Genomic DNA, 230686 nt, shown 5'->3' with positions numbered 1-230686 from the left:
TGGTATTGATTTGATACCTATTGAAGATATCAAAGATATGGATGCGGTAGTATTAGCCGTTAGCCATAATTCCTTTTTAAAGCTGTCTAAAGCAGACTTTGATAAGATGTTTAAAACTGATAGAAAGGAAAACAAAGTTATCATTGATGTAAAAAGTGTTTTAAACAAAGATGAATTTGCTAAACCTGAGTACATTTATTGGAGTCTGTAAATGTATTACTGCCAATGCAAAAGAGTAAATTCTAAAAAAAAACGGAATTTACTCTTTTATTTTACTTCTTGTATATAAAAATTGCGTGCATTTTATGTCACATCATAAACATTTTATACTATATTGGTATATTTATGTAATATATGTTTGAAAGTGGATGTAATGTGGAGTATAATTGTTATAGTAATAAAGTATTTTTTTAAAAGTATTTTTATAAGCTGTACTGAACCTTGAAAAATCAATAATGTAATACATATATACTGTTACGCAGCCTGGGTTGACGTTTAAAGATTGTGTTTTCAGCAAATTTCATAAATATATTCACAAATACCTTCATAAGCTATTCATCAAAAATCTAATCATTCTGTTTATACCTCCATTAATACTTCTGTAATTTAATCCTTTTGGTAAAAAGTTAAATAATCCTGCTGAAAAAAATTTTTTAGACTTACCCAAGGCTTTTATTGTTCCACCTACTTACGTTATATGCACCTACTTAAAGTGGACACTACAGAGTATTTTAGCGGTTCTTTAAAAACCGTTAATTTCACTGTTTAGCGAAATTATTTATAGGAGGTATTTTATATGAAAAAAAGTCGTTTGCTAATCTTGTCATCATTATTAGTACTCTTCACTGTATTAATACCTATGACAAATGTTAGCGCAGCTACAGTGTATGGGGACCTAAATTCAGATGGTTCAGTAGATTCTATCGACTATTCCATTCTGAAGGGTTATCTTTTCGGCAGTATAACAATAAGTGATCCTAAAGTAGCCGATGTAAATGGAGATGGCAATATAGATGCTATTGATTTATCATTAATGAAACAATATATTCTGCACATTATTACTAAGTTTCCGGCAGATAATGGGACAACTCCCGAAGATGACTCACCTGCAGCCAAATTAACTGGAGACATCGTTTTCTCTGTACCAAGCTGTACCTTCAGCAACCAGATTTCAGTATCATTGAGTTCAAAAGTTGCTAACGCTCAAATCCGTTATACTACTGACGGAAGTGTTCCTACTGCAAATTCTCCGTTGTATAGCTCTCCTTTGTCTTTTACCAAGACAACTCAATTGAGAGCTCAATCCTTTGTAAACGGAGCTGCAAGCGGTAAAATGGGTACTGCAATCTATGTAGCAAGTGCTATAAATCCTAAGCATGACCTGCCTGTATTGATTCTGGACGCCTATGGTGGTGGAAAACCAGATCGTGAATACAAAGACGTTGCTTTTATGCTTATGGAGCCCCAGAACAATGAAGCTTCATTATTACAAACTCCTACAGTTGCCACTCGTGCAGGATTCCACGTACGTGGTCAGTCTTCAGCTAATTACGAAAAGACTCCTTATCGTCTTGAATTGTGGGATAACAAAAATGATGATGCTAAGTATTCCCTTCTAGGTATGCCGGGAGACGGCGACTGGGCCTTACTTTCACCTTTCCCAGATAAATCCCTTATAAGGAATGCTCTTGCATATGAAATAGGAGCCATTCTGGGATTAAAAGCACCAAGGTACAGATTTGTAGAGGTATACCTGAATCTTGATAATCAACCAGTAACCTCCGCAGATTACCAGGGTGTATATCTGTTAACAGAAACACTGGAAATAGATAAGGATCGTGTTAATATCAAAAAACTCAAGGACGATGACCTATCAGAGCCAAATATTACCGGAGGTTACCTAATGCAGTTCAACATGATGGCAACTAACGGCCCATTGGTAAAAGGCTCCGGTTGGAATGATCTTGAGGTAAAAGATCCAGACGATTTGTTGCCTGAACAACTGACATGGATAAGCAATTATATACAAAAGGTACATAATGCTATACACAGCTCTAATCCTTCTGATCCAAACACTGGATACCCTGCTTATATCGACGTTGATTCCTTCGTAAATTACATTATTGGAAATGAGATTGCCCGTGAAGGCGACTCATATATGCGTAGTACTTACATATATAAGGATCGTGGTGCCAAACTGACAGCAGGCCCACTTTGGGATTATGATTTGGCCTACAATTGCGTTACCGGTATGATGGGTATGGGGACAAACTATGTAGAAGGCTGGCAGTTCCAACCAATGTTTGGTATGAGTTCCACATGTGATTGGTATTATACACTTATGAAAGATCCTGCTTTCCAAAGCAAAATCAGTGCACGCTGGCAGGAATTGCGTAAAGGACCTCTTTCTGATACACAGATAAAAGCACTGGTTCAAAAACTGACAGCACCATTAACAAACGGCGCTAAACGTAATTTCCAGAAATGGAATAACCTAGGAACTTCCTATGTAGGCGGTTTCAGTACACAAACAACACAAACCTGGGAAGAGCAAATAACAATTTTACAAAACTTCTTGCTCCAAAGGTCTGCCTGGTTGGATAAATCCGGATGGAAACCAACTACAAACACTAATCCTGGATGGCCATGGTAACAGAGACCCTTGAGCAATTTAATATCCTCCACTACATGATAATTCATGCAATCTAAATCGAAGGAGGATACTACCAAAGAAAACTGTAGTACTGCTTTGAGTAGCAATTTGGCATATAAAAAAGGCATCAATCAGCATTATTTCTGATTGATGCCTTTTTTATCCTCGTAATTTTCTCTGAATTACCTGCAATTAACAATTTCAAATATTACACATATATATATTAAAGAATATTTGGATTTATTCCTATGTATACGTCGATAATCATATCATCGAGAGTCAGTCCGGGCATAGGCTCATTGATAAGAACGTTATACCCAACTGTTATCTGCTGCAAATTATTTTCCTGAATGAATGAAAGCATTTCATTATATGTGTTCTGTAACTTTGCCGGATTGCCTTTGTGCCTTGCATAAACTGCATTTGTTACCTTAAACAAAGGCTTAAATACATAGTCACCCGACAATTCTAACTCCTTATCCATAGGTACAAGTATCTCCATGTCCAATAAAGGTTCTTCATTTTTTGTTTCAATTGAAAAAGTTACCGTAACTATGGGTCCGGCTTGAGTTGCACCATTACTTTGAAGAAATTCTCCTATTTTCTCCATTTCCTGGTCTAATTGTCTCTGAGTCATCTTTTTTCTAAGAGACAACACATTTTCCATTATAAATTCTTTACCTGATTCCACCATGTGTTTACATATTCCCCTATCTATGTATAATATTTGCAAGTATCTGCAATCTATATTATATATCATTATCAGATAGGTTACTATAGCTTTTTTAGTAGAGCATATTTACATATCCATCAAGCCAATCCACCAAAGTCTGAGTGAACGGTGATAGATTTTCCTGTTCAATGTCGCCGTGCTGCATCAAAAATACATTTTGAATATTCCCATTCTTTATGATATTTCCGCTATAAGTACTTAACCCCATATCACAACCGCCAGGCATAGGTTTTGTTATTACGCCTTCTGACGCTAGGTATAAGTCCATATACATTGCCTCAAGTTCAATTTTGGGTACTTTTATGGTGGAAGGATTTACCTTTGGTGCTATTGTTCCATTAGCGTAAACATTTCCTTGTTTATCTATAGTTACTTTTAAATTTGTATAAATCCATGCACCATTTACATATCCCCATTGAAATACTGTTTGGGGCATATTTTTTATTATATCTGCTGCAGGTAGTGATGCAAGTGAGCCTGATAAAAAACTATACAGCAGGTCAGCATCTTGTTTGTTAATATATCCGTCATTATTAACATCCATAGTATAGTCGGCCATATAATATGGAAACGTATTTATGGTACCTGATATGTATCGATTCAGCAAAGTCAAGTCAACCAAATTGACTTTTCCATCTCCATTTGCGTCACCAATAACCAAACCATCTTCCTGAGCTGCTGCAGGAAATGTACAGCAGGCAATCAACAAAGTAAGTACCAGAATCATAGAAAAAAACACTTTAGTTTTTCTTAAACAATACATTTCTTTGTCCTCCTTTAAATCATTATACATTATATACCAATAATACCATTTTAAAGGTACCGAGTAAATATAACTCGTACCTTAATTAGTTATTTCCGGCAAAGCTTTTACATAAAAAAGTACCATTTAGAGGGTTATAATCTCCTCCTGAATGGTACCTTTTTAAACAATAATTTAGTTGCTTGGAAGCTTATTTATCATACCAAGTAGAAACTTCTTCAAAATTGCAAGGTCAAAAGCATTTACTTCATTATCGAGATTAACATCCAAATTTTTAACATAGGCATGGTCAGCAGTCATAATATATTTTTTCAAACCTGCAAAATCAAGTGCATCAACGTTTCCATCGTTATTGTAATCTCCATATACAATTACTGGATCTGGATCAGGCTCATATTGTGGTTCGAAAGCATATTTTAACATTCCATCTATAATTTCAGGGAATCTAAACTGGCAGTTTCTTCTATCAAAGTAACCAAATAGTTCACCAGTACCAGAGAAATTATTGTTATCCCACAATACGCATAATATACCGCGTGATTTAGCTTGTGCAACATAGTAAGACATATATTCTACTCTTGTCTTCAGATTATTCTTATCTACTGCTCCGCATTCACCGATTATTACAGGAATACCTCTGCTTGTATACTTATTATAAATATTATCCATAAACCAAGTAACTTCGCTTTGATCTTTTGAATCATTTATATTCCAAGCATTTGTACCTCCCTCAGCCATTGCCAATCCTGCAAAATTCCATGGGCAATATGCATGTACGGATATGATTATTTTATTATTAACTGAATCATTTGGTATTCTGAAGTAATCGTTTGTTGCTCCGTCAGGAGATGCAACATATCCAGGGCACATAAGATATCTGCTTGTATTTTTGCCACCTGCTGCACGTACTGTATTAACAAAATCCTGATTGAGTTGATTTATGCAATTAATAGAATCAATTACGTCTGAACTTGATAGCTCAGGCCACCATTCATTAGCATGTCCTACAAGACGAGGCTCGTTCATTCCTTCAAAAATAAGGTGCTCATCATAGTTTGCAAACCTAGCAGCAATCTGCGCCCAGACACTAGTTATATATTTCCTTGAGCTTGTCAAATATTGACTGCTTGGGAAATAGCCTTTTGTTTTGTCAACATCATGATGTGTGTTTAAAATAACATACATTTTATTGTCTATACAGTAATTTACTACTTCTTGAACACGATTCATCCACACATCACTTATTTTGTAATCTGAACCACTTACATGTGGATGCCAGGATACAGGAATACGAATAGTATTAAATCCTTTTTGCTTTAACGTATCAATCATCTGCTTAGTTGTTCTAATTCCACTCCATGATATTTCATAATCCAATTCATTAGTAATATTTGTGCCGTTAAAAGCATCAAATGTATTACCCAAATTCCATCCAAGTCTTAATTTCTTTATAAAATTCATAGCATCATTATTGGGAATGTTCTTTTGTGGAATCTGAAGATTCGGAATAAGTGAAGCATCATACGCATTAGCATTTTGCATTGGCAATAATGCTGTAAAAATCATTAGAAAACACAATAAAAAAGCTGTTTTTTTCATTAAATTTGACCTCCTTGATAAATTAATAGTAGTAGTTAATGCGTACACATTGGTATAACAATGTGCTTTTAAAACTTGAGTTAAGAGGTATTTTTTTAGAAGCTGTATTTGAATAATGTATATTTAGCAGACAATTGACGTTAAGAGCAAAATTACGTAAATTATGATTTAAAACTAAAGACAGGAAGTGTGAAAGTGTATGTATAAATTTCGTTAGATGCTGTATTTTATTTTCTTACCTCATATAAAATACTTTTCTTCCCTCCTTTCAAAATGCTCATATTCCAAAGATTACTTCATAAATTACTTTAATGGTTGAAGTAAAGAATTAAAATTTTTTACAGTAAATTACTGTTCATATTATACTTTAATATTATCTACTATTCAATTAGATTTTATTTTAGAAAAGTGGGAAAATTAGACTTTTCCCACTTTCATCTGAATCAATCTATTATCTTATTTCCGCACCTGACGGCATTGGCTTTTCAGGTACCATAAGTGCAAGTTCTCCATTTTCGTCCTCGGCACATAGTAACATACCCTCCGACAGAACTCCCGCCAGTTTAACAGGCTTGAGATTTACTAGTACCATTACCTTTTTACCAACCATCTGTTCCGGCGTATAATGTTTCTTTATACCCGAAACTATCTGCCTTATCTGTCCACCTATTTTTACTTGTGAGCACAATAATTTTTTTGATTTTGGAACTTCTGCACATTCCACTATTTCTCCTATCTGGAATTGCATTTTTGTAAAATCATCATATGTGATTTCTTCTTTGGGCTCAATTTCTATGATATTTTCATTTTTATCATCTGCAACAGGTGCAGGAGTAGTTTCAGGTTCTTCCTTCTGTCCTACTTTTTCCAGTATATCTTTTATATCCAATCTTAAAAATAGGATTTCGGGGTTTTCAGTAACCTTTGTTCCTGATTTATATTGTCCGAAAACCTTCATATCCTCTAAAGGCCTGATACTTGTATTTAATTGGGCAACTATTTTTTGTGCGGTCTCAGGCATAAATGCTTCCAATAAGCTTGCTCCAGTTGCAATGCTTTCTACCAGATTATACAAAACTGTTTCCAGCCTTGGCTTTTTGTCCTCATCCTTTGCAAGTATCCAAGGCATTGTTTCATCAATGTATTTATTACAGCGTTTAAATAATGAAAATATCTCTGAAAGGGCATCTGCCACTCTCAGCTTGTCCATTTTTTCAACTACTATTTCAGGTGTTTTCAGGGTTAATTCAATAAGTTCATTGTCTATTTCTTCCCTCACATTTGAGTTATTTACAACACCTGAAAAATACTTGTTACTCATAGCGATTACGCGGTTTACAAGATTTCCCAGCACATTGGCCAAGTCTGAATTTATACGTTCAGTAACCAAATCCCAAGAAATTATGCCATCATTATCAAAGGGCATTTCATGGAGAACATAGTATCTGACTGCATCTACTCCGAAAATGTCAACAAGCTCATCGGCGTAAATTACATTTCCCTTTGACTTACTCATCTTGCCACTACCCATGAGCAACCATGGATGACCAAACACCTGCTTTGGAAGGGGAATATCCATAGCCATAAGCATAATAGGCCAATAGATTGTATGGAATCTTAGAATATCCTTACCTATCAGGTGCAAATCAGCAGGCCAGTATTTATTAAATAATTCATCATTATTTCCGTCAACGTCAAAGCCCAAGCCTGTAATATAGTTGCTCAGTGCATCAAGCCACACATATACAACATGCTTGTCATCAAAGTCCACAGGAATTCCCCATTTGAATGAGGTTCTTGAAACACATAAGTCCTGAAGTCCCGGCAGTAAAAAGTTGTTCATCATTTCATTTTTTCTGGACTCAGGCTGAATAAATTCAGGATGCTCATTTATATGCTGAATTAAACGATCCGCATATTTACTTAGTTTTAGGAAGTATGCCTCTTCTTTTGCAGGATGACATTCCCTTCCACAGTCAGGACACTTGCCATCAACTAACTGTGAAGGTGTAAAAAATGCTTCACAGGGAGTACAATACATTCCTTCATAGTGTCCTTTATATATATCTCCTTGCTCATATAGCTTCTTGAAAATTTTCTGAACCTGCTTTTCGTGATATTCATCGGTGGTACGTATAAATTTATCATATGTTGTATTCATTAAATCACAGATACGCTTTATTTCTTCAGCAAAGTTATCAACGTACTCCTTAGGGCTGATACCTGCTTCTTTTGCTTTTAGCTCAATTTTTTGACCATGCTCATCAGTTCCTGTCTGAAAACGTACATCGTACCCCTGCATTCTTTTAAATCTTGCGAAGCTATCAGCTAATACTATTTCAAAAGTATTACCTATGTGAGGTTTACTGGATGTGTACGCAATAGCCGTAGTCAAATAATAAGGTTTTTTTGACATTTCTACTCCTCCTGATTACTTTTCTTAAAAAATAAAAAACGCCTTTAAATAATATATTATTTAAAGACGAGAAAACTCGTGTTACCACTTTAATTTACTTTTTGCCTCACGACAAAAAGCCTTAACAACTGCAATAATACAGTATGCACTATAACGGGTGTTCCCGTCCATACCTAAAACTGAAAATGTCAGTCCTCAGCATAGAAGCTCCAAGTCCATCTTCAACAATTTCACGACTCCCCTGTTCTCAGCACTCCCAAGGTTCTCTGTAGTCGTTACGTTGCCTACTCTTCTTTTCATAGCCTGTAAACAATATCAATATTAGTCTAAAGCTAACACGAAGAGTTGTCAAGGGATTAGGAATCTGTTGCACATATTTTAATCCTTTCTCTTTAATTTAATATAAAAGTAAGCAAATGTAAAAATTTTGATTACTTTCACTTATTTCCACACCGTTTCCGGCACCCACATCAATGGTAATAGTATTTAGTGCGCCTCCTCCAACAAGACCTTTTCCTGCCTCGACTGTCTGATTTGCACCTCCGGTTACAACCCATTGGTTTGACAAATTATATGTATAATTCTTGTTCTGATCTTCTACATATACAGCCCAACCTGTTGAAGGTACATAAAAATCCCAAGAAAAGCCGTTCCAATCAGCAATCTGTCCTTCTTTTCCGCTAAATACCCCTTCTGCTTCAGCAGAAATAATATATCTGTCATTGATTTGTGGATTGACAGGTACTGTCTTTACATTTAATGATTTGACACTATCCTGCCAGTCTAGACCCTTTATTGCATTAAATATTTCAGTTTTTATTTTTTGAGCAGACCAAAGATCTGTAGCAGCAACCCCTGAATCGTTTATTTTTCTGTGTATTTCTGGATTGTCTATACCATACTCTTATTGGTTATACCTCAGTCTAAATGACATATTTTATCGGTTTATTGTATGATACGGACATGATCTTATATGGTCGTCTACCATGCCGATTGCCTGCATGAATGAATAAATTATAATAGGCCCAACAAATTTGAAATTTCTCTTTTTCAAATCCTTGCTAATTTTCTCTGAAAGGAGATTTTTTGCAGGAATTTGTTCTTCAGAATTCCAAATATTTATTTGAGGGCGATAATCAGCGTAACGCCATAAGAAATCTGAAAAGCTTCCGAATTCTGTTTGTATTTTTAGAACTGCCAAGGCATTGCTTCTGACAGACTTTAATTTCAAAGGATTTTTAATAACGTTATATTCATTTTTGATATTTTCCAGTTCTTCATCGCTTAGAGTTGAACAATACCTAATATCAAAATTCCTAAAAGCCTTTCTATATTCTTCTCTTTTCGATAGTATAATACTCCAGGATAATCCGCTTTGAGCCCCTTCTAAAGTAAGCATTTCAAATATATATGAATCGTCATAACTAGGTCTGCACCATTCGTTATCGTGATATTGCTGCATAATAGGATTATTGCCGGGCCATAAACAAGCACTCATAGAAAAATCCTTTCTGTTAAAAAGTTCAATTTTTATCTATATATAATCCAGTGCCACAACCTTCGGATATTCTGATAGATTATCTTCATTTATTGTAATCTCGTTACTAGGGTACTTTTTACCATCCATTTTTTCCATAAAACTTTGCAATTCTGCCAATTCAAAGGACAGATGTTTTGTCTTATAGTGCATAGGAATTGAAATTCTAGGATTAATTGATTTAATAACCTCTATTGCCGTATCTCCATCGATTGTGTATACACCGCCTATGGGAATGAGAAGCACATCTACCTTTCCGATTTCCTTAAGCTGCTCTTGAGATAAAGCATGTCCCAAATCCCCTAAATGACAAATACTCATGCCATCAATGGAATAAACGAATACTATATTTGTCCCCCTTTTTGTACCACTCAATTCATCATGAAAAGTTGATATTCCTTTTATACCTATATCTCCGTGGGTAAAATTGCCTGCATCCTTTATATGCTTAAAATCACCCTTCACAACCCCAACATTAGCATGGTCAAAATGATTATGGCTTACTGTCACAATCTCTGCCTCTGTATGTGGAAGAGAATAACCCACCGTTTCATCAAAAGGGTCTGTCAGTATCCTTGTTCCATTATCCGAAGTTATAAGAAAACACGAATGTCCAAACCATTTAATCTTCATATTTACCCTCCTATTTAAAGCTAAGTATTATACATATTTTACTATAAATTCTCCAGAGTTTAAATAAAACTGGGAAAGTAATCCTTAATACTTTTGGAAAAGTAATAGATTATTCTTTCCCCAAACTTCTACTTTTAAGGACTTTATGCAACCATTCTCTATTATCCAGATACCACTGTACGGTTTTATAAAGTCCTTTATCAAAATCAACTGATGGATTCCACCCCAATTTCTCCCGGATTTTTTTAGTACTGATGCTGTAATACAGGTCTGATGCCTTCCTGTCCTGTACGTGTTGAATCATATCTTCTCGAACTTCGCCTTTTATATAAGATATAATCTTATCTACTACAAAACGGTTATGATATCTTTTCTCTGTAGCTATATTGTAAACTTCGCCGGGTTCACCCTTATGCAAAACCAAGTCTATTGCCCTGCAATTGTCCTCAACGTATATCCAGTCCCTCAACTGCATTCCATCACCATACACTGGAAGTTTAAGGTTCTCCATGGTTTTATGTATTATCACCGGAATCAGCTTCTCCGGGTATTGATACGGACCGTAATTATTTGAGCTTCGAGTAATATTTACAGGAAGCCTGTATGCGTCCCAATAGCATTTTACATAAAATTCAGCAGCAGCCTTGCTGCAAGAATATGGATTATGTGGGTTCAAAGGAGATTCTTCAGAACAACTTTCAGTACAGGGGCCATACACTTCATCTGTGGATATTTGCAGGAACTTTACACCCGTAATGTATTCGTTATCTCCGATTGCCCATGCCTTCTTGGCAATATCCATCAAGTTAACAGTTCCCGTTATATTAGTTTCAATAAATTCCTTTGTATTGGTCATTGAGCGGTCCACATGACTCTCCGCAGCAAAATTGATTACATAGTCAATTTTATGTTTACTAAATATCCTTTCTATCTTCTCTTTATCGCAAATATCACAGCAATAAAACTTATAGTTTGTGTCGTTAATTAAGGCTCCCGTTAAATTGTCCAGGTTTCCTGCATAAGTGAGCTTGTCAACATTGATTATATAAATGTCTTTATGACTTTTTAACATATATCTTATATAATTAGAACCTATGAATCCCGCCCCGCCGGTTATTAAATAAGTTTTCATGCTAAATTCTCCTTTTACAATTATAATTTAGCATAAAGTTCTTTATATAGAAAGAAGATTTAATTATTCCTACAAATGGCCTTTTATTAATAACTAATAACATTAAATATCTCGCTACATTAATCTATAGCAATTAAAATTAATAGTTGAATTACGATTTATAAACGTTACCCAAAACGAAGTTAACAGGCTTCAATATAGACAGAATGTTAGCCTCATCTCAATTAATTAAGTAGTTCTCACTTACTTAATTAGTAAATATGCACATGAAACACAATTGTCATAACTAACTAATTAGAATTACCCCTTTCCCAAAACAGATGTATGTTCTCGGATACTATTTTATATGTACAGTACTACCAAGGAATACTCCCTTCTCTTGTCCTCAAAACAATCCAACTTATTTTTGTAAGTCAATTAATAATTATGCAGTAAATTTCCTGTTGTAAAGTTTATAATAGACATTCTTTAAATCTAAAAGTGTCTCATGTGAGCCTAGTTCCACTACTTCTCCATTTTCAATGACATAAATAATATCTGCTTCCTTCACGGTTGATAATCTATGTGCAATAAAAATAACTGTTTTGCCTTCAAAAAAGTCTTTTAAATTATTCAGAATATTTCTCTCGGAGATATTATCCAAAGCTGCTGTTGCTTCGTCAAAAATGATAATCGGAGAATTTTTTATAATAGCCCTTGCGATAGATATTCTCTGTTTCTGTCCTCCAGATAGTTTTACACCACGCTCACCTACAATTGTTTTTAGCTGGTCAGGAAGTGACATAATAAAATCGTAAATCTCAGCCTTTTTTACAGCTTCAGTTATTGTTTGTGTAGAAATATTTTTATTCCCAAGTATAAGGTTATTCAATATCGTATCATCAAATAAAAATGTATCCTGTGTAATTACGCATATATTCTTTCTCAAGAATTTAAGATTATAATCCTTTATATCCCGATCATCCAATAATATCTGCCCACTATCAGTATCCCAGAGCCTAAGAAGTAATTTGGACACAGTGGACTTTCCCGAACCGCTAGTACCTACAATAGCAGTAACTTTTTGTGGCTCAAAAGTCAAATTGATATCATGGAGTACTTCCTTTCCTCTTTCATATGAAAAACATACTTTTTGAAAATCAATTTTCCCAATTATGCTTTCTGTAGGCCTAACTGAATTTTTTTTATGCTTTATATCCAAAGGTTCATCCAATACGTCAAATATTCTGTCAATTGACACCAGAGCCTTCTGTAGTCTGGTATTTGACTGGGCAATCCGCATAACCGGAACCAACAATCTTTGAGAATACATGTTAAATGCCATTAGTCCTCCTATAGTCATGCTTCCGATAATTACCTTATACCCCCCATAGCCCAATATACCTACCGTTACAATGGTACTGATCAGGTTTGCACATACCATACTTACTGACATAGTAGTTTCCAGATTTATCCCCTGCTTGACATAGGTTTTTCCTATAGAAAAGAACTGAGTAAAAAACTTTTTTTTAGCATCTAATGTTACAATATGCATAATACCTGCAATAAACTCCTGTACAACATTTGATAGATTCCCCATCGTTTTTCTTATACTTTGAGTTTTGTACGATATCATTTTTGTGAACTTAAGCTGAGTAATCAGCATTAACACCTGCAATACTACTGTTATAGCAAGCAAATCAAATTGCAGCCTTATAAGAAATACAAACATTACAATCGATGTAAGAATATCAGAAAGAATTGAGAAAAACATCTTCGTAGCTACATCTTCAATAATGAAAACATCCCCGTCCAAAATTGTTAACAGTTCCCCTGTCTTCATATTTGTAAAATATTTTCCTGAAAGCTTGCTTATATGGTCTAAAATCTTCAACTTTAAATCAAATATGATTTTTTTTCCTATACGAGAATATATGTAATCAGAAAATACTTGACAAATATTCTGGATGACAAATACTGCAAGATAAAGCAGAATTATTTTTATAAGGTAGATTATGTCCTTGCTGCTAATAGCCTCATCAATTATTTTCATCATCAAAAACGGCAGTGCAAGTGAAAGAAGTGCATTAAGTATCATAAAAAGCATCGCAATAAACTGATCTTTTTTATATTTAAAAACCATTTTGCCAAACCTTTTTAGATTATTCACGTTTAATTGTTTAAACAATACTTTTAGCCTCCAGTACAAAATCAAGTAATGTGTATAACGTACGGAATGTGTTAAGATTAATTTGGTTATAGTTTAATTTTATATTAAGCCCCTTTTCTATATTTTTTATCAGGTCAAAGCAATCGGAAAGTTTCAACCCTATTTCCCGATGCCTTAAATTTATATTTTGATAGAGCAATGGCATATTAGCACTCGTTAAGTTTAATGTCTCGGCAATAATATCTGCAAGCTCTTTAATCTCTTCTTTAAAACAGTAGTACTTATCCTGTTGCATTTCATCAGGTTCAATACAATATTTATAGATATCTTCTTCAGTCCAGAAGTTTTTTACCGCGGTTTGCTCCAAGAGCAATTGAAGTTCTTTAAAATCGATATTTGGTTTATCAAATAGAATTCTTGCAATCTTCCCTGTCATTAAAGGCGTTGCCTTACTGTTTTTTCCGAATAAACCAAATAAATTGTTTATTTTAGGCACTAAAACAGGTATACTATCTGCAACACACTGTATTCTATAGTTTCTGTTATACCAGTAATCTCCATTTCCATTAAAGTCACGTCCCCTTACACCTATAACATGATCAAACACTGCAGGATAACTACTGTCGCTTTTGTTTTCCAAAGAACAAACCAGAATTTTTCCCTGCCCATATAATTCATCACATACTTTTTTGAGTTCTTCCTGATATAATTCCCTAGTAGTAGCTACACTCAGATTAATAAGACGGATATCCATTTCAAGAAGGTATTTTAACGCTGCTATCAACGCTTTTGAATTAGTCATATTGTTTTTATCCAGTATTTTTATAATAAACATGCCTACATCTGGTACTTCCCTTTTAATAATTGAAGCACAGGATGTTCCATGACCATTTTCGTCCTGATAATTGTCAGATTTATTTACTTTGCCTTTTTGAGTATCGTACTCAAAAGCAATACCGTCAATTATATTTTCTTCTAAATTGATATTATTAATGTCAATTCCGCTGTCTATTACGGCAACCTTTAACTGCCTTTTTATTAAGCTATCTTCCATTGTAGACCTCTTTGAAATAATTAGTCTGTATTCATTTTTTTGACTTTTATCATACGTTAATCTCTCTCAAGTGATAATTATAGAGAATTGGTTTTATTTACTAATTTGATAATATACTAGCTGCAGGTATTTAGTACCTACAGCTAGTATATGTGATACTACTTAATGGTTTGTTGATACGTATGCATTATGGCCTTGAGACGCACAATCATGCAGACAGTCATAATTTGAAAGTGGTAAACCTACTATATCACAAGCCTGTCCTTTTACATCTAACTGTTCTTCAGTCTTATCAGTTATCTTTTCGATTTTTAACATACTTTCACCTCCTCTTATGTAAGAAATATCAATCTATAAAATTAGCCTGTTACTTATTTTATGGCGCCAGTAAAGACTAAAAGATTGCTTAATTAGAACTAACACTTACTGTTAAAGAACCTGTGATAAGTATTCTCCACAGCGCATAAAACTGCAGAAGGCGTATGATAATCACCTGTCATTATTTTATTTATGATTTTGCATCTTGTACCATCACAACATTTGTAACGGCTGCAGCCGGAACACTGAGTATTCTCAATCTTTGAAAGTGCATGTATTTCTTCAAGCTTTTTTTTGATTACGCCTGTATTTACATGTCCCACAATAAACTCATCGTGCCCTATGGTGTGAATACATGGGTACATATTGCCTTCAGGGTCAATATGTATTCCGTTAATTCCGCCTAAACATATTCCTTTAGACCTACCTTCAAAAGTGGGATCAACAATTCCCACCTTAACGTTCGTAATTTTATCATTTTTATCAAGCAGAGCTTTTATTTTATTCATTTCAGAATACAATATTTCCATATGCTCAGTATCCCAATCATTGCTGAATAAATCTGGGGCCGGAACAATTGTCGTGAATCCCATATCAATCAGATGCTTGACGTCCTCAAAAAGACTTGCAACTGTTTTTATATTAAATGTCGTACGGACACGGATATCCGGTCTTCTTTTCAGTAAATCAATAAATTTTCCGGCTACTATTTCATAAGTACCATCCCCGTTTGGAAATACCCTGTTGGTATCATGTGTTTTTTTTGTACCATCCAAGCTTATTGATAAATAAAGTATATTGTCACATATATACTTTGATATTTCTTCAGTTAAGAGGGTTCCATTAGTTGTCATGCTGAATTTAAGCATTTCATCATCATTTTTAAAGTAATCCCTGAATTTATTTATTATATATTTTATTAATTCAAACTGTAGCAATGGCTCCCCTCCATGAAATCCTACAGTTAGCGGTTCCTTTGTATGTAAGTCTCTATAGTGCCTCATAGTATAATCAATTGCTTTATCGGCAATATCAACGGTCATTGCTTTCTCCGGCTTCTTTTCACCCTCATAGCAGTATTTGCAGCTCATATTACATTTTGTTGTTACCCAGAACATCGAATTCATAAAATCACCTGCCCATTGCCTTTCCCCATACTAACTCGTTTAGAACAGGCTTTATAACAGAGCATCTCTCTTCAAAATCGTCTTCACAGTTTTTTAATCTTTTTAACTCATTCAGGCAAGTCCAGCAAAACACATTAACTTTGCATTCCTTACACTTGTAAAAACTATCAGGTTCTATATCGGATAAGTTATTAAATGCCGGGAATTTGCCGTTCTCAATATTTTTCAGGCAGGTCAGGTCACTGATTTCACTAATATTACATATTTTGTAATCGATATCAGTCAGATTTGGGCAAGGGTATATGCCCCCGTCGGAATTTATATATAATTCGTGACAGCCAGCACCGCAAGAGCAGCCCCTAATCGGCTTTTCACATAACTTCTGCTTGAAATTCTTCGGGATAAATGTCGTTTTACTCTTTTTATCCATTATTGCTAAATCATTTATTTCACCACGCCCAATAGGAGAAAATACTCTCACCATAGGTATAGTTCCTAAAGAAGCATTGAGTGAATTAAACTGTTCTTCCAAATGCTGCGTCTTTTCTCCTATTACCATAGAAAGGCTGATATTCTTAAATTCATTATTCTGAAGAAGCCTTACACTTTTCATTACTTTATCAAATACACCTGAGCCTCTAATTATTGAACAGGACTCTTCATCTACGCCATCCAGGCTTATATCTATCTGATAACATAATTCGGTTAATTTATGTACATTTTCTTCATTAATAAGAGTTCCATTAGTTGCAAGTGTTATTTTCCCATTATATCTTTGAGCAGTATACTCAAGTATCTCAAAAAGGTCTTCTCTTAACATCGGCTCTCCGCCGCTAAAAACTATATTTGCAGGATTCACAGTTAAAATTTTGTCAATTGCGGATAACACCTGTCCAGTTGATAAGGTTTCACTATCAGCTTCCTGTCCGGCATTGATGCAGCAGTGAATACATCGGAGGTTACATCGGTTGGTTAATGCGAAATATATCTGGTCAATTTTTTTTATGCCATGAACTTTACCTTCTTCAATACTGATTTCATCAGTCATCAGTTCCATATTTATCAGTTTTTCAAACAATTTATTAAAGTAGTCCCTATCCTCATCATCTGCAAGACTTTCTAATAACTCATTTATTGTAAGGTTGTGTTGAATTCCAAGAGTCAGAACATCATAACATTGCTTCGATATTTTTAGCCAGGACCCGTTGTCTCTGTTTACAATAAGTACTCTATCATTATTAGTGATAATCCTTGAATCTTCCGTAAATCTATACCTTTTATCCATTGGATTTCTCCTTTTCTCTATACTTTGCATAAGTTCTCAACACAAAATTAAAAATGCAAAACCATCCTAGGTAAAAACACAATTGTAGTTTAATACACTAATTAGCACTAGTCGAGGAATTAAACTTGAATTAAATGTGAAATTTATTTGTAGAAATTTGATTTATTTACAAATTTTGTATATAATTAATTATTATAGTACGTGACGCTGTAATATATAAAAAACAGGAGAGGTGCCGCTATGAACAGAGAGAATTTTTGCTTTAATGAATTATTACGAATAACTCTTAAATCACTAAACCTCCGTTACAAGGATCTACTGGATTCAATGAATGTGCAGTATTATTTGGATCAATCAATCGTAAGTAAATGGGTAAGAGGTGTGTCTAAACCTACTCAAAAACATTACAACGATATTGTCAATGTTTTGTATACCAAAATACAGGAAACTAGCAGTAAAGGATATAAAATACTTCTGGATAAATTTATGTATGAAATTAAGGAATATATCAAAGGATCATACTTAACAGATGAAACAAAACAACACTTACTTAAAATTGATGAAGTAGAAAATATTTTAAAAGATAGTCTTGAATTATCATACCATTTGGAAAATTGTTCTGATTCTAATTATGATAGCCTTAAAGAATTGCATACAAGTAGCAATAACAAGATAGTTGAAGATACTACAAAATCAGTTTTATTAAACAAGATTGAGCCCATAGGATTAGTTTGTCTAGAACAGAAAATTTCACCTCAAAATTCCCATAACATCATTATAAAGATTCCCAACGTTATCTATATCCAAAAAAAGACTTTGATAAGTATATCAAGCTTAGGATTATTTCGTAGATGCAGAGCCGGTACTTACTTTCAAAGGCTTACCTCGCGGACTGGCGGGAGAAGAAAACTTCTAAACAGTACAAAATTTTCATATGACAGAAAATGATATTTATCTGACTTAATATGCTTGGATAATGACACTAATTTGTATATATTACACATAAAGACTGCTGGAGGTTAATGCTATTTCACAATTAACTTCCAGCAGTCTTTTATGTGTAATTCTTTTATTCGTTGCAGGTCTTTTTAAACAAAGCAATTGTTTCTTTCATTTTTGGTATATCTGTGTGAAGCTTCAGTACAGTACTTCCTACAAAAACACCGTCAGCTCCGGCTTCTTTAGCCATTTTTATGTCTTCGGGTGCGTATATACCTACACCGCAGTATATCTCCCTTTTTATTCCCAGACTCTTCAAATGACCTATACAATCCTTGAGGGTTGGGAATTTTGGATTAACGTTGTTGGTAGTCGGCTTTGCCTGCATGTAAACAAATCCGTTGGACTCAACTGCCGCCTTAATTTCATTTTCGTCCATGTGGAATTGAACATAGCAGGAAATTTTTATTCCGTTGGCAATAAGCTTGCTCTTAACTTCTTGATTGTCTCTTCCCACATAGATAAGGTCCATCATATTGTTATCAACACAGAATTTTATAAAACGGTCAACACCAATCTCAAGAATTGTATTTTCGTATGACAATAAAATGAATTTTGTATTGGGATGACTGTTTTTTATCTCTACAATTCCATCCATGTACTTTTCGTAGTCATTGCAGGCAGTAAGAGCTTCTTTCATTCTATTTGCGATATATTCACCTTCAAGGTAGGGATCAGAGGAAGGAAAATCTACCTCGATTATATCACAGCCTGCATCAATATAGTCCTTAGCCATTGTTATACTGGACTCTATTGTTGGGTATCCGTTGGATAAATAACATATTAGTTTCACATTAAGCCTCCATAAGCCTTTCGGCATAATCATTTTTACTCTTCTTTCCCGGCAGTACTTACTTATTCAAGTTTAAGGTACGATAATTAGTTTACATAATATACTCTGATATGCTACAAATTCACCTGAATAACTTCATACCAACCGGGAAATTCGAGTTATTTTTTTAAGCTCTATATACTTTAATAAATAATTCCTTAAGTTGTTCTATTGAAGGAATAACGGGATTTGTTTTAGTACATCCGTCCTTTAGGGCCATATCAGCCATTGCGTCCAACTCATCCATGTATCTCTTTTCGTCAGGTATTAGTTCTGCAAAATGACTTGGAATTCCTATAGATTTATTCAGCTTCCGTACAACATTTACTAAATCTTCTGCCCCCAGTTCTTTTGCCAATTCACCATAGGAATTCTTTGCATCAGCATTATGTGAATTAAATTCCATTACATAAGGCAGTATCACAGCATCAGCAAGTCCGTGTGAAATTCCGAAAAAGCTTCCCAACGTATGTGCCATAGAATGAACTATTCCCAATGAAACATTGGTAAATGCCATTCCCGCAGCCATGGAGGCATTAATCATAATTTCTCTGCATCCGATATCATTTCCTTGACTGCAAGCCTTTGGGAGATTTAATATGATATCCTTAGCTGCATTTTTTGCAAATATATTGCTAATATAATTTGCTCTGTTTGACACAAGTGCTTCCAGTGCATGAGTCAATGCATCCATACCTGTTTCAGCCGTAATTTTTGCAGGCATTGTTACAGTAACCTCAGGGTCGCATATTGCAATATCAGGCATCATTTCCATATTTCCTACTCCATATTTTATATGGGTTTCATCATCTGTAATTACCACAGAACGGCTGACTTCGCTGGCTGTCCCGCTGGTTGAAGGGATGCATACCAGAATAGCCTTGTTCCTTAGCTTAGGTACTGTGTTTGGGGGTACAATGTCGTTTAGGGTTGTCAACTCCGGGTGTTCATAATATACCCACATGGCTTTTGCCGCATCCATTGCAGAACCGCCGCCCAGTCCTACAACTATATCAGGCTGGTACTGTTTCATCACTTCTGCACCTTTGTAAACCGTACTAAATAGTGGGTCAGGCTCAACACCTTCAAATATCTGACTTTCTATTCCGGCTTCTTTTAAGTAATCTATTGTTTTTTGCAGAATTCCGCTTTTTTTCATGCTTGAGCCACCGGTTACAATTACTGCTCTCTTACCCGTCAGGGTCTTGAGGTGTGCAAGTGAGCCTGCACCAAACATCAATTGGCTTCCGGCAAGTTTCATTGGTCTCATCATATACATTCAGTCCTTTATTTTTAATTTACACTATACATTCAATGCATTAATTAACTCTGTGCAAAGTTCCAGAGACACAGGGTTTTTTATATTTCCGCCCTCTTTAAGGCTGGAACCGACTATTGCACCGTCTGCAATGCCAAGTTGCTCTTTTATATTGCCGGTTTTAACGCCGCTTCCCGCAATTACAGGAATATTGGTTACTTTCTTGACTCTCTTAATGATATCAATTGGAGTCTCAACCCCTATGTGAGTACCTGTTACGATAATTGCATCCGCTCCACACGCTTCCGCAGCCCTTGCAGAATCCTCAATACTTACATGTGTAAGTACCATATGTGTATGCTTTACCTGAATATCTGCAAGAATTTTTACATTTTCTGCACTGAGATTCTTTCTGAATATCACGGCTTCTCTGGCACATGGCTGTATAATTCCTCCGAAAAATTCTACTGTATCTACAAACACAGGGATTCTGACGAAATCAGCTCCTATTGCCTTTGCTATAGATAATGCAGTTTTGTAATCATTCATTGCTGCATCAATACCAATTGGAATATTGACATTTTGAGCAACGACAGCGCTTATAGCCGCAAGAGCACATGACTGTTCAATGTCAAGATTTACTCCAAACACATTGTCACCCATATTCTCAATGATAATGGCATCCATTCCCGCCTTTTCAAGTGTTATTGCATCCTTTACAGCCTGTTCGGTAACTTTTTTCATATCCCCGCAAAAGTCAGGTGTTCCGGGCAGTGCAAGACAATGTACCATTCCTATTACAAGAGCTTTTTCTTTAAATTCTAATCCCTTCATTTAGAAGCCACCTCCTTATCATATATAACAAGTCCATCCATTGCGATTTTACACAAATCAATTTCTGATTGTTTTCTTGCGTCTCCTTTTAAGAAATCCTTCAGGTTTTCAAGAACAGTTGTCATTGTAACAATACATGCCTTTATTCCCATTAGATTTGCCAGAACAAGCATACAACTTGATTCCATATCTACAGCAGATATATTGTATTTTTTAAGAGCAGTGAATGTTTCGCTCATATCCCTCTGCATTTTTTCTGAAAGACGTGAATCTCTCATCTGACTGTAGAAACCGTCCATTGTACAGGATAATCCGTTTACATATTGCCTGTTATTTTGCAAAGTACTTTTATTCATACAATTAATTAAATCAATATCTGCTACCGCAGGATAAGATACCGGTACATAAGTTTTGCTGGTAGCTTCCTCTCTCATTGAACCTGTAGGTATAATCATCTTGCCCAGCAAATCATCCTTTAAGCCCATTGTAGTTCCCATACGTACTGCTACTTCCATACCGCACTGATACATTTCCTCCATAGCAATTGCAGCTGATGGTGCACCTATTCCCGTTGATGTTACTGTAATACGCACGCCTTTGTAATAGCCTGTATAGGTGTTAAATTCTCTTGCAAATGCGATATGCTGCACATTTTCCAACTGGCTTGCAACTGTCTCAACTCTCCATGGGTCTCCTGAAAAAAGAACGTATTTTGCTATATCTTTTTCCTGAGTTTTTGAGTATAAAGTCTCCATCGTATATATCACACTTCCTCTTTTATAAATTTGTCGAAACGCTCAAGAAATTTCTGTTCAGTAGGAGCATTAGTGGTACAGCCAACCTTTTCAATGATAAAGGATGAAAGTACACTTCCAAGGCTGCAACAATCCTTTATATTTCTACCTTTCAGATATCCGTACAAGAAGCCCGCCATAAATGCATCTCCTGAACCAGTGGTATCCACTACCCTTCCAAACTCTGCTGCTGTTATCCTATGGGATAAGATACCATTTTCTGTCTTCTGGTAATAAACGCTTCCCTTCTTACCCAGTGTTGTTACTATAATTTGTGCTGCTGTCTTATTAAACAACTCTCTGATATCATTAAGTCCGAAGACCCTCTGTATCTCTCCCTGTTCACCTTCATTGCAGAATATAATACTGCTGGAGGAGAGAACCTCTTTGAAGAATTTTTCAGGGAAAGCGTCAAAATCACATTTCATTCCAAAAACCAGAGGAACTTTTTCAGCCATACACTGTTTATAAAATTCAAGATTATCCTCATATGATCCAACAGTCATAACACCAATCTGTGACTGTTTGAAAAACTCCGGATTCATTCCTTTTGCATACTTTTTATCCATCGCTCCGGGATAGAAAATAGTAACATGGTTATTTTCCGAATCCGCTATAAGGTAACAATTTGAAGTAGTTTCATTAGGAACTATCTCAACCGCATCCATGCATACGCCTGCGTTTTGGAGATAATCATAGAATCCCGTTTCCCTGTAGTCATCTTCTCCTACTCTTATAACAGGAAGCGACTTCATATTAAGCTTTGCCATAAGATAGGCAATATTTGTGGAACACCCTCCGTACTGAATCCTTGCATTATCACTGTTTTCTACCAGTGAAGTATATCCGTATCTTAAAGGAGTTGTTGTTTTTATAATTCTGTCCAAACTGACATATCCGTTTATTACAACATCATATTTCATCAGACCATCTCCCCTTTGTCCAGGAGATCGAAAAGCTCCTGTGAAGTCACTACTTTGCCTAAATATTTCTTTATATCTGTCAAATGAACCTGATTAACCGTCTCATCATTGGTTGCCACACAATCTGATACCACTATAGGAGTATAATCCAGATAATATGCATCTGTGACTGTGGCCCGGATACAACAGTTCGTTTTTGTACCAACTATTATGACATTTTGTATTTTATTTTCTCTTAGTACCATGTCAAGGTCAGTACCAAAAAAACCACTGTAGCGTCTTTTTTTAATAACATAATCCTTCACCGGGTCAACCGTAAGCATTGGGTCAATTTCATCTCCCCCGGTGCCTTCGATACAGTTTGGACGCATGTTAATCAGATTTTTATCAAATTTATCCTTTCTGTTGCTGTGTCTCAAAAAGATAACAAGCATATTATGTTTTCTGCATTCATCAAGAACCTTTTTTATTCTTGGTAATATTTCAAGGTTTTGAGGGTAGAACACCAGCCCTTCGGGGTCAGTGAAATCCTTTACCATGTCTACAATAATGAGTGCTGTATTATTCAAGCTTAAACCCCCTTATATTAGTACGTCGCTTCTCAATAGCCGAAACCGCAAACAATACTATAACAATCATCAGGTATGGTACTATTTCAAACAGGCCTGATACCGGACCTGCAAACAAAGCAAGGTTTATGGCCAATGACTTTGCAAGTCCGAAGAGAATTGCGTACATGGCCGACTTAATTGGCTTGGCTTGTCCGCAATATATTGCAGCTATTGCGATAAAACCTCTTCCCGCTGTCATATTGTTGGTAAACAGGGCCATTCTTTCAACTGCCAGATTGGCACCTGCCAAACCGCAGAGGGCAGCTCCTATAAGTACGGCAATATACTTTATTGCCGCACTGTTGATACCAACAGATTTGGCAGCTTCTTCATTCTCACCTACAACCCTTACGTAAACCCCGAATTTTGTGTTATACATAATTACGGTGACAACAGCAATAAGTATAATACTTAAATAGGTAATCGCTGTGTGTCCGCTTAAAAGTGAATTTAGTATGGGTATATCCTTTATAATAGGTATATTTATTTTTAAGCCTGCCGTGTTAACAATAGAGCTGACATTGATATTAGCCATTGCCATGTATTTAAGAACAAATGAACTCAAGGCTGCAACAAAAATATTTATACCGAAACCTGTAATGATAAAGTTACTTTTCATTGTGATTCCGAAGAACGAAAAGATTAGTCCCAAAATAAGTGTACATAAAACACTTATTAAAATTCCTAACCACAAGTTCCCCGTAATCAGAACAAATAGTGTACTGCTGAAAGCACCCATAAGCATCATACCTTCAAGTCCGATGTTAAGCACGTTTGCCTTGTGTGCAAATAATCCACCCAGCACAGCAAGAATTAACGGAGCACTATGATAGACCATGTCATACAAAATGTTATTCAATAAGCTCATAATCATCTACCTCTATTTATTAAAGTCTGTACTTGAAGACTTCTTCCATAATAATTTAACTTTCTCAAACAAATGAAACTGTTCATTAAAGAACTTTACAGATAGTAGCAGTATCAAAATACCCTGAATAACACCTACAATATCCTTTGGAACATTGGTAAATACGCCGATATAGTCACTTCCGGTTTTCAGAGCTGCATAGAATACAGCTGCCACCAGAATTCCTACAGGATTATGGCTGCCAAGGAGTGCAATCAGCATACCGTCCCAACCCAATCCCGGACTTCCGGAAAAATCAAGAGTAAATCGATATTTCTCGCTCATGAGGAATCCGGCACCTGCCAATCCGCTAATGGCACCACTTATAAGCATAATGATAATAATTTTCTTGCTTACATTCATACCCGTAGCTTCTGAAAACTCAGGGTTTTTTCCAATGGCTTTTACTTCATATCCAAGCTTTGATTTATTGAAAACTATATACATGATTCCAAAAACTATAAGTGCTATAAAGAAGAATACCGTAAGATTTGAGCCGAATATTTTTTTAAACATTGCACTTTCCGCTATTGGATAGGTTGAAACATATCCGGATGCCGGGTCTTTGAAAACTCCCTGAGAAAGAAACTTTACTATTTCAACAACCACGTAGTTGAGCATAAGTGTTACAACCATCTCATTTACATTAAAGTACGCCTTAAGCAGTGCTGGGATAAGTGCAAAAAGCATTCCCACAACAATACCTGTTAGTACACATAATGTAATATGGAGTACCGGAGGTAATCCCTTTACGGTAAAGCCTACAACCCCTGCAAAAAAAGCACCCAACACAGCTTGACCTTCAACACCCATATTAAAGATATTCGCCTTGAAGGTTATTGCAATTGCAAGCCCGGTTAATATTAAAGGGGCTGCGAAGTGCAAGGTTTTTAAAAGTCCGTCCAGGCTAAAGAGAGATTTTTTAATCATTACGGAATAGGTCAAAAAAGGATTTTCGCCTATTGTAGCAATTATAATCCCCCCTAATATAAGGGCACTGATTACCGGAAATAAAACATTAAATATATTTTTTAAAAGTGTATTATTTTTCTTCATAATTTCCCTCTTATTCTAAGGATAGTCCCGCCATTAGCAATCCAATTTCAGTGCTGTCGGCCTTTTTACCTTCAACTTCCCCTACAATACGCCCTTTGTACATAACTATTATCCTGTCGCTCAGGTTCATTATCTCGCTGAGTTCGCTGGAGACAAGCAAAATGGCCTTGTTTTCACTTCTCAAATCAAGAATCTTATTATGGATAAATTCTATTGAGCCTATATCAACACCTCGGGTAGGCTGGCTTACTATGAGTACCTTTGGGTCCGAGTCGAACTCTCTTCCCACAATTATCTTCTGGGCATTTCCCCCGGACAACTGTGATACATTTCCGTTCTTTTCAGCTACTCTGATATCATATTTTTCTATAAGCTTGTTGCTGGTATTTTCAATTTCGTTTTTAAGCAGGATTCCATTTCTGCATACCTTCTTATTACCGTGATATCCGGCTATAATATTCTCAAAGATTGTCATATCCTTGCACAGTCCTTGGGCATATCTGTCTTCTGGAACTATTCCGATACCCTCTGAACGCAGGCTACTTGGCCATTTATTTGTAATATCCTTATCATATAAGCGAACCGAACCTTCCGTTGATTCCATCAATCCCGATAGAACTCGCACCAGCTCGCTCTGTCCGTTTCCTTCTACCCCTGCAACTCCTAAGATTTCACCTTCTTTTATTTCAAAACTTATATCCTCAATAACTTTCTTTCCGAAGTTATCTCTGGTGGATAAATTGCTTACAGAGTAGGCAACCTTATTTCCGCTTATATCCTTATCTTCCTTACTTACATTCAGTATTACTTCACGTCCAACCATCATTTTGGCTATTTCAGCCGAGCTTGTATCTTTTGTTGCTTTACTTCCCACAACCTTGCCTCGTTTTATAACTATAACCTTGTCGCTGACTTCCATTACTTCACGGAGCTTATGGGTAATGAGTATGATTGTCTTTCCCTGCTTTTTAAGTTCTTTGAAGCTCAATAAAAGCTCGTCCACTTCCTGAGGAGTCAAAACCGCAGTAGGCTCATCAAATATAAGGATATCCACATTACGGTAAAGCATTTTTAAAATCTCAACACGCTGTTTTGCTCCTATGGAAATGTTCTCAACAATATCGTCCGCTTTAAGCTCAAACTTGTAATCCTCAATTATCTTCTGAACTTCTTTTTTCTCAAAGTTTTTGTTTATAATCGGAATCTTTAACTTAATTTTTTGAGATAAGTTTATCGTTTTGTTTTTTTCCACTCCAAGTAATATGTTTTCAAAAACAGTCAGGCTGGGCACCAGCTTAAAATGCTGATGCACCATACCCAGGCCACAATTAATGGCATCTAATGAAGAACCGAATGAAACCTTTTTTTCATTAACTAAAAGTTCCCCGCTTGTAGGACGCTGAAGTCCGAAAAACATATTCATGAGAGTTGTTTTTCCAGCCCCGTTTTCTCCAACTATTGCGGTTATTTCGCCTTTACCGATGGAAAGGTTTATATTATCGTTAGCAACAAAATCGCCATATTTTTTGGTTAAATTAACAGCTTCTATTGCATACATATTGCCGCCCTCATTCTGGTTTATTTTTATTTTTAGTCGTTAGGCATTTTTAGATTTGCGAGCTTAGCTTTATCAAATTTCTCTCCTGCCTGAGCATTTGTAACCTTGATTTCACCGCTTGCTATCTTATCAGAGATAGTCTTGAGCTGACCCTTTATTTCATCCCATTTAGCTTTTCCGTCAGCTGTAACCTTTGACTCGATAACACTTAAATCAGTGATTCCTGTCGCACCTGAAGATAGATTGTAGCTCAATACTTTTCCATTAACCTTATCCATAGCATTATCCTTAAAGTTCTTTGCTATTTCATATACAGGTACTTCTGTGTTCTTTAAAACACTTGTCAGTATGTTTCCTGGTTGGTTTGCGTCCTTGTTTGCGTCAACTTCTATTGAAAGCTTTTTAACTTCTTTAGCTTTTGCGTCTACTCCATCACCTACAGCTCCTGCAACTGCATATACTATGTTTGCACCATCAGAATAGTATGTGTTAGCTTTTGTTGCACCGGCAGCTGAATCACTGAAGCCTGCATTATAATCACTGTAGAAAGTGTAATTTACGTTAAGTTCTTTAGCTACATAGTTAATACCTTCAGCAAAACCGTATCCAAATACTGTGATACCATTTGATTTTGATCCTCCAAGGAAGCCTACTTTTCTTCCTGCATCACCTGAAGTAAATGAATAATCTCCACTATTGAACAGCTTTGCAGCATTTTCGTTTACTAATGTAGCTAATGCACCTGCCATAAAGGAAGCTTCGTGAACATCAAAGAGAACTGAAACAACGTTTTTATGTTTTACGCTTCCGTCATCATTTACATTTGGATTATCATTGAATATTACAAAAGTAGTGTCCGGATATTGTTCGGCAATTGGTTTGCTTCCTCCAACTCCCTTAATTAAAGCGTCAAAATTGTATTCAAGGCTGAAAATAAGCTTGTAGCCTGCACCTGCCAATTGTGTCAAGCTGCCTGGTATATCAGTAGTTTCAACAACCTTATAATTTATTCCTAAATCACTTTTTGCTTTTTCAAGACCTGCAATTGCCGACTGGTTATATCCCTTGTCGTTAGGTCCTGCAGCAGATGTAATAAGCGCTATTCCAGGGCCTAAATCTGCAGTACCGGAACTTGAATTTGAAGCATTAGTACTACTGGCAGAGGAATCACCAGCTTTGGAATCAGAACAGCCTGTAAAAACCATTGATACCAGCATAATCAGTGCGAGCAGAAAAGACAGTTTCTTTGTAATTTTATTCATGTTGACCTCTCCTCCGAAAATATTGTGTAATAGATTTGATATATTAGATTTTCAGAAGCCTAAGTCGCGATCTTAGGTCCTCTTTTTATAAAAGCCATGGCGTAATTGATTTTTGAGTGCAGAAAACTAAGCCACAGCATATTATCTCACTTGGCATTTTTACTTCTTTTTTTCAATTAATTCTCAATTTAGGAATTATTCGTGTATCTGGTTAATGTAAAATTTAAACTTGTCTGACCTGTAGAAGCTTTTAAAAGATTCAATAGGTATCTCTCTTCCATTTACCATTCCATATGTTATAGCCTTAAATAAAAGTATAGGCTCTCCCTCTTTTATTTGAAGCTCTCTGGCAACCTCGTCAATCGCCAGTACTGCCTCAATGGTTCTAGTTGCTTTAGTAATTTTTGTACCGTATTTAGTTTCAAGTACTTTGTAAATGGAATCAACTCCGAAATCATAGGTGTCTATTAAGGGAAATAACTTGCATGGTAAATACGCAGTTGTCAGGTTAACAGGTTCGTTGTTTGCATAATATACACGCTTAATTTTATATACCTTGTCCCCCTGACTCAGCTGCAATTTCTTGAGCATAACTTTGTCAGCCTCAATAACCTCCGACTTGAGAAGTCTCTTAGAAGGGGTCATTCCCAATTTTAATATATCTTGAGTACAACTGGTTATCGAAATTAAATCCTGATCCAGAGTATCTTTTTTAACAAAAGTTCCCTTACCCTGAATACGATACAGATATCCTTCATTAACAAGATCATCTATAGCCTTTTTAACAGTTATCCTACTTAATCCAAAGATACCCATTAGTTCTCTTTCACTTGGAATAAGGCCATCGGGGCCGATTTCCTCATTATTAATCATTTCTACTATTTTTTGTTTTACCAAATAGTATTTAGGTACCATTCCGCTCACGATTATCCCCCTTGAATGTCCTTGTTATTATAATAATATATTGTTATGTTGATATGTCCACTTACATAATATATTATATATAGCCAAAAGTCAACACGATTTGACATTAAAATTGTACACTTTTTTCTAATTCCAATTAAATATAGTATAAGTATTTGTATATTTAATAATTAATATAAATACTTATATAGTTCTCACGTAAAGTTCAATAAACACAGGCTAAAAGGACTTAAGTAAGGATGTTTCAGTCGAACAACGCTTAATTAAGTCCCTTTTCAAACTATTTCATAATTTATCATCTGGTGCCTTTTTCATAAGGTATTCCGTCCGCTTTAGGCATTACTGAACGCCCTACAAACAGAACAAGTACAACAATGGTTGTAATATAGGGCAGCATGGATAATATCTGAGACGGTATCTGGACCTTGCCTCCACCCATTAGGACCACCAGCGCCTGGGAAAGTCCAAAGACCAGACATGCCCCGTACGCTCCTTGGGGCGTCCATTTTCCAAATATTACTGCTGCAAGTGCAATAAATCCCTGACCGGATATGGCTGTAGCGGAGTAAAGGGACACTACGGCAAGTGTCATAGCCGCACCTCCGAATCCGGAAAACACACCTGAAAGGATAACGCATGAATACCTTATAGTTGAAACACTTATGCCCAGGGAATCAGCAGCTGCCGGATGCTCACCTACAGACCGGATTCTGAGTCCCCACTTTGTTCTGTACAATACAAACCACATCGTCAGCATTAGTATAAATGCTATTATTACAGTGATATCCATGTTGAGCAACGAAAGTATCGGATGTTCCTTTGAATTTATTTTACCAAATATTTTGGGTATCTTTTCAGTTACGGGCTTAGTCATAGTTGCTCCTTGAAAGAAAAGCCTTGAAAGAAATAAGGAAAGACCCAGTCCCAGAAAATTCATAGCAATACCAGATACCGTCTGATTTGCTTTAAAGGACACCGCCGCAATAGCATGCAGAAGAGCAAGCAGGCCTCCCGCCAAACCGGCTGTTATAAATCCTAGCCAAGGATTAGATGTATAATAACCCACAGTAGCACCTGTAAATGCACCTATGGTCATCATTCCCTCGATGCCAAGATTAATAACACCTGCACGTTCTGAGATAACTCCGCCCATAGCCCCAAAGACCAGCGGTGTTGAATACATCAAAGTTATACTCAATGCCAGTAATATACTATTCAACATTATCAACACCTCTCTTCCTGAGCCTGTCCGCTATCAGCGGGAATATTGTAGCCAATGCTACAAAGAATACAATCGTGCCTATCATTATATTGATTATTTCTGACGGAGCTCCAATATCCGATTGTATTGAGCCGCCTCCATAAAGTAAACCGCTGAAAAACAATCCGGCAAAAATACATCCCACAGGCGAACTTCCTGCAATGAGTGCTACAGAGAGACCATTCATACCATTTCCTTCAAATGCTGAAAGTGTAGAAATTCTGTGAGGGTCGCAGCCTGTAATCTGCATGGCACCTGCAAGACCGGATATTGCTCCTGCAATCACCATGGACAGGATTATTTTTGAAGTCACATTCATTCCAGAGAATTCTGCAGCATCTTTATTGAAACCTACTGCACGGAGTTCAAAGCCTTTTGTGGTTTTGTATAGAAAAAATGTAACTAATATTACGACTATTATGGCTACCAAGATACCGTAATTTAGGTTGGTCCTAAGTAATATCTCCTGTAGAATTGGGTGTTCCTTTAACCATTTAATTCCCTGTTTGGAGGTTTTCCAATTCTGCAGCACTGTTGTATACGTCTGACTCTGTATTTCATATGTGGCTTCAGCATTTGGCTTTTTTAGCCCTGGTAGGGTAATTATGAAATTATTCATGTAGAGTGCAATCCAGTTAAGCATAATGCCTGTTATTACCTCGTGAATACCGAAACACCCCTTAAGAAATCCAACCAGTCCACCATAGATAGCTCCTATCATAATGGCTGCTATAATAACGACTAAGATTTGGAGAGGGCCTGGAAGATTCAGCTTATACCCCAGTACTGCCGCAGTTATAGCACCCATAATGTACTGTCCTTCAGTTCCAATGTTGAACAAACCTGTTTTGAATGCAAAAGAAACACTTACTGCAGTGAGGATTATAGGTGTAGCTTTAATTATGGTATTTGAAATATATTTGGGTTTTGAAAAAATGCCTTTGAATAGGGAGGCAAATGCATCTATCGGATTGTATCCTGCAATTGCAAGAACTATAGCCCCCACAACGAATCCCAATATAATAGAAAGAAAAATTCCAGTCAAGGGCTTTTTAATAATCCTACTTATATACTTCATTTTTTTTACCCCCTCCTGCCATAATCATTCCGATGGTATTCTCGTCGGCCTCTCCCTGACTAAAAGTAGCTACGATTCTACCATCGTAAAGGACAGCGATTGTATCCGCAACATCCATAATTTCATCAAGCTCAAAAGATATCAACAAAACAGCTTTTCCCTCATCCCGCTGATTTACCAGCAATTTATGCACATACTCGATTGCTCCTACGTCCAGACCTCTGGTAGGCTGTACTGCAACAAGGAGTTCAGGATCATTGGTTACTTCTCTGGCAATAATGACCTTTTGCTGATTTCCTCCTGAGAGAGCTCTCGCTTTTGTGTATTCACAGTTGGAAGGTCGTACATCGAAACGTTCTATACAACCTTTTGCAAATGAATATATAGATTTGTAATCCAGTATTCCAGAACGGGAAAAAGGTTTTTTACCATAGTTTTCTAGAACAAGGTTCTCTGCTACTGAAAAATCCAACACTAAACCTCTTTTATGACGGTCTTCATGAATTGTGCAAAGCTTGTTATTCAATACATTCCTTGGAGTTGTGTTTTGAATTTCTTTACCGTGTATCTTTATCTTTCCACTTTTAACTTTTGACAAACATGTGATAGCTTCCACCAATTCTTTCTGTCCATTGCCGTCAATACCTGCAATTCCCACAATTTCGCCCTTTCTTACTGAAAGTGAAAGGTTTTTCACCCTGTCGATACCTCTATTGTCAGCAACCGTAATATTATCAATTTCAAATATGACTTCTTCCGGTTTTGCAGGTTTCTTCTTTATATGAAGTTCCACATCGTGTCCCACCATCATGGATGCAAGCTGCATTTCATCAACGTCGCATACATTAACTGTGTCTATGTACACTCCTCGTCTGATTATGGTGCATACTTCCGAGGATTCCTTTATCTCCTTCAGTTTATGTGTAATAATTATTATTGTTTTTCCATCTGCTATAAGGTTATTCATGATGGCAATTAAATCTTGAATTTCTTGAGGAGTTAATACAGCAGTTGGTTCATCAAGTATCAGTATTTCGGCTCCTCTGTATAGTGCTTTGAGAATCTCAACTCTTTGCTGCATTCCCACTGTAATATCCTCAATTTTTGAGTCCGGGTCCACATACAACCCGTATTTTTTGCTAAGTGCAAGAATCTCCTGCCGTACTTTTTTGTTGTCAATGACTCCGGCTTTGTTTGTGACTTCCTTGCCAAGAATTATATTCTGTGACACAGTAAAGTTCTCAACAAGCATGAAGTGCTGGTGTACCATTCCTATTCCGTTTGCAATAGCCATATTTGGATTTTTTATGTTAACCTTATTGCCATTAAGGTAAATCTCTCCACTACTGGCTTGGTATAATCCATAAAGAATGTTCATCAGGGTTGATTTACCTGCACCGTTTTCCCCCAGAATTGCGTGAATAGTGCCTTTTTTAATGTCAAGATTAACCTTATCCAGAGCACAAAAATTACCAAAGTATTTTGTGATGTTACGCATTTGAACTGCAAACTGTCCACTAATATTCATAATTACCCCCATGCTTTTAGTTGGTAAATACAAAGGTAGGGGGAAATATCCCCCTGATTTAAGTTTATTTGAGTGTTTTTATGTAGTCATCGAATGTTGCCTGATTGTATGGAACGTTGATTGATTCATCTATTATTTTTGCTTCAACTGCCTTGGCTTCTGACAAAACTTTCTGATCAACATTAGGATTATTTTCTGGAATGCCAACACAGCCTTCCTTCATACCAAACACCTGTGTGGTTCCGCCAAGTTCCTTTCCATCCTTTACCTGTGTTGATACAAGATTCATTGCCTTACCCACAAGCTTCATAGCTGATATAAGAATATTATTCGGCGCCAGGTGACTCTGATCCCTATCGACACCTATAGCAAATTTGTTGGCTTCCTTGGCTGCTTCAATAACTCCAATGCCTGCGCCACCAGCTGCATGAAACACAATGTCGCAGCCCTTGGTATACATAGAAGAAGCTATAGCCTTACCAGCTGCTTGATCTGAGAAGCTGTTTGCATACTGGACATTAACTGTAATCTCTTTGCCGAGTTCTTTGGAAGCGTATGCAACACCGGCTCTGTAACCAAATTCGAACTGGTCGATTACATCACCCTTGATACCTCCTACAAAGCCAACCTTGTTTGTTTTTGTGGTTTTAGCAGCAACATATCCTACTAGAAAGGATGGCTCCTGTGCCTTGAACACAACACCTATAACATTGGAAGGCGTCTCATCCCCATAAGAGTTGTCAACAATTGCATAGGTCTTGTCAGGGTATTGTGCCGCTGCGGTCTTTATTGCATCCGCCATAGCATAGCCTATACCCCAGATTAGACTGTTATTTTGGTCAGCCATCTTGTCCAGGTTTGTGCCGTAATCGCTTTCCTGCTTTGATTCCAAGTAGGAAATAGTTGCATTTGTTTCTTTACTGAACTGCTGAAGACCTTCCCATGCAGACTGGTTAAAGGACTGGTCGTTAATCCCGCCAACATCAGTTACCATACCTACTCCAAAGGATGAAGCAGCCGCACTGCTTTCAGTGGTTGAATCACCTGTAGAAGTGCTGGAAGTCGAATTACTTTTGTCTTCTGTACTGCTTCCACAAGCAACAAGTGATACCATCAATGCCAAGGTTAAGATGATTGATAATACTTTCTTCATTTTTTCCTCCTAAAAGAAATGTTGTATTTATATACAGCGAAAGTAACCTTCATAAGCTCATTTTCGCTACATACCAAGATAAGAGTTTTATAAAAAAATGGAGCGCAGATGTTTGTCCTAACACTTTTATACCATATATTACTTTGCATGTAAACCTATGTTATATTTAGCTTTATGTGTAATAAAATATCTCAAATATTTCTAATACACTACCATGATTTATTAGCTCACATACTGTTTACATAAGGCATAAGATAGTAATATAAATACTATGAAAGGAATGATATCAAGTGCGTAATACATCTAAACCATATCCAGAGCCATATAATTATAATAATCAAATGAATAATCCTGGTAACATGAACCCAATTCCCTACTTTGAAAATGTACCGGACTTTTTGAATCAGTCTCCAAATCAATATTTTCCTTATATGGAGCAAACAAAAAGCAGTAACCCTTTAATATTAAAAGATTATGGTCCTGAACCCTTTACTATTGATATTGAGAAGGCTGCTAAAGAAAATGATAACTTTCGATTGGCTTTATGGACAGGAGAGCATTTACAGGTTACTCTTATGTGTATTAATGTAGGAGAAGATATAGGTTTGGAAATACACCCTGACCTTGATCAATTTATTAGGATTGAAGAAGGTAAAGGCATTGTAAAAATGGGAAGAAGCAAAACCAATCCTGATTTTGAGGCTAATGTACAGGATGGCTATGCTTTCATTATTCCTGCCGGAAAATGGCACAACCTGATTAACACTGGGAACAAGCCTCTTAAATTATATTCAATTTATGCACCGCCACAGCATCCTTTTGGTACTGTTCAAAAGACTAAAGCAGATGCAGAGGCTGCTGAAGAAATGCATAATCGTTTCTTCTATTAAGAACATAATAAAAAGGCTTCCTATTAGTCACAATTCAAGGGAAGTCTTTTTGCTTTAGTCATTTGTGAAATCAGATATTTAAAGTCAGGGTTTGAACCGTCCAACAGAGATATAATATTCCCTGAACAGCCGACGCTGTAAATAATTTTGTGTATGAAACATAGGAAATACTCTTTTCTGGTTAAGAATTTAAGTATTAACCAGAAAGGAGTATTTTTTATGAGCGTATTATCAAAAGAGTTAGTACAGGAAATAATTGCGGAGAATGATTTTAAAAATCCCGGAGAAATAATCTCCTTTTTAAAGGAGGCATTTAAAGATGTTCTTCAGGAAATGCTTGAAGCCGAAATGGATGTTTCTCTTGGGTATTCCCGAGATGAGTCAAGACATAAAATTACCGACAACAGTAGAAACGGTTACTCAACAAAAAAACTAAAGAGTGAATTCGGCCCTGTACAGATTGATATTCCAAGGGACAGAAAAGGTGAGTTTGAGCCTAAAATAGTTCCCAAGTACAAAAGGGATGTATCAGGAATTGAGGATAAGGTGATTTCTCTTTATGCCCGAGGCATGTCTACCAGAGATATTCACGATCAGGTTAAAGAGCTTTATGGAATAGATATTTCTGCTGAAATGGTTAGTAAAATAACTGAAAGAATCCTTCCTGAAATAAAAGAATGGCAAGGTAGGCCCCTTGAGGCTATCTATCCTTTTGTATTTATGGATGCTATCCATTACAAGGTAAGAACTGATGGACAAATAGTAAATAGAGCTGCTTATGTTGTTATGGGTGTAGATATTTCAGGTAAGAAAGATATCCTTGGAATATGGATTGGAGAGAACGAATCCTCCAAGTTCTGGTTAGGTGTGTTAAATGACCTTAAAAACAGAGGTATAGAAGATGTACTCATATTCTGTGTGGACGGACTTACAGGGCTCAAAGAAGCTATTGCAGCTGCTTTTCCAAAGTCAGAAATTCAAAGGTGTATAATTCATCAACTAAGAAACTCATTTAAATATGTTTCATATAAGGATTTGAAGGCTTTTTCAAAGGATTTTAAAACTGTCTACACAAGCCCCAGTGAAGAAATAGCATTAAACCGGTTTGAAGACCTGAAAAACAAATGGGGCAAGGATTATCCATATGCATTTAAAAGTTGGGAAAACAATTGGGAAGTTTTATCACCATATTACAAGTTCCCAGAGCAGATAAGAAAAATAATATATACAACCAATATAATTGAAGGATTGCATCGGCAGTTCAGAAAAGTTACTAAGACAAAATCCGTTTTTCCTTCTGATACTTCTCTTGAAAAGATGCTTTATTTGGCATCAATGAATGTAATAAAAAAATGGACTCAACGATACCGGAATTGGGATCAGGTCATGAGTCAATTAATGATTATGTACGATGGGAGACTGGATAACTATATTTAAAACATAGAGCAAAGCCCCCACCGCCCTGAAGGGCTCGTCCTCATTGCCGGACGGGCTAGACCTTCAAAATACAGGTATAAGCATAGAAATACCATTATTAAATAATTATTGCCAGATTTAATCTAAATAATGCATAAAAATAGAATAATCTGGCAATAATTTGAAATATAGTATTAAATTTTTGAGAGTTAATACTTTGGAAATACTTAGCCATCATTGAGTTTGAAAGGCTTCATACACAAAATTATTTACAGTCCCGAACAGCCTGTCAGTTCCAGCCAAACCAGATTCTTTTTAATTAGTTTGCCTTTACTGATTTCTTCCCTGACTTTATTAAATAATTCATACGCCGTCTCAAGACGTGCAGCATAACTAGGACACGATTTTGTTTTATTCATTTTAATTTCCTTACAACCCTATGTCAGATATTATTCTTACAATTCATATAATCCTCTCATTATAAAATATATTTTTCAAATACTATGATTATTCATTTATGGACTAGTAACTACTTTTCCCTTCATGTATTTCCTCGTTATCACTATATATTATTATTTCTGGTGGAATTAAGCTTGCACTTTGCCACTCTGGCTTTTGATCCTGCATGGAGAAATTAATGTCCAAATCAACTTGCTCTTTGGGCAATATAATGAATTTGGTAAGTTCATTCATTGTATTACCGACGGGAATAATTTGAGCTTTTTTTGAGAGAAAATCTTCCCTAACAGGTATTTTAATATAGAATTCTTTCTTATCATTGCTGTAATTTTTTAATGTGATTTTTCCTTTAACTGAAATACTTCCGCTGTTATTTGTAAAATTAATCTTACTTCCATCTCTTATATATTCAATAGACTGTAAACCATTCAAATTGGAGCGAACAAATCCATATACGAAATCATATGCTGGTTGGTATATAATAGCCCCTACTATAAAAAACATCACAACAATTTTCCCGAAGTTTTTGTGAACATCTCCTTTAAAACGGATTATCCCCACAATCGCTAGTAATATTAGTATTGTGGTTACAACACCTGTATAATGCAAACCTGAGTTTCCATTGGACCACACACTTATACCCATCTTTGTCAAAATAAAATCACCTAGTATAAAATTATGTTTATTTTCACCAAACAGTACTGACAACAATATAATAATTAAAAAAGATATGATACCCAGCATTTTTCTTCTATTCATCTCGCTTCTACCTTTTTAATAATTTGTATTAAATTCAATAATATGTTAGCTTTATATATGAAAATTCCTTACCTCTATTTGGGTGTACATATAACTATTATTTATTTTGCATTTATCTCCTTGATTCGGTCATAAAGCTCCTTCGTTTTTTCTGCATCAGACTGATTAAATACAAGTGTTTTATCATCGTAATGTATTATTACAAAAGCATTTACTTTAGCATATGAATATAGCTTGTAACTGCCAAACCTTTCATTCCGGTATGTACCACAAGCCATTTTAAAAGTTCCCATTCCAAATTTCCTTATTCCAATATCTAAACTATCAACATACTCAATAGATGTAATTTCATTTAAGGGAATAGTAGTTCCGCCAACAAAAGTACCTTTTACACTAACAGAATTATTTGAAATTGAAACATTTACACTTCCGAAAAATAATATAAATAAACCTACAAGTATTAATGTTACGAATGTAATAAAAACTTTCTTTTGTCCTGTCTTCATAAAACACCTCCGACACACTATAAACTATATTGCTTATTAGTATATAATATCAATATTTACAATACTAGTAAACTTCCGAATGTATATAGCTAATCTCGGTGAGTTCACTTGATAAAAAAAAGACACCCATTAGTCGAGTGTCAAAAAGCAGGAGGTTTGTTAAAATGGAAAAGTATAGAGTTGCCACCTACTTAAACAAAACCTCTCTTCTTACAATAACATGTGTTACCATATATGTATTCTTGCGGGTTTTTATCTCAGGGGCGGCATTTTTTTAATTATTCTTATTAGCATTAAAATCCTTATTTAAGGGGCATGTTGTTCTATATCTAAATTTTTCCCTCCTGTTTTCATTTTTGCTGTTCCTCCAATAAAAATACCTTTTCTCTCTATTAATAGTATTTTTTTGGTACATTTAGTACCAATCAAATTATATAGAAATAAAATTGGATAGTCAATATTTTTTTCCAATATTTTGTAATTAAATAGAGCTATTTTGTTCTGCATGTATTATTCTATATCCTTTCAATTTGAATTGATTAATGAAAATACTCCTGACTACATTTTACTTCAATAATTAATATTGCACTTATCAACTACAATATCATATAATTATTCATTGAGGTGATTAGGATGTCCGTTCTTTCAGAAAGAGTTAAAAAATTACGCAATGCTAAACGACAATCCCAAAACGAAGTAGGTAAAGCTTTAGGTAAAAGTAGAGAAACTGTTTCAAAATATGAGCTGGGAGAGAGAGAACCTGATCCTGAAGCTATTATACTATTTGCAAAACACTTTAATGTTTCTACAGACTATTTATTGGGAATTAGTGAGCAAGCAGAAACTACAACAATAAACGAAAGAAAACCGTACAGTCCTGAATTATACGCCTTTGAAAAATATCTTCATAATGAGTCTTTCATACCATATTTAGAACTTGCAGTAAGGATGAAGGATTCTAATATTGACATAAATCAATTCGAAAAGCTAATAAATAAAATAATTAAAAATAAACCTCTAAAATGATATACCTGCTTCCTGTATTGCTGATTAAACTTATCTAGTCTTCAGGTAATGTATACAATAGTTTTCCATATATTAATAAAGAAGTGTACCAGCCTTAATTTAAAATCCAGTGCTTTATTATGATAGTTTGTCGTTTATATTATTTAAAGTTGGTACACTTCGTACCATTTAATTATATTACCGAGTTCCCTATAAGTCAACCTTATTTTGTAAATACTTCAATTATATTACATTCATTTAAGAATATTTGTCGATAAAACAAAAACATCTTAAATTACTTTAAGATGTTTTTGTTTTACTAAATGCATGATTCTAGTAAATCATTAATGACTTTTGCGTGTAGTCAAATGCTTTGGTGCTTTTGGCTGATAATAACTCGAGCAACACGCAGTGCTGACACCTGATAACGCAAGAAATGTTATTAATAGTGACAAAGGTGCAAGCAGTAATTTGATTTTAGATTTCATAATCTTCTCCTCCCGTCTGCTGTAATACTTATTCGTTAATGTATTCTATGAGTTTAACTGCCTCATCCACTTTATTATTTGCAAGCAATGAACGTATTTCATCCAATGCAAATTTCACATCATTCTCAAATTCACAATATTTATTATACGATTTAACTACTAATCCAGTTATCACAGTATAAACTAATTTAAATATCAAAATATTAAGTATCAGTACTATTACCAACAGGGATACAGAGAATGTTATTTGATAAACTAGCTGCATCCTATCAAAAATGGTGACATATACAAAGTACAACAATTGTTCTCCAAACAGTAACGTCAAAATTGATGTCAAAAACAATCTATGAAATCGACGGTTAATCTGTGTGGCTAACAAAATTTCATGCTTCCATAAAAAATTTGCAACTATAATCTGAAAAATTCGCTGTGGAATCACAAGTAGTACATACCAATGATATGCATTCTGAAAATTCACCATTCCTTTAAATACATATGTAATTAAATAAGGTGTATATAAAATTTCTGTAGTAGTCATTATCAATAAAAAAAATGATGTTCCCAATAAAGCATATATAAGCTTCATCCTATACATCAGCATTACTATTAGTACGTATGCAATGATATGTAATGTAATACTTGTTACAATATTAGGGGATATAGGCCGTATAAGCCAGGATGATGTTAGCATTAGTATTATAGCCGTAGCAAATTTTAATACATTTTGAGTATTTATTTTTAAGTTTTCCTTTTTTCCAGTAATAAGTAAGCCTATTATTAAATTTAGAAATGCTTCGGGCAATGATACTAAAAGTAAAATGTACAAATTCATTACCATCCAAGATACACCCCCTACAAATTTATTCAATATTGTTATTTTATTACATGTTATTTGTGAAGTAAATAGACTCAGAAAAATACCGAACAAGCCTATAAAAGTTATATATTTCGACACCGGTATTAGTTCAAAAGTAACAAAAAACACACTTACCAGTATATTATTAAAATCTATCACATTTTACTTTATCCTGATATTAATCCAGTTTATACTATAATATAAACCTTGGGGGTATTCTATTAATATGGATAAAAAAATTAAGAAGTTTATATTTGTATTTGCAATTTTATTGGTACTTACATTTATTGCTGGAATAATATATTTTAATCATTTAGATAAAAACAAAAGTATTAACTGCGATATATTTTCAAAAGAATACATTTCTCAATTAGAAGGCTCAAATGTAAGTTCTGTCAACTACTTGCTTTATAATAAAGATGTTGGAAATTTACCTATAACCTTTATTTTTGAAAAGAATATAAAGAATTATAATATTGATAAGGTTGAGCTTTTTCAAAACAGCTCAATAGTTACAAAAAACGTCACAACAGATGATGAGAAAATTGACAGCAATAAAATGACTATCATATTATCAGAATATATAAAAGAATTTAATAAAATACGTATCTATACAAAATCAGCTAAAGTGGTCGATATCAATGTAGGACAGTACTACTTTGATTTAATTAGTATCCCACAAAATCCAAACAACGAGTTGGCACTCGATAAATATCATACCTTTGACTTAGAAAATTCATATGAAGGCAATTTTGAATTTGTAGGGAAAAAACTACCTAAAATTGAATTACATATACCGGAAAGACTTAAAGGTCTAAATATTTTGCAACAGAAGTTGCAATTAACCGATTCTGATAACTTAAATAGCTATAAATACAAATACACTTGCACAATTTCAAAAGAATATTTCAAAAAAAATAACCTTTCTACTATATGCTTCGACTTAGTTTTTGTTGATGCTACAGACATAAATAAAAAGTCAACGCTGAACACTTGCAATGTAGTTCTAGCTTCAGAGGGAGGCAAAGAATAATGTTACCTCCCTTTAGCCTCCAGCCCATACTTTATTTTGTCAAAAAACTTATGTCCTGTGGGCGTAATTGCAAATATTTCCTGTATAACACTAAAGCATAATAATAGAGTATACATTTTCAATCCGAATACGGTTAATACTGTAACTACCAATAACCATATGCAAATATATACAAAGGATAAGGTTTTGAATTTTCTTATTTCCTTAGGATCTGTGATTAATCTATTTGGAGTGTCCTTTGGTGCATATTTTTTTAAGATATAAAGCCCTATGGTAAATGTTAAGGTAATTAGGATTACCAACCAAGTGGTGCTCCAATAGGGATATGTATGTTTTGCAATCAGTGCTGCTGCAACAAAAAATCCTATTGACACTAATAAGCATTTACCATATGTATCCATATGATAGCCTCCCGCTACCTTTCGCAGTAATGCAAATGATATGGATATTATCAAGGTAGGAATCAGCACCCCTAAAACCGCTGAAACAGCTACCAATAAAGCAGTTTTTACAACACTTCCGATAGCTACTTGAAAGCCGAAATAATATTCTGCCTTTTTCTGGTGATTCTCTTCTAGAACATTTGCCAAACCCTTTGCACAAGAATATGACCATTTATCTATAAATCTCAATAAATTCGCCCCCCTGTTAAAGGATTATATACCAAATATTGTATTATTTCTACCTTTTCAAGCAAAGTTCCTTCCACTGCACTTTTGTAATGCTTTTAACATATATGTCATTACTTCATTATCTTTTAGTACAACCTCATAGGTTTTGGCCCTACTCTTTGGCCTTTTGCAAATTTGTATAATTCTTCAGCATCCTCTTCTTCCCATGGACGTAAAATTAATCTATTAGTTTCCAAATTAATTTTCTATACCTCATTTTAGTCCACTCCGATGATATATTAAAAATTGCATTTATAAGGACTACCTTAATATACTAGAAATTAGCAGTCACAACCAAAACCGCTTCCTGGTGTTACTACATCCTCCAGGTCTTCAACATTGAAATTGAATTCAACTTCATTTAAATCCATTTCGAGTTTTTTGATGTCCTTCATATTCTTATCCCCCTTTCGTTTATAATAATCCTGTTTTCTTAAATATGTATTAATTACAATTACAACCAAATCCACTACCTGGTGTTACAATGTCCTCTAGATCTTCTACGTCGAAATTGAACTCAACTTCATTTAAGTCCATTTCCAGTTTTCTCATGTTTTCCATAATCTTATCCCCCTTTCGTTTATTAATAATTTGATTTTCTTAAAGCCGTACAATTTGGATTAGCTGCACGCACAACCAAATCCGCTACCTGGAGTTACTACATCCTCAAGGTCCTCTACATTGAAGTTGAATTCAACTTCATTTAAATCCATTTCGAGTTTTTTGATGTCCATATTTTATATCCTCCTTTCGCAAAAGAATATATTTTAAACCTAAAAATTAAGGTAGTCCTTCCTGATTAACCACTTGTTGTTTCTTTTAGACTCTTCATAATATAATTCTTCTATTAAAAATTGTTGAGACAATCTGTCATTGTCCTTTTTTGTTATCCCGTCTTTAAGAGAGTAGTTTTTACCCGCATTTTTGGCTGCTTCTAAGTATCGCTTAACTATTTTTTCAAATCTTTCTTCATCAAAAAGAGTTCCTTGTGTACAAAAAATTCTATCGGCCTTATCTCCAAAAAGTATTCTTAATGTTTCATCCACCGGTTCATAGTTGTTTGTGCGATGAGGGTAACCGCAAGTTGATATAAATACCTCTCTGCGATTTAATAACTTTGGATATCGACTAGACTGAATGTAGTAATCACCTTCCCTATGTTTTTGCCATGTGTACAAGGGAAAGGTTCTCTCAATAAATTTTTTCATAGCAGCAGGAAAACTAAAGAAAAGCAGTGGAAAACTCCAAATTACTAAATCACTGTCTATATACTCTTTAAGTAAATCCCGCATATCATCTTTTTGTATACATTTGCCTGATGCTTCTTCGCACCAGCAGTAGTAACAGCACCTACAATCATTTATGTTCTTATCATAAAGTGTTATTTCATTTACTTGTATTTCTTCTCTTATATTTATATTTTGGTTTAACCCCTCAATAAATGAATTTGCAATCTTTAAACTTCTACTGGCTTTCTTTTTTATACTGCAGTTGAATAATAATATTTTCATAGTTGCACTTCTTTCCTGCAATTTATGCAAACAATCCCCTGACTGATACTAACAGTCTGTAAGGTTATTAATTTAACTATTTTTTGTTTAAAATGGTACTTATTGTCATCAGTTTTATCGCTTGATAGAGTTGTTATGATTTTAAATTCATCATTGAATTTTAAAGCACTAATATATCTGCATCGTATTTTCTTAATTTTTAACCTTGTATTTTCCCAGCAGTCAGCACCTAGTTTTTCCGTCCAGTACATATAAAGCGCCTGTTCATACCATTCAATATATCTGGCATTGTGCACTATTTTATAGGCATCACAATCAAATATCCCGGTAGTCATTTCGACTTCAAAATCCTTCATTTTCATCTATCTCCAGATTGTATTTTGAAAATTCGTTTTGAATATCTTTTATAAAATAAATTATTCTATTGTACATATCATTTGGCATATCTTTAATTAAGCCCGATTTTTGTCCTACAAGACCAATTGTGGTATCACACTTGTAAAAAACAGTCTTACAATCCTTTGAGGTTATATAATGATGAAACACACAATACGCAGCTATCGGCATTTCTAACCATGTATGAACCAGAATCTCTGTTCCGAACCGTATCTCTTTATATGACTCCAAGCTATTTTGAAGAACAGGCATAGTATAGTATTCTTCAGTGTCATTTGGTTGTTTATCGAGTGTTGTCTGACTCCTATGCTCCGGTAAAAAATATCCCTGTATTCCGGCTATCAGGCTAATCTGAAAACGGGCATCCTCAAACCAGCACAAACAGCTAGAGTTCTTGACCGTTCCAAAATAATCACATTCCGAAAAAGTTACTGTATGTTCAATACAATGTGTAGATATCAGCATCATATATCACTCCCAATTCATAAAGAACTTCTTTATTTCCACAGCAGTTATATTCTTTAACTCACAGGCCTCCGATTCGCAACATATACTTAATACCTCTTTATCAGACAATAAATTCTGATTAAGATAAAGCTTTTTTCCATCCTGGTCAACACTATTATATAAACCGCCGGAAGCAGTAAGTGCGAACGGTAATTCCATACCTATACCTTTCAGACCACAGCCCAGATATTTCAGCCAAGCCTCCTTTGCACTCCACAGCATCCTAAATCGACCTTTCATTACCTCCGGATTATCTGCACTCTCCCCTACAAGCCACGCCTTCTCCTTGTCCGAGAATTTATCAAGTACCTGGCATGGGTCTGAAACAGATTTACATTCAATATCAACCCCAACACTCGTGTAAGAAGTTGCTAAACAAACCCAAGGGTAACTATGGCTTATGTTAAAATGAATATTACTGTTTAATATATAGGGCTTGCCATATTTTCCAAATTGTATTTTTTTATCCTCCTTTATACCTAATGGGTACCCAACAAACATAAGGAAAAGAATCCATCCCATTAAGCTAAGGTTCCTATTAGTTTTGTGCAGGTTTTTTTCTATCTTTTGCCGGCAAGAGCCCGGTAGCCACGTGCTTTTTGATTTATAAAAATGCCACTCTTTATCATTAAACTCTCTGACATCCAATAAATACACTACAACCTTATCCCCTAGTGAGGTTTCCATTGTTACTCCTATCCCACCGCTCGTTTGTCAAACACTTTAGCCATTTTTCTAAGCATGATAAATACTCTTCCGAAATTCTCTTTTTATCACTATCCAAATATATAGAGTCGGCAAATAGGAAGTAAAGTGTCATACTGTCTTTATGTTCAGTAATCTGAATGTACAAAGGGATTGACTCGGCATATTGGCCGATTTCCACTGCACACAAATCACCTTTTCCTTGTGGCAATACACTCCTATAGTCTGTATGGTAATTTATTACAACTTTGAAGTAGTCTCCTTTAAGCCTCTCCTCAAAATCTTGCATTAAATAAAAATCATGCATCCCTAAACCTTGATTTTTCAATGTCTGGTCCAGTAGTTTTTGTTGAATTAGTAACTTGTCTTGTACAGATTGATTACTGTGGAACATAAAACGAAGAGGTATTAATTCTGCAAATAAACCAATACTGTTACTAACTCCTGACAACTGCTGCATTCGCCCGTGTTGAATTGTTCCAATACAAATATCCGACTGCCCCGTACTTTCATAAAGAATCTGTGCTAATACTGTAGATGTAAGATTAAATAAGCTTATTTTCATTTCCTTGCATATTTTTCTCAAAACTATAATTTCATCATTGTTTAGTTCATGCTTTATACCTGAAAATGTTTCATCCTTTTTAATTTTCATCCTCTTATTTTCCCCATCTCCGGGGAATCCAACGGATTTTGGGCGATTTTGCAGGTACTTATTCCAAAACTCTTGCAATAATGCATTATCAGACTTAACTAACTCTTTTCTATATTCATAAAAATCATAATTGTACGGTGGTAGTTGCATATTGTAATACAGCATAAATATTTCATTTAAAAATATAGATAATGACAAGTAATCAAATATCCCATGATGAAAATTTAATAAAATCTCCTGATTTTTATTTCTGTCCTCAAAGAGCAAGACCTGGAATAATGGCAACTCTGTACAAATAAATCTTCTTATATAGTCATAAAAGTCTACTTTCTCTATATCATCTACTACAAGATAGGAATAGTCAGTTACTGCCTTATTTTCACTTTTTATCCATACATTGCCATTATTTGAATAAAACCTGCTGCGTAAAATACGATGTCTCTCACTCATACTCTCTATAGCTGATTTAAATTGTTCATTTTCTAGGTAATTGGAATGTGAGACACGGTACACTACATTAAATGGTGGAAACTTTTTAGAAAATTTATCAAAACTTTTATTCTTGTATAGCTGATTTTCGCTTCGTAATATTTTACATTGAAATTCTGTAGCTTTAACCGCTTCTTCTTTATTTATTATATTACTCGTATCAGAATGTGATTTGTTTAACTCACTTTGAATTAAATTTCCTATTTGCTCAATTGTTTCACATTCGTAAAGCAGGCTATTATTCAGTACCACACCCCACTCTTGATAAATCCTGGTATTTAAAACGAATACCTCCAAAGAGGTCGCTCCTTGTTCAAAAAAATTATCCTGTATAGAAACAGCCTCGTTATTCAAAACGTTTCTGCAAAGTTCAAGAATATTTCTCTCATCCTTACTGTTTGAAACACTTTTTTTAAATTCTATTCTGCTCAGTAAATCTGCTTTATCAAGTTTACCGTTAGTATTGGTAATAAATCTTTCAACCTGTACAAAAAGTTTAGGTAACATATATTCAGGAAGGTACTCGCCAAGCTTTTTGTTTATAGTTTCTTCATCTACTCTCTGACCCCTGTAAAATGCTATAATCTGCTTCTGACTGTCTTCATCCTCTTTGGCCAAAACATGTACTTCTTCAAATAGTCCGCAGTTTACTAAAACATTTTCTATTTCACTCAGCTCTATTCTATGACCTCTTATCTTAATCTGGTCGTCATTTCTGCCAAGACATATAAGCTCCCCGGTGTCATCAAATTTACCACAATCATTTGTTTTATACATCATATGCCCGGACTCAAGAGTATCCTTAAAAAAGGATTTTTGGGTTAAGTCCTCTCTGCCTATATACCCCAGAGATAAGAAACGGCTAGCTGTGTAAATCTCCCCAATCTCACCTTGGTCAAGGGGTTTTCCATATTGGTCCAATATGTAAATTCTATATTCATCAAGAGGCTTACCTACACTTACATGCTTTATTCCGGAAATATCCTTACTGTTATATACCTTTGCATTGCAATACACACACACCTCTGTGGGGCCATATGCATTAATTACATTATCCACCTGTCCACTGGATAACAACTTTTTTAGTAAAGCTAGTGAGAGCGGTTCTCCCACAGATACAATATTTCCGGGTAAGAATAGTTTTTCTCTGTCATTTTCAAAGTACAACAATATATGTTTTAGGTGAGTAGGCGTTATGTCGCACATATCCACCTTCTGATTTTTCCAATACTCTATGAGTTGCCATTGGGATCTCTTTACTTCATCAGGAACTAATACAACACAATGACCAAAAAACAGCGCCATATACATCTGTACCACACTTGGGTCAAAACTAAATTCACAGAGAATACCTATTTTTATATATTCTTTAGTAATTGTTTGGAGCTTCTCAATACTTGCATCTTCCGGCAGTCCAAAAAATCTGCTGTAGCAAGCGCGGGCAATATGCACCACACTTGATTGTAAAACCATAATTCCCTTTGGTTTACCCGTTGATCCGGAAGTAAACATAACGTAAGCCAACTTATTTCCTCTTTGTTCAGAAATATTTTCCGAAACAGGGGTTTCCTCCATAAGATTACTTATCAAATTACATAAAGGAACTTTTTTAATATTAAAATCTAACGTGTCCATTCTGTCATTTGAATCAGATATAAATATTTCTGCCCTTCCATCTTGAAGCATACTTATCATACGCATTTTTGGAGAAGTTCTGGCAATAGGTAAAAATGCGCCTCCTGCTTGATATATAGCCATCATTAATAATATTAATTCTCTACTTTTAGGAAGGTCTACAGCAACTATTACCTCCCTATTCCACCCCTCAAGTTTAGATAAACGTGAAGCTATTCTCAAAGACATTTCATACATCTCTTGATAAGTTAAAGTTCCGTCAGCGTCTGATATAGCAATATTATTCTTGTACTTATCAACAGCTGTTCTGAATGTACCTGATATTCCAAGATCATAATATTCCTCGTCCTGCATTTTCTTCCCCCCACTTTTGGTTATTAAGCAGTTAGACCGCCATCTACAACAATAGTTGCTCCATTAATATAACTGGCAGCATCAGAAGAAAGGAATACTGCTGTTTTGGCAACTTCATGCGGAAGTCCTAATCTTCTTAGTGGAATGTTTGTACTTATATCTTTTAAATTCTTGATATTACTTGTCATATCAGTTTCTATATATCCAGGAGCAATTGCGTTTACTCTGATATTTTTCATTCCTAATTCTTTTGATAGAGCTTTAGTAAAGCCTATTATTCCAGCCTTTGCAGCGCAATAGTTCGTTTGCCCTTTAACTCCTATAATTCCGGCTGTAGATGATATATTAATAATGTTACCCTTTCGGTTTGAAAACATTGACAGTGCTACTGCTGAGGTTAAAGCTGCATTCCCAAATAGGTTTGTCTTTATCACTGACTCCCACTTTTCTGCGCTTTGCATTAAAAATAATCCATCCTGTATAATTCCTGCATTATTTATTAAAATATCAATTGAGCCTTCTTTATCAACTATTGTCTGTGTTACAGACTCACACTCCAAGGAATTCGTAATATCTGCTTTAATGCCCTGAATAAATACTCCGTCATATGTCTCTTTAATCCTTTTTTCAACCTGTTTTGCTAAATCAGAATTGCTTTTGTAGAGAAAATATATTCTGCAATTTTCACCTGCAAAGGCTTCACACAGTGCTTCGCCTATTCCTCTGCTACCTCCGCTTATTAAAACGACTTTTCCCTTTAATCCTAGTTCCATTTTATTACCCCTGTTATCATATTCCCCAAATCGTTATACCCATTTACAAGAACTGTTTTGAGGTTTAGTGACTCTGTTTTAGTTGTAAATCTGCCCTTACTGTCTATAACTCCCTCAGACGGAGGTAGCATCTGTTTTTGGAGGCTGGCTACAGCAACAGCACAATTTAACATAAAACTACTTCCAAAGTTACTTCCAAAGATACCATGTACAGAAACCATTTTGGCATCAGGAATTAATGAAGATACCGCTTTATATTCTGCATTATCCAGACCGGGATTCCCGCAAGAACACATAATTACTGCATCTACTTGACTCGCTGCTACTCCTGCTTCAGATAAAGCAAGTTTTATTGTTTCTTCAAAATCCTCAGGTGAGAAGTGAGATAGTTCAACAAAACTATTTACATCATATGCGGAAGTCATATTCTTCATTTGACCTTGGGCAAGTGTACTATTTATTTTCTTTTTTCGTTTTATTGACAAACCGGCTAAAACACAGCCTTCCTTTCCGGTATGTACAGCATCACTCTCTAAAACCAAGCTTACTGCCTGTTCACGAATTACCATTCCCTTTGCAGCCTCTAATATACCGGTGAAATGCTGATCATCACCCTGTAGGTAGTCAAACTGTCTATAGAAATTCAGGTTATCGTCTAAACAAATATTGTAATTACCAACAAGAATCCTTTCTGCATCCTCTTGCTCCAAAATCATTGATGCAACCAATAATGGCTCAGTAGAGGGCAGCATTGTACTTGGTCCTTTTAGACCATACTTCATAGTAATTCCTGAAATCAGCGAATTCCCAACAGAATATGTAAAATTTATCGGGCTAACATCTTCTATACTCTTTTGATATAGGCTGTTTAAAACAGCCAGAACACTCTCATAGCTTGCATTGGTTGTAGAAAAAACTGTGCCAAATCCGTATGGGTCAAAGGATTCTTTTGCAAGCCCGCTTTTTTCCATAATCGAAGTAGCAGAAAGATATCCTAAGGTAGAGGTTCTATTCATTCTACGAACATCTTTTCTGTAGGGGCCTATTAATGCTGCAAAATCAAATTGCCTCTTTGAAACCCAATTCTCTTTTGGATTGAATAATGTATCTGTTATATCACGGCCTATTGGTATAACGGGACTTTGTATGTCAAAATCATTTATCCAGATTTTATTACAACTCATCATTCTCCTCCTTTAAAATATAGGTAAGTTTACATTTTGCAACAACCTTATCGTCCACCCTACAAACTGACTGAATACAAATGTAATTATCAACCATTTCTATCAGTTTTGAAGAAATCACTATTTGGTCTCCCGGATAAACAGGCCTGACAAATTTAACATTATCTACTTTTATAAGGTATCCATATTTAGGTTTAGTTTCTTCTTTACTAAAATCTATAGTTATAAAAGCACTAGCCTGCCCCATAGCCTCTATCAGCAGTACACCGGGCATTATTGGGTGGTTTGGATAATGGCCTTGAACCCAGGGTTCATTATAACTTACATTTTTAATAACCTTAGCTGATTTAAGGTATTCAAAGTCTATTACCTTGTCTATTAAAAGAAACGGATATCTGTGTTTCATAATTTCGAGAATGTTAATCTTCATATTCCTATCTTTCTCCTTCTGATACGCCTAAAGTTGTTCAACTCCGATACATGCCATATTCCCGGCAAAAGCAAATGAATTAGATAAAAACAGGTCGTATTGCCTTGATTTCGATTTATCTGTTACAAGAGTCATAATTTTATTATCATATTCCATAGGGTTTTCCACCGAAATAGAGACCGGCATAGTACCCTCTTTAAGTCCTATGACAGAGCACACAAACTCTAAACTTCCTGCTGCACCCAGACAATGTCCAATCATTGACTTTGTTGATGAAAACCAAAGATGATCTATTTTATGAGTTTGGCTGAGTAATTCCATTGCTTTGATTTCCATGGCATCATTGACAGAAGTAGAGGTACCGTGAGCATTGATATATAAAGATTTTCCCTGTAAGCCTTTTATTTTTTCCAAAACTTTATTCATACAGAAAAATGCACCTTTACCACTGGGATCAGGGGCAGTTACATGGTAAGCCTCATTCATCGAAGCAAAACCAAATATTCTTCCGTAAATCTTTGCACCCCTTTGTAGGGCTAAGTCTTCACGTTCAAGCATTATAAAAGCAGCGCCCTCGCCAATTGTTATGCCCTCACGGTTTATATCAAAAGGTTTACATGGTGTTGTACTTAAATTTTCCAAGGAATTAAATCCTGCCAAGCTTAAATCACTGAGTACATCTATACCTGCTGTAACTGCCATATCTGCACGACCGGTCTCAATCATTCTTACTGCCTCTCCAATAGCAAGGGTTCCTGAGGCACATGCCGCATTTACACCCATTACGTTGCCACTTATTCCGAGGATATTACTAAAATGATAAAAGCAATCAGCAGAATTAAAATCCAGCATGCTACAGTTACTTTTTATGTACTCACCGGGATCGTATGTAATTCCTGTATAATCGAACCCATACTTAATTCGCAATAGTGGCTCTAACCGCAGACTTCCAAGATTAGCTGAAGCCAAGCTGAAAACTGCCCGTTCCTTGAGTTTTTCAATATACTCTTTACTTATTTGAGCATCCTCAAGCATATCCGCACAAGCCCGTTCCCCGATTTCCCTGAACTTTGATTCCCATCTCAAAGGCTTATCCGTTACTATTTCACCCGCATACTTTGTCATGTAATTAAAATCTTTCATTACTGAGCTTTCACGAATGCCGGTTACTCCCGAAATACAGTTTTGATAAAAATCTCTGGCATTTTTACCATTTGGAGCGACGGCACCCACTCCAGTAACCACAACAGATACCTTTTTGTTTGACATACTAACCCTCACATTCTTTTTCATGTAAATGATTATAAACTGCCTCTGCCAATGTCCTTACCGACTTATACGCTTGCGGTTCTTTCTCTGCATCAAGTTTTACATTATATAAGTTTTTGATTCCAACCATAATTTCTAATCCGTCAACAGAGTCCAGCCCCAGGTTAGGTAGGTTTTTATGTTCTTCATCTATTCCTTCAACCTCGAAAATAAGGGCATCTACATCAATATCCTCCGGCTCACAGGATAACATTAATCTATCCTGTATCATCTCCCTGATTTCTTTCATCATCTTTTCTAATTCTTCTTGCATCTTAAATACCCCCTAAATATTCATCAGTTCCATTGTCAATATTTTTTCCAGACTATAAATTTGCTCTAAAGCACTAAGAAAAATATCACTTTTTTCTATAACAGAGCCTTTAAAATATCTGATTTTAAAGGTTATTATTTTCCATTTGTCTTCCAAATCATTCAGAATTCTGACCAGACTTGTCCACTTTTCCCGTTCAATTATTTTCTGTTCAAACATGTCTTTCAAAAATTTTATGTAAAGACTTCTAAAGCATGTCCCATTGAGCTCATCCTGTCGTCGTAGCATTATGCTATTCATTTCAATTGTAAATGCAAGGTACTTTTCATGGCTTAGAGAACCCATTTCTGCTCTTTTGCGGATGGACATTAAGAATTCATGTATTGTCTTCATGCTTTCCAAAGGCCCATCCTTTTCATTCATATATTTACCTTGTTCTGATAGTGATTTTATATATATGTCAGAGCTAATTCTTACTAGTTGTTCTTTTTTTGTGAGTTTTTCAAAAACATACCATCTGGGCTTCTTTTCTTCATCATACTGCTTTTCAAACATGGCCTTATACATCTGATGCATATCAATCTTATGTATGTCATTTGAAACACTATCTAAAACAGTCAGTTCTTTTTTATCTAAATCATAACCTAAAACGATGACCATATGATATTCATTATGATTTCTCTTAATATTGGTGAGATAAGTCATATAGTATACATCGCATTGTAGTAAAACTGGATGACCCTCTGCCACTTTTTCAATTATCTCCATATGAAATGGAATCTGTTCCATTTCAATATTAGGGTTATATTCAAAGGTTTTTTCTTCACACAAAGCCCCTATAGTGCTACAACATTTCATCTCAGCTTCAAAATTCCTGCCTGAGAGGGCCATTAAATCAAAGCCGTTGTAATTTACCTTCTGAATCAAGAAACTTAACCCGTTACCTATACCAAATATATCCTGTGTGGTAATTTTGTAGCCATAGTGGTTAAGCATGAGACAGAATGCTTGTGTTCTGCAATCTCCCAGTTCTCGGGGTGTTACAATCTTGCTAAACTCTAAATCTATCCTTGTAGGAATATTATGCGTCAGCATATTCTTCCATCCTCCAGATATATTTTTTGTGTACCATAATCTGCATACTTCGGGGAATGTGTAACCATTACAATGGTTATTCCCGTCTGTTCGTTTATTTGCTTAAAAATATCCATAACTTTTTTACTGTTGACGGAATCCAAATTACCTGTAGGTTCATCTGCAAATATTACCTTTGGATTAGTATAAAGTGCCCTGGCAATTGCAACACGTTGTTGCTGACCACCGGAAAGCTCATATGGATACTTGCTTCCATACTGTTCCAAACCTACTAATTGCAGCATCTTTTGCAAACGGGAATCATCCAAGGGGTTTGTCATAATCAATGAAGGCAGTAATACATTATCTGTTACGCTCATCTCTGTCAGAAGATTATAAAACTGAAAAACAAACGCCATATCTTTCCTTCTGATTAATGATAGTTTTGCATCATCCATTTCAGATATATCCTCATTATTAAACAGTACTTTTCCCTCTGTTAATGGTTCCATACCACTAAGTAAATACAATAGTGTACTTTTCCCTGAACCTGAAGGTCCGGTAATAGTTACAAATTCACCTGATTGGATAGATAAGTCAATTCCTTTTATTATCTCTGTTTCAACAACCCCTGCTTTATATATCTTCTTTAAACCTTCTGCTCTAATTATCTCCATTTTACTCTTCCTTTCTTCCTACTTCTTTAATTCCTCAATAATTTTGTCTCTTGATATCCGACTTGTTTTGCATGCTAATACTATATTAATTAACATCATAGCTATAACAACAAGGAGCATTGCTAAAAATACCTCTGCTTTCATACTTAGCTTAATTGGCAGCTCCACTAACTCCATAAGGTTTTCCAATGGTTTTTTGACTATCCAGAGAATCAGTATTCCCGCTAAATATCCAAGTGTGCTTATGATAGCTATCTCAGAAATAAGCATTCTTAATATATGCTGTCTGCTATACCCATTTGAGTAAAAAATAGCAAATTCTTTTTTTCTCATTATATAACTTAATTTATAATTGCTATATATTCCGGTTATACTAGCCATTCCAACCAATGCTGCAAAAGATAAAAAGAAGATAATAATCTGCATACCATTGGTTATGTCATTTTCTTTCATTTGTGAAACATCTTTATATCTGTAGTTTCTATTATAAAAAATATCTTCGACGGATTTTTCCAGGGATTCTGTATCTTTGCATTTTATGTAAACCCCATTCAGTATACTACCTTCACAAAAATCGCTGTCATGTCTTGAAATGTACACCATGTCCCCCAGTTCCTGTAAACTTGGGGTCATAGCAACAATAGTAAAGTTTTTATCTATTTTACCGTCGTTCAGTTTAACTTTGTCACCAAGTTTAAATCCAAATCGATTACAAATAATTTTACTCATAATCACATTTTCACTCTTATTAAACATAGCAGGCTCAAAGCCATCTAACCATGTTAGCTTCAAGTTGAAAAAGTTTTTATCATAAGTCTCAGGATCATCTATACCTATTACACTTACCTGGCGTTTTTCGTCTGAATTAATAATGGTTACTTTCCCGCTGTAGTATGTAAATGTGTCTGTAACACCAGGTGCCGAGCTAATTGCGGCCAGCTCTTCCTTTTTGAAGGTTCCATCATCTAACCTGACAAAGGCATCAGATCTATAGTCTTTATAAAAACTTGTCATAGCCGAAAGTACTGAAAATATTAATACGCCAACTATAGTTATAAATAAAGAAATAGTTGCAGTAAGTTTAAGGGTTTTTCTCAAATAAATATTAGTTCCCACATTTTTCGAAGAAATACGCAATAACCCTTTACCTGTTTTTTCCTTTATTCTGTTCTTAAAAGCTGTAAAAATAACCTTTACACTTTTAAGCAACACAAAGACTAAAGCTACAGAATAGAGTAAAACCACTGCCACTCCCCAATTTGAAATCCAAAATCCCAAAATAAACAATAATACAAGAAGAGTAGGATATATTAAAGCATATTTGCTATTACTTTCTTGCTGCATACTTTTTGATACATCTTCAAGAATTAAGCTTCTATCAGATTTTTTCAACAATTGTTTAACCGGTTTGACAAAACTTATTCTTGAAATAAGTACAGTTACACCTAAAGTTATTATTATAGAAACTATCAAAAAGACTATATCAATTACTACAAATGGATTTGGTATTCCTATGCCAAACTTAGCAAATAAGATTACCAATGCCAATCCGATACACATACCTAAAATGCAACCTGTCAGAGAAATGTTTAACCCAATCCTTGAAAAAAGACTCACTATATTCTTTTTCTCTGCACCATTGCTACGGAGGGTTCCTATAAATTTAGAACGTTCCGTAACATATATCAGCCCGGTTGATTTAAGGATATCAATTGCTATCAATAGGATAAATATGAAAATCATAAAATCTATGCCATAATAAGTTGCCATATTAGAAGAAATATACTCAGGGTCAATCGCATCTTTTATGTAAAAGGTATCTTTATTCTCTTCTAATTTCTTTATTGTATTGCTATCCTTTTGAATATCATATAAAAAACAGAGGGTAATTGATTCAGGGCTTATTTTAAGAGTGTCGTATAAAATACCGGGATTACAAACAACTAAATTCTCATTGGCCTTAACAAAGTAATTGTCTTTTGGGGCGATTACAGCAGTAGCTGACAACTTTTGGCCAAATAATTCAATGTCGATTTTACTACCGTCAGATATATTGAGTCTTTCACCAATTTTAGGAGATACTAACACTTCATTATCTTTTAATGCAGTTGGGAAAGAAACCTCTCCTCGTTCAGTGTATGTATTACCAAACACCTCAAGGAAAGTACTGTATTCAGTTCCCCATACATTAATCTTTGTATTTTTTTGTCCCGCTATACTTGCATTAAGCGACAAGACATCGAGCTTTTTACCTTTGTCTACTGCAAATTTATTAAACAATTCATTAGCTGAATGTGTAACAATATAATTTGCTTCCCCAACTGTTGTTTGTCTCAAGTCCTGTTTTATTGATTCTTCTAATAAGGGAAGGGCATTTAATGCTGTAAACAAAGTCAAGCTTGTAACAACTACCGTTATCCTGCATAATAAAAGCTTATAATCTTTTGCTCTCTTGTTCTTTAATAATACTTGTAATATTTTTTTCAATTTTAAATTTTCCTTTCCTCAATACTTATTCATACTTTAAGATGTTTAAACTTTCTTTTTTCTAAGAGGTGCAACCCTACATAATATAAAAATAATACTAATATCACTAAAACATTCCTTAAACCTGATGAAATCGGGAACAAACTTAATAGCCATATTATTTCGATACCCATAGTTCCCATCATAATCAACGTGGATAACAGTGAATACACCACTTCTATAAGGTTATATTTAAATATGCTTGATGGTTTTGACCAAAACTGATGCAGCTTATATCTTAAATTAGGGTGACGAAGTATTACCGTAAAAATAAAATAACCATCACTCAATGATAAAGGACTAAGATTAATTAAAAATATTCTTAAATTTGATAAAGCTAAAATTTTATATAATTCATATTCCGTTACCAAAAACAAATTAAGGAATACAAAGCAAAGTAACAAATTTAAAAATACTCCTGCAAACAAAACCCTAAGAATATCCCTCTTTTTTAAAGAGTATATATTTTTATTTTTAACATAGAACATAGGAATGATTCCGAAGTAAAGTACTAAGGAAAAATTCTGTGGTTGTACGCCACATCGTATTCCTGCTACTACATGCCCTATTTCATGAAATACAAACATTAATATCATGCCACCGTTAATTAAAAGGTAGCCCAACCAACTGTTTGATGAACCATTTCCATAGTTCAGCCAATGATTAATGCTTGTTTTTCGAAATATTGAAAATCCATTGTTAACATTCAGTATAAAAAATAAAACAAAAGCCAAAGCAAATGCGATAACCAATATGTTTGACAGTATTTTGGCAGTTCTCTGCGATTTTTTTCTGTCTTTAATATCCCTAAAGTTATAATTAATTAATTTTATTGAAAAATTGTCCACCTCGTTAAATCGAACCGGTGCAGAATCATCCTCTTCGATGAGTCCCTTTCCTCTTAAAATTCGGACAATATTTTCAATCTCACTTTCCCGAATACCTGCCTTCCTGGATATATCGGCTATCGTATGATTACCATCCAACAAGGCACTAACCCGCTCAAAACTGCCCTTTTGATGAGCAGGTAACATAAACTGTGTATCTTGCTCAAGGTTTCCGATTACCCAATATCCCTCTCCCTTTTTATTGATAAAGATATCATTAGTGTATACAGAACCCTTTAGTTTGGGCTTGATTCGATTTTTATCAGTTATTGGTAGATCAGTTATATTTTCCATATTTATCTCTTAATTCCATACATATTGTAGGATTCAACAAAAATATTCTCAATTACGCATTTACTAATATCACAAACCTCTTTAATAGGTCTGGATATATCTCCATTTGTTAGATAACGGGCTCCTATACAGTGTCCATAGGTTTTAGAACATATGGGTTTCACCCAACAATTATTACACTCCGTATTATCATTGGCCTGACGCAACAATTCTCTTATACTTAGAAGCTTCTCCTGTTGTAATGCCAAGTCATCAAAAGCATAGCCAAGTGAAAATTTCTGCTCACCAATAAACATAAAGCAAGGATACATTTTTCCATCCACATCAGTGGCAAGATCAGTTTCTGTAGCACCACAGCCATTTCCATAAGCTTTTCTCTGCTTTGCTGCATATAAAAGACTGGCTACTGTCCTGGTTTTTGTATTTTCTATTCCACTCTTAAATTCTTCCTTCACCCATGCTTCAAAAAAATCGCAATATGCTTTACCGCAATCACAGCTAATACCCGTGTCTCCTATTAGAGGACTAATATGTATAATATCTGCCCCGAGGTTTTTTAGTGCTATAAATGATTCCATGCTCTTCTTCTCTTCAAATTCCCGGATATGCCCCTCGTGAATAGTACCTTCTATACAGATATAGAACTCTCTTTTATCCTTATTCATCAGATTAATTACATCCACAACACGCTCATATACAGAAGAAGGATCGTCCTTATAAATTCTCTTTTGGTCATTAACCTGCTTCGAACCATCTAAGCTTAAAGTTACAGACTCAAAATATTTATTAAATATAGCAATGCACTTTTCGTCAATCAATGTCCCATTTGTAACCATAGTAAATATTGGGCAATCCAGACCTAAACTTTTAAAATAGTTCTCAATCCATTCTACTCCTGAAAAGAGAACTTCTTTATTTAATAAGGGTTCACCACCGAAAAACTGAATTTGAGATATTCCATGGGGATAAAGCTCACAAGTTCGTGCCACAACTTTTTTCAGCGTATCCAACGACATATTCTTCATATAAGAATCTTGTTTATAATTCCCTCCGTGGGCATAGCAATATTTACAAGATAAATTACAGACTTCGCTTATGTTTAAAATTAAACGCTTACATTTTTGAGGGTCTTCTTTGATTATTTCTGAAATATGTTCCTCAGAACCGGGTAAATTAAACTGTTTCGCAGCTTTATCCAGTTCTTGGGAATTATAAGTGTCTAACAGAGAGGACAAATTATCGGGTATTACATAGAATCGCATTTGCCCGGAATCAAGCAAGTAGTATTTATTACTGTTTTTATACAAATGTTTCATTTTCTCACCCCGGTTGATGTATTTTTAATCCATAAAGATAATATATTTATATATTGCTTATATTTTCTAAATACATTTCAAATTGTAAGGTCGAAAAGTAGTATAAAAAAATACTTGTATTTTCTATAATTCATCCTTCAATTACATTATATGTTAACATTACCATGTAATTTACTTTTTTTCAATATTTTATAAATTATTGTTCTAAACATAATAAAAACAGAGTATCGCTATAAGAAAATTCTAACTTGCGACACTCTGCTTAAATTGTTCAAATTATTTATATTTGTACAAAGATCCCTGCATTACACAGAAGGCAAAGTACTTACCATTCCCAGCAAATACTTTTTCATAATTGCAAAATCTAATGCATTTATTGTATTATCAGCATTTAAATCCATATATTTATCATATGTAGTTGAACCATTCATTATATACTGCTTTAATAATGAAAAATCTATAGCATCAATATTTCCGTCATTGTTACAATCTCCGACTTTTTGTGTAGGTGTAGTGCTAGTTTCAAAGAAACCAATCTTTTTCATTTCTGCCCATATAGCGTCTGCTGCTGCATTACTTCCTGCTAATGTAGGATGAATTCCATCAGATAAAATGTATGAAGAATATTTTCCTTCAAAAGTTGGTCTTAAGTCAAAGAAATATCCTTTTGGTGAAGTTGAATTAGTTACAATACTCTGGATCTGTGGTCTGAGAGCGTTAAGATTTGGATTTAGCATACCAGCCAGTCCCCCTTGAGCATCTGGGTAAAACATATAAAACACTTTTACAACTCCGCTTTTACCCATTTGTTCAAATAAGGTTCTTGCTGCTGCAGCTGCATTATTAACATTTCCAGCTATGCAGTCATTTCCGCCACCATCCATTATTACGTATTTTACTTTACCTGCATTTACACCATTCTGAAACTGTTGAGGAATGTTTGGTGATATTCCTCCACTTAACATAGTTCCGCTTACAGAGAGATCTCTGAATTGGTCGTTTGAAGCCAAAACTCCATCGTTCTTTGCATTTTGCTCCAATCTTTTTGTAATATCATGAGACAATGCTAAAAATGAATCTCCTATTATTAGGACTTCACTTCCTGAAACTGTGCTTGCAGCAAATGAAGTTGTTGGTATACAAAGAGTAATTAATGCTACCAACAATAGGAAAGTGATAAAATTGGATTTCTTCATATTAATCTCCTCCTTAATATGTCTATCGTTTTGTACGATAGTAAACTTTGAATTCTCCTATGTATTCAGAACATGTTTTTCGAAGCTTCACTGAATACATTCGGTGAATCCATTAGATAAATAATATCATAATAGCAATGGAAAATAAAGTATAAATTGGGGTTTAGAACTATAAGTATTAGTAATTGGATGTTCTTATATTTGTTTTGTTATCATTTCCATAATTTCTTTCATTTCCTTTTTTAAGTCAGTTTTTCCATCATATAAACACCAATCAAAAATGATACCCCTTGCAACAACAAAAAGCATCTTTGTTAAAGTTTCCGGAGTTGAATCTTTGCTTATTTCATTATTTTTTTGTCCATCTCTAATGATATTTGTTAAAACATTCTGCATACCCCTACCATCAACAATAAACATTTTGTTTTCTGACGTATAAAACTTTTTTATCACATCAATTTCATCTTTCAAAGTATAGTCTGCATAAATGTCAAAAAATTCCACTATTCGTTTTTTACATTCCCTTTCGGTTAATTTGCCTTCTACTTGTTCAAGAAAATACTTATCAGCCTTATTGAATGCTTCTCTTAAAAGATCCATTTTAGATTCATAATAATAATAGTATGTACCTACTGATACACCGGCTTTTTTTGCAATCTGCTCTACTGTTACAGAATCAAATCCATATTTCCGAATTAGCTTTTCTCCGCACTTATATATTTTATTTTTTGATGCAATTGCCTGCTTAGTTCTTGTTGTCATTTTATTATTCATTGTAAATTCCTTTCTTTTTGAAATAATAGCGCTATATATTTACAATTTTAAACTAATTTAGTAAGCAGTATCAACCAATACTAAGCTTACAATTTCTAAGCAGTCAATTATGCTTTTCAAAGGGTTTCCTCCAAATTTAGTTTAGCTGAAATAAAGAAGCCAAATCTCATTTTTCTCTAATAATTTTTGCGTTTGACCTTGGGCCGCTATTTGACCGTTCTGGAGCATAATTGTAATATAATGAATCAACCATTTTACCAAACAAATACAGGTAAGTCATTCCTAAATATGTAGTGGTTAATATTACTAGAAGTATAATAAGGAATCTATATTTATATGGTTTTGCAAAACTGACAATAAATCTAAGCTTTTTTTCATTCATTCCACCTATAGTTATACAAAAAAATACAAGTTACAAAAATGCAAGAATGTTCTATATTTGAACATTCTTGCTTAGGTACTAAATTCCGTTAAAAATGATTTACAAATTAAATTTCTCAATTTTCTTTATTTTTTCGTATAAAAGGGGTCTTTCACTCTCAATTTTTTCTTTATACTCTAATAAAGAACGCCATAATTTCTTTGGTGTTTCAAACTGACTAAAATCACCGTTAAGCACTCTACCTTCAAGCAATGAAAATAGGTAGTCAAGCTCATCATCCGTATATTTCGGCATCATTGTCAGGCTGCCGTACATACTGATAAAATCCTTAAAATCACCACGATTAAAATCGAAAGCATCATTCCACCATGCTGTATACTCCTCAAAGCCATTTTTACCCTGGAGCTCATCATTTATTGCTCTGGCAGCATGGTATCCGCACATTATAGCCCCTTGGACAATAACCTCAACATGTGCTGCACTGTCACCTATAGTAATTACGTTGCTTAAGTATGGCTTTTTAAGTGGCGCATAAGACCTGAGTGAGCATCCTTGTTTGTCAATAATCCGTGAATTTGCAAAATTCTCTTTTAGTGGGCTATTTTGGGTAATGCCATCATAAAATGTTTCTGGCAATAACTGTTTGTTTCCTGCAATAGTCAATTCTATAGTGTTATCATCTTCAAGGCTTGGGGCGACAATTATTTCTCCGTAAGGATGATATGCACTTCCGTAATACTGGTTCCAACTCCCGGGTTCAAAACCACAAGTATTCTCAATTGTATATATTAAAACAAAAGGTGTACCAAACAAGCCTCTATCATTATTTAGGCCAAATACACCAGTAAGCTTTGCGTTGGCTCCCTCGGCTATTACCAATTTTTTAGCCTGAATTTCAGAAGTGCGTCCTTTAGATTTAAGCTCTAACTTAACAAAATCCCCTGTATCCGAACCGCCATAGGCCAAGGTCTCCAACCTTAACTCTACTCCCAGCCTCTCACAATCTTTCCATAAATCCTGAAGCAATTGCCCTTTATCAAATTTGATTGCAAATGGTCTTCCATCAGGATGAGCAAAATGTATTCTATGACCACTAGGGGAATAATGGTAATTGTTTACAACTTTCTTTAAACGTCCTGTATAAGGTATACTAAAGTTATTTCTTGTAAATACTAACTTTTTATCTTGTATTTGCAAGAATTCATTTTCATATATGTACTTATCCTTTCCCTTTAAAATGTACCTGCCAGTGTTAACTGGTTCATATTCAATATTTTGTTAAATATAGCAGGTCTTTCAATTTGAATTTTATCTTTATTTTGCAAAATGGAATCCCAGATAAGTTTTGGTGTTTTATATTGACTATATGTACCTTCCAGGGTTTTACCTTCGATTAATGAGAATAAGTAGTCCAGTTCATCGTCTGTATATGTGGGAACCAGCGCATAACCCTGAGAAACTTTAAGATATTCATCACGGTTGAATTCAAAAGCCTCATTCCACCAACGAGTATAACTTTCAAAGCCATTCTTACCATCAAGCTCACTATTTATAGCTTTTGCTGCATGATATCCGCACATTAAAGCACCCTGTACCTCAACTTCAACAAATGCAGCACTATCACCTATAGAGAGGACATTTTTCGTATACGGCTTCTTCAAAGACATAAATGCTTTAACTGCACACCCATGAATATCTAATACAGTTGTATTAGCAAACTGGTCTTTAAGGGGGCTGTTAGTAATTACATTTTCAAAGATTGATTTAGGTCTTATGCTTTTATTTCCAGAAAGTGTTAATTCTACGGTGTCGTCACCATATAAGCTTGGTCCTACAATTACTGCTGCATTGGAATGATATGTTTTTCCATAATATAAATTCCAACTGTTTGGAATATATCCCGATACCCCTTTGATAATATACTTTACAACATGAGCTGTTGCAAAATGCTGTCTGCCTTTATTAAGACCAAACATCCCTGTTAGTTTTGCATTAACACCTTCAGAAATAATTGCTTTTTTGGCCTCAATGGTATACCGCTTATCATTTTCTCTGAGACCTATTTTCACATAGTCCCCCATATCAGAACCTTCGTAGGCTAGAGTTGACATTCTTATGTCTACTCCTAGATCTTCACATTCTTTACATAAGTCCTGAAGAAGCTTGTTCTTATCAAACTTGACGGCAAAGGGCTTCTTGTCTGGATGTGCAAAATGAATCTTATGTCCACGAGGAGAGTAATAGTATTTGTCAGTAACATCCTTTAATTGTCCGGTGTACTTAACCTGGAAATTATTCCTCTCAAAAATAATTTTCCCGTCATTTACATGAACGAACTCATTTTCATATCCGTCATCTAAAATTATCTGAGCGGAACATGCACGTTTCAGGTGATCAAAATTCTTACTTTTCTCAACTATTACAACCCTAAGCCCCATTTCAGCTGCAGTTTTTGCAGCCATAAGTCCTGCAGGACCAGCACCCACAATGATTAAGTCTACTGTTTTACTCATAAAATCAAACTTCCCTTCATACACTAATATTGGTATTAAATGGCAAATTGTGTATGGGAATTATATCATCTTGAAATTTTATTTACAAATAAAGGTAAAGCTTGATAATTACAGAAATAATTCAAGATTTATAGAATTTTTTGTTTCTATTTCCATTTGTGGTTATTATTGCCTAAATTTGTCAAATTATCAAACTTACCTTATATAAAATATTTTGTTATTATAAAAGGTGTGAATTAATTAGGTTAGCAACCTATTTAAAATAAATTATGCATAAAGGAATGATTCTATGAGTGATAATTCTGTTTTTTTGTCTAACAAAACAATGATTGAAAAAGAAATTGAAGATGGCCTGAATATTCTTAACCATAGTTATACAATTAACGAAATAGATTGTGGACAGTTTTCCAATCTTCAAATACAAAATATAGTATATAATATTAAACAATATGAAATCGTTGGTGTTGGTAATCTATTGTTGATGGAATCAAAAGATTCATCAGAACTGCAGATGCTTACTTTTGTAATTACACCTTACTATAAGAATTTGCCTCTTTTCTCTAGTGACTATTTATTTATTGGGGAAAAACGAAATTTTTTAGTTGAATATTATGATTTGGTGAAGGAAAAGAATTCACTATATAATGCATATCTTGATAAGCTCCAAGCTATAAAGGACAAATATGCAGATTTACCTGACATGAAACTAAAAGAATGTTGGTATGATTCATTAAAAACAGTATGCATTGCCAAAAAAACTTCAAGTGCACAGGATGATATCATACTCTCAATTTTTAATGAAAATTTACATAGATTTATTGAAGCAGAACAAGAAATGGATATCCTTTCAGAAAGTGAAAAGGTGGTTAAATTAAAGATTACAAAAGATTACGTAAATAATCTGATTGATATTGGAGGCGTATCTACAAATGTATTTAAGAATTCCATGGGTGCTGAATCTATAAAGAAATTCTTCAATTCTGTTTTCTTTGGGACAGAAAAATTTTAGTTGATACAGCAGCACTATTTACAGCAACGCCATATAGGGTGGTGGATTTTAGGCCAAATCCACCGCCCTATGGGTTGGATTCAAAAAAAGGACTTTATACTTCTCACAAATGAATTTATTGTTTTTCCCCGATTGCGGTAAACAGCCAACACAGTCCTTTGAAATGTTTAAAAAATTTATATTTCCTCATCTTATTAGCAAATTCGCCGGATATATTAGACGGCAACCAATAATTAATTGCTTTCACTTGTACATTTAATAATCCCGCCTCCTGCATAATTTTTTTCAGCATTCGGTATGAGTAGTATTTCTCGCTGCTTTTTCCAACGGTAATTGTTAAGTATATAAATTCCGGCGCTATCAGATTAGGCAGAGTTACCATAACTTTTCCACCTTTAGTTGCGTGCTTTGCCATGATTCTTATAAGCTCTACAGCCTCATCCCAATCATAATGCTCTATAACACCACAGTTCCATACAACGTCAAATTGCCCTATATTCAGGTCTTTTGAAAAAGCATCATCTGTTATAAAATTTATCTTGTTAGCATCTAAATTCATATACTGGCATATCAGCTTTGAATATTCTGATGAAAGAGGTGCATAATCAACCAGTGTTACATTAGCTCCTTTTGTTGCCATCATCAAACTAGAATACCCTGAACCGCTTCCTAATTCACATATTGATTTGTTATTTATTGTTCCTAAAAGCTCTATATAATGGTCCAACATTTCGTCGTATAAATACTTCCACCAAAGGCTTTCAATTTCTTCAGGTACTCCCTTTTCCTTGTAATAATCAATACTTTTCTGCCAAAGTCTATTCCAATAATCTAATTCATTCTCACCCTCAAGAGAATTATTCCGATATAATCTTTGAATAATTTTATCTATAAACCTTTCGCATGTAAACACTGGTTTTCCCCCTCTTAGCACTTTTACTACTTAATCATATAAAAATTAACATTTGTCCTTTATCTTAATCTTAGAACGAATGGCATTCAGCCATGTATTCTGCTTGCGTAACTTAACGAATTTACAATATTTGAATAGTTCCCCAAAATAATATACATATTTTTGCATATTACCGTTATTATACTACTTATATCCATTACTGTAAATATCTTGAATTTTTTTAAGCAATCATGTTTACAAAGAGAGTTATTAATAGTATAATTTTTTAATATATGTAAATATTTGTAATGTTTAATGCTCATTATTTGCACTTTAAAAACAGCAATCTTATGCCTATCGAAAGGAGAAATTTACACATTATGTTTACAGCGTTAGTCAGTACAACAATACTTGACTACATATAGTGCGCCACAACTAATTATATCTAATTAATTATGTGAAAGGGAGGATTAAACAATTTCACTTATGAACGGTAAACAAATACAAGAAAAATCTTTAAACCACATTGAAGATAATGTGAATGATTCAAGCATATTTAGTAATTTCCCAGATGAAATTGAGCATCTTGAGAAAATCAAGGATAAATTGAATGATGCTCTAGAAAGCTATAATAAATCAGTCAAACATTATGATGAGCAGTATATGGATTCTAAGCGGTACCTTGCCAATTATCGTAGTGAAATAGACCCAAAAGAAATATTTCAAAATGAGATTTCTATGGAGCAAATTGAAAGAGCCGGTACTCATGCGGTAAAAATGAGGGATAGAATTAACAAGTTATTAGAATCTCCTTACTTTGCAAGAATTGATTTTACTGAAGATGAAAGCGAAATTCCCTCTGTTTTTTACATCGGCAGATTTTCTTTTTCTGATGCAAATCAGTCAAATATTTTGATTTACGACTGGCGAACTCCTATCTCAAGTATGTTTTATGACTGTGAACTGGGTCAAGCAGGCTATGACGCACCAGTTGGAAGAATTAATGGAGATCTGACCCGTAAACGGCAATTGAAAATAGTTCAAGGGGAAATGAAATATGTTTTAGAAAGTTCAATAAACATTCAGGATGATGTACTACAAAGAGAGCTAAGCCACACGTCCGACGAAAAAATGAAGACAATAATCGCTACCATACAAAGAGAGCAAAATCAAATTATCAGAAACGAGCAAGCAGAAACTCTTATTATTCAGGGGGTTGCCGGATCAGGTAAAACGTCAATTGCACTACATCGAATAGCATATTTACTATATCGTTTTAAGGATACCTTGTCTGCTAAAAATGTAGTTATTCTTTCTCCAAACAAGGTTTTCGCAGACTATATTTCTAATGTATTACCTGAATTAGGTGAAGAACCAATCTTTGAAATGAGTTTTGCCGATGTTGCCGAAATACAATTAGATGGGATAATTAACTTCGAACCCGACAAGGACCCTCTTGAAACAAATGATACCGCTTGGGCAGAGAGAGTAAAATTTAAATCCAGATTTGAGTTTATAAAAATGATGGATGACTATCTTGAATATGCAACAACTGAATACTTCCAACCCACAGATTATGAATTTGGTAATTTTAAAGTTGATAGGGAATGGATTCTATCACGGTATAATGCATATAAAAATTATCCCATAAAAATCAAACTATCTGAAGTAGCATCAGATATTTACGATAAACTCCAAACTGAGAATATCAGGGATGATGAATTACCAAAGCCAAAATCTATTTTAAAGAAATTAAGCGAAATGTTTAAGATAAAAAATACATTAGCTCTTTATAAAGACTTTTATAAGACAATGAAGTTACCGGATAAATTCGTAATGCCTGATAAGAAAACGCTGGAGTGGGCTGATGTTTACCCCTTTATGTACTTTCATTCTGTCTTTGAGGGTTTGAAGGAAAACAAATTAATAAAGCACGTTATTATTGATGAAATGCAAGATTATACACCTGTCCAATATATTGTTTTAAATAAGCTTTTTAAATGCAAAAAAACAATACTTGGAGATTATGGGCAGTCTCTCAATCCAAATCACCTTCATTCTCTTGATGACCTCAAAAAAGTTTACGAAGGTGTAAATTACGTCGAACTGAATAAAAGCTATCGTTCAACATACGAAATTATTAATTTTGCCAAACAGATACAAAATGTTACAAAGCTAGAACCAATAGAGCGTCACGGAGATATACCTGAACTTATTTCTTGCAGCGATTCAGAGGATGAACTTTTAAAAATAAAAGAAAAAATTGATGCCTTTCAGCATAGTGGTAATGTGACACTTGGCATTATCCTTAAGACAAATAGTATGGCAGCTTCGCTATACGATAAGTTATCCAAAGATTACGATGCCCATTTAATTACCACTGATAGCCAACAGTTTGCTAATGGAATAACAATTACCTCAATTCAAATGTCTAAAGGCCTTGAATTTGATGAGGTAATTATTCCTTCAGCAAACATTGAGACCTATTACACTGATTATGACCGTAAGCTTTTGTATATTGCCTGTACCCGTGCCATGCACAAACTATCACTTCTATATACTGGAAGTTTAACTGAATTACTAAAAGGTGAATAAAGTTAAGTATGAAAAGGGAGTGTCGCAAAACTACTTAAAAAGTAGTCAGCTGTGCTCCCTTCTTTGACGCTGTAAATAATTTTGTGTATGAAACATAGGAAATACTCTTTTATGGTTAAGAATTTAAGTATTAACCAGAAAGGAATATTTTTTATGAGCGTATTATCAAAAGAGCTAGTACAGGAAATAATTGCGGAGAATGATTTTAAAAATCCCGGAGAAATAATCTCCTTTTTAAAGGAGGCATTTAAAGATGTTCTTCAGGAAATGCTTGAAGCCGAAATGGATGTTTCTCTTGGGTATTCCCGAGATGAGTCAAGACATAAAATTACCGACAACAGTAGAAACGGTTACTCAACAAAAAAACTAAAGAGTGAATTCGGCCCTGTACAGATTGATATTCCAAGGGACAGAAAAGGTGAATTTGAGCCTAAAATAGTTCCCAAGTACAAAAGGGATGTATCAGGAATTGAGGATAAGGTGATTTCTCTTTATGCCCGAGGCATGTCTACCAGAGATATTCACGATCAGGTTAAAGAGCTTTATGGAATAGATATTTCTGCTGAAATGGTTAGTAAAATAACTGAAAGAATCCTTCCTGAAATAAAAGAATGGCAAGGTAGGCCCCTTGAGGCTATCTATCCTTTTGTATTTATGGATGCTATCCATTACAAGGTAAGAACTGATGGACAAATAGTAAATAGAGCTGCTTATGTTGTTATGGGTGTAGATATTTCAGGTAAGAAAGATATCCTTGGAATATGGATTGGAGAGAACGAATCCTCCAAGTTCTGGTTAGGTGTGTTAAATGACCTTAAAAACAGAGGTATAGAAGATGTACTCATATTCTGTGTGGACGGACTTACAGGGCTCAAAGAAGCTATTGCAGCTGCTTTTCCAAAGTCAGAAATTCAAAGGTGTATAATTCATCAACTAAGAAACTCATTTAAATATGTTTCATATAAGGATTTGAAGGCTTTTTCAAAGGATTTTAAAACTGTCTACACAAGCCCCAGTGAAGAAATAGCATTAAACCGGTTTGAAGACCTGAAAAACAAATGGGGCAAGGATTATCCATATGCATTTAAAAGTTGGGAAAACAATTGGGAAGTTTTATCACCATATTACAAGTTCCCGGAGCAGATAAGAAAAATAATATATACAACCAATATAATTGAAGGATTGCATCGGCAGTTCAGAAAAGTTACTAAGACAAAATCCGTTTTTCCTTCTGATACTTCTCTTGAAAAGATGCTTTATTTGGCATCAATGAATGTAATAAAAAAATGGACTCAACGATACCGGAATTGGGATCAGGTCATGAGTCAATTAATGATTATGTACGATGGGAGACTGGATAACTATATTTAAAACATAGAGCAAAGCCCCCACCGCCCTGAAGGGCTCGTCCTCATTGCCGGACGGGCTAGACCTTCAAAATACAGGTATAAGCATAGAAATACCATTATTAAATAATTATTGCCAGATTTACTCTAAATAATGCATAAAAATAGAATAATATGGCAATAATTTGAAATATAGTATTAAATTTTTGAGAGTTAATACTTTGGAAATACTTAGCCATCATTGAGTTTGAAAGGCTTCATACACAAAATTATTTACAGTCCCGCATAAAAACTGCCAGTAGGTTATACCTACTGGCAGAAAAGATTTATATTTTTTTAGTTGTCTACTTGACGGGGAGCGGTTCAGAATAAATTTATTCATTGTGCAACAGCCCCTTTTACTATATTTTGCTATTATTTTAAATGAGGCTCTGGATTATCCAAATATTTTTGAAGCAGACTATAGTATTTACCCACATGTAATCCGTCAATTAGTGAATGATGTGCTTGTACCGCCAATGGCATTTTTATTCTTTGTCTCTCATCAAAATATTTTCCCCATGCAATTCTGGGAAGGCAATCTACCGGGTGCATATGTGCAGGATGCATTATACTTGTAAAAGTTAACCATGGAGTACATGTAATTAATATAAGATCATCCCGTTCAGGTTCATGCTCCAGGTCAATATTACCCTGCAATTCCTTTGCAGTGCGTACAGCCTCTGAGTAAAACTCAATAAAATCATCTTTAAATTCAACCGTACAAAAATTAAAAGCATCTTCCTTAGTCAGTAAAATGTATGAGGGATGCACCACATCATACTCTACCACATTTTCCCCTTGAATACGATAACGAAATTCTTTGATTTCATTTGCCGTTTTTGACACAAAGAACATCATTGTTTTAAAGAAAGATAAACTATACTTACTTGCATAATTGTACAATTCTGTTACATCTACATTTGCACATAGACTAAAATGAGGATAATCCATTTGCTTGAATAGTTTAAATATATTTTTCCTCGGACTTTTATCCATTTCTATATACTTCACACTTAATCCTCCCGCTAAAACTATTTATCATTAAATCTATGTCATCTTATGTTTCTATAAACGGCAAACATATGCCTCCATTTCAATTCGCTTTCCCGAATATCTTTCTAATACATCTGCATTACCCCAAGGAACAAGTATAATAATTCCCCCTGGAAGTAAGTGCTTTTCATCCCTTTATATATGTTTAAAAAATATGTTTAAAAAAAGTCGTAATCATTTAGCTCGTATCCAAGTTTTTTCATTTTCTCTAAATGCCTTGAACTTTCGGTAGCTTTGCGTACCGTCTTTTTTAAATCTTTTAGTAACCTTAGTGTATCCTCTTTAGTCTGATATGGCATATCATGTGTCACAAGTTCAGGGTAAATACCATTTTCCCTACGTTCAATCGTAGAAAAAATTTTAAAATCATTATAATTATGAAAGTATGCATTAATATCATACAAATGCCGTTTTTTGTACAATTCGCTCTGAGGGAAAAGCAGCATTTGAGAAACCCTTTCGGTAAATACTCCCAAGTCAATTGTATTTTTTATTGCTTCCTCCGTCAGCCTTACATCTTCCTCTGTCTCCCCCGGAAGGCTTATAAGCCACCATGCAGTTGCCAGTGTATTTGTCTTTCCTAATGCCTCAATATCCCTGTATATGCTGTCCATTTTAAAGAATCTATTCATATTTTTTGCAACTTTTTCCGACCCTGTCTCTATGCCATAGTCAATAGCAACTTTATCGGCAGGAAATTTCTCAAGCACCTTAAATATATCACTGCTTACATAACCCGGTTCAATAAAAAAGTGCATCGCATCCGTTCTAATATTTTCCTTACATACTCTTTCTATAAATTCTGCAATAGGTCCATCCCCATTTGCATAAAATGAATCCTGTATAACAATGTAGGTTTTCCCCTCACTCAGATACCTTTTCAACTGCTCTACCAAATACTCTGGAGAATGAAAAGCCCTTTTTTCTCTTCCATGCTTTCCTAAACTATTTGCTTCAAGACAATGACCACAATCGGTTGGACATCCTCCTCTAACAGTATCTATTGCCGCTACGGAAGGAATGATATCTCCTTTTTTGGGGCGAACCTCAGGCCAGACTCCCTTATGAGACATAAAAGGCAAGCTATCCATTTCCAGTGTCACATTTCTTGGTATATATATTATTTCTCCGTCCTCTTGTCTAGACATAAAGCCCGGAACAGTGGGATCTATGGTGCCTCCTTCTTCAACTGACCTTACTAGTTGGTAAAGTGTTTCCTCCCCTTCTCCCACAATAACACCATTTATCAGGCCAGAATAATCCTCTACAATATCCCTTGCAAAAAAACTTGCATGCTGACCCCCGACTACAATGGGTATGTCGCCATAAATATCCCGGATCATTTGTGCTGTTTCCAGCATACCTACACTTTGATGAAGCCACATATTTCCTATACCAAATAAAATCGGTTTACGTTCCTTAATTTTTTCTTCAACCTGCTTTTTTGTATATCCATTTCTATATGCTTTAGCTAAATGCAGAATGTCTACTGTATATCCCTTCTCCCTCAGATAACCTGCCAAAGCAAGCAAACCAATACTGTCAAACTGGTCAAAGAGCGCCGGTTGAATAGTTGCCAACTTATAAGATGTATGTGGTTGTATCAGACAAACATATTTATTCTCTATCAATACTTATCCCCCTACCTAACTTAAAAGAATTTATGCCGGAAACTAACTGTCATTGAATTGCAGTATAGGTTCCGGCAGATAAAACATATCTATAATTATTAGAAACTTACTTCACTAACCTTTATTCTTCCTTCTCTTATATCATTACGAATCTGATTCTGTTTTTTCCTATCAAGACAAACAGTGTCAAAACAGGTCTGCCAATATGGATTCGAGCTCTTGTCTGCATTAATGCATACATTAGCATTGCTAAAAATAACTGCTTGTGATTTTTCTTCCTTAAAGATAAAGTAGTTATTTTCCTTGAGTCTTTCTATCAAATAATTAATCCGTCTTCTCTTTTCAGCTTCATCTATCTGACCTTCAATCGCTGCAGCCTCGGTTCCTCTTTTCGCGGAGAAAGCAAATATATTACCCCAATCTATTTTTGTGCTTAAAATAAAATCTACACTTTCCATAAAGTCGCTTTCGCTTTCTGTTGGAAATCCCACAATAACTTCTGTTCCTAAGACTATCTCCGGACTCTTCTCTTTTATCTCAATAAATGCTTCCTTTAATTTTTTCATGTCTACTTTACGCCGCATTAAATCCAATATTCTTTCATTCCCCGCCTGTATAGCAGATACAAGCATTCCAAACCGATTTTTACTTATTGCCGACAATACTGCATCATAGTACAGTAATAGCCATCTTGGATGCAATGAATCAATATATGCTGTGTATTTTCCATCCTCAATTGGCAGAGCTGATACTAATGTACCAAAGGTTTCTTTTATATCAAGCCCGTAAGCCCCAACATTATCTCCATTAATAACAACCTTATTAAATGTACTTTTTTTGAATTCTTCAATTTCCTCAACACACTTTTGTATTGGCTTACTATTCATTTTTCCAACAGCCCATTTTGTTGCACAATATGAGCAATTTTCAGGGCACCCTCTGCTTACCTCGACACAAAAGTATTCTCCCTTCCCCCATGGCATATCATGTGCATCAGGAATATCCTTAAATTTAATATCGCTATTAAAATATTCATCAAATTTATTCAATTCTGTATTTCGAACTACTTTGCCACTATGTACCTTCTTGAACAAATCCGAATCTGTATCTGGCAGGCAGCCTGTAACAATAAGCTCGGCAGGCAGAGATTTCAGCCTTTCTATTTCATTAAATGCAACCTGAGTCGTTTCATTTATAAACCCACATGTTGTATAGACAATTTGATCTGCTTGATTTTCATCCTCAACTATTTCATATCCATTTGCTAATAGATAGGATTCCAGCTTTACCATGTCCATTTGTCTTCTACTACAGTTTAAATTACATATTAGCCGTACTTTTTTACTCATTAAAATAACCCCTTTCAAAATTATTAATTATTTAATTCCTTTTGCTTTTCTTAAAAACGCCTCTTAGCACGCTTCTCTCTCCTGTATCTACCTTAGAACGATACCTTGCCAATTCACCCTCCGGTTTCATAGAATACTTTTGTAAAATAGCAAGTATATTGTCTATAGGAAGAAGTACCATATCTAGATTATCAGGAGTAAGATATAGAAAAGGCTTCTGCTGTTTTTTCAAATTATCTTCTACATATTCTTCAGTAAATACATTCAGACATAACTGTCCATCTTCGCATAGTACTCTGTCTGTTTCCTTTATTGCTGTTTCAAATTCTTCAATAGAAGAAGCATTATGAAAAATACCATTGGATAATACAACATTAAAATAGTTATCTTCATATGGCAGCTGTAGCATACTGCCTTGTCGCACGATTGTATCAACATCTTGTCCATTAACAAAGGGCTTTATCCTTTGACGAGTGGCAGCCACCATCCCCTGATGCAAATCACATGCCCTTACATTAAAGCCCATTGATACTAGCATTTGAGTATTTCGTCCACCTCCGCAGCCTAAATCCAAAACATTACATTTATGCGGAGACGGGATATTTAAAAAGAAATCTTTCCAATATTGAGGTGCCTCGAAATTTGCAAATTCCTGAATTATGTCACAATTATTCCAATACCTCAATGCTCTTTCTGCGCTATTATCCATTTTAATCACAACCTTTCTTTCATAATTTTTTATAAAAATGCCATTCCAAAAAATCTAAAACAGACACTCCTTCTTGATATTTCAAGCAAATTGTTGCTTGCTCTCTCAATAAATCCGACTCATCACCTACAGCAACACCTATACCTGAAGCCTTTAGAAGTTCTATATCATTGTCGTCATTACCAAAGGAAACAATTTGTTCTTTTGATGCAATACCGCAATAATGAGCTATATCCCAAACAGCAACTCCTTTTGAAGCTGTATCAGATAATATATCTACAATTTCTATATTTTTATCAAATGGATCATTATAAACATGAATACTCAGTGATTCTAGATTTATATAATTCAGCGCCGAACAGAATTGTCTTATCTTATCCTTTGAATCTACAAAAGCAATGGAAATTACATTTTCAATCATTGCTTCCTCTATAGATGGTACTTCAAATGCCATACCTTTCTTTTCTTTTAGTCTTTTTAGATAATAATCTTTATTATTGCGTTGATGTACTGCGACATAGCAAGCTTGAATACGATCAAAGTAATATACGTGCATATTGGGAAATAAGGAAAATTGATAAGCTGTCTGAATGATTTTCATTACCATATCACTCTTTATGTAATAGGCCTTTTGCATTTTACCTGTTTGATAATCTACAATTGCTCTTCCGTTACATACAGAAACAGGTAATGTAAGTTTAACTCCAGACATAATTTCTTTTGAACTTAACCAATCCCTTGCTGTAATAAATGTAAACATAAGTCCGTCACTTATCATATGATTTAACCTATTAATACATTCATCCAGCAAACATGCTTTACTGCTTAGCAATGTTCCATCCAAATCACTGATGTACAGATATTTATTAATAGCTCTACCCCCTAGAAATTACTTATTCATCGAAAAACTCTATTAACACCCTCTAACTCACACACCAGATCTTTAACACCGTTATAAAGATAGCCAAAACTCTCTTCACCGCTGTGGATTGTTAGCCTTACACAGTTTGAGGAAACCATTCCCTTTTCTTCCTCTAGAGAGAAACCTAATATTCCCTTATCTTTGAATGCTTGCCATAAGTTTTGTTGAATGTTGTGACCTCCGATAACTATCGTATTAGTCAACGATTTATAAAGAATAAGTTTAGAAGTACTATTTAGCAAAGAAGTTATCACGTTTTTATTATGATTTATTTTTCTTCGAATTTCCTGGAATAAATTTTTTTGATTAAGAAATTTTTTTGCTACGTAGATACTAAAGCTACTTACCGGGAATACCTGTCCCCAATTCTCAATGCATTCAGCAAGTTTTTCATTTAGTGATGCATAACCAAGCCGCATCCCTGGCACGCCATAAAACTTTGAAAAAGTTCTGATTACAACTAAATTTTTTAGATTATAACTGTTTTTAAGTATAGAAAACCTGTCAATATCCAGAACCGAATCAACTGAAGCTTCATCAACAATAAATAATATGTCTTTATTATCTTCTATTACTTTCTGTAAATCACGTGCGCAAAACCCTTTTCCAGTAATTGGATTAGGATTAGTTATCCAAACAGCCTCATATTTTCCTTCATTTATTGCATTACGCAAACTGCAAATATCCAACACCTCATTATTTATATCATAGGGCATATTTATAAAGCACGGCTCTTTCAATGTCTGATATATTCTATAAAATGTAGGTAAGACTACTCCTACCTTTTTGTTTCTTAGAATAAAATTATTAATCCTCCATATCAAATCTTCAGAGCCACTGCCAAGAACAACTCTTATACCGGGGTATATTAAGCCTAAAAGTTCCTTGAACTCAAAATAGCTCTGCTGAGGATACCTGTTAATCATCTCGGCTACTTCATGCGTTTGGATATCCTTGAGCATTTCAAAAATAGTCTCATCCCTATTAAAGCTTAGTGAATAGTCATAGCAACTTGAGGTATTCCTCAAATCTTCATAAGCGTTCATATAATTCATGCCATCACTCCAAACATTGCACCCTGTAAGTACAGTTATTTATTTTAGTTTTAATGATTTTCATTGAATTTTCTTTAAATGCTTCAATACAACGACTTACATCCTTAGCAATGGCAATTACAGCAGGTCCTACGGAGGATATAGATAACACATCTACATATCCCTCTGTTTTGAGAAAAGACAATCGATCCATAAGTTGGGCTAACCCAGGATATGTATATTCACAATTTTGTATACTTCCCTTTTTATACCGATAATCGTAGATGACATCTCCCATTATTTTTAAGTTTTCTCTTTTCATTGCAGGTAAAAAGTAATGTAGTATATTGTATGCTATTTCGTCTTTATAGCATTTTCCACACTCTAAAAATTTGTCCAGATTTTCTTTTTCTTCTTCAAATTGAGCTTTTGAATCTACGAAATTAAAGTCCTCTGGTATTCCTATTATTACATCATAGCTTTCCGAAATATCATCTGCCGCTATAACTGTATTTTCACCGGCAATTACCAATACCCCACCTTGGTGTAATCCTGAGGCTGCTGAACCACCAATACATTGAACAGGATTTAGATAATCCGGCTCGCCGTCTATTTCCTCTCCATAGTTCTGAGCCAAATACCTGATAAGATCATTGGCATCAATAGGTGACCCAAATAAATGATTTATTGCCGCTGCAACACCTGCTTGCAAACAACCTGTAGAACCCAAACCACAATGTTTCAGATTATGGTAACTTTCCACATTAACCTCAAATCCCCCAGTGTAATCTAATGCCTTTTTCATTATTTTGCAGGCATGCTCAACAACTGATTTTCTATCTGAAACTGAATTAGAAACAACAATTTCATCAGTTTCTAACAATTTAACCTCTATTTCTAAGAAAATCTGGGTAGAAAATACAATTTCACCCGGAGTATATTTCATATTTTTGTTCTCTACTATTTTGCTAGGGTCTATAGCCATTGCATTTAGGCGGGACGGATACTGAATACTAATTCTTCTTCCCTGTAGTTCTGGTGTTTTACAGCATTTTACCGGATTAAATACCGTTCCAACTTTGAAAAAATCAAAATTATTAATTTCCATGTTAAATTCCCCCCTATCTTTATTAATAACTCTTTGAATAAATATCTTTTTCTATTTTAAAAGATATTTGAGTGTCCTTTATTTCAGGCTTCGCCAAATCACTCTTTATTTTAAGTTGATTTTTTTTGAATAATTCAGAAACTACGCGATTGCAGTACCTAATTTCCTCTTTTATATCGCCATTCTGAGGAAATTTTTCCAAGAAATTTTCCAGAGCCTTATTGGAAATATATACAAAGCGTTCTGCCTCCAACTTAGGATCAACTCCTAACAGGCGAATTAGGTTTCCATCATATTCTCTGTTTAAATATGCTTTTACAACTTCCTGCAGCCAACCTAAAGGCTTTGACCTTCCTGTTACCTTAAACAACTTAATCCCTTTTTCTTCATAAAATCTCAAATCTTCTGGACGAATAAAATTAGACATTAAAAATTGATAAGGATAAGTTACCTTTAAGCTATTACACCACAGATGAAATTCGCTATCACCACATCCCTTTCCAAGTGTGCTATAATGCTCATCCCGCTTAGCGCATCTCCTCAGACAACTTTCGTTAACCATTACCTCAAAATCTATTTTCTGTATTTTTAAAAACTCTATGATTTCTTCTAGGTCCTTGAAGTTTCTGTTTACATCATGATGGGTTATAAACTTACTGGGATTGATGGAAAGATAATGTTTCATATCTTCCACGGTTTTAACCCCAGCAATCGTTGATACATTAATTTTTAAGTCCGGATATTTTGTTCGAACAAACTTCATTAGCTTAAGAGAGCTAATTGTAATAGAATCTGCTTTAAAAACGTTTACTATCCAATCAAGGTCATTTTCTAAAAATTCATATGAGTCCAATTCAATAGGTGCGTTAATTAGGTAGGCAAATGTAATACCTTTTTCAGAAATAATTTTCTTAATTTCCAGTGCATCATTTTTCTTAATTTTCTTAGTAACCTCAAATGCTCTTCCATGAGGCAAACTATCAAAGGATAAAGTTCCGTAAACTTCTTTAATATCAATTCCATTATCCATTCTGTAGTTTAGAATCTCAATAAGGCTGTCTTTATCCCATTGACAGGGTATAGATAATCCTGTCTTTTCTGGCATTATAATTTCCTCCTTTAATAAATAAAATATATTGAAAATCTAAATATAAACCAACATATATTTAGTTAACTAACAGACGAATATCATTAATAAACTGAAGAATAGCTTCTTTTGTTACATGTGGCATAATATATACCTTATAGCATACAAGCATATCTTCTTTACATTTCAATTTAAATCCATCCAAGGTGTATTTTTTTTCAATCCATTCTGGTAGTAATCCCTCAGGAATAGAATTAAAATGCAGACATACCATGTTTGTACTTGGATCAGAAATCAATACAGCCAATTTTTCAGCCAAAAGATTTTCAACTAAATACTCCTTCAGTGAAATAAGTTTATTCAATCTTGTTTTAAAGCCTGATATACCTAAATAATTAAATGTTGTCCAGCAAGCTGCAGCTGCAGCTGCACTTCTTGAACTCACCAAAGTTTTATCCATAACAGTTTTTGCATACTTTATAGGTATTGCAACACAATCCTGCAAATTACGTCTACAGAGAAAAACGCCAGCTGAAAAAGGTATATATCCCATTTTGTGGGGATCAACAGTTAAAGACTTTACATTAGCATATTGAAATGCAAAAGACTCCTTTTTGCAAAAAGGATATACAAGTCCGCCAATAGCTGCATCAACATGAAGATAAAAACTGACATCCTCTTTTTTTGAATAGTCCTGTATAATTCTATCAATTTCAAAAATCGAATCACTTGTCCCAGTCATTGTATAGCCTACTGTAGCAATAATTATAAATCTCTTTCTACCAGACTTTATCTGAAAATCAATCTCTTTTATAAGTAAATTTGTATCCATCTCAAAATTGTGATTATACGGGATTTCAACTATATTTTTTATATTAATTAAGCTACAAGCCTTATCAATGGATTGATGTGTAAGGTATGTTTTTATCAGGCAAATATCATCTGTTTCTCCTCCAAGATAATATCTGCCTATCCAAACACCCATAATATTCCCCTCTGTACCTCCTGAAGTAACATATCCATCTACTTCAATATCTCCATACAAATCACCTAACATTTCTATGAACTGTTTCTCCATTCTTCGGGTTATATTCAAATCAGAATCATTGTTGCTGAAGGTTCCCACATGATTTTCATTATATTGGATATAATTCTTGTATGTCTCAATAGCAATAGGGTGAGGAGTGGTTTGCGGATAGCCAAGAAACACTCTGCCATTGTCTAGACAATCATAATTTTTGCCCGGAACCATATATTCTTTAATTTTCTCCATACTTAGCCCATTTGTGGGAAAACTCCATTTTTCTTCTACCATTTTATCCCCCTTTCACTAGCTCTAATATAAAAACTCTTTATCAGAATTTTATTGTAATAATTGTAATAATTTTAATATATTTGAAAATAATTACATTTACAAAATGTTACCATATATAAACACAATAGTCAATATTTTACATTTAACTCCTTACTTATACAACCGTCACATATAAAAAACCGTCTGCTTTAGAATAAGCAAACGGTTTATATCAATTTATTTACTTTTAAACAATCTCTTGCTCTTCAAACAGTCTGAAAACTGCTTCATCATAATCAGATAATCTTTGTGACTTCTTAATTTTCTTTGCATATTTATCATTGTCGGTAAAGACATTTATCATATAAAACCACAGCTCTTTCATTTTGAACAGAACATTTCGTTCCCCTGAAAGTATGTTTTTATAATCATTATATATCCTGTCGTGAAACTCCTTCAATAAACCCTTTTCCAGTTTAATACTGTCCTTAACATTTTGCACCAATGCAGGATTCATTAATAATCCTCTTCCTAACATTACAGTATTCACACCTGGGAAGTCCTCGCAAAATTTTGTGTAATCAGTTACTGTAAAAATATCTCCATTGTAGCAGACAGTATTTTTGCTCAGTGCCATGGCATCCTTAAAAATAGTCATATTGGGCTTATTTTTATAAAAATCCTTTTGTATTCTCGGATGTATAATAAGCTCTTCAATAGGGTATTTATTGAATATTTTTATTAAATCATAAAATTCCTCAGGCCGCTCTTTACCTATCCTGGTTTTAACTGATATTTTGGTTATTGATTGTGAAAAAATTTCTTCTAAAAAGGCATCAAGCTCTTCTTTTTTCGCAAGAAATCCGGAGCCTCTGTTTTTAGATACTACAGTTCCGGAGGGACATCCCAAATTAAGATTTATCTCAGTATAACCCATACTCTCTATTTTTTTTGAAGTATAAATAAAATCTTTCGCATTATTAGTAAGCACTTGGGGAATCAAAACCAGCTCTTGATTGTTTTCAGGTAAAATATCTTTTAAGTCTCTGGTTTTAAAACCATCTATTTGATTTGCAGTAATGAAAGGAGAAAAGTATTTGTCTATACCATCGAAAAAGGCTTTATGTGCATTTCTATAAATATAGCCTGTTAAACCCTCCATTGGTGCAAAATAAAATTTCATATATCAAACTGCTCCTTTGATTCAGTTATTTGTCGTCCTTATTATCTTTAATTAATATATCCATTTGCTGTCTCGCTTCCTCCGGCAATGCGTCCATCAGATAGCTACGGTCTCTTGCCTGTATTTCCTGATACTTCTCTTTTATTCTTCTGTTGGCCTCTTCCACATCAATTTTTAGCTCTCTGGCAGATAACAAGGCACACCCTGCCCCCCTTACAATTATCTGCTGCAAACCATCAGAGGTTGCAACAGTTATATTATATTTTTTCTGATTGTCGTGGGCAAACTTTTCAATATATTGATCCGCAGTTTGTGCCTCTTTAGTATAAACTACATGAATGTTATGATAACTTACTATTTCCTCAAGATGACCTTGCACACGGTAAGCATCAAAAACAACTATTATTTGGCATTGGCGAATCCCCTGATAGTTGCTGAGCAGCTCAAGAAGTTTCATTCTCGCAGCATCTGCATTCTTTTCCAAAAGTTCTTTTAATTCGGGCCACGCAAATAAAATGTTGTAACCATCCACAAGAAGATATTCTTCTTTTATTTCCTTATGCGTATTTATATAGGTAGCCTTTTCATAAGAACTTTCCACGGCTGTTTTGCGCCGTTTCCATGCAGTCTTTTTGCCCTGATTAACATAATATGTTCTATTAATAATTTGGTCAATCTCCTCTAAACTTATAGATATTTCTTGAGATACTCCATGTCTTTTTTCCTTTTCTTTTATTGAATTATCTCTATTTTTAAGGTAGCTTTCTAAATGCATGTAGTTTTTTACTTCATTCCAAGGCACAGAAAATCCTGCTCCATTTGCACAAAATACAGACCCGCTGGGATTTTCCATATCCCTTTCGGCGTCATACCCGATACTTTCTATAACCTCCTGTGCATTGTGGCAAGGTTCATAACCTTTCACACTGCAAAATAGTCTGCCTTCACCTTTGGTATATGCATTTACCTCTTTCTGATAATTCCTCATTGTAACAACAGGGGCGCTTCCCACTAAAACCACAGTTTCTCCATTTGTCTGTGATATTTGGCTTGTGCCGTGCATTTTCTCAATATCAGTCATAGCCCTTCCTACCATCTTTTCAGGTAGTTCCAGTTGAAATGCATAATAGGGCTCAAGAAGTATGGATTCTGCTTCCATTAATCCCTGCCTTACCGCACGGTAGGTTGCAGCTCTAAAATCACCGCCTTCAGTATGCTTATTGTGTGCTCTTCCTGATACAAGAGTAATTTTAACATCGGTAAGGGCTGAGCCTGTAAGTACGCCTTTATGCACTTTTTCTGCCAAATGTGTTAAAATAAGTCTTTGCCAGCTTTTGCCCAGAATATCTTCGCTGCATTCCAATCCGAACTCCAGACCGCTTCCCGGCTCTCCCGGCTCCAATAGTAGATGAACTTCCGCATAATGTCTTAGCGGTTCAAAATGACCTACTCCCTCAACAGTGTTTTTAATTGTTTCCTTATACACAATCCTTCCTGCATCGAAGGATACTTCTACCCCAAAACGGCTTTTTATTATGCTCTGAAGTATCTCTATCTGCACCTCTCCCATAATCTGTGCATGTATCTCCTGTAACTGCTCATCCCATACAATATTAAGCTCTGGTTCCTCTTCTTCAATCTGCCGTAACTTTGGAAGCATCATTCTTGGGTCGCAGCCTTCCGGAAGTATAATCCGGTAAAATAAAACGGGTTCCAACAGCGGTGAACCTGTGGCTGACTCTATTCCCAAGCCCTCTCCCGGTCTGGTTTGATTGAGTCCTGTTACTGCACAGACCGAACCTGCCTCTACTTCACTTACAGCCTCATATTTTTTTCCGGAATAAATACGAATTTGATTTACTTTCTCTTCCCATTTTCCGTTTGTCAAAAGGTCTTTTACCTTTAGCTTTCCTCCCGTAATTTTTAAATGGGTAAGTCGATTTCCTTGTTCATCTCTTGTTATTTTAAAAATTTTAGCCCCAAATTCCTCAGGATAGGATGGTATGGTGGCATACTTTGCTATTGCTTGTATTAATTGCTCAACACCTTCCAATTTCAAAGCTGAACCAAAAAAGCAGGGAAATAATTTGCTCTCTCTTACAGCCTTACTAATCTGCCAAATCTCTATATCACCTTTTTCCAGATAAGTTTCAAGAATTGATTCATCACACATGGACAGTTGTTCGTAAAATTCTGTTGTCTCCGTTTCCCCAAATTCAACACAGCCATCACCTAACTGCTTTTTCATGTCTTTTATTAATTTGCTTCTATCCGTACCATTCTGATCCATTTTATTAACAAATATAAAGGCAGGTATATTGTACATATCCAATAACCGCCACAATGTTTTTGTATGTCCCTGTACTCCATCCGCACCGCTTATAACCAAAATAGCATAATCCAGCACCTGTAGTGTTCTCTCCATTTCAGCTGAAAAGTCTACATGCCCCGGTGTATCCAATAATGTAATATTTACCCCTTCTGTTTCAAACACAGCTTGTTTGGAAAAAATAGTAATTCCTCTTGCTCTTTCCAACTCATAGGTATCCAAATAAGCATCCTTATTGTCTACTCTTCCCAACTTGCCGATTTTACCGCTAAGATAAAGGATACTCTCTGATAGTGTCGTCTTGCCTGCATCAACATGTGCCAATATTCCAATGATTAGTTTTTTCATGTTTGAATTCAAATCCTTTAGTCTTTCTGTCTGTATATATAAATTACTGCTTCTTTTTAGCCTGTTTGTCTAAGCTTTTATTATATGATACCAGTATGTTTGGGTTTTGACAATTTTTCAACTGATAAGTACGTTGACATTGGCCCCATAGAGGGCAGTATTTGTCGACATAACATCAGAAATATTGATAAAAACTGTTTCGAACCTGAACAGTAGCAATTTTCGGTCTAAATGGTAATTGGGCAAGTTGATGAAACTTAAAAAGTATAGTAATATGTTTATAAATTTAACTGAGGGAGAGATGAAGCATTAACAGGAAAGGCGGTATTAAATGATAACAACTCTCATTGAACTCATACGATTTGGGTTTTCTTTACTCTTCGGAGTGGCGCTCTCTGTTTGTTTTGCAGGTATAGAGTATACACGGAAGAACAAATCTATTGGTTTCTTTTGCTTAATCCTCCTTATTGTTCAGGCCTCCTACTGGTGGCTTTTTGGCATAGACTTTACGGCAAAATTATATCCATTAATTGCCCATCTGCCGATGATTCTTTTTCTCATCATATATTTTAAACGCCCTTGGTTGATTTCCATTGTCAGCGTGTTCTTTGCCTATCTTTACTGTCAGGTACCACGATGGATTGGTATCATTGGTGGAACAATCCTCGGTAGCAGGCTCAGCGAGCATATCTGCTATATAGCAGCTGTGTTTTTGGCATATTATCTCTTTAAAATATATGTGGCAGATACTCTTCGGGAATTGGTGGATAAATCTGCCAAATCCTGCATCCTGCTGGGCACTGTTCCCATGTTATACTATTTATTCGATTACATAACCACGATTTATACCGATTTGCTTTACCGAGGCGTAAATGGAGCGGTTCAGTTCATACCCTCTGTGTTTTCTATAGTTTATTTCGTGTTTATTATCCTTTACTACGTCGAAATGCAAAAGCAAATATGTGCTAACAGGGAACGTGATATGCTAGCTGCCCAGCTCCACAGTGCACATTCGGAGCTTGTGTCTTTGCGGCAGATGCAGAATGTTGCTGCCACCTACCGACACGACATGCGCCATCATTTTGCCATTTTACAGGGCATGGTCTCCGAAGGCAATATAGACAAGTTTAAAACATATCTAAAAACTGCACAGTCCGATATAGATGCAATCACACCCATTCGCTTTTGCGAAAATGAAACTGTCAATTTGATTTTGTCAACCTTTTTTACCAAGGCAAAACAAGCCGGAATTACCATGACGGTGGACGCAAAGTTGCCAATTTCATTGCCTTTGAGTGACACAGAACTTTGCTCCTTGCTTTCAAATGGTCTTGAAAACGCTATCTCCGCTGCTACCTCCCTCAGTTCGGAGTTCAAGGTAGTGTCTGTCAAAGCCACAATACATAAGAACAATTTGCTGATTTTGATAGAAAACCACTATGAGGGCGTAATTGTAATAAAAGACGGTCTTCCTCAACCATCTCTTGAGGGACATGGCTACGGAACACGCAGCATCTCAGCCATCGCCGATTCCCATGGGGGGCAGGCAACTTTCAGCGCCGAGGATGGTTTATTTACTCTGAAAGTCAAAATTCCATCCAAGAAATAAGGAACAAATTTATATGCTGTCACATTGTCTTCGCCAAGTAATACAATTCAAAAACGCAGGAGCTTATATAAACTAGGTAGAGTATAAAAGTAGGAAAATTATAGTCTTTTCCCACTAATTTGGTGCTATAGGTAAACTCTTGTTGTTCACATACGACTTATAAATTTCTTCTAAAGGAGTTTCCAATATTTTTTTCATGTCATTAATCTGGGGGTTCTTCATGTACTCCCTTATTATTGAACTGACAACAGTAGAAACGGTTACTCATCAAAAAAACTAAAGAGTGAATTCGGCCCTGTACAAATTGATATCCCAAGGAACAGAAAAGGTGAGTTTGAGCCTAAAATAGTTCCCAAGTACAAAAGGGATGTATCAGGAATTGAGGATAAGGTGATTTCTCTTTATGCCCGAGGCATGTCTACCAGAGATATTCACGATCAGATTAAAGAACTTTATGGAATAGATATTTCTGCTGAAATGGTCAGTAAAATAACTGAAAGAATCCTTCCTGAAATAAAAGAATGGCAAGGTAGGCCCCTTGAGGCTATCTACCCATTTGAAATATAGTATTAAATTTTTGAGAGTTAATACTTTGGAAATACTTACCCATAATTGAGTTTGAAAGGCTTCATACACAAAATTATTTACAGTCCCAATTGTAAGAACTATTTAAGCTGTCTGTTCACTTCGGCTATATCCGTCATACTTTCCATATCCTATAACTAATTGCCCAATCTTTAATTCAATTCGCTTTTCCTTTATTCCAAACCTTCAGTAATCACTGTATCCTATAAGCATAACTCTTCTTACTATACAAGGTCAGAAATCTAGTATTTCTTGATAATACGTGATATCTTACACCAATTCATAGGGATGGTTAATTCAGCTAGAAATACTCGATTCATAATCTATGTACTACGGTTGATATAATGATAACTGGGCAAATCATCACGTCTCATAGGAGCATCATATTATTATATTTATGCTATTTTTCTCATACTGAAATTGAATACAATATTAACATCCGTATCTTTAAAGCCTTGAAACTACTGGCTTTCTTTCATATTTGCAAACTAAAGTCCTGTGGTAAAATAGATTTTTGTATAATCGTTAAACTGCCCATATTATAAGGCTTTGCAGGATTATCACTTACCACTTGTCCGACATTAAAACATATTGTGCAGAATAATTTTATAATGAAGTACTGAATTTTCGTATTTTCACCTATCATACTCCATCCTAATCATCTGTACGGTTTTATATCATCTTCTCCGTACTTATTTACATGTTCCATCTTGAAATTCATAATCAGTTGTTCTCTATGCCTTTTATCTGGCATTCTTCCAGTTGCCTCAAAGTTTAAAACATAATGTCCATTGGAACGATAGAGTTTACGTAAATCCTTCTTTACCTTAGAAGATAACACGAATATGCCTTTATGCTCTTTTAACATCTGTGCCAAATCTCTATGTTCATTATCCCCAAATACATATTCCTCACCATTCACTTCACACTCATAGTAATCTTCTGTTCCTAAATACGGACAATCTGCATAAACAAATACACTTGTATCATTAAACTGGTTCAGTACTTTTCTAAAATCTCGATTAAGGATTTCTACCGTTTGTAATCTGTCTGACAGTGCTACGATTGAAGGTAGATTTTTTCTAAAAGTCGATGCCATATTATTTTCTGCATCAGCAGAGATTCTAAAACTAGCATTCTTTGACCTACCCCTAAATGATGCAAACTGCACATAATAGTAGGCAACTGCCTGCTCCAAATCCGATGCTTTATCATCAGACCTAAGTACCTCTTTGTACTTTTGGAATAGTACTTCGGAATAAGGCAGTGCTTCTAATTCTGCAATAAACTCATCCGATTTAGTTTTAATAATCACATATAGATTTGTCAAATCTCCATTGATGTCATTTACAACAACCCTCGTATCTTCTGGCAAGTAACACAATATTGCAAGACTTCCACAAAATAAATCTACAAACACCTTGCTTCCAGACTGATGGAATGCCTCAACGACTTCCCTTGCTATCCTCGGTGGCTTTTTTCCCACATAGGGAAATAATGTTTTTAATTTCTTCTTTGATTTTCCTTCTGTAACTATTTCTACAATTGCCTTAGTGACCGTTTCCGAAATGTTGTCTGTCTCATATATCTTCATAAGAGCATTCAATAATCTCGTCTCCAGTCTTAGACTTACCTTCTTCTTAATTAAAATCACTCCTCCTTTACGGATGGAGTCCCTTCTGTAGAATTGTCCAAACTGAAACCACTTTTTTCATTTGCTATTATTTTGTGGCTTACCTTGGTACCTTTCAAACATCAGGTTTAAAGATAAGCAGAAATATACGAAATTTCAAAGAAGATAGAAAGTTCTCAGTATCTTAAAACACACTTGAAGTAATAAAAGATTTGAGTACAGCTAATTTTGTGCATCACAAAAACAGCTGATAGATTTTTACGTCTATCAACTGCTTTTGTATAAATATATTGCAAAACCACCATTGATTTCCTCAATATTTAAGTGTACATTTATAGCTTTGATTTATGAAACAAAAAGAAAGCCATAACACCTTATTGGTTATGTAGGGATTGATAATTATCCCACATTCGCTATATGGTGTTATGACTTTCATCTATGCTATATATTATTACCTCAGATATGCGATTACTTAAACTGTTTCCTTCTACAATACATTAAAACATATTCATTAATATCAATTCCATTGTTTTGAAATCTTCCACCTCGACCTTGTTTTAATTCAGTATTAGCGATATTTTCAGCATCGGCATACTTTTTCATATTAATATTAGCCAGCATTTTAAGTAGCATCTCATCCATTATTCCTTCTTGTTTTAGAATAAATGAATCGAAACTACCATACTCGGATAATATTTTATCTATATACATTTCACTCTCAGTATTAAATTCATTGATTGCTTTGACACACACTTGGTCCACTTCACTTACATTTTTTATTGTATATGTTTTTTCATCCCACTGTATGGAAGGAGCAGTATATGCACCATTTGCTCTTAAGCTATCTTTTTGCAAGCAGTTCTCTTTCATATCAAAAACTTCCCAAAATATATTATCATAGTAGTATAGCTTAATATTGTACCGAAGAGTTAATTTATACTGATTATCACTATTACGAGCAAAGTAAATCGCACTTACAAGATAATCATTTAGCTTTCTATAAATGCAATTTGATACTAATTTACATTCTGTTCGACTTATGTTTTGTTTCATTCCACTTTTTAAGGCCTTCTCGATTTCTTTTAAAACTTCCTTTTGCCCTTTTGTCATCTTATCACACCTCACAACTTATACAATTATTGTTTCTATAGTAATATTGTTTTCACAAAGCTGTTCGTTAACTCTATCGATAAACTTCGAGCAATTCGAAGTTAATTCATATTTAAAGTGGATTTCAATACAATAAAGCCCAAATTGTTTTTTAGGATAAACCTCTTTATACTGCTCATTTTCCAAAAAATTAATATAAGCGTTAATCTTATTTTGCAAATGAATTAAATGTTCATATTCATTTGTCCAATCAAGATGGTCTGTAATAAGTAGTATGAGTTTTTCTCCATCTTTGCTTATTCCTATACCATCTACCTTGTTTTCATCAACTACTGACATTGTTACTCCTTTCATCAATTAGATTACTTTATTTGAGGTCTAACTATTTTCACCTCAGTTCCAGAAGGTATTTGATAGCCTCCAGTAAATATTCCCTTTCCTTTGCCAACAACGGTTCCTCCACTACTAAACAACTCTGGAAATGCAATTTTTTGGTTAGGTGTTAATGGCGCTGTAGCCGACGATTTAAACTCATTTATAACAACATTTCCATTTGCATCTAACCCAATTGCATCAACTCGTGTTTTTGTTCCACTAGAAGTTTTAATTGTAATTTGCTCTACTGCATTCGTATTGTTGCTATTGAAATTGGAAAACTCTTGTTGCTCAAAAGCTTTTCCTTGTGCACGATTATTAGCCAATACATCAGTCTTAGAGCCTCCCTTAACCTCAACTTTCCCACCATTCTTCAAAGCATTTTCATATAGTTCGTTGACCTTGGCGGTTGGTTTAGTGTTGCGGGTTAATACTATTCCACGTTTTCCTTCGTGCTCTATTATGTCTCCTGCATGGGTGTTTTTACGGTCTATTTTTTCTATTGTTCCATCATAGAGCAGTACCCACGGGTTGACTTCCCCGTATATTCGTATATGCCGACCTTTTCGCTCTATTTTGAATTTTTTAAACCTGAATTTGCTTAATATTTTGTCTATCAGGCCGTTGAGCTTCTTTATTCCCTTTGAGAATCCTTTTTTCAGGCTCTTTATGATTATCTTTCCGTTTTCGATTATCATGCTGCCTGTTTTGGATACCAGTTTTGCTCCTGATTTCAGCAGGCTTTTGATGCCTTTTCCTACTGTTGTAGCCAGCTTCTTTGCACCTTTGGCAGTTGTTTTTATTCCTTTTTTGATACCACTCTTGGCCGCTTTTATGCCTTTTCCGGCTAATTTGAAGCCCAGTGCCATTGCAAGTTCTACCAACCCCATTGCCAAGGCTGTTGCAAGAGCTATTGCTGCAGGTTGTATGTGTCTTGCCCATCCCTGTGTCAGGTATGTTTCTATGTAGCCTGCCGCTTTTGCTATGGTATCTATTATGGACACTACCATGGCCGCATTCATTGCCGTGGTTATTGCGTTTATTATTACAGGCAGTGCTGCGGTTATTGCTCCCCCTGTTACTATTTCAGCCGCTATTATTCCAGCCAGTGCTCCCAGTACTCCCAGCAGCAGCTTCCACCAGTTATCTTTTAACCATTTTATTACAAATTGTTTTATCTGGTCAAGAATCTTTTCTGCGTTTTGGGCTCGTGTCTTTAGTCCGTCCCCAAAGCTGTTGCCTGTTTTTTGTGTGTCAAATTCCTCCATTATGCTTTCTGTGGTATGGGGGTTGGAACTTCCCTGTAGTTCCCTTGTTTCTCCGTCTTTTAGGTTTATGTCTTCCAGAAGTTCAGGAGTTATTTCACCTTTCTCAACTTGTTCTATGACTATATCGTTCTCGGTTAATTTTTCTACTGTCTGGCCTTGTGGCTGTCCTCCTTCTGCTGCCTGGTCTTCCATAGGCTGTGTCAGGTCTACTCCTAGCAGCTGTTCCCAGACCTTTCCTTCTATATGAGGCAGTGATGCTTTTGCAGCTTCTCCTAATGCTTTTATTCCCTCCATTATTTCAGCAAACTGGCCTGAGATTAACATTCCCGTAAAGGTCAATATTCCATTGTAAATGCTCTGTACAACTCCCAGTAGTTTATCCAATGTTCCTGACAGGAAATCCAGCACCGAATTTACTCCTTTTTTCAGGCTATCTGCCAATGCGTTTACTTTGTTTACTGCCTTGTCTACTGTTTTATCTATAAAGCCACATATTTTTTTCGATATTCCTGGGAATTTGGCAAATACTATTTTTACGAGTCCTTTCAGGAAGGCTCCCAGCCCTTTGATAAGTCCCACTATCATTCTTCGGCCTAACTCTATTAGTCCGTTTATTGCTTTTTTGGCCAAATCAAATATGACTTTTACTGCCTTTCTCAGTGCGTCAAATATGAAATTCAGTGCCTTTTTTAGACCTTCTATGAATTTCTGTGCTTTGTCCTTTACCCAGTCTATGGCTTTTGCATACCATGGCTTGTCTTCTTTTTCTTTTTCCTTTTCATGCTCTTTCTTTTTATCTTCTGCTTTTTTCTTTGCTGTTTTACATTCCTGATTGGCATCACTTTCTGCTTTTGCCATTTTTTCTTTAATTTCTTTATTCTTTTCTTCTTTTATTTTGTTTATTTCTTTGGTTTTGTTTTTTGTTTCAGCTTCTGCCTGCTTGTCGTATTCTGCCACTGCCCCATCTATTTCTTGTCTCCATTGTTTTCTTTGACGTTCTACTTCTGCTTGGGCACCTTTTTGTTCCTCCATCTGCTTTTTGCTTGTTTCCGCTTTCATTGCCATTATTCGGCTATCTGATTCTGCTCTTGCAGCTTTTACATCCGAATCGAATTTTTCTCGTCCTGTTTGATATTTTTCTTTTTGCTCTGTTAGCTTGGTTTTCATTTTTGGCCCAAGGGTTTTGTTCAGCTGTGCCTCCATTTCTACCGGAATTTCAAGTGTTTTTGGGGCTTTATATGCCTTTGCTGTTGTTCCTTTTAATGCTTTTTTGGCTTTGAGGATTGTGTTATCTTCATCGGGGAATATATTGTTTTCTCCAAAGTCATTTTGTATCTGTTCAAGTTCCTGCTGTTTTGCTGCTTGTACGTTCTGAGACATTTCGGCATTGTAGCCTTCCATCTGTGATGGGTCTGCTTCTCCGGTAAATTCAACTCCCGGTGTGTTTGCAGTCTGCAGCTTTGCTTGTGCCATTATCTCGTCTGGCTCTGCCTCACTGTTTATGTTTATATCAAAGTTTTTAGCTCCGTCTTGTGCTTTGCCTGTCTTTTCAGCTTTAAAACTTGTTGGTACTGCATGGTTAAAGGTCTTTAAGGGCTTTTTAGTTTTTTTGCTTTTGGATATTGCCGTTATCCCTGTAGGTGCCTTTATTTGTGGTACGTTGTTTTGGGTTTTCTGAGTTTGGTTTTTTAATGCTTCTCCCGACAGGGCTGTTACCTGGGAATATGCATTTAGCGCCTGTGTAGGCGGTACATTTTCCAACTGTGACAATAAACTTCCCGGGTCTCCACCCTTTATTTTTACCTCAGGAGTTTTTTTAGCTTTTTGTCCTGGTGCTGTAGCTGAAGCAATAGCGGCTATTTCCTTTCCAAAGGATGGTGCAGGTGCCTTCTGCTGCTGTTTCTTTTCCGATTGCTTTTTGTCTGGAGTCGCAGCCTTGGTCTGAGCTTTCTGTTTTATTTGTGTATTCTCCTGAGTTTTCACAGCCACAGTCTTTGCAGTATTTGCATTTGTCAATTGAGCAGAGCTTTTGGTATCTGTTTTTTGCTTGACTGTTTCCTTTGTCTGTTTTTGTGTTGTTTGCTTCACTTGAGAATATTTTCCAGTATGGGAATTTTCTTTATTTTTATCCTTAGTTGTATTTACATAATGTGAATCAGGGGTTTCCTGCTTTTTCTCTGCTTTAGGCTTACTTGTTTCTTCACTGCTAAGAGACTTAACCTCAGTAGTAGAAGATGTCTTTTCCTCCTGAGGTTTATTGATATCCTTATTTGATTCTTTAGTGTCCTTAGTATTATCTATAAGGGTAAGAGAACTTTTCTTCTGGTCTATCTCCTTACCCTGTTTTACCATTTGCTTACGTTTTCTACCTTCTGTCATGAGCCTAACTGTTTGACTGTAGCCCAACTTTGACTGAAAGAACATAAATTCATCACGTGTTACTGAATCAGGGTCATTAAGAAGTAGTGCAACTATTTGTGAAAATTCTGTCACTCGTACGTTTGGCTTTTTACTAGCGGTCTTTGACACAGAAGATTTTTTCTGACTGTTGCTATATAGTAAATTCGAGGACTGTTGAGATTTTCTTGCAACGGCACTTCCGGTGTTCATATTATCTCTCCTTAAAAATTAACTTCTATTTACTAAGTAAATTTTTAAGGAGATTTTACATCCAAAATATAAATATAATTTATATAAATATGTCAGAACCACCAGCTGAGCTGGTGGTTCTGACTATGGATTTTAAATGATTATCTTTTTCTCACTGGATAGCAAACCTCGGTTACCAATTCATCAGGATTATTTGTTTGTGCAGGACTGACATGGTAAATGCAGAACATTGCACCATTGAATTCATAACCATTATCCTTTACCCAATCGGCAACAGCCTGATTTACTGCCGTAATTTGCTCATAGCTGCCTTTATATGTGGCAGAGGCAAACTCTACTGCCGGAACCGTTTTAAATACTACATTTTCAGTGTCCTCATAATGTCCCTTCACTGGCATCTGTATTTCTATATCTACATCGTTTTCTTTATACCCTTCATCATGAAAAATTGCAAGACTTTCACCGAAACAAGCCTGCTGAAAATTCATTATTGGCGCTGTTTCTGTCATTAGCATATTCCATAGTATCCCCTCTTGATTATATGACGGTATTATTTTTCTTACACTTGCAACATATCTTTCCGGCAATGTTTTTAATATTACATTATAATTCATAGCGTTATCGTCCTTTCTTAATCTCATTATTGCTGTATCAAGGAGGAGTAGACGATGGCTAATTTCTTCTGCTTGTGCCTGCACTTCAGCTTGTTTTATTGTTAAAAACTCTGACAGTGCTTTAGGATTATCATAGTTTTTCAATATCTCTGAAATTGCTGCAAGACTGAAACCCATGTCCTTTAGTGCCGTAATTCTAGATGCAATAAGTAGCTGTTCTTCACTGTAGTAGCGATAACTTGTATAAGAATCTGTGCTTTTGGGCACCAATAATCCCAATTCATCATAATGCCGAAGCATTCGTATACTAATCCTTGATAACCTCGAAAAATCACCTATTTTTAACATTTTTACACCTCACATATATGTGTGTTGTATTGAGCTCACTTTTAGTATAAAGTGTACCATAATGTAAGAGTCAATAATAATCTAATGAAAAATGTTTACTTTTCACTCCTAATCCAAACCATCAAAAACTTTGGTGCAACAAAAAAGGGTTAAGAGAAATATATAACTAATTTTCTCATTAACCCTTATTTTAGCTACTGTTATAGTTTTATAGCTTTCGTAGCAACTGATGTATATATAAATTTGTCTAATGCCGTTCCGCCAGTATCTTCATAAAAACCAACAATAGCAAATTAGTAAACTTAGTGGGACTTATTTTTTAATTTCTAAATACCGCTTAGCAACTCTTTCTTTAAAAGTGCAAAGTCAATTGCATCAATTACACCATCCTTATTAAGGTCACCTGCTTCAAGGCCATTTTCTACAGGAAAATCATCAATTAGTCCAAGAAGGTACTTTTTCATCATGGCATAGTCTGTCGCATCAACACTGCCGTCTCCATTGACATCTCCTGTCAGCACTGGTGGTGGAGTGATTCTGCCTGTAAACTCAAACCAATTAATGTTGAACAAGTATCCGCTTCCTCCTGTAAATTTTAGATATACATCGTGCACACCGCTGGCACCACTAATATCACATGAAGCATCAGCCCAGGTCTGCCAGCCCCCAGTGGATGTCACAGAACACGTTCCTACTAAAGGTCCTGTAATGCTGTCCAGCCTGATTTCAATTTTTCCTCCGCTGGCACCACTGGCTACCCTAGCCTTGAAACCCGTAACTCCGTTTTTGAAGTCAATATTCTTATAAACGGTGTAATCCCCGTTCTCTATATATCCTACGTCCAGTCCGCCTTCGCTGCAATTTTCAGTTTGGATTCCAGATTGTGAGGAGAAGCTCTCAGCTTCAATTTGTGAAGCCGAACCACTCACTCTAAGCACTGCTTCTGATTCACCTATCTTAGCACCTGACGAATCTACTACAAATAATTTGTATGTTCCTGATGTTTCAGGTGTTACAATTGATGTAGCTGTTCCTGATGCTTTGGTCATAGTTGGTCCAACAACAAACTTTGTTGTCCCCGCTGGAGCAAACCACACTGTATTTGCTGGATTACCACTGCTCCTTATGTTTAATTCAGCTCCACATTTTGTGGCACAGCTTGCTGGGAATACATAATCCTGAACAGGGAACAGTTTACTTGGCAGAATGTCTCTGTATGCTTCCTGAACTCCTGCCTTCAAAGCTATATTGTACTGGGCCAAAGGCCATACATTATCCGGAACTGCAATAGGTGGATCAATTGTGCTGTTTGGAGGATTTTTACCCATTTTATTAACCGTTGCATAGGTCCTTAATATCGTTAAGTCGTGTTTTTGTCCATAATCCTCACAGTTAATTGTGTACGTTACCCCCGGACTAATATCAAGTACATTATCATTTTCAGTTATGTACGCGCTTCCTTCATCATTATGTAAACCATAAGTAGGCCCTGTAGAATTGTCGGGAATTCCTTTAACATAGTTCTCATTTATAGTTGTATAAGGCATTTGCCCTATTGTATATATTGCTCCGCTGTCATGGAGTCTGTTTAATGCATTGTATATACGGTTATTATTTATTACGTTGTCCTTACAGGTATTTGAGTCCTTAAAATTACACCAACCCCATCCAAGTGTTATACCGTTATATCCTGTAGTGTGAACTGTGTTATGAGTTACCTTGAGCTTGTTTACAAAAAATGCAGTAATACCGGCGCATCCTCCAAATCCAGGAGCTGTGCTGCAATCCCACAACATATTATTATTGATTACAACATTTGTACATATACCTTCTACACCAGGTGCGTACTTCTGGTGTTCTCCGCCGTCTCCCAAGTATACATGTTGTGGATGTCCTACCGTAATACCACTTGATGTAATGTCATAGATGTAATTACCAATCAGATTTGAATTTATTACATCGTTGACCATAGTAATTCCGTCGGCAGCACTGTGCTTTATTACATTTCCTATGAAGTCAATTGAATCACTGCTGCTTACATTTATCATCCCCGGATATGTATCCAAAAGAGTGTATTTAGTGTCATGCCAATTACCGTTATAATATGCTATAAATCCGTCTGCACTCTGACAAGTTGTTCTTCCGTATGAATCTCCTACTTTTATAAGATTCCAGTCAGTATTTGCAAATGTAATGCCCTGGAAGGTTATATTCTTGACTCTGTTTGAATTTGACTTCCCTGAAATGTCAATAAGTTTCTCTAAAACAGGAGCCTCAACATCGGCAGTTGCCATGTCCTCACCTGGGCGAGGATAATAATACAGAGTTTTTGTAGTCTTATTAAAATAGAATTGTCCCGGAGAATTTAAAAACTCAAATGCATTGTAAATTGTATGGGTACTGGTAGTGGTGAAAGCTGCGCCCCATCCTGGCAGTTGGGCTATTGCTCCATATGGCTGCTGCAAAAGAAGTACTCTGGAAGAGCCTGATGTAATAACATCCCTTGTACATACAATGTTTTCATTCCAAGTGGTACCGTTTACTATTTCAAGGTCGTCCTTATTACTTGTGATTTCCGGCACATCAGAGACATTATATTTTACCCCGTCGCTATTGCTGCCGCTTGTCCAAGCCCAGCTAGCCTGCCCTTTTGTAACAGAATAAGTTCCATATCCCCCCTGAGCTTTTACGGTTTTTTTAGTCATTTGAGCTCTTTTATCATTTACAAAAAGATATCTCAATTTGGTATTGCGGTTCAAGGTAGCCTTATATATATTGTCATTATATTTAGTCCACCCTGTAACCTTTGTTGCACCATTTAAAACAGGTATTTCACCTTGATATGCCTGGTAAAATATCCTAAATCCATTTGTTCCTGAATCCTCAGGTCCAAAAGTAATGGTGCTGGATAAACGATAGTCCCCTCCTCTTAAATAAACATAAATGTCACCCGTCATATTTTTGTTTATGGTACGTACTACATCTCTGGCCTTTGTTATTGTCTGAAAGGGTGCATCGATATTACCAGGATTACTGTCACTTCCATCAGGAGATACGTAATAAACCGCCTGGGTTGCAGCAGAAACACCCATCGGAGACACTGTAACTGTTAAGATACTGCATAAAACAATTACAATAGAAAGAGTTAATGATATAAACCTTTTTGTCGCCTTATTTTTTAGCATACTTTTCCTCCTTATTTAAGTTTAGATTAATATATTTTTGAAATAATTCACATTAGAAATTTTAAAAAAGCATATCCTAACCATATTCTGCCTCACACTTTCACAGGAGAAGTTTTCAAATATCATATGTGAATTGATTATCTATAAGAAGATGTAAAGAATAGGAGTGAAACGAAAAGAAAATAATTGGTAAATCTGTTTTTTATTATAAATTGCAGACTGTTTTCAAATCAATATAAAAACTTTTGACAATTGGTATATTAATTTTGTAATTTTTTATGGTTGGGTAAAAATAATAAATTTATTCTAGTATTTCAAAATATTTGTTCACTTTTTTTTATTTTTGTTAATTTTTTTTCATATCAAAAAAAGGCATCTCAAGAGTCCAAATGAACATCTTTGAAATGCCTTTTATTTGTATTTAAAACTTAAAAATTTTTGTCTCCTCCAAATAGTCCACCCAGAATTTCGCCTCCAATACCTCCGATACCTGACTTCTGGTCACGATGGCGTGCTCCTGCAGATGAAAGTCTGTCTGATAATCTGGCAAGAGGTAAGCTTTGTAGGAATACAATACCAGGGCCAGTCAGTTTTGCAAGGAATAGTCCCTCTCCGCCAAACAGGGCATTTTTAAAACCTCCCACTGATTGGATATCATAGTCTATACTTGGGGAAAAAGCTACTATACATCCTGTGTCAACTCTCAGAGTTTCACCGGGAAGCAGATTTTTTTGAATAATTGTTCCTCCTGAATGGACAAAAGCCATTCCGTCGCCAACCAACCTTTGAAGAATAAAGCCTTCTCCTCCAAAGAAGCCTGCACCGAGCTTTCTGGTAAAAGCAATTTCAATATCTACTCCACTAGCAGCACACAAAAATGAATCCTTCTGACACAGGAAATTCCCTCCAACCCGAGCTAAATCCAACGGTATTATCTTGCCGGGGTAAGGTGCTGAAAATGCAACATGCTGCTTTGATGTACCTGCATTATAAAAAGTGGTAATAAAGAAGCTTTCTCCTGTAAGCATTCTCTTGAATCCCTTAAAAACTCCGCCATCTGTAGATGTCTGCATCATAATGCCATCTTCCATATACATCATTGCGCCGGCTTCAGCCCTAACGCCTTCTGATGGGTCCAATTCTATCTCCACTATCTGCATATCGTCCCCATAAATTTTATAATCAATAACGTCTGCCATATTAACCTCCTAAATTTTTATTACCGTATTTTATATACAATATAATACGTTTTAAATAAACATTAGTCTGCTCTTTTTACCCACTGTGAATATGGAGTTGAATATTTTGCAGCCAGTAGTATTGCCTCCGTCATGCTTATCCCACTGGCAATCCCTTTCCCTGCAATATCATAGGCAGTTCCATGGTCAACAGATGTCCTAAGAAACGGAAGTCCCAAGGTAATTGCTATTGTTCTTTCAAAATCTAATGTTTTTGTAGCTATATGCCCCTGGTCATGGTAAAGGGACAATACTGAATTGTACCTGCCTGTCAATGCAAGATGAAATACCGAGTCAGGGCCCACAGGGCCTTCCACATTAAATCCGCGTCTTTTCGCTTCCTGAATTGCAGGAATGATGCTTTCAGATTCTTCTGTACCAAAAAGACCGTTGTCCCCGCTATGAGGATTTAATCCGGCCACAGCCATTGTCCCTTCTGTTATTCCAAGGCTTTGCAATGCTTGAGTACATCTTTCCACGTAATCCAGTAATCTTTCCTTGGTTACCATATCACAAGCTTTTCTCAGCGATACATGGCGAGTGAGAAAAAATACTCTCATTCCCCTGACTTCAAACATAGTAAGGGGATCTTTAGTGTCTGTCAGTCCAGCAAGTATTTCCGTATGACCGATAAATTCTATTCCAGACGCTTTTAGTGAAGGCTTGTTTATAGGGGTTGTTGCTATTGCAGAAAGTTTTCCTTTCAAAGCAAGCTCCACACTCTTTTTTATGTACTCGAAGGAAGCGCGGCCATTTTCCGCCTGAACCTTACCGTACTCCAAACTATCAGGATTAATTATTTTTAAATCCACAACATTTATAGTACTTTTATCAGAAGTTAACATGTCTATACCTGTTACAGTGTTTACATTGGTTTGTATACCACATATCCTGGCTGCCTTTTCAACAACTCCGGCATCGCCTATTACCAACGGCTTACATACTTTGTATATTTCATCATTAGCCAGTGCTTTTACTATAATCTCGGGACCTATTCCGGCAGGGTCTCCCATTGGAATCCCGATTACGGGTTTTTGCATTGTATCCCCTCCTCTTAATACTATTATAGTATATCTGTTTATATCGTTGAAATATGTGTATTCTAAAAATTGTTGACATTTTGTTCAACTAATAATAATATAATACTGTACTAAGTGTACTATTATTAATAATACAGTTATGAGGAGGTGCTTATGATACAATTGGATTTTAAAGACCCCAGGCCTATTTATGAACAAATAAAAGATAAAATCAAGGAGCTGGTTATAACCGGGGCAGTTAAAACTGACGACAAAATACCGTCTGTAAGAGAGCTTGCCCAAACTCTTACCATAAACCCCAATACTATTCAGAAAGCATATAAAGACCTTGAAACAGAAGGAATAATCTATTCGGTTAAAGGCAAAGGTAATTTTATAGCTCCTTTGGATAAAAGTTCTATAGAACCCAGACGAAAAGAGCTTTTAATTAGTATTCAAAAAACAGTGGAAGAATTAATTTTTCTTCATACACCGCTGCAAGCAGTAATTGATGTAATTCAGAACACATATGGTAAAAAGGAGGCATCCCAATGATTCATGTAAAATCTTTGAGCAAATCTTACGGGGACTTTAAAGCACTTGATTCCCTTGATATTCACATAAAAGAGGGATCAGTCTATGGACTTTTGGGACCTAACGGTTCTGGTAAGACTACACTGATAAAGCATTTAACTGGGATTTATAAGAACGAATCAGGCTCTATAGCAATAGATGGTAAATCCGTTTTTGATAATCCCGAAACAAAATCCAAAATAGTATATATATCCGACGATCTTTTTTTCTTTTCTCAGTACAGTATAAAGGAAATGGCTTCTTTCTATGCCAGCATGTACCCGAGTTGGAGCTGGGAGAGATTTAATACACTGCAGCAGGTATTTCCCATCGACATAAAGCGTAGAGTAGTAAAGCTCTCAAAAGGTATGCAGAAACAGGTAGCATTCTGGCTTGGAATATCAGCAAAACCAAAAGTGATGATACTGGATGAACCGGTTGACGGACTTGACCCGGTTATGAGGAAAAAAGTATGGAATCTAATATTACAGGACGTTGCAGAGTACGGAACAACGGTTCTTGTATCCTCCCACAACCTCCGTGAGTTAGAAGACATATGTGATCATGTAGGTATTCTTTATAAAGGTAAAATGATGGTCGAGCGTGAACTTGATAATATGAAATCAGATATTCACAAGCTTCAGCTTGCATACTCAGGTAATACGCCTGATAATTTATTCAAGGATGGAGAGGTATTACACCGTACCCAAAACGGAAGCGTACTGCAATTAATTGTCAGGGGTAACAAAGATGCATTAATATCCCGTGTCAAGTCAACAAACCCTGTTGTAATGGATATTCTGCCGCTTTCCCTTGAGGAAATTTTCATTTATGAATTAGGGGGTAAAGGTTATGAAATCGAAAACATCCTTATTTAAGAAAGGCATAATTTTAAGCGATCTGAAACGCTATTGGTGGGTGAGTGTAATTTTTTCATTAGGGCTTATCCTGACCATGCCTCTGGCACATTACATGCAAAAATTTAATATAAATTCTGATAATTCTAATATTCGGTTTATTAAAGAGTTTATAGCTCGTGAACTGAACTTCCATAGCGGAGTAAGCCTGTTGTTTCCAGCTGTTATTCCTATTATTATTGCAGTTTTAGCCTACAGATATATTCAAAAGGGTCGACAAGCTTCCTTGTATCATAGCCTTCCGGTTACCAGGGCAGAACTGTATTTTAATAGCTTTGTTTCAGCACTGATACTGTATATTATGCCTTTATTGATAAATATTTTCGTTATGGGCTTGCTGAATTCCTTCAGCTTTTTATCTGATTTTTATACAACGGAACTTATTTTCAAATGGCTTGGACTATCCCTTTTATATGGAATTTTATTTATGTCCATGACAATTTTTGTTGGAATGTTTACTGGAAGCTCCGTTGCACAGATAGTATTTGTTTATATTTTAAATCTACTTCCTTTATTTTTCTTTGAGAGTATAAAAGCAAATCTATCTTCGTTGCTATATGGTTTTGCCACTTATTCAAATACCGGTTTCTACCGCAAACTGCCTATGACAATGCTCTTTAGCAACAGCATAGAACTTACACCCCGGATGGTGGTTGGTTATATAGTTTTATCAGTGCTACTTCTGGCCGGAGGTCTTGTTGCGTTTAAACTCAGACGACCTGAGACAGCGGGTGATATTATAACCTTTAAACCCATACGTCCCGTATTTATATACGGTGTTACAGTTTGTGCAACACTAGTGGGCGGAGCATATTTCTTAGGTATTAGCAGGGCCTCCGTATCCTTTGCAATATTCGGATACTTCGTGTGTGCATTAATCGGCTATGTAGTAGTTCAAATGGTAACAAACAAAACCTTTAAAGTACTTAGTACCTACAAGGGTTATCTGGGGTATGCACTGGTTTTAATTATTATGCTGTTGGGTATCAGGTTTGATATTTTCGGATATGTAAACAAAGTTCCTGCTGCTGATGAGGTTGCAAACGTTTACATGGGATACAACATCTACTGGTGGGAAAACAAAGACAATGAAAATTATGTAGGTCCTTCAAATGACAATACTACCATTTATAAAGAAACTGCAAATATCAAAAACATCACTGAACTCCACAAAATGATTCTGGAAAACAGGAGTAAGGAGGGTTCCTCAACCTACATTGCCTATACTCTTAAAAACGGTAAAAAGATTGTCAGATATTATGATTTGGATACTAACCTGTATGCTTCTGCACTAGGCCCCATATATGAAAGTAAGGAATACAAAGACGGAAGGTTCCCGGTGCTCCATCAGGAAGCAGATGATATTAAATATATACAAGTACATGATTATTCAAAAAATAAACAACCTATCGTCATTTCTGATAAGGAAAAGCTTAAAAACTTTATTACTGAAATCCGGAAGGATATTAACGGTTTTAATTATGAACAGCTTGCTTCCCCTGCCGAAGATAAACTCTGGATAGAAATTAGCGACAACAAAGACAGGATTATTTCATATGGAGTAAATTCAAACTATATAAACACATTGAACTGGTTTAGTAATAACAACAACTAGTAAAAAAGTTCGGGCAGTAAAGGCGATTTTGACATTACTGCCCGCTTCTTTTTACCCCTCTTGTTAATTATCTTTTACGGGAGCTTTTCTTATCAACAAATATGATAATACTGACAACAGAACCGTAGCAATTAGGAATACAAAAACTGCACTTATAGGTCCATAGCTTCCGGTTACTCCGAACATAGTAGTTATACCATTGTATACCCAATTAACAGTAGTGGTTGAACAAAAGTTATAAAGTATATACGGGAGTACCATTGTAAAAAAGACCGGAACTCCAATTGATATACATATCTTTTGTATTTTGTTCATTCTGTAATATGCCAGTGTAATAAAATATCCAAGAGTTATTGCACACATATACAGTGCTATGCTCCACAATAAGGAAATAAATGTATTTCCTGTATTTTGTGTTCTATCAATATAAATCATATTAAACAAAGAATTAAAATTTGATATTCTGTTAAATATAATTCCTAAAGCACTATCAATAACTGCCATACCTGCAGCTATAGGCATTGCAGCCAGAAAAAAACTCTTGAACTGGGTTCTCCTTGGTACACCATTTGATATTAAAAACAGATAATTTTTCTTAAAGGAATTCAACCCTAAAATAAATAAAAAAATTGACGACGTCATTTCCATTCCGCTAATTGAGCCTTTAACCCCTGATACAGACACAGCCAAAAAGACTATTAGTAGTAATATGGCCAAATAAAAAATCAATACTGAATTCTTCATCTCTGAAAATATATATTTTGAAGCTGTTTTTAATCTCATTATTAATCCCCTCCATTATCTATTAGTCATGTGAATAAATAGTTTCTGTAAATCAGGTTTTGTAACTTCCAGTCCGTCAGGAACATCTGTCTTGTTCAAATGCCCAAGTACATATGCACATTTGATTCCTCCCATTGTATCAGTTCCAAGCACATTTTTACCGGCAGTAAAGCTGTCAACCCCAGATATACTTCCGGTTATTGCATAACCCTTTGATAGTACGCTCTCAACTGATTCATTCAAAATCAATTCACCTGATTTTATTATAATTACGTCTTCAATTATATCCGCCGCTTCTTCAATCAGATGTGTTGAAATGACAATAGTTTTGGGCTTTTCACTGTAATTTTTAAGCAACTCCTTATAAAACATGTCACGATGATTTGCATCTAGTCCCAAAACCGGCTCGTCTAAAAGAACAAATGGCACATTACAGGATAGAGCTAAAATCATTTTGAATATAGATGTATAACCTGTAGACAGATTTTTTATCTTTTGTGTTATTTTCAGAGAAAATTTTTCACACAACTCAGCAGCATATTCATAGTCAAAATTAGTGTAAAATTCTTTAGTCCAATTAAAGGCCTTTTTTACTGTCATACTCTCCGGATAGTAATTATTTTCAGCCATAAAATATATCTTTGATAGTGCACTATTATTCTCTATAACATTTTCACCATCTAAAAGAATCTCGCCCTCAGTAGGGAAAATCCTGTTTGTAATCAGGTTTAGCAAGGTTGTCTTTCCTGCCCCATTACGGCCGAGAAGTCCATAAATCTTATTTTCTTCCAGTTTCAGACTGATATTTTCCAGGGCTGTCACGTCTCCGAATTTTTTAGTTATGTTCTTAATTTCCATTTGACTCATATTTTAAACCCTCTTTCCAACATTTTTAGTATATCCTCTTTTGAAATTGAAAGCTTTTTTGCCTCTGTCACTAAAGATTTTATATATCTTTCAAAAAAATCTACCTTACGTTGTTCAAGTATTTTTTCTTTTGCTCCATTTGCAACAAACATGCCAAGCCCCCTCTTCTTATAAACAATTCCGTTATCAACTAAAATATTTATCCCCTTTAGCGCAGTGGCCGGGTTTATTCTGTAGTTTACTGATATCTCTGTTGTGGATGGAATTTGTGTCTCCTCCGGATATATCCCTGCTATAATGGCATCCTCCAATCCTTCAGAAAGCTGAAGATATATGGGTTTGTCATTATTAAAATCCAGCTTCATGTTTTCACCACCTAGTCTGTTGATTGGTTAATTACTTGTGTAACTAACTATATAACTAGGCAACCAAAAAGTCAAGACATAAATATAAATTTTTACATACTTTCAAAAGATTAAATCGTATAATTAACATATCTTAAACGAATATTGTACATAATTTACATATGAATCCCGATTTTAGGGGTATACGGAGGTAATATGCCTAATCTGGTTACTCACTATCTTTGCGGCTTGGAAGCTGTTAAGATGATTGAAAATAAAGAGTGCAAAAAACTCATTGAACAAAATAAAAACGTTTTTAATCTAGGTGTTCAGGGTCCTGATATACTTTTTTACTATGGTATCTGGCCTTGGTCTCCTAAAACCCAATATGGTACTATAGGCGAAAAATTTCATAAATCTAAAGTTAATATGGTTTTTAATAAAATGATTGACTACATTTTAAAGCAGAAGGGTAATGTAAGAGATGTTCTTACTGTTTATCTTATGGGCTTTTTATGCCATAACTGTCTTGACAGTATTACTCATCCTTATATTTTTTACAAATCCGGCTTCAAAACCCAGGACGATCCACGTACAAACTTGTACCAATACTATCACAGGCGTTTTGAGACTGCTATTGATGTATTGATGTGTAGTAGGCTTCTGAATAAAAGAGTCCATGAAATAAGTATTGACAGACTCATAGGTATACCCCTCATGGAGCGTGACATAATAGGAGATATGTACGAAAGTGTTATTGCCTCGGTTTTTAATTTTAATATCCCCAGCAAACTTATATCAAAAGCCATTAAAGACATGAATACAGTAGAAAAAATTCTTAGGGACCCCTACGGTATAAAGAAAAAATTGGTAGCCGCTATAGACCATCTTATATATGGGTTTCCGCTATTCTCCAGCCTTATCTTCCCATTAAGGCTAAAAGACGGCTTAGACTACTTGAATCTTGGAAAAAATGAATGGGCCATGCCATATGACAAGGCCCGCAAAAGTAATCTTACTTTTATAGATATGTTTAAAGAAGCCTGTGACAAAACACAACGCTTTTGTCAGGTATTGTATTCAACTATAACCGAGGATACTCCCAATGTTTCCTATGCCTTAAAACTTTTTGGGAACAATTCCTATACTTCTGGAATTGATTGTGACTTGGATGTTAAATTCAAGTACCATGATATTATTTTTTATTAATACGGTGTTTAAGCAGCCTCATAACCATGTCCACAGTATCTGCTAAATCCTTTTTGCTTCTTGATTTAGCTTTTTCAAAGGGTAAGGCAACTCTGTTAATACTTACAATAGCCGACACTCCCATATCATAAGCTGCTTCTGCTCCATCCCCCACATCACCTACTATGGCAATAACAGGAACATTGTTCATGTTAGCACGGGCAGCGACTCCAATAACAACCTTTCCTCTAAGACTTTGAGCATCAATCTTTCCTTCTCCGGTGAAAATAAAATCGGCATCTTTTATAATGTTATCAAACCCTACCAAATCAAGAACTGTCTCAATTCCGGGTTTGAGGCTTCCTTTAAGGAAAGCCAGTATTCCTGCCCCCATTGCCCCTGCAGCGCCACTTCCCGGAATATCTGAAACGTCAACTTCCAGTTGACTTTTTATTGTGTCGGCCAAATCCATAAGGTTTTTATCAAGAAGTACGACCATTTCCTCATCGGCTCCTTTTTGAGGTGCATAAACATGTGCCGCCCCAGTTTTCCCGTACATTGGATTGTCAATATCGCACATAGCAGTTATTTTACAATCCTTTAGAAGCCGTTCTGCTAAGGTGGTATCAATATGAGCTATTTCCCCTAATGTAGCCCCTGTAGGTATAAATTCTTCCCCTGACTTATTTTTAAACTTTACTCCTAAAGCACATGCCATTCCGGTACCTGCATCGTTTGTACAGCTCCCTCCAAGGCCTATAATTATTTCACTGCAGCCCTTTTCTACAGCATGACGTATCATTGTACCTACCCCAAAGGTAGTTGTCTGAGAAGGATTTAGTCTTCCTTCTGCCAATGGAAGACCTGCAAACATGGCTGTCTCCAGTATAGCTGTGTTGCCAATTCTGGCATAATAGCCTTCCATCTTTTCATTATATGGGCCTGTAGCCTCCAGAGTAACTTTTTGGGCTCCAAGCATCTCAATAAAACAATCAGAAGTGCCTTCCCCTCCATCTGCTACAGGTATTTCGATGACTTCACTGTCAGGATAAAACTGTTTGATTTTTGTTTTTATTATGCTGCATACCTCAAGAGAACTCATACTCCCTTTAAAGGAATCAGGGGCAATAACAAACTTCCTCATTTGACATTCCTCTTTTCACGCTTATACGTATAAAAAGAACACATATTCCATAGGAAATCTGTGTTCTTTTATTATTAAAATAAGTTATCACTATTTATTATATTGAAAGTATATTGCTTAGTTCAAGGAGATCTTTGTCAATATCCTTCTTCATAGCTAATGCTTCGTCTATATCTATATCAATAACCTTTGAATCCTTTATAGATATAACTCTATTATAGATACCGTCTTTAAGCAATGTTACAGCTTTTGCTCCCATAACACTTGCCATAACTCTGTCCTGAATTGTAGGGCTTCCACCTCTTTGAATATATCCCAAAACTGTTCCTCTGGTTTCTATTCCGGTAAGGTCTTCAATCTTCTTGGCTAGCTCCAGTGCTCCTCCTATCTTCTCAGCAACACCTTCAGCCAGTATAATAATGTAGTTTTTCTTTCCGCTATTTCTTCCCTGAATAATTTTTCTGATAATATCTTTATCGAAATCAAATTCCCTTTCAGGAAGGAGAATTACTTCCGCGCCTCCTGCGATTCCTACGTTTAAAGCGATATGTCCTGCACGACGCCCCATTACTTCAAGTACGCTGCATCGTTCATGTGAATATGCCGTATCTCTGATTTTGTCAAGTGCATCCTGAACAGTATTCATTGCTGTATCGTAACCTATTGTATATTCTGAACTTGCTATATCATTATCAATTGTTCCTGGCAAACCCATAACCTTCATACCGAATTTGCTGAAATCTCTAGCTCCTCTGTATGAGCCGTCTCCTCCAATAACAACAAGTGCATCTATGCCAAAAGCCTTTGAAATTGACATTGCTTTCTGCATACCTTCTTCAGTTGTAAATGCTTTACATCTGGCAGTTTGAAGTATCGTTCCCCCTCGGTGAATAATATCTGATACGTCTCTTGCACTCATATCAAATATATCTCCGGTAACTAAACCATTGTATCCTTTCCTTATACCCAGCATCTTAAACCCGTGATATATACCTGTTCTTACAACAGCACGAATGGCAGCATTCATTCCAGGTGCATCTCCTCCGCTGGTAAGTACTCCTATTGTTTTAATGTCACTCATTTCAAACCCTCCCCGTAAACAGTAAAATCTGAATGTCGAATATATACATCAAATTTTTATACAAACTGAACCCAATTGAGTTCATTATAAACCAAACCACCTTCGGAGACAATATAAATCCGCTACTTTGTTTTTTTATTCATACAATTTCCGATAATATCTCCGGCCAAAACTCTTGTTTCAAAGCCTTTTTCGGTCTGTTGTATTATATCATCATCTATTTTAACCATATTCTTTTTAAAAATCAGTAGCACAGTAGAACCTCCAAACTTAAAAAATCCTTTTTCATCACCTCTTGAAACACGTTTTCCAGGAGTATAAGTCTGAATTATTGAGCCTACTGAGGTTGCCCCCACTTCTATGTATATGACATCTCCAAAATTATCCGTTTTAAATATACTGTATTCCCTTTTGTTTCTACAAAAAAGTTCAGGTATTTTCTTTAATGCAACAGGATTTACAGAATAGTATTCGCCTTTAATTTTATGTGTTTCCATACACTTACCACTGTCAAAAAAGTGGAACCTGTGATAGTCTACAGGACAAAGCCTTAATATTAGGTAAGTACCGCCGTTGTAATCCTGAGCCAGTTTATCGTTCTGAAGGAGTTCACTTAAGCTGTAGGTCATTCCTTTTATCTGAAGAAGTTTTTCCGTATCTATACTTTCCCATGCCTGAAGTCGCCCATCTCCCGGAGACAGGAGTTTTTCCTGGGCTTTTTCAAAATTCCTGGCAGAAGGTTTCAGTTTTCTGGCAAAGAAATCATTGAAATTGTTAAAATCTTCCATATTGTTTTCACATTCATTAATATCTATTGAAAATTTTTCTGCAAAACCTTTTATAGTTTTGCGGCTTATTTTCCTGTCACAGAAAAATCCTGTCAAAGCGGAATATATCTTACGTTTTACAAGGAGTTCCAGTCCAAGCTTTCCTCTTCCCGTTGTGTACAGTGTATTCAGAAGTTTGCCTCCTGCTACCTGCTCAATATCATATTGTTTGGTTTCTCTATTATATATTTTAATCATCGTATCTCTTTTCCTAAAATAATTTTACTCTTAGTTTAGAATTTTATATTATTGAGAAACTTAATGCAATTAAAAAAACTCCCTCTTAACATTTATTAATTTATGCCAAGAAGGAGTTTTTAATCATTTTTTACTAATCTTTTGGTTTACTTGTATGGGTCTATTGTCTGAATAGTTCCATCATCATTGTATTTCAATTCTGTAAATTTAACGCATCTCTTGTTATCATGACCACCAGATAGTGAGCTGTCATGATAGAACAAATACCACTTATCCTGATACTGAACTATTGAGTGGTGAGTGGTCCATCCCACAACAGGTGTAAGTATTTTGCCTTTGAATACAAAAGGTCCTTTTGGATTATCACCAACTGCATATACGATGGTATGAGTTGTACCTGTTGAATATGAAAGGTAGTATTTACCGTTGTATTTGTGCATCCATGGGCCTTCAAAATATCTTCTTTCCTCATCACCTGCTAATATTGGATTGCCATCTTCATCAACAATAGATATCTCTACAGGCGTTTCCTTAAATGTAAGCATATCATCGCTCAATTCAGCTACTCTAGGACCTAAAGCCGGTGCTGATGCATCAGGGCCTTCTCCGTTAGGATTAAAGCTTCCTGTCTGCCACTTTTCAAGCTGACCGCCCCAAAGACCGCCAAAATAGATATATGCCCTATTATCGTCATCCACTAAAACGGCAGGGTCTATACTGAAGCTACCAGGAATAGGCTCTTTTTGAGCTGTAAATGGGCCTGAAGGAGATGTACTTGTAGCTACCCCTATTCTGAATATACCATCCTTATCTCTTGCAGGGAAATACAGATAGTAGGTATTATTTTTGTAAGCAGCATCCGGTGCCCACATTTGCTTTGAAACCCATGGAACATCTTTCATATGAAGGACTTCACCATGGTCAATGCAAGGCGAATTTAAATCATTCAAAGACAATACATGATAATCTTCCATCATATACTGATCCCCGTTATCGTTTGAAGCTATATCCTCGTCAAGGTCATGAGAAGGATATATATAGATTTTACCTTCAAATACATGTGCCGACGGATCTGCTGTGTAAATGTGTTTCACTAAAGGTTCTTTTTGTTTTACAATTTCATCCATGAGACTTCTCCTTATTAACATAATAGTTATATAGAGTTAACTGTTACCATTATATCAATTTTTTATTAACAATCAATCCATTTGATTAAATTTATATGTTTATCTCAAGATTTATTCCAGTATAACTTTCAGCAATAGGTTACTATTACTCACATATTGGATATTTACTGGTATCCCAAGTTCTTCCCTCACTCCTAAGAAATGCATCGTTTACATTAAAATATGTATAGCAAAGTGCGCCATTCTGTTTGGTATATATAGTATCCCATGTACAATCCAGATGATAATATTTATCATCAATTTTTACTATATTCCAAGCATGTGCTCCACCTGCCCACCCGTGGGCTACCTTTATACACTCAATTCCAGCCCTGTTGAGAAGTATATTCATTGTATCTGATATGGCATCGCATGCCCCTTTCTTATCTATCAGAACGCCGTATGCACCTGTGTACACTCCCAGAGTATAAGTTGTATTATTACAAATATAGTCGTGTAGAGCCTTCTCTTTTTCCAAAGGAGTCATACCAGGAGTTACAACTGAAGCAATGATTTCATCAGCTGTGTTTAAAAACGCTGCTACTTCCGCCTTTGTCTGGCTAAAACCCCAAAAATCAACATTAATGTTCTCATTGAAACTAGTATAGCTTGAATAGTCTTTTATTGAATTACCACTCAAATCGAGTTTTGTTAGTTTTGGCAAGCAGGACAAAGGTGAAAAATCTTCTATAGCATTATCGGCTAAATCAAGGTATTCCAAATTCGTAAGATTGCTCAGAGAAGTTATATCCTTGATATTATTGTACCCCAGTCTCAAAGTTGACAAATTAGTTAATACGGAAAGGGGACTTACGTCTTCTATTTTACATGAATACAATCCCAGGCTGCTAAGCTTTGCCTTAAAGTCCTTTATGCAGCTTATATCCTTTATTGGATTACGATCAACATCCAAATTCTTTAATTTTGTAAGATCTTTTAAGGGACTTAAATCTGTTATCTGGTTGCTAGATAGGCTTAGTATGTAGAGCTTTGACAGTTTTTCCAAAGGAGCCAGATTACTAATTTTGTTGTAGTTTAGAAATAAGTATTCGAGGTTCGTCAGCTCTCTAAGTTGTGATATGTCTTCTATTTGGTTGTCGGTCAAATATAACATACTAAGATTCTTTGCATATTGAATGCCTTCAAGGGAAGTTATGTCCAGATACTTTGCATCAAGATATGTGATATTTAGCATATCACTTTTGAAAATGTCTCCGGTGGGTTTTGAAATAGCACTCCTAACAACTTTCTCTAAATTTTGATCAGCAAAATAAACGATATCTTCTGTCTGAACCAAAAGTGTTAATTTGACTGTACCTTCGTAGCCTTCAACTGTACCTTCAAAAATCTGTGTACCTCCTATGGTAGTATCAACACTAGAAGTGTTCCATTCAACTGGTAAATCCACCTCAATTCCGTCATATCTTTTTGCCTTGACCGTAACCGGCAATGTATAAGGTTCTCCTAGCTTTACTGTAGCTCTGATATCATCAATGGTATATTGGGGTACTACTGTAACAGTTATATAGGCTTTCTGCTGAAATCCCTTTACAGTGCCTTCTAGGTTATACTCTCCTGCTTTGGTTACATCCAGCGTCTCTGTATTCCATGTTACATTGTCAAAACCCGGTTTATATCTACCATTGGACATTTGTGCAGCCACAGTAGTAGGCAGCTCAACTGAACCGTACTGAAGAACAGTAACCGGCATTCCCACAAAAGAAACTATTGGAGGATTTACATCTACACTCAATGTTATCTCTCTTGAATATCCCTCAATCCTACCAACAAAGCTAAATCTTCCTGTAACACTTAGATCAATAACTGACGGTGTCCATTGTACTGGAACCCTTGCGGTACCTCCTCCTACAATAAATGCTTCTACTGTTTCGGGTAACGAATAGTCCATTCCCTGATATGCATCTTCTCCCCATGCATAATACTTAAGTGCAGCAATCTGTCCCGCAACATTTAATGTCAAATCTACAGGCAGTGACAGTCCTTCTGTCAATCCAGAATATTTATATGTACCTTGTATTGTGGTATCTGCTGTTTCGGAATTCCAGTCAACTTCAACCTCGCAACATGTACCATCTGCCTGAAAATAAGGAAGTGTCTGTGGCAGGGCATATGCTTGTCCAAGAACCGTATAAACTACAGGATTGACTATCAGATACCAATAAATTTTCTCGGAATAACCTGAAATACTGCCAACAAGCTGGTATATTCCCTCATTATTTGTATTTATTTTTGCTGACTGCCATGTTACATCAACATCAGTCCTGCTTCCATCAGCCAACGTTGCAGATATTGTTTGAGGAAGTGAATAAGAATCACCCTCATTAATGGAAATAATACCATTTGGATTTTCTACGCTTAGTACTTCGCTCCCATTTGCATTTGCAATGAAAGGGTTAAAAAATGAGGACATTGTTATAAGCAACGCCACAACCAAAGAAAGAAAAACTCTTAACTTGCTATAACTGTTCATTAGTTACCTCCTATTTAAATTTTGGAATTACATGTAATATTTTACATTAAAATCAATCATTTTGTAAATTATAGCAATATATTTTCAATATACTAGAGATAACTATTATTCTTAAGTGTTTGCTTTAAGGCTACCCATGTTATAATAATGTTAAATTTTTTCAGAATTGGGAGCTGAATAAATTGAGAATTTTAATCGTAGAAGACGAAATTCACCTTGCGGAAGCTTTATCACAAATTTTAAGAAAAAACAACTACACCGTTGACATTGCTTATGACGGCAGCACCGGCTTGGATAACGCTTTAAGCGGCATATAAGATTTGATACTGTTGGATATTATGCTGCCTCAAATGGACGGTATAAGCGTATTGAAACACATTAGGTCAGAAAATATCTCCACCCCTGTAATACTGCTTACCGCCAAATGTGAAGTATCGGACAAGGTCAAAGGACTGGACTGCGGCGCAGATGATTATCTTCCTAAACCCTTTGCCACTGAAGAATTGCTTGCCAGAATAAGAGCTGCTTCCAGAAGAAAAGATGAATTAGTACTCGACACTACTATGAAATTCGGTGATATTGAATTGAATACTGCCACTCTGAATTTATCCTGCGGAAGTAAGAAAATTAAGCTGCTACTAAAGGAAAGCCAGCTCTTGGAGCTTTTGATTCTGAGAAAAAACTCTGTTACATCTAAAGAATTAATTATAGAAAAGCTATGGGGCTTTGACTCTAAAGCAGAGCATAATAATGTCGAAGTTTATGTATCATTTTTAAGAAAAAAACTTGCCTTTTTGAATTCTTCTGTGGTTATAAATACTATCAGAGGTGTGGGCTATACTTTGGAGGCCAAGACTGATGTTTAAAAAGCTTAGAAACAGATTTTTAATTTCAAATCTTGTAATTATATCGGTTATGTTGATTATTTCCTTTGCCTCTATATATTTGATAACATATAAAAATGTAAGTTCCGAAATTAAAATGGAACTTCACCGAATAGAGGATTCATACTTCAAACATAATGATAATATGGGCCAGCATCCTCCAGATTTCGGAATCCAGAAGCCTCCAAAACGAAATGACATTGATTCTCCTCATGAACGTATAATTTCCTTTATGGTAAAGACTGACCTCCAGTGGAATATAATCGATAAAGCATCTTTTTTTAACGTAGAAGATGAGCTGTATGAAAATGCTAAGAAAAAAGCGATTTCAAAAAATAATAATACAGGGAACTTTAATATTGAAAATGAACACTGGACGTTTTCAATAACTCCTATAATGAACGGATATCGTCTGGTCTTTATGGATACAACATCCCAATATGAAATTCTGAAAACTTTGATTTATACTTTTTTGTTTGTAGCTCTGATTATGTTTATTATAATATATTTTATAAGCAGGTTTTTTGCAAACAGATCCATAAAACCTGTTCAAGAAGCCTTTGAAAGACAGAAGCAATTCATTGCAGATGCCTCTCACGAGCTGAAAACACCTCTTGCTGTTATTAATACAAATGTAGATGTTCTTTTGTCCAACAAGCGGGATACTATTGAAAGCCAATCCAAGTGGCTGAATTATATAAAATCCGAGTCCGAAAGGATGGCAAAACTGACAAATGATCTTTTATATCTTACACAAATGGATAATTCCGATAATAAAATAATTTTTTCCAATTTTAATATGAGTGAGGCAGTAGAAAACATTATTCTTACAATGGAAGCAGTTATATATGAACGTAATCTCTCTCTGATTTATGAATTGGAGCCGGAGTTATTTACATATGGCAATGATGAGCAAATCCGACAGGTAGTAATGATTCTTCTGGACAATGCAATAAAATATTCAAATACTAACGGTACCATATCCATAGCACTATATAAGCAAAATAGCGATATTATACTGTCAATTACCAATACCGGAGAAGGAATTGCCCCGGAACATTTAAAAAAGATATTTGACAGGTTCTATCGTACCGACAAATCTCGTTCAAGGCGGCTTGGAGGCTACGGACTTGGTTTAGCAATAGCCAAAGCAATTGTTGACCAGCATAACGGCAAAATATATGCAGAAAGTACATTAAATGTAAAAACAACTTTTTTTGTAAAGCTTCCACTGGTTTTTAATTATATGAACGGATATTTGACCCTAATTTAAGTTGTATAGTATACTTGTACGGTATATATTGTACGTCGGAGGTGTTCATTTTTGGTAAACAAGACCTTATTTCAGTGTCCAAATTGTGCAAAACCCTTAAAAAGAGGCCATAAGCAATACTTTTGTTCTAATGGGCATTGTTTTGATATTGCAAAGCAAGGTTATGTAAACCTTTTGCTTCCCGGTCATACCGGAACGGGGAAACCCGGAGACACTAAGGAAATGATTAGAAGCCGCAGAGAGTTTCTTGATAAAGGATACTACCAGGAGTTTTCTGATACCCTTAATAATATGGTTCTTGAAACACTAAAAACTGAACAGTCTGACAGTATCAGTATTTTTGATGCCGGCTGCGGCGAAGGTTACTATATCAGCAGGTTGAAGCAAAAATTTTTCGATAATAATATAAATAATTTGGACATGTACGGTATAGATGTTTCAAAATCTGCAATCCAATATGCCGGAGGGCGTGACAAAGATATACATTTTGCGGTTGCAAGCAGTTACCATGTACCTATACTCGCCAATTCCATTGACTGTATTTTATGTATTTTCGCACCAAGAGATGAAAAAGAATTTAAACGTATTTTAAAACCTTCCGGGAAGCTGATAGTAGCTGCACCAGGTCCAAAACATCTGTATAGTTTAAGAAAATTTCTTTATGATAGTCCTGATGTTATAGGACAAAAGGGAACTGTAGAAGAAGGTTTTAATCTTCTTCTACATAAGTTAGTGTCTTATTCAATCACCATCAACGATAAAGAGGACATATTCAATCTGTTCAATATGACTCCTTACAGCCGTCACACGGATGACGATGCTGAAAACAAGCTCAAAACCATAGGAGAATTCACCACAGAAGTAGATATTAATATAAGAGTATACCAGAAAGCTTAATTCCGAATATATCCAGGGGCTCTTGCAAAATTAGTTTTTATCTATTGCAGCCTGTACGTAAGTATAAATTGCATCAATAGAAGCTTGATTAAAGATATTTGCAACAGCCCCGTTGCTGTGTTTTATATTATTTTATTAATGCTGAGAAATTTCTTTTGTTTATTTCATAGGTTCCTGCATCCTCAAATTCAGGTACTTGTCTTCCTAATGTAAGGTCATTTAACCTTCTTATTGCCAGCTCTCCCCAAATTTTTTGCCTCTGTACTACTATTGAATGGGCTTTGCCGGATTTTAGCAGTCTTAAGGATTCTTCACTATTATCAAAACCCACTATTTTTGCACTTACATTGACTCTTTGTACTAATTTTTCAAGAACCTCTGCTCCTTGGAAATCAACATAGACAATACAATCTATATTCTCATTTTGAGCAAGTACTTCTTCCAATGCATCTATTCTTTCGTTAACCGGACCTACATCTACTACTTTTACAATCTTAATATCCGGGTATTTTTCAACAGCTTTTCTAATTCCTTTTATTCTGCCGGCCATGTTACCAAAAGTTGAGGAAGCTGTGGAAATTACTATGTTTCCTTTTCCGTTAAGGCATCTTATTACACTTTCCCCCAGGTTTACCCCGGCAGAGAAATTGTCTGTACCAATAAGTTCACTAATACCGCAATCTTCAAGATAATTGTCTATATTTACAATCTTTATACCCTTTTCACTAGCTTTCTTAGCCGCTTCTCTAACCTCCGGAGAATCTATAGGTATAAGTGCTATGCCTGAAACACCTTTTTCTATGCACTCTTCAATTAAATCCGCCTGAATTTCGGGGCCCCATTGTTTTGGATTCATCTGTATTATATCTACACCAAGTTTTTTACCTATTTCTTCAGCACCTTTAAAGGTGTCTGCAAAAAATGGTATATCCAAAATAGAAATAACTGCAAAGGTTTTCCTTGCTTTTTCCTTTTTATCAAACACGTATTTGGTTAATTTGTTATCCAGACCTTCCACCACATTTTTCAAGTCCGCTGAAAGGCCCATAAGTACGTCTGCTGAATTGTTCTGGCTATACATAAGCGATGTTATTTCCTCTGATGAAGCAGCCGTCTCTGCTGCAACAACTGATATATTCTCTATTGAATCTGCCAGATTAGTTTTAAAGCTATCCAGCTTGTCAATACCATTTACAACATTATTAAGTTGAAGAAACAATTCATCTGATGCTTTAGATATACCGCTGAAAGCCTCATTTGTTTGATTAACGGCACCAATTTGATACATTATTGTTTGCGTTATGGTATTTATTTTTTCTGTTGTATTTCCAACTTTCTCCTGTACACCTTCTATAGTTTTAGCTATATTATTAGCTGCCTCAATACTCTTTTCGGCAAGTTTCTTAATTTCACCAGCCACTACAGAAAAGCCTTTTCCCGCCTCTCCTGCTCTTGCAGCTTCTATACTGGCATTCAAAGATAATAGATTGGTCTGGTTTGCGATGGCTGTTATGATTTCTGTTATTCTGGTAATATCCTGAGCCATAGAGCTTAATTCCTCTATGCTTTTATTTATCTCAGCAACATTAGTTTCCGAAAGTTTACTCTTATCCAGCAATTCTGAGATACTTTTCTTACCTGAATCAGTCATACTCTGAACAAGCTCTGCCTTAACTGACATCTGTTCTGTTGATTCTGAAACAACTTCAACCTGGTTAACCATTTCCACTGACATTTTATAACAAGCCTCAGAATTCTGTGCCTGATGTATCGCACCTGCGGTAACAGCGCCTGTTGCCTTGGATATTTCCTTAGAGTTCTCCCCCCATTCATGGAATGTTTCCATTACGGTATTTATCATATGATTTACATCACTGGAGGATGAATGAACCTCAGACAGTACTTCGTTAAAATCTTTGATAACTTCTGCAGTAATAGTGGTTACTTCGTTCAGTTCTTTTATACTTTTTGATTTTATATCAACAGTTAAGTCTCCCTTTTGAATATGTCTTAGCTTTTGTACTATTTTTTTTATCTCTTTAATGAATACTCCTAAAAAGGCACTTTGAAATACAGCAGCCAATACTGAAAGTCCAATTATTGCAGCTAAGGCAATCTTTAATCCCATTGTTGAAAAAGAAGCGTTGCTTAAAAGCAAGAGTAGTAGTACTGATGACGGTAAAACTACAAGTATTAACTGAACTAAAATAATAATGACTCTTAGTGAAGGTTTTTTCATATGAAGAACTCCTTTGGTTTATATACTAGCATATATTGGTAGTATACCTTAAATTCTAGATTAGTTCTAGTGTTTTTTCGACAAATTTTCCGTATATTCTACACAAGAAGAGATGGTGTATCAAATACTAACTGTCAGTTCTAAGCCAGTATTAAAAAAATAGCTTTTATTTATATTCTGTAGAATTTACTGACTCTGCACATAAGTCAAATCATCTGTAGCTTTACCCCTTATATATAATACCTGTCTTGATGTGTTGCGGCTATCCCATGTGTCTATCCATTTCTCGCTGCCATAGGTAGTAGTACCTTTCTTTGTTATCAGGTCAAAGCTTACAAAGGTTTTATCATCGGCTTCCAGTGGGATTATCCATTCAAATGTATAGGTGTTCCCGGAGGTTCTTGTTAATGAAACGGTATCTGTGTGTGTTTTCCCTTTGATTGTATAGTGTATCTTAAATGCCGCATATTCCGGCTCACCCTGTATGTCTATTCTTCCTTTTACTTTGTAGCCTGCTTTGATATATGTTCTGTTGTGTCCTACTTTTGAGTAATAGTTTATTGGCATTTTTATAGCAGGGATATCCGTGTTGCTTTTTCTGGGATACCTGTCTATTTTGCCGTCCCGGTTATCGTCAATTCCCTTGCTTGTATCAAAATAATAGGTTCTCCAGCCGGGGTCCAGCATCATTGTAATTGCAAAGCTGTATGCTCTGATTCCTGTGATTTTATAGTCTACATTAAGGGTTTGACTCATTCCTGATGGCAGCCATGCTTTAAATTCAGCATTTCCAACTCTTTCGTCTGGATATGCTCCATCTGCTATTTCAAGTCTTAATTCCCAAGTCTTTACCGTTCCTGAATTTGAGATTAGCTTTATTTTTCCTGTATCTGAAGTGTATGTTTCTCCTTCAAAGGTTATTTGGGTTTTTGATACATATTGGGAGGTTGTGAATTTAAACAGAGTTGTATCCCCGGTGTTTATTTGTGCTGCTTTTTCCTTGCCGTTTATATAGCCTTTCAGATTTATTGGGGTTTTTACTGTAACAGGAAATGATATTGTTTTGCTCTTATTTGCATTAGCTGTTATCTTAAATATGTAATTACCGTCTTTTAGGGTGTTTGGTACGTTATATGGTATGTCAATCCACTTTATGTCATTTTCGTTTTTTATGCCTGTGGCTGTACTGTAGCTTACGGTTTTTGTATCTGACACCTGAGTTCCGTTTTGATTATGCAAAGCCATTGTTAAATACGGATTTGTCGGATATCTTGTCCATAAGTCAAAGGCCTCCAAGTATTCACTTGCGGGTAAGGTGATAGGTGATGGTGGAGTTCTAAAGATTGTTTTCAGTGCCTGAAGCTTTGCTTCAAACTGCATGGGAGGTGTATCTTCCAAAGTGAATATTATCTCTGGAACATCTTTGTAGGTTGTTCCGTTTATGTCCATTGTAAATACATCTGACCATGTGTTTTCTATGTCTTTTACATAATACCTGATTCTGTAGGTTCCGGGGCTGAGATTGTCCGGTATTGTATAATTCCATTCCCCGCCTTCCTTTTTCCACATGATTTTTCGAGCTGATATGCCTTTGTCTGTCTTGGCTCTGGTGATATTATGGTCTAAATCATAGCTTAAATCCTTCCATGTTGTCTTGTAGGTTTTTGTAACCCCATCAAAGTCCCAATCCAGTATTGCTTTTGCTATTGGCTTTCTGTGTACATATATATCAACTTCTGTGGCTCCGCTGTAATATGAGTAGTTTTCTCCATATGCACCGGCGGGTTTGTCTTTTACCCTTCTGTATATACTGTACTTTCCTACGTTTGAAAACGAGCTTTTAATTGTATTACCCCATCCAGTGTCATTACTATATATAACTTGAGTTCCGGGTTCCTGTCCTGAGGGGTTGTCAAAATAATCTTTGTCATGTACATATTGCATCTCTCTTAATATGATTTCATCGTTTTCTAGGTCATCTTCCCCCACATTCAATGTGAACTGTTGATTCTGAAGTATAAATATCTTCTCAACCTCAGGGGTTTCTTCTGAAATGTATTCCAGTACTTCATTTATAATCTCCTGAATGGTTTTGTCTGTGGAATCTATATATTTTGCACAGTTCGGATATTGCGTCTGTATGTCTGGTGCTCCTGCTAAAATAACCTTTGCATCAGTCTTTGCTACTGTTGCATTGAAGTCGGAAAGTTCTGATATATTATCATCACTTACATAGAGAATATATTTACTGCTGTTTCCCCGCCATGTATCTGTGTAAGGCTGACGTACATATTTGTATATAGTACCGCTGTAGTAGCCTGTATAATTTGAAACCCACTGCATATTAGGTACCCAGTATGTTACAGTCCTTGAAACTGTCCCTGAATATCCTGCATAGCTTCTTGTCCAGTCAAAGTCACCTGCTTTGTCTGAACATGCCGTTGAGGTATATACATAGCCATATCCTGATAAGGTTCCGGAATATCCTTCTCCATCACTGTAGGGTATTGACGAAGGAGGACTGCTTTCACTATATCCGTGACCACTGATTGATTGGCCTCCAACACTTACTGTTTTAGTCTCTGTTTTTGTTTCATAATGGCCAAAGTCATGATAACCTCCATTGTCGGTTACACCAATTCTTTTAAGCTTCCCTGAATAACCCCCACTGGTATATTGGATTTCTTCCGATGGATAACTTGTTCCGGTATTGCTGGATGTAGTTGCTGGAGTTGAATATTCATAAGTTTTCATGTCCCATATATTAACGTTGGGAATCATGTTTTTGCCCAGCAGAGCATTTTCCATTGTCACTCTGTTGCTTGCAATGTATTGGTATTTATCCTGTGCTAAGTCCTTATCCCTCATAATATATAAATCAACGTTGGGTCTTTCAATGGGAGCATCAAGGTATATATCTGCAATTGGTTGATAATTATCTACCCAGAAATCACATTCCAAACTTGCTGACTTTTTATCAGAATCGGTAACAAATTGAGTTAGAGTATCCTGTCCATTTACACCAACAAACTCATCCCGGGCATATATATAGAATTTATAGTATCCAAGTTCTGTAGGAGTGTAAGCAGGAAAGTCCTCAAGACCATCCCATTTCTGAACCAATGTGTCAACACTGCCGTTGTTGTCAGAGTCATACCACAATTCTATTTTGGCAGTAGCTACTTTGTCACCATCCGTACTGCTAATGTCATAGTGCCAAGCACTTATTTCATCAGTTCTTGTTACAACGCTGTCAGATAGGTTCAGCTCTATATTTGGTGCAATGTCTTCCAGCACACGGAATTCTACTGTATAGGGGTCAGACCATTTGCCAAGAGTATTTTTGCACTCAAGAGTCAAGGAATATGAGCCTGGCTCTTTGTACTGTAATTGCTTTTTCAAGTCGGTATCTGTGCCTTTATATAGCTGTGATGTGTCTCCGCCGTAAGACCATCTGTATTCAACAATTGGATATTTGTCCAGAACAAGTTGTATATTCCCATCAGCCGAGGTATTTTCAACGTTTATTATCCTGTTTTGCTTCCAGGAATTTGATGAAAGTTTGAACTGTGCAATAGGTTTTGTTGGATATACGTATACATAATCTGTTGATATATATTCAACTACGGCAGCATCCTGTATCTCCTGTTTTTTATTTTCAGGTATGCCGTCTAGTATAATCTTACTTTTATCAAGGTTGTATCTGCAAACAACTTCTGCAAAGTATCCATTTTTATTGGTTGTGGCCGGGAATATGTAAGAACCTGAAAAAAATTGGTTGTAGTCAACCTGTTCCCCGTTAATATACAGTTCAACGCTTTTGACTGCTGACATATCAGTATTGTCTGCTGCATCCCGAAATGGAAGGGAGTCAAATGCTATTTCCCCTATGTGATTATTTATTTTTAGAGTTGGAATGTCAATAATAAGAGGTTTTGTATCAGGCTGGGGAGGGGTTGGAATTGTGCCTGTAAGAAATTGATTGCTTCCGTTTTTGGAATTATTGTGTCCATCAAGATAGTTTACTTTTGCAGTTGCTTCCACCATTATTATGTAATTTTCTCCTTGCTTAGGAAGCTTTTTGATTTCTTCTATAGTAGTTTCTATGCTAAAAGTAGCTGTTGCTGTATTATCTTCTAAACTCTTAGGTACAACATTTTTTGACTTCTTTTCAGTATCGGAAAGTTCTATACCGGATACCTTTTGGATATTTAAATCCCAGCTTTCTATGTCCTGCCTTGTATAATACACCGTTCTGGAAACTGAGTCCCTATAGTACGGAATCCATCCTTCAGGTGCCGGCTCCTCTTCTTTGAGGATAACATAATCCTGTAATTCACCTTTAATCTGAAATTCAAGTGTAAGCTTTTGCTTGTCCAGATCATTTCCTTTAGGTATGTCAGGCATAGGCAATACTGCAGTTACAAAGCACTGTAAGGGTAAGTCCTTTTTGCCACTGTCAGATAATTTATTTGATTTCCCTAAATTCGGTATTGAAAAGGTTTGATACCAGATAGATTGGTCAGGTCTTACGTGCCACATCTTCCCACTGCCTGCTTTCTGAATTGTTGGTGCCGATTGGATGTAAAGATATTCATAAACATTTGGGTCGTAATGACCATTACCGTCAGGAATGCCTGAAAACTTATCTACTGAATTGAAGGTTTTGTATATCCAATCCCTTAGTCTTTGAACTGTTTGTTGTTTATAACGACTTGAAGAGCCATATGCTGCTTCGTTATACGTACTTGCACTAGCTGTAAGCCTTTTTCTTACTTTGTTTTCATCATTCCAAGGTTCCTTTAGCCAACTCCTTTCCCTAAAAGTAGTTACCGTTGCTACGTTAATCATCCACATATTGCTGAATACTTCACCATTTATATCAAAGCCCAGGTACTTCCACTCTCCACGAATGGTATTGCATTTGTCTCCATGAGTTTTAGAGTTCTGCTCCTTACCTTTGCAAGAGATTCCTTCTGGTTTTAAAAAGTAGCCACCGTCATATTTAATCTCCGGGTCTTTTATATCCAAATCATTATGTATCTGATAACCGCATTTAAAATAGTTTCCTGCCATACTTCTGTAACTGCCATATACAACAAGATTCTTTTGAGTAAACAACCTATAGTTCAAATAGTATGTATTAGTACCCTTTTTAATTGACAGCGGAATGACACTTCCATTGATTTGTGTTGGCAGTAGGTTATTCCTTTTGAAGCTTTCGTATGTAGTCTGGTTAAAAAACTCCATACCACCATTTTCATATTTTAATGATGTATAATCATCTACTGCATGTACGCTATTATCTGGAAATCCAGTTATTAATAATATAAGACAAATAATTACTGAAAATACTTTAATATGTCTATTCAACTAATCACCTTCTCATTGATTTATTTTAAGCATTGTATCCTTATTTATAAACCCCTTTGCCCAAACCTGGAATGAAAAGACATTACCACTATCACCATTTCCGCCAACAACAGAGATTTGTCTATCGTTGAGTAAATATATATGATGTTTCCAATCAATATCATTCAACCCATAATATAAATACTGGTCATGTATTTTCTTAGCCTGCTCGTAATCCTTTCCAAACCAAAGTTTAAGCAATTCATAGGTGTATTTTTTTAAGTCCTTGTTGTACCTATCGACATCGTAACTTAATATTTCATAAAGCCAACCATCACAGTTGTCATACAAACTTTCTTTCTGCACTTTTTTTAGTTGGCTCCGTTGAGTAGCTATACCTATTCCGTTTAATGGTAAAATTATTCCGTACTCATCATTTATATATTTATTAAAATGGTCCTGATTATTAAAGTAATTAATTCCGAAGCTTTTATTCCCTTCACTGTAAGTAAAATCTATCTTTCCACCTGTTATAAGGTTGCGGTTCTTATACATTGTTTGTGCTGTTTCCCATATTTCCATCATTGGAAACAACCCTTTATACAAAGTGTATTCCTTGTTTTCGTAAAAACCCGCAGACTCATTGTCATATACACCGTTGTTGGTTATGCTGTTTGTCCATTTAAAGCTTTCGCTTGATAAGGGAACGCTTTCTACTCTTTCCTTTTTGTCCAGTAACTTTATTATTATAACCGATGCTTCAGCCCTTGTAAGAGTACCTTTAGGATTGAATTTGTTGTTACTGCCTGTTAAAAGCCCAATACGGTAGCAGTCAATTACGTCCTGAAGATATTTGCTTGTGATATTAGGATAATCTGTCATTTTAAGCTTCTGATAGCCTGCGTATACATTATCAAAAAAGCCTTTGTCGCCTTTTGGAGGATAAGTATCACTGCCTTTTACAAAGTAATCATGGGGGACATTTTCATATTTTCCTATAGTCCTTCTTGCCAGACTTGCCGCAAGCTCACGGGTAATAGGTTTTGTAAAATCTGGAATCTCGTCTTTTAGCAGAATACCTTCTTTTAAAGCAATGTCAACAAAGGGTATGTAATATGCCAATCCTTGAGGTAATTCAGCTCGATAGCCTATTGCTCTCATAAGCATCAAAATGTACTGTCCTCCCAATAACTTTTCATCCGGTCTAAAGCTTCCATCAGGAAAGCCTGATATTATTTCGAGGGCCGAAATTTTTGCTATATAATTCCTGCCCCAGTGTTTTTTTATATCCGAGTACTTAGCCAGTTCGGTATCCAGACTTTCTTGTGTTAGTCCGTTGTATTTGTCAACAAGTGGCTGCATCCGCATTTCTGTTGTTGTAGTTACCTGTGTATCTGCATTTTCAGCTGTTACCGGTAACAGAGCTGATAATATAATTGCTGAAACTGATATAGCATATAAAAGTTTTTTTATCATGCTTATTATTCTCCTTTTTAGTTAACATAATTTTTATTTGAAATTATTATATTTGAAATGTATCTTATAAAATTTGGATAGTTCCATTCCGACAAGTACAAAGTTAGTCCCATATGCTATATGTTTGCATGTGAATAAGCAATTGTCTTTGATAAATTTAGATACTAATTGCTATAGCATAGTTTAAAATATAAAAAATTGTGTATTGATTGAAAGTACTTAGGATGAGATTTTCATTAATGACTTGTTTTACTAAAACTTCCGTTTTTTATTATATCACTGTTGAGACGCGTGTCAATATTTTTGCAAAAAAATAAAGGCAGTAAATCATATTGACAGCAAAATCGGGATATAAGCACAATATCAACTTTAGTATTGTACTTATATCCCGGTTTATAAAATTTATAATGAACCTTAATTATTTTACAATCCTTACTTTTAATACACCTTTAATTGCTGCAATCTTTGCTGCAATTTCTTCATTTGTATGATTTTCAATATCTAGTACAGTGTAAGCATAGTCACCTCTTGATTTACTCACCATGTCTAAGATATTTACATTCATAGAAGAAAATGCCCCAGCAAACTGCGCCAGCATATTCGGAATATTTCTGTGGCAGATAGCAATACGTCCGTCTGTCATGCAAACACCTGCATCACAGTTTGGATAGTTTACAGAATTTTTAATGTTACCATTCTCAATAAAATCAATTAATTGCTTTACAGCCATCATTGCACAGTTATCTTCTGATTCTTCAGTAGATGCTCCAAGGTGTGGAATTGCTATAACTCCATCCATCTTAGCTGTCTTATCATTTGGGAAATCGGTCACATACTTGGCAACCTTACCACTTTTGAGAGCTGCTTCAATATCGTTATCACATACTAACAAATCCCTTGCAAAATTGAGGATGATAACACCATCCTTCATCTTAGAAATCGTTTCTTCGTTAATCATTTCTTTGGTATTAACATTAGGATCCGAATTCTCTATCAAAGGAGTATGTAGAGTTATATAATCACAATCTTTATAAATTTCTTCTCTGGTTTTAACGTGTACAACATCTCTGGATAAATTCCACGCACTATCTACAGAAATGAAGGGGTCATATCCATAAACTTTCATTCCTAGACGATTAGCTGCATTTGCTACCAGAACCCCAATTGCTCCAAGCCCGATAACTCCTAATTTCTTACCTTTGATTTCCTTACCTGCAAACTTGCCTTTGCCTTTTTCCACAGCTTTAGCAATACCAGGCTCTTCTTTTATAGTCTGAACCCAGTTAACTCCTCCGATGATATCACGGGAAGCTAACATAAGTCCTGCAATTACTAATTCCTTTACACCGTTTGCATTTGCTCCCGGGGTATTAAATACTACAATTCCATGCTCGGCACATTTTTCTAACGGTATATTGTTGACGCCGGCTCCTGCTCTTGCAATTGCCTTGAGATTACTGCTAAATTCCATGTCATGCATCGCAGCACTTCTTACTAAAATCGCATCTGCTTCATTGACATTTTCAACTTTTACATGTTTATCGGAAAAAATATCTAAACCAACATTCGCTATTGGATTAAGACAACTATATTTCATGACTATACCCCTTTCTACATCTTATTACAGGTTCTCAGCTTCAAACTTTTTCATAAACTCAACTAATGCCTCAACACCTTCAATAGGCATAGCATTATAAATGGAAGCTCTCATACCACCTACAGTTCTATGACCCTTTAAGTTTTCAAAGCCCGCAGCTTTTGCTTCTTTAACAAATTTTGCGTCAAGCTCTTCATTCCCAGTAACAAAAGGAACATTCATTAATGAACGGTCTTCTTTTACAACAGTTCCATGGAACATTTTACTCTGGTCTAAGAAATCATAAAGTATCGCTGCTTTTTTCTCATTATGAGCTTTCATAGCCTCTAAGCCGCCTTGATTCTTAATCCATTTAAACACCTTACCACAAATATAAATACCATAAGCAGGTGGGGTATTATACAAAGAACCCTCTTTAGCATGAATTTTATATTTCATCATAGTAGGTGTGCCAGGAAGTGTATCTTCTGTAATAAGATCTTCACGGATGATAACAATTACAACACCTGCAGGCCCGATGTTCTTCTGAACACCGCCAAAAATTACGCCATATTTTGTTACATCAATAGGTTCTGACAAGAAACAGGAAGAAACATCGGAAACTAATATCTTCCCCTTCGTATTAGGTAATTTTTTGAACTTTGTTCCGTATATGGTGTTGTTTTCGCAAATGTATACGTAATCTGCATTTTCAGAAATAGGAAGATCGGAGCAATCCGGGATATAGGAAAATGTCTTGTCCTCAGAAGAAGCAATCGCATTTGCTGTTCCATAGATTTTAGCTTCCTGGTATGCTTTCTTTGCCCATTGTCCGGTTATTATAAAGTCAGCTACTTTATTCTTCATCAAATTCATCGGAATCATGGCAAACTGCAGTGATGCGCCGCCCTGTAAGAAAAGTACTTTATAATTATCAGGAATATTCATTAATTCCCGTAAATCCTTCTCAGCTTCCTTTATGATTACATCGTACGCTTTAGATCTGTGGCTCATCTCCATAACAGACATGCCAGTACCTCTGTAATCCAGCATCTCATCTGCTGCTTCTTTTAGTACTTCTACCGGCAACATTGCCGGTCCTGCAGAAAAATTATAAATTCTTCCCACTGTTTTGTCCTCCTTATATATTGCTCCCTCTAACTCCAACAACCTCGTTTTTGTATCCTTATTGATTTACATCAATCGCTACAAAAAAAGACACAATTTCGTATTCACCGCCCCATTGCGTTCCAGATAGACGCCATCTGAATCTCATAGCATCACTCCTTGACGAAACTCATAGTTTATTGGAAGTATAGGGAGATATTATGGCACAAGCTTTATGCCATTTAATTTAATGTTTTTTTGCAACTATATAAATAATAACAAACAAAACACTTTATTACAATAAAATAATAGCTAAATGAAGTCGAAAGTTAATTATTATGCAAAAACCAATAATGTCCTTTTGGAATCTGATTATAAATTATTGTATACACTATCTTATTTTAACAAAAGCCATCCGAGTAAAATGTCCAAAATTTGTTAGTTCTGTATTTTCCAGTCCGGGTATGCACTGTTCTGAGGCAAGAAATGCCTATAGAGAAAGTCCTTGTGAACTCTCACTTAAATATTCTCTATTAATTTACATTTACCTTTATCAATGATCCTCAATTCTCTTTGTTCCCATATGCATAACATTTACTCTATATGAACCAAAGCATAATTGTATTTTCGTTTCATAGCTAGCTAAGAAAGTTTTACAAAAGTTACTGTAATTATAAATAATGTAAAATTATGGTTGACAGTCAACTTAATTATACTATAATATAATATAATTATTTTATTAATGAGATTTAATGATATTAATCAATTTTTTTCTAGCTCGAGATAGAAAGGATTGGTCAAATATAAATATGTTCAGGATTAACATTAGAATGAACAAAATATATTAATTAAATTATAAGGAGTGATTGTAAATTATGTTAAAAAGATTTAGAAGTTTTGTATGTTTAGCATTATTCATATCAATTTTATTAACATCAACTTTAGTATTTGCAGCATATAGTCCGAATGATTCACTAACCTTTACTAAGACCAACAACAGCTACATATATTCAAATAACCCTGAAAAAATCTATTCATCTTATCTTAGAAATGGGATTGGTGCATATACAATTAAAGTAAATTTAACAGCTAATAAAGCTTATGATGTTGAATATAGCCATTCTAATTATTCTGGTGTACCATTAACAGTGGCTGTAAAGGAACTAGCATATCAACAGTTGCAAGTCTTCCTGTAGTCGATTGCCAGAACACAGGTAGTTCAAGCGGATCTGGTGATAATAAAGCAACATCTACTGCATTATATAATTATGACGGAAGAATTGCTACTTTTGATTATAATACTTCAGTCAATAAAGCTTTTTATTTAGATTGCTTCAGCTCATATATCTCTACAAAGAATATAAATGAATTCGAACAACCTGTTCAATACTTACCAAATAGTCGACCTGAACTTCAAGGCAACTATGGAGTTATGTATAATATCATTATGAAAAATGCTGCCAATAAAACACTCTACTTAGTTCCAGATTGGGCCAATATTCCATCCTATAATAATTATCAATACTATACAATACGCAACCCATACACATCATCTTGGCAAACAATAAGCGTAAAAAGAGACGGCTACTGCGTTATAACACTTCCAAATAGCTCATCTTTCGGTTTAAACTGGATTCTTGCTCCTGGTGATAACGGTATGGTTTATTTTACATTTAATAAACCAACTACAGGTACAGCTTATCCAGTAAGTAATACATAAAGTTATAAATAGGGGCTATCTCTTTCAAATTTATTTAAATCTGTGCAATGGCCCCTTTTCCCTTTTCAAAAGTCTATAAAAATAACCCGGAGAGGCTTCTGGGTTATTTTTATAATTAGACTCAAGTTAATTTTGTTTTTTACTATCTTTTTTTACTATCTATAGTAAAATCAAATATCTAAAAATTAAAAACCAAGCTATTTCAAAACTGCATATTTTTGCACGTATGTCTTCCATAATTTTCATACCAAAAGACATTATTATATATTTCTATACAACCAATAGTATAATCATTGCCCTGTAATCAATTGCTTTTCCTTAGTATCAATATTATAAATGTATGTACTTCCCTTTTCAGACCAATCAGCACTACATTTTGATTCACTCCATGCTATCAGGTTATTGTATATCTTAGTAATACGATTTCATCTTTATCACCAATTTTTACATGTGTTAAATCAGCTTTTTCATTACACAAAGAATATTGCTCTTGTTTAGCATCTTTGGTATGATAGCTTGATACTTTTTCCTGATTATTCTTATTGAAACAACCTGTACTTGAAATAATGAAACACAATAATATAAATATAACTAAAAATTTTCTTTTCATTTTATTCAGCTTCTAAAAGTTTGCCTTTTATTTGTATATATTAAATGCTAATCCATATATAGATGCATTAGCATTTCTCATGTCTTAAGTCTCCTTATGTAAGTATGGGTTACTCCTTTTACAACATCCGGATAGCTGTATGAAATAAATCCGTCACAGAACTTAATATCGCAAGATTTTGTATATCTCTTAGTATCAAGTAAGGTTATGGCTTTCAAATTTATTCCGTCATATAGAAAGCCTTTTGTATACCCGGACAGTATTGCACAAATAGGTTTATTGGGAAAACTATAGAGTTAACTGAAACGTTATTTTTATCTACAAAACTAGCATCCCCATTGTTTTAATATTTTAACATAAAGTTAGCTATTATCCAAATTTACAAGTATTATAATTTTATGCTCCAAAAAAATACTACTCCTCAATTTTTTTCTCCATAATTAAATATTTAACTTATTAATTACAAAGGGATTGGCTACAGTTCTCCTCTATGAATCAATAAACAGAACAGCTAAAGTGGGTGCAACCTATATGATAGGCGGAAGCAAGGAATTTTATAAAGAAGTTGGATCTGAAACATATTATACAATTCAATATTACAATAAAGTTTTGGATTAATAACCTCATAGTTAAGCATAGCGATGCATAATTCAACCAAACATGTATTAAATCATGGTGATATAACTATGGATAACCTGTTATGGTCTTATGATAGAATTAAATGGACTTTAAACATTCTGTGATTGCTCCTTCAGAACTTGATTTACATGATGTCATTGAACTGTTAAAGCCTATAATAGCAAATAATCGTAGTGCTAATTTGATATTAGGATATGCGATTCTTTTTCGCATGCGTTTCCTTGAATTTTGGCTTGAAAATCGAAAATCTTGAAGGAAACCTAGAATATGTGGATGCCTACATAAAATTGCTCTCGTTAGTTGATGGAGATTACCTTTCAGAAATACAACATTCATTATTATTTTTTTCCAAGAGAAGTTTCATTAATTTGATGAGCAACTGTCTTTGCCTCCGGTATTTCTATCATTTAGTAAACCTCTTCCTTTATATCCTTTATATCCTTTATATCCTTTATATAATAAATATTCTCTATTATTTTACATTTACCTTTTTCAGTGCATCCTCAAATCTCTTTGTTCTCATATTGCATAACATTTGCTCCATATGAACCAAAGCATACTGAATTTTCGTTTCATCGCTAGCTAAGCTGATTTTACCTGCCCATATACTATCATGGAAACTTCGAAAATCTAAATCTAGTTTTTCAATATTTAAATCAATTGGTTTGCCCTTAGCACCGAAAAGCATAAAAACAGTAAAATAAGACATGTGAGTTATTTGTTGCGCTAAAAAGAACCGGGCGTGCCTGTATTCATCCACTGATTCTCCAAAATAGCTTTTTAGAAAATCTGCTTCATCTTTTTCGTCTTTTACTAAAAAATTTGCAGCAACGGCAAGATCAGCATAGCGGTCATTTAAAAAAGCAGCCTCCCAATCCACAAGCCAAATCCGCTCTCCATCAAAAAGAACATTTTCTGGTTTAAGATCGTTATGACATGAAACTAAATCATCATCATTGCGAGGATAAATGGCCACAACGCGACTGTATTGCTTAAAGAGTTCTTCGGTCATATTTTCTGGAAGAATTTTGGCTTCCTGAAATTTTCGAATGAAAATATCTGCAGTATCTTGAAAACTCATCACCCTTGGAAAAGGAGGTAGTGAATGTAGCTGTCTAAGTAGCTTAGGCAGTTTATTTCTTGCTTCCTTAATGTGTAATGGTTGAGCTTCAACATAATCTGTAATTAATATTCTATCTTCTATGTTCGTGTACCAAATTCGTGGAGCAATCTTTTCCTCTGCAGCCATCCCCATGCAAACAAACTGGCGTGTAGGGTCGCCCGTGTTATCGGTCCGGGTAATAATTCGCAGCAAGTATGGCTTTTTCTTCACAACAATGCGAAAAACAAGGGCAGATGAGAGGCCTTCAGTTAATATTTTTATATCTTCGCACTCACTTACACCAAATGCAGCCTGTAATGCATTTTTAACAGCATTTTGTTTTTCTTCTGGAATCATTTTATCTCCTCCTCGGATAATAGATACTTCTTCTCATATGATACACAGGATAAATGCTGAATATAAGACTGATAATTAAGAATTTCGTATGATATAATATAAGTAGGGAAGTAATGAATTATGAATGCAAATACAAATAGTATTTGCTGTCTGCTGACCAAAAGTCAATTAAGGCTCAAGTTGCCCCAGAATTATGAAATCAAATGGTATCAGGTATGAAGTAATAAAAAATACAACCCTCATTACTGAGAATTGTATTTTTTATATCATATTTTATTAATTTTTATTTAAAATATCTGTTCAATAAGCCCTTAAATCCTGCTCCGTGTCTTGCTTCTACATGAAACTTCAAATTTGTAAGTCCTGTAAAATCAGCGTTTCAGCAGTTTTCTATCTGTAAGTATTATTAATTTCCCACCGATTTCCCACAAAAATATTATCCCACAAATCGCAATTATAATTCGAATTATCTTTAGTTTAAAAGCCAAGCTATTTCAAAACTGCATATTTATGTACCGTATATTTTCCATGATTTTCATACCAAAAGAGTACATTATTATATATTCCTATACATGCTACAGTATCGTCATTACCAACCTTTTGAGCTAAACTATACATTTTATTATTTTTACAATTATATACCAGTATTTTTGCTCTAATGTTGTCTTGCCATATTAAATATGCTCCATATATAGATGGCATTAGCATTTCTACGTAATTTTCATCTTTATAATCATAGCTTTTTGGTGAAGCTATGGTATGCCAGCCATCCTTTTTATTTAAGTCATATAAGACAATACTGGAATCCGTATTTTGCCCATTGGGCTTTACCCTAGCTGCAATAAAGTTTCCATATATATACGGCCACAAAATATCTGTGCCTGTTGTAATCAAATGCTTTTCCTTAGTATTAATGTTATATATGTATGTACTTCCCTTTTCAGACCAATCAGCACTACATTTTGATTCGCTCCATGATATCAGGTTATTGTATATCTTAGGGTGGCTGTAAAACCCATCGGAATAATCCTTATTTGAATCAATTATTTCCACGCTCTTTTTTGATAAATCATACATTTTTATTACTGCACATGTGGTATTATTCAATTTATCGTAAGATTCATATACAACCTTATCACCAAATAATGAAAACTCATAAGGCTCAACCTTCACATATACTGCACTCGGATCTACTTTTATTCCTTTATCTTTATCAAATTGAATAATTTCACTTGTTTTTAAGTTTCTTGCATAGGCACGCCAATTTATATCATACAATGCATCAGTTTCAACTTTTACATCATCTTCTACCCAAACTATCCATTTATCATTAACTGATACTGTATTTAAATATTTTTTAGGATTTACCGTTGAAGATACAACTGATTTGGTTTTTTTATCAACATTATACAAATAAACATTCTTATTATCTTCATCACAGCAATAAATGTTCTTTTCATCACGGGCTCCCACAATTCTTAAATTACTCGGCAATACTCCTGTTCTTGATACGATTTCATCTTTATCACCCATTTTTACCTGTGTTAAATCAGCTTTTTCATTACACAAAGAATATTGCTCTTGCTTAGCATCCTTGGTATGATAGCTTGATACTTTTTCCTGATTTTCCTTATTGAAACAACCTGTACTTGAAATAATGAAACACAATAACATAAATATAACTAAAAATTTTCTTTTCATTTAATTTAGCCTTTCTATGTTTAAATACTAGTCGGGTTTTATAGGCATACCTTATTTTATTCAAAGTTGATAATTACTACTTTTTCATAATAAACTGTTTTTAACAAAAAATATTGATAATAAAGGTACCGATAAATCGGTACCTTTATTTTAATATTATCTCAGTTTACCATACCATTCCCCGTGCTCTAACACAATTAGCCATCGTACTGGCTGATATCCAATGCGAACCATATGCAGTATTATTTGTATTATGAGGATCCAGATAATGAACTCTAGAATTAGTATTGTCATAACCGTCCCCAGATACATAGTGGTAACGTGTAGAACCAGCTGCATAACCATACAATTGATTATCGCCTGACATATATGTATCATATATACTTCCCATACCACTTACTGTATCTACATAAGCATAATTCAAAAGTGTTGTAGCACTTGGACTCCAAACAGCTGCATAAGTCTTAGATGTCCAGTTTCTCAATGTAGTAGTCCACGCTCCTGGAAAGGCAGCTCCTTGTGTTTCTGCACCAAGGTCACTGGCTAGATTATCTTGAGTAACACTTCTACCTTGTAAAACATTTCCCATTCCGGTTATTAATATACAGGCAGATGCCGGTCCGCAATACCAGTCTTTAAGTTGCCTGATACATAAAAAACCAAGATAGTCGGTAGCTGTAGAGGAAACAGATAGATTTGAAATAGTTTTTGTTTTACCAATAGGTTGTAGGCCGGGTATTTTATTACTATCTATTTCTGTATTATACTTTTCGTTATAATCCTTCACTACTTTATCTAGCTCATCTTTGCCTATTGCATTAGATTTATATTTATTTATACTATCAATCAAAATCTGTGCCTGCTTTGACTTTTCAGCCGCAACTTGAATTTCTTCCGGACTTTGTTGTGTAGTAGCTTGAAAGCTCTCCGCTTGGTCAGTTACTAACTGCTCATTGGTAGATGCAAATGCACAGTTTATCAAAAGTACACTTGTTATTATTCCCCCTAGTATTGCTTCTTTTAATTTCTTCATTTGATACTCGCTCCTTTTTTCATATTTAGTACATCTAAATAATTGTAAATTATTCCATGCATAGTAAATATTTTACAATTAATAATTATAGTATTTATATATTTAATATTTTGTCGTTTTATGGGGTATACAAAAAAATACAATAAAGTAAACTATATCAATTTCAGAACCTTTTCTATACAAAGCAAGATTTCTTCTCATGCAGCATTATCTTGCCTAACTTTTATACTCATGAATACACTTAATATTAGCCAAGTCCGTCAAGTCATAGCCATCATAATTATTCAAAAATTCCATCAATGAATTGTAAGTTATCTTTTGCCTTGACCTTGCCTCAATAAAATAGACAGCAAGAATCACTATTTATCTCATTAATTCTTACAATATCTATGATATTTCCTTCAGCACGAATGGGGGAATATATCCATTTGCTGAATGAGTCCTTTTACGGTTATAAAACAGTTCTATGTATTCAAAAACAGCCTTTTTAGCCTCAGCTCTGGTCTCAAAATTATAATCATTTAGCCATTCCATTTTAAGTTTGCCCCAAAAAGATTCCATAGGGGCATTATCATAACAATTGCCCTTTCTGCTCATACTGCATACAAATCCATATCTTTTTAGCAGATTTTGATAGTCATTACTGGCGTATTGAATTCCCCGGTCAGAATGAATTATTAATCCTTCTTTAGCACCGGTTCTTCCAATTGCTTGATTCAGAGCAGCAGATACCAACTCCGTTCTCATATGGTTCGCCATAGCCCATCCTACAAGCCTACGTCCATAGAGGTCCATTACACCAGCAAGATAAAGCCAACCTTCTTTTGTAGGAATATACGTAATATCTGATACCCACTTCTGGTTAGGTCTACTGGCAGTAAATTCTCTATTAAGAATGTTATCTGCCACAGGAAGACTATGATTTGAGTACGTAGTCGCTTTATATTTCTTTGACACTTTGGAACGTATACCATTTGCCTTCATTAACCTTGCAACACGGCCTTTACTGGCTTTCTGATTTTCCGGAAGATTCTTTGTTATCTGAGGAGCACCATAAATTCCATGACTCTTTTTATGGATTTCTTTAATAGTTTCAAGGAGCTCTCTATTTGACTTGCTCCGATTACTTTCGCTACGTGAAAAATATGCATAATAACCGCTTCTTGATACTTGAAGGGCCTGACACATCTTTGCAATCCGAAATATGAAGCGGTGTTTATAGATAAAATTAAACTTGTTTATTTCTGATTTTTCGCAAAATAGGCCGCGGCTTTTTTTAATATTTCATTTTCCTCTTTAAGGTTAGCTAATTCCCTGCGTAATTTTCTTATTTCATCATCGTCAGGCTTAAGGTTACCACTGCCTGGAAAGGCACTTGAACCATCCTTTTCATAAGCGATTAACCAGTCTCTTACTGTTGAGTAGTGCACTCCAATTTCTTTTGCCATTAAGCTTGCTGTTGTTTCACCTGCCAATATTTTTTCAACGGTCTGTTCCTTGAATGCTTTATCAAACTTTTTTCTCTCAGCCATTTGAATCCCTCCATGTTTTTATTATATAGGGATTCCTTGTGTCCATCAAACTGGATTAAGGTCAGTATTCTATAAACATGATCATACTAATCAACATACAACAGGTAAGATATAGTTTCAATTCCTTATAGGTATTCTATAAACAATCAGCTAAAACAGTCTAAAATAAACATAGACACAGTTTCAATTCCTTATAGGTATTCTATAAACTTGGCTGAAATGCCAGTCCCTAAAGACTATACTACGTTTCAATTCCTTATAGGTATTCTATAAACCATCTAAAAGCGGTGTAGCACCTAACCCGCAAATATTGTTTCAATTCCTTATAGGTATTCTATAAACATCAAATTAGTTTCAAAACATCAAAAGGTAATTTAGGTTTCAATTCCTTATAGGTATTCTATAAACGGAATGATGATAGTAATAATTGGAATAATCATATGAGTTTCAATTCCTTATAGGTATTCTATAAACTATGTATAACTGGGCAATAAATATTATACAAAGTAAGTTTCAATTCCTTATAGGTATTCTATAAACTAAAAACAGGGATAAAAATGGGATAGCTCACCACTTTTGTTTCAATTCCTTATAGGTATTCTATAAACCACAGAATCCATTTAAAACTATTTTACGGTATAGGGGTTTCAATTCCTTATAGGTATTCTATAAACATACACGTTTGTCAAACTTTTTATGCATTTATTTTAGTTTCAATTCCTTATAGGTATTCTATAAACGTAAACGGTTTTAATGCAATTTCACAAAGATTATTAGGTTTCAATTCCTTATAGGTATTCTATAAACGATATGATTTTTACGAGCAACATTGGATACCATTATAGTTTCAATTCCTTATAGGTATTCTATAAACCTTTTTGCTCCTTCAATATAACCTTTATTTATTTTAGTTTCAATTCCTTATAGGTATTCTATAAACCTAAAAAATGGGTAATTGAGCAAATGAAAGAAGTTAGGTTTCAATTCCTTATAGGTATTCTATAAACTTATTTGATAGAATGCAAAAATTCTTCAATGAAAAGTTTCAATTCCTTATAGGTATTCTATAAACCTGTGCTTTTTGCTCCGTCTATTTGTGATTCTAAGTTTCAATTCCTTATAGGTATTCTATAAACTATGAGTTTAGAAAAGCTAAATGATGAAAGCAAAATAGTTTCAATTCCTTATAGGTATTCTATAAACTTGAAAGCTGAAAAAGAATATAAAATGATTGCAGTGTTTCAATTCCTTATAGGTATTCTATAAACTAAAAAGTATTGACAAATACATATAATAAGTATATAAGTTTCAATTCCTTATAGGTATTCTATAAACACGATGATTTAATTTTCAGCAGAAACAACTAGGTAAGTTTCAATTCCTTATAGGTATTCTATAAACTATAGTAGTTAGTATTCCCTATTTAACAAAATCTATGGTTTCAATTCCTTATAGGTATTCTATAAACTGTTATCAATATAAATTACAATTGTGTATCTGTAGAGTTTCAATTCCTTATAGGTATTCTATAAACTAATATGTTAATAATTAAAAGTTATCCACAATATAAGTTTCAATTCCTTATAGGTATTCTATAAACCAGGATATGAAAAACTTTTTTAGAATTTAGTTGTAAGTTTCAATTCCTTATAGGTATTCTATAAACATTAATATTATCCGCAATATTGATAACTGTAGTAGTTTCAATTCCTTATAGGTATTCTATAAACAGAACAATATTACTAGGTTTGACCCTATTTATTATGTTTCAATTCCTTATAGGTATTCTATAAACATATAACCTCTGACCTTGCCTCAATAAAATAGACAGCAAGAATCACTATTTATCTCATTAATTCTTACAATATCTATGATATTTCCTTCAGCACGAATGGGGGAATATATCCATTTGCTGAATGAGTCCTTTTACGGTTATAAAACAGTTCTATGTATTCAAAAACAGCCTTTTTAGCCTCAGCTCTGGTCTCAAAATTATAATCATTTAGCCATTCCATTTTAAGTTTGCCCCAAAAAGATTCCATAGGGGCATTATCATAACAATTGCCCTTTCTGCTCATACTGCATACAAATCCATATCTTTTTAGCAGATTTTGATAGTCATTACTGGCGTATTGAATTCCCCGGTCAGAATGAATTATTAATCCTTCTTTAGCACCGGTTCTTCCAATTGCTTGATTCAGAGCAGCAGATACCAACTCCGTTCTCATATGGTTCGCCATAGCCCATCCTACAAGCCTACGTCCATAGAGGTCCATTACACCAGCAAGATAAAGCCAACCTTCTTTTGTAGGAATATACGTAATATCTGATACCCACTTCTGGTTAGGTCTACTGGCAGTAAATTCTCTATTAAGAATGTTATCTGCCACAGGAAGACTATGATTTGAGTACGTAGTCGCTTTATATTTCTTTGACACTTTGGAACGTATACCATTTGCCTTCATTAACCTTGCAACACGGCCTTTACTGGCTTTCTGATTTTCCGGAAGATTCTTTGTTATCTGAGGAGCACCATAAATTCCATGACTCTTTTTATGGATTTCTTTAATAGTTTCAAGGAGCTCTCTATTTGACTTGCTCCGATTACTTTCGCTACGTGAAAAATATGCATAATAACCGCTTCTTGATACTTGAAGGGCCTGACACATCTTTGCAATCCGAAATATGAAGCGGTGTTTATAGATAAAATTAAACTTGTTTATTTCTGATTTTTCGCAAAATAGGCCGCGGCTTTTTTTAATATTTCATTTTCCTCTTTAAGGTTAGCTAATTCCCTGCGTAATTTTCTTATTTCATCATCGTCAGGCTTAAGGTTACCACTGCCTGGAAAGGCACTTGAACCATCCTTTTCATAAGCGATTAACCAGTCTCTTACTGTTGAGTAGTGCACTCCAATTTCTTTTGCCATTAAGCTTGCTGTTGTTTCACCTGCCAATATTTTTTCAACGGTCTGTTCCTTGAATGCTTTATCAAACTTTTTTCTCTCAGCCATTTGAATCCCTCCATGTTTTTATTATATAGGGATTCCTTGTGTCCATCAAACTGGATTAAGGTCACTCTTTTGGAGTACATGGGAATTAGAAGGGTTTCAATTCCTTATAGGTATTCTATAAACATGCATGACAATACTTATTTGTTTGATAAAAATCTATGTTTCAATTCCTTATAGGTATTCTATAAACTTGGATAGTTTGTTACATGTTTAGTGTAATCTGAAAGTGTAACAAAGTGCAGCCAAAAAGTGTAACGGTCTGCGATGTAAAAGTCCATTGTAACACCCTTCAATTTGAGTTATCCTTTAGTTTGTCTGACGAACTGAAGGAGGTACAGAAAGGATGTTATCAATGGACGATATAAAGTATATCAGAAGAATGCATGATGTGGAAGGGTGTTCAATCCGTGAAATCATGCGACGCTCCGGTTACCATTACGAAACCGTTAAGAAATATTTGGATATGAAGGATTTCAACAATCCAACACTACTACCTAAAGAAGTTCCATCCCTGCTTGATCCACTTAAGCCAATAATAGATGAATGGCTTGAGAACGATCTTAAAGCACCCCGTAAACAGCGACATACTGCAAAACGCGTTTATGAACGTCTGCTAAATGAATATCCGGGTCAGCTTGAAGTTAAGCTCAGGACCGTCCAATATTATGTATCAAAGAAGAAGAAAGAGCTGTACGCAGAAAAGTCTAAGGGGTACATCCCTTTGGAACACCCTGCCGGTGAGGCACAGGTAGATTTCTGTCAGTTCTTCTACTATGATAACTCCAATACTTTGAAAGAAGGTCGGAAGCTGACAGTTTCCTTTCCACAAAGCAACGGAGCATATTGCCAAGCATTCCGGGGTGAGAACCAGGAATGTCTGTTGCAAGGGCTAAAAAATATCATGAAGCATATGAACAAGGTTCCATTCCGTATGGTATTCGATAATCTATCAGCAGCTGTTGCCCATATCGGCAGCGGTAAGGACAGAATTTTAACTGAAGGCTTCAAGCGGTTTGTTGAACACTACGGTATTGAACCAGTTTTCTGCAATGCTTCTGCTGGCTGGGAAAAGGGCAATGTTGAAAACAAAGTAGGTTATGAACGCAGGAATATGTTTGTTCCAGTCCCCACAATACTGGACTTTGACCAGTTCAACAGAAAGCTCCTTAAATGCTGTGAAAGGGATATGCAGCGGGAGCATTACCGTAAGGGACATCTGATTGCAGACCTGTTTGAAGCAGACAGACAAGCTATGCTGCCTATGAATCCGATTGATTTTAAAGTATCCAGATTCCAAGCTGCAAAGGCCGATAAATATGGAAAGGTAATGTTTGAAACCAATCTATATTCATCATCACCAAAGCTGGCACAAGAACATGTATACCTTGAAATTACAAGTGATAGCGTCACAATAATGGATATTAAGTACAATCCCGTTGTCACCCATTGCAGACTATATGAGAAGGATGGGGAGTCAATGGATTGGCTACCATATATATCATTAATGGCTAAACGCCCCAATGCAATTAAATATACAGGCTTTTATCAGGAACTACCCGAGATATGGCAGAACTACCTGGCAGAGCTGTCACCAGAGAAGAAGAGGGAAGCCCTCCTTACTCTAAATACAATGCTTCAGAAGCATGATATTGCAGCTGCAGCAAATGCACTTGAAGTTGCACTGGATAGTGGAGTAAAAGACTCTGACAGCATACTGGCAAGCTATTACAGACTGACAAACAAAGTGCAGCAGTTGCAACCGATGCAGTTCACAAATCCATACATAAAAGTACCATCCTTCAAAACAGATAACTCAAGATATGATAGTCTGTTTGGAAAGGAAGTGAGCCAATGAAGGAACAACTGCTTGAATGCTGCAAACAGCTTAGGCTTAGTGCACGGTTTGCAGAAAATGCAATAAATGCAAACGGTGCAACGAATCAGGAATATATGCTTGAGGTCTTAAAAGCCGAAATCATATATCGGAATACCAAACGCCGGAACCTATATTTAAAGAAAGCCGGTTTTGATAACATTAAAACTTTTAACGGCTATGATTTTGAAGATATTACGCTACCTTCAGGCGTAACGATTGATTTATTGAAACAGGCTGAATTCCTGTCACGTCAGGAAAATTTAATTCTTTATGGCAGGAACGGAGCCGGCAAAAGTCACATGGCAACAGCAATCGGTGTAGAAGCCTGTATGCAAGGCAAACATGTCCGATTCTACAAAACTGCTGCATTGGTCAATGAGTTATTAGCAGCAAAGGCCAATGGCTCACTGGTACAGATGCTAAAGAAGCTCAGTAAACTTGACCTTTTAATCTGTGACGAATGGGGTTACATCCCCTTCGATGCAGAGGGCTCTCAGCTGCTGTTCCAAGTTATTGCAGACTGCTACGAAAAGCGTAGCCTGATAATCACAACAAACATTGAATTTAGCAAGTGGAACGGAATATTTTATGATGATCAGCTTACAGCGGCCCTCATCGACAGGTTAGTCCATCACAGCCATTTGATAGTCTTTGGCCGGGACAGCTGGCGGTTAAAGCACTCACTGATGAAACAATCTAACAACTAAATACAATTTGGGGTGTTACACTTTTGCATTGCATTTCGTTACAGAAAGCTATTGCAATAAACATGTTACATACTCTTTGTTATATTGAGTTTCAATTCCTTATAGGTATTCTATAAACTAGTAAATGCAGCAATGAAAAAAGAAGGAAAGTTTACGTTTCAATTCCTTATAGGTATTCTATAAACGAAAGACTATCAATGGTCAGTATCATATACAAAGAAGTTTCAATTCCTTATAGGTATTCTATAAACTATAAGGCTAGAGGTTTAAAATGGCACGATGAAAGCAGTTTCAATTCCTTATAGGTATTCTATAAACCAATTTTCAAAAGTAACAAAAGCCATAAAAATCAATGCATATGGCTTACCTATTTAAACTACATTAAAAATCGATATTTATCAAGTGGTTTTAATGATCTCTTACATGCCTTTCACTAATAGAATTTGCTAAAACCGCAGAGAATATAGATTTTCAGATGTTTTAGAACTGATTAATTATGTCAAATATAATGGTTTTCTTACTCTGTCGAACCCCTATGTTTTTTACACTATCACCTATCGACATCACAAAAAAACCGTTGGAGCATTTTTTTCTATCCCTATTATTTCTTTGTGAGTATATCTAGTATTGTTAAAAGTATATAGGATGATTGAATCCTCTGATTTTTCCATCTTTTTAGTCAGTTCTATTTTTAGTTTTTTTAGATTTCCTTCAGTTATTTCCCCTTCAAAAACTGAATTCTGAACCCATGTCAAATATTTTCTGCATATTTTTAATGCTTTGCCTACTCTCTTCTCACCAAAATCATATACTAATATTACAAACACTCTACCACCTCGCTATAAAGGGTTCATAAACCTCTCCCTCTGTAATGTGCTTCTGTAGCTTGTATGCCTCTAATCTTATAAGCCTTTTATATGAAACCTTATTTTCAAGAGAAGGGTGTTTTATAGTAGTTTCCAATTTATCGTTTAATTCCTTAACAAACTTCATTCTGCCCTCATCCTTCAATATAATGCCACCTAAATCCTTGTTAAAATCTTTTGAAGTTATTATTTTTTTATTTATAACACTGAAAATTGATCGGTCGACAATAATTGGTTTAAAAATCTCAGCTAAGTCTAAATTTAAAGAAAACCTTCTATTATTTGTGGAATGTAGATAGCCAATTCTAGGATCTAAGTTTGTCTGGTATATCTGAGATAATACAATAGTATAAAGTATTGAATTTCCAAAGCTTATCAGGCTATTAATTTTATCTTTTGGAGGTCTTTTACTTCTGCTCGTATATGTAAATGCTTTATCACTAATTATTTTATTAAAACACTTATAATACTTTTCTCGTATATTACCTTCTATTGCCATTAGCTGTTCAATTGTTTCCTGACTATTTAGTAATTCCAGTGTTTGAAGTATTTCTTCTATTTCCTGTGATAAATCTGCATTTCTACTGTTATAATATCTTAGAACCTGAATTATGTTTTTAGCACTTCCATTAATAAATTGCTTTGCTATAAATAATCTCTTAACGTAATCAATATAAAACTCGCTCTGCCTAAGTGTAACAAACCCTGAATTGAGACATTCTCTTGGATAAAAGCTTCCCACATAATACTCATAATAATTGTAAAAATGCAGTACAATTTCATTTGTACACAAAAATTCCAGCAAGCTCTTATTAATATCTACCTCTCCAAAAATATAAATACTTTCGATATTATTAACGGGAATATACTTTTTCCCTTCGACACTTTCAAATAACAAAGTATTGTCCTTTCGAACAAGCCTCCCGCCATTAAAAATATAGATATCCTTTTTCATTGTAAATCACCGCCTTATGCATAGCAATATTCAAAATAGCCACAATTCTTACAATACTTACATTTTTGAGCTTTAGGGGGTTCCTCTTTTTCCATGATCAAGTTTATTTCGTTTACCATTTCGTTCAACATCTTAAGGCTTGAAGAGTCCAACAACACCTCATCCCGCCGTTTCTCTTCAGGATATAGCATTACGCCCTCAGCGTATATCCCTGCATCTCTAAGAGTTTTTAAATAGAATATCATCTGCCATTTTGAAGCTTCTTCATACCTTGATGATTTTTTTGTTTCGCCTATTACCAGCTTTTCTTTTGTATCAAGAATCACATCAAATTTAACAGAGCCAAAGCTTATCTCTTTTTTCTTTCTTGAAAATGAGTTTTCATGCAAAAATTTCCCTAAATCAATATTTTCATTATGTTGATCTGGAACAATATTTCTTGACATCAACCATACTTCTCTTTTGCAGATATTATAATACCAAATCAAGGTTCCATTAACTTCCACAAAATCACCTCCATCAAAAAGCACAAATATCACTTTTTACAGGTTATTATCCAGAAGCATCTAATACATAAAAGCATCTTTATTTTCAGAAATAAAGCCTGTAGCATTATAAAACTGTGAAACATTAGGTTTAGGAACAATTAAATATGGTGCATCAATATATGAGTAAACCTCATCAAATCGCCATGGCATATTTTGAACTAATTTATTCGTTCTGACTTTTACAGTATATTGGTTTATCAACTTATTTGTCTGTTTTATTTTATCTCTAATTTCATAGCTTTTATTTATTGAATATTCCTTCCTTAATTTGCAATAATTCTCTAAGGCCATTGATATATCGTCATCAATTTCAATTATTACATCCTGTACAAATTGCTCGTCTATAAGCCTGAACTTTGAAACTACCTCATAGTTCAGTTTTTCTATCCCTTCCCAAATTTCTCTGTCATAAGACTTATCCTCTAGCAATTCAGAATAATAGCTTTCAACTAAATCAACATATTCATTTTCCGGTATATTTCTATTTAAATATTTTTTAGTTTTATCAATTCTATAAAATTTGTATACTAGCGTACCCTTTCCGCTTTCAAATACATAGACTGGGCTGAAAGGGTTCTTTTTGCCATTTCTGTTTACTCTTCCAGCAACCTGAATAATTGATTCAAGAGGTGCAAGGTCTCTGTACCCTATATCAAAATCCAAATCAACTCCTGCTTCTATAGTCTGTGTAGATACAAGAATAAAAGGTACTCTATCCTTTATCAATTTCTGACATTCTTCAATAACTTTCTTTCTGTCCACACTGATTAAATTTGTAGACAAATATAGAACCCTATGGCCATCTTTAGTTAATTTATTATACAAATCTATGCTATAGGCTATTGTATTTACAACAACAAGAGCATTCTTATCACAAGGCTTTGTTTTATGAATCAGTTTAGCAATATCATCAATTTCATACAGCTTGTCAAAGCAAGGTATCAGCATTGTTCTTTCTAATTCCGTAAAATATCGTCTTTCATCCTGAAGCAACTCAATTGCTGACATTTTGCTATTGTCAAGAAGCATATTTGCGTAATCAATTATTTTAGGCTGAGTAGCAGTCATAAGAATAAACCAAATACCATAGTAATCAGAAATTTTCTTAATTACAGCCCCCAATAACGGATAATATTGAAAAGGAAGCGACTGAATTTCGTCCAAAACAACTATACTTCCCGACATTTTATTGAGTTTCATAAGCTTGTTGTTTTTTGCGGTAAGAATACTTTCGAAGAATTGCACAAAGGTTGTCATTATAACATTACTTTCCCATGTATCTGTAAGTAACTCCTTTTCATGCAAATTTGTCATGTCTGATTCCTTGTATTCTTTCATATTACTTAAGGAATGATGAACTAAAACATTTTTGAAAATACTGTTATAATCCTCCTTTGTTTGTTCGAGAATATTTACAAAAGGAATAGCTACAATTATGTTTGGTTCTACACCATATATATTTTTCAACCTTTCAGCTAGTCTTAGCTCGGCAGCCACGCTAGTAAGCGTTTTGCCGGCTCCTGTAGGTGCAGTAAAGGTGAATATTCTGGTACTCTTAAGCTCTTCATCAGAAAGCTTGTCTATAGTTTCAAGAACCTTGCATTTTATTTCATTTCGCTGTGTTTGCAGATTACTCTTTCGCCCTGCTGATTTTTTTAAAATATATGCATCTAAATTACTAATAGTAGGAAGCTTTTCTTGCTGTCTTCGATAAATCCCGGCAGAATCCAGTTTGTCAAAACATATGAGGGAAGAAAAAATGTATTGAAGTACAAAAAAGTGAAGGGAAGTTCTCCGTCTTATATTTGTCATTCTCATTTTATGATTAATTACAGCTTCTATTTCCTTTGCTTCAAACTCAGCCCTATTAGTATCAAGATACTCTACATTAAATGAATTTTCTCTTATTGTCTTAATAAAATTTTTGTATTGTTTAGTCAAATGATTCCAATTAACACCATCAATATATGTATTCAAACTTCCGTGATGATTTAATATTGCTATAAATCCTAAATAAATTAAATCCTTAGAAAATGTGCCTTCACACATTTTAACAAAGACAGAAGAGGATAAAAAAGAATGTGACTTTAATTCATTTTCTAAACCTTCAATTAAATAACTTTGAAAATACGTCGTGGCTTTCCCCACGTCATGATATCTTCCCACTATTAATAGAAGCCTCTTTAAATTATTCATCAATATTCCATCAAAGGACATGTAACACAGCTTGTCTGTCATTAAGCTTGATACATTCTCTAAATGTTCACTCAACTCTTGACCCTCTTGTTTGTCTCTGTCAAAATGTGCATACAGCATATATTTATCCTCATTTCACAAATAGATAGTTTTTATTTTCAATAGAAATATAATCTGTTCCATTGTGTAATACTGCTGAAACAGGCGTACCTAATAGGTTTACCAATAATTTTTTCTTCGAATCCTCCGTAATAAATCTGTTTTCATCAAAATCGGTAATGCTTTCCTCTTTTATCATTGAAAGTTCAAAAGCTTCTGAAATCTCTATACTCTTTAAGTATTCTAAATTTATCGCACCATAAAGCTCTAACATTTCCTCTGTACTTTGATGCTTCTCAGCATCAGTTACCTTTGCATTTTGAATCCACCCAATGCACTGAGCACTCCCTAATGCCATGCAAATACCTTTGCTTGAGTAATACCCAGTATCTTTGCACAAAAGTTTTGACAACTCATCTATAACAGAAGTCTCACTATGCCAAAATATAATTTTATAACTGACATAACCTGTTCTGATGTCTTTAGGTATTATAAACTCAGTGTCATTTTGAGTTCTGTTAGCAGCAGAACCGTTTAATTGGCTTATTCTCTCAACCTTTAGTAAATTCATTCTCTGTGTTATCTTTTTTATAGGTGAATTAACACAAATAGCAACTTTACATAAATCATTGGTAAACAAGTTATAATATGTATCTCTTTCATATCCAAGCAAACCAGCCAGTATACCTTTTATAGTAGCAACAGGCGGAAGCATATAAGATAATGCAGTTGAATTAGAATAATACTTTCTAAAATGAGCCATCTTACCATTTAGCTCAAAGGATAGGACTTTCATGTTATCACCGTCCTGATTTTATTTGCTCTAGCAAATCAATAGCTGCTGCATCCGGCAGTCCCGATACATTAACAAACTGACTGCTTTTCCACAGTATTACGTCCTTAACATAGCCTTTGCTCTTTAGCAAGTTCAATTCCTCCGATAATGCTGAAAAATCAACCTTTATATCGTTATTGCTTCGAATAGGTGCTTCATTATCATAGTTGGCTTTAACAAACCTTCTTAAATCGCCTAGATATCCGTCAAAATTTTCATCATAAATAACTTCAAGATACATCAATGGTATCTGCCCTTGCTTGCTGTGAGTAAGATTATTCATCATGGACTGCACAAGTGATTTCCTAAATACATCTAAATCCTCATCACTCATTCTTGTTTTCTTTGCAGCAAATTTATTCACGCTTCCACTGTGAGCAACTAGAGCATAATGTGCCTTATACATTTTTCCAAAAGTAGAGCTGTCATCATTCATTATTGTTACTATAGCATTTGATTTTACTAAATCCACAGGATGCAAGGAATAACCCCAGCTTAATTGAACAGGTCCTGTAAAGGTTTTAGTAATTCCGCCAACAGCCATTGCACTTCCAAATAATCTCATATCAATGTGATTATCTAGTATCGTATCAATTTTAACATCTGAGGATACATCCTTCCCATTAACTCCATATTTCTTAAGTACAGCATCAAGTTTCTTGTCCATAGTAACCTTGACTCCATTCATTGAAGCCACAAATATTTCATAACCCTTTTCCTCAAGGAAATCCCTACAATCCCTCTTTCTTCTAACATCACTAACCAGTAAAGTCTTGGTTTCATAATCCATTCTTGGCTTATTTTCTTGGTCTGGATCACCATTTGGATTTGTCATAGTACCCTCAAATAAGAATAAGAATTCACTATTGTTTACTATCATTTTCTTTTTCCTCCTCAGAATCAATATTTGCTTTTTTATAGTTATCAACGCAAAAAGCGTAGCCTGACATTATGTAAAATACATTCTCTTTCTCGTTTAGCAGTTTTACTGTTGACAAATCTCCAAAATTCAAATGCATTTGCTTTTGAAGCCTTTCAAACCACCAAAGATTTACAGTCTTTTGATACTGCCTTGTCTTTTCCAGTACATCTAAGTACATTTGAACCACTTCTTTAGCATTCATACCGCTAAAGGAAATCTTATCAAGTATTGGCTTTTGAGCATGTTGCTTTTTTGCTTGTGCCACACCAATCTGATAAATCATTGCTCCTAGATAAAATAAGCCCTTTGCCTCAGTTGAAAAGCCATTTGAATTTAAGAATGTCTCCATTTCAGCAATTTCTTCTGGCAAATCACCTGTACTTTTTGCTTCATTTACCACTTTAAAAACCTCCCTGTTCAATATATTTAGCTTTTGCAAGCTTTTAAATAGACAAATATAAGACATTACTATTTTCTTTATGTATTTGTCAGTATATCTGCAGTCCTTACTCTTCTTTTGTTCATTATAAAAGAATTCAAGACTGTAAAGATTCCTGTAATTCCTGAGTTCAGAGGATTTTAATTGCATTACACCTTTTTCCAAAGCTTCACATGCAAATTCCATTATTTCATTTTTGTAAATTAATTCTCCCTGAATAACAGCACTTATTAAATTGAGCACTCGCTTGATGTTTAGCTGTGTTCCCTTTTTATCTGCGCTAACTGGTACAAGCTTGTAAATATGCCCCAGATTAAAATACCTGAGATATTGACTCATAGAAAGTCTACTTTCCTCAAATACCTTTTGAATATACTTAAACTTAGCATTCGAAACACTTTCAATTGTTTTCTTGATAGAACAAGAATTTCCATCAGTTTTGTAAAAAATTATACTGAAATAAAAATGATTTACCTTTTGTTCTTCATTTATTTCTGCTATTAGTGCATCAAACCACTCCTGGGAGTCTTTTGTATTAAAAACAATATCAATATTCTTTTTGAGTTTCTCGCAATAGCCATATTCGATGTTTTCGTATAGCCCTTCAAACAGCAATACTGCATCCTCACCAGCTATTTTAGATTTCATTTCACTCATTGCTTTGTTTTCGCCCGATTTAAGCAAGCTTGCACATGAGCCACAAATTGAGAATACACTGTCAAATTTATTTTTATCAAAATTGGGAGCATAATTTATAGTAGTTGTAACAAAAGCTTTGCTTATACTGCTTCTAGAAAGCTTTCCACTGTATGCCACAGTATTTACATCATCACATACCTTATTACATATATGGCAAATATAATTCGATTTTGCTCCTTCTGATTGACCCTGAATTTGTTTTTCACATAGCTCCAGATAATCCTTGTGATTTGATATAACATATTTTGAATTGTTATAGATAATCCTCGGTATGACTAAACAGATTTTTTCTGCATTTTGAGCACCTATATAAGCTAAAAATAGTTTTTCTCCAGATGATTTTTCCTTATTAACATATATGTTTTTATCCTTTCCCTCTTTAGCAAATTCCACAATAAGAGTTTCATTATTACGAGAAATCACCTTTCCACAATTTACTCCATCAATATCAAAAAGCTTTAATTTTTCACAAACTTCGAGCATCTCTTTCAATTGACCATCTTCTAGGGAATCTAACAAGTTTTTAAAAACCCCCTTGCTTTTGCCAAACCAGTAGTACAAAATACTTGACGCATCTCTCACAGGATAGAACTGCACATTGGATGCACTATTGTTTCCAAAATAGTTATAATCTTTTTCACATGAAGGATAATATGGTTGAACATCAAACTCAATACAGCCTTTGTCAATATTCAAATCCAAAAATACATTAATCAAATCCTTCTTTAAATCCTTTGACGCAATCTTTATGCTCTTACCTAGCTTGTCATAAATTCCCCCTTCCGAGCTTCTGCCAATATCGGCAATCAGCAACGGCATGTCCATTTAAAGCACCTCCTCATTTTTAGGCAAAATAAAACCAAAGCCCTGCGAATTTTTACTGCCAAGTCCACTGGAAAAAGCCATTTTTTTCAAATCCAGTGAGCCTGATATCTTGAAGCTTCCACTATGTGCCTTTATAACAAAGCCCTTATAAATAACAATTTTCTCCATTATCCTTCCTATTGGCTTTATAGAAAAAGACAAATCCTTTGGCTCTTCATTATAAAATGCACAGTATTTTTTTATTAGATTTTTCCTGATATTTTCAGAAAATTCATCTTCATTTGGATTGTAATAATAGGTTTTCTTTTTTCCATCAGCAGAAAATAAAGTGCTGTAGACGGTTATAGGTGAAAGAGTTTTTACTTCCATTTCCTCTTCATAATTCTGAATGTCCTGTCTAAAAAATACATTTGAAATATGTGCTTGATTGTTACTTAGTCGCAGCTCCTTTTCACTGACAGCAAAGCTCTGAAATATGTACTTAAGGAACTCAGAATCCACACAGGATATACAAATTAAAATTTCTTCAGGGAAAACAAATTTTTTGGACTGCTTATCAATTTTTATAGGTCTCGTCAAAATATTTGAAAAGCAAAATAGCTTGAAATTACGGTTATTGTAGGTATATCCTTTGTTATGAATAAAATTTGAATATTCTTTGTCATTAATAAAGTTATACAGCAGTGCCTGTATTAAATGATTATATTGAAACGGTAACACAATATTCTCAGAGCTTTTAATGGTTAATTTGCAATACATAGTTGGTCTCCTTTTTTTTATACCCCAACCCACATTATATATTTTATTCCATTTTTTTTACAAGAACTTATTTAATTGCACCCAATAATTAAAATTAACTTGTAATGTAGAAAAAGACCAACTCCCCTATAATATAGAAAGTTAGCCTCTATATAGTTTACTAATTAATGCCTGAGTTCATAGCTCAATCTTAATGATAAACACATATTCACTTTGTTTATTATCTACAGAATCACTTATTATCTTAAATCCTATTAATTGCAATGTTCATAATTTTTAAAATCAGAACTAAAATTGTCAATTAAATTTTCGTTCAAAATAAGTGAACCAATTCTATTACTATACCCCTATTATTTACCAGAAAGACTTGACCCTATTTCCCAAAACCACAAAGGATCTCTAAAATAGTCACCTAACCATCACTGCATAAATATACATACTTTCTTTTTCAGTAACCCTAGTTAAATGGATAAGTTCCTGGGGGGTCGCTCATGACCTCCCCCCAGTTCATTTTTCTTAAAAATGTTTAAATTTTGGCATTGGAATTTTTGATTAAGAGACTCAAAACAATATACCACTTTACTTTTTATAACATTTATACATTTACTTAACTTAGAACGGTTGGCATTTATTACAGTCTTATCAAAATGAGGTTTCGTACTGTTATCTGTAATTTCATTAAGAATATGTACATCTTCCAAGACATCAATAGCATTTGCCTCTAGTTCTTCAAGGAATTTGTTCTCTTCGTAATTTTGCTCTCTGTTATCACGTTCCATTTCGTCAATGTATGGCGTGCATGCACGAGCCGGTTCATTAACTTCAGGTACTGAATAAGAAATATCATCCTGAATCGTTTCACTTTTTTCAAATTGGTCTTGATCCGCTTTGCTCTCAGCTTCATTTTTTGATATTTCTTCAAAATTACAAGGAACTATTTTATATAAATTTGAGGTTTGTCCTCCGTCCTTTCTGAATCGCGGAGTACGTTCTACTGCTCCATATTTACACAACTCTCTTATGGCTCTTTTTACTGTTGAGATTGATTTACCTACTATCTGAGCTATTCTATTCAGTGATGGAAAACAGGTTTGATTAGTATTATCAGCATGTTTGCATAGACACAGATATACGAACCTTGCACTTTGGGATACTATACTTCCTTTAAAACAAATACTGTCAAAAGCCTCATTCATATACATATTTATTTAAGCCTCCATTTTTTCTGTTGTAATTGATAAGGCCCCATGAAGTTTTATTCATGGAGCCTTGATAAATTAGAAAAGTTTAACCATATTATCATTTGTTTTCTCTTTGATATATTCCTGAAGTATTCTTTGGAATACTTCACTATTTACATTCTCTGCAAACATATCAGGAGTGTATTCGGTAAAATATACGCTGACATGCTTGTTTCCGAATAAATCAGCTAAGTGAGCTTTTTCATTCTCCGGTGTGAATGCAAGGCAAAGATTAATTTTGTTACAACCGTACTTTTGGAGCAGCTCTATTTTTTCCTTTATCTCATACAGCTCATATGGCTTGCTTGTACCACAGAGTATTGCTACATTACAGTTCTTTGTGAATTCTAATGCTCCTTCGTTGCTTTCATTCTGGATAACCCTGCTCATATCATTTATTACAAAGTTTACTTCTTCAGGTATTTCACTTTTAAAATACATTACACCATCACGCTCAAAGCAATTTTCCGTAACTGCTGTAAAACCGGGTGTAAAGTTTATTATCTTATCCAAATGCCCAAGTTCACTATTTAATTCTACCCAGGATACCGTTGCACCGATTGATTTGAGGATATTTGACTATCCCGTATACCTTCCCCATGCTTTCACCTACAGTTATTGAATTCTGCTTAATTTCCATACCAATAGGTGTGATGCAGTTTAGTAATGCTCCGTTCACAGGTATTTATTCAGTATTTTTTCTTGACATAGTTATTCCCTTTGTTTCAGCCGCCAGACTTTCAATGATCGGCATGGAAGCTCTGACGTCTGTATTTTCAATGTGAACATATGCAGGATTTGTAATAAGATTTGATAGCCGGATTATATCTTCCTCAATCAGGATCAGTTTGTAATTACTAATACAGAATGAAAATTAAGATTACATGCTGCCCATCAAAATCTTTGCTGAAAAAGCAAACTTCTCACAAATATTTTTACAACCGGAATTCCGCCTCCGGACCCAAGATGCTAATTTCGAAATTCTGGTAATATTTCCTTTTCCATAGCTATCACACATTTATATTAAAGAGTAATGTTAATTATAATCCTTCTCGAGTATGGACGACTCTTCCTATTTGATAAAAATGGTATATTTACCAAATTATACTAGAATTTGCTTTTCTCCTATGTTATACTTTTTTGCGAATAGTTTACCGTTCACTATTTGAGTATTGAATAAAAATTTAAAGGAGATTTTTAAATGAAAAACTTAGTAAAAAAGTTATTGACTTTTGTAGTTGTATTTTCAGTATTGTGCTGTTTTGTTACCTCTGCAGCAATATATCCAACACCATCACCGTCATATACGTATGACAGTATTTATAGCCTTGTAAGGAATGCCTCTATAAACAGTGGATGTACTCAAATGGTTCCACAAGGAATCACCTTTGCAGGTGAATATCTGTTGATCTCTGCGTGCTGTGAAGAATCCACTTCCAAACATAGGTCAGTCATATATGTTTTTAATGAAAGTGATAAATCCTATTTCGGAACAATCAAATTACCTGGTACTGCACACGTAGGAGGAGTTGCTTATGACTGCGATAGAAGTGGTAACATATGGGTTTCTAATGGAAAAGCAGTTGGATGTTTTAAATATTCTAAACTGGCAGATTGTAAAGGTAAAGTTTTAGAAGTATCATATAATAAATCAGTAGATTTGGCATATCAAGCTTCAACTATGTGTTATGACGCTGTGAACAATTATCTCTGGATTGGACATTACTATAACCCTAAAGATATAAACGAAAGCGAAGATGCTAGTGTACAAAAACCGTTTGCACGTTGCTATGCGGTAGGAAATAAGACATCAACCTCTCCAACGCTACCATATCAGTTTGAGATTAAAATTCCTGAAAAAGCACAGGGCATTTCAGTCAGAGGAGACAAAATGATGGTTTCAACATCATGGGGAAGAACCAATAATTCAGTCTTGTATTCATATAAATGGAATCAAAGCACAAGGACAAAGACAGAGATACGCCAGACAGAACTTCCTCCTATGGCAGAGGGTGTTGTAATGGGCACCACCTATGCATATATTGTCTATGAATCTGTATCACCAAAGTATTGTGAAAATCTTGATGGTAAAGGTTATTGTACATGGCCCGTACGTTATTTCGCTGCTTATAATATTTCTAGCTTTGGAATATAAGTAAACCTAATACCTGAGTTCTCTACATTTGAACGGGATGCAGACGGTTCAGGTATACTGTGTATAGAGTGTTACATAATCATGTTTGAAATTCATTATATACTAATAAATGAGGAACTCAGAAATGGGTTCCTTTTTATTATAGTTTGTCCAGCGGCAAATCTGCAGCACATTGCTAGTGTAAAATGCTTGTTTTACCATCAGCAGAATTGAAAAACAGTTAGCGGCGCTGGCTTATCAAGAAGCCCAGAATCAAAATACATGTCATCGCCGCCAACGCATAAACAAATTCCAATCTGCTTTGTATAGCAAATGCAGACGTTAAGCTTATAGACTTGAGGTATTCCGTTCTGTTTTTCAAAAAAGCACTGTATCATTACATAAAGAATTACTGCTTTTAACACAGGTTATTTACATTCTGTATTACAAACCTACACCTGATTATTTTTCTTTTAAATCCTGTCTGCACTCTTCACAAATGTGCTTACCCTTGTATATGGTAAGATTTTTGACATTGTTGCGGCCTTACATGCCACATTTTCCCGCTGCCGGAATACTGAATTGTAGGGGCGGACTGTACATACAGGTATTGATGATATACATTGGGGTCATAGTGTCCCTTTCCGTCCGGTATTCCGGAAAACTTATTTACTGAAGTAAAGGTTTTATACATCCAGTCTTTTAGTTTCTGGACTGTCTGTAGTGTGTAAATATTCTTTTTATTGTATGCAGCTTCATTATATGTGCTTGTGCTAGCCACAAGCCTTTTATTTACTTCATTTTTATCATTCCAAGGCTCCTTTATCCAATTTCTTTCCCTAAAAGTAGTTTCTGTTGCTACATTTATCATCCACATATTACTAAATACTTCTCCATTTACATCAAATCCCATATACTTCCACTCGCCCCGATTAGTCTTGCATTTATCTCCGTGAGTTTCAGGATTCTGCTCCTTTCCCTTGCAGGAGACTCCCTCCGGCTTTAAGAAATATCCACCATCATAATAAATATCAGGTTGCTTATTGTCTAAATCACTATGTATCTGATAACCACATTTAAAATAGTTTCCCGAAACACTTTTATAGTTTCCGTACACAACTAGGTTCTTTTGTACAAACAATCTATAGTTGAGATAGTATCCACTTACCTTTAATGGTATAGTAGTTCCATTGATAAGTTTTGGTAGCTGATTATTCTTCTGATAGCTGTTATAAGTACTCTGGTCAAAAAATTCCATGCCCCCATTTTCGTATTTAAGGGATGTATAGTTTCCTGCTGCATTTATCTTGAAAATCACAGGAAAAAATGCAATAAAAAAAGCTGTACACATTATCATGCACAGCACCTTAACTAATCTATTATTCAATTAAATCACCTTCTCGAATTTTAATTTAATTTTAACATCGTATCCTTGGTTATAAAATCCTTAGCCCATACTTGGAATTTGAATGCATCACCATTAATTCCTGTTGTACCATTGCCTCCGCCTACGTATATCTGTCGGTTGTTGAGAAAATACACTCCTTCTTTCCAGTCAGCACCTTTCACAGCAATGTTTAAATATTGGTCATGTATCTTCTTGGCCTGCTCATAGTCTTTACCGAACCAAAGCTTCAGTAGTTCATATACGTAGTTTTTCAAATCCTTATTGTATTTATCAACCTCATAACTTGATATCTCATAAAGCCAACCGTCACAGTTATCATACAAGCTTTCTTTTTGTCCCTTCTGTATTTGGCTTCTTTGAGTAGCTATTCCCATACCATTTAGAGGTAAAATAGTTCCATTATTATAGTTCATATACTTTTTAAAGTGATCCTCACCATTAAAATAGTTTACTGCAAAGCTTTTGTATTTCTCACTGAAAGTAAAGTCTATCTTCCCACCTGTTATAAGGTTACGGTTGTTGTACATTGTTTGAGCTGTTTCCCATATCTCCATCATTGGAAACAAACCTTTATACAGAGTGTATTCCTTGTTTTCGTAGAAACCTGCGGATTCATTGTCATATGCGCCATTGTTGGCATTGCTGTTTGTCCATTTAAAGCTTTCACTTGACGATGGAACGCTTTCTACTCTCTCCTTTTTGTCCAGCAGCTTTATTATTATTACCAATGCTTCGGCTCTGGTAAGAGTACCTTTGGGATTGAATTTGTTGTTACTGCCTGTCAAAAGCCCTACACGATAGCAGTCTATTACATCCTGAAGGTATTTGCTTGTTATACTAGGGTAATCTGTCATTTTAAGCTTCTGGTAGCCTGCATATACGTTGTCAAAAAAGCCTTTGTCACCCTTGGATGGGTATGGGTCGCTTCCCTTTACAAAGTAGTCCTTTGGAACAGTTTCATATTTTCCCAGGGTTCTTCTTGCTAGGCTTGCCGCAAGCTCACGGGTAATAGGTTTTGTGAAATCTGAAATTTCGTCTTTTAACAGAATACCTTCTTTTAAAGCAATGTCAACGAAGGGTATGTAATATGCCAATCCTTGAGGTAATTCAGCTCGATACCCTATTGCTCTCATAAGCATCAAAATGTACTGTCCTCCCAGTAGTTTATCATCGGGTCTGAAGCTTCCATCAGGAAAGCCTGATATTATTTCAAGGGCAGATATTTTTGATATGAAATTCCTGCCCCAGTGATTTTTAATATCCGAATACTTAGCCAGTTCAGTATCCAGACTTGCTTGTGTCAGGCTGTTGTATTTGTCAATCAAAGGCTTCATTCTCATACCTATTGATGTATCTTCTTTATTATCAGCCAAGGCCGGAAAAACTCCAAGAAGTATAAATGAAATTACTAAGATAACCGATATAGCTTTTCTTAGGTTGTTTTTCATACGCTCTATTCTCCTTTATAAATGTAAAATACTTGAATTTAAGATTGGTTTTATAGTTTACTTTTTAATCAAACTTGGTATAATATAATTAAGGTGATTGAATGTCCACAAGATGTGGCAGTCACTCAAAATGGTTAAAAGTTAATTAATCACTCTGTGTGCGAGACAGGGTGATTATTTTTTTCCGTTTTTTGTTATTGAAACAATTACGGAGAGTAATGTAAGCAGTACCATACTAAAGCCAAACATTAAGCTTAATGCTTCAAATGTACTCATTACTGTCACCCCCCTTCTTTTGTAAGAAGTGGAGTGACTACCACCCTGTTTACATCCAATCACCTTAAACTTGGTGATTGAATCTATTTACTTTATATGTATATTTTACCATAAAAGTGTCTCAAATCAAGTATTTTCAAGTGTTTCAGGGATTTTCGCATTTCATTTCAGTATCCCCGGAACTGATTTTTTGCATGTTTTTTATTTTACCACCCCACAATCTCATGTGCCGCACTCCGGATATTTGCTGTATCATCTATAATTCCTGACATAGTGTATCTAGCTTTACCGGCATTTATTGTAACTACAACGGAAGGTCGCAGCACCTCAAACTTAAAACCTGTTTCCGGATCAGTAAAACTTTTTGGATATGTTGTATTTGAATCATCAAAAAAGTATGCTTTATATGTAATTTTCTCCTGCCAATAACTCCCCCCAAAGGATTGAGGTTTTCATCGGTCTTAAGCATTGACTTTAATACTGCCTTTATGGCCTTATGCCCTTCTGTCTGGTTAAATACTATTTTCCCCTCACTTTCAGCCTGTAAATTTGTGAACATTGTTGCTGCTACTGATGCTTCTTCTGCTACTGTTCTTAACTGGTTATAGTGCATATGGTTCAGGTTGTAATCATGGCAGAAAAGCCAACAATCAAGCCGAAAAAGAAGGCTGCTATACCGAAAAGAAAAGCCTTCATGGCGCCAACACCTCACTTAACACAAAACCTGCTCTTTTGGCAGTAGTTTGATTTTCGCTCTCAGATATTCCCCAATACGCCGGAACTGCAACTATTTTTCTAATTGGAATCCTGATATCGTAGTATATTGCTTCCCTTTCGTCAAATCCATTCGTCCTGTATTTCATGGTCGTTGTTACGTTAATATATATATCTCCATCAGAAAGATCCGGAAATTCTTTCATCAAATCTGATTTAAGCTTATCTATAGTTGATTGCTTGAAATATCCGTCTAATCTTGCTGTTTGTGTTGCAACATACACTATGTCAGAGAACCTTTGTATCCTTCACAACGGATTTCATATATGGATTTAAGCCTTTTTTGTGACCTTTTACCCGGAAGCTGAACCATTTCAAAGAGAAAGTTAAAACTGTTTGCAACTCTTAACATCTGGTAGTCAATGTTTCCTCCGTATACTCCTTGAATCTTGTTGGCTATGTCATAGCAGAAATCCTCCGGATTTGACAAGTGAGCAGTTATCTTCAAGCGGTTTGTCCCTTTATTGGCTGCCTCAACTGCAATGTATGCTGTGTAGCTATCTCTGACTTCCTGAACAACCATGTAGTCTTCATCTGACTTAAGTATTTCCGATGATAATTCAAAGAGTTCCTTTCCTCCTGCAATCAACGACATGATAGGAGCTTTTGGCATTACTTCGTGTATACGAATTTCAGGGTCTGTCTGTATAAGGACTCCCTCCAGTTCAGAGTCTTCACATAACTGCCATGTTAACAGCATGGTGGATTTTCCTGAACGAACAGGGCTTATAAATGCTACTTTAGCACCGCATTTCACAAGTGCTTCCAGTGCCGGTACCAATTCAATAGGAATAGTACCTCGTCTGGCTTGCTCTTCAAAAGTCAAAACCTTTACTACATACTTTCTGAATACCATAACGGATTGGCCGTCAATAACCCTCCTTCCGGTGTACACGGTAACACGCTCTCCTGAATACATATAAAGCTCTGAATAGTTCTCATTGGCTCTTTTGGTTTCATCACCCAGCATAAAAGCCTGTCTTAACTGTTCAAACCTTTTCTTGCTTATTCTCTGCTCTCTTAGCACTTGTTTACCATCTATAAGGAAAAATATCCTATCACCTATAATATTTGCCGACGAGCTTTCCGGCATGTCCATCCACTCCGCAATACCCGCTATCCCCCAATTTTCATGAAATATTGCATCAACCAGGTTTTTGTACCATGAAGGATATCCTTCACTTTCAAGCCTGTTAGCTTTTAAATATTCCCTAATTTTATCCTTCAGGTAATTTACTTCTGTGGGTTTTCCAAGTATGGCCTTTCTGTGTCTTTCTAAAAGTAGCTTTTGGTTATTCTTGTTCTGCTCTCTAATCCATTCCTCATCAATGCGTTTCTTTATTCTGGAGCAAAGTAAATGAAACCTTGAATTGTTATCCAAAGCTCCGTAGCCTAAGCCTAAGTTCTTTTTTCTCCTGTTCCGAGATCTGTTCAGAAGTTCTTCCAAGTCGAATTCCTTCATTTTGGTATAATCAGAACTATCCTTGTTATTTATATCTCCTTCCTGTTTTAACATTTGTTTTTAGTATTAGTCATAAAAACCTCCTTATATAGCAAAAGAACCTACCAAACGGTAAGTTCTTTTACTTAAAATTATTTAATTATATATTAGCAGTATAGTTGGTATTAGCAAGTATTTGAGCTACTACTTCAGCTAAATCATCATCGTCAATCCTTCCATTTACCACCTGGTCGGTATCATATTTGCTGCTATCCGTGTCAACTGCGGCACAACCGTAATACCATGCAGTAATACCTAAATCCAAAAGAGTATATTCACCATTACGATTGACGTCCTTTGGACCTTCTATCAATATTGTCTTTTCACCACAGTTTTCCTGTGAAATATCCATTTCCAGAGTAGCGTTGTCAGCAATACGTCCGTTAGTAATATCAATCTTTGCTTCACCTTTATCTATGGTTTTGAACTTCAACTTTAATAATACTTTATCACCATTTGCAGCATTGGCTTTACCTAGACACGCAGTTATGTACCTTTTAATCCCGACAGCGATATCATCCTCTTTATAAATCTTCATCCCATCGGCATTTTCAGCACTTATAAATTGTAATTTTGAAGTATCATAAGCTATTTTCAAATCTTCGGCACATATGTTTACAGCGTTATGGATTACTATGTTTGCGGTTATTTCGTCTCCAAGCTTTGCTTTGTCAACTGAGGTTACTTCAAGGGTTATGGCTGGATTTTCAGGTGTTGCAGATACTTCATTTGAATTTTCACTTTCACCGGTTTCGTTTATAGCAGATACGACATAATAATATGTAGTTCCGTTGGTAACATCAGTGTCAGTATATTCTGTTGCCATTATATTACTTGCAATTGTCTCATATGGACCACCTGAAGTTTCGGAACGTTTTATGTTATAACTAGTTGCACTATCCACAACTTCCCATGATAAATCAACTTTTTCATTGCCGGATAAAACTGTCAGTTTAGCTGGTGGTTGAGGTAAAGAATATTCCGTGTCATACTCCTCCACCGTATTAAGATAATTACCGTTATATCCACCTATGGCATAGATTTTTCTTGCCACTACGGCTAATTTATGAAAGTTTCTTCCGATGGACATTGAGGCCTTGCTCGTCCATGTATCTCTTAAAGGGTCGTATTCTTCCACTGTATTAAGATAACCACTACTGTTACTGTTACTTCCACCTATCACATATACCTTGCCATCTACTACGGCTACTTCATGTCTAAACCTTGCTATAGTCATTGGTGCCTTGGTTGTCCATGTATTTGTTGCAGGATCATATTCTTCTACTGAATTAAGATAACCACTACTGTTCTGTCCACCTATGACATATATTTTTCCTCCTACTACTGCCACTTGATGATATTCTTTTGCAGTTGGCATTGTTGCTCTGGTAATCCATTTATCTGTTGCAGGATCGTATTCTTCCACTGAATTAAGATAGCCACTACTGTTATATCCACCTATCACATATATCTTTCCATCTAATATGGCTACTTCATGATCATACCGTGGTACAGTAATTGCTGCCTTATCCGTCCATGTATTATTCCCGACTGCAAACACAGATATACTTGAAAGCATGAACATAAAAGTAAGCATAATACTGCTTAAAAATATAAAACCTTTTTTCATGTTTTCCCTCCTTAAAATTTTTTTATATGCACCTGATCAGATCCTATGCCAAAAATTATACATTATTGTAAAAATAAGTAAAAGATTGTTTTTATAGTATCTAATATTATATTCTGGAAGTTTAGGTGTTTATTAATTAAATTTGAAGCTGCCCTTGCTTTTTCTCTCGGTGATTCTGTATTCATCCACCGCTTGCTGATTTATTGTCCTGTGGTTATATAAGCCGTATCTATCAAACTGGGCATGGTCAGTTGGAAAATTTATGTGATATAGTTATTTTTCTATCTACTGCTTCCTTTTCAGTCTTAAAGCCACTACGTTCAATCTGTTTACGTTTTCCATCTGCTTTTCCTAATTCTACTCTGAATGACCATGATGCTCCTTTTTCTTACGCTACACTTCAATACTCTCACCCTACCTCCCTAAAATCATCCATACCATTTCTCATTGATGAGAGGTCTGTCAATAATTTTTCCCACACACGATTGTTCAAAAAGCACCGTAACCCTATTCCCTTCTAGTCTACACCCCATTTGTGGGAAAAGTTCTGAATTGTGGGCTAATTTCGATGAATTTCCCACCGTTTTCCCACAAAAATAAATACATGCTAAAATAATCAAAAGTACAAAAAAATACAATCCTTAAAATCAGTTTCGTGTACTGTAGCCCAAAAGCCTTAGTATTCAACGGTTTACCGATAGTAAGAATTGTATTTTTTATATCATATTGTACTAATTTTTATTTAAAATATCTGTTCAATAAGCCCTTAAATCCTGCTCCGTGTCTTGCTTCGTCCTTACACATTTCATGAACTGTGTCGTGAATTGCATCAAGGTTAAGCTGCTTTGCACGTGTTGCAAGATCCTTTTTGCCTTGGCATGCGCCAGCTTCGGCTTCTGCTCTCAACTCTAGGTTTTTCTTAGTGTCAGCATGAACTACTTCTCCAAGCAATTCTGCAAACTTTGCAGCATGCTCAGCTTCTTCCCATGCAGCAAGCTTGTAAAAAGCACCGATTTCAGGGTATCCTTCACGCTCAGCCTGTCTTGCCATAGCAAGGTACATTCCAACCTCTGTACATTCTCCCATAAAGTTTGCTCTCAGGCCTTCAAGTATCTCTGGATCAACGCCCTGTGCTACGCCTATTCTATGTTCATCAGCCCACTGTGCTGATGTTTCAGACTGCTCAATAAATTTTGTCTTTGGTGCTTTACACTGAGGACAAGCATCAGGTGCCTCATTACCAGTATGTACATATCCGCAAACTGAACAAACAAATTTCTTCATAACTAAAAATCCTCCCAATATAATTCTATATTTTATTTTAATATGAAATTTTATCGACAGTTATATATGTACCCTAAAGAAATAGCTTTAAACAAAAAATTTATTTAATCTTTTTGGGAACTTAAATAATATTTCTATGTCTAATAAATATGATATAAATTCGAAGGGAGTATCGTACTATGAAAAGCAAAAGAATAATAGCAGGATTATTTGCAGTCACAATTATATCACTTTCATCTGCTCCATCTTTAGCAAATTACACAGAAAATCTTAATGCAGTCAATATTTCTGAGCAAACAGATACAAGAGAGAACCAAGTTACCTTAAGCTCTTTTACTGGTACAGTTAAGGAAATAACTGATTATAAAGGCGTGAAGGGCTCAAAGTTTGCTCTGGTTGAAGATCAGAACGGAGAACAAGCAAACCTGATAATATCCAGCAATACATACGTAATTAATAATGAAAAAATTGAAGTTGGAGCTCTTATCACAGGATATTATAATGGGAATGCACCATCACTAATGATTTATCCTCCACAATATAAAGCAGAAGTTGTTAATGTTGCCAGTAGTAAAGTTCAGTGTATAAAAATTGACAGGTTCAATAAAGATTTAATCAGTGCTGATAATATGTTAAAACTAAATATTTCTAAGGAAACAGAAATAATATCCCAGGATGGAAAAGCTTTTGGCGGTGAACTTGCAAACAGAAATCTCGTAGTGCTTTACGGCATTTCGACCAGAAGCATTCCTGCCCAGACAACTCCGGATAAAATAGTTGTATTATTTGAGAAGGTTGTTGAACCTACAGACAATGAAGAAGCTATACTAAGCGGTAATATCGCTTCTATGAATATAGTTGTTAACAACAAAACAATTGAAGCTCCTTCAGCATACACAAATAAAACGGGTACAGTTATGGTTCCTGTACGTGCAATTGCTGAAAGCTTGGGATTTGATGTAAACTGGGACGGTAAAACGAGAACTGTAATGCTAGGTAAAGGTATTTTTATGACTATAGGTAAAGATAACTACATATATATGAGAACTGCACCCATTCAACTGGGAACAGCCCCTGAAATTATAGATGGAAAGACCTTTGTTCCCCTAAGCTTTTTCAAAGATGTTCTTCGTTTGAAAACTGTTAATGTTACCGCCTCTGACATCGTAATAAGTGATTAGGAAATAATGAATATTTTCATATACAGCCAAGTGGGACAGGTTCGTTCCCCTTGGCTGTTTTTTAGCACGGATTAATATGAACTACCGCATCTTTTACTCCTTTAATATCCTTTACCTTTGCCTTAATCGTACCGGCAATTTTGTGACTCTCATTTACGGACATTTCTCCGTCTACAGACACTTTTATAATTAATATAAAGCCCTCTCCCACCGGCTTTGCATTGATAGAATCAATATGGTCAACTCCATTGATGCTTTGAATCAGATTAAGTGCATTTTCCTTAAAGGCAGGGTCCATATTAGTATCCATGAGAACCTTAAATGACGAAATAAATATTTTGATTCCGGTATAAAAAATCCAAAGAGAAATGAGTATACCTACAGCACCATCTACCCACACAAATCCAAAATACCCCATAACAATACCAAGAATTGTACCGGAAGTAACAAAGACATCGTTTCTGTGGTCTTCAGAATTTGCAATGACAAGAAGGTTATCCATTTTCTTTCCAACACGATTGGTATAAATAAATAATGAAAGCTTAACTACAATAGTAATTATCGCTGCGGCTATCAGAAACCATGATACGGTGAAGGACTCCCTGTTTAATATTGAGGATAGTGAATTTTTAAAAATTGTAAATGAAACAAACATAAGAGATATACTAATAATCATTGAAAAAATGTATTCCGCCTTGCCATGTCCATAAGGATGATCGTTATCTTCGGGCTTGCTAGCAATACTGTTTCCTACAAGTGTCATAACCGAGGCAAAAACGTCTCCGGCGCTGTTAAAACCATCAGCAATCATAGCCTGGCTCCGGCTTAAGAAGCCCGCTGCAAGCTTTATGGAAAGAAGAAAAATATTTGCCGCAATACCAAGTATCGCAACAAGCCGGGTAATTTTGAACCTATCCATATAATAACCTCTTAAAAATAATATTAAAATAACTGGGACAGTAGATGGATAACCAGGCCTGCCAAACCACCTATTACCGTTCCATTAATCCTGATATACTGCAGGTCAGCTCCAACCTGAACCTCCAGCTTATCCACCATGTCTTTTGTCTCCCAGCCTTCCATGGTATCGTATATAAGAGAACCTATTCTGTCGCCGTATTGGGAAACTATGCTTTCAATGCCGCCGATTACAGAATTATCAATTGTTTCACGAAGTGTGTCGTTATTATTTATTCCAACGGCAATCATATCAATAAGTGCACTAACTTTTTCAGTAAGTTTAGCTTCATTTTCAAAATATGAATTCTTGTAAGCAACTGTTACTTCTGTCAGCATATTTACAACTTTAGTATAAATATCGGAATTCAATATCTGTCCCTTGAGTATCTCTCCTTTTTCAATAAGCTCCTGAGAATTTTTCATATCATCAATAAGCTTTGGAATAACAGACATCAGAAGTTTGTTAATTTCAGCCTCGTCGTTTGTATCTATCTCTTCAATCTGTCTGATTAAGAACTCAAGTATTTTACGATAAACTAAATCCCCAATAAATGGCAGAGCAAGAGTTTTATTTATTCCCCCAAGTACAAGAATTGTCTTGTCTTTATTGTCATTAATAAATTTGTATGTAGCATTAAGAAGTCCCTTTACAAGAGGCTTATGATAACCTGATTCAACAAGTGGAGTTAAGCTTTTACCCAACAAAGGATATAGACTTATCTCCTCAGCTTTGGTATAGAGCTGTGCTTTAATAAAGTTACCGATTTTTTCATCATTTATAAAAGAATCCGCCAAAAAAGGAAGTCTCACAACTATGGCTTTTACAATCATTTCTCTGTTTTTTTCAACATAGTCTGAAATAGTTTTTGAAATACTCACCTTGTCCAGCTTTGCCTTAATAATCTCAGGTGTAAAAAAATTGGACACTACAAAGTTTGACAAAGCCTTGGCTATTCTTGATTTGTTATTTGCAATAATGGCCGTATGTGGAATAACTCTAAGTCCTAAAGGGTGTTTGAAAAGTGCCACAACAGCAAACCAGTCCGCAAGAGCACCTACCATTGAAGCCTCTGCAAAGGCTGCTATAGATGAATACAGAAGGCCTCGGCCCTCCAATCCTCTGAAAATAATAAATACAATAGTCATAAACACTAATAATGACGTTGCAATAATTTTCATCATTATTAATTTTTTTCTAAGCTTTTCATTTTCATCTGTATAAGTGTACTTTTCCATATCAAAATCTCCACCTTAAACCTTCTGTTCTTCACCCGTTACATTTAATGCAATATCAAACTCCGCCCATACCTTTTCAAGTCCCAAACGATTAGCCGTTGAAAATGGTATAACCTTTTCAGCTCCGTCCAACTGTAAAACCTTTCGTATATCATTTATACGTGGATTTATCTGTCCCCTGGATATTTTATCAGCCTTATTGGCAATTATAATGGTATTTAGTCCAAAGCCCTTTAACCATTGATACATCATAATATCGTCCTTACTGGGAGAATGTCTGATATCTACAAGCAAAACAACCATTTTAAGAAAGTTTTCTTTCCTTGAATACAAATATGTTTCGATAATATTCGCCCATGATGCTTTCATCTCTTTTGATACATTGGCAAAGCCGTATCCAGGCAAGTCCACTAAATAAAAAAGATCATTAACATTAAAGAAATTTATCTGTCTGGTTTTACCGGGAGTTGACCCTACTCTTGCAAGACTTTTTCTGTTAACCAAAGTATTAATTATTGAAGACTTGCCTACATTTGACCTTCCTGCAAAAGCTATCTCCGGAAAACCCTTAACCGGGTATTGGTTTGGCTTTACAGCCGTAATTTCGTGTGAAGCACTCTTAATAATCATAAAACCTCCGAAAATTCACAATTTTATTATTATAATGCCCAATATTTCATATGAAAAAATCAAATTTCTCTAACAACGTTTTTTATCCATTTATTGGACCTTAATCTGGTAATACCGCAAATCATTTTCACGATTTCTTCAGCCATTACCAAGAGGACAACCCACTGAACATCAAGCCTTAGCACCAATGCTCCTATAAAAGAAAGAGGAACACCTATAAACCACATTGTAATGCTTTCAGCTATAAATGCAAAGGTAGCATCCCCACCTCCACGTAAAACTCCTACAATGACAACTATATTTGTAAATCTTATGGGCAAAATAATTGAGTTCATTGCCATAAGAATTATAGCTGTTTCAATAACATCACTGCTTACCTTAAACAGACTTACAATCGCTGGAGAGAACAGATATAAAAGACCTCCCAAAATGACCCCACCAATTATACAAAGCCGGACAAATCTCCAAGCGTACTGTCTTACTTTCTTTTCCTCTCCTGCTCCTATAGCATGTCCTGTCATAACTGCCGAAGCACTGGCCATGCCAAAGGCCGCAACCATAAACATGTTTACTACATTGTTTGTAATCTGCACTGCATCAAATGCTTCAGTACTTATTCTGCCATACGCAATTGAATATACTGCAATACCCACACCCCAGCACATTTCATTAAGAATTACCGGGATGGTAGTCTTAGTTATCCTGCCCAGTAAATCTTTCGTAACTTTTCTAAGTTCACTGATTCTAAATCTAAGGAGTGGAAAATACTTTGATACAAAAAATAAAAATATAAATAATTCAACTATTCTTGCTATTAATGTACCTGTTGCTGCGCCTCTCACGCCCATTGCCGGCATACCAAATCTTCCGTATATCAGTACAAAATTAAGAAGAGTATTAAGTCCCAATGCTGACGCACTTATTATCATTGGCATAGCAGACTTTCCAATACTTCGGAGAGCCACACTGAATCCAAAACTTATTGCTGCAAATACAAAACTCACACTGAGTATTCGTAAAAAACCGGCGCCCTGACTAATAACCACAGGATCGGTATTAAAAATAGAAATAATCTGTTCGGGCAACAATAACCCTATAGCTGCCAACAAAAGAGTAGCACCTGCAGCTATTGCGATATCCATATTTACCACTCTGCCTATATTATCATGGTCCTTTTTACCCCAGAATTGGGCAACATAAATACTACATCCGCTATGTATTGCATTATAAAGTAAAAATACTATTAAACCATACTGATTAGCAACACCAACAGCTGCTAATGCTTGATTCCCTAAAGCACCAACCATTACAGAATCCACGACACCAAGAGATGTTGAAATTAAGCTTTGAATAGTTATTGGTAATGCCAGTGTAAGAAGCTTCAAATAAAATTCCTTGTTTTTTGCCAGTAACCTTTGCATTTATCCCCCTGTATAAATCCCCATAATTATCCTCACGTGATTATACTACACCCGTAAAAAAAAAGCAAAGAACCAGTTATTCACTGGTTTTTGCTTTTTTATTTGTATTTAATAAGATGATTGCTTTTATTACTAAATTGTATTAAAATTAATTCATACTAAATTTAAATAAACTTTTTTAATAGCTCGCTTTTTGGTTTATGTATGTATATTATAAACCTAAGAGTCCAGCTATTTTTTCTATTACCCAATCTGCACAGCCAGAAAGGAAGTCAACTACTGCGTCTACACCAGCTGCAACTGCTTCGGTAATTCCCCAACCAGCTATTTGCTCTATTGCCCACTTTACTGCTCCTGGAAGTTTATTCTAGTTCGTTACCAAATATGATGCTATTTTTCTTATTAATGCTCCCATTTAAAATCTCTCCTTCGTATTTTATTATCATCTTATTAAAAATACACAAAGTAATTAGATAATTATTTTTTTTTGACTTTTTGAACTATGTATCCAATAAATATAAGAACCCCGAACGTAAGAATACCAACTATAATATTACGAATCATAATACCTCCTTATTGTTTTACTAAGTATTACTGTTGCTAAATAATTAATTTATAATCATTTGTGTTTACTTCAAAAATATTTCTTCAAGAGTAATGCTATTTTGTGTAACCGAATAAATGCTTCCCTTCTTATTCACAATCTGTGTTATTATATATGCAATCTCTTCTTCGCTGTCCACTTTAAAAGTAAAGACATTTTTATTGCTATTTACCATTTTGGTTACAACAAATTCACTAATATCCGATATGTCTGAAGGAATATCAGCCTTAATTGTAACAGTGATATTCTTACAAAAGGATTTTCTGATATCAGTTATTGAGCCGCACAAATCAATATGTCCACCTTTTAAAATTGCAATACTCGTACAAATTTTCTCTATCTCATTCAGATTGTGTGAGGTTAAAAATATTGTAGTCCCTTTCTTATTTAAATCTACAATGAGTTTCTGTATATTGATAATTGATTCAGGATCAACCCCGGAAGTAGGTTCGTCTAGAAACAATAGTCTAGGTTCACCAATAAGTGCCTGAGCGAGGCTAATTTTCTTTTTCATTCCGAATGAATAATTCTTTATTTTCATAGTATCTAATACTTCTAAGCCAACCATTTTAAGAAGCCTGTGTGCATCCGTTGAATTATTTTTTATATTTTTAAGATTTGACATGTATCTTAAAAATTGTACCGCCGTCATATCGCCATACAAATTAGCTACATCCGGCATAACACCTATCTCTTTTTTAGCAGTATTTATATCTTTATCAGTATAACCAAGCAAATTGAAGCTGCCCTCAGTTTTATTTACATTCCCTGTTAAAACATTTATAAATGTTGATTTACCTGCACCATTTCTCCCCAAAAAGCCAAACAGCTCTTTCTCCGCTATTGACATGCTTATATTATTTAAAACAACTTTATTACCAAATTTTTTTGATAGATTAAACGTTTCAATTGGATTCATTTTATAGATCCTTTCCTATAAAAACTTTTAAAGACATAAGTATGAATAGCACTCCAATAATAGCTGGAATTAATAAATATGGCCCTTCTTTCAGCATATAGTAATAAGGGAATATATACCTTATTACCCTAAATATAATATTTGAATTACTTAAGGTAGACCATAACCCAAGTGTAGGCATTAAAAGACCTACTATTATCCCTAAAAAATTACTTACAGATTGTTTTTCGACTATTGTTGATAAAAAAATCACTAAACAAATAAAGTAAAACATGGCCACAATTATTAACAGATAAATACTTAGGCTAAAGGTTCCTGCAATTGCAGAAACAACTGAAAAACTTACGGTAAGGCATAAAAACCAAAAAGCTGATATTCCTAAAAGCTTTCCAATGATAAATTCAGTTCTTGAAATCTTATTTATTACTAATCTAATCGTCTTTAGTTCAATTTCATTATTTATACAATTATAGGATATCGTTGATACAAAAATATAGCCAAATAAAATTACTAATAATCTTATACTTGAATAAAATGCAGTATTATTCTTAAAGCCTAATAAACTTTCATTGGATTTAAAAAAATTAGAAGCACTGTAACTTACAATAATGAAAATGGCTACAATAACTAATGCTTTAAAAGTTTTTAATTGCTTAAATAGTTCGGTTCTTGCAACAGAAATCATTTTAGCATCCTTTCATGTTATTATTTTTTATTGACATAAAAATCTCACTAAACACTTTATTATCAAAATCTATATGTTTTTTTGAGATATATTTCTCCATATATTGATTAAAACAGATATTAAACACACCAGATACCACCCAATATACAACTATTGCTGACTTAACAGATAATGAACAATAAAATATAATAACTGCCATGATTGAGGATAATATGTATTGTAAACTTCTATGGTCTTTTGGTAGACCTTTAATATATATGGTTTCGTTAATTATTATGGTTATCAAGTATATGATGGATAAAAAAAAGTCTTTATATTTAAGGTTAAACCATAATACATTACACGCTCCGACGAGCCTAATTGAATTTATTAGCATTATTATCACTGTCATTTCAAGAACAAATAAAACAAGCATAGTGACCTTAATCCAGTTTGATGGACACAAGGAATCCCTATATAATAAAAACATGGAGGGATTCAAATGGCTGAGAGAAAAAAGTTTGATAAAGCATTCAAGGAACAGACCGTTGAAAAAATATTGGCAGGTGAAACAACAGCAAGCTTAATGGCAAAAGAAATTGGAGTGCACTACTCAACAGTAAGAGACTGGTTAATCGCTTATGAAAAGGATGGTTCAAGTGCCTTTCCAGGCAGTGGTAACCTTAAGCCTGACGATGATGAAATAAGAAAATTACGCAGGGAATTAGCTAACCTTAAAGAGGAAAATGAAATATTAAAAAAAGCCGCGGCCTATTTTGCGAAAAATCAGAAATAAACAAGTTTAATTTTATCTATAAACACCGCTTCATATTTCGGATTGCAAAGATGTGTCAGGCCCTTCAAGTATCAAGAAGCGGTTATTATGCATATTTTTCACGTAGCGAAAGTAATCGGAGCAAGTCAAATAGAGAGCTCCTTGAAACTATTAAAGAAATCCATAAAAAGAGTCATGGAATTTATGGTGCTCCTCAGATAACAAAGAATCTTCCGGAAAATCAGAAAGCCAGTAAAGGCCGTGTTGCAAGGTTAATGAAGGCAAATGGTATACGTTCCAAAGTGTCAAAGAAATATAAAGCGACTACGTACTCAAATCATAGTCTTCCTGTGGCAGATAACATTCTTAATAGAGAATTTACTGCCAGTAGACCTAACCAGAAGTGGGTATCAGATATTACGTATATTCCTACAAAAGAAGGTTGGCTTTATCTTGCTGGTGTAATGGACCTCTATGGACGTAGGCTTGTAGGATGGGCTATGGCGAACCATATGAGAACGGAGTTGGTATCTGCTGCTCTGAATCAAGCAATTGGAAGAACCGGTGCTAAAGAAGGATTAATAATTCATTCTGACCGGGGAATTCAATACGCCAGTAATGACTATCAAAATCTGCTAAAAAGATATGGATTTGTATGCAGTATGAGCAGAAAGGGCAATTGTTATGATAATGCCCCTATGGAATCTTTTTGGGGCAAACTTAAAATGGAATGGCTAAATGATTATAATTTTGAGACCAGAGCTGAGGCTAAAAAGGCTGTTTTTGAATACATAGAACTGTTTTATAACCGTAAAAGGACTCATTCAGCAAATGGATATATTCCCCCATTCGTGCTGAAGGAAATATCATAGATATTGTAAGAATTAATGAGATAAATAGTGATTCTTGCTGTCTATTTTATTGAGGCAAGGTCATAGTGAAACCATTTTTCATACCGACACAATCGTATAAATATCTTTTTTGTTTTTTACCGATACGTTTTTTTTCCATATTCAGAGATAATTCTTTTACCTTTTGCTCAACTATTTGTTTCAATTTTCTATTCTTAAATCTAATTACATAAATAGGTGTACATAATAATTTCACTATTATTGTTGTAATAATTATTGCTAATATATATCCTGAATGACTAGAAAAAAAAAAATAAAAATATCGTTAATGGGATTCAAGTCTTCACCCTCTCATCTAAAACATTGATATCATACTAATTGTAAACTTTTTACAAAATGTAATAATAACTATGTCTATTTATTAACAATGCTTGTATTTGTAATATAGTAATTTGATTAATTATTAACAATGCATAGTGTAATATGTATTATTTGTAAAGTCAAGTATGTTTTGTAAAATATTGTATAAATGCATATTAAAATCAGTTAGAGAGCATTTATATGCTATTTTTAATAAAATAACGTAGCAATTCAGTAAACCACTTAACGCTCTTGTACTTAGGCAGACCGAGAGCGGCAGGTGAACAGTATGATGTGGCGGAGAGATAGGCACATACCTTGGATGTACATTTTCATAAAGAAAATATTTTGAGGTACACTGCAATATTTTTGTGAAACCTTTCAAGAATACGTCGTTATTATCCTTGGTTTTAAAGCAAGTGTAAAAAAAGGTAAAATTCTCCCTTAAACTTTATGGAGGTAATTTTACCACAATGACCAATTTATTCTAATGTATAGGGACTGCTTATCTACTATTTTCTCTTATAACAGCTTCCCATTGGCCTTCCTCATATTTAATCCTGCTTGGTCAAGCACCTCAATTACTTTTTTGTGCTCAATAGGCCTTTTTATTTTAAGAGTAGTTGTTTTAATCAATTCATCATAGCTCATAATAAAATATCTTATAATTTTGTACTGTGGAATATCCTTGTTTATCCTTCTTATCTCCTGCTGCATAATGTCTGCTAATTCACTTTCAGATGGAAGTCTTCCGTATTTATCTTTTAAAACAGCCTCATTAAGAATCAGCTTAGCACATACCTGTATATCTCCGTCAGGGGCTTCGTTTCCCCATACAAAGGATTCTTTTATACCTTCAATATTATTCAGAAGTATTTCATACTCTTCCGGGAAGGCTTTTTTACCGTTGGTGAGAACAATCATTGACTTGGCCCTTCCTGTAATTGTTATAAACCCTTCGTCATCAATATACCCCAAGTCTCCTGTGTGAAACCAACCTTCTTCATCAATGGCTTCTTTAGTTCCGACTTCGTCATGGTAGTAACCCATCATTACATTCCGACCCCTAGTAATGATTTCACCCATGCCGTTTTCATCAGGGTTATAAATAGCCACCTCTATACCATACAACGGCTGTCCCACAGTACCCGCCTTATTATAAAAATCATTGTTGGCTGCAACAACAGGTGAAGTTTCGGTCAGGCCATAGCCTTGTATAACCTTTAAGCCCAGCATGTCAAAGCCCTCTATTATTTCTTTGTCTATTGGTGCGGCACCTGACACAGCCAGTCTTAATCCCGGTCCCAATTGTTCCAGAATTCTTTTGAAAAACTTTCTTCTTAAATCTATTTTAATGCTGTTAAGTCCTTTTGAAATCTTGGCAAGTACTGCAACCTGCTTTTCCTTCCCTGACTTCTTTATGCCATCTTTCATTTTTTTATACATGGCTTCCAGAATTGCAGGAACTACTACAAGAATAGTTACATTAAATTCCTTCAAGTTTTTGGCAATATGCTTTATTCCCTCACTATACGCTATGCACACACCATTTTTTATCATAAAAAGCATACCAATTGATAATTCAAAAGTGTGATGCAATGGCAGTATTGAAAGATGCACATCATTTGGTAGAACTTTTATTACTGAAGAAACAGCACTTACATCTGAGCAAATATTGCGCTGATTTAACATTACCCCTTTTGACATACTGGTAGTACCCGATGTAAAAAGCAGAACAGACAGCCTTTCTGAATCTACGAATGCATCTGTAAAGCTTCTGTCGCCATTTTTTAGGAGACTTTCTCCCTGTGCAATAAGTCTCTCTATAGTTGTAAATGAAGAAGGATAATCTTCACCTATATCGTCCATACATATAAAGTATTTGATAGTTTTCATTCGTTCTGACAGGCTGCGCATTTGAGCATCAAAATGACTACTGTAGAATATTGCATCTACTTCGCCTCTAATAATCAGTTTTTCAATTTCAATTTCAGGAAGATGTTTATCAAGAGGAACCACTACTCCCGTACCACATGCAATTGAAAAAAAGCTTACTGCCCACTCGTAACGGTTTTCACCTATCACCGCTATCCTTTTGTCTTTTAATCCAAGCTTGTGAAGTGCAGTACCTACGCTAGCTACTTCCGCACCAAAGCTTTTATATGATTTAGTGATAGTGTCTGCACCTGATTTATATATAAATGCAGTTTTATCCCCAAATGTTTCTACGCTTGTTTTTAGTAGTTCCTTAATGTTTGCCACGGGACTGATTTCATAATATCCAAGCCCCTTGACTGTTCTTTTGCCATTTTCATTTGTTATGGAGATTCCATTTTTGGCCATATGCCCTCCTGAAATAAATATAATTATTACCTGGTTATAATTATATTATTGTATTCCTTTTCAATCAATATTACAACAAATATATTTAATTTTATCTTTCCAATTTATATAAATAATATTTCTCTTTTAAATCAGCTGTCGTTATGAAATCAAAAATACGAAAAGGAGGTTCCTCTACACCGAAGAACCTCTCTGAATGATAGTGCTCCATTTAAATATACACATAAGTACTGTATTTATTACATTTTTCTTATATTTTTTCTAAATTAATAGTTTCTATATATATTAATACTAAAGTTTTATATTTGGAAAATTATTAAAATATTCCATCAGAAACATAATAAATTTTTTGTGTATCTTTTTTATTCGTTGGGTCTGAAACTATATTAAAATAAACTCTACCATCTTTGGTTTGTACACCCTCTATTTCATGGCTCCCTACATTTGTAATATTTACAAGGGTTTTATATGCTCCTGTGTTTGACATCAAAGCAATCTTTGGAGTATCTCCTTCTGCCCCTCCTGTTACATATATTTTTGTATTATCAATCATATCAATACCCTGGAAGGATGAGTTTGGCCTGACAATAGAGTCTCCTGATTGTGTAAAACTAGCAACACAGGCATTTACCGCCGCTGAACTATTCATTTGCACCTGTTCATTGTTGTCAAGTAGTTTGTTTAATGCTGCGGTGTTATAAATTGAGTAGGTAACTGTCCCTGATGTAGTTTGCACTCTGAAAACAGTGTAGGTACTATTTCCTCCACCATCAACACGGTATGTTGTACCCAAACTCGAGCCAGTCTTATTTGCATAATTCATGTAAGTGAATCGATGAAGATCCGTATAATCATATGTTGCACCAGCCTTATATTGAAGTCTGGCTACCTGAAGGGACCAGTAATACGTGGTTGATGGGTCAGCCTTTGAACTAACATAGAGATAATTTATATTATTGTATGTATACATATCTAGGGTTTGTCCATGACCACAGTTGGTGAGTGTCATTTCATCAAGATATGTAGCATCACTTCCATTCATAAGACACCTTGAAAGATAGACTGTTCCCCCAGATCTTTGAGTTACGTAAAGATATGTTGAAGCAATGTAAAATTTTTGAACTGCCAAGTTGTGCTTAAGACCCTTGATATTATATGCAAGTGTTGCAGAAGCGTTAACAGTTTTAGACGGAGATGCCGCAAATATGGGTAAAACAGACATTGCCAAAATAAGAACTGAGAGGGCAACGGAAATTAATCTTTTTATTAGTCTATTTTTATGACATGATACTTGTGTTTGATACACGTTAATATTTTCATTAAACATCTTATTACCTCCATAAAAAATAATTTAATTATTATTCACAAATTTTCGAAAGTTGGAGCACCCACTACAATTAATCCATTTGCAATTAACTCCTTAATTTTTTCTTCACAATCAAACCCTCCTTATTTTTTTATAACCCAATGATATCATACATTTTTTTAAAAATTTGTTAAAATATGTAAATTAGTAATTACTTTTTTTGTCCTTATGTTTAGTTGCAAATTGAAAAAATAAATTGCGATAGTGCAGCAATATAGGCATCCATAGTATTCGGCCTGGACTCACTGTTATTTCACATAGTACAAAGCTTAATACAACATAAAAAGAACTATGCATAAATAATGCATAGTTCTTTTTATGTAAAGCTGTATCCCTATATTGCCCTATATATTACTATTTTTACTCCATCCTCAGCAGGGAAGCCTTCCCCTACTAAAATATCATGGTTTAGAAAATCTAAAGCCTTACTATTTGTTATTATCTTTGGATAAGTTCTGAACAAAATACCTTGCAGATTTTTGCCCATGTGGCCGTTATTCTCTATGAAAATTTTGCAGGACTCACCTGTGTAATCCTTCCCCTCAAGCATATATCTTGCGGACAAGGTATGTCTGTCGTCAAACTTTCCAATAATTTGAGTATCAATCCCTCCAGGAAGAACTTGTCCTTCAAAATATTTTCCGTCTGCACTGCCTGTGAAAGAAATCATTACAACTGAATCACCATTATCGTTTTTTAAATCAATTGCACTTTCTATTTTAACGTTTACTGTTAATATTTCTTCAAAATTCATATGATTTCTCCTTAGCTTATAAATTCATAGCTTGTCCCATCTTATCATTGTCTCCATTTATGATAAGGAAAGCTCATCCATGCTAATCTACATTTAAAACCTATATGTTTCTGGCAACTTCATAGGCATCCCAAATAGCGTACATTATGTTAGCTACCTTACGTGCATCCCCTATCAAATGAATATCGTCAATATCATATTTAATCTGCTCATAAATAGTCCGTTCAGAATTGTAGCCTACTGCTAAAACTACACTGTCGGCACAAATCTCTCTGATATCTCCAGAAACATCTACCAAAGCACCTTTTTCAGTTGTCTTTATTATCTTTGAGGAAGTAAGTACTTCAATGCCCTTATATGGTACTAATCTTTCCAACATCTCTGAATTTGCATGACACAGAGGGCCGTTTAATGCAAGAAGTTTGTTTTGTATTTCTACAATAGTAACTTTTTTGCCTTTTTCTGCAAGCCAGAGTGCAAGCTCACAGCCAACCAACCCACCTCCCACAACAATTACTTCATTGCCTGATTCTTCTTTTTCAAGCAGAACATCTTCTGCTGTAAAAACCTTATTATGTTCACCCAAATTGAATATCTTGGGTTTTGAACCTGTGGCAATTATAACTGTATCTGCATCACTGTTTTTTATAATCTCCGCAGTTAATTCTGTATTACAATTCACCTTTACACCAAGTTCTTTAAGAGTTTCTTCATACCAAGCCACCAACAAAAGATCATCTTCTTTAAAGTCAGGCGCTCCTCCGGGTAACAAATTACCACCAAGTCGACTGCGTTTTTCGTACACAACCGGCTTGTGACCACGAAGTGCCAGAACCCTGGCTGCTTCACAACCTGCAACTCCTCCACCTACTATAAGTACTGTTTTACTTTTTAAAGCTGGAGTCAAGCCATGTATTGTTTCTCTACACGCTTCAGGGTTTACAGCACAGTTTAAAGCAGAATATTCTTGAATACGCCCCATACATCCTTCTTGGCAGGACAGACAAGGTCTTATGGATTTTAGTTTACCTGCTCTAAGTTTATTCACTAAATCTGGATCAGCTAGCAAAGGACGGCCAAGACTGATAATATCACAGGCGCCATCATCAATAGCTTTTAGCGCCAGATCAGGATTATCCATACGCCCTGCACACAAAACAGGAACATTTACAGCCTCTTTTACAATTTTAGCAAAGGGTATATATAGCCCTTTTTCCTGATACATTGGAGGATGACTCCACCACCAGGAATCATAAGAACCTACATCTACGTCAAGAGCATCATACCCATAGGAAACCAGTAATTTTGCCGCTTCGATACCTTCCGGTATATCTCTTCCTTTTTCCTCAAACTCTTCTCCCGGCAAAGCTCCTTCACACCAATCCTTAATAAAGCTCTTAGGACTGAATCTCAATGTAACAGGGAAGTCCTCTCCGCATCTCATTTTAATCTCTTCAACAATTTCTCTGGCAAATCTAAGCCTGTTCTCAAGACATCCTCCATATTCGTCTGTACGGTGGTTGAAAAAAGAAATTGCAAACTGATCAATAAGGTAGCCTTCGTGTACAGCATGAATCTGAACTCCGTCAAACCCTGCACGTTTTGCGTTATAGGCCCCGTCTCCGAATTTCTTAATTATTGATTTTATCTCCTCCACAGTCAATTCACGACAAGTTTTGTCCAACCACCTGTGTTTAATTGGTGAAGGTGCAACAGGAGGATATTCACCCAGATTTGTTGGAATTGTTACTCTACCGAAGCCTCCGCTAAGTTGTAAAAATATCTTTGCATCGTATGCGTGAATGCGTTCTGTCATCTCTCTAGCAGTACGGACAAAGTGTACCGAATTGTGAGTAGAACATGGGACATTTGGCATTCCATGTTCTTCAATCTCATTATCTACAAATGTAACTCCGGTAATAATCAATCCTGTACCACCTTTGGCACGAGCAGTATAGTAGTCGATTCCACGCTGATTGAAACCGCCCTCTGCATCTGCCAAACCTAACGGCCCCATAGGAGCCATGGCAAACCGGTTTTTCATTTCTACAGAACCAATTTTGATGGTTTCGAATAACTTTTCATACTTTTTTAGCATAGAAATTCCCCAACCTTACTTAAATTATTTTTATTATGTAAATTTATATTATGTTGCTTAAAATGTTTTTAAGATTTATATATTGATTGATAAATACTTCAGACAAGATCTCATTATTAATGATAGTTGTTAACATAACATCATATCCTTTTTCAATAGATTTTATAACAAATATTTTGAATGATTTATATAAATAATTGTATACTTATATCATATATAAAGTAAAGTTCCTATATTAAAGTAAAATTACCTATTAATAAAAGAATATGTATATTTTTCATAGCTCATTTCTGCCGAAATGTTACATAAAATCAAAACAGCAGCTGTAAAAAATACAACTGCTGTTTTATTAATAATTAAGTTATTTTATACTTTTTTAAAGTGAGTTAACATAAATATTTCTTACTGATTCCTTGGTTGCCTTAACAGGTGCAATACCCAGCAGTCCATCAAGACTCGGTGTCTCAAATGCAAGGTTTACAAGTTTGTCAACAACACTGTCGTCAAACCCTTCATCTCTCAAATGTGACTTAACACCTACACTCTCTATCCAACTTCTAAGGCCTGCATACACCTTATCAGCTTCATCTGCTGAGCCCTTCAATCCTGGAAGAATCGGCTCAAAAATCTCTGCCAGGACTTCTCCTGAAGCTGGATAAATTTCCTTTACAACCGCTGGCAGCAGCATTGCCAGTCCAAGTCCATGTGCAAGGTCAGGTTTTACGGCACTTAATGGATGTTCCAGCGCATGTGTATAATGCAGCAAGCCGTTGTCAAAGGAAGTTCCTGCTATCAATGAAGCATATAAAAGATAATATCTTGCAGTCAGATTTTCAGGTTCCTTTATTGCGATAGGTAAATATTTTGCAACCAGTCTTATTGTTTCCTTTGCCAGAAGAATAGCCAAAGGATTTGTTACTACGGTTGTTGAAGCCTCAACAACATGATTTATAGCGTCAACTGATACATATATTGTTTGTTCAGTCGGTAACTTTGTCATTAATGCAGGGTCGTCAATAGCAAACAAAGGATAAATGCAATCATATGCTATTGCAGGCTTATATTCTTTAGCCGGAATACTAACAACTGCAAATCTGTCAACTTCAGTACCTGTTCCATGAGTAAGGTTTATAGCAATAACCGGAACTGCCTTATCAGGAGCAAACTTTAATTCATAAAGCTCTGTTGCATTCTTTTCAGGATAAGCCAAAAGTATTGCAACACTCTTAGCTGCATCAATAGGGCTTCCTCCGCCTATTGCAATAACAGCCTCAGCACCAAATGCTTTTGCTTCTGCAGTTGCTTCGTCTACATGATCAACTGTTGGGTTGGGAGTAACTTTACTATATAATAAGTACTTGATTCCATTATCTTCAAGGGCTTTCTTTGTTACGTCCCATGCACCTGTTTTAATATGTGAACTTTTCCCCGTCATAACTATAACTTTTGTTATACCTCTTCCGGACAAGTTTGCTGCAACATCCGCCATCTTGTTGATAGCCCCTACACCAAAAAAGGTTGTTGTTTTAGCCCTAATTTCTACTACTTGGTTAATGTCAATTTTATTTTCCCACATAACTTTACCCTCCATTTATTTTAATTTATTTACCTACTAACTTTATACCCTATGTCATTAATATAAAACTACATTGTTAAAAAAACAACAATGATTTTCTATATTTAAACATACTTTTTCTCTGTCTGCGTATTTTATCTTCATCTAATAGAGGATTACATAATTTTATCAATATATCAACCGTTTTCCTTTATTATTGGTTTAGTACTTCAAACCAACCCTGAGGATGTTTACATACAGGACAAATTCCTGGTGCTTCCGTACCCTCATGTATGTGTCCGCAGTTGGTACAAATCCACTTAACAGGTGCAGTCTTTTTATATAATGTCTGATTTTCAAGTTCAGCTGCCAACTGTTTGAATTTTTTCTCATGTTCCCCTTCGATTTTTGCTATCATTCTAAAAGCAGCCTCTACTTGGGGAAAACCCTCTTCCTTGGCAACATCAGCAAAGGCAGGATATGCTTTTGAATTTTCTTCATGCTCACCTTCAGCAGCTGCTTTAAGGTTTGCAAGTGTATCTCCCAGTTCAAATGGGTATCCCCCGTTTACATTAACATTATTCTCGCCAGGCCCCAATCCATTAATCAATAAATCATAGAATACCTTTGCGTGAGCCTCCTCGTTTTTTAATATTTTTGTAAACTCCTGTTCGATAATAGTATGGCCCTCTTTCTTGGCATACTTTGCGTAAAATGTATACCTATTTTTTGCCTGTGATTCCCCCGCAAAAGCTCTTGCAAGGTTTTCAGAAGTTCTTGTTCCTGATAACTTTCCCATAGATATCCTCCTATAATAGAATTTAATGTATATTGTTTCCTCTGAAAAGTAATTTATGCAAATTATCCAAAAACATATTTAATCTACCAACATTATAGATAAGGCAACTAATTACATAAAGCAAAACCCTATGGTTCGACTTATTTCACAGTCTGTCCATAGGGTTTTTATACTTAAAAAAAGTTTATTTATTTTGAAGTAATCTCAGTCCATATCTTATCATAATCCTTGATAGAGGCATCCAAATCAACGAAAACCTCGCAGTCTTTTATCTGTTCATCAGTTGGATATGCTGCAATGTCCTTTAACAACGCAGGGTCAAGCTTTTTCTTTGCTTCAGTTTGTGGAGTTGAGTATCCAATATAGTTGGTATTTTCAAGTGCAATTTCAGTATCACACATAAAGTTTATAAACTCCTCAGCTTCCTTCTGGTGCTTTGCTGTACTTGGTATTACCATAGAGTCAAACCACAAATTGCTACCTTCCTTAGGAATTACATAGTCCAAATCTTTGTTCTGACTCTTCATGTATACTGCATCTCCTGACCAGACTACAGCCAATGCTCCTTCTCCCATTATCATCTTATCCTTGACTTCGTCTCCAACATAGGCCTGTACAATATCTTTCTGTTTTATTAATTCGTTCTTGGCTTTTTCGAGTTCATCTTTGTTTTTAGTGTTAAGGGAATAACCAAGTTTCTTTAATGCAACTGCTATAGAATCTCTTTGGCTGTCAAGCATGAATATCTGTTTGTCATATTTCTTGTCCCATAGTATATTCCAGCTGTCCACAGGTTCCTTAACCATTGTTTTATTGTAAATAATACCTACAGTCCCCCACATATAAGGAACCGAGTACTCATTATTGGGGTCGAAAGAAAGATTCTTGAACTTTTCTTCAATATACTTGTAGTTTGGTATATTATTAAGATTTATTTTCTTAACCAAACCTTCTTTTATCATTTTCTTTATCATATAGTCTGATGGAATGGCAACATCATAATCACTTCCACCGGCTTTAAGCTTTACATACATTTCTTCATTAGTAGGGAATATATCATAAACAACGTTTATGTTGAATTTATCCTCAAATTTCTGAATCACATCCTCCCCGATGTAATCTCCCCAGTTGTAAACCTTTAAGGTTACTTTATCACTTGAAGCCCCTCCGCAACCTGTTAATGCTACACTACCAGCAACCACAACTGCTGCTAAAATACCAGATAATATTCTTCTCATTTTAAACCTCCATGCCACCAGTTTTAATTGACTTCCTTTTCTTTTCCTCTCTGTCTGAACGTATATTTATTATAAAAAGTAGAAGCAGTACGCCGCCAAACATAAGAGTAGATAATGCATTAATTGTTGGTTTTACACCTGTTCTTGCCATTGAATATATGGTAATGGACAGATTTGAAACTCCTGAACCTGTAGTAAAGTAGCTTATGACAAAATCATCTATTGAGAGGGTTATTGCCATAAGAAATCCCGATACAATCCCCGGCATTATTTCGGGTATTATTACTTTTCTAAGTGCATATGATGAACTTGCACCTAAATCCAAAGCCGCCTCATACAAATTTGAATTCATTTGCTTCAACTTTGGCAAAACAGATAAAATAACATATGGTATATTAAATGTCACATGTGCAAGAAGCATTGTAAAAAAGCCCATTTGCATTTTGACAAACGTACCTATGAATACAAACATCAACATAAGAGAAACCCCGGTAACAATGTCCGGATTCAGAACAGGCAAATAAGTCAGATTCATTACAGCAGTCTTTTTTGCCTTCTTCATACTATGTATTCCTATTGCCGCCAATGTTCCTATTACAACGGCAATTATCGAAGAAAGCAATGCTATGACAATCGTATTGTAAAGAGCATCCTTTATCTGGGAATTTCTAAACAACTCCCCATACCATTTTAAAGTAAAGCCGGTCCAGTTACCTCGGGACTTGGATTTATTAAAGGAAAAGGCAATCAAAACTACTATGGGTAAATACATAAAAAGCAGTATTAGACCTAAGTATGACTTCATTATTATCTTTTTTACCATAGTGCTGCCCCTCCTCCCTTGTCCTCATCAAATCTGGACATAATTGCTATGCTTATTAATATGAATATCATCATTATTATTGAAATAGTCGCACCAAAATTCCAATCATACACCGTCAGGAACTGTCTCTCAATGAGATTTCCTATAAGGGTATACTGTGCACCTCCTAGAAGCTTTGATATTACAAAGGTTGTAACTGCCGGCATAAATACCATAGTCAGTCCTGACATAACTCCTGGCAAGCTAAGAGGGAGAATTACTCTTCTGAAAACCGTAACCCAGTTTCCTCCCAAATCCTGTGCAGCCTCTACCAACTTGTTGTCTATTTTCATTAGCACTGTATATATAGGCAAAATCATAAACGGAAGAAAATTATAAACCATACCAAGTATTACAGCCCCATTTGTGTACAATATATTAATGGTTGGGAGATGGAAAAACGACAGTATGGAGTTTATTATTCCGTTTTTTTCCAGCAATGTTAGCCATGCATATGTACGAAGCAGAAAGTTCATCCACATGGGTATTATAAAAAGTAAGGACATGGTAGTCTTTTTACTGTACTCCTTACTGGCAAGTATAAGTGCAACTGGATACCCTACTATAAGACACACAAAGGTACTTAAAAGTGCCAGCCAGAGTGACTTAAATAAAACACCAAAAAATATAGGGTCACAAAATCTATAAAAATTTTGCAGTGAAAACCTGAATCCCTGCTCATCCTTTACTGTAAATCCATAAAAAAGAATTAGCAATGAAGGTATAATTATAAATATAGCCATCCATACAAGGTATGGATAAGACAACCACTTCTTTTTCATTATCAGCCCATCCTTTTCATAATATGAATATCATTTGGGTTCATTACCATACCTACCTTTTTCCCAGTCTCTTCCATCTGGGTGCTGTGGACTGTCCAGACGTAATCCTGCCCTTCCACAAGCATTTCATAATGAACTCCTTTAAAGGTAACTGACTTTACCATACCTGATATCATTCCTTTATTTTCACTGACAAGTTTGATATCCTCAGGTCGCACTACTACATCTATTTCCTCATTCTCTGAAAAGCCTTTGTCGAGGCACTCAAAGACCCTGTTTGCAAATTCAACAGTGAAATCCTTTATCATCTTTCCTTTTATAATATTGCTCTCACCTATAAAATCAGCTACAAACGCATTCTTAGGCTCGTTGTAAATCATTTGAGGAGTACCTATTTGCTGTATACTGCCTGCATTCATAACCACTATTGTGTCAGACATTGTAAGAGCTTCTTCCTGGTCATGGGTAACATATACAAAGGTTATACCCGTTTGTTTGTGTATATTTTTCAGCTCTATCTGCATCTCTTTACGAAGTTTTAAATCCAATGCCCCAAGTGGCTCGTCAAGCAACAAAACCTCCGGCTGGTTTACAAGTGCCCTGGCTATTGCAACTCTCTGCTGCTGTCCACCTGACAAGGAATCCACCGATCTTTTCTGAAAGCCTTTAAGATTTACAAGCTCTAGCATCTCATCAACTTTCTTGTTTATTGTTACTTTGTCCAATTTTTTGATTTTCAGTCCAAATGCTATATTTTCATATACATTCATATGAGGGAAAAGTGCATATTTCTGAAATACTGTATTGACCTTTCTTTGATATGGAGGAAGATCATTTATCCTTTTGCCTTCAAAAAAAACATCTCCACTATCAGGCTTTTCAAACCCACCTATTATTCTAAGTGTAGTTGTTTTTCCGCATCCGCTTGGCCCAAGAAAGGTAATGAACTCATTTTTTAAAATGTACAAATTGATATTGTTTAGAACCTGCATATCATCAAAACTTTTTTTAACATTCTGTAGTAATATAATTGGTTTATTTTCGCTCATTATTTTCCTCCATTTTAAAAACTAGGCGGTGATGATACCCATAGGATAACAGACTGACTTTTGACTGAATTAACTATTTTATGGGTTTTGACAGGTTTAAAGTAAAAACATTCACCTTTTTTCACCTTGTACTTTTGAGTCCCCAGAAAAACTGTCACTCCCCCGCTGATAACATATCCGAATTCTTCACCATCATGGGGATTGTCAAGCTCCGAACTGCCTCCCGGCTCCAATTTTATGAGAATAGGCTCCATGGTGTTCTTCTGGGCATTCGAAACAAGCCAGTGTATTATATAACCCGAATCCTTGTCTTCTTTTGTAAAAACGTCATCTTTTTTAAAAACAACCTTCTCGTTAACAGATTCATTAAAGAAGTCTTTTATATTAGTTCCAAGTGATTCAAGGATATCTATCAGGGTTGCAATAGAAGGAGAAGTCAAATCCCTCTCAAGCTGTGATATAAAGCCTTTTGACAATTCGCACCTTCCGGCAAGTTCTTCCTGTGTAAGACCATTTTTAACTCTTAGCTGTTTTATTTTTTCACCGATTTTCATTTATGTTCCTCATTTAGCATAAGTAAACTTTTTGTTTACTCTAATTAAACAACAAATAAATGTATATCATATTATATTATCAGTGTCAATAAAATCTTTGGTTTTTTTGCATAAATATACAACATGCACTTAAAATGCTAACTTTTTATCCATAAAAAAGCAGTTACACATTTTAGAATGTGCAACTGCTTTACACAAATTTACATATTTTTTTATCCGGCGAAACCCCTTATAAATGCTCTAGTTCTTTCTTTTTTGGGATTTTCAAATATATCCTCAGGCTTCCCTTCTTCTACAATAACTCCGCCATCCATAAAAATTACCCTATCCGCAACTTCTCGTGCAAAATTCATTTCGTGGGTTACAACCACCATTGTCATATGTTCTTCAGCAAGCTGTCTGATAACTTTAAGCACTTCGTTTGTAAGCTGGGGATCAAGAGCAGATGTTGGCTCATCAAAGAACAAAACTTCAGGTTTCAGGGCAAGTGCCCTTGCTATAGCTACTCTCTGACACTGACCTCCTGATAGGTTACACGGATATGCATCTGCTTTATCTTCTAGCCCCATTTTTACAAGCAATTCCATTGCTGCTTTTTTGGCCTCAGTCTTGCTCACTCCTGCAACGCTTACAGGAGCTGCTATAATGTTGTTTAAAACACTATAATGAGGAAAAAGATTGAAGTTTTGAAATACAAGACCTATTTTCAAACGTATCTCCCTCAGCTTCTTTTTGTCTGCGTAGACAGCCCTGCCATGTGCATTTGTAGAAACCATTTCGTCATTCTCTACAAAAATTTCACCCATATCTACTTTTTCCAAAAGATTAATACATCTGAGCAGTGTGCTTTTCCCAGACCCCGATGGGCCTATTATTGCAACAACCTCACCTTTATTAACCTCAAATGAGATTCCTGAAAGTACTACATTACCGTCAAAGCTTTTATATATATCTTTTGCTCTTATCATTTCCATACATTCCCTCCGGATAAATCCCTTTTAACTATCTATAATAATTAAGCTTTTTCTCTGCAAATGAAAAGGCCTGAGCCACAACAAGATTCATTACATAATAGAAGGCTCCGGCAACAAACAAGGGCTGTACCGAGGATATCCTGCTGGAAGCATTTTGGGCTACTCTAAACATTTCTTCCACAGCGATTGTTGATACAAGTGCAGTATCCTTTACAAGAGTTATTACTTCATTGCTAATAGGCGGCAATACCCTTTTTATAACTTGAGGCAAAATTATCTTAAAAAACACCTGCAGTTTTGTAAAGCCTAGAACTTCTCCTGCTTCATACTGCCCTTTCGGAATAGACTCAATTCCACCTCTGAATATTTCAGCAAAGTAAGCCGCATAGTTAAGTACAAATGCAATAACAGCAGCAGTAAATCTGCCCACTTTAGCGTCAAAAACATAGGATGGTGCAAAATATACAACCAGTAGTTGCAGTATTAATGGCGTTCCTCTCATTATGGAAATATAAATACTTGTAATGCCGCTAATAATTATGTTTTTTGATTTTCTACCAAAGGATATAATAAGCCCTAATGGTATTGCAAAAATAAGCGTTAATGCAAATATTTGCAAAGAAACTACCATTCCTTCCAATAACAACAATACCAGCTTCACTGATAAATCCCCTCTCCCTAAAATCATTAACCAAACCGGGCCAACACCCATACTTATCTATTTTATATTACAATAGTACAATTTTCTACACTTATAATGCATTATTTGCTGCTATTTTTCAACTATTCGCCTGAAAAAAGGGCCGATATATGAGGTATCAGCCCTTAAAAGTTTCACTTATCATTCATTTTTATTGTAACCTTTAAAATTACTTTTCTATAATAGATATATCCTTACCAAACCATTTGTTTGATATTTCAGTTATCTTACCGTCTTTAGCCATTGCTTTTAGGGTGTCATTTACCTGTGTCATCAGTTTAACGTCACCTTTTCTGAAACCAATACCATACTCCTCAACAGCCAAAGATTCATCTATTATCCTATATTTCCCATTATTTATCTTAATCTGATACCTTGCTACTACTTCATCCATTACAACTCCGTCAGTATTACCAGTTTTCAGATCCATGAGACACAATGTGTTGTCCTTGAGTTCTACTACATCTTTAAGAGAACTTTTAAAATCTTTATTCTTATCTATTGCATCAGCAGCGCTTGATTGTGCCTGAAGTGAAACTGTCTTTCCTTTCAGGTCTGCCAGAGTGTTGTACTTTGAATCAGCCATTACAACAACCACCTGATTGTTTTTCATGTAAGGGTCTGAAAACAGTATATTTTGTTTTCTTTTTTCGCTAATAGAAAAACCATTCCATATACAATCTATGTTTCCAGTGTTCAATTCCTGGTCCTTTGAATCCCAGTTAATGGGCTGAAGTGTAAGTTTAACACCTAAACGTGCTGCAACTTCCTTTGCAAGGTCTATATCATATCCTACGATATTATTATCTTCATCTCTGAATCCCATAGGAGGAAAACTCTCATCCAAGCCCAGCACAAGCTCACCCTTTTCCTTTACCTTGTCCCATGACTGATCTACAGCCGCAGTGGTGCTTGAAGCAGTTGTGCTTTCACTAGCTGTACTTGAACTCTTTGAAGATTCTCCCGGAGTCCCGCAACCTGCAATTAAAAACGACAATGCCATCACGCTGACCAAAGCCTTGATTATCCTACCTTTTTTCACAAAAACCAATCCCTTCAAATAAATTAATGTTCTCTTTTTCTCTCTATTTCGATTTTCTTCTACATATTATTCTACTTCATAACTTTAATAAAGTAAAGTTATAAGTTAATAAATTTAATTTGGAATTTATTAACTGAAAATAAATTGCTAGGATATGTTGGGTTTGTACTGCATAGATTTAAATAGTAGATACTTGTCTTTCATTAAACGGTTAAGAGGTGAGTTTATTTGTCTAGAACCAAGTTCTTTAAAATAATAATGTGTTTCGGTTTAATAATTTGTATCCTTGCCGGGTCAACTGCAATATTATTAAGGGATAACACAGGTCAGGTATTATCGGTAAGTAACGAGGGCTACATAAAATGGGTTGAATATAATGTACCCTATGAAGCAATGGAAAAGGCATTAAGTATGGACGTAAAATCCCATGATAAACCTGTTCAACTTCACTGGGTTGAAATGCTTGCATATATTGCTACCAAATACGGCGGAAACTTCAAGAAGTATAAAGCAAAGGATTTGGACGAACTTGCCGACAAGCTAAATCAAGGTCATACAATGGAAGAACTCACTTCAAAAATGAAACACTATAACTATTTTTATCAGGCATATGATGCTATCCTTGGTAATTTTGTAGGTGAATACGACATTCAGGTAAAAGACCCTGATAACAGTGAAAAAAAAATCTGGCAGAAAAAGTACGGTTTAAAGGTCTTTTCCCCTATTGCCAAAGGATACAGTTTTAGTCATTACGACGATTTTGGTAACAGCCGTTCTTTTGGCTTTTCCAGAAAGCACTTGGGCAACGATCTCATGGGCTCTATAGGAACCCCTATTATAGCGGTGGAATCCGGTATTGTAGAGGTAATGGGCTGGAATATGTACGGAGGCTGGAGAATAGGTATCCGTAGTTTTGACCAGAAAAGATATTATTATTATGCACATTTAAGAAAAGACAGACCATTTCATGGGGATCTCTATGAGGGTAAGATTGTTAAAGCCGGAGATGTTATAGGATATCTTGGAATGACAGGTTACAGCACACGTGAAAATGTTAACAATATTACCACACCTCATCTTCATTTTGGTATGCAGCTTATTTTTGATGAATCCCAAAAAGAGAGTAATAATGAAATCTGGATTGATGTATACAACATTATAAACCTTCTTCAAAAAAATCGTTCGGCAGTAACAAAGGACGATGAGACCCGTGATTTTTACCGTACTTATGATATTATTGAGCCAAATATGAATTACCACTTTTAAAAGTTCAATATAAACTGGAGGCTTTTTATGTATGAATTGTTTAATAAAAGATTAATTAAATATATTCTACTTGTTTTAGCAGTTATTTTAATTCTAATACTACCTTTGACTCTTATTTTCTCTTCTGCAATCAGCGTTTTTGATGATGCACTTGAAGGCTTGGGAAAATATAACGGAATTAGATTACCCATAGTAATGTATCACGGGACAATTCCAAAATCCAAAGATTTAGGCAAATTTGTAATTACTCCCAAGGAGCTGGAAAGTGATATTAAATATCTTAAAGACCACGGATATACTTCTATAACAATGACTGACCTTATAAATTATGTATACAATGATGGGGAACTTCCTTCTAAGCCTGTTATGCTCACATTTGATGACGGATACTATAATAATTATATATATGCCACACCTATTCTCAAAAACTACAATATGAAAGCTGTAATATCTGTTGTTGGAGAGTTTACCGAAGCATCTACCAAAATACCCGAAAACAACGTTCAGTATTCCTACGTAACATGGGAGCAAATTAAAAATATGAATGACTCAGGTATCTATGAAATACAAAATCATACATATAATCTTCACAAATATAATAAAAACAGATTGGGAGCAAAAAAGAACAAGAACGAATCTATAGAAGCCTACAAGGACCTTTTATTATCGGATGTTGGTCTTCTTCAGCAAAAACTAAAGGAACTTGCAGGTGTTGAGCCAAATACCTTTACATATCCTTTTGGCTATATCTGCAATGATTCAATTCCTATTTTAAAGGAAATGGGTTTTAAGGCAACTTTGACTTGTGCTGAAGGTGTAAATATCATTAATAAAAATAAAAAAGATATTCTTTTCGGCTTAAAGAGAAAAAATCGACCTCATGGAGTTTCTACAGAAAGTTTCTTTAAAAACTTCTGCCCTTAGATACCTATCTCTTCAGTGGTGTATAATGATTGCGGGTAACAGTCACATCTAGATTTTATCTAATCTGCTTTTCCCGTTTGTTGGAATATAAAATCACTTTAACGCATGGACCTTCTTGGTTTATGCGTTTTTAATTTTATATAAATCTTTAACCATTTCAGGATTATGTCAATATACTGTATTAAGAGTTTGTATATAAATTAATACAAATGGCGGGAGGTGTCTATTTTGTCATACATAGTTGAAATTAAAAACATTGGAATGAATTATCAATCACCAAATGGTGAAATCCCTGCCATAGCTGACATCAGTATGAATATTTCCAAGGGGGAATTTATTTGCATTGTAGGACCCAGTGGCTGCGGCAAGTCGACGCTCTTATCGATTATAGCAGGACTTGTCAAACCCTCTTACGGCAAAATTGTCATAAATGGTGGTCTTAACAATGAATGTTTGCAGCAGGTAGGTTATATGCTTCAAAAGGATTTTCTCTTTGAATGGAGTACTATACTTGAGAATGTTATGCTGGGGCTTAATATTAAGAAAGCCCTTACCCCTGAAAACAAAGAATATGTTTATAATCTTCTTGATACATATGGACTCAGTGAGTTTAAAGATAAATATCCTTCTCAGCTGTCAGGCGGAATGCGGCAGCGTGCTGCCTTGATTAGAACCCTGGCCTTAAGACCCGAAATACTTCTTTTAGATGAAGCATTTTCTGCTTTGGATTACCAGACCAGACTAGCAGTAACAGAAGATATATATTATATTATCAAGAAAGAAAATAAAACTGCAATTATGGTTACCCATGACATAGCTGAAAGTATAAGTATGGCTGACAGAATTTTTGTTCTTACAGGGAGACCATCGTCTATAAAAAGTGAGCACAACATATCGTTAACCTGTAATGATGTAAGAACCCCTTTTAACAGCCGTGAAGCTCCAGAATTCAGACACTATTTTAATTTAATATGGAAGGAGCTAGATGTGCATGTTTAACCATAAACAAGAAAGGAATTTATCTCCGGAAAGGCTTGAGTATCTTAAATCCAGGAAGCGACGGAAAGTATCTGTCCTTGTGACACAAATAGTTATACTTGTAGTGTTTTTGGCACAGTGGGAGATACTTGCAAGGCTCAATATTGTAGACTCCTTTATTACAAGCCAACCGTCACGTATTGTTAATACCATAATCAATCTTTATAAAGAAGGGCAATTACTTCACCACATTGGTATTACATGCTTAGAAACCGTTGTAGGCTTTGCAGCCGGTACAGTGTTTGGTACGTTAATTGCTGTGGTACTTTGGTGGTCAGAGTTTTTATCAAAGGTCCTTGAACCGTATCTCGTGATTCTAAACAGCCTTCCAAAGATAGCTCTTGGACCTATTTTCATTGTTTGGTTCGGAGCAGGGACTACTTCAATTATCATTATTGCCCTTGCTATATCTATTATTGTATCTATTCTGGAGGTTCTCAATGGATTCATGGCAACCGACGAAGACCAGATAAAGCTGGTTAAAACCTTTGGTGCCAGCAGATTTCAGGTATTCACAAAAGTTGTTTTCCCTGCGAACCTTCCTGTAATAATCAACTCGTTAAAAGTAAATGTTGGTCTTTCATGGGTAGGGGTAATTGTTGGTGAATTTCTGGTTTCAAAATCAGGACTTGGTTATCTCATAGTATATGGCGGTCAGGTTTTCAAGCTAGACCTGGTTATGGCAAGCGTTATTATATTATGCATTGCTGCAGGTATCATGTATCAGGGTGTTGTTTTTCTTCAAAAAATTCTTATAAGAAAACATATCTGATATTAATCTAAGTTTAATAAAAGAAAGGGGAGTTATGTATGAAGAAATTAATTATTTTACTAGCTATATTGATATGCACTGTTTTTGTACTGCCATCCTGTGGTGGTAATGGTGGTCTAACTAAAGTAAAGTTAAGCGAAGTAACACATTCTGTCTTTTATGCTCCACAGTATGTTGCGTTGAATAAAGGTTTTTTTAAGGATGCAGGGTTGGAAATTGAGCTTCAGAACGGTCAAGGCGCCGACAAAGTTATGACAGCAGTTTTGTCAGGACAATGCGATATAGGCCTTGCAGGCCCCGAAGCAAGCATTTATGTATATAATGAGGGAAAAGCTGACTACGCGCAGGTTTTTGCCCAGGTAACTAAAAGAGACGGTTCCTTTCTTGTAGGAAGAAAACCCGAACCTGATTTTAAGTGGAGCGATCTTAAAGGTAAGAATATTATAGGTGGAAGAAAAGGCGGAGTTCCCGAAATGACTCTTGAGTATGTATTGAATAAAAATGGGCATGTTCCCGGAGTAGATGTAAATGTTGATACAAGTATACAGTTTGCGCTTATGGCAGGTGCATTTACCGGTGGTAAAGGCGACTATGTAACTTTGTTTGAACCTGTTGCATCATCTCTGGAGAAAGAAGGAAAAGGTTACATACTGGCTTCCTTAGGGCAAGAAAGCGGTGAAATACCTTACACAGCATATTTCGCCAAAAAAAGTTTTATTGAAAAAAATAAGGATGTAATTCAGAAGTTTACAGATGCTATTTACAAAGGCCAAGTATGGGTAGATACCCATTCTCCAAAAGAAATTGCGGAAGTGCTGAAACCTTCCTTTCCTGATACCGATACAGAGCTTTTGACGGTTGTAGCTGAAAGGTATAAGAAAATTGATGCTTGGTGTAAGGAACCATCAATGAAAAAGGAATCTTTCGAGCTGCTCCAGACTGTAATGAATAAGGCAGGAGAGCTAAAGGAAAAAGCCCCCTATGACAAGGTAGTTGTAAACACTTACGCCGACAAGGCAACTAAGTAGGTTTTATATAACAGGGGTTGTCACAAAAATTTTTCTGCTTTAACACCGTACTCCCGTATAAAATTGTATCAATGATTGCTTCCAAGATATTTGCAAGAGCTTCTGGCGGCTCAGCTTTGGATATTTTACCGTCGCTCACATTCATCGTCCATGATTCATGGTGTCGCTAAAATCCACATCGTGTAGGTTTTTCGGTAAAACATCCTTACTTCGCCGATAAACATCTGCAAATATCTTTAACCAAGCTTCCATTGATACGATTTGCACTTGCGTAATGTTAAAAAGATAAAAATTAATTTTGTGACAACCCCTATATTATACCGCTATTTTATTTATAAATTAGAATAGTGGAACAACTGCTCCCTTGTACTTTTCCTCTATAAATTTCTTAACCTTTTCACTTTTTAGCGCATCTACCAATGCTTTTATGTCCTCTCTGTTCTCGTCACCTTCACGTATAGCAAGTATATTTGCATATGTCTTTGCCGCTACAGAATCAGATTCCTCTTTGGCAAGAGCATCAGTTGCAACATTGAAACCTGCCTGTAATGCATAATTTCCGTTTATAACTGCCACATCCACATCAGGTAGAGTTCTTGCCAGCTGAGCTGCTTCCAGTTCTTTAATTTTAATATTCTTTGGGTTTTCCGTAATATCCTTAACTGTTGCCTTCAGCCCTGAATCAGGATTTACCTTTATCAGCCCGGCAGTTTCCAGAAGTAAAAGTGCTCTTGCTTCATTTGTAGTGTCGTTTGGAACTGCAATAGTTGCCCCCTCAGGAATAGCATCAAGTGACTTCACCTTTCCAGGATATATTCCCAATGGCTCGTAATGGATTTCTGCTGCAGATACTAATTGTGTATTGTTTTCTTCATTGAAATTTTCCATGTACGGCTTATGTTGGAAATAGTTTGCATCCAGAGTTTTGTCCTGTAATGCAAGATTGGGTTGGACAAAGTCAGTAAATTCTTTTATTTCAAGTTCATATCCTTTGTCCTTTAGCACACTTTGAATCTCTTTGAGTATCTCCGCATGTGGTGTAGGCGATGCTCCAACCACAAGTTTTTTAGACTGGGATCCGCAGCCTGACAATATACCTGAGACTGCAAATACCGTTGTTAGTAATAATGCAAGTAATTTTTTCTTCATTTTGCTACCTCCTTGTTTATATTAAATTAAAAATATATTAACTTTGTTTTCTCTTATCACGCTTTCTTGCTATTCCTGTTCCTACTTCCTGCGCTATCTGAACAATAATAACAAGCAGTGCAACAGTGATAAACATTATGTCATTTTGATACCTGTAAAGGCCATAGCGTATTGCAATATCACCTAGTCCTCCTCCACCCACTATTCCTGCCATTGCAGAGTAGCCGAGTATTGTTGTGGTTGCTATTGCCGCCCCTGTAATAAGGGATGGTACGGATTCAGGCAGCATTACCTTATAGATTATCTGAAACGGGCTACAGCCCATTGAAACAGCAGCTTCTATAACACCTTTATCAATCTCCTGAAGGGATGACTCCACAAGTCTTGCAATAAAAGGCGCTGCCGCTATTACAAGGGGTACTACGGTAGCAGTTGAGCCGATGGTACTTCCCACTAATAATCTTGTTAATGGCATTACGGCTATTAATAAAATTAGAAAAGGAATTGAACGAAGCAGGTTCACTATTACGTTCAGAACCTTGTTTAGCTTGGGCATAGGAAAAATTCCGCTGTTTTCGCTTGTAACAAGGAGTACTCCCATGGGAAGGCCTATCACATAGGCTGCTAATGTAGAAAACAATGTCATATAAACTGTTTCAAGAATACCTTTTCCAAGCATTAGCCATGTTGAACTATCCCACATGATCAAAAACCTCCTCTACTGCCAGATTTCTTTCTTTCAGGTAATTAATGATTTTTTCTGATGTCAGTGGGTCCTCTGGAAGTTGTATAACCATCTGTCCGAATGCTTTCCCCTCAATGTCACGCATATCCGCAAACATTATATTAACAGGTGCTCCGCAATCCAATATCATTCTGGCTATAACAGGCTCATAAGAAGAACTTCCATCAAATACTATTCTTAAGCAGCGGCTTCCTATTTTTCTTTCGTTTTTATTGCCATTTGGATAAACCAATCTTTGAGCTGCAGGTGTCTTAGGATGTGAGAAGACCTCTGATACCTTTCCCTGCTCTGCAATCCCACTTTTATCAATGATTGCCACATGTGAGCATATCTGTTCAACTACGCTCATTTCATGAGTAATTATTACTATGGTTATTCCCAGTCTACTGTTTATATCTTTTAGCAGTGAAAGGATTGATTTTGTTGTGTTTGGGTCAAGTGCAGATGTAGCCTCATCGCACAATAAAACTTTAGGGTTTGTTGATAATGCCCTGGCTATAGCAACTCTCTGTTTTTGTCCACCAGACAGTTGGGACGGATAAGCCTCGGCCTTGTCTGCCAAATCAACAAGGTTTAGCAACTCTTTTGCACGCTTTAAAGCATCTTTTTTATCTATACCTGATATTTCAAGAGGAAATGTTATGTTCTCTATTGCGGTACGCTGCATCAGTAGATTGAATTGTTGGAATATCATCCCCATAGACTGGCGAACCTTTCTCAATTCCTTTTCATTGAGGCTTGCCAAATCTACCCCATCTACTGCCACCCTTCCGCTTGTGGGCTTTTCAAGGTAGTTAATACACCTGACTAGAGTGCTTTTTCCTGCTCCACTCATTCCGATTATTCCAAAAATATCGCCTCGGTTTATTGTAAGATTTATATTTTCAAGAGCCTTAACCTCTCTTGTTTCTCCTGAAAATATTTTTGTTAATCCCTCTATCTCAATTACAGGCTTGCTGTCCATCATATATTCACCTACCTGTTAGTATATATACATACTATTCATATAATTCATATATGTATTCTATTGTTTTTATTTAGTATAATGTCTGTTTCTAATATTGTCAATGTTTATTTTAACTATTCTTATTGTATCATATTGGAATAAATGTGAATAAAAACTAAAAATATTGACACATTATAAAGTATGTGGTTCAATAAAACATATATAATTAGTATGAAATCGGAGGTAAATATGCGAATTTCTTCAAAAGGCAGATACGGTATGGCATCCATGATATGTGTTGCACAATTAGGCAAAAGCGGTGATTTTGTAACCGTAATAAGTATTTCAGAAAAACTTGGAATATCGAAAATATACCTTGAACAGGTATTTTCGCTTTTGAAAAGATCCAAGCTTGTTACTTCAGTCAAGGGGTCTCAGGGTGGTTATCAATTAGCTAAATCACCAGAAAAGATTACTGCTTATGATATCTTGCAAGCAGTTGAAATAAGTCTGTTTGAGAAGACCGAGCGTTCTGTTTCCCAGCAGGCTGAGGGGATTGAGAGCTCAATAACTAACCTGGTATGGAATAAAATTGATGAATCAATTTCCGAAGTCCTAAAGAATACTACACTTAGTGATCTTGTTGATGAAGCTGAAAGAAACCAGGAAGAAGATTCCTTTATGTTTTATATTTAAATTTGGTTTACTGCTGCAAAAATCCTGCTGTATATATTAATTATTGCAGCAGTGTACCAACATGTTCTTTATAACTTTAATCCTTCATTCATACTGCCTGTTCTATAACCTTTTAAATCTAAAGCAGTATACATAAAGCCTATTTTTTTGAATTCAGAATAAACCTTTTCTCTTATTTCGCTATCAATAAATTTAAGGAACTGTTCCTGTCCTACTTCTATTCTTGCTATATCACCATGGAACCTTACTCTCACCTGTTTAAAGCCCAAGTCCATAAGTAGCTGTTCCGCTCTGTCTATCATTCTAAGCCTTTGGTGAGTTATTTTCTCCCCATATGGAAATCTGGAGGAAAGGCATGCAAATGCAGGTTTATCCCATGTATTAAGGCCCATTTCCTTTGAAAGAAAACGTATTTCGTCCTTTGTAAGCAGAGCATCCTTTAGTGGGCTAAGGACACCATGTTCACTTACTGCCTTAAGTCCTGGACGGTAATCCCCAAGGTCATCATGGTTAGAGCCTTCCAGAATATATTTTACATTTTCTTCTTTTGCAACCGCCTGAATTTTATCATATAACTCGTTTTTACATAAATAGCATCGGTTAACCGGATTATCTGAAAATCCTTCAACATCCAGTTCCTCAGAATGGATTATCCTATGCCTTATACCGTAGCTTGCAGCAAATTCCTTTGCTTCATTCATTTCTCTTTCAGGATATGTAGAAGAATGTGCCGTTACTGCTACAACATCTTTTCCAAGTACATCAAATGCTACCTTTAATAAAAAGGAAGAATCCACACCGCCAGAAAAAGCTACAGCAGCACTTCCCAATGATTTTATGTTGGTTTTCAGAAAATCAAGTTTATCAAATACGCTCATAAATTCCTCCCAGAAGCCTTATTCCTAGTTATCCTATATAAATTATAATGATAATACAATAATCAATTATTTGTGTCAATTATTTCTTCCACTTGGCTAATGCATCGGCAAGAGCTGAATTTATACTTTGATTCTTATCCTGTTGCCTCATAAATTTTGCAACATCCTTTTTATCCACCTGTTGACTCTTACGCTTTTTAAATGCCTCCAGCTTCTCCCTGTATCCACATGAACAGTAGAAGGATTTATTCTCTCCCTCTCCCCTAATTTCCATCTTCTTGTGACATTCAGGACATCTTGCATTTGATATTAGGGTTACAGATTTTCTATAGCCACATTCTCTATCAGGGCAGATGTGCATTTTCCCCTTCTTGCCATTTACTTCTAAAAGGTATTTCCCACACTCGGGACATTTTTCCCTTATTACATTATCATGTTTAAACTGCTCCGAGCTTGCTATAACTGCTCCCACCAGTTTTTTTGCATAATTCTTCATTTCCCCTATAAATGCAGCTGAATTAACCTTTCCTTTACTTATTAAGGTAAGCTGCTGCTCCCACTTTGCTGTAAGCTCAGGAGATTTCAAGTCAGCCGGCACCAGAGAAATAAGTTGTGTTCCTTTTGATGTAGGATATATTTCCTTTCCTCTTCTTTCAATATAAAACGTATTAAAAAGCTTTTCGATAATATCTGCCCTAGTGGCAGGTGTACCAAGTCCGCTGCTACTTTCCAAAGCCTCCTTTAATTCTTTATTGTCAACAAACTTACCTGGACGTTCCATTGCTGAAAGTAAAGTTGCCTCGGTATATCTTGCAGGGGGCTTAGTTTTCCCGTTTATTGCTTTAGGTTCAATAACTTTTGCCTTGTGCCCTTTTTGAATATCCGGTAATGACTGGTCATTGTCATCTTCATCACTATCTTCATCAAGCTTTCCAAAACCGTCATATACAGTTTTCCAGCCAGATGACCTGACTATCTTTCCTTTTGCATAGAAGCTTTCTCCTGATATATTAAGCTTTACCGTAGTCTGTTCATATTCAAAAGGCTGGCTAAGTACTGCTATAAATCTCTTGACTATAAGGTCATATATATTTCTCTCTTCTGAATTTAAAGAGGACAAATCAACAAATTGCTCTGTTGGTATAATTGCATGGTGGTCTGAAACCTTACTGTTGTCCACAAACCTTTTTGTAACACTTATTTTGTTTCTCATAACCCCCTGCACAAGCTTTGCATATGGGCCTACTGCTATGCTTTTCAAGCGTTCATTCAAAGTTGGTACAATGTCATCTGTTATGTACCTTGAATCTGTTCTTGGGTACGTAACCAGCTTGTGTGACTCATAAAGGCGCTGCATTATGTTCAGGGTTTGTTTGGCTGAATATGAGAATTTTTTGTTTGCATCTCTTTGCAGCTCTGTCAGGTCATAGGCCAATGGAGGCAATTCTTTCTTGGTTTCTTTTTTCACCTCAACTACTTCACCCATTTGCCCTGTTATTTTTGCTACTATTCTATCTGCCTCTTCTTTGTTAAAAGTTCTGGTTTGGTTAGTTTTGCTATCCTGCCACTGAACCGTAAATCCGTTAAATTGTGCGGAAATAGTCCAGTAGTCTTTTGGTCTGAACTTACGAATTTCCTCTTCTCTTTCTACAATCATGGCAAGAGTAGGTGTCTGCACTCTTCCCGCTGACAACTGTGCATTGTATTTACAGGTCAATGCCCTTGTAACATTAAGTCCCACCAACCAGTCGGCTTCTGCCCTGCTTTGTGCCGAGTAATACAGGTTGTCATATTCTTTGGAAGGCCTTAATTTTGCAAAACCTTCTTTTATGGCTTTGTCTGTCTGTGAAGATATCCATAGACGTTTTATAGGCTTCTTAAACCCAGCCTTCATTATAATCCATCTGGCAACAAGTTCTCCTTCTCGCCCAGAATCAGTAGCTATAACAAGTTCATCAACATCCTTCCTGTTCAAAAGGCTTTTAACTATGCCATACTGTTTTGCAGTCTGCTTTATTACTACCAGTTCCATTTTGTTTGGAAGCATTGGCAGGTCTTCTAAATTCCATGTCTTGTACTTACTACCATAAGCCTCTGGGTCTGCAAGTGTAACAAGATGGCCCAAAGCCCAGGTTACTATATATTTTTTTCCCATTATATATCCATTGGCATTTTGTCCGCAGTTTAAAACTTTTGCCAAGTCTCTTGCCACCGAAGGTTTTTCTGCTAGTACTAATGTAAAACCCATATTAAACTATTCTCCTCGTATACCTATTTTATGGCTGTACTTTATCATTATATTATAAATAAATGTATGGTTTTATTCAATTCAGTTATAATCGATAGTCACATTTCAGTCAAATGCAATGGTAATTTTTTATTGATAAAAATCTGTATTTATGATATAATTTGTACATATATTGTATTTTATGTATATTATTGTCAATTATGTCTCAATACCATTATTATATTACTTTATATGTAATATATTGAATCGAGGTAATAAATATGGAATTGGAACTTCACAATCCACCCATAAATTGTTATTTACATCATGCCTATCCGCTAACAGTGGCAATGAGCCACAAAGATTTCAATGCTTGGTTTTATAGTAATTATATTCAATTGGAATATTTCATCAATGGTAATACTTTAAACTTCCTTACATACCCAATAAGCGGTTTCAGTAGCTTATGTCCTTTGCTAGATTATGAAAGGCTGGATTTAGAATTTATATACAAGTCCAATATAAATGTCATTGATCTTATAAAAAACAGTATAAGTCTCGGGTATTATGTAATGACATATACTGATGAATATTACATACCTGATAGAATATCCTACGAACGAAAAATACATTTCAGACACGAAATTATGATTTATGGCTTTGATTCAGATAAAAGTGTATTTAATGTAATAGGCTTTAATAAAGAGCTAAAATATAGTCCCTCATGTGTAAGTTTTTCTGAATTTGAAACAAGTTACTTAAATTCTATTAACAAAACCAATGATTTCATATTAATGAAAGCGAAAGATAGTAAATCATATAGACCATCATATGAATTTGATATCGTGAATGTTAAAAATCTATTAACTGATTATTTATTTTCTAAAAACACATCTGAAAACTTCCGCCTAATAGGTAAACCCAATAACGGTATATGCGGAATTTCAGTATATGATGAGTTAATAAAATATTACCAGAATATACTTAATGATGATTCTGGAAAAGTATGTGACATTAAACATTTTCATTTGCTTTATGAACATAAAAAAGCCATGGTATCTCGTCTAGAATATTTAGCAGAAAATAAGTACATCAATTCTAATAATGATATAACTTCCATATTTGGTGAATTAGAAAAGAAATCTTTAAACATGCGAAATATCATAATGAAATATAATTCTACTAAAAACAAAAAACATTTAAACTATATAATTGATTCTTTGCCTAAAATGTATCAAATTGAAAAAAAGGCAATAGAAGATTTATTGGGAGATTTATAAGTTAAATCTGTTTTAGCTTATCTTCATATTGCCCTTTAAAAAATTTAATGTAGACACATTTTTATTCTAGTGTAAAAGAAGCCAAACTTGCACTTCCTGACCCAGTATAGGTGAAATATAAAGCATTTACTCCGTCAGGTATCACAATATCAGCAGAATACTCTTTCCATATGTTAGAAAACTCCACTGGTATCTTTCCAAGAACCGCACCGTTCCAGGCAGTTTTTACTTCGAATTCGCCTATACAATAACCTCGAACCTTAATTTTTACTTTCTTGATACCCTTACAGTCAAAATACTTAAATCCGGCTGTAGCAGAATCCTTCATATTAGCAATATAGCCAATCTCTTCATCTCCATCTCTTCCGTCCTGGGTAATCTTAGGGAACTGATGATCCATCCATGCTCCGGTCCAGTCCGTATATATGGATTCCTCTTTGTAATACAGGTTACATGCCAGATAAGTAGGATATTCTCCACGTCCTACAAGCGGGCCTCCATTTGGGCCGCAAGAAGTCATTTCCACTTGTGGAATTGAGCCGTCTTCAAGAATAGAAATAGGCTCAATACAGCCTTGACGGCTGAAATTAGTTCCATTGGTATGTCTATGATAAAAAATGTACCACTGACCATTGATTTCGCAGATGCTTCCATGGTTGTTAGCACCATAAAACATAGGTTTTTCAGCCGGCTTGTAAGTGTCAATATGAAGATCACTGTTGCTCACAATTACTCCACCGTAAGTAAAACCTTTTGTGGGATATTTGCTGGTAGCATAACACAATTCATGGTAAACAATTGAGGAATAAATGAAATAATAGGTATCCCCTTTCTTGCGTATGGAAGGAGCTTCAAAGAACTCATGTCCTTCATATCCGCTACCTGCACTGTATGGTTCACTTGGTGCTATAAACACCGGATTTTCAATTATCGTAAGCATATCTGGACCAAGTACTGTTGCCATAGGCCCTTTCCTTGATTTATCACCTTTTCCGCAAAATCCGGTATAGAGATATGTTTTATCTCCTTCTGTCAATACTCCTGGATCAAATTGAGGCTGGTCTCCTTCTTTTTCACCCAGGCGTGTTCCATCGGAATAATGTACAAATCCATAAAATTCATACTTACCTGCAGGAGTATCACAAACTGCTACTGAAACAACGGATACTTTATCGAGTACATAGTATAGATAATAGCGTCCATCAGGCCCTTGAGTAACATCAGGAGCATAAAGACACGCACTCCCGTCAGGATTCTGAGGATCATCTGTCTTTTTATAAATCACACCTTCGTACCGCCAATCAGACAAATCATCTACTGGTGCCGACCAGCATACATAGTCATTTAAACAGTATGCATAACCGTTAAAACGATCATGAGAGCCGTAAGCATAGACTCTGCCATTGAAAACATGGGGTTCTGCGTCAGGAACATATTCCCATGACGGGAGATATGGGTTTACACCTTGCTTTTTTTCCATCATAATATTTACCTTCCTTTGCTATGATTTTTACTACTATTTATTTGCACTTTGTTATAACTATATATAACAACCGTACTACTCTAATTGATAATTTCAAATAACCCCAAAAGTATTTGGTATCTATTATCAATATGCAATACGTATAATATACACAGCTGTATCAATAAAATTGTAAAATATTGAATCATATAAAACAATGATTTATACTAATATAAAATTGATTTATTCTAAGATTGGAGAAAGAAATGGCTCATATATACTATGTGGAGTACGATGCTACTCACCCTGAAAATTTTGTTTTTGATATGCCAAAAGGCCATGATTGTTGGTTGTTGGTTCTTACACAAACTCCAGCACAATTTTGGGTAAATGGAGAAATGATAGAATATCCTGCTAACAGTGCTGTTTTATACCCTCCACATCACAAAATTCTTTACCGAGCCTGCTCAGATAAATATGTTAACGATTGGGTTCGCTTTGATTCCGCCGAGCCATACCTCATTGATACTGCAATCCCTCTGGGTATCCCTTTCCCTTTATCCGATCCCGGATATTGCCACAAGCTGTTTCAGTTACTTGTAGCAGAAAATACATTGAGCAACAGCTACAGAGAACTTACTATTGACTATTTACTTAAAGTACTGTTTATTAAACTCCACGAAGCCTCCAAATATACGAAAAACTTCAGTCAATTTCAATCAATATTGGATTTACGAAGGAAGATTCATAACAATCCGGGGTTTCCTTGGAGCGTTCCTGCCATGGCAGAAAGCCTTCATTTAAGCCCAGGATATCTGCAAGCGTTGTATAAAGAGACATTTGGGATTTCCTGCATGAAAGACGTAATAAATTGCCGTATTCGTTTTGCAAAAGACCAACTTATTCATAGTCCCCATACCATCGCAGAAATTTCAACTCTTTGCGGATATAACAACGTAGAACATTTTGTCAGGCAGTTTCATAAAATCACTGGTCTTTCACCTGGTACCTTCCGAAACTCAATAAAACGCTGACAAAAACAAAAAAAGTGGTGCTGTTGCAAAACAATAACTTACTGTTTTAGCACTTGTACTTCCGTATAAAATTATATCAATGCTTTTCATTGATAAATTTTTACTCACGTACATGTTAAGAAAGGTAAGAATTATTTTGCAACAGCCCCGTTTTTTTAGTCAACCAGCGTTTATATTACTTTATACTTTCATAAAATGTAATTGTTACTCCACCTGCTCCACCGCCGGGATCTGAGCTCAAATATAGCTTTTGGTTCAGGTATGAGTATTTACTGTCTGCACGAACTTCAAATGTAGGTACAAGAGATCCAAATTGTCCCCCATTTCGCACAATAATAATTTCTCCGTCATTAGTTTGCCAAAGATATCTTGCATCGATTGTCATAGGATTCGCTAGGTTCTGATAATCGGCACCTGCCGGTAAAATCTTAGCCGTTAAATTTCCGCTTACAGTTCCACCAGTTATAGGAATAATATTTCTGCTCCCTTTCTTGCTTGCTCCTACCGATTGACTCGCCCCAAGGCTAACTGACTCAGTTATAAATATATTACCTTTTCTCTCAGAAGATGCCTTTCTAAAGTCCCAAGGTTGGTCTGGCACATCACTGGGCTCAGTTACTTTTATTGAGTTTGTGGAATCCGGTGTAAAGTTTATACCAGATACGTCATAAACACTTATCTTCATTGTTCCGGCTGCCGAGTCTATAACACGTCTGCCCGCATATTTTCCGGAGTTAAGCCAATTGTATGAACTTGAGTTGGGAGCCTCAAAATCCCAAACCATCCTCACATCATTCTGGTTAATGGCTGTTCCAGCACTTCTTAGATAAATATAACTTCCGTCATTGGCTTTTAACACTAATAATTGTTCTATTTCCATTGCGCCATTTGAAAGAGTCAGCTGAAAATCAAGTCCTCCGGACATTACAGAGCCTTGTATTTTGTTACCTGTTATGCTACCATTTTGAACTACCAAAACCTTTCTCTGTCCATATTGGGTTTTTCCTAAATCGTAACTATTCTGCAACTTCATGGTAGCTTCAAATACAAGAACACCGTTTTCAGGCTTAGGTATTCCATTAGCCATTCCACACGTCCATGATTCATGAGGAATAAGAATCTTATCACTGCTATCTGCTGAATCAGCAGGCAGTGTAGTAATTAGGCCCAAAAGATACTTTTTAAGTATAGCGTAATCAAGTGCATCAAGGGTACCGTCACCTGTAACATCCGCCGCTGTAACATTGGGCAGAGTACTTGATTTTGCTAAGAGATAAGCCTTTAATAATGCCAAATCCACAGAATCAACGGTATCATCCATATTAACATCACCATATTTAACATAACCTGTAGCTGATGATGTCACCGAATCTGTTTCCCCATCTCTAGGGTTTACTGTTTGCGCCCCAGCCGATGTTCCCGAAGTCATTGTCCAAACAACTATATTACTAATCACAAGGGCTAGTAATAATGTCTTTTTAAGCATATAAATCCTCCTCTACTTACTAATTTTATTAAATATTATCCTATTATTGGTAAATAGTAAATACTTTGGAAATTCATAAATTAGTTTAAAACGTAGGAAGGATTTAATATAAATCTACTCTTTATTCGTTATGTTCATATAAAACGATACTCTCTATATAATTGGTAAATCTCCTTAGTTCTTTCTCCTGCTCTGCGTTTATCTCGCCATCTTCATACATTCTGCGTATTTCAGAGCGTTCCGCGTCCATTACCTCAAAACGCAATTCTTCCTTTTTGCTTTCAAGACTTTCATTATAACTTTCACCTGTATGCTTTAATCTTTGCAGAATTTTTTCATAGTCCAGAAGCACGGCATAAACATATTCCGGCTGTTCCTGTGTTTTTGCATATTCCTCTAACCCCTTAATCGCTACACTTATAGCCTTAATTTGGATATCTCTTGCAAAATGTAAATTATTAAAACCGCTACCTCTGGAAATGTGCTTTTTCACACCTAATCGACGAAAATCACCCATGGCTCGTTTTAAAAAAACTGTAGTGGAGAACCGAAAATTATTATCCAAAGTTTCTTCTCGAAGATTCAAAAATTTGGTTATTGTATCGAAAACATTTATGTCTATTTCGTCATTAGCCAAAAGAGTATTGATATACTTTCTTTGAAGGTTTATGGCAAGTAAGCGGGCTTCATTTATTTTCCTGTTATAATATTCAGCCTGCTGTTCATCAGATTGTTGTCCCGAAAGATTTCTCTGAAAACTGACGGTGTATTCGTGTATTAATTCTGAGGCCGCCAATTCATTTTCCTCATTTGTTTCTGCTTTAATTTTTTTAATTGCCGTCAGCAAAAGCCTATTCTTCGCCCAGGTCAAATCCTCATGCTTCCCTTTATCTTCGGAGAGTTCTTCCTTTCTACAGAGCAATGGCAAAAATACCGTTGCAAGAATTAACAACAGGAGAACTACTCCTGCAGCTATAAATAGAAGCAGTGAACGTGATGGGAATACTTCTCCGTTTCCTAAAAAAGCAGGCACTGTAAGGACTCCTGCCATGGTTACTGCACCGCGCACACCTGCTAAGGTTGTAATCAGGGCTTCTCTTACTTTTGGCTTTTCAACATCACTTTTTTTACTAAAATAATAACTGTGAGCTTTGCTCAAAAAGGACCAAACAAACCGAATGGCGAGAATTACAAATCCAATAACTACAACATAGCCCAAAGCCAGCCAATTGCCTATATCAGGGTTTGAAATAGTATCAAACATCGCTGCTGGAATATTCATTCCTAACAATAAAAAAACAAATCCGTTTAAGACAAACAATACGATTGACCATGTATTTTCTGTGAGCAACTGTTCTTCGGGTATGTATGTTTCTGTATGTTCATTGACAATGGAGTGAATAATTCCGGCAGTTACAACGGCGATAACTCCCGAAGCGTGGAGAATATCCTCGGCTACTATAAAGACTCCAAATGGGGTCAAAATCTGCAGCAATGAATGGAACACCGTATCATTTATACCGTTTTTGCGCAGTCTGAAGCGTACAAAGGTTACAATCAGCCCTAGCAATATTCCTGCTACAGCTCCAATAAGTAATGTATAGGAAAAATCCCAAAGGGCTTCTCGAAGAGAAAAATAACCTGTAACAGCGGCTGCTATTGCATATTCAAAGGCTACAAGTCCGGAAGCATCATTTATAAGTGATTCTCCTCTAACAAGAACCATCACCTTTTCAGGTATTTTTATCCTCTTAGCAATGCCATTGACAGCTACTGGGTCTGTGGGGGAAAGAACTGCCGCCAGAGCCAAGGTAACAGCTAACGGAATACCGGGTATAAGCAAGTTAATTATATATCCCCCAAGTATTGTGGTTAATATTACAAGGATGAATGCATTTCCAAAAATCTGCGACTTCATTCCCCATAATTCTGTGCGGGAAAAATGGCGCCCGTCATTATACAATAGTGGTGCAACAAACAATAACAAAAACCACTCTGCACCAATTTCAAAATTATAATCCCCAATCGCAAAGGCTATAATTATCCCAAATAGAATTTGGGTCAAAGCTGTAGGGATGAAGGGAATATAATGACTTACAATATCAGATATAAGTAATCCAAGCATTAATAATAAAATGATTGTTAATAAATCCACAATTAATATCCTCCGTATAAAACCCGATTTAAATAATTTGAAATAATTTTACCTTTATTTTCATAGCTTCTGCAACATAATTTTTTTAAGTTTCTCACTCTGTTTTGGTAACAACTCTCTTTTTTCATTTATCATTGTAAAATCTCCATTCCTTCTTCTGGAATCCATTTATTTTCTCCCATTTCTCTCATTCTATTCTCAGTATCATTCCTCCTTATGCTATAAACAGTCATAAGTGAATATTTTATTATTAAAAAAAAGATACGCCAGCCTGCTTTCGCAAACTGGCATATCTTTTTATTTTTAATTAACTTTGATTACACTTGTGCAGGGAATTTTGATATAAGTCCGATTAAATATTGCTTCATAACAGCAAAATCTAACGCATCAATTGTTCCACTGCCATTTACATCTGCAGCAGTCAAACCATTTTCAGATGGGAATTTGGTTATTGAACCAAGCAGATATTGTTTTAACAGTGAATAATCTATAGCATCAACACTGCCGCTACCATCAAGGTCACCATAAACTATTGTTGGTGCAGGAGCTGTAGCGAGAGCAGCTTGTACTGCGTAATAAGCAGGTTTTGGATTATAGTTTCTGTCGAAGAGCAGAGCATTGTCTCTACCTGAGAATGTTTGAGGTACCCAAGAATATTTATCTGTGAAGCCCCAGAACTGAATAGCTTTTACTGCTGGCTGCGCCATACATTTCTCGATAATATTTTTGTAGTAGCTTGCTTGAGTTTGGAGTTCTGAAGATGAAGCATTACTTGATATACGTACATCCATCTCAGTTATGTATATCTCAAGACCTAAATCTGCGAAACGTTGCATATTCTTTGCAAAATCATTATAGTCAATTGCGTATTGTATATCCAGATGCATTTGGAAACCAATACCATCTACAGGTATACCACGGCTCTTGAAATCTTTGAGCATCTCATAAGCAGCATTTGACTTAGGACCAGTGTACTCAAGATTATAATCGTTGTATATCAGCTTTGCAGAAGGGTCAGCAGCACGAGCACGAATAAATGCTTTTTCAATAAAGCTCTTACCCATAGTTCTATACCAGAAGGAATTTCTGTAGCTTCCGTTTTCCTCAAAAACTTCGTTAGCTACGTCCCATACTTCAATCTGACCTTTATAGCGTCCCATTACCTTGTCAATATGATTGTTCATGGCAGACTCCATAGCGCTGGCACTAAGATTCTGTATCCAACCAGGAGCTTGACTATGCCAAACAAATGTATGACCATGAACTTTATAATTGTTGGTTTTCGCCCAGTTCATGAGTTTATCTGCTTCGCTCCAATTAAATTGATTTTGTGAAGGCTCCAAAGCATCCCACTTCATACAATTTTCTGCTGTTACCAGATTGAATTCTGGAGTGGCAGTTGCGAGAAATGTGGAAGCATCTGACATTGTAGAAAAACCACTTGGGAATTCAGTTCCCACCAGAACCTTGCTTTGAACATCCTTTAACCTTTTGCCTGTAGGAGTAGCGGCACTAACTGTAGATGAAGAAACCATCAGCACTGTCAATAAGACAGAAAGCGCCACTGATAAAGATTTAAAACCGTTTTTTCTCATAAATCAACTCTCCTTTTTAATATAGTACTTGTGCAGATAACGTTATCTGCCCTTGCTAACCGATGCCAGATTCTGTTTTCTTTGTCCCACCGCCATTTATATTCAATTACATATCAGCAGCGAATTTATTATCATACCAAGCTTATGTTTCTTCAGGCTGTCAAGACGGAGCTCAATATTTCCACCGCTGGTTGCAAGGCTACTCTTGTGTTAAATAACTTTTTGCCGGTATTAATCTACATAACTTACAGATTTTCTCAAATATTCACCTCCATTACTTTAATTTTCATTTATATTCAAAACTGAGATTTCACAAAAGACCGGTTAACCGGCAATATCCGCATCTTTTGATTCTCATTTTTGAAACATGACTTTCAATTTTCAGGGTATTCTCTACTGCTATGGAAGATGGCATAATGATAAGAGTTTTGTTTGTTAGTTTGGATTAAATATCCGATGCATCGAATAAATAAATTTGATTAGAAAATGCTACTACCAGTAATACTTTAAAATATATAACTATATTATACTATATTTGGAGTCAATTTCAAATTATCCCTTTATTTTTTTTATTGGACCAATTAGCAAGTAATTCATAATTATTTCATTCGAAGGATTTTATCCATAGATTTTCCCTTTGCCAATTCATCAATCAGTTTATCCAAATAACGAATTTCCCGCATAATCGGCTCCTTAATGTCTTCAACTCTAACACCACAAATAACTCCTTTTATTAGGGTTCGTGACGGGTTTAGCAAAGGCGCATCTTTAAAAAATGTTTCAAAGTCTGTTTGCTTATTTAAATGTTCCTCTATCTCATCCTGCGTATATCCGGTTAACCAGCGAATGATTTCATCAACTTCGGATTTTGTACGCCCTTTTTTCTCCGCCTTTGCTATATAAAGTGGATAGACACTTGCAACACTCATTGAATAAATTTTATGATTGGACATTGCTTTTCCTCCTAGTATTAATATTTTAAATGCCTTACTTGCTTTAGTATATACTTATCAATGTATGTTAAGTTTATCTTTTTATACATTGTATGGTTTTTGCAGGTCTTTCATTGATTCTACTGTTTGAGTTCAGCCTTACAAAAGTACCTTTCCAGCTTCGCTGAAAACCTCTAATTTTACTCCTTCGGGAAGCCTTTTAATTATTTCCTTTAGATTCATATAATGTAAATTATTAGTGTAAAGTTTTTTCAAATATTATATAATTATTATATGAAAAATTTTTCATTTCCGCGCGGATTTTTCTCATCTACAAAAGAAGGGCTCAGAACAGATAAATATACTTACTCTGAGCCTTGGTAATACTCAATTTGAAGTAAAAACTCTATTTTATTTTAAGGAGGACTTATCCATGTTATTGAAAAAAGGTTTTAAAAGGAGCCTGTGTTTTATTCTTTCTAGTATCATGACTCTCAGTATGGTAGCTGCTGCTAATACATCGGTATCTGCAGTTGATGCCACTGAGAAAATTTACAAACCCCTTCCTAATGAATATAAAATGAATAGTTCAAAGCAAGGTACTATTGAAAGGTTAAGTTACAAATGGGGTAATGATACTAAGTATTTTAACGTCTATCTTCCTTACGGCTATAACCAGTCTGATACTTCTAAGAAGTATAACGTTGTATATCTGATGCACGGTGGCGGTGAAGATGAAAATTTATTATTCGGCGGACCTGGTCAGAACAAGGAATTAAAAGTAATCATTGATAATATGATTGAAAAGGGAGATATTAAACCAGCTATTTTTGTTACACCTTCATTCTACAAAGGTAATAATGATGTTGCAGGTTTCCCTCAAGAATTAACTACTTCAGTTATTCCATTAGTTGAAACTAAATATAATACATATCTAAAATCAAGTAGTGCTGCAGATATGAAAGCTTCCAGAGAGCACAGGGCATTTGGTGGATTCTCAATGGGTTCAGTATGTACATGGTATACATTTATTAACTGTCTTGACTATATTAAATATTTTATACCTTTAAGTGGTGACTGTTGGGCATTAGGTTCAACTGCTGGAAGTAGTAAACCTGCAGAAACAGCACAGTACTTGGCAGATGTTGTAAGTAAATCCGGTTATAAAGCACCTCAAGACTTCAAGTTGTTCTGCGCTACAGGCAGTGAAGATATTGCATATCCTAATATGAGACCACAGATAGAAGCAATGAAAAAATACACAAATACTTTCATATATTCATCAGATATCAAAAATGGAAACTTCTATTTTATGGTAGCTAATGGTGGTACTCATTGGTGGGGATATATTAATCAGTACATATATAATATATTACCGGATTTATTTCAAGATGTCGCAGAACCAGTCCAAATCTTAGGTGATTTGAATGGCGATGGTTCAGTTGACGCAACAGATTATGCACTCTTAAAAATGCATATACTCAATACCACACCTCTTACGGGAGATGCTCTAAAAAATGCTGATGTGGACAAAAATGGTGAAGTTAACGCTCTTGACTTTGCAGTTATGAAAAAGTATCTGCTTGGTGTCATAACAACTTTCTAAAAGACATTAGCAAAAAAGAACCTTCCAATCTGTATTTACCATATTTATAAGATTTTAACACACTGTACAGACTGGCGTAGTCCAATTTCTCTGGATATACGGCGCACGCCAAAAAAGTCGTAGGTTATTTATTATACCTACGACTTTTTCAAATGTAGCTCTTAAGAGCTTTTGGTGTTATTTAATTAATTTCCAAGTATCATCATTTTTAACTTCGCAAAGTCAATGGCATTGATATCTCCATCCGAGTTAATATCTGCATTCACTTTATTTATGCTAATAGATGAATCCAGTAAGTATTTTTTTAGCAATGCAAAGTCTATTGCATCAACATTGCCATCTTCATTAACATCTCCAATTTTTCCTCCAGTTTGCTCTTCTGGTAGGCCAACCAACTTAATATTATCAATATTTAAAACACCTGAATTACCGTTACTATACATGAAATGTAAGGAGCCTACTTTGTAGACGTCAAAAGTGTCACTGGCATCTTGTGCAGGTGGCTGATAATCCATTCTTTTTGTAAAAGCTGAAAATGGAATTTCAACAGTAGTCCAAGAAGTACTTGGTTTTATGACATAAACCCAATGTTCTCCGTCTTCTCCTTCTATCTTACTTTGCTCAGCTATAAGTAGTCTAATTTCATTTGTGTTTGAAGATTTTATATCGAAGGATATTTTTTGCCATTTCTCCCAATCTTGATTTCTATGTTTGTTGTCCACAACACCCCAATATCCATTTGATGAACCTGCATATGTTATTTCCAATCCGTTACCGGATTTACCACTAGAAACCTTACAGGATGCAGTTGCATTAACACCGGAATATGCCGACCACTGCAAAGCACCTTCAAAATCCTCAATAAGCTCTTCTCCATAAGCTGGTGTTGCAGGTGTATGAGGAGGATCTGGCTCTGTTTCAGCTGGAGGAGTCCATTCATAGGTTGTTCCAGTAGTTAATATTGCATTTAAGATTTCCCTATCAAATTGTCTTGTATCTCTATTATAAAATGCCATATCATTATCAACAGAACCAAACACTCCATTATCCCAAGCTCCGGATGCAAATCCATATGATGCAGCCTGGTCGCTAACAAAATCCCACCACTTTATAGCAGAATTTCTATCGGAATGTCCCATTACACCATATTCTCCAAGATACACAGGTATGTTATTTTTATCTGACCATTTTTTAACCTGTTTAAATACCATATTTATGGCATCCATATCATTTTTTGTTCCCCATGTACCCTGCCATTGGTGAGTGAAAGAATATGGGTCATAGTAGTGGAAAGTTGCAATAAGATTTTGATCGTTTGGAATTTCCAGCTGACTTAATGAATTATAGCTATTCCAGAAACCTGCTCCGATAATTACATTTCTAGTTGGATTAGTCTTTCTTATTATATTTAGAATTCTTTTGTTCATATCGTTTATCTGGCTATCTGTTATATTACCATTTGGCTCATTTAATATTTCAAAAATCAGATTTTCAGACTTGTCCTTAAAACGTTCTGCAATTTGCTGCCATATTCTTTCAAATCGTCCGATATTCTGATTATAATTTTCCATAATCCAAGTATCATGATGAGAATTAATTACTGTAACAAATCCACGAGAAAGTGACCAATTTATTACTTCTTCGACTCTGTCTAAGAAGCTGCTATCAATTGTATAAGGACTGTTTACTTGTGTATGCTGATCCCAACGGATTGGAATTCTCACATGCTGAAAACCTGCCTGTTTAAAATCATCAAAATAATACTCCTGAGCTGCCTTTGACCAAGACCCTTCCGTTGGTGCGTCAAAGGTATTTCCAAGGTTGATTCCTATTCCCATCTTCTTTACCATATCATGTGAACTGGTGGCACCATAGACAGACATAGGTAACAAACTCATAATAATACTGCACAATACAATCAGTGCTAAAACCTTTTTCATTAAATTTCCCTCCTGTGTAAATTTTACATATTATCTAATTAAATTATATAAACCCATATCTTTGAATTCAATTCTAACATCGCACTCAATTGTACTATATTACTCAATTTATAAAAATTCTTATACCATAGACGTACCTATATGTGTTATCATTATATTGATACTGGAAATTGTCTTATATATTATGTAATTTTATGAATCTCTAGAAACCTATAGCATCAAAGTGCTTTTTAACATAATAAGAAAAAATAGTACTGTTTAAAACCTAGTAAGGAAGATAGTATGATTAATGAAAAGCAATCAATATTTAATCCCTATATTATTGAGGTTTATTGCATAAACGAAAAAAATGTCCCCTATCCTGTAGGAACCCATTTTGAAGAGAGAGTTGTCAAGTTTTATGAGCTTGAACTAATTACAGGTGGAAATGGAACTATTATTACCAACGGTGAAACTGCTAAAGCCTCAAAAGGAGATGTTTTTTTAAGAGAACCCGGCACAATTGTTGAAGGATATTCCGGTTATTATTTTATTGTTATTATGTTTGACGCTTTTTATGATGTATCTAGAAAAGATATTTACGCAAGCTCTTTACCTTATTGGATTACAAATGAAAAGGAAATGCTTTCTAACATTGGTTTTTTCAAGGACGTGCCTTATAAACTTACAACTTATAACTATGAGATTGAGTACTTATTTAAATCCGTATTCAATGAGTTTATTAAAAAGCAGCAGAATTGCCAGTTGATTTTAAAAGCGCACCTTATGAACATTTTAAATCTCTTACTTGTATCCCCCGAAAACACCATTAAAAGAATCAATACACGGTCTTTTGAAAATAATTATGAAATAATTAAGTCTTCTCAAAAGTACATAGATAACAACCTACATAAGGATTTAACCTTGTTAGAGCTTGCTGAAAGATGTGGAGTTAGTAAAAATTTCTACTGCAAGATATTCAAAAGTATAATTGGACTATCGCCATTTGATTATATTATTCAAAGCAGGATGAATACCGCAAAAAGGTTATTGACTACAACAAATATGAAAATTTCTGATATAAGTAATATGTGTGGCATAAACAACATAACTTACTTTCATAAGCTTTTTAAAAAACATGTTAATATGACTCCAGGAAATTTTCGTGAAAGATTTGGTTTCACAAAAACAAAATGTAAATTGTGATTTTATAGTAGGTTTACTCTATTTTTTACTGGTAACCAAATGACATTAAGATGAAGAACTCAGGAGCCTTAGAAAACATGTTGCAAACCTTGAAATAGAGAATGAAATCCTAAAAAAAGTAACGGCCATCTTCGCGAAAGACCGGAAGTAAAATATTCTATCATTCATAAACACCGCGTCATATTTCCTGTTGAGAAGATGTGCCAAATACTTTATGTATCAAGAAACGGTTATTATGCCTGGGCTACAAGACCGAAAAGCCATCGTAAGCAATTAAACTGTGAGTTTCTTGAAAGAATTAAGGAAATCCAAAAGGTATCTCGTGAAACTTACGGAAGTCCCAGAGTAACAAAAGCCTTAAACAATGGTGGAATAAAATGCGGCAAAAACCGTGTAGCGACCTCAGTAATCAAATGTCACACAGGTGATAATTTTTTTACACTAAACATTCCGCTAATTTTACATCCGCAGGTGCCATATTATATAATTTCAATTCATTTATATTGACCCATTTTACTTCGCTATGGTCATTTAGACTCATTTCACCAGATATAAACTTACATATATAACCCTTTAGGTTAATTGTCCCAAAATCATATTCATAAACCGATTCGCTTAGATATTTATCTACCGAAATCTGTATTCCTAGTTCTTCTTTAATTTCCCTTATAACAGCTGTTTCCGGGGCCTCTCCTTCTTCAATTTTTCCTCCAGGAAATTCCCAGTAACTGCCCAAACTTTTTTCTGGTTTTCTTTTCGCAATTAGAACTTTATCATCTTTAAATATTATTGCTGCAACAACATTTATCATAATAACTAAATCCTATGTTAATGATTCCATTAACTCCTTTTCCTTAATAAATATCATTTGTAATAGTTTACTATTTAATTGATCTCTATTTGCTCCATAATGAGCTTCACGATGACAGTTAGGACATACACCTGCAACCCATTCTGGCTTATCAGGGCCACCATCTGAAAGCCTTTTTATATGATGAACTTCTAAATACGGTGTTCCATCATCTTTTGTAAATGGTGCTTGCTCATTACAATATTCGCACTTTCCTGACGCCCTTTGTAAGGCATATTCTTTTACAGCATTACTTCTAACCCTAACTTCTTTTTGCTTCTCAACTATTGTCCTATGTTTTTCCTCGGAATTTGTTGCCATATTTCTTAAATCCTTTAAGGATTTATTATTAAGTTTGTTGGATACATCAGATACTATGCTTCATTGTGCTTATAGTCTTCAACTCTCTGAAGTTCAAATACTATAGCCTGGCGCATATCTCCGTTTTTATCATTTGATTCTCTATAGTGATAACCAATACAAATCATATTCCCAATAAATTCAACAATTCCGTTGCCAACATACTGAAATAAAAGAGATAATTAAAAATATTCGCCATCTGATTTTTACAAATCTAAAAACCAAGTTGTATGACCCAAGTTTATTATTATAATAATTTATAAGTTTACAAAACATTTTAGCCACCATTTAGCCATAATTTCCAGTGAACCTATAGATATTCGGTAATAAAATTATATCAATCATTGTAAATATTTACAATATTATGGAATTCTAATTAATCTATGAAATCCTGAAGTAATTGACTGCTTTTTTCACTCATCATCTTGCTCTCCACTCACAAATAAGAATATGAAGTACATTACCATTTTATTATTTCATTTCACTAAAGACAAGTTTTATCGCTGACTTTACCTATTATCTACGCTTTCTGGCCGTTATCCAAATCATTGACACCGCAATATCCAGTTGGGTACTGATAGTGCTGATGGTAAAGGCATGATTTTATCTCCCGATGCTTATCCTTGGAGTGGTGTACTGCTTAAAAATATTTTACATATATTGTAATAAACAGCTAGTGTGTACTTGACCTTTTTGTTATGGTAGTGGTATAATTAATTTTGACCCTTTCCCAAAAGGGTTATTTTTATCTTAATGAAGCATATATTAATTAAAATTAGCATTGGGCGGTAAAAAAATGGTTAAAGAAGCAGTTAAGATTGTTGCTCAAAATAAAAAGGCTCGTCATGATTATTTTATCGAAGAAACTATAGAGGCAGGCATTGTACTGTCAGGTACAGAGGTAAAATCTGTCAGACAGGGCAAAATAAATTTAAAGGAAAGCTACGCATCTATTGTTGATGGTGAAGTTTTTGTCAGCGGAATGCATATAAGCCCTTACGAGCAAGGAAATATTTTTAACAAGGATCCTTTGCGTGACAGGAAACTTCTTTTGCACAAGTCTGAAATAAACAGGCTTATAGGGTTGATTCAGCAAAAGGGTTTTACATTGGTTCCCGTTCAGGCATACTTAAAACATGGAATGGTAAAAATAGAGTTGGGCGTTGCTCGTGGTAAGAAACTGTATGATAAAAGAGATGATATTGCTTCCCGTGATGCCAAGAGAGAAATTGACAGAAAGTTGAAAGAACAGTTTAGGTAATATATGTGAATTTACCATAAATCACTTGTTGTAGTTCTGCGAGTCAGATGTTATTATAATAATCTGATTATTGATAATTTAATATTGATTAAAAGCTTATTTGTTCGCCTTTAATTTGATTAATTAATCTGTTACAATTATTTATAGAGCAATTTTGGGACTCTATAATATTTTATACATGGGGGCGTAATGGTTTCGACGGGATTGTTGAGACTTGATAAGCGGGTAGAGGATTCTCGTTGGCCTCTTAAAAAACGAGAACTTAAAATTAAACGCTAAAAACGATAATTTCGCTTTAGCTGCTGCCTAATGGCAGCCCGTCAGTCCCAGGTTGCTGCACCTGGGGGCACTGGCGTCGACAAGTCAGCCCTTTTGCATAGGAAGGTTAAATGCTAGCACTGATTCGGTAGTAGCCTTGAGCCGAATCGGAATTTAAAGGCTACCGAAAGTGGCACCCTGCCTGTAGGGGTCCACCGTAGGGAAACGCAGGGTTCAAGTCCCGCAAGGGATACTGAGCAATGCACAAAATACAGGCTACACCCGTAGAAGTTCTTGAGGATATGATTTCGGACAGGGGTTCAATTCCCCTCGCCTCCACCATTGAATCCCAACTGCCGCCTTGATGATCAGAATCATGATCATTCAGGCGGTTTTCGCTTTTATCAGAAGGGCCGCCTGACGTATCCGATCCGCCGCCCTTTCCCTTATTGTTGCTTCCGCCGCCGATTGTCGTAAGTATGTCCATATCGATATAATCTTCGTAGACCGTCACACGTTCCACAAAGACACTGACGGCCTGTTTTTGCTCTTCCGGTGACATACTCTTGATTCCGGCATATCGGCTTAAATAATTACGAATTTGTTCCCTTGTAAGGGAATGCTTCGCCACATGAAGGTTTGCTTCATCAATACGAATCTGAATGGCCTTTTTGGATGATTCCAATTCGGCCATTTTTTCTTTCATGGCCGGATTATATAGTCCGTCGGCTATGGCATTAACCAGATTGTTCAGCTTGATTTCGATAGCCGTTAACTGACGTTTGTATTCTGCGATCTGGTCTGGAACGTCGCTTTTCAGCTTTTGAGCATGGCTGTATATTTTGTCCGTTGCAATATCAATGGCTTCGTCAGAGAAAAGGTTATCATAAAGGGCGTTTATAACCTTTCGTTCAACGACGTCTTTATTTATTGGCTTCATGTCGCATGTTCTATGCTGTTTTCTAACAGAGCATTCATAGTAGGAGTACATTTCATGGTTTCTTCCCATCCTGCCCCGTTTGCCTACCATAGCGCCGCCACACGCACCACAGAATATTTTACCGGATAGGATATATACCTGTTTCGCTTTATATGATCCTGATTTGTGCTTGTTATTGTCCATTTTTGCCTTCACCCTTTCCCATAACGCAACGGGAATAATCGCCGGCATTCCGCCAGGCACCCGAATAATTTCTTCATCTGACTTGGTTCTATGCCCATTCCGCTTCCCAGCGATTTTCCGTTCAGTTTTATTAAAAACAAATACACCGGCATATTTTTCGTTGGAAAGAATTGAACTGATCGAATTCTTCCCAAAAGTCATGCCGTTCTTTGTTTTATAGCCTTTAGCATTCAAGGCGTCGATAATAGAACTATATCCGTATCCATCACAATACATTTCAAATATCATTCGGACAGCTTCGGCTTCATATTGATTGATTTCGTAAGTCTTGTCAGGTTTTACATTATAACCTAACGGTGGTATGCCGCCCGTGTGTTTGCACTGATACGCCGTTTCGCGCATACCCTTCATAACCTCACGGGCCAGGTTGCGGCTGTAATATTCTGCCATACCTTCAAGAACTGATTCAAGTATAGCAGATTCGGGCGAATCATCAAGATTTTCCATGACAGAATACAGCCGAACACCGTGAAGCTTCAAGTGCCGCTTATAGTAGGCACTGTCAAACCTGTCCCTGCTAAACCGGTCCAATTTATGTACAATTATGCCTTCAAAAATTCTGGTGGTGGCGTCCTTCATCATGTCTTGAAAGCCTGGGCGCTGATCGGTCGTAGCGCTTTTGGCTTCATCTGTGTATGTTCTGACGATTTCATAACCGTTTCGCTGAGCATATTCCTGAATGGCACGAAGCTGGGCAAATATGCTTTCTTCGCGCTGGTTGTCAGATGAAAAACGTGCATAAGCGGCAACTCTCATTTTGCGTCACCGTCCTTTTTTAGCTGTGATAATTGGGCAAAATACAATTCGGCTTTTAATGCGTCGATATGTGGTGGTTTTATAAGCTGTTTAAATTCGTCGATAGTTAGTAATTCGCGCTCTGTACATTCTTTCAAAACCTTTGCAGTATTACGCCATTTTTCAAAATCGTTTATTGGATAAGCAGATGGATAACGGGAACAACGTTTACGGTGGTTGACTTCTGCTTTTTTATAAACCTCATTTAGTCCCCCGTCCTTAAATTTTTCTTGAAAATTCTTTTGGGGAGCATATTCCTTGCATGTTTTTCCAGTGTCTTTGTATTCACGATCACAGTATTTCGAAGCGGAAGAATACATGACAAAGTATCGACCGCAGTTCTCACATTTCTTTACCCGTTTGCCGGATTTAATAAGTTCCCAAAAATCTACATAGCACAGCGATAAAATGGAATCGCATTCAATTACAGATTTTACAGTTCCGTCAACGACTACATATCCAGCTTTAAGATCGCTGTTTTTGCCAAATGCTATATCTTGTATCACACTTCGCCGGCTATACTCTAACAAGTCGAATCGTTCGCAAGAAGTCAATTCTGCGCCTTCTCCATCAATATCTAAACATGACGAAATGGCACTTCGGAAAGTGGCTTGCTTTCTTTGGAGTGCCTTTATCTTTTTTCTGGTTACGTCCGGCGTGTCCGTCATAGATGCGATAGCATTCAAAATAAACCCCGCAACGCTTATATTTGACGATTCACGTATATCGGATAAGGCCGGAAGCGTTTCATTAAAATCGTATGTTGAAGCAATTAAATGACTAAGATCAGCCTCTATAAAATCAAACACAAAATGACCGACGGTATAAGTTCCATCATATCCGCATGATTCGCTTATAGTTAGGCTTCCATCTGACATTTCGATTTTCAATATATACGGTAGTAACCAGAGAGATTTTGGTTGCATTAAAAAGAATATTGCCAATATGACAGAATATCTGGACAGGATTAGTAAAAGAATAGCCGGAGTGATAGTGGAAAACAGAGACTTCGAAAATCTGATTAAAATATACGACAGGCCCGAAGCTTTCTTCTATCTGGATCCGCCGTATTATGGAACAGAAAAGTATTATCAGGCTGAGTTCAAACCGGAGGATCATGAAAGACTTGCCAAAACATTGAAAAACATGAAAGGTAAATTCCTGTTATCATACAATGATTGTGAGTATGTAAGGGAACTGTACAAAGACTTTACTATTGAAGAAATACAGAGGAATCATAATTTACTGAGCAGGTATGAGGGGAAGGAGAAGACGTATTGTGAGGTGTTGGTGAGGAATTATTGAGGAATATTAATTTAATTGCTAGAGAATTGACTTCACTTGACAGTATCTGAATAATGTTGGGCAATATCTCCTCTGGACAATAATTAAATTGTAGGAGGAGATTTCAATTATGACAGCACAAGATCGTATAGTTAAAAACAAAATGAGCCTGATTGAGTTGGCCGAATATCTTCAAAACGTAAGTGAAGCATGTAAAATTCATGGAGTCAGCAGACAGCACTTCTATGACATTAAGAAAGCTTACGAGGAAAATGGTCTGGAAGGGTTAAAGGACAAGACCAGAAGAAAGCCTTGTATGAAAAACAGGGTTGCTCCAGAAACTGAGGAAGCCGTATTAAGAATAGCATATGAAAAGCCGGCATACGGGCAACTCAGGGCAAGTAACGAACTGAGAAAACAAGGAGTTCTTGTATCAGCCGGAGGGGTAAGATCAATCTGGCAGAGATATAATATAGAAACCTTTGACAAGAGACTTAAGAAGCTTGAAGAAAAGGCTGCAAAGGAAGGTATACTCTACACTGAAGACCAACTTGCTGCTCTGGAAAAGGCACAGCAGGAAAAGAATATATCAATAGATGAGATTGATACTCAGCATCCGGGATATTTATTAGCACAAGACACCTTCTATGTAGGCTATATCAAAGGTGTTGGACGAATATATCAGCAAACTGCCATAGATACTTACTCGGCAGTGGGATTCGCAAAATTGTATACAGCCAAGGTGCCAGTGACAGCAGCAGATATATTAAATGATAGAGTATTGCCGTTCTTTGAGAACCACATGATACCTGTAATGAGAGTACTCACGGACAGAGGAACGGAATATTGCGGAGCACCCGAGAAGCACCTGTATGAACTATTTCTGCAGATGAATGACATAGAGCATACAATGACAAAGGCTAAAAGCCCCCAAACGAACGGTATTTGCGAACGATTTAACCAAACGATTTTGAACGAATTTTATAAACCCGCATTCCGAAGGACAATGTATAAATCAGTTGAACAAATGCAGGAAGATTTGGATTTCTTTATGCTAGAATACAACGAAGAGCGTACACATCAGGGTAAAAGGTGTAAAGGCAGAACACCGATGCAGACGTTTCTGGACAGCCTGCTACTTGCCAGAGAGAAACTTCTGAATGATCCGGCAAGTTAAGTTGTAGGGTCTAGCCCGCCCGGCGATGAGGGCAAAAGAAAGATATCAGACCAGGCGCCGGTTTGACATAGAAAGGCACCTCCATATTGGAAGTGCCGAATAAACAAAACTTAATATTTCCCAGAGGAGTGTCAACCCAAGTACCGTTCAGGACAATTTAATTATATACATAGCACGTAAGCGGTAAACCATGAGTACCTATACAAAAATACCGCCTTTCGGCGGATATAATTTTGCTAATTTTGAGTTGCTTTTCTGCATTCTTCAGGCAAATCTTCTGACCAAGGAAGCAGCTTGTCTATAAAGGATGTATTCTTATCATCCATATGTTGGGGAAGCTGCTGCAGTAAATATTTAAAGTAATGGTATGGTTTTAAGTTATTAGCCTTAGCTGTTTCTGCAATACTGTAAATTATTGCGCTTGCCTGGGCTCCTTGAACTGTGTCTATCAAATGCCAGTTGTTTTTTCCTATGCAGAAGCCCCTTATAGCTCCCTCTGTAGCATTATTATCCAGAGGTACGTAACCATTTTCAAGAAATGTTCTTAGATATTTTTCTTGATTTAGGCAATAGGTAAAGCCTTTGCCTGTTTCTGATTGTGATGGAACGTCACTTCTATGCTCTTTAACCCATGCAAAGAAAGCTTCTACTTGAGGTTTTACAAGAAGCTTACGTCTGACAACTCTCTCTTGTGGAGATAGCCCCAAAAGATCATTATCTGTTTTATATATCAAAGCTATTTGTTTTAATGCTGCATATGCTAATGTATCTTTAGCGGTTTCTTTGTCCATTGTCTTGACAACATCCGCAAACCTACGACGGGCATAACTCCAACATCCTGCTATCTTTATGTCTGGTTCTTCTTTCTCAAGCTTGTGGTAAACTTCATATCCATCGGTTACAATAATCCCTTTATACCCCTTGAGAAATTCTCTTGGATGATCAGCTTTACGCGTTTTCTGGTAATCATACAGGATAATGGGCGGAGCCTCGTACATTTTGCCCGTACGATATACCCACATGTAGCTTTTAGAACCGGCAGATCTACCATCCTTTGAAACAAGCACTGGTGTCTCATCAGCCTGTGATACGCTGCACTGATAGAGTTCCTGATGCATTCTATCATACAATAGTGACAGGTACCTCTCGGCACATTGTATTGTCCAGTTTGCCATTACCTGTCTGGATATATGTATGTCATTTCTCTTAAACTCCTGTTCCAACCTGTATAGAGGAAGAGCATTTATATATTTTCCATTTAGTATACCAGCTGCCAGAGTTGGCGTTACAATACTGTTGCGCAATAGATCAACAGGGCGGTTTGCCTTTACAATGGTTTGATTGTCCTTTCCTGCATATACTGCAACATGATGCTCTTCCACCTCAAATGTAGCAGGGTGAAATTGAAGGCGCTTGTACACTTCATCAGGCAGTCGTTTCCATGTGTCTCCGAAAATAGATCTTAGCTCATCGTCATTAAGAGTATGTTCAATGATACTGACAGGCAAATCCTTTAAGTCCTCATTACGTTTTCCTTTTGCTTTTTTTCGCTTATATGGCTTAGGACATACTTCATCAAATTCAGGTTCTTCAATAAGCTTTCCGGCAGCAGTTACTTCTGCTTCGTTAAAGCACAGTTCCATCTGCTCATCATATACCATCTTTTCAGATGAACGTCCAAATCTTTTCTGCTTTCCAATTTTATTTGCTTCTATCAGAAGAGTGATGTTTTTATTCATTTCTTCTAATTGAGTGCTTTGTTTTTCAAGTATGGCCTGCTGCTTCAGAAAAAGCTGAACAATATCTTTTTTACTATATTTAGTTAATTCCAGTTCTGTAAATGTTTTATCCATGAATCTACAATATCATGAAAAAAGACACAATGGAATAGAAAAGTCTCAAGTTTTAAAAGTCGTGGATAATTACGGAAAATATGTGAGGTTTTGCACAATTTCAAAAGAGTTATCCACTAGATAATACGGCTGGGAGACACTTTCTTAACAGCTTTTGCTTGCTCAATGGCAAGACCTTCTGTTAGCCATCGGAATTGTTTAGGTGTGATTTCTTTCATTTCTGCTTCACTGCGAGGCCATTGAAATCTTCCGCCTTCTAAACGCTTGTATAGTAATACAAAACCATCACCTTCCCAAAGAAGACCTTTTATCCTTGTTGTTTTTCTTCCGCAGAAAAGAAACAGGATATTTTGAAAAGGATTTAAATGAAATTGATTTTGAACCATCCCAGCAAGGCCATCAATTCCTTGGCGCAAATCGGTATAACCACATGCAATGTAAATCTGGTCAAAACCAGTAGCATTATTAAACATTTTGGAGTACCTTCAGTACTGTCTCTAGCAGCTTAGGGCTAGTATCATTATTAATTTGTAATTGGCAGCCTCCAACGTTAACAATCATCTCTGTGCTAAAAGATACTTCTTGCAAGGACTTATTACGGGAATTCGTGAGTTGAACGGGTGCGAAAGTGATTGACGAATCCTTTGCTGAATTATCTACCGATGAACAGAGTTGCTTACGTATTTTACGCTGCCAATAAAAAAATTGAGCCATATTCACATTGTTTTCCAAGCACCAATCCTTCACAGACATTCCGGTAGCACGGCATTCCTGAATAGTAGCAGCCCATTTTGAAAGAAGGTACTGTTGTTGTACTTTTTTAGTCTCCATTGATAAAACCTCCTTGAAAAACTTTATTAAAGTTTTTCAAGCTAACTTTAAAAAGTTGTACAATTTTTTAAAGTAGCTTGTGAAAACATGGAAGAATTATCTCATATTAAAGAGAGTCTATCGAGGTACTCATGGTTTACCGCTTACCATAGCACGTTGGAATATTGCATTAAGGGAATAAATAAAAATATAGGGTTTCAACCCATTACTTTTGGTTGAAACCCCACTTATACTTAATTTCTCTGTTATTTAAACGGAAACATCGTTTGTAAGCTTTCCATTATATAATAGATTAAAATAATAGGAAAAGAAAACGATTAGTACCAAAAAAAATATAACTTCTTTAATAAAGCCGGGTATTGAGATTGAGTTTGAAAAAATCCATAAAGTTAGACAACCCGTTATAATAATTTCAATTAACATAACTTTCATTCTGATTTTAGGTTGTATTAACCTACTCTTAATGGCCAAAAAAATTCCACCAATTATTAGAGCACCAATCCAAAAATAAATCATTTTTCTGTTAATTGTATATCCAAACAAAGGGAAGAATAGTAATGTATACGTTAAGATAGATTTTTGTTTTAATTTCAACTCTTTATCAGATAAAGTGTATGTTTTCCGATCCTTATTCATTTTCAATCTCCTATTCTATTTAAATTATTACCACATGCCCTGTGTATAATTAGGGAACGGTCCATTCCAATCTATACCTATGTATATCCCTTTACCATAATATGCTGATTGTATAATAAGATAACAGAGATTAGTAATTGATGCAATCCCTACGATATCAAGAATAACTGAAGCGACTGCTCCAGCGGGTCCACCGAGCATTGTCAATACACCATCCACTGCTAACATCAGTGCTTCAGGACCAATTGCAGCAGCTGCTGAAAAATACATAGCTACTTCGTCTAGTGTAAAATATAGCTTCCAATCTTTTACTGTTATACATGGTTTTATAGTGCCTGGAACAACATTACCTTGATTGTTTGTATTCTGCTCATAGCTTACAGGGTTCTGTTTTCTATTATTTAAGTCAACAATTGAAGCTTTTAATTTGCTTAAGAAGTTATCGTCTAAATTATACGTTGACTTTAAATACTCATCTGTTTGGTTCAATACTATAAGTCCATTTGTATCTGTCGAAATTTCAGCTGATACTCCACTGCTGGTTAATGCTTTAAGATAATCCTTGCAATCTTGATTTAATGTAATAAGGTAATTGCCTTTTGGGGGCATTTTATCTACCGAATTTATAGTACTCTCTGTAGATGCAAATGCAGTTGTAAATGTTAAACTTAACAAAGATAATATTGTTACCAAACTAATAAGAAATTTAATCTTTTTGTTCATTTAATGACCTCCACGTATTTTTATGTATTATGAATAGTTGATCAACTATTCATCTAACATTATAAAGCATTAATTCCATTTTTGCAACATATATGTAAAATAATGTAAACAAATAACAATACAAAGGATTAAATAATTTACTATATAATCAGTATCATTGCAAGGCCTTGTATGCATTACATATACCTGCACCATAATATTGGCTAGAATTGATACCGCTTATTTTATCTGCAGTCTTATATATTTTTTTTGCAACTTCTTTTGGTGTAAGACAACCGTTTTTACTAATAATAAGTGCCGCTATTGCTGATACTTCAGGTGCTGCGATTGAAGTTCCTGCTGAAAAAGAATACTGGGAATTAATAGCCGTTGTCAGGCATAAATCGTCAATAGTAGCTGTATCAGATAAGTCTCCACCGGGTGCTGATATATCTATAAAATCCTCACCATAATTTGAATATGACGAGAGTGTATCATTTCTGTTTGTAGAAGATACAGTAATAACACCTTTAATAGTACCAGGTACCTCGTATGTTAATCCAACATATTTGAATCCATAATCACCATATAAGTAATTAAGATAGCTAGTTAATTCCTTTTTATTAGAACAATCTTGTCCCTCATTTCCAGCTGCCGAAACTACTGTGACACCATTTTCAATAGCATATTTTATTGCTCTTTTATATAATGAATATTCAGCCATATCGTCACCTATATAGTTTTCGATTCCAGTATTAGGATCTACCCAATAGCATTTCCCTTTTAATTCATATACTCCAAGGCTTAAATTTATAACTTTAACACCATCTTTTGTTGCAGCAATTATTGCAGATGAGCAGATAGATGCAGTAGTTTCTCCCCCCTTATTAAAAATACGATAACTTTTGATACCAATATTAGGGGCGATACCTTTTGTCCTACCATTTGCTGCAATGATTCCGGCGACATTTGTTCCATGCCCTAATCTGTCAGTTACATCATTCAAATCCCCAAATTCAGATAAATCACCTTGAAATCCAGCCGGAACTAAATTTTTTCCACCTAAAAAATTATTGACTAAGTCAGGATGAGTTTGATCAATACCTGAATCTATAATACCAATAACTACATTATGATTTCCAGATTCCAAACTGTAGCTCTTTCCATTATTAGTGACTCTTTTGATATTCCATTGATAATTTTCATATAAATCTGCTATTGAAGTATTAAAAGCATCTTTTACTTCAACAAAATCTTCTGATTTCTCATCTGATATTTTTATCACATGATTAGGTGATAATGATTGCACACTATCTTCAGCTTTGATTTTTGGAATTAAAGCCGAAGTACATTCAACTTCAATCCCACCTAACTCTGGATACTCATCTATCACTTTTCCACCAGAATTAACAATAATGTCCTTGACATTTTCATCAATATTATTGTCATTAAATAAAATTACTAAATCGATATTTTTATAATTTATCTCTTTTGCATATGCACCAATATTAGCGGTTATCATAATTAAACTAAAAATACATGATACTAATAAGCAATTCAGTATTTTCTTTTTATTTTTTTTCTTCATAGTAACGCAGGTTCCTTTCGTTTTGATTTGTCAATAGAAATTAAGTTCAAAATGCTATGAATTAGATATTACTTATTTACATATTATAACATAAATTACAATAAACGTACAATTCTTCCTTGTATTTTGTAGTACTAATTTGGTTAGATTCTATGCCTATACCCACTTATATCCGTTGTTATCTTTGACTGGTACGGTTCGCCTCCACCACAATTTGTCTGAAAAGCCTGATTTTATCAGGCTTTTCAGCGTTTTATAAGCAAAAAGCTTTTTACCTATCGGACATGTTACGCTTCCGCCATCATTTAAAGTAAAAATACATAAGTTCTATATTTCTTGTACATTCCTGCATCAGTTTCCGACTAGAACGGATATTGCAGGTCGCGGGAATCGTAAGATGGTATACCTGTCTCGTTTGGCTTTGCTCTATTAAATCCCATTGCATCCATATCCAGTTGATTCACAAATTGAATAAACCATGCTTCTTAAAAAAATAATGAAAAGTTGCCTTTATCCGTACCGTATTAATTTTGAAGATCCATTACTTTATTTATAATATCTAGCGTTCCATCTTCTGATATAACACAGCCAACGCAGCTATACCCTTTAACAGCCATAGAATAAACATAATTTTTTGCCGAATTATATCTTGAACCTCTGCTTGGATTTCCTTTCACGCTCGCTTCTCCATCAACAATCATCCCAATACCATAGCACATACATTTTTCATCTATTATCAATGCACCATCAATAGAAGAAAGTCTCAACGCAACTTTATTATCTGTCGATAAGTCATATGGAATTTCTAATTGTATCCCCCTCTGACATGATGATAACCTTTCTGTTTCGCTCTGTGCAACTCTTGTATCCTTAAACACAATTACCATAGTTCCATGTTTCTGTTCACATAATACACGAATTAAATCTTGTAGTTTCGTAGATTGCGACATATTTTTAATTTGCTTTTTAAATGTATCAGTTTTATAAAAAATGCATTCCTTATCATAAGAAACTAATTGTGTATCGTTATATTCTAAAGTCCATTTCATAAAGCCATCAAATTTAAGTATGTGCAACTTTTTAGTGTCTATTATTTCAGCAATACCAATGATATCTTTATCAGAACAGACAAGGTAATATTTGCCGCCTGAAATCTCCAACAGTTTTCTAATATAACGCATATTATCATGTGAAAATAGTATTTTTCTATGAAACTCAATAATTTTCAAACCATTTATATCTTGTATATCTTGATTTTTAGTCAAAAATGCAATTTGTCCGCAACACGACGAGCTTTCGTACGGCATAGATGATAATAAATTAAAATATAAATACGATGGCAAACCTCTTCCTTCAGTGATATCACGTGCAGCCAGTTGAAGCGTAGCACTGTAATTCATAATATATTTACTTGTAGTGTTATCTAGTTCATGTTGGATATTTTCTATCCATTTTTCAAGAGTTATATTTACAATTTGCAAAATGAATGATTCATAATCATCTGGAAGATAAGCATTATCTTGACTAAAAACCTCCCGGTGATTCTGACAGTATGATTCATTAATTGACACTCCCAAGATAACAACTTGCTCATCCACTAAAGCTATTTTTGAAAAGAGAAACATTTGCTTTTCATCATAAAACTGTTCAAGTAAAGTTTGAAATAATGGCTTAATTTTTTTTAATAAAATACATATTTTTTGATTTTGAATTTGCTCAACTACCTCATAATAATTAAAATTTTCAAATTCATAGCCAGTTGTAAAATAACTGATAAGAATTTTGCGTTCTTTAGCTATTGTTTCATCAATATAAGTTTGCTTAAGTTGTTCTTTATTCATACCTTGTCTTTGTAGTTTTGCGAAGTCAGAAATCTCACTAAATGATTGATAAATAGAAAAGAATGTCTCATGTACAATGCTTAGAAGTTCTTTCGGATTTTTATACTGCTCTTCTATTAGATTTTTCAACTTTTCTATATCACGTGCCTGTTCTAATTTTTCAAGAAACTCTTGTATGTTTTTACTTAGATTAGTATTGATATCATCATTTTCTAACATTCTCTTAAGAGTAAATTCATTAATATATTCATCGCTTAAAAGAAGTAATTCTTTGCTATTATTTTTGCTTTTCTTATTTCCAAAAGTAATATTAATGTTTAAATTTTCTCGTTGTGAATCGCATATAGGTTCTAGAATAAATGTATTTAAATGCTCTCTAATGTCAGGCATTGCTTTTTCTAACAACATATCAAGTTCTTCACTGAACTCCTCTAGTGTATGATACCATGTTCGTTTTTCTTTTTCACGCATATAAATTCCTCTTTCAATCCAGTAATCAAATTGTATCCATTGCCATATTAGTGTTTATACTCAACTTTTAATTCGACACATTCTATTATATTCCTTCATTTGGTAACAATGTTTTTATTTTACTCATCCCTTCGTCGCAACAAAAAAACAACCTCCCATATAGAAAAGTTGTTACTTTATTTGAAATTTATTTAATTAAATTTTCCAGATTTGTATCATTCTAACATTTTTATTGAAATAACCTCTGCCGCTTGCTTAGCAGATATCTTACTAACATCTATTTTCTCTGTATTTAGGCAATCATACATTTTAATTCTATCTATACTTCTTTGAATCCCAGCTTTCGTTCTTTTACCGTTTTCAATATCTTTGTTCAATCTATCTTCCAACGCTTTTGCATCTGCTGTCAAAGAAAAAAGTTTCACTGAGCAGCTTCCAGTTTCAAGTCGTGAAAGCAACTCATCAATAATCCATTGCTCGTGCATAACCCAGCAAAAAATAATATTTTTAAATTCTGAACAGCGTATAAAATTGTTGAGTAAGTAGCAGATATTATCCATTAC

At 35.2% G+C, this 230686-nt stretch carries 189 protein-coding genes, 1 other RNA gene, 6 pseudogenes, 1 CRISPR repeat array and 1 other annotated feature (2 of these 198 running past the window's edge); of the genes and pseudogenes, 41 read left to right on the top strand and 155 right to left on the bottom strand.

Going from position 1 to position 230686, the window contains the following annotated elements:
- Nucleotides 1-211, top strand: partial view of a nucleotide sugar dehydrogenase gene (locus K412_RS0112095; protein WP_024833350.1) — the end only. It extends 1109 nt beyond the left edge of the window; only the last 211 of its 1320 coding nucleotides appear in the window; its start codon lies beyond the left edge, outside the window; the stop codon is at nt 209-211.
- Nucleotides 212-796: 585 nt separating this feature from the next.
- The gene (locus K412_RS0112090; protein WP_024833349.1) at nt 797-2653 is read left to right on the top strand and encodes a CotH kinase family protein; all 1857 of its coding nucleotides are present in this window, start codon (nt 797-799) and stop codon (nt 2651-2653) included.
- Nucleotides 2654-2876: 223 nt separating this feature from the next.
- Here K412_RS0112090 and K412_RS0112085 read toward each other — a convergent pair whose 3' ends face one another.
- From K412_RS0112085 to K412_RS0112025, 13 genes are all read right to left on the bottom strand, one after another.
- Nucleotides 2877-3347 carry a GyrI-like domain-containing protein gene (locus tag K412_RS0112085; protein ID WP_024833348.1) on the bottom strand — a complete coding sequence of 157 codons (471 nt, stop codon included), beginning with the start codon at nt 3345-3347 and terminating at the stop codon, nt 2877-2879.
- A 91-nt stretch (nt 3348-3438) separates the two neighbouring features.
- Entirely contained in the window at nt 3439-4149 is a 711-nt protein-coding gene (locus tag K412_RS0112080; RefSeq protein ID WP_024833347.1) for a dockerin type I repeat-containing protein, read from the bottom strand.
- Between the two features lie 174 nt (nt 4150-4323).
- Nucleotides 4324-5748, bottom strand: coding sequence for a cellulase family glycosylhydrolase (locus tag K412_RS0112075; protein ID WP_024833346.1), 1425 nt, complete (start codon nt 5746-5748; stop codon nt 4324-4326).
- A gap of 451 nt (nt 5749-6199) precedes the next feature.
- Entirely contained in the window at nt 6200-8164 is a 1965-nt protein-coding gene (gene metG, locus K412_RS0112070; protein WP_024833345.1) for a methionine--tRNA ligase, read from the bottom strand.
- Nucleotides 8165-8223: 59 nt separating this feature from the next.
- Nucleotides 8224-8473, bottom strand: a binding site (T-box leader).
- An 88-nt stretch (nt 8474-8561) separates the two neighbouring features.
- Nucleotides 8562-8960, bottom strand: a complete 399-nt coding sequence (locus K412_RS22910; RefSeq protein WP_278244552.1) for a DUF2793 domain-containing protein — start codon at nt 8958-8960, stop codon at nt 8562-8564.
- A 141-nt stretch (nt 8961-9101) separates the two neighbouring features.
- Nucleotides 9102-9662 carry a DNA-3-methyladenine glycosylase I gene (locus K412_RS0112060; RefSeq protein ID WP_024833344.1) on the bottom strand — a complete coding sequence of 187 codons (561 nt, stop codon included), beginning with the start codon at nt 9660-9662 and terminating at the stop codon, nt 9102-9104.
- 36 nt (nt 9663-9698) lie between these two features.
- On the bottom strand, nt 9699-10334 hold the full coding sequence (locus K412_RS0112055; RefSeq protein WP_024833343.1) for an MBL fold metallo-hydrolase: 636 nt from the start codon (nt 10332-10334) through the stop codon (nt 9699-9701).
- Between the two features lie 109 nt (nt 10335-10443).
- Nucleotides 10444-11466 (bottom strand): dTDP-glucose 4,6-dehydratase, encoded by a 1023-nt coding sequence (rfbB, locus tag K412_RS0112050; protein ID WP_024833342.1) that lies wholly within the window; start codon nt 11464-11466, stop codon nt 10444-10446.
- A gap of 424 nt (nt 11467-11890) precedes the next feature.
- The gene (locus tag K412_RS0112045) at nt 11891-13633 is read right to left on the bottom strand and encodes an ABC transporter ATP-binding protein (protein ID WP_024833341.1); all 1743 of its coding nucleotides are present in this window, start codon (nt 13631-13633) and stop codon (nt 11891-11893) included.
- Entirely contained in the window at nt 13626-14669 is a 1044-nt protein-coding gene (locus K412_RS0112040; protein WP_024833340.1) for a S8 family serine peptidase, read from the bottom strand. Before K412_RS0112040 ends, K412_RS0112045 begins: the two co-directional genes overlap by 8 nt.
- A 162-nt stretch (nt 14670-14831) precedes the next feature.
- Nucleotides 14832-14987, bottom strand: a complete 156-nt coding sequence (locus tag K412_RS22315) for a hypothetical protein (protein ID WP_157833826.1) — start codon at nt 14985-14987, stop codon at nt 14832-14834.
- 98 nt (nt 14988-15085) lie between these two features.
- Nucleotides 15086-16114, bottom strand: coding sequence for a radical SAM/SPASM domain-containing protein (locus K412_RS0112030; protein ID WP_024833339.1), 1029 nt, complete (start codon nt 16112-16114; stop codon nt 15086-15088).
- Between the two features lie 4 nt (nt 16115-16118).
- Nucleotides 16119-17399, bottom strand: coding sequence for a radical SAM protein (locus K412_RS0112025; RefSeq protein WP_024833338.1), 1281 nt, complete (start codon nt 17397-17399; stop codon nt 16119-16121).
- Between the two features lie 240 nt (nt 17400-17639).
- On the opposite strand from K412_RS0112025, the gene K412_RS0112020 reads away from it, so the two are divergent.
- Complete coding sequence (locus K412_RS0112020) at nt 17640-18347, top strand: hypothetical protein (protein ID WP_024833337.1); 708 nt, start codon at nt 17640-17642, stop codon at nt 18345-18347.
- 121 nt (nt 18348-18468) lie between these two features.
- Here the strand turns inward: K412_RS0112020 and K412_RS0112015 are convergent, their stop codons facing one another.
- The 15 genes from K412_RS0112015 to K412_RS0111945 all read right to left on the bottom strand — a co-directional run bounded on the left by K412_RS0112015 (nt 18469) and on the right by K412_RS0111945 (nt 34377).
- Nucleotides 18469-19191, bottom strand: a complete 723-nt coding sequence (locus K412_RS0112015; protein ID WP_024833336.1) for a tryptophan synthase subunit alpha — start codon at nt 19189-19191, stop codon at nt 18469-18471.
- Nucleotides 19192-19357: 166 nt separating this feature from the next.
- Nucleotides 19358-20503 carry an iron-containing alcohol dehydrogenase gene (locus K412_RS0112010; RefSeq protein ID WP_024833335.1) on the bottom strand — a complete coding sequence of 382 codons (1146 nt, stop codon included), beginning with the start codon at nt 20501-20503 and terminating at the stop codon, nt 19358-19360.
- 30 nt (nt 20504-20533) lie between these two features.
- Nucleotides 20534-21322: a BtpA/SgcQ family protein gene (locus tag K412_RS0112005; RefSeq protein ID WP_024833334.1), complete on the bottom strand. Its 789-nt coding sequence runs from the start codon at nt 21320-21322 to the stop codon at nt 20534-20536.
- Complete coding sequence (locus K412_RS0112000; protein WP_024833333.1) at nt 21319-22077, bottom strand: nucleoside phosphorylase; 759 nt, start codon at nt 22075-22077, stop codon at nt 21319-21321. Before K412_RS0112000 ends, K412_RS0112005 begins: the two co-directional genes overlap by 4 nt.
- 8 nt (nt 22078-22085) lie before the next feature.
- A complete protein-coding gene (locus K412_RS0111995) occupies nt 22086-23039 on the bottom strand; it encodes a carbohydrate kinase family protein (RefSeq protein ID WP_024833332.1) in 954 nt (317 codons plus the stop codon).
- Nucleotides 23039-23608, bottom strand: coding sequence for a cysteine hydrolase family protein (locus K412_RS0111990; protein WP_024833331.1), 570 nt, complete (start codon nt 23606-23608; stop codon nt 23039-23041). The genes K412_RS0111995 and K412_RS0111990 overlap by 1 nt, the downstream gene beginning before the upstream one ends.
- Nucleotides 23601-24518 carry an ABC transporter permease gene (locus K412_RS0111985; RefSeq protein ID WP_024833330.1) on the bottom strand — a complete coding sequence of 306 codons (918 nt, stop codon included), beginning with the start codon at nt 24516-24518 and terminating at the stop codon, nt 23601-23603. Before K412_RS0111985 ends, K412_RS0111990 begins: the two co-directional genes overlap by 8 nt.
- A 12-nt stretch (nt 24519-24530) precedes the next feature.
- Nucleotides 24531-25613: an ABC transporter permease gene (locus K412_RS0111980; protein ID WP_024833329.1), complete on the bottom strand. Its 1083-nt coding sequence runs from the start codon at nt 25611-25613 to the stop codon at nt 24531-24533.
- 10 nt (nt 25614-25623) lie between these two features.
- Complete coding sequence (locus K412_RS0111975) at nt 25624-27171, bottom strand: ABC transporter ATP-binding protein (RefSeq protein ID WP_024833328.1); 1548 nt, start codon at nt 27169-27171, stop codon at nt 25624-25626.
- Nucleotides 27172-27203: 32 nt separating this feature from the next.
- On the bottom strand, nt 27204-28433 hold the full coding sequence (locus K412_RS0111970; RefSeq protein ID WP_024833327.1) for a BMP family lipoprotein: 1230 nt from the start codon (nt 28431-28433) through the stop codon (nt 27204-27206).
- Nucleotides 28434-28628: 195 nt separating this feature from the next.
- A complete protein-coding gene (locus K412_RS0111965; RefSeq protein ID WP_024833326.1) occupies nt 28629-29357 on the bottom strand; it encodes a GntR family transcriptional regulator in 729 nt (242 codons plus the stop codon).
- 295 nt (nt 29358-29652) lie between these two features.
- Nucleotides 29653-30579 (bottom strand): ABC transporter permease, encoded by a 927-nt coding sequence (locus K412_RS0111960; protein WP_024833325.1) that lies wholly within the window; start codon nt 30577-30579, stop codon nt 29653-29655.
- Nucleotides 30569-31696 carry an ABC transporter permease gene (locus K412_RS0111955; RefSeq protein ID WP_024833324.1) on the bottom strand — a complete coding sequence of 376 codons (1128 nt, stop codon included), beginning with the start codon at nt 31694-31696 and terminating at the stop codon, nt 30569-30571. Before K412_RS0111955 ends, K412_RS0111960 begins: the two co-directional genes overlap by 11 nt.
- On the bottom strand, nt 31680-33224 hold the full coding sequence (locus K412_RS0111950) for an ABC transporter ATP-binding protein (RefSeq protein WP_024833323.1): 1545 nt from the start codon (nt 33222-33224) through the stop codon (nt 31680-31682). Before K412_RS0111950 ends, K412_RS0111955 begins: the two co-directional genes overlap by 17 nt.
- 64 nt (nt 33225-33288) lie before the next feature.
- Nucleotides 33289-34377, bottom strand: a complete 1089-nt coding sequence (locus K412_RS0111945; RefSeq protein WP_024833322.1) for a BMP family lipoprotein — start codon at nt 34375-34377, stop codon at nt 33289-33291.
- Between the two features lie 290 nt (nt 34378-34667).
- On the opposite strand from K412_RS0111945, the gene K412_RS0111940 reads away from it, so the two are divergent.
- Entirely contained in the window at nt 34668-35267 is a 600-nt protein-coding gene (locus K412_RS0111940) for a cupin domain-containing protein (protein ID WP_024833321.1), read from the top strand.
- Nucleotides 35268-35486: 219 nt separating this feature from the next.
- Nucleotides 35487-36704, top strand: coding sequence for an IS256 family transposase (locus K412_RS0111935; protein ID WP_024833290.1), 1218 nt, complete (start codon nt 35487-35489; stop codon nt 36702-36704).
- A gap of 248 nt (nt 36705-36952) precedes the next feature.
- Here K412_RS0111935 and K412_RS22205 read toward each other — a convergent pair whose 3' ends face one another.
- From K412_RS22205 to K412_RS0111910, 4 genes are all read right to left on the bottom strand, one after another.
- The gene (locus tag K412_RS22205; RefSeq protein ID WP_242835612.1) at nt 36953-37102 is read right to left on the bottom strand and encodes a hypothetical protein; all 150 of its coding nucleotides are present in this window, start codon (nt 37100-37102) and stop codon (nt 36953-36955) included.
- Nucleotides 37103-37205: 103 nt separating this feature from the next.
- On the bottom strand, nt 37206-37901 hold the full coding sequence (locus K412_RS0111925; RefSeq protein ID WP_024833320.1) for a hypothetical protein: 696 nt from the start codon (nt 37899-37901) through the stop codon (nt 37206-37208).
- A gap of 101 nt (nt 37902-38002) precedes the next feature.
- Nucleotides 38003-38407 carry a PH domain-containing protein gene (locus K412_RS0111920; protein ID WP_024833319.1) on the bottom strand — a complete coding sequence of 135 codons (405 nt, stop codon included), beginning with the start codon at nt 38405-38407 and terminating at the stop codon, nt 38003-38005.
- Nucleotides 38408-38713: 306 nt separating this feature from the next.
- Nucleotides 38714-38914: a hypothetical protein gene (locus K412_RS0111910; protein WP_024833318.1), complete on the bottom strand. Its 201-nt coding sequence runs from the start codon at nt 38912-38914 to the stop codon at nt 38714-38716.
- Nucleotides 38915-39040: 126 nt separating this feature from the next.
- Between K412_RS0111910 and K412_RS0111905 the strand changes: the two genes are divergently transcribed.
- Nucleotides 39041-39433 carry a helix-turn-helix domain-containing protein gene (locus tag K412_RS0111905; RefSeq protein WP_024833317.1) on the top strand — a complete coding sequence of 131 codons (393 nt, stop codon included), beginning with the start codon at nt 39041-39043 and terminating at the stop codon, nt 39431-39433.
- 323 nt (nt 39434-39756) lie between these two features.
- Here K412_RS0111905 and K412_RS21865 read toward each other — a convergent pair whose 3' ends face one another.
- Nucleotides 39757-39900 carry a cyclic lactone autoinducer peptide gene (locus K412_RS21865; protein ID WP_081741763.1) on the bottom strand — a complete coding sequence of 48 codons (144 nt, stop codon included), beginning with the start codon at nt 39898-39900 and terminating at the stop codon, nt 39757-39759.
- Nucleotides 39901-39928: 28 nt separating this feature from the next.
- On the bottom strand, nt 39929-40738 hold the full coding sequence (locus K412_RS0111900) for a hypothetical protein (RefSeq protein ID WP_024833316.1): 810 nt from the start codon (nt 40736-40738) through the stop codon (nt 39929-39931).
- 244 nt (nt 40739-40982) lie between these two features.
- On the opposite strand from K412_RS0111900, the gene K412_RS0111895 reads away from it, so the two are divergent.
- Entirely contained in the window at nt 40983-41789 is an 807-nt protein-coding gene (locus tag K412_RS0111895) for a hypothetical protein (protein WP_024833315.1), read from the top strand.
- Nucleotides 41790-41791: 2 nt separating this feature from the next.
- Here the strand turns inward: K412_RS0111895 and K412_RS0111890 are convergent, their stop codons facing one another.
- The 20 genes from K412_RS0111890 to K412_RS0111775 all read right to left on the bottom strand — a co-directional run bounded on the left by K412_RS0111890 (nt 41792) and on the right by K412_RS0111775 (nt 64320).
- The gene (locus K412_RS0111890) at nt 41792-42421 is read right to left on the bottom strand and encodes an accessory gene regulator ArgB-like protein (RefSeq protein ID WP_024833314.1); all 630 of its coding nucleotides are present in this window, start codon (nt 42419-42421) and stop codon (nt 41792-41794) included.
- A gap of 812 nt (nt 42422-43233) precedes the next feature.
- A complete protein-coding gene (locus K412_RS0111870; RefSeq protein ID WP_024833313.1) occupies nt 43234-43971 on the bottom strand; it encodes a flavodoxin family protein in 738 nt (245 codons plus the stop codon).
- The gene (locus tag K412_RS0111865) at nt 43968-44327 is read right to left on the bottom strand and encodes an acyl-CoA thioesterase (RefSeq protein ID WP_024833312.1); all 360 of its coding nucleotides are present in this window, start codon (nt 44325-44327) and stop codon (nt 43968-43970) included. The genes K412_RS0111870 and K412_RS0111865 overlap by 4 nt, the downstream gene beginning before the upstream one ends.
- Complete coding sequence (locus K412_RS0111860) at nt 44314-44835, bottom strand: acyl-CoA thioesterase (protein ID WP_024833311.1); 522 nt, start codon at nt 44833-44835, stop codon at nt 44314-44316. Before K412_RS0111860 ends, K412_RS0111865 begins: the two co-directional genes overlap by 14 nt.
- Before the next feature lie 3 nt (nt 44836-44838).
- A complete protein-coding gene (locus K412_RS21370; protein ID WP_024833310.1) occupies nt 44839-45561 on the bottom strand; it encodes a 4'-phosphopantetheinyl transferase family protein in 723 nt (240 codons plus the stop codon).
- The gene (locus tag K412_RS0111850) at nt 45539-48712 is read right to left on the bottom strand and encodes an amino acid adenylation domain-containing protein (RefSeq protein WP_024833309.1); all 3174 of its coding nucleotides are present in this window, start codon (nt 48710-48712) and stop codon (nt 45539-45541) included. The genes K412_RS21370 and K412_RS0111850 overlap by 23 nt, the downstream gene beginning before the upstream one ends.
- 23 nt (nt 48713-48735) lie before the next feature.
- Entirely contained in the window at nt 48736-49485 is a 750-nt protein-coding gene (locus K412_RS0111845) for a 3-oxoacyl-ACP reductase family protein (RefSeq protein ID WP_024833308.1), read from the bottom strand.
- Nucleotides 49476-50669 carry a beta-ketoacyl synthase N-terminal-like domain-containing protein gene (locus K412_RS0111840; protein WP_024833307.1) on the bottom strand — a complete coding sequence of 398 codons (1194 nt, stop codon included), beginning with the start codon at nt 50667-50669 and terminating at the stop codon, nt 49476-49478. The genes K412_RS0111845 and K412_RS0111840 overlap by 10 nt, the downstream gene beginning before the upstream one ends.
- Nucleotides 50659-51099, bottom strand: coding sequence for a 3-hydroxyacyl-ACP dehydratase FabZ (fabZ, locus tag K412_RS0111835; protein ID WP_024833306.1), 441 nt, complete (start codon nt 51097-51099; stop codon nt 50659-50661). Before fabZ ends, K412_RS0111840 begins: the two co-directional genes overlap by 11 nt.
- Nucleotides 51100-51126: 27 nt before the next feature.
- On the bottom strand, nt 51127-52368 hold the full coding sequence (locus tag K412_RS0111830) for a beta-ketoacyl-[acyl-carrier-protein] synthase family protein (protein WP_024833305.1): 1242 nt from the start codon (nt 52366-52368) through the stop codon (nt 51127-51129).
- Nucleotide 52369: 1 nt separating this feature from the next.
- Nucleotides 52370-52681 (bottom strand): acyl carrier protein, encoded by a 312-nt coding sequence (locus tag K412_RS0111825; protein WP_024833304.1) that lies wholly within the window; start codon nt 52679-52681, stop codon nt 52370-52372.
- 12 nt (nt 52682-52693) lie between these two features.
- On the bottom strand, nt 52694-53776 hold the full coding sequence (locus K412_RS0111820; RefSeq protein ID WP_024833303.1) for a BtrH N-terminal domain-containing protein: 1083 nt from the start codon (nt 53774-53776) through the stop codon (nt 52694-52696).
- Complete coding sequence (locus tag K412_RS22200; protein ID WP_024833302.1) at nt 53770-54432, bottom strand: ABC transporter ATP-binding protein; 663 nt, start codon at nt 54430-54432, stop codon at nt 53770-53772. Before K412_RS22200 ends, K412_RS0111820 begins: the two co-directional genes overlap by 7 nt.
- Before the next feature lie 18 nt (nt 54433-54450).
- The gene (locus K412_RS0111810) at nt 54451-56919 is read right to left on the bottom strand and encodes an FtsX-like permease family protein (protein WP_024833301.1); all 2469 of its coding nucleotides are present in this window, start codon (nt 56917-56919) and stop codon (nt 54451-54453) included.
- A 29-nt stretch (nt 56920-56948) separates the two neighbouring features.
- Nucleotides 56949-58139, bottom strand: coding sequence for a zinc metalloprotease (locus K412_RS0111805; RefSeq protein ID WP_024833300.1), 1191 nt, complete (start codon nt 58137-58139; stop codon nt 56949-56951).
- Nucleotides 58140-58141: 2 nt separating this feature from the next.
- Nucleotides 58142-59455: a radical SAM/SPASM domain-containing protein gene (locus tag K412_RS0111800; RefSeq protein ID WP_024833299.1), complete on the bottom strand. Its 1314-nt coding sequence runs from the start codon at nt 59453-59455 to the stop codon at nt 58142-58144.
- 305 nt (nt 59456-59760) lie between these two features.
- On the bottom strand, nt 59761-60651 hold the full coding sequence (locus K412_RS22995) for a dockerin type I domain-containing protein (protein ID WP_024833298.1): 891 nt from the start codon (nt 60649-60651) through the stop codon (nt 59761-59763).
- A gap of 195 nt (nt 60652-60846) precedes the next feature.
- Complete coding sequence (locus K412_RS0111790) at nt 60847-61425, bottom strand: TetR/AcrR family transcriptional regulator (protein ID WP_024833297.1); 579 nt, start codon at nt 61423-61425, stop codon at nt 60847-60849.
- A gap of 481 nt (nt 61426-61906) precedes the next feature.
- Nucleotides 61907-63004, bottom strand: a complete 1098-nt coding sequence (locus K412_RS0111780; RefSeq protein ID WP_024833295.1) for an NAD(P)/FAD-dependent oxidoreductase — start codon at nt 63002-63004, stop codon at nt 61907-61909.
- 35 nt (nt 63005-63039) lie between these two features.
- Nucleotides 63040-64320, bottom strand: coding sequence for an NAD(P)/FAD-dependent oxidoreductase (locus K412_RS0111775; RefSeq protein WP_024833294.1), 1281 nt, complete (start codon nt 64318-64320; stop codon nt 63040-63042).
- Between the two features lie 289 nt (nt 64321-64609).
- On the opposite strand from K412_RS0111775, the gene K412_RS0111770 reads away from it, so the two are divergent.
- Complete coding sequence (locus K412_RS0111770; protein ID WP_024833293.1) at nt 64610-65329, top strand: bilin reductase; 720 nt, start codon at nt 64610-64612, stop codon at nt 65327-65329.
- 115 nt (nt 65330-65444) lie between these two features.
- On the opposite strand, the gene K412_RS0111765 is transcribed toward K412_RS0111770, so the two are convergent.
- Nucleotides 65445-66242 carry a class I SAM-dependent methyltransferase gene (locus K412_RS0111765; RefSeq protein WP_024833292.1) on the bottom strand — a complete coding sequence of 266 codons (798 nt, stop codon included), beginning with the start codon at nt 66240-66242 and terminating at the stop codon, nt 65445-65447.
- A 465-nt stretch (nt 66243-66707) separates the two neighbouring features.
- Between K412_RS0111765 and K412_RS0111760 the strand changes: the two genes are divergently transcribed.
- Both K412_RS0111760 and K412_RS0111755 read left to right on the top strand, forming a co-directional pair.
- A complete protein-coding gene (locus tag K412_RS0111760; protein WP_081741759.1) occupies nt 66708-68816 on the top strand; it encodes a HelD family protein in 2109 nt (702 codons plus the stop codon).
- A gap of 153 nt (nt 68817-68969) precedes the next feature.
- Nucleotides 68970-70187: an IS256 family transposase gene (locus K412_RS0111755; RefSeq protein ID WP_024833290.1), complete on the top strand. Its 1218-nt coding sequence runs from the start codon at nt 68970-68972 to the stop codon at nt 70185-70187.
- Nucleotides 70188-70576: 389 nt separating this feature from the next.
- Here K412_RS0111755 and K412_RS0111750 read toward each other — a convergent pair whose 3' ends face one another.
- From K412_RS0111750 to K412_RS0111700, 11 genes are all read right to left on the bottom strand, one after another.
- A complete protein-coding gene (locus K412_RS0111750) occupies nt 70577-71215 on the bottom strand; it encodes a chloramphenicol acetyltransferase (RefSeq protein WP_024833289.1) in 639 nt (212 codons plus the stop codon).
- A 200-nt stretch (nt 71216-71415) separates the two neighbouring features.
- The gene (locus K412_RS0111745; protein WP_024833288.1) at nt 71416-72888 is read right to left on the bottom strand and encodes a B12-binding domain-containing radical SAM protein; all 1473 of its coding nucleotides are present in this window, start codon (nt 72886-72888) and stop codon (nt 71416-71418) included.
- A gap of 98 nt (nt 72889-72986) precedes the next feature.
- The gene (locus K412_RS0111740) at nt 72987-74237 is read right to left on the bottom strand and encodes a radical SAM protein (protein ID WP_024833287.1); all 1251 of its coding nucleotides are present in this window, start codon (nt 74235-74237) and stop codon (nt 72987-72989) included.
- 31 nt (nt 74238-74268) lie between these two features.
- On the bottom strand, nt 74269-74946 hold the full coding sequence (locus K412_RS0111735; RefSeq protein ID WP_024833286.1) for a class I SAM-dependent methyltransferase: 678 nt from the start codon (nt 74944-74946) through the stop codon (nt 74269-74271).
- A 19-nt stretch (nt 74947-74965) separates the two neighbouring features.
- Nucleotides 74966-75790: an HAD-IIB family hydrolase gene (locus tag K412_RS0111730; RefSeq protein ID WP_024833285.1), complete on the bottom strand. Its 825-nt coding sequence runs from the start codon at nt 75788-75790 to the stop codon at nt 74966-74968.
- A gap of 53 nt (nt 75791-75843) precedes the next feature.
- The gene (locus K412_RS0111725; protein WP_024833284.1) at nt 75844-76923 is read right to left on the bottom strand and encodes an aminotransferase class I/II-fold pyridoxal phosphate-dependent enzyme; all 1080 of its coding nucleotides are present in this window, start codon (nt 76921-76923) and stop codon (nt 75844-75846) included.
- Nucleotides 76924-76927: 4 nt separating this feature from the next.
- Entirely contained in the window at nt 76928-78010 is a 1083-nt protein-coding gene (locus K412_RS0111720; protein WP_024833283.1) for a GHMP family kinase ATP-binding protein, read from the bottom strand.
- Nucleotides 78011-78032: 22 nt separating this feature from the next.
- Nucleotides 78033-79115, bottom strand: coding sequence for a U32 family peptidase (locus K412_RS0111715; RefSeq protein ID WP_024833282.1), 1083 nt, complete (start codon nt 79113-79115; stop codon nt 78033-78035).
- Between the two features lie 61 nt (nt 79116-79176).
- Nucleotides 79177-80412 carry a pyridoxal phosphate-dependent decarboxylase family protein gene (locus tag K412_RS0111710; protein WP_024833281.1) on the bottom strand — a complete coding sequence of 412 codons (1236 nt, stop codon included), beginning with the start codon at nt 80410-80412 and terminating at the stop codon, nt 79177-79179.
- Between the two features lie 226 nt (nt 80413-80638).
- Complete coding sequence (locus K412_RS0111705; protein ID WP_024833280.1) at nt 80639-81574, bottom strand: tRNA dihydrouridine synthase; 936 nt, start codon at nt 81572-81574, stop codon at nt 80639-80641.
- 25 nt (nt 81575-81599) lie between these two features.
- A complete protein-coding gene (locus tag K412_RS0111700) occupies nt 81600-84251 on the bottom strand; it encodes a translation factor GTPase family protein (RefSeq protein WP_024833279.1) in 2652 nt (883 codons plus the stop codon).
- 331 nt (nt 84252-84582) lie between these two features.
- On the opposite strand from K412_RS0111700, the gene K412_RS0111695 reads away from it, so the two are divergent.
- Both K412_RS0111695 and K412_RS21855 read left to right on the top strand, forming a co-directional pair.
- Nucleotides 84583-85860 (top strand): sensor histidine kinase, encoded by a 1278-nt coding sequence (locus K412_RS0111695; protein ID WP_024833278.1) that lies wholly within the window; start codon nt 84583-84585, stop codon nt 85858-85860.
- Between the two features lie 240 nt (nt 85861-86100).
- A pseudogene (locus tag K412_RS21855) lies at nt 86101-86418 on the top strand (transposase); the annotation flags it as partial.
- A gap of 685 nt (nt 86419-87103) precedes the next feature.
- Here the strand turns inward: K412_RS21855 and K412_RS0111680 are convergent.
- The 8 genes from K412_RS0111680 to pdxA form a co-directional block, all read right to left on the bottom strand.
- The gene (locus tag K412_RS0111680) at nt 87104-88099 is read right to left on the bottom strand and encodes a DNA adenine methylase (RefSeq protein ID WP_157833824.1); all 996 of its coding nucleotides are present in this window, start codon (nt 88097-88099) and stop codon (nt 87104-87106) included.
- 447 nt (nt 88100-88546) lie between these two features.
- A complete protein-coding gene (locus K412_RS0111675; protein ID WP_024833276.1) occupies nt 88547-89188 on the bottom strand; it encodes a hypothetical protein in 642 nt (213 codons plus the stop codon).
- A gap of 18 nt (nt 89189-89206) precedes the next feature.
- Nucleotides 89207-89527 (bottom strand): DUF6572 domain-containing protein, encoded by a 321-nt coding sequence (locus K412_RS0111670; protein WP_024833275.1) that lies wholly within the window; start codon nt 89525-89527, stop codon nt 89207-89209.
- Between the two features lie 23 nt (nt 89528-89550).
- Nucleotides 89551-93441, bottom strand: a complete 3891-nt coding sequence (locus K412_RS0111665) for a hypothetical protein (RefSeq protein WP_024833274.1) — start codon at nt 93439-93441, stop codon at nt 89551-89553.
- Nucleotides 93442-93581: 140 nt separating this feature from the next.
- A complete protein-coding gene (locus tag K412_RS0111660; protein ID WP_024833273.1) occupies nt 93582-94403 on the bottom strand; it encodes a MerR family transcriptional regulator in 822 nt (273 codons plus the stop codon).
- A gap of 326 nt (nt 94404-94729) precedes the next feature.
- Nucleotides 94730-97588: a carbohydrate-binding protein gene (locus tag K412_RS0111655; RefSeq protein ID WP_024833272.1), complete on the bottom strand. Its 2859-nt coding sequence runs from the start codon at nt 97586-97588 to the stop codon at nt 94730-94732.
- Nucleotides 97589-98016: 428 nt separating this feature from the next.
- The gene (locus tag K412_RS0111650) at nt 98017-98787 is read right to left on the bottom strand and encodes a TIGR00266 family protein (protein ID WP_024833271.1); all 771 of its coding nucleotides are present in this window, start codon (nt 98785-98787) and stop codon (nt 98017-98019) included.
- Between the two features lie 62 nt (nt 98788-98849).
- Nucleotides 98850-99866, bottom strand: a complete 1017-nt coding sequence (gene pdxA / locus K412_RS0111645; protein WP_024833270.1) for a 4-hydroxythreonine-4-phosphate dehydrogenase PdxA — start codon at nt 99864-99866, stop codon at nt 98850-98852.
- A gap of 153 nt (nt 99867-100019) precedes the next feature.
- Here pdxA and K412_RS0111640 point away from each other — a divergent pair, with 153 nt between their 5' ends.
- Genes K412_RS0111640 through K412_RS0111630 form a run of 3 tightly spaced genes read left to right on the top strand, consistent with a single transcriptional unit; the run spans nt 100020 to nt 102950 of the window.
- The gene (locus K412_RS0111640; protein ID WP_024833269.1) at nt 100020-100400 is read left to right on the top strand and encodes a GntR family transcriptional regulator; all 381 of its coding nucleotides are present in this window, start codon (nt 100020-100022) and stop codon (nt 100398-100400) included.
- Complete coding sequence (locus tag K412_RS0111635) at nt 100397-101296, top strand: ABC transporter ATP-binding protein (protein ID WP_024833268.1); 900 nt, start codon at nt 100397-100399, stop codon at nt 101294-101296. The genes K412_RS0111640 and K412_RS0111635 overlap by 4 nt, the downstream gene beginning before the upstream one ends.
- Nucleotides 101271-102950 carry a DUF6449 domain-containing protein gene (locus K412_RS0111630; RefSeq protein WP_024833267.1) on the top strand — a complete coding sequence of 560 codons (1680 nt, stop codon included), beginning with the start codon at nt 101271-101273 and terminating at the stop codon, nt 102948-102950. The genes K412_RS0111635 and K412_RS0111630 overlap by 26 nt, the downstream gene beginning before the upstream one ends.
- Before the next feature lie 63 nt (nt 102951-103013).
- Here K412_RS0111630 and K412_RS0111625 read toward each other — a convergent pair whose 3' ends face one another.
- Genes K412_RS0111625 through K412_RS0111615 form a run of 3 tightly spaced genes read right to left on the bottom strand, consistent with a single transcriptional unit; the run spans nt 103014 to nt 104965 of the window.
- Entirely contained in the window at nt 103014-103733 is a 720-nt protein-coding gene (locus K412_RS0111625) for a hypothetical protein (RefSeq protein WP_024833266.1), read from the bottom strand.
- A 15-nt stretch (nt 103734-103748) separates the two neighbouring features.
- Entirely contained in the window at nt 103749-104600 is an 852-nt protein-coding gene (locus K412_RS0111620; protein ID WP_024833265.1) for an ABC transporter ATP-binding protein, read from the bottom strand.
- Nucleotides 104597-104965 carry a GntR family transcriptional regulator gene (locus K412_RS0111615; protein WP_024833264.1) on the bottom strand — a complete coding sequence of 123 codons (369 nt, stop codon included), beginning with the start codon at nt 104963-104965 and terminating at the stop codon, nt 104597-104599. Before K412_RS0111615 ends, K412_RS0111620 begins: the two co-directional genes overlap by 4 nt.
- Nucleotides 104966-105160: 195 nt before the next feature.
- On the opposite strand from K412_RS0111615, the gene K412_RS0111610 reads away from it, so the two are divergent.
- Entirely contained in the window at nt 105161-106153 is a 993-nt protein-coding gene (locus K412_RS0111610) for a zinc dependent phospholipase C family protein (protein ID WP_024833263.1), read from the top strand.
- Here the strand turns inward: K412_RS0111610 and K412_RS0111605 are convergent.
- The 5 genes from K412_RS0111605 to K412_RS0111585 all read right to left on the bottom strand — a co-directional run bounded on the left by K412_RS0111605 (nt 106140) and on the right by K412_RS0111585 (nt 113039).
- Nucleotides 106140-107276 carry a glycerate kinase family protein gene (locus K412_RS0111605; RefSeq protein WP_024833262.1) on the bottom strand — a complete coding sequence of 379 codons (1137 nt, stop codon included), beginning with the start codon at nt 107274-107276 and terminating at the stop codon, nt 106140-106142. The two genes, K412_RS0111610 and K412_RS0111605, sit on opposite strands and share 14 nt — an antisense overlap.
- Before the next feature lie 97 nt (nt 107277-107373).
- Nucleotides 107374-108348, bottom strand: a complete 975-nt coding sequence (gene pfkA / locus K412_RS0111600) for a 6-phosphofructokinase (protein WP_479691922.1) — start codon at nt 108346-108348, stop codon at nt 107374-107376.
- A 131-nt stretch (nt 108349-108479) separates the two neighbouring features.
- Nucleotides 108480-109382 (bottom strand): phosphatidylserine decarboxylase, encoded by a 903-nt coding sequence (locus K412_RS0111595; protein WP_024833260.1) that lies wholly within the window; start codon nt 109380-109382, stop codon nt 108480-108482.
- 146 nt (nt 109383-109528) lie between these two features.
- Complete coding sequence (locus K412_RS0111590) at nt 109529-110509, bottom strand: glycoside hydrolase family 43 protein (RefSeq protein WP_024833259.1); 981 nt, start codon at nt 110507-110509, stop codon at nt 109529-109531.
- A gap of 145 nt (nt 110510-110654) precedes the next feature.
- Complete coding sequence (locus K412_RS0111585; RefSeq protein WP_024833258.1) at nt 110655-113039, bottom strand: Ig-like domain-containing protein; 2385 nt, start codon at nt 113037-113039, stop codon at nt 110655-110657.
- Nucleotides 113040-113221: 182 nt separating this feature from the next.
- On the opposite strand from K412_RS0111585, the pseudogene K412_RS20720 reads away from it, so the two are divergent.
- The 3 genes and pseudogenes from K412_RS20720 to K412_RS0111570 all read left to right on the top strand — a co-directional run bounded on the left by K412_RS20720 (nt 113222) and on the right by K412_RS0111570 (nt 116093).
- Nucleotides 113222-113905: pseudogene (locus K412_RS20720) on the top strand (response regulator transcription factor).
- Nucleotides 113898-115196 (top strand): sensor histidine kinase, encoded by a 1299-nt coding sequence (locus K412_RS0111575; RefSeq protein WP_024833257.1) that lies wholly within the window; start codon nt 113898-113900, stop codon nt 115194-115196. The pseudogene K412_RS20720 and the gene K412_RS0111575 overlap by 8 nt, the downstream one beginning before the upstream one ends.
- Before the next feature lie 51 nt (nt 115197-115247).
- A complete protein-coding gene (locus tag K412_RS0111570) occupies nt 115248-116093 on the top strand; it encodes a putative RNA methyltransferase (protein ID WP_024833256.1) in 846 nt (281 codons plus the stop codon).
- Nucleotides 116094-116220: 127 nt separating this feature from the next.
- On the opposite strand, the gene K412_RS0111565 is transcribed toward K412_RS0111570, so the two are convergent.
- The 5 genes from K412_RS0111565 to serC form a co-directional block, all read right to left on the bottom strand.
- Nucleotides 116221-118332 (bottom strand): substrate-binding domain-containing protein, encoded by a 2112-nt coding sequence (locus K412_RS0111565; RefSeq protein ID WP_024833255.1) that lies wholly within the window; start codon nt 118330-118332, stop codon nt 116221-116223.
- Nucleotides 118333-118518: 186 nt separating this feature from the next.
- Nucleotides 118519-123705, bottom strand: coding sequence for an Athe_2463 domain-containing protein (locus tag K412_RS0111560; RefSeq protein ID WP_024833254.1), 5187 nt, complete (start codon nt 123703-123705; stop codon nt 118519-118521).
- Nucleotides 123706-123717: 12 nt separating this feature from the next.
- Entirely contained in the window at nt 123718-125160 is a 1443-nt protein-coding gene (locus K412_RS0111555; RefSeq protein ID WP_024833253.1) for an S-layer homology domain-containing protein, read from the bottom strand.
- 418 nt (nt 125161-125578) lie between these two features.
- The gene (locus K412_RS0111550; RefSeq protein ID WP_024833252.1) at nt 125579-126757 is read right to left on the bottom strand and encodes a phosphoglycerate dehydrogenase; all 1179 of its coding nucleotides are present in this window, start codon (nt 126755-126757) and stop codon (nt 125579-125581) included.
- Between the two features lie 24 nt (nt 126758-126781).
- Nucleotides 126782-127864, bottom strand: coding sequence for a 3-phosphoserine/phosphohydroxythreonine transaminase (gene serC, locus K412_RS0111545; protein ID WP_024833251.1), 1083 nt, complete (start codon nt 127862-127864; stop codon nt 126782-126784).
- A gap of 854 nt (nt 127865-128718) precedes the next feature.
- Here serC and K412_RS0111535 point away from each other — a divergent pair.
- Nucleotides 128719-129039 (top strand): hypothetical protein, encoded by a 321-nt coding sequence (locus K412_RS0111535; RefSeq protein WP_024833250.1) that lies wholly within the window; start codon nt 128719-128721, stop codon nt 129037-129039.
- A 236-nt stretch (nt 129040-129275) separates the two neighbouring features.
- Complete coding sequence (locus K412_RS0111530; protein WP_024833249.1) at nt 129276-129563, top strand: hypothetical protein; 288 nt, start codon at nt 129276-129278, stop codon at nt 129561-129563.
- A gap of 394 nt (nt 129564-129957) precedes the next feature.
- Here the strand turns inward: K412_RS0111530 and K412_RS0111525 are convergent, their stop codons facing one another.
- From K412_RS0111525 to K412_RS0111485, 6 genes are all read right to left on the bottom strand, one after another.
- Nucleotides 129958-130173 (bottom strand): hypothetical protein, encoded by a 216-nt coding sequence (locus K412_RS0111525; RefSeq protein ID WP_024833248.1) that lies wholly within the window; start codon nt 130171-130173, stop codon nt 129958-129960.
- A 1111-nt stretch (nt 130174-131284) separates the two neighbouring features.
- Nucleotides 131285-132271: a phosphotransferase gene (locus K412_RS0111515; RefSeq protein WP_024833247.1), complete on the bottom strand. Its 987-nt coding sequence runs from the start codon at nt 132269-132271 to the stop codon at nt 131285-131287.
- Nucleotides 132272-132760: 489 nt separating this feature from the next.
- The gene (locus K412_RS0111510) at nt 132761-133840 is read right to left on the bottom strand and encodes a hypothetical protein (RefSeq protein ID WP_157833823.1); all 1080 of its coding nucleotides are present in this window, start codon (nt 133838-133840) and stop codon (nt 132761-132763) included.
- 298 nt (nt 133841-134138) lie between these two features.
- Nucleotides 134139-135005: a C39 family peptidase gene (locus tag K412_RS0111505; protein ID WP_024833245.1), complete on the bottom strand. Its 867-nt coding sequence runs from the start codon at nt 135003-135005 to the stop codon at nt 134139-134141.
- A 387-nt stretch (nt 135006-135392) separates the two neighbouring features.
- A protein-coding gene (locus K412_RS0111495; protein ID WP_278244529.1) for an IS3 family transposase occupies nt 135393-136537 on the bottom strand; the annotation gives its coding sequence in 2 pieces (ribosomal slippage) (nt 135393-136273 and nt 136273-136537; 1146 coding nt in all).
- A 114-nt stretch (nt 136538-136651) separates the two neighbouring features.
- A CRISPR array of direct repeats spans nt 136652-138332; the repeat unit is 30 nt; unit sequence GTTTCAATTCCTTATAGGTATTCTATAAAC.
- 73 nt (nt 138333-138405) lie between these two features.
- Nucleotides 138406-139550 (bottom strand): IS3 family transposase gene (locus K412_RS0111485; protein ID WP_278244529.1). Its coding sequence is split into 2 segments (ribosomal slippage): nt 138406-139286 and nt 139286-139550, totalling 1146 coding nucleotides; the frame shifts between segments, so codons are not numbered across the junction.
- A gap of 352 nt (nt 139551-139902) precedes the next feature.
- Here K412_RS0111485 and istA point away from each other — a divergent pair.
- Both istA and istB read left to right on the top strand, forming a co-directional pair.
- Nucleotides 139903-141405 (top strand): IS21 family transposase, encoded by a 1503-nt coding sequence (gene istA, locus K412_RS0111475; RefSeq protein ID WP_157833822.1) that lies wholly within the window; start codon nt 139903-139905, stop codon nt 141403-141405.
- A complete protein-coding gene (gene istB / locus K412_RS0111470; RefSeq protein WP_024833243.1) occupies nt 141402-142133 on the top strand; it encodes an IS21-like element helper ATPase IstB in 732 nt (243 codons plus the stop codon). Before istA ends, istB begins: the two co-directional genes overlap by 4 nt.
- A gap of 563 nt (nt 142134-142696) precedes the next feature.
- Here the strand turns inward: istB and cas2 are convergent.
- The 10 genes from cas2 to K412_RS0111420 all read right to left on the bottom strand — a co-directional run bounded on the left by cas2 (nt 142697) and on the right by K412_RS0111420 (nt 153030).
- Complete coding sequence (gene cas2 / locus K412_RS0111465; protein WP_024833242.1) at nt 142697-142960, bottom strand: CRISPR-associated endonuclease Cas2; 264 nt, start codon at nt 142958-142960, stop codon at nt 142697-142699.
- A gap of 1 nt (nt 142961) precedes the next feature.
- Nucleotides 142962-143954, bottom strand: coding sequence for a type I-B CRISPR-associated endonuclease Cas1b (cas1b, locus tag K412_RS0111460; protein ID WP_024833241.1), 993 nt, complete (start codon nt 143952-143954; stop codon nt 142962-142964).
- Between the two features lie 14 nt (nt 143955-143968).
- Nucleotides 143969-144460, bottom strand: coding sequence for a CRISPR-associated protein Cas4 (gene cas4 / locus K412_RS0111455; RefSeq protein ID WP_024833240.1), 492 nt, complete (start codon nt 144458-144460; stop codon nt 143969-143971).
- 60 nt (nt 144461-144520) lie between these two features.
- The gene (locus K412_RS0111450) at nt 144521-146818 is read right to left on the bottom strand and encodes a CRISPR-associated helicase/endonuclease Cas3 (protein ID WP_024833239.1); all 2298 of its coding nucleotides are present in this window, start codon (nt 146816-146818) and stop codon (nt 144521-144523) included.
- Between the two features lie 10 nt (nt 146819-146828).
- On the bottom strand, nt 146829-147593 hold the full coding sequence (cas5, locus tag K412_RS0111445; RefSeq protein ID WP_024833238.1) for a CRISPR-associated protein Cas5: 765 nt from the start codon (nt 147591-147593) through the stop codon (nt 146829-146831).
- Nucleotides 147594-147597: 4 nt separating this feature from the next.
- Nucleotides 147598-148512, bottom strand: a complete 915-nt coding sequence (cas7b, locus tag K412_RS0111440; RefSeq protein ID WP_024833237.1) for a type I-B CRISPR-associated protein Cas7/Csh2 — start codon at nt 148510-148512, stop codon at nt 147598-147600.
- A complete protein-coding gene (locus K412_RS0111435; RefSeq protein WP_024833236.1) occupies nt 148496-150517 on the bottom strand; it encodes a TM1802 family CRISPR-associated protein in 2022 nt (673 codons plus the stop codon). Before K412_RS0111435 ends, cas7b begins: the two co-directional genes overlap by 17 nt.
- Nucleotides 150518-151276: a CRISPR-associated endoribonuclease Cas6 gene (cas6, locus tag K412_RS0111430; protein ID WP_024833235.1), complete on the bottom strand. Its 759-nt coding sequence runs from the start codon at nt 151274-151276 to the stop codon at nt 150518-150520.
- Nucleotides 151277-151737: 461 nt separating this feature from the next.
- The gene (locus K412_RS21365) at nt 151738-152478 is read right to left on the bottom strand and encodes a helix-turn-helix domain-containing protein (RefSeq protein WP_051461026.1); all 741 of its coding nucleotides are present in this window, start codon (nt 152476-152478) and stop codon (nt 151738-151740) included.
- 75 nt (nt 152479-152553) lie between these two features.
- Nucleotides 152554-153030: a hypothetical protein gene (locus K412_RS0111420; RefSeq protein WP_024833233.1), complete on the bottom strand. Its 477-nt coding sequence runs from the start codon at nt 153028-153030 to the stop codon at nt 152554-152556.
- Nucleotides 153031-153718: 688 nt separating this feature from the next.
- Here K412_RS0111420 and K412_RS0111410 point away from each other — a divergent pair.
- Nucleotides 153719-154672 (top strand): hypothetical protein, encoded by a 954-nt coding sequence (locus K412_RS0111410; RefSeq protein ID WP_024833231.1) that lies wholly within the window; start codon nt 153719-153721, stop codon nt 154670-154672.
- A gap of 520 nt (nt 154673-155192) precedes the next feature.
- Here K412_RS0111410 and K412_RS0111405 read toward each other — a convergent pair.
- The 9 genes and pseudogenes from K412_RS0111405 to K412_RS0111375 form a co-directional block, all read right to left on the bottom strand.
- Nucleotides 155193-156038, bottom strand: a pseudogene (locus K412_RS0111405) (Athe_2463 domain-containing protein); the annotation flags it as partial.
- A 20-nt stretch (nt 156039-156058) separates the two neighbouring features.
- Entirely contained in the window at nt 156059-157507 is a 1449-nt protein-coding gene (locus K412_RS0111400) for an S-layer homology domain-containing protein (protein ID WP_024833229.1), read from the bottom strand.
- Nucleotides 157508-157681: 174 nt separating this feature from the next.
- The gene (locus K412_RS22745; RefSeq protein ID WP_004621604.1) at nt 157682-157783 is read right to left on the bottom strand and encodes a putative holin-like toxin; all 102 of its coding nucleotides are present in this window, start codon (nt 157781-157783) and stop codon (nt 157682-157684) included.
- A gap of 304 nt (nt 157784-158087) precedes the next feature.
- A complete protein-coding gene (locus K412_RS20710) occupies nt 158088-158495 on the bottom strand; it encodes a hypothetical protein (RefSeq protein WP_242835610.1) in 408 nt (135 codons plus the stop codon).
- A complete protein-coding gene (locus K412_RS20705) occupies nt 158476-158781 on the bottom strand; it encodes a hypothetical protein (RefSeq protein WP_242835608.1) in 306 nt (101 codons plus the stop codon). Before K412_RS20705 ends, K412_RS20710 begins: the two co-directional genes overlap by 20 nt.
- A complete protein-coding gene (locus K412_RS22190; RefSeq protein WP_242835606.1) occupies nt 158781-160073 on the bottom strand; it encodes an ATPase in 1293 nt (430 codons plus the stop codon). The genes K412_RS20705 and K412_RS22190 overlap by 1 nt, the downstream gene beginning before the upstream one ends.
- Nucleotides 160074-160158: 85 nt before the next feature.
- A complete protein-coding gene (locus tag K412_RS21360; RefSeq protein ID WP_024833228.1) occupies nt 160159-161688 on the bottom strand; it encodes a Kelch repeat-containing protein in 1530 nt (509 codons plus the stop codon).
- A gap of 247 nt (nt 161689-161935) precedes the next feature.
- Nucleotides 161936-162052: pseudogene (locus K412_RS23050) on the bottom strand (Arm DNA-binding domain-containing protein); the annotation flags it as partial.
- A 374-nt stretch (nt 162053-162426) separates the two neighbouring features.
- Nucleotides 162427-162972: an NADH peroxidase gene (locus tag K412_RS0111375; protein ID WP_024833227.1), complete on the bottom strand. Its 546-nt coding sequence runs from the start codon at nt 162970-162972 to the stop codon at nt 162427-162429.
- A 179-nt stretch (nt 162973-163151) separates the two neighbouring features.
- Between K412_RS0111375 and K412_RS0111370 the strand changes: the two genes are divergently transcribed.
- On the top strand, nt 163152-164153 hold the full coding sequence (locus K412_RS0111370) for a copper amine oxidase N-terminal domain-containing protein (RefSeq protein ID WP_024833226.1): 1002 nt from the start codon (nt 163152-163154) through the stop codon (nt 164151-164153).
- Nucleotides 164154-164214: 61 nt separating this feature from the next.
- Here K412_RS0111370 and K412_RS0111365 read toward each other — a convergent pair whose 3' ends face one another.
- The 6 genes from K412_RS0111365 to K412_RS0111335 form a co-directional block, all read right to left on the bottom strand.
- Nucleotides 164215-165072 (bottom strand): cation diffusion facilitator family transporter, encoded by an 858-nt coding sequence (locus K412_RS0111365; RefSeq protein WP_024833225.1) that lies wholly within the window; start codon nt 165070-165072, stop codon nt 164215-164217.
- 23 nt (nt 165073-165095) lie between these two features.
- Nucleotides 165096-166349 carry a DUF445 domain-containing protein gene (locus K412_RS0111360; protein WP_024833224.1) on the bottom strand — a complete coding sequence of 418 codons (1254 nt, stop codon included), beginning with the start codon at nt 166347-166349 and terminating at the stop codon, nt 165096-165098.
- 15 nt (nt 166350-166364) lie between these two features.
- Nucleotides 166365-166979 (bottom strand): ribosome biogenesis GTP-binding protein YihA/YsxC, encoded by a 615-nt coding sequence (gene yihA, locus K412_RS0111355; protein ID WP_024833223.1) that lies wholly within the window; start codon nt 166977-166979, stop codon nt 166365-166367.
- 59 nt (nt 166980-167038) lie between these two features.
- The gene (locus K412_RS0111350) at nt 167039-168400 is read right to left on the bottom strand and encodes an MATE family efflux transporter (protein ID WP_024833222.1); all 1362 of its coding nucleotides are present in this window, start codon (nt 168398-168400) and stop codon (nt 167039-167041) included.
- Nucleotides 168401-169029: 629 nt separating this feature from the next.
- Entirely contained in the window at nt 169030-169923 is an 894-nt protein-coding gene (locus K412_RS20695) for an ABC transporter ATP-binding protein (protein WP_034847460.1), read from the bottom strand.
- Between the two features lies 1 nt (nt 169924).
- The gene (locus K412_RS0111335) at nt 169925-170608 is read right to left on the bottom strand and encodes an ABC transporter permease (protein WP_024833221.1); all 684 of its coding nucleotides are present in this window, start codon (nt 170606-170608) and stop codon (nt 169925-169927) included.
- A gap of 481 nt (nt 170609-171089) precedes the next feature.
- On the opposite strand from K412_RS0111335, the gene K412_RS0111320 reads away from it, so the two are divergent.
- A protein-coding gene (locus tag K412_RS0111320) for an IS3 family transposase (protein WP_278244529.1) occupies nt 171090-172234 on the top strand; the annotation gives its coding sequence in 2 pieces (ribosomal slippage) (nt 171090-171354 and nt 171354-172234; 1146 coding nt in all).
- Between the two features lie 861 nt (nt 172235-173095).
- Here K412_RS0111320 and K412_RS0111315 read toward each other — a convergent pair.
- From K412_RS0111315 to K412_RS0111250, 14 genes are all read right to left on the bottom strand, one after another.
- Complete coding sequence (locus K412_RS0111315) at nt 173096-174916, bottom strand: AMP-dependent synthetase/ligase (protein ID WP_024833219.1); 1821 nt, start codon at nt 174914-174916, stop codon at nt 173096-173098.
- Nucleotides 174917-175232: 316 nt separating this feature from the next.
- Complete coding sequence (locus tag K412_RS0111310; RefSeq protein WP_051461025.1) at nt 175233-176243, bottom strand: phage baseplate protein; 1011 nt, start codon at nt 176241-176243, stop codon at nt 175233-175235.
- 373 nt (nt 176244-176616) lie between these two features.
- Nucleotides 176617-177036 (bottom strand): DUF3237 family protein, encoded by a 420-nt coding sequence (locus K412_RS0111305; RefSeq protein ID WP_024833217.1) that lies wholly within the window; start codon nt 177034-177036, stop codon nt 176617-176619.
- A gap of 100 nt (nt 177037-177136) precedes the next feature.
- Entirely contained in the window at nt 177137-179134 is a 1998-nt protein-coding gene (locus K412_RS0111300) for an oxidoreductase (protein ID WP_024833216.1), read from the bottom strand.
- A 376-nt stretch (nt 179135-179510) separates the two neighbouring features.
- Nucleotides 179511-180710: an iron-containing alcohol dehydrogenase gene (locus tag K412_RS0111295; RefSeq protein ID WP_024833215.1), complete on the bottom strand. Its 1200-nt coding sequence runs from the start codon at nt 180708-180710 to the stop codon at nt 179511-179513.
- Nucleotides 180711-180903: 193 nt separating this feature from the next.
- The gene (gene rbr, locus K412_RS0111290; RefSeq protein WP_024833214.1) at nt 180904-181488 is read right to left on the bottom strand and encodes a rubrerythrin; all 585 of its coding nucleotides are present in this window, start codon (nt 181486-181488) and stop codon (nt 180904-180906) included.
- Nucleotides 181489-181676: 188 nt separating this feature from the next.
- Nucleotides 181677-182726 carry an ABC transporter substrate-binding protein gene (locus K412_RS0111285; protein WP_024833213.1) on the bottom strand — a complete coding sequence of 350 codons (1050 nt, stop codon included), beginning with the start codon at nt 182724-182726 and terminating at the stop codon, nt 181677-181679.
- 1 nt (nt 182727) lies between these two features.
- On the bottom strand, nt 182728-183549 hold the full coding sequence (locus K412_RS0111280) for an ABC transporter permease (protein ID WP_024833212.1): 822 nt from the start codon (nt 183547-183549) through the stop codon (nt 182728-182730).
- On the bottom strand, nt 183543-184370 hold the full coding sequence (locus K412_RS0111275; RefSeq protein WP_034847455.1) for an ABC transporter permease: 828 nt from the start codon (nt 184368-184370) through the stop codon (nt 183543-183545). Before K412_RS0111275 ends, K412_RS0111280 begins: the two co-directional genes overlap by 7 nt.
- A gap of 2 nt (nt 184371-184372) precedes the next feature.
- A complete protein-coding gene (gene potA, locus K412_RS0111270; RefSeq protein ID WP_024833210.1) occupies nt 184373-185419 on the bottom strand; it encodes a spermidine/putrescine ABC transporter ATP-binding protein in 1047 nt (348 codons plus the stop codon).
- A 14-nt stretch (nt 185420-185433) separates the two neighbouring features.
- Nucleotides 185434-185973: a helix-turn-helix domain-containing protein gene (locus K412_RS0111265; RefSeq protein WP_024833209.1), complete on the bottom strand. Its 540-nt coding sequence runs from the start codon at nt 185971-185973 to the stop codon at nt 185434-185436.
- 212 nt (nt 185974-186185) lie between these two features.
- Nucleotides 186186-186947: an amino acid ABC transporter ATP-binding protein gene (locus tag K412_RS0111260; protein ID WP_024833208.1), complete on the bottom strand. Its 762-nt coding sequence runs from the start codon at nt 186945-186947 to the stop codon at nt 186186-186188.
- A gap of 28 nt (nt 186948-186975) precedes the next feature.
- Complete coding sequence (locus K412_RS0111255) at nt 186976-187608, bottom strand: amino acid ABC transporter permease (RefSeq protein ID WP_024833207.1); 633 nt, start codon at nt 187606-187608, stop codon at nt 186976-186978.
- A gap of 208 nt (nt 187609-187816) precedes the next feature.
- The gene (locus K412_RS0111250; protein WP_024833206.1) at nt 187817-188689 is read right to left on the bottom strand and encodes an amino acid ABC transporter substrate-binding protein; all 873 of its coding nucleotides are present in this window, start codon (nt 188687-188689) and stop codon (nt 187817-187819) included.
- A gap of 228 nt (nt 188690-188917) precedes the next feature.
- Here K412_RS0111250 and K412_RS0111245 point away from each other — a divergent pair, with 228 nt between their 5' ends.
- The 5 genes from K412_RS0111245 to K412_RS0111225 all read left to right on the top strand — a co-directional run bounded on the left by K412_RS0111245 (nt 188918) and on the right by K412_RS0111225 (nt 193717).
- Nucleotides 188918-189955 (top strand): M23 family metallopeptidase, encoded by a 1038-nt coding sequence (locus K412_RS0111245; RefSeq protein ID WP_024833205.1) that lies wholly within the window; start codon nt 188918-188920, stop codon nt 189953-189955.
- A gap of 27 nt (nt 189956-189982) precedes the next feature.
- Nucleotides 189983-190879, top strand: a complete 897-nt coding sequence (locus K412_RS0111240) for a polysaccharide deacetylase family protein (protein ID WP_024833204.1) — start codon at nt 189983-189985, stop codon at nt 190877-190879.
- A 228-nt stretch (nt 190880-191107) separates the two neighbouring features.
- The gene (locus tag K412_RS0111235; protein ID WP_024833203.1) at nt 191108-191878 is read left to right on the top strand and encodes an ABC transporter ATP-binding protein; all 771 of its coding nucleotides are present in this window, start codon (nt 191108-191110) and stop codon (nt 191876-191878) included.
- Complete coding sequence (locus K412_RS0111230) at nt 191871-192689, top strand: ABC transporter permease (RefSeq protein ID WP_024833202.1); 819 nt, start codon at nt 191871-191873, stop codon at nt 192687-192689. The genes K412_RS0111235 and K412_RS0111230 overlap by 8 nt, the downstream gene beginning before the upstream one ends.
- A 38-nt stretch (nt 192690-192727) precedes the next feature.
- Nucleotides 192728-193717, top strand: coding sequence for an ABC transporter substrate-binding protein (locus K412_RS0111225; RefSeq protein ID WP_024833201.1), 990 nt, complete (start codon nt 192728-192730; stop codon nt 193715-193717).
- A 339-nt stretch (nt 193718-194056) separates the two neighbouring features.
- On the opposite strand, the gene K412_RS0111215 is transcribed toward K412_RS0111225, so the two are convergent.
- From K412_RS0111215 to K412_RS0111205, 3 genes are read right to left on the bottom strand one after another with little or no spacing between them, the layout of a single operon-like run.
- Nucleotides 194057-194866 carry a MetQ/NlpA family ABC transporter substrate-binding protein gene (locus K412_RS0111215; RefSeq protein ID WP_024833200.1) on the bottom strand — a complete coding sequence of 270 codons (810 nt, stop codon included), beginning with the start codon at nt 194864-194866 and terminating at the stop codon, nt 194057-194059.
- A 37-nt stretch (nt 194867-194903) separates the two neighbouring features.
- The gene (locus K412_RS0111210; RefSeq protein ID WP_024833199.1) at nt 194904-195569 is read right to left on the bottom strand and encodes a methionine ABC transporter permease; all 666 of its coding nucleotides are present in this window, start codon (nt 195567-195569) and stop codon (nt 194904-194906) included.
- Nucleotides 195559-196575, bottom strand: coding sequence for a methionine ABC transporter ATP-binding protein (locus tag K412_RS0111205; RefSeq protein WP_024833198.1), 1017 nt, complete (start codon nt 196573-196575; stop codon nt 195559-195561). Before K412_RS0111205 ends, K412_RS0111210 begins: the two co-directional genes overlap by 11 nt.
- A gap of 231 nt (nt 196576-196806) precedes the next feature.
- On the opposite strand from K412_RS0111205, the gene K412_RS0111200 reads away from it, so the two are divergent.
- Nucleotides 196807-197253, top strand: a complete 447-nt coding sequence (locus K412_RS0111200) for an RrF2 family transcriptional regulator (protein ID WP_024833197.1) — start codon at nt 196807-196809, stop codon at nt 197251-197253.
- A 68-nt stretch (nt 197254-197321) separates the two neighbouring features.
- On the opposite strand, the gene larE is transcribed toward K412_RS0111200, so the two are convergent.
- Both larE and K412_RS0111190 read right to left on the bottom strand, forming a co-directional pair.
- Nucleotides 197322-198131, bottom strand: coding sequence for an ATP-dependent sacrificial sulfur transferase LarE (gene larE / locus K412_RS0111195; protein ID WP_024833196.1), 810 nt, complete (start codon nt 198129-198131; stop codon nt 197322-197324).
- 79 nt (nt 198132-198210) lie between these two features.
- Nucleotides 198211-200379, bottom strand: a complete 2169-nt coding sequence (locus K412_RS0111190; RefSeq protein WP_024833195.1) for a DNA topoisomerase III — start codon at nt 200377-200379, stop codon at nt 198211-198213.
- A gap of 260 nt (nt 200380-200639) precedes the next feature.
- On the opposite strand from K412_RS0111190, the gene K412_RS0111185 reads away from it, so the two are divergent.
- Nucleotides 200640-201638, top strand: coding sequence for a hypothetical protein (locus tag K412_RS0111185; protein ID WP_024833194.1), 999 nt, complete (start codon nt 200640-200642; stop codon nt 201636-201638).
- A 61-nt stretch (nt 201639-201699) separates the two neighbouring features.
- Here K412_RS0111185 and K412_RS0111180 read toward each other — a convergent pair whose 3' ends face one another.
- Nucleotides 201700-203118 carry a family 43 glycosylhydrolase gene (locus tag K412_RS0111180; RefSeq protein ID WP_024833193.1) on the bottom strand — a complete coding sequence of 473 codons (1419 nt, stop codon included), beginning with the start codon at nt 203116-203118 and terminating at the stop codon, nt 201700-201702.
- 248 nt (nt 203119-203366) lie between these two features.
- On the opposite strand from K412_RS0111180, the gene K412_RS0111175 reads away from it, so the two are divergent.
- Nucleotides 203367-204134, top strand: coding sequence for an AraC family transcriptional regulator (locus tag K412_RS0111175; protein ID WP_024833192.1), 768 nt, complete (start codon nt 203367-203369; stop codon nt 204132-204134).
- Nucleotides 204135-204309: 175 nt separating this feature from the next.
- Here the strand turns inward: K412_RS0111175 and K412_RS0111170 are convergent, their stop codons facing one another.
- The 4 genes from K412_RS0111170 to K412_RS0111150 all read right to left on the bottom strand — a co-directional run bounded on the left by K412_RS0111170 (nt 204310) and on the right by K412_RS0111150 (nt 210323).
- On the bottom strand, nt 204310-205620 hold the full coding sequence (locus K412_RS0111170) for a DUF3237 family protein (protein WP_024833191.1): 1311 nt from the start codon (nt 205618-205620) through the stop codon (nt 204310-204312).
- 121 nt (nt 205621-205741) lie between these two features.
- Nucleotides 205742-207775 (bottom strand): Na+/H+ antiporter, encoded by a 2034-nt coding sequence (locus K412_RS0111165; protein WP_024833190.1) that lies wholly within the window; start codon nt 207773-207775, stop codon nt 205742-205744.
- Between the two features lie 317 nt (nt 207776-208092).
- Nucleotides 208093-209370: an endo-1,4-beta-xylanase gene (locus tag K412_RS20690; protein WP_024833189.1), complete on the bottom strand. Its 1278-nt coding sequence runs from the start codon at nt 209368-209370 to the stop codon at nt 208093-208095.
- Nucleotides 209371-209969: 599 nt separating this feature from the next.
- A complete protein-coding gene (locus tag K412_RS0111150) occupies nt 209970-210323 on the bottom strand; it encodes a DUF2200 domain-containing protein (RefSeq protein WP_024833188.1) in 354 nt (117 codons plus the stop codon).
- Between the two features lie 412 nt (nt 210324-210735).
- Between K412_RS0111150 and K412_RS0111145 the strand changes: the two genes are divergently transcribed.
- On the top strand, nt 210736-211908 hold the full coding sequence (locus K412_RS0111145; protein WP_024833187.1) for a dockerin type I domain-containing protein: 1173 nt from the start codon (nt 210736-210738) through the stop codon (nt 211906-211908).
- A gap of 185 nt (nt 211909-212093) precedes the next feature.
- On the opposite strand, the gene K412_RS0111140 is transcribed toward K412_RS0111145, so the two are convergent.
- Nucleotides 212094-213848, bottom strand: coding sequence for a CIA30 family protein (locus K412_RS0111140; RefSeq protein WP_024833186.1), 1755 nt, complete (start codon nt 213846-213848; stop codon nt 212094-212096).
- 282 nt (nt 213849-214130) lie between these two features.
- On the opposite strand from K412_RS0111140, the gene K412_RS0111135 reads away from it, so the two are divergent.
- Nucleotides 214131-215033 carry an AraC family transcriptional regulator gene (locus K412_RS0111135; RefSeq protein ID WP_024833185.1) on the top strand — a complete coding sequence of 301 codons (903 nt, stop codon included), beginning with the start codon at nt 214131-214133 and terminating at the stop codon, nt 215031-215033.
- A gap of 49 nt (nt 215034-215082) precedes the next feature.
- Nucleotides 215083-215432 (top strand): annotated as a pseudogene (locus K412_RS22180) (IS3 family transposase); the annotation flags it as partial.
- Nucleotides 215433-215469: 37 nt separating this feature from the next.
- Here the strand turns inward: K412_RS22180 and K412_RS0111130 are convergent.
- Entirely contained in the window at nt 215470-215844 is a 375-nt protein-coding gene (locus tag K412_RS0111130; protein WP_024833184.1) for a (deoxy)nucleoside triphosphate pyrophosphohydrolase, read from the bottom strand.
- A 12-nt stretch (nt 215845-215856) separates the two neighbouring features.
- The gene (locus K412_RS0111125) at nt 215857-216204 is read right to left on the bottom strand and encodes an HNH endonuclease (protein ID WP_024833183.1); all 348 of its coding nucleotides are present in this window, start codon (nt 216202-216204) and stop codon (nt 215857-215859) included.
- Nucleotides 216205-217039: 835 nt separating this feature from the next.
- Between K412_RS0111125 and smpB the strand changes: the two genes are divergently transcribed.
- Together smpB and ssrA are read left to right on the top strand one after the other, a co-directional pair.
- On the top strand, nt 217040-217504 hold the full coding sequence (gene smpB / locus K412_RS0111120; protein ID WP_024833182.1) for an SsrA-binding protein SmpB: 465 nt from the start codon (nt 217040-217042) through the stop codon (nt 217502-217504).
- A gap of 180 nt (nt 217505-217684) precedes the next feature.
- Nucleotides 217685-218104: a transfer-messenger RNA gene (gene ssrA / locus K412_RS21830) on the top strand.
- Nucleotides 218105-218663: 559 nt separating this feature from the next.
- Here the strand turns inward: ssrA and K412_RS0111115 are convergent.
- Both K412_RS0111115 and K412_RS20685 read right to left on the bottom strand, forming a co-directional pair.
- Nucleotides 218664-219701, bottom strand: a pseudogene (locus tag K412_RS0111115) (recombinase family protein); the annotation flags it as partial.
- On the bottom strand, nt 219698-220618 hold the full coding sequence (locus K412_RS20685) for a DUF6076 domain-containing protein (protein ID WP_157833821.1): 921 nt from the start codon (nt 220616-220618) through the stop codon (nt 219698-219700). The gene K412_RS20685 and the pseudogene K412_RS0111115, both read right to left, overlap by 4 nt.
- Here K412_RS20685 and K412_RS20680 point away from each other — a divergent pair.
- Nucleotides 220596-221045, top strand: coding sequence for a DNA adenine methylase (locus K412_RS20680; protein WP_340139735.1), 450 nt, complete (start codon nt 220596-220598; stop codon nt 221043-221045). The genes K412_RS20685 and K412_RS20680 overlap by 23 nt on opposite strands.
- A gap of 109 nt (nt 221046-221154) precedes the next feature.
- The gene (locus tag K412_RS0111100) at nt 221155-222201 is read left to right on the top strand and encodes an IS481-like element ISCce1 family transposase (protein ID WP_034847446.1); all 1047 of its coding nucleotides are present in this window, start codon (nt 221155-221157) and stop codon (nt 222199-222201) included.
- Nucleotides 222202-222437: 236 nt separating this feature from the next.
- On the opposite strand, the gene tnpC is transcribed toward K412_RS0111100, so the two are convergent.
- The 8 genes from tnpC to K412_RS20670 all read right to left on the bottom strand — a co-directional run.
- Complete coding sequence (gene tnpC, locus K412_RS0111095) at nt 222438-224054, bottom strand: IS66 family transposase (RefSeq protein WP_024833178.1); 1617 nt, start codon at nt 224052-224054, stop codon at nt 222438-222440.
- A gap of 116 nt (nt 224055-224170) precedes the next feature.
- Nucleotides 224171-224527, bottom strand: coding sequence for an IS66 family insertion sequence element accessory protein TnpB (tnpB, locus tag K412_RS0111090; protein WP_024832085.1), 357 nt, complete (start codon nt 224525-224527; stop codon nt 224171-224173).
- Nucleotides 224520-224885, bottom strand: coding sequence for an IS66 family insertion sequence element accessory protein TnpA (gene tnpA / locus K412_RS0111085; protein WP_024832084.1), 366 nt, complete (start codon nt 224883-224885; stop codon nt 224520-224522). Before tnpA ends, tnpB begins: the two co-directional genes overlap by 8 nt.
- Nucleotides 224886-225134: 249 nt before the next feature.
- A complete protein-coding gene (locus K412_RS0111080) occupies nt 225135-225521 on the bottom strand; it encodes a hypothetical protein (protein ID WP_024833177.1) in 387 nt (128 codons plus the stop codon).
- 27 nt (nt 225522-225548) lie between these two features.
- On the bottom strand, nt 225549-226244 hold the full coding sequence (locus K412_RS21355; protein WP_024833176.1) for a hypothetical protein: 696 nt from the start codon (nt 226242-226244) through the stop codon (nt 225549-225551).
- Nucleotides 226245-226398: 154 nt separating this feature from the next.
- Nucleotides 226399-227811, bottom strand: coding sequence for a S8 family peptidase (locus K412_RS0111070; protein WP_024833175.1), 1413 nt, complete (start codon nt 227809-227811; stop codon nt 226399-226401).
- Nucleotides 227812-228335: 524 nt separating this feature from the next.
- The gene (locus K412_RS0111065; protein WP_024833174.1) at nt 228336-230123 is read right to left on the bottom strand and encodes a hypothetical protein; all 1788 of its coding nucleotides are present in this window, start codon (nt 230121-230123) and stop codon (nt 228336-228338) included.
- 215 nt (nt 230124-230338) lie between these two features.
- Nucleotides 230339-230686, bottom strand: partial view of a DEAD/DEAH box helicase family protein gene (locus K412_RS20670; RefSeq protein WP_340139726.1) — the 3' portion only. 39 nt of this gene lie beyond the right edge of the window; only the last 348 of its 387 coding nucleotides appear in the window; its start codon lies beyond the right edge, outside the window — the gene reads right to left on this strand; the stop codon is at nt 230339-230341.

It is taken from the genome of Ruminiclostridium josui JCM 17888 (genome assembly GCF_000526495.1).
Lineage (GTDB): Bacteria > Bacillota > Clostridia > Acetivibrionales > DSM-1351 > Ruminiclostridium > Ruminiclostridium josui.
The sequence above is the reverse complement of the archived record's forward strand: the minus strand, read 5'-3'. Positions and strand labels throughout refer to the sequence as shown.

Bases quoted from the DNA above. Each gene is read 5' to 3' on its own strand.
- K412_RS0112090 (WP_024833349.1), top strand. From the start codon at position 797: ATGAAAAAAAGTCGTTTGCTAATCTTGTCATCATTATTAGTACTCTTC.
- K412_RS0112085 (WP_024833348.1), bottom strand. From the start codon at position 3,347: ATGGTGGAATCAGGTAAAGAATTTATAATGGAAAATGTGTTGTCTCTT.
- K412_RS0112080 (WP_024833347.1), bottom strand. From the start codon at position 4,149: ATGTATTGTTTAAGAAAAACTAAAGTGTTTTTTTCTATGATTCTGGTA.
- K412_RS0112075 (WP_024833346.1), bottom strand. From the start codon at position 5,748: ATGAAAAAAACAGCTTTTTTATTGTGTTTTCTAATGATTTTTACAGCA.
- metG (WP_024833345.1), bottom strand. From the start codon at position 8,164: ATGTCAAAAAAACCTTATTATTTGACTACGGCTATTGCGTACACATCC.
- K412_RS0112060 (WP_024833344.1), bottom strand. From the start codon at position 9,662: ATGAGTGCTTGTTTATGGCCCGGCAATAATCCTATTATGCAGCAATAT.
- K412_RS0112055 (WP_024833343.1), bottom strand. From the start codon at position 10,334: ATGAAGATTAAATGGTTTGGACATTCGTGTTTTCTTATAACTTCGGAT.
- rfbB (WP_024833342.1), bottom strand. From the start codon at position 11,466: ATGAAAACTTATTTAATAACCGGCGGGGCGGGATTCATAGGTTCTAAT.
- K412_RS0112040 (WP_024833340.1), bottom strand. From the start codon at position 14,669: ATGGAAGATAGCTTAATAAAAAGGCAGTTAAAGGTTGCCGTAATAGAC.
- K412_RS22315 (WP_157833826.1), bottom strand. From the start codon at position 14,987: ATGTTAAAAATCGAAAAGATAACTGATAAGACTGAAGAACAGTTAGAT.
- K412_RS0112030 (WP_024833339.1), bottom strand. From the start codon at position 16,114: ATGAATTCGATGTTCTGGGTAACAACAAAATGTAATATGAGCTGCAAA.
- K412_RS0112025 (WP_024833338.1), bottom strand. From the start codon at position 17,399: ATGGATAAAAGGTATAGATTTACGGAAGATTCAAGGATTATCACTAAT.
- K412_RS0112020 (WP_024833337.1), top strand. From the start codon at position 17,640: ATGAACAGAGAGAATTTTTGCTTTAATGAATTATTACGAATAACTCTT.
- K412_RS0112010 (WP_024833335.1), bottom strand. From the start codon at position 20,503: ATGATGAGACCAATGAAACTTGCCGGAAGCCAATTGATGTTTGGTGCA.
- K412_RS0112005 (WP_024833334.1), bottom strand. From the start codon at position 21,322: ATGAAGGGATTAGAATTTAAAGAAAAAGCTCTTGTAATAGGAATGGTA.
- K412_RS0112000 (WP_024833333.1), bottom strand. From the start codon at position 22,077: ATGGAGACTTTATACTCAAAAACTCAGGAAAAAGATATAGCAAAATAC.
- K412_RS0111995 (WP_024833332.1), bottom strand. From the start codon at position 23,039: ATGAAATATGATGTTGTAATAAACGGATATGTCAGTTTGGACAGAATT.
- K412_RS0111985 (WP_024833330.1), bottom strand. From the start codon at position 24,518: ATGAGCTTATTGAATAACATTTTGTATGACATGGTCTATCATAGTGCT.
- K412_RS0111980 (WP_024833329.1), bottom strand. From the start codon at position 25,613: ATGAAGAAAAATAATACACTTTTAAAAAATATATTTAATGTTTTATTT.
- K412_RS0111975 (WP_024833328.1), bottom strand. From the start codon at position 27,171: ATGTATGCAATAGAAGCTGTTAATTTAACCAAAAAATATGGCGATTTT.
- K412_RS0111970 (WP_024833327.1), bottom strand. From the start codon at position 28,433: ATGAATAAAATTACAAAGAAACTGTCTTTTCTGCTCGCACTGATTATG.
- K412_RS0111960 (WP_024833325.1), bottom strand. From the start codon at position 30,579: ATGTTGAATAGTATATTACTGGCATTGAGTATAACTTTGATGTATTCA.
- K412_RS0111955 (WP_024833324.1), bottom strand. From the start codon at position 31,696: ATGAAGTATATAAGTAGGATTATTAAAAAGCCCTTGACTGGAATTTTT.
- K412_RS0111950 (WP_024833323.1), bottom strand. From the start codon at position 33,224: ATGAATATTAGTGGACAGTTTGCAGTTCAAATGCGTAACATCACAAAA.
- K412_RS0111945 (WP_024833322.1), bottom strand. From the start codon at position 34,377: ATGAAGAAAGTATTATCAATCATCTTAACCTTGGCATTGATGGTATCA.
- K412_RS0111935 (WP_024833290.1), top strand. From the start codon at position 35,487: ATGAGCGTATTATCAAAAGAGTTAGTACAGGAAATAATTGCGGAGAAT.
- K412_RS22205 (WP_242835612.1), bottom strand. From the start codon at position 37,102: ATGAATAAAACAAAATCGTGTCCTAGTTATGCTGCACGTCTTGAGACG.
- K412_RS0111925 (WP_024833320.1), bottom strand. From the start codon at position 37,901: ATGAATAGAAGAAAAATGCTGGGTATCATATCTTTTTTAATTATTATA.
- K412_RS0111920 (WP_024833319.1), bottom strand. From the start codon at position 38,407: ATGAAGACAGGACAAAAGAAAGTTTTTATTACATTCGTAACATTAATA.
- K412_RS0111910 (WP_024833318.1), bottom strand. From the start codon at position 38,914: ATGCAGAACAAAATAGCTCTATTTAATTACAAAATATTGGAAAAAAAT.
- K412_RS0111905 (WP_024833317.1), top strand. From the start codon at position 39,041: ATGTCCGTTCTTTCAGAAAGAGTTAAAAAATTACGCAATGCTAAACGA.
- K412_RS21865 (WP_081741763.1), bottom strand. From the start codon at position 39,900: ATGAAATCTAAAATCAAATTACTGCTTGCACCTTTGTCACTATTAATA.
- K412_RS0111900 (WP_024833316.1), bottom strand. From the start codon at position 40,738: ATGGTAATGAATTTGTACATTTTACTTTTAGTATCATTGCCCGAAGCA.
- K412_RS0111895 (WP_024833315.1), top strand. From the start codon at position 40,983: ATGGATAAAAAAATTAAGAAGTTTATATTTGTATTTGCAATTTTATTG.
- K412_RS0111870 (WP_024833313.1), bottom strand. From the start codon at position 43,971: ATGAAAATATTATTATTCAACTGCAGTATAAAAAAGAAAGCCAGTAGA.
- K412_RS0111865 (WP_024833312.1), bottom strand. From the start codon at position 44,327: ATGAAGGATTTTGAAGTCGAAATGACTACCGGGATATTTGATTGTGAT.
- K412_RS0111860 (WP_024833311.1), bottom strand. From the start codon at position 44,835: ATGATGCTGATATCTACACATTGTATTGAACATACAGTAACTTTTTCG.
- K412_RS21370 (WP_024833310.1), bottom strand. From the start codon at position 45,561: ATGGAAACCTCACTAGGGGATAAGGTTGTAGTGTATTTATTGGATGTC.
- K412_RS0111850 (WP_024833309.1), bottom strand. From the start codon at position 48,712: ATGCAGGACGAGGAATATTATGATCTTGGAATATCAGGTACATTCAGA.
- K412_RS0111845 (WP_024833308.1), bottom strand. From the start codon at position 49,485: ATGGAACTAGGATTAAAGGGAAAAGTCGTTTTAATAAGCGGAGGTAGC.
- K412_RS0111840 (WP_024833307.1), bottom strand. From the start codon at position 50,669: ATGAGTTGTAATAAAATCTGGATAAATGATTTTGACATACAAAGTCCC.
- fabZ (WP_024833306.1), bottom strand. From the start codon at position 51,099: ATGAAGATTAACATTCTCGAAATTATGAAACACAGATATCCGTTTCTT.
- K412_RS0111830 (WP_024833305.1), bottom strand. From the start codon at position 52,368: ATGTCAAACAAAAAGGTATCTGTTGTGGTTACTGGAGTGGGTGCCGTC.
- K412_RS0111825 (WP_024833304.1), bottom strand. From the start codon at position 52,681: ATGCAAGAAGAATTAGAAAAGATGATGAAAGAAATCAGGGAGATGATA.
- K412_RS0111820 (WP_024833303.1), bottom strand. From the start codon at position 53,776: ATGCTGACGCATAATATTCCTACAAGGATAGATTTAGAGTTTAGCAAG.
- K412_RS22200 (WP_024833302.1), bottom strand. From the start codon at position 54,432: ATGGAGATAATTAGAGCAGAAGGTTTAAAGAAGATATATAAAGCAGGG.
- K412_RS0111805 (WP_024833300.1), bottom strand. From the start codon at position 58,139: ATGGAAAATATAACTGATCTACCAATAACTGATAAAAATCGAATCAAG.
- K412_RS0111800 (WP_024833299.1), bottom strand. From the start codon at position 59,455: ATGAAACATTTGTATAAAAACAGTAATAAATACTACTTGCTTGATTCC.
- K412_RS22995 (WP_024833298.1), bottom strand. From the start codon at position 60,651: ATGAAGAAATCCAATTTTATCACTTTCCTATTGTTGGTAGCATTAATT.
- K412_RS0111790 (WP_024833297.1), bottom strand. From the start codon at position 61,425: ATGAATAATAAAATGACAACAAGAACTAAGCAGGCAATTGCATCAAAA.
- K412_RS0111775 (WP_024833294.1), bottom strand. From the start codon at position 64,320: ATGAGTAAAACAGTAGACTTAATCATTGTGGGTGCTGGTCCTGCAGGA.
- K412_RS0111770 (WP_024833293.1), top strand. From the start codon at position 64,610: ATGAGTGATAATTCTGTTTTTTTGTCTAACAAAACAATGATTGAAAAA.
- K412_RS0111760 (WP_081741759.1), top strand. From the start codon at position 66,708: ATGAACGGTAAACAAATACAAGAAAAATCTTTAAACCACATTGAAGAT.
- K412_RS0111755 (WP_024833290.1), top strand. From the start codon at position 68,970: ATGAGCGTATTATCAAAAGAGCTAGTACAGGAAATAATTGCGGAGAAT.
- K412_RS0111740 (WP_024833287.1), bottom strand. From the start codon at position 74,237: ATGAGTAAAAAAGTACGGCTAATATGTAATTTAAACTGTAGTAGAAGA.
- K412_RS0111735 (WP_024833286.1), bottom strand. From the start codon at position 74,946: ATGGATAATAGCGCAGAAAGAGCATTGAGGTATTGGAATAATTGTGAC.
- K412_RS0111725 (WP_024833284.1), bottom strand. From the start codon at position 76,923: ATGAATTATATGAACGCTTATGAAGATTTGAGGAATACCTCAAGTTGC.
- K412_RS0111720 (WP_024833283.1), bottom strand. From the start codon at position 78,010: ATGGAAATTAATAATTTTGATTTTTTCAAAGTTGGAACGGTATTTAAT.
- K412_RS0111715 (WP_024833282.1), bottom strand. From the start codon at position 79,115: ATGCCAGAAAAGACAGGATTATCTATACCCTGTCAATGGGATAAAGAC.
- K412_RS0111710 (WP_024833281.1), bottom strand. From the start codon at position 80,412: ATGGTAGAAGAAAAATGGAGTTTTCCCACAAATGGGCTAAGTATGGAG.
- K412_RS0111705 (WP_024833280.1), bottom strand. From the start codon at position 81,574: ATGAAATTTTATTTTGCACCAATGGAGGGTTTAACAGGCTATATTTAT.
- K412_RS0111700 (WP_024833279.1), bottom strand. From the start codon at position 84,251: ATGAAAAAACTAATCATTGGAATATTGGCACATGTTGATGCAGGCAAG.
- K412_RS0111695 (WP_024833278.1), top strand. From the start codon at position 84,583: ATGATAACAACTCTCATTGAACTCATACGATTTGGGTTTTCTTTACTC.
- K412_RS0111675 (WP_024833276.1), bottom strand. From the start codon at position 89,188: ATGACAAAAGGGCAAAAGGAAGTTTTAAAAGAAATCGAGAAGGCCTTA.
- K412_RS0111670 (WP_024833275.1), bottom strand. From the start codon at position 89,527: ATGTCAGTAGTTGATGAAAACAAGGTAGATGGTATAGGAATAAGCAAA.
- K412_RS0111665 (WP_024833274.1), bottom strand. From the start codon at position 93,441: ATGAACACCGGAAGTGCCGTTGCAAGAAAATCTCAACAGTCCTCGAAT.
- K412_RS0111660 (WP_024833273.1), bottom strand. From the start codon at position 94,403: ATGTTAAAAATAGGTGATTTTTCGAGGTTATCAAGGATTAGTATACGA.
- K412_RS0111655 (WP_024833272.1), bottom strand. From the start codon at position 97,588: ATGCTAAAAAATAAGGCGACAAAAAGGTTTATATCATTAACTCTTTCT.
- K412_RS0111650 (WP_024833271.1), bottom strand. From the start codon at position 98,787: ATGGCAGACGTTATTGATTATAAAATTTATGGGGACGATATGCAGATA.
- pdxA (WP_024833270.1), bottom strand. From the start codon at position 99,866: ATGCAAAAACCCGTAATCGGGATTCCAATGGGAGACCCTGCCGGAATA.
- K412_RS0111640 (WP_024833269.1), top strand. From the start codon at position 100,020: ATGATACAATTGGATTTTAAAGACCCCAGGCCTATTTATGAACAAATA.
- K412_RS0111635 (WP_024833268.1), top strand. From the start codon at position 100,397: ATGATTCATGTAAAATCTTTGAGCAAATCTTACGGGGACTTTAAAGCA.
- K412_RS0111630 (WP_024833267.1), top strand. From the start codon at position 101,271: ATGAAATCGAAAACATCCTTATTTAAGAAAGGCATAATTTTAAGCGAT.
- K412_RS0111625 (WP_024833266.1), bottom strand. From the start codon at position 103,733: ATGAGATTAAAAACAGCTTCAAAATATATATTTTCAGAGATGAAGAAT.
- K412_RS0111620 (WP_024833265.1), bottom strand. From the start codon at position 104,600: ATGAGTCAAATGGAAATTAAGAACATAACTAAAAAATTCGGAGACGTG.
- K412_RS0111615 (WP_024833264.1), bottom strand. From the start codon at position 104,965: ATGAAGCTGGATTTTAATAATGACAAACCCATATATCTTCAGCTTTCT.
- K412_RS0111610 (WP_024833263.1), top strand. From the start codon at position 105,161: ATGCCTAATCTGGTTACTCACTATCTTTGCGGCTTGGAAGCTGTTAAG.
- K412_RS0111605 (WP_024833262.1), bottom strand. From the start codon at position 107,276: ATGAGGAAGTTTGTTATTGCCCCTGATTCCTTTAAAGGGAGTATGAGT.
- K412_RS0111595 (WP_024833260.1), bottom strand. From the start codon at position 109,382: ATGATTAAAATATATAATAGAGAAACCAAACAATATGATATTGAGCAG.
- K412_RS0111590 (WP_024833259.1), bottom strand. From the start codon at position 110,509: ATGGATGAAATTGTAAAACAAAAAGAACCTTTAGTGAAACACATTTAC.
- K412_RS0111585 (WP_024833258.1), bottom strand. From the start codon at position 113,039: ATGAACAGTTATAGCAAGTTAAGAGTTTTTCTTTCTTTGGTTGTGGCG.
- K412_RS0111575 (WP_024833257.1), top strand. From the start codon at position 113,898: ATGTTTAAAAAGCTTAGAAACAGATTTTTAATTTCAAATCTTGTAATT.
- K412_RS0111565 (WP_024833255.1), bottom strand. From the start codon at position 118,332: ATGAAAAAACCTTCACTAAGAGTCATTATTATTTTAGTTCAGTTAATA.
- K412_RS0111555 (WP_024833253.1), bottom strand. From the start codon at position 125,160: ATGATAAAAAAACTTTTATATGCTATATCAGTTTCAGCAATTATATTA.
- K412_RS0111550 (WP_024833252.1), bottom strand. From the start codon at position 126,757: ATGAAATATAGTTGTCTTAATCCAATAGCGAATGTTGGTTTAGATATT.
- K412_RS0111535 (WP_024833250.1), top strand. From the start codon at position 128,719: ATGTTAAAAAGATTTAGAAGTTTTGTATGTTTAGCATTATTCATATCA.
- K412_RS0111530 (WP_024833249.1), top strand. From the start codon at position 129,276: ATGTATAATATCATTATGAAAAATGCTGCCAATAAAACACTCTACTTA.
- K412_RS0111525 (WP_024833248.1), bottom strand. From the start codon at position 130,173: ATGAAAAGAAAATTTTTAGTTATATTTATATTATTGTGTTTCATTATT.
- K412_RS0111515 (WP_024833247.1), bottom strand. From the start codon at position 132,271: ATGATTCCAGAAGAAAAACAAAATGCTGTTAAAAATGCATTACAGGCT.
- K412_RS0111505 (WP_024833245.1), bottom strand. From the start codon at position 135,005: ATGAAGAAATTAAAAGAAGCAATACTAGGGGGAATAATAACAAGTGTA.
- istA (WP_157833822.1), top strand. From the start codon at position 139,903: ATGGACGATATAAAGTATATCAGAAGAATGCATGATGTGGAAGGGTGT.
- istB (WP_024833243.1), top strand. From the start codon at position 141,402: ATGAAGGAACAACTGCTTGAATGCTGCAAACAGCTTAGGCTTAGTGCA.
- cas1b (WP_024833241.1), bottom strand. From the start codon at position 143,954: ATGAAAAAGGATATCTATATTTTTAATGGCGGGAGGCTTGTTCGAAAG.
- K412_RS0111450 (WP_024833239.1), bottom strand. From the start codon at position 146,818: ATGCTGTATGCACATTTTGACAGAGACAAACAAGAGGGTCAAGAGTTG.
- cas5 (WP_024833238.1), bottom strand. From the start codon at position 147,593: ATGAAAGTCCTATCCTTTGAGCTAAATGGTAAGATGGCTCATTTTAGA.
- cas7b (WP_024833237.1), bottom strand. From the start codon at position 148,512: ATGATAGTAAACAATAGTGAATTCTTATTCTTATTTGAGGGTACTATG.
- K412_RS0111435 (WP_024833236.1), bottom strand. From the start codon at position 150,517: ATGGACATGCCGTTGCTGATTGCCGATATTGGCAGAAGCTCGGAAGGG.
- cas6 (WP_024833235.1), bottom strand. From the start codon at position 151,276: ATGTATTGCAAATTAACCATTAAAAGCTCTGAGAATATTGTGTTACCG.
- K412_RS21365 (WP_051461026.1), bottom strand. From the start codon at position 152,478: ATGTATATGAATGAGGCTTTTGACAGTATTTGTTTTAAAGGAAGTATA.
- K412_RS0111410 (WP_024833231.1), top strand. From the start codon at position 153,719: ATGAAAAACTTAGTAAAAAAGTTATTGACTTTTGTAGTTGTATTTTCA.
- K412_RS0111400 (WP_024833229.1), bottom strand. From the start codon at position 157,507: ATGAAAAACAACCTAAGAAAAGCTATATCGGTTATCTTAGTAATTTCA.
- K412_RS22745 (WP_004621604.1), bottom strand. From the start codon at position 157,783: ATGAGTACATTTGAAGCATTAAGCTTAATGTTTGGCTTTAGTATGGTA.
- K412_RS22190 (WP_242835606.1), bottom strand. From the start codon at position 160,073: ATGTTAAAACAGGAAGGAGATATAAATAACAAGGATAGTTCTGATTAT.
- K412_RS21360 (WP_024833228.1), bottom strand. From the start codon at position 161,688: ATGAAAAAAGGTTTTATATTTTTAAGCAGTATTATGCTTACTTTTATG.
- K412_RS0111375 (WP_024833227.1), bottom strand. From the start codon at position 162,972: ATGAAGAAATTTGTTTGTTCAGTTTGCGGATATGTACATACTGGTAAT.
- K412_RS0111370 (WP_024833226.1), top strand. From the start codon at position 163,152: ATGAAAAGCAAAAGAATAATAGCAGGATTATTTGCAGTCACAATTATA.
- K412_RS0111365 (WP_024833225.1), bottom strand. From the start codon at position 165,072: ATGGATAGGTTCAAAATTACCCGGCTTGTTGCGATACTTGGTATTGCG.
- K412_RS0111360 (WP_024833224.1), bottom strand. From the start codon at position 166,349: ATGGAAAAGTACACTTATACAGATGAAAATGAAAAGCTTAGAAAAAAA.
- yihA (WP_024833223.1), bottom strand. From the start codon at position 166,979: ATGATTATTAAGAGTGCTTCACACGAAATTACGGCTGTAAAGCCAAAC.
- K412_RS0111350 (WP_024833222.1), bottom strand. From the start codon at position 168,400: ATGCAAAGGTTACTGGCAAAAAACAAGGAATTTTATTTGAAGCTTCTT.
- K412_RS20695 (WP_034847460.1), bottom strand. From the start codon at position 169,923: ATGAATCCAATTGAAACGTTTAATCTATCAAAAAAATTTGGTAATAAA.
- K412_RS0111335 (WP_024833221.1), bottom strand. From the start codon at position 170,608: ATGATTTCTGTTGCAAGAACCGAACTATTTAAGCAATTAAAAACTTTT.
- K412_RS0111315 (WP_024833219.1), bottom strand. From the start codon at position 174,916: ATGGCCAAAAATGGAATCTCCATAACAAATGAAAATGGCAAAAGAACA.
- K412_RS0111310 (WP_051461025.1), bottom strand. From the start codon at position 176,243: ATGTTTAATGAAAATATTAACGTGTATCAAACACAAGTATCATGTCAT.
- K412_RS0111305 (WP_024833217.1), bottom strand. From the start codon at position 177,036: ATGAATTTTGAAGAAATATTAACAGTAAACGTTAAAATAGAAAGTGCA.
- K412_RS0111300 (WP_024833216.1), bottom strand. From the start codon at position 179,134: ATGCTAAAAAAGTATGAAAAGTTATTCGAAACCATCAAAATTGGTTCT.
- K412_RS0111295 (WP_024833215.1), bottom strand. From the start codon at position 180,710: ATGTGGGAAAATAAAATTGACATTAACCAAGTAGTAGAAATTAGGGCT.
- rbr (WP_024833214.1), bottom strand. From the start codon at position 181,488: ATGGGAAAGTTATCAGGAACAAGAACTTCTGAAAACCTTGCAAGAGCT.
- K412_RS0111285 (WP_024833213.1), bottom strand. From the start codon at position 182,726: ATGAGAAGAATATTATCTGGTATTTTAGCAGCAGTTGTGGTTGCTGGT.
- K412_RS0111280 (WP_024833212.1), bottom strand. From the start codon at position 183,549: ATGGTAAAAAAGATAATAATGAAGTCATACTTAGGTCTAATACTGCTT.
- K412_RS0111275 (WP_034847455.1), bottom strand. From the start codon at position 184,370: ATGAAAAAGAAGTGGTTGTCTTATCCATACCTTGTATGGATGGCTATA.
- potA (WP_024833210.1), bottom strand. From the start codon at position 185,419: ATGAGCGAAAATAAACCAATTATATTACTACAGAATGTTAAAAAAAGT.
- K412_RS0111265 (WP_024833209.1), bottom strand. From the start codon at position 185,973: ATGAAAATCGGTGAAAAAATAAAACAGCTAAGAGTTAAAAATGGTCTT.
- K412_RS0111260 (WP_024833208.1), bottom strand. From the start codon at position 186,947: ATGGAAATGATAAGAGCAAAAGATATATATAAAAGCTTTGACGGTAAT.
- K412_RS0111240 (WP_024833204.1), top strand. From the start codon at position 189,983: ATGTATGAATTGTTTAATAAAAGATTAATTAAATATATTCTACTTGTT.
- K412_RS0111230 (WP_024833202.1), top strand. From the start codon at position 191,871: ATGTTTAACCATAAACAAGAAAGGAATTTATCTCCGGAAAGGCTTGAG.
- K412_RS0111225 (WP_024833201.1), top strand. From the start codon at position 192,728: ATGAAGAAATTAATTATTTTACTAGCTATATTGATATGCACTGTTTTT.
- K412_RS0111215 (WP_024833200.1), bottom strand. From the start codon at position 194,866: ATGAAGAAAAAATTACTTGCATTATTACTAACAACGGTATTTGCAGTC.
- K412_RS0111210 (WP_024833199.1), bottom strand. From the start codon at position 195,569: ATGTGGGATAGTTCAACATGGCTAATGCTTGGAAAAGGTATTCTTGAA.
- K412_RS0111205 (WP_024833198.1), bottom strand. From the start codon at position 196,575: ATGGACAGCAAGCCTGTAATTGAGATAGAGGGATTAACAAAAATATTT.
- K412_RS0111200 (WP_024833197.1), top strand. From the start codon at position 196,807: ATGCGAATTTCTTCAAAAGGCAGATACGGTATGGCATCCATGATATGT.
- larE (WP_024833196.1), bottom strand. From the start codon at position 198,131: ATGAGCGTATTTGATAAACTTGATTTTCTGAAAACCAACATAAAATCA.
- K412_RS0111190 (WP_024833195.1), bottom strand. From the start codon at position 200,379: ATGGGTTTTACATTAGTACTAGCAGAAAAACCTTCGGTGGCAAGAGAC.
- K412_RS0111185 (WP_024833194.1), top strand. From the start codon at position 200,640: ATGGAATTGGAACTTCACAATCCACCCATAAATTGTTATTTACATCAT.
- K412_RS0111180 (WP_024833193.1), bottom strand. From the start codon at position 203,118: ATGGAAAAAAAGCAAGGTGTAAACCCATATCTCCCGTCATGGGAATAT.
- K412_RS0111175 (WP_024833192.1), top strand. From the start codon at position 203,367: ATGGCTCATATATACTATGTGGAGTACGATGCTACTCACCCTGAAAAT.
- K412_RS0111170 (WP_024833191.1), bottom strand. From the start codon at position 205,620: ATGCTTAAAAAGACATTATTACTAGCCCTTGTGATTAGTAATATAGTT.
- K412_RS20690 (WP_024833189.1), bottom strand. From the start codon at position 209,370: ATGAGAAAAAACGGTTTTAAATCTTTATCAGTGGCGCTTTCTGTCTTA.
- K412_RS0111150 (WP_024833188.1), bottom strand. From the start codon at position 210,323: ATGTCCAATCATAAAATTTATTCAATGAGTGTTGCAAGTGTCTATCCA.
- K412_RS0111145 (WP_024833187.1), top strand. From the start codon at position 210,736: ATGTTATTGAAAAAAGGTTTTAAAAGGAGCCTGTGTTTTATTCTTTCT.
- K412_RS0111140 (WP_024833186.1), bottom strand. From the start codon at position 213,848: ATGAAAAAGGTTTTAGCACTGATTGTATTGTGCAGTATTATTATGAGT.
- K412_RS0111135 (WP_024833185.1), top strand. From the start codon at position 214,131: ATGATTAATGAAAAGCAATCAATATTTAATCCCTATATTATTGAGGTT.
- K412_RS0111130 (WP_024833184.1), bottom strand. From the start codon at position 215,844: ATGATAAATGTTGTTGCAGCAATAATATTTAAAGATGATAAAGTTCTA.
- K412_RS0111125 (WP_024833183.1), bottom strand. From the start codon at position 216,204: ATGGCAACAAATTCCGAGGAAAAACATAGGACAATAGTTGAGAAGCAA.
- smpB (WP_024833182.1), top strand. From the start codon at position 217,040: ATGGTTAAAGAAGCAGTTAAGATTGTTGCTCAAAATAAAAAGGCTCGT.
- K412_RS20685 (WP_157833821.1), bottom strand. From the start codon at position 220,618: ATGTCAGATGGAAGCCTAACTATAAGCGAATCATGCGGATATGATGGA.
- K412_RS0111100 (WP_034847446.1), top strand. From the start codon at position 221,155: ATGACAGCACAAGATCGTATAGTTAAAAACAAAATGAGCCTGATTGAG.
- tnpC (WP_024833178.1), bottom strand. From the start codon at position 224,054: ATGGATAAAACATTTACAGAACTGGAATTAACTAAATATAGTAAAAAA.
- tnpB (WP_024832085.1), bottom strand. From the start codon at position 224,527: ATGTTTAATAATGCTACTGGTTTTGACCAGATTTACATTGCATGTGGT.
- tnpA (WP_024832084.1), bottom strand. From the start codon at position 224,885: ATGGAGACTAAAAAAGTACAACAACAGTACCTTCTTTCAAAATGGGCT.
- K412_RS0111080 (WP_024833177.1), bottom strand. From the start codon at position 225,521: ATGAATAAGGATCGGAAAACATACACTTTATCTGATAAAGAGTTGAAA.
- K412_RS21355 (WP_024833176.1), bottom strand. From the start codon at position 226,244: ATGAACAAAAAGATTAAATTTCTTATTAGTTTGGTAACAATATTATCT.
- K412_RS0111070 (WP_024833175.1), bottom strand. From the start codon at position 227,811: ATGAAGAAAAAAAATAAAAAGAAAATACTGAATTGCTTATTAGTATCA.
- K412_RS0111065 (WP_024833174.1), bottom strand. From the start codon at position 230,123: ATGCGTGAAAAAGAAAAACGAACATGGTATCATACACTAGAGGAGTTC.